This window comes from Pseudomonas sp. NPDC077649 (assembly GCF_044542855.1).
Lineage (GTDB): Bacteria > Pseudomonadota > Gammaproteobacteria > Pseudomonadales > Pseudomonadaceae > Aquipseudomonas.
The window spans coordinates 1-216,658 of the sequence record NZ_JBITVF010000005.1; the positions used below are offsets into that span (position 1 = coordinate 1).

Consider the following 216,658-nt stretch of genomic DNA (forward strand, 5'->3'; position numbering starts at 1 on the left):
GTTGAGCTAACCCATACTAATTGCCCGTGAGGCTTGACCATATAACACCCAAACAATCTGCTCTGAGAGCAGAGGGTGTCGATGGTGAAGTCGACTGAATGCCGAAGATTTGCACGAGAGCTACAGGCCCAAGGGCCAAGCCAAACGACTGTCACATACCCAATTCGCTGTAACGGTTAACCCCGGGACAGCAACAAATTGCTTGACGACCATAGAGCGTTGGAACCACCTGATCCCATCCCGAACTCAGCAGTGAAACGATGCATCGCCGATGGTAGTGTGGGGCTTCCCCATGTGAGAGTAGGTCATCGTCAAGCTCCTATACGAAACCCCAGATCGCCAACGCGGTCTGGGGTTTCTTCTTTGCGCCGGGAAAACCTGGAACAGCGCCGGCGCAGCTAACGGCCGGCGCGCGCGGGGCATCCTAAGGCTGTCCGGCTTTGCAGCGGGGTGCGCCGTTCGCGCGCTCCTGCAGTCTTCTGCTTTCTATGCAAGCCGTGGGCTCGTCGTTATCATGCCAGCCTTGTTCGTGGCGGGGCCTGGCATGCTGGCATTGTTGAAACTTCTACAGGATGGGCGCTTTCATTCTGGCGAGGCCTTGGGGGCAGCGCTGGGTGTCAGTCGCAGCGCCATCTGGAAACAGTTGCAGGGCCTGGAGTCCGAGCTTGGGATCGAGGTATTCAAGGTTCCCGGGCGTGGCTATCGCTTGGCTGCGCCGATGACCTTGTTGGATGCCGCTCTGATCGAGCGCCAGGTCGCGACCTTGGCGTGGCCGGTATCCGTGCTGGCCAGTCTCGACTCGACCAATGCGGAGGTAATGCGCCGACTCGAGGGGGGACAAAGCGCGCCTTTTGTCGTGCTCGCCGAGCGGCAAACGGCCGGGCGTGGGCGGCGCGGGCGTGCCTGGGCGAGTCCCTTTGCGGAAAACCTCTACTGCAGCCTGGCATTGCGGGTCGACGGCGGGATGCGCCAGGTCGAGGCGTTGAGTCTGACTGTGGGGCTGGCGGTGGCTCGTACCCTGCAGGTTTGTGGCCTGAATGCCGCTGGGCTCAAGTGGCCGAACGATGTCCTGGTGGATGGGCGCAAGATTGCCGGGATCTTGCTGGAGCTTTCCGGCGACCCGGCGGATGTCTGCCATGTGGTGATCGGTATTGGTATCAATGCGAACATGGCGCTCGACTCGTCGGCGGCCATCGATCAGCCCTGGACCTCCATGCGTCAGTGTCTCGGTGGCATGTTCGATCGCAATCTGCTGGCAGGCGAGCTGCTATGCCAACTGGCCGAGCATCTGTCTCGCCACTGGCGACTGGGTTTTGCCGGCTTGCGCGAGGAGTGGGAGGCGCTGCATCTGTGGCGCGGTCGTTCGGTTGCATTGCTTGCGGGCGATGATGCAACCCTTGGCGTGGTGCTCGGAGTGGACGAGCGCGGTGCCATCCGCTTGAGTGTGGAGGGCGTCGAGCGTTCTTTCAGTGGCGGAGAGTTGAGCCTGAGGTTGCAGCATGATTCTTGAGCTCGACTGCGGTAACAGCTTCATCAAGTGGCGTGTGATCAGGGTGCAGGGGGGGGAGCGGGTCTGCTCGGGAGTGGTCGACTCCGATGCCGGGTTGTTTGCCGAATTGGCGGAGTGTCCGGGTTTGAGCATTCGCTACTGTCGCCTGGTCAGCGTGCGCAGCGATGCGGAGACCACTCGGTTGGTCGAGGAGTTGCGTGTTGCCTTCGTCGTCGAGGTTTGCTGCGCTCAGCCGGCCCAAGAAGCCGGGGGGGTGCGCAACGGCTACGACGATTACCAGCGCCTTGGCCTGGATCGCTGGCTGGCGGTGCTGGGGGCCTACCACCTGGGCCAGCGCGCCTGCCTGGTGGTGGACCTCGGTACGGCGGTCACCGCCGATCTGGTGGCGGCCGATGGCGCGCATCTCGGTGGTTTTATCTGCCCTGGCCTGCCCTTGATGCGTGATCAGCTGAGCACGCATACCCGGCGCATTCGCTACGACCGGCAGTCGGCATTGGCGGCGTTGCAGGAGCTGGAGCCCGGGCGCTCCACGGCGGAGGCGGTAGAGCGCGGTTGCGTGTTGATGCTGAGGGGCTTTGTCGCGGTGCAGCTGGAGCAGGCGCGGTTGTGCTTTCCGGAAGGTTTCGAGGTTTTCCTGACTGGCGGGGATGCTGACCTGGTGCGCGATGTCGTGCCGGGCGCGCAAGTCGTGGCCGATCTGGTCTTTGTCGGGCTGGCCATCGCCTGTCCGCTGAATTGAGGCAAGGCATGCGTTGGATCTTACTGTTGCTCGTTCTGCTCAATGTCTTCTATTACGTCTGGCACCAGCAGCAGGCGCCACTGCGCGCCAAGGAAGTCGCGCCGACGAGCAGTTACCAGGGCGCGCGCAAGGATATCCGCCTGCTGAGCGAGACCACTGCGCCGCGCGCGCGTGTCAGTGAGCCGGCGGAAGAGGAGTCGCCGGCCTCGGCGGCGGTCTGTCTGTTTCTCGGTAGCTTCGAGGAGGAGGCGCGGGCGAAGGTGGTGGAGCAGCGCTTGCTCAGTCTGGATATTCAGGCCCAGGTGCGTAGCGTCGATGCGGCAGCCGGGGTTGAATACTGGGTTTATCTACCGCCGCTGGCTTCGCGACAGGCGTCGTTGCGGCAGCTGCGCGAGCTGCAGGCACGGCGTATCGATAGCTACATCATTACCCAAGGCGATCTGGCCAACGGCATCTCCCTGGGTATTTTCCCGCGCAGCGACTCGGCCGATAGCGTCATGCAGCGCCTGCGCGAAGTGGGTTACGAGCCGCAAATGCGCGAGTTGTCGCGCGCGCACCGCAGTTTCTGGGTGCGTGTCGCGCCGGAAAGCAGACGCCTGGCCGATGAGTTTTTGCTCGGGCGATTGGCCGGCGATTTCGCCGGTTTGCAGCATCAACTAATGCCCTGCGAAGGCGTTGCATTGCTCCAGTAGTTTGCATAGAATGGCGCCCGCTTCGCAGGGTGGTCAAAGTTGGTTCCCGACGAAGATGTTGTCAAAGTAGCTAACCTCACGATTTTAAATGAGAAAATGCTTGACAGCAGGGTGGCAGATCTAGAAAATGCCGCCTCACTTTGGAGGGGTTCCCGAGCGGCCAAAGGGATCAGACTGTAAATCTGACGTCATCGACTTCGAAGGTTCGAATCCTTCCCCCTCCACCAGATTCAGCGTGAGCTGCAAGCTTCGCGGGTATAGTTCAGTGGTAGAACCTCAGCCTTCCAAGCTGATGATGCGGGTTCGATTCCCGCTACCCGCTCCAGCTTGTGGTTGGCGCAATAGAGTTTGGCTCATGTAGCTCAGCTGGTAGAGCACACCCTTGGTAAGGGTGAGGTCAGCGGTTCAAATCCGCTCATGAGCTCCATCTAATGAAGGCAGATATGAAAGTATCTGCCTTTGTTTTAATGGCGGCATGGCTTGCTCAATTCTTCGCTAGGAGACGGTCAAGATGGCTAAAGAGAAATTTGAACGTAACAAACCGCACGTCAACGTCGGCACCATCGGTCACGTTGACCACGGTAAAACCACTCTGACCGCTGCTCTGACCCGTGTGTGCTCCGAGGTTTTCGGTTCCGCTCGCGTTGATTTCGACAAGATCGACAGCGCCCCGGAAGAAAAGGCTCGTGGTATCACCATCAACACCGCGCACGTCGAGTACGACTCCAACATTCGTCACTACGCGCACGTTGACTGCCCGGGTCACGCCGACTACGTGAAGAACATGATCACCGGTGCTGCCCAGATGGACGGCGCGATCCTGGTCTGCTCGGCTGCCGACGGCCCCATGCCGCAAACCCGCGAGCACATCCTGCTGTCTCGTCAGGTTGGCGTACCCTACATCGTCGTGTTCCTGAACAAGGCCGACATGGTCGACGACGCCGAGCTGCTGGAGCTGGTGGAAATGGAAGTGCGCGACCTGCTCAGCACTTACGATTTCCCGGGCGACGACACCCCGATCATCATCGGTTCCGCGCTGATGGCGCTGAACGGTCAGGACGACAACGAGCTGGGCACCACTGCCGTCAAGAAGCTGGTTGAGACTCTGGATACCTACATCCCCGAGCCGGTGCGTGCCATCGACCGTCCGTTCCTGATGCCGATCGAAGACGTGTTCTCGATCTCCGGCCGCGGTACCGTGGTAACCGGTCGTGTCGAGCGCGGTATCGTCAAGATCCAGGAAGAAATCGAAATCGTCGGTCTGCGTCCGACCACCAAGACCACCTGCACTGGCGTGGAGATGTTCCGCAAGCTGCTGGACGAAGGTCGTGCTGGTGAGAACTGCGGCGTGCTGCTGCGCGGCACCAAGCGTGATGAAGTCGAGCGTGGTCAGGTTCTGGCCAAGCCGGGCACCATCAAGCCGCACACCAAGTTCGAAGCTGAAGTGTACGTGCTGTCCAAGGAAGAAGGTGGTCGTCACACCCCGTTCTTCAAGGGCTACCGTCCGCAGTTTTACTTCCGTACCACCGACGTGACCGGTTCGTGCGAGCTGCCGGAAGGCGTTGAGATGGTAATGCCGGGCGACAACATCAAGATGGTTGTCACCCTGATCAAGCCGATCGCCATGGAAGACGGCCTGCGCTTCGCGATCCGCGAAGGCGGTCGTACCGTCGGCGCCGGTGTGGTTGCCAAGATCGTCGAGTAATCGGTTGATCTGTCCCTCTCAGGCCGGCATAATGGTCGGCCTGATTTTGCTTTAGGTCAGTAGCTCAATTGGCAGAGCGGCGGTCTCCAAAACCGCAGGTTGGGGGTTCGATTCCCTCCTGACCTGCCATTTTCTAACGAATCTGGCGTGTCTTTCACAGGATCCTCTCGAATGAATGTTAAGGCTGAAGCCAAAGACTCTCGCTTTGATCTGGTCAAGTGGCTGATTGTCGCTGCCCTGGTTGTGGTGGGTGTGGTCGGTAATCAGTACTTTTCTGCGGAGCCGATCCTGTATCGCGTTCTCGGTCTGCTGGTGCTGGCGGTCGTGGCGGGTGTGGTTGCCCTGCAGACTGCTCGTGGTCAGGCCTTCGCGGTGCTGTTGAAAGAGGCGCGCGTCGAGATTCGCAAGGTTGTTTGGCCGACCCGCCAGGAAACCACGCAGACCACCCTGATTGTCGTGGCTGTAGTGTTGGTAATGGCGCTGCTGTTGTGGGGGCTCGATTCCCTGCTCGGTTGGCTTGTTTCCCTGATTGTTGGTTAAGGGTGTCCCGTGGCTAAGCGTTGGTACGTTGTGCATGCTTACTCGGGTTACGAGAAGCATGTCATGCGCTCGCTGATCGAGCGCGTCAAGCTGGCTGGCATGGAAGACGACTTCGGCGAGATTCTCGTGCCCACTGAAGAAGTGGTCGAGATGCGCAACGGTCAGAAGCGCAAGAGCGAGCGCAAGTTCTTCCCCGGCTATGTCCTGGTGCAGATGGAGATGAACGAGGCGACTTGGCACTTGATCAAGGATACGCCGCGCGTCATGGGCTTCATTGGTGGTACTGCCGACAAGCCGGCGCCGATCACCGAGAAAGAAGCCGAAGCCATTCTGCGTCGTGTTGCCGATAGTGGCGACAAGCCCAAGCCGAAGACCCTGTTCGAGCCGGGCGAAATGGTGCGGGTGGTCGATGGCCCGTTCGCCGATTTCGGTGGCGTGGTCGAAGAAGTGAATTACGAAAAGAGCCGTATCCAGGTTGCTGTGACCATCTTCGGTCGCTCCACCCCGGTCGAGCTGGAGTTCAGTCAGGTCGAGAAGGCATAACTGACATAAGCATCCCTCACCCCGCAGCCTTAGGCTGCGGGGTTTTGTCGTCACTGGGATAAATGCGTAAGTAACCCGGGGAGCCGTCAGGCGTTCGAACCCGAAATTGGAGTAGCTAATGGCTAAGAAAATTCAGGCTTATATCAAGCTGCAGGTTAAAGCCGCTCAGGCAAACCCGTCGCCGCCCGTGGGTCCGGCTCTGGGTCAGCACGGCGTGAACATCATGGAATTCTGCAAGGCGTTCAACGCCAAGACTCAGGGCATGGAGCCTGGTCTGCCGACTCCTGTTATCATCACCGTTTACAGCGACCGCAGCTTCACCTTTGAAACCAAGAGCACCCCGGCATCGGTGCTGCTGAAGAAGGCCGCCGGCCTGACCAGCGGTTCCGCTCGTCCGAACACCGTCAAAGTAGGCACCGTTACCCGTGCTCAGCTGGAAGAGATCGCCAAGACCAAGCAGGCCGATCTTACTGCCGCTGACCTGGATGCGGCCGTGCGCACCATCGCCGGCTCCGCTCGTAGCATGGGCCTGAACGTGGAGGGTGTGTAATGGCTAAGTTGACCAAGCGCCAAAAGGCCATCGCGGCCAAGGTTGAAGCCGGCAAGGCCTACACCTTCGAAGAAGCGGCCGGCCTGCTGGCCGAGCTGTCTGCCGTCAAGTTCACCGAGTCCTTCGACGTCGCCGTGAACCTGGGCGTAGACCCGCGTAAATCCGACCAGGTTGTACGTGGCGCCACCGTGCTGCCGAACGGCACTGGCAAGACCGTACGCGTTGCCGTGTTCACCCAGGGTCCGGGCGCTGAAGCTGCCCTGGCTGCCGGTGCCGACAAGGTCGGTATGGACGATCTGGCTGCCGAAATGAAGGCCGGCGATCTGAGCTACGACGTGGTCATCGCTTCCCCGGACGCCATGCGCGTCGTTGGCCAGCTGGGCCAGGTACTGGGTCCGCGCGGCCTGATGCCGAACCCGAAAGTCGGCACCGTGACTCCGGACGTCGCCACCGCCGTGAAGAACGCCAAGGCTGGTCAGGTACGTTTCCGTACCGACAAGAACGGCATCATCCACACCTCCGTTGGCAAGGTCGGCTTCGAAGCCGCCGCGCTGAAGCAGAACGTGGAAGCCCTGCTGGCTGACCTGAAGCGTCTGAAGCCGTCCACTTCCAAAGGTATCTACGTCAAGCGCGTGACCCTGAGCACCACCATGGGTCCCGGTCTGATCATCGATCAGGCTTCGCTCGACGCGTAAGTGATTGGGTCGGCGGCGTGCGCGTCGCCGGCCTTGAAAAATTGGGGTCCCTGCCTGGCGGGGGCTATCCAAGACCGTAGGTGGCGCAAGCCTTAAACCCGTGGAGCGATCCGCGGTCGCCTACGCAGATGGTGCTCCCGATTCTTACCGAATCAGACACCAAAACGCCGTCCGGCTCGTGCTGGACGAAACGGTAACATCCAGGAGTAAACCCGTGGCAATTAAACTCGAAGACAAGAAGGCCATCGTCGCTGAAGTCAACGAGGCTGCCAAAGCCGGTCTGTCCGCTGTCGTGGCTGATGCCCGTGGCGTGACCGTCGGCGCAATGACCGGACTCCGTAAAGAGGCCCGTGCGGCTGGTGTGTACGTGAAAGTCGTACGTAACACCCTGCTGCGCCGCGCCGTTGAAGGCACTCAGTTCGACGTGCTCAACGACGTGTTCAAAGGCCCGACCCTGATCGCGTTCTCCAACGAACATCCGGGCGCTGCTGCCCGTATCTTCAAGGAATTCGCCAAGGGTCAGGACAAGTTCGAGATCAAGGCAGCTGCGTTCGAGGGCCAGTTCCTCGCAGCCAATCAGATCGACGTGCTGGCTACCCTGCCGACCTACAACGAAGCTATTGCCCAGCTGATGAGCGTGATGCAAGGCGCCACCAGCAAGTTCGTTCGTACTCTGGCAGCTGTTCGCGACCAGAAAGAAGGCGCTGCCGCCTGATCCAGGCGCATCACCCTTTCTACGTTATTTGTTTAATTCGATGGCCGCGAAGGCTGTCACCCCAATACAGGAATTAGAGTCATGGCTCTGACCAACGAAGACATCATCAACGCCGTTTCCGAAATGTCCGTGATGCAGGTTGTTGAACTGATCAAGGCAATGGAAGAGAAGTTCGGCGTTACCGCCGCTGCCGCTGTTGCTGCCGGCCCGGCCGCTGCTGCTGCTGCTGTTGAAGAACAAACCGAGTTCAACGTCGTTCTGGCCGAAGCCGGCGAGAAGAAAGTGAACGTGATCAAGGCTGTTCGCGAGCTGACCGGTCTGGGTCTGAAGGAAGCCAAGGAGAAGGTCGACACCGCTCCTCAGGTTATCGCTGAAGGCCTGAGCAAAGAAGCTGCCGAAGACGCCAAGAAGAAGCTGGAAGAAGCTGGCGCCAAGGTCGAACTCAAGTAAGTTCGCACCTTGCGTCTACAGCCCGAGCGACTCGCACAAGGCTGATGGCTGGTGGCTTTTGCCACCGGCCTTTTTCCGTTCTAGGTCGGCTGTTCGTCAGTCGGCCTGGAACCGGAAAGATCCCGCCCCTCGAGGCGGCCGCAAACCGAGGGTTTGCACGATTTTCTGGTCATCGCCGCCGGCGCTGGCCAAATAAGCAGGTGACCAAGCTGGGGAACGCTGATGGCTTACTCATACACTGAGAAAAAACGTATCCGCAAGGACTTTAGCAAGTTGCCGGATGTCATGGATGTGCCTTACCTCCTGGCCATCCAGCTGGATTCGTACCGCGAATTCCTGCAGCAAGGAGTGAGCAAGGAACAGTTCCGCGACATCGGCCTGCACGCGGCCTTCAAATCCGTATTCCCGATCATCAGCTATTCCGGCAACGCCGCTCTGGAATACGTCGGCTATCGCCTGGGCGAGCCGGCGTTCGACGTCAAGGAGTGCGTCCTGCGTGGCGTGACCTTCGCCGTGCCGCTGCGCGTGAAAGTGCGCCTGATCATTTTCGACAAAGAATCGTCGAACAAAGCGATCAAGGACATCAAAGAGCAGGAAGTGTACATGGGCGAGATTCCGCTCATGACCGAGAACGGTACCTTCGTCATCAACGGTACCGAGCGCGTGATCGTTTCCCAGCTGCACCGCTCCCCGGGCGTGTTCTTCGACCACGACCGTGGCAAGACCCACAGCTCCGGTAAGCTGCTGTACTCCGCTCGCATCATTCCTTACCGCGGTTCCTGGCTGGACTTCGAGTTCGACCCGAAGGACGCGGTGTTCGTGCGTATCGACCGTCGCCGCAAGCTACCGGCGTCCGTCCTGCTGCGCGCGCTCGGCTACAGCACCGAAGAGGTGCTGGATGCCTTCTACGACACCAACGTGTTCCACGTTAAGGGCGAGAACCTGAGCCTGGAGCTGGTGCCGCAGCGTCTGCGCGGTGAAGTCGCGGTCCTCGATATCAAGGACGGCAGCGGCAAGGTGATCGTGGAGCAGGGCCGTCGTATCACTGCCCGCCACATCAACCAGCTGGACAAGGCTGGCATCAAAGAGCTGGAAGTTCCGCTCGATTACGTCATTGGCCGCACCACCGCCAAGGCCATCGTGCACCCGGCTACCGGCGAGATCATCGCCGAGTGCAACACTGAGCTGACCGCCGACCTGCTGGTCAAGATGGCCAAGGCACAGGTGGTGCGTTTCGAAACCCTGTACACCAACGACATCGATTGCGGTCCGTTCATCAGCGACACGCTGAAGATCGACAGCACCACCAATCAGTTGGAAGCGCTGGTCGAGATCTATCGCATGATGCGTCCCGGCGAGCCGCCGACCAAGGACGCTGCCGAGACCCTGTTCAACAACCTGTTCTTTAGCGCCGAGCGTTACGACCTGTCCGCCGTCGGCCGCATGAAGTTCAACCGTCGTATCGGGCGTACCGAGATCGAAGGTTCGGGCGTGCTGAGCAAGGAAGACATCGTTGCCGTACTGAAGACCCTGGTCGACATCCGTAATGGCAAGGGTATCGTCGACGACATCGACCACCTGGGTAACCGTCGCGTGCGTTGCGTCGGTGAGATGGCCGAGAACCAGTTCCGCGTTGGCCTGGTGCGCGTCGAGCGCGCGGTCAAGGAACGCCTGTCGATGGCCGAAAGCGAAGGCCTGATGCCGCAGGACCTGATCAACGCCAAGCCGGTTGCGGCGGCGGTGAAGGAGTTCTTCGGTTCCAGCCAGCTCTCGCAGTTCATGGACCAGAACAACCCGCTCTCCGAGATCACCCACAAGCGCCGCGTTTCCGCACTCGGCCCGGGCGGTCTGACCCGCGAGCGCGCCGGCTTCGAAGTGCGCGACGTACACCCGACCCACTACGGTCGTGTGTGCCCGATCGAAACCCCTGAAGGTCCGAACATCGGTCTGATCAACTCGCTGGCCGCCTACGCCCGCACCAACCAGTACGGCTTCCTCGAGAGCCCGTACCGCGTGGTCAAGGCCGGTCTGGTCACCGACGAGATCGTGTTCCTGTCCGCCATCGAAGAGGCCGATCACGTGATCGCCCAGGCCTCGGCGACCATGAACGACAAGGGCATGCTGGTCGACGAGCTAGTGGCCGTGCGTCACCTCAACGAGTTCACCGTCAAGGCGCCGGAAGACGTCACCCTGATGGACGTGTCGCCGAAGCAGGTCGTTTCCGTCGCTGCCTCGCTGATTCCGTTCCTCGAGCACGACGACGCCAACCGCGCGCTGATGGGCTCGAACATGCAGCGTCAGGCCGTGCCGACCCTGCGTGCCGACAAGCCGCTGGTCGGTACCGGCATGGAGCGCAACGTCGCCCGTGACTCCGGCGTCTGCGTCGTGGCCCGTCGTGGCGGGGTGATCGACTCGGTCGATGCCAGCCGTATCGTGGTTCGGGTCAACGATGACGAAGTCGAAACCGGTGAAGCCGGTGTCGACATCTACAACCTGACCAAGTACACCCGCTCCAACCAGAACACCTGCATCAACCAGCGTCCGCTGGTGAGCAAGGGTGACAAGGTGGCGCGCAGCGATATCATGGCCGACGGCCCGTCCACCGACATGGGTGAACTGGCGCTGGGTCAGAACATGCGCGTGGCGTTCATGCCGTGGAACGGCTTCAACTTCGAAGACTCCATCTGCCTGTCCGAGCGTGTGGTGCAGGAAGACCGTTTCACCACCATCCACATCCAGGAACTGACCTGTGTGGCGCGCGACACCAAGCTCGGCCCAGAGGAAATCTCCTCGGACATCCCGAACGTCGGTGAAGCTGCACTGAACAAGCTGGACGAGGCCGGTATCGTCTACGTCGGTGCCGAAGTCGGCCCGGGCGACATCCTGGTCGGCAAGGTCACCCCGAAAGGCGAGACCCAGCTGACGCCGGAAGAGAAGCTGCTGCGCGCGATCTTCGGTGAGAAGGCGTCCGACGTGAAGGACACCTCCCTGCGTGTGCCGACCGGCACCAAGGGCACCGTCATCGACGTCCAGGTCTTCACCCGCGACGGCGTCGAGCGCGACTCGCGCGCCCTGTCGATCGAGAAGATGCAGCTCGACGAGATCCGCAAGGACCTCAACGAAGAGTTCCGCATCGTCGAAGGCGCCACCTTCGAGCGTCTGCGCTCCGCCCTGGTCGGCGCCATCGCCGAAGGCGGCGCCGGCCTGAAGAAGGGCACCGCGATCACCGACGAGTTCCTCGACGGCCTAGAGCGTGGCCAGTGGTTCAAGCTGCGCATGGCTGACGACGCCCTGAACGAGCAGTTGGAGAAGGCCCAGGCCTACATCTCCGACCGCCGTCAGCTGCTCGACGACAAGTTCGAAGACAAGAAGCGCAAGCTGCAGCAGGGCGACGACCTGGCGCCGGGCGTGCTGAAGATCGTCAAGGTCTACCTGGCCATCCGCCGCCGCATCCAGCCGGGCGACAAGATGGCCGGTCGTCACGGTAACAAGGGTGTGGTCTCGGTGATCATGCCGGTCGAAGACATGCCGCACGACGCCAATGGCACCCCGGTCGACATCGTCCTCAACCCGCTGGGCGTACCTTCGCGTATGAACGTCGGTCAGATCCTCGAAACCCACCTGGGCCTCGCGGCCAAGGGCCTGGGTGAGAAGATCAACCGCATGCTCGAAGAGCAGCGCAAGATCGCCGAACTGCGCAAGTTTCTGCAGGAGATCTACAACGAGATCGGCGGTCGTCAGGAAAACCTCGACGAGCTGTCCGATAGCGAAATCCTCGAGCTGGCGAAGAACCTCAAAGGCGGTGTGCCGATGGCCACCCCGGTGTTCGACGGCGCCAAGGAAAGCGAGATCAAGGCCATGCTGAAGCTGGCCGACCTGCCGGAAAGCGGCCAGATGCGCCTGTTCGACGGTCGCACCGGCAACCAGTTCGAGCGCCCGACCACGGTCGGCTACATGTACATGCTCAAACTGAACCACCTGGTGGACGACAAGATGCACGCGCGTTCCACTGGTTCCTACAGCCTGGTTACCCAGCAGCCGCTGGGTGGTAAGGCGCAGTTCGGTGGTCAGCGCTTCGGGGAGATGGAGGTCTGGGCGCTGGAAGCCTACGGCGCCGCCTACACCCTGCAGGAAATGCTGACCGTGAAGTCGGACGACGTGAACGGCCGTACCAAGATGTACAAGAACATCGTGGATGGCGATCACCGTATGGAGCCGGGCATGCCCGAGTCCTTCAACGTGCTGATCAAAGAGATCCGTTCGCTCGGCATCGACATCGATCTGGAAACCGAATAACACGTGACGCGACGGGAGTGGGGCGGTTAGCCCACTCCCTGCTCCGCCAGGAGGAAAGGCCTTGAAAGACCTACTGAATCTGCTGAAAAACCAGGGTCAGATCGAAGAGTTCGACGCCATCCGTATCGGATTGGCCTCGCCCGAGATGATCCGTTCGTGGTCGTTCGGTGAAGTAAAAAAACCGGAAACCATCAACTACCGTACGTTCAAGCCTGAGCGTGACGGCCTGTTCTGCGCCAAGATCTTTGGCCCGGTAAAGGATTACGAGTGCCTGTGCGGCAAGTACAAGCGCTTGAAGCATCGCGGCGTGATCTGCGAGAAGTGCGGCGTGGAAGTGGCCCTGGCCAAGGTTCGTCGTGAGCGCATGGCGCACATCGAACTGGCCTCGCCGGTCGCCCACATCTGGTTCCTCAAGTCGCTGCCGAGCCGTATCGGCCTGCTGATGGACATGACCCTGCGTGACATCGAGCGCGTGCTCTATTTCGAGAGCTACGTGGTGATCGATCCGGGCATGACCACCCTCGAGAAGGGCCAGCTGCTGAACGACGAGCAGTACTTCGAAGCCCTCGAAGAGTTCGGTGACGACTTCGACGCGCGTATGGGCGCCGAGGCCGTGCGCGAGCTGCTGCACGCCATCGACCTGGATCACGAGATCGGCCGCCTGCGCGAAGAGATTCCGCAGACCAACTCCGAGACCAAGATCAAGAAGCTGTCCAAGCGCCTGAAGCTGATGGAAGCCTTCAAGGACTCCGGCAACCTGCCGGAGTGGATGGTGCTGACCGTTCTGCCGGTGCTGCCGCCGGATCTGCGCCCGCTGGTACCGCTGGACGGTGGCCGCTTCGCGACCTCCGACCTGAACGACCTGTACCGTCGCGTGATCAACCGTAACAACCGTCTCAAGCGCCTGCTCGACCTGTCGGCGCCGGACATCATCGTGCGCAACGAAAAGCGCATGCTGCAGGAAGCGGTCGACGCCCTGCTCGACAACGGCCGTCGCGGTCGCGCCATCACTGGCTCGAACAAGCGTCCGCTGAAGTCGCTGGCCGACATGATCAAGGGTAAGCAAGGTCGCTTCCGTCAGAACCTGCTCGGTAAGCGCGTGGACTACTCCGGTCGTTCGGTTATTACCGTCGGCCCGACCCTGCGTCTGCACCAGTGCGGTCTGCCGAAGAAGATGGCCCTGGAGCTGTTCAAGCCGTTCATTTTCGGCAAGCTGGAAATGCGTGGTCTGGCGACCACCATCAAGGCCGCCAAGAAGATGGTCGAGCGCGAGCTGCCGGAAGTGTGGGACGTGCTCGCTGAAGTGATCCGCGAACACCCCGTCCTGCTCAACCGCGCCCCGACCCTGCACCGTCTGGGTATCCAGGCGTTCGAGCCGGTCCTGATCGAAGGTAAAGCGATCCAGCTGCACCCGCTGGTCTGCGCCGCGTACAACGCCGACTTCGACGGTGACCAGATGGCCGTTCACGTGCCGCTGACCCTGGAAGCCCAGCTCGAAGCACGCGCACTGATGATGTCGACCAACAACATCCTCTCGCCCGCCAACGGTGAGCCGATCATCGTGCCGTCGCAGGACGTGGTACTGGGTCTGTACTACATGACCCGTGAGGCGGTGAACGCCAAGGGCGAAGGTCGCGTGTTCGCCGACCTGCAGGAAGTCGACCGTGTGTTCCGCGCCGGCGAAGCGTCCCTGCACGCCCGGGTGAAAGTGCGCATCAACGAGACCATCAAGGAAAAGGACGGCTCGATCACCAAGAACACCCGCATCGTCGACACCACCGTCGGCCGCGCGCTGCTGTTCCAGATCGTACCGGCCGGCCTGTCTTACGACGTGGTCAACCAGTCGATGAAGAAGAAGGCGATCTCCAAGCTGATCAACCAGTGCTACCGCACCGTTGGTCTGAAGGACACCGTGATCTTCGCTGACCAGCTGATGTACACCGGTTTCGCTTACTCGACCATCTCCGGTGTGTCGATCGGCGTGAACGACTTCGTCATCCCGGACGAGAAGGCGCGCATCATCGACGCCGCCACCGAGGAAGTGAAGGAAATCGAATCGCAGTACGCCTCCGGCCTGGTTACCCAGGGTGAGAAGTACAACAAGGTGATCGACCTCTGGTCGAAGGCCAACGATGAAGTGTCCAAGGCGATGATGGCCAACCTCTCGAAAGAGCCGGTTGTCGATCGCGAAGGCAAGACCGTCGAGCAGGAGTCCTTCAACTCCATGTACATGATGGCGGACTCCGGTGCGCGTGGTAGCGCCGCCCAGATCCGTCAGCTGGCCGGTATGCGTGGTCTGATGGCCAAGCCGGACGGCTCCATCATCGAAACGCCGATCACCGCGAACTTCCGCGAAGGTCTGTCGGTTCTGCAGTACTTCATCTCCACCCACGGTGCGCGTAAGGGTCTGGCGGATACCGCACTGAAGACCGCGAACTCCGGTTACCTGACCCGTCGTCTGGTCGACGTGGCCCAGGACCTGGTGGTGACCGAGATCGATTGCGGCACCGAACATGGCCTGCTGATGACCCCGCACATCGAAGGCGGCGACGTGGTCGAGCCGCTGGGCGAGCGCGTACTGGGTCGAGTGATCGCCAAGGACGTGTTCAAGCCGGGCACCGAGGACGTCATCGTGCCGGCCGGCACCCTGATCGACGAGCAGTGGGTCGAGTTCATCGAGCTCAACAGCGTCGACGAAGTGGTGGTGCGTTCGCCGATCACCTGCGAAACCCGCTACGGCATCTGCGCCAAGTGCTACGGTCGCGACCTGGCTCGCGGTCACCAGGTCAACATCGGTGAAGCGGTCGGCGTGATCGCCGCCCAGTCCATCGGTGAGCCGGGTACCCAGCTGACCATGCGTACCTTCCACATCGGTGGTGCGGCCAGCCGGACTTCGGCGGCCGACAGCGTCCAGGTGAAGAACGGCGGTGCGATTCGTCTGCACAACCTCAAGCACGTCGAGCGTCTCGACGGTAACCTGGTCGCGGTGTCGCGTTCCGGCGAGCTGGCGATTGCCGACGAGTTCGGTCGCGAGCGCGAGCGCTACAAGCTGCCCTACGGTGCGGTGATTTCGGTGAAGGAAGGCGACAAGGTCGACGCTGGCGCCATCGTCGCCAAGTGGGACCCGCACACCCACCCGATCGTGACCGAAATGAAGGGTACCGTGACCTTCGTCGGCATGGAGGAGGGCATCACCATCAAGCGCCAGACCGACGAACTGACCGGTCTGACCAACATCGAAGTGCTCGATCCGAAGGATCGTCCGGCCGCCGGCAAGGACATTCGTCCGGCCATCAAGCTGGTCGACGCCAATGGCAAGGAGCTGCTGCTGCCGGGTACCGACGTTCCCGCCCAGTACTTCCTGCCGGCCAACGCCCTGGTCGGTGTGGCCGACGGTGCGCAGATCGCGGTCGGTGACGTTATCGCCCGTATCCCGCAGGAAACCTCGAAGACCCGTGACATCACCGGTGGTCTGCCGCGCGTTGCCGACCTGTTCGAGGCGCGTCGTCCGAAGGAAGCTTCGATCCTGGCGGAAATCAGCGGCACCATCAGCTTCGGCAAGGAGACCAAGGGCAAGCGCCGTCTGGTCATCACCCCGACCGATGGCAGCGATCCGTACGAGGAGCTGATTCCGAAGTGGCGTCACCTGAACGTGTTCGAAGGCGAACAGGTGAACAAGGGCGAAGTCATCTCCGACGGTCCGAGCGATCCGCACGACATCCTGCGTCTGCTGGGCGTCAGCGCGCTGGCCAAGTACATCGTCAACGAGATCCAGGACGTGTACCGCCTGCAGGGCGTGAAGATCAACGACAAGCACATCGAGACCATCCTGCGCCAGATGCTGCGCAAGGTCGAAGTGAGCGAGTCGGGCGATTCCAGCTTCATCAAGGGCGACCAGATGGAACTGACCGCGGTGCTGGGCGAGAACGAGCGTCTGGCCGAAGAGGACAAGTTCGTCGCCAAGTACACCCGCGTACTGCTGGGTATCACCAAGGCGTCGCTGTCCACCGAGTCGTTCATCTCGGCGGCATCGTTCCAGGAAACCACCCGCGTCCTCACCGAAGCGGCGGTTACCGGCAAGCGCGACTACCTGCGCGGCCTGAAGGAAAACGTGGTCGTGGGTCGTCTGATCCCGGCCGGTACCGGTCTGGCCTATCACAGCGAGCGCAAGCGCAAGCGTGAAGCCGACAAGCCGGTACGGGTCAGCGCCAGTGAGGTGGAAGCCGCACTGACCGAAGCGCTGAACTCCAGCGGAAATTGAGTCGAGGCCCCGCCGGTTCGCCGGCGGGGCTTTGCCTTGACTGGGGCGTTGAGTCTCTTTAGACTCATGCACCCCTAAATTTGGCAGGGCGCTTGGCTCTGCCATCTTTATTTGTGTGTAGCTAAATAGCGTCGAAAGACAACAGTGGAGCTAGTAGATGGCAACTATCAACCAGCTGGTACGTCAGCCGCGTAAGCGCATCGTCGAGAAATCCGACGTGCCTGCGCTGCAGAACTGCCCGCAACGTCGTGGCGTGTGCACCCGCGTGTACACCACCACGCCGAAAAAACCTAACTCGGCACTGCGTAAAGTATGCCGCGTGCGTCTGACCAACGGTTTCGAGGTTTCCTCGTACATCGGCGGTGAAGGCCACAACCTGCAAGAGCACAGCGTAGTGCTGATCCGTGGCGGTCGTGTAAAGGACCTTCCGGGTGTGCGTTACCACACCGTGCGCGGTTCGCTGGATACCTCCGGCGTCAAAGACCGTAAGCAGGGTCGTTCCAAGTACGGTACCAAGCGTCCGAAATAAGGCCGCCTGATCTTTTTATTTAGTTGAGTCGATAAGAGTAAGGTCGGGCGCGGTTTGTGCCGTCAGTCCCGGGCTAACCTGAAGACCGTTTGAGGGCTTATCAATGCCAAGACGTCGTGTAGCAGCAAAGCGTGAGATCCTGGACGATCCGAAATACGGAAGCCAGATCCTCGCTAAATTCATGAACCACGTGATGGAAAGCGGCAAGAAGGCCGTGGCCGAGCGCATCGTTTACGGTGCCCTGGACACTGTCAAAGCGCGCAAGAACACCGATCCCCTGGAGATCTTCGAGAAAGCTCTCGACGCCATCGCTCCGCTGGTCGAAGTCAAGTCCCGCCGTGTCGGCGGTGCTACCTACCAGGTTCCGGTCGAAGTTCGCCCGTCCCGTCGTAACGCCCTGGCTATGCGCTGGCTGGTGGACTACGCGCGCAAGCGCGGTGAGAAGTCCATGGCTCTGCGTCTGGCTGGCGAGCTGCTGGATGCTGCTGAAGGCAAAGGCGCTGCTGTCAAGAAGCGTGAAGACGTGCACCGTATGGCCGAGGCCAACAAGGCTTTCTCGCACTACCGCTTCTAATTCCGGCTCCACTAACTTTGCGAGGGCTTTATGGCTCGTAATACAGCAATTAACCGCTACCGTAACATCGGTATCTGTGCCCACGTTGACGCGGGCAAGACCACCACTACCGAGCGGATCCTGTTCTACACGGGTCTGAGCCACAAGATGGGCGAGGTGCATGACGGCGCTGCGACCACCGACTGGATGGTGCAGGAGCAGGAGCGCGGTATCACCATTACCTCCGCTGCCGTGACCACCTTCTGGCAGGGCTCCAAGGGCCAGTACGACAAGTACCGCGTCAACGTGATCGATACCCCCGGCCACGTCGACTTCACCATCGAAGTAGAGCGTTCGCTGCGCGTGCTCGACGGTGCGGTCGTGGTGTTCTGCGGTACCTCCGGCGTTGAGCCGCAGTCCGAAACCGTATGGCGTCAGGCCAACAAGTACGGCGTTCCGCGTGTGGTTTACGTGAACAAGATGGACCGTGCCGGCGCCAACTTCCTGCGCGTCATCGGTCAGATCAAGAACCGCCTGGGTCACACCCCGGTTCCGGTCCAGCTGGCCATCGGTGCGGAAGACAACTTCGAAGGTCAGGTCGACCTGATCAAGATGAAGGCGATCTACTGGAACGAGGACGACAAGGGTACTTCCTATCGCGAGGAAGAGATCCCGGCCGAGCTCCAGGATCTGGCTGAAGAGTGGCGTTCGAACATGATCGAAGCCGCCGCCGAAGCCAACGAAGAGCTGATGAACAAGTACCTGGAAGGCGGCGAGTTGAGCGCCGAGGAAATCAAGGCCGGTCTGCGTGCGCGCACCCTGGCTGGCGAGATCGTTCCGGCCGTTTGCGGTTCTTCCTTCAAGAACAAGGGCGTGCCCCTGGTTCTCGACGCCGTCATCGACTACCTGCCTGCTCCGACCGAGATCCCGGCGATCAAGGGCATCCACCCGGATGTCATCGACAAGCCGAAGGACGAGCTGACCGACGCCGACTACGACGAGCGTCATGCCGACGATGCCGAGCCGTTCTCGGCGCTGGCGTTCAAGATCGCCACTGACCCGTTCGTCGGTACCCTGACCTTCGTTCGCGTCTACTCGGGCGTGCTGACCTCCGGCGACTCCGTGATCAACTCGGTCAAGGGCAAGAAAGAGCGCGTTGGTCGTATGGTGCAGATGCACGCCAACCAGCGTGACGAGATCAAGGAAGTGCGCGCTGGCGACATCGCGGCCCTGATCGGCATGAAGGACGTCACCACCGGTGACACCCTGTGCGACCTCGACAAGCAGATCATCCTCGAGCGTATGGACTTCCCGGAGCCGGTAATCTCGGTTGCCGTAGAGCCGAAGACCAAGGCTGACCAGGAGAAGATGGGTATCGCACTGGGCAAGCTGGCCCAGGAAGACCCGTCGTTCCGCGTCAAGACCGACGAGGAAACCGGCCAGACCATCATCTCTGGTATGGGCGAGCTGCACCTGGACATCCTCGTCGACCGTATGCGTCGCGAGTTCAACGTCGAGGCGAACATCGGCAAGCCGCAGGTTTCCTACCGCGAAAAAATCACCAAGAGCTGCGAGATCGAAGGCAAGTTCGTTCGCCAGTCCGGTGGTCGTGGCCAGTTCGGCCACTGCTGGATCCGCTTTGCCCCGGCTGACGAGGGTCAAGAGGGTCTGGAGTTCCACAACGAAGTTGTGGGTGGTGTGGTTCCGAAGGAATACATCCCGGCGATCCAGAAGGGTATCGAAGAGCAGATGAAGAACGGCGTCGTCGCCGGCTATCCGCTGATCGGCCTGAAGGCGACCGTATTCGATGGTTCCTACCACGACGTCGACTCCAACGAGATGGCGTTCAAGGTGGCGGCTTCCATGGCGACCAAGCAGCTCGCTCAGAAGGGCGGCGGTGTTGTGCTTGAGCCGATCATGAAGGTTGAAGTTGTAACGCCTGAGGACTACATGGGTGACGTGATGGGTGACCTGAACCGTCGTCGTGGTCTGATCCAGGGTATGGAAGATTCGGTATCGGGCAAAGTGATCCGTGCTGAGGTTCCGCTGGGCGAGATGTTCGGTTATGCGACCGACGTTCGTTCCATGTCCCAGGGTCGCGCGAGCTACTCCATGGAATTCTCCAAGTACTCCGAAGCTCCGGCGAACATCGTCGAAGCACTGGTTAAAAAACAAGGCTAATCCAGCCCTTTAGGCAAGAGGTTCACTGTCGTGGCTAAAGAAAAATTTGAACGTAACAAACCGCACGTCAACGTCGGCACCATCGGTCACGTTGACCACGGTAAAACCACTCTGACCGCTGCTCTGACCCGTGTGTGCTCCGAGGTTTTCGGTTCCGCTCGCGTTGATTTCGACAAGATCGACAGCGCCCCGGAAGAAAAGGCTCGTGGTATCACCATCAACACCGCGCACGTCGAGTACGACTCCAACATTCGTCACTACGCGCACGTTGACTGCCCGGGTCACGCCGACTACGTGAAGAACATGATCACCGGTGCTGCCCAGATGGACGGCGCGATCCTGGTCTGCTCGGCTGCCGACGGCCCCATGCCGCAAACCCGCGAGCACATCCTGCTGTCCCGTCAGGTTGGCGTACCCTACATCGTCGTGTTCCTGAACAAGGCCGACATGGTCGACGACGCCGAGCTGCTGGAGCTGGTGGAAATGGAGGTGCGCGACCTGCTCAGCACTTACGATTTCCCGGGCGACGACACCCCGATCATCATCGGTTCCGCGCTGATGGCGCTGAACGGTCAGGACGACAACGAGCTGGGCACCACTGCCGTCAAGAAGCTGGTTGAGACTCTGGATACCTACATCCCTGAGCCGGTGCGTGCCATCGACCGTCCGTTCCTGATGCCGATCGAAGACGTGTTCTCGATCTCCGGTCGCGGTACCGTGGTAACCGGTCGTGTCGAGCGCGGTATCGTCAAGATCCAGGAAGAAATCGAAATCGTCGGTCTGCGTCCGACCACCAAGACCACCTGCACCGGCGTGGAAATGTTCCGCAAGCTGCTGGACGAAGGTCGTGCTGGCGAGAACTGCGGCGTGCTGCTGCGCGGCACCAAGCGTGACGAAGTCGAGCGTGGCCAGGTTCTGGCCAAGCCGGGCACGATCAAGCCGCACACCAAGTTCGAAGCTGAAGTGTACGTGCTGTCCAAGGAAGAAGGTGGTCGTCACACCCCGTTCTTCAAGGGCTACCGTCCGCAGTTCTACTTCCGTACCACCGACGTGACCGGTTCGTGCGAACTGCCGGAAGGCGTTGAGATGGTAATGCCGGGCGACAACATCAAGATGGTTGTCACCCTGATCAAGCCGATCGCCATGGAAGACGGCCTGCGCTTCGCGATCCGCGAAGGCGGTCGTACCGTCGGCGCCGGCGTGGTTGCCAAGATCGTCGAGTAATCGACTGATCCGTTAAAGAGAAAAGGGCCCTTCGGGGCCCTTTTCTTTTGAACTGGTTAAAAGTTGACACCCCCTAGGGCCATCCGTACAATTGCGCCTCCTTTCGGCGGGCGTAGTCCGTCCGCAGGGATTAGCAGCTTGGAATCTGAGGTCAAAATGCAAAACCAACAAATCCGTATTCGGTTGAAGGCTTTTGACCATCGCCTGATCGATCAATCTACCCAGGAAATCGTGGAAACCGCGAAACGTACTGGTGCTCAGGTGCGTGGTCCGATTCCTCTGCCTACTCGTAAGGAGCGGTACACCGTTCTGATTTCTCCGCACGTCAACAAAGACGCGCGCGATCAGTACGAAATCCGCACTCATAAGCGTGTGCTGGACATCGTTCAGCCGACGGACAAAACCGTCGACGCGCTGATGAAGCTCGACCTTGCGGCAGGCGTGGAAGTGCAGATCAGCCTCGGCTAAAACCTGGCGGTTTTAGTCGTGTAACGCTCTGAAATGGGCGGCCATAGCGGGTGAAAGCCCCGTACACTCATGAGGTTTACAACATGACTATTGGTGTAGTCGGTCGTAAGTGCGGCATGACCCGCATTTTCACCGAAGAAGGTGTCTCCATTCCGGTCACGGTCATCGAGATCGAGCCGAATCGCGTCACCCAGTTCAAAAACGAGGAGTCCGATGGCTACCGTGCAGTGCAGGTCACTGTCGGCGAGCGTCGCGCCTCGCGCGTCAGCAAGGCTCAGGCCGGTCACTTCGCCAAGGCGAACGTCGCGGCAGGTCGTACCGTTCTGGAATTCCGTCTTGAAGAAGGCGACTACCAGGCTGGCGATCTGATCAACGCTGAAATTTTCCAAGCTGGTCAACTGGTGGATGTCACCGGTCAGTCCAAAGGTAAAGGCTTCGCCGGTACCATCAAGCGTTGGAACTTCCGCGGCCAGGACAACACTCACGGTAACTCCGTTTCTCACCGTGTGCCGGGTTCCATCGGCCAGTGCCAGACCCCGGGTCGTGTATTCAAGGGCAAAAAGATGTCCGGTCATATGGGCGCTGAGCGCGTGACCGTGCAGTCCCTGGAAGTCATTCGCGTAGACGCCGAGCGTAACCTGCTGCTGGTCAAGGGTGCCGTTCCGGGCGCTACTGGCGGCGACGTTATCGTTCGTCCGGCTGTCAAGGCGTAAGGGGAGAATCTGAGATGCAATTGAATGTAAATGGCGCTCAGGCGATCGAAGTGTCCGATGCGACCTTCGGTGGCGAGTTCAACGAGACCCTGGTTCACCAAGCAGTCGTGGCCTACATGGCCGGCGGCCGTCAGGGCACCAAAGGCCAGAAGTCCCGTTCCGACGTTTCCGGTGGCGGCAAGCGCCCGTGGCGTCAGAAGGGCACCGGTCGTGCCCGTGCCGGTACCACCCGTGGTCCGATCTGGCGTGGCGGTGGTGTGACCTTCGCAGCGTCCACCCGCAACCATGAGCAAAAGCTGAACAAGAAGATGTACCGCGCAGCTCTGCGCTCCATCCTTGCTGAGCTGGTGCGTACCGACCGTCTGGTCGTGGTCGAAGACTTCGCCGTTGATGCGCCGAAGACCAAGACCCTGTTGGCCAAGCTGAACGGCATGGGTCTGAACGATGTTCTGATCGTGTCCGATGCTGTTGATCAGAATCTGTACCTGGCTGCCCGCAACCTGCCGCACGTCGACGTTCGCGACGTTCAGGGTTCCGATCCGGTCAGCCTGATCGCGTACGAAAAGGTGCTGGTCACCGTTTCGGCCGTGAAGAAATTCGAGGAGCTGCTGGGATGAACCAGGAACGCGTATTCAAAGTGCTGCTTGGCCCGCACATCTCCGAGAAGGCCACGGTTCTGGCTGACAAGCAAGGTCAGTTCGTTTTCAAGGTCGCTACCGATGCGACCAAGCTGGAAATCAAGAAGGCCGTCGAAAGCCTGTTCAGCGTGAAGGTTGAGCGCGTCACTACCCAGAACGTTTTGGGCAAGAGCAAGCGCACCGCTCGCGGTCTGGGCAAGCGTAACGACTGGAAGAAGGCAGTTATCTCCCTTCAGCCGGGCCAAGATCTCGATTTCACCAGCAGTGCTGAGTAAGGAAGGGGTGCATCATGGCAATCGTTAAGTGCAAACCGACTTCCGCTGGCCGCCGTTTTGTGGTCAAGGTGGTCAACCAGGAGCTGCACAAAGGCGCTCCGTACGCTCCGCTGCTCGAGAAGAAGTCGAAGTCCGGCGGTCGTAACAACAATGGCCGTATCACCACGCGTCACGTTGGTGGTGGTCACAAGCAGCATTACCGTCTGGTCGACTTCCGTCGCAACGACAAGGATGGCATTCCGGCCACCGTCGAGCGCGTGGAATACGATCCGAACCGTACTGCTCACATCGCTCTGCTGAAGTACGCCGACGGTGAGCGTCGCTACATCATCGCGCCGAAGGGCGTGAGCGCTGGCGACCAGCTGGTAGCCGGCAACATGGCGCCGATCAAGCCGGGCAACAGCCTGCAGCTGCGCAACATTCCGGTGGGTTCGACCGTTCACGGTATCGAGCTGAAGCCGGGCAAAGGCGCACAGATCGCGCGTTCCGCTGGCGCTTCCGCGCAGCTGATCGCCCGTGAGGGTGCCTATGTGACTCTGCGTCTGCGCTCCGGCGAAATGCGCAAAGTCCTGGCCGAGTGCCGTGCGACCCTGGGCGAAGTCTCGAACTCCGAGCACAGCCTGCGTTCGCTGGGTAAGGCCGGTGCCAAGCGCTGGCGCGGTGTTCGTCCGACCGTTCGTGGTGTTGCCATGAACCCGGTTGATCACCCGCACGGTGGTGGTGAGGGTCGTACCTCCGGTGGTCGTCATCCGGTGTCGCCATGGGGCTTCCCGACCAAGGGCGCGAAGACCCGTGCTAACAAGCGCACCGACAACATGATCGTCCGTCGTCGCAAGTAAATAGAGGGATACGACAGTGCCACGTTCTCTGAAAAAAGGTCCTTTTATCGATCTTCACCTACTGAAGAAGGTCGAAGCGGCGGTGGAAAAGAACGATCGCAAGCCGGTTAAAACCTGGTCGCGCCGTTCCATGATCCTGCCGCAGATGGTCGGTCTGACCATCGCTGTGCATAACGGTCGTCAACATGTCCCGGTCCTCGTGAACGAAGACATGGTCGGCCACAAACTGGGCGAATTTGCCGGCACCCGTACCTATCGTGGTCACGTGGCCGACAAGAAAGCCAAGCGTTAAGGGGTAAGGAAATGGAAGTAGCCGCTAAGTTGTCGGGCGCTCGCATCTCCGCCCAGAAAGCCCGCTTGGTCGCCGACCAGATCCGCGGGAAGAAGGTGGGCGAAGCGCTCAACCTCCTGGCTTTCAGCAGCAAGAAAGCCGCCGAGATCATGAAGAAAGTGCTGGAGTCGGCCGTTGCCAACGCCGAGCACAACGAAGGCGCAGACGTCGATGACCTGAAGGTCAGCACCGTTTTCGTCATCGAAGGGCGTTCGCTTAAGCGCATCATGCCGCGTGCCAAAGGCCGTGCTGATCGCATCGTCAAGCGGTCTTGCCATATCACTGTCAAGGTTGCGGACAAGTAACGGAGTCGATCAGATGGGTCAGAAAGTACATCCCGTTGGCATCCGCCTGGGAATCGTCAAGGATCACACCTCGGTCTGGTACGCAGATGGTCGCAATTACGCCGACTACCTGAACGCCGATCTGAAGGTTCGTGCATACCTGCAAGACAAACTAAAAAGCGCGTCCGTAAGCCGTATCGACATCGCTCGTCCGGCACAAACCGCACGCATCACCATCCACACCGCTCGTCCCGGCATCGTGATCGGCAAGAAAGGTGAAGATGTTGAGAAGCTGCGTCAGGACCTGACCAAGCAAATGGGTGTGCCGGTGCACATCAACATCGAAGAGATCCGCAAGCCGGAGCTCGACGGTCTGCTGGTTGCGCAGAGCGTAGCTCAGCAGCTGGAGCGTCGCGTTATGTTCCGTCGCGCCATGAAGCGCGCTGTACAGAACGCCATGCGCATTGGTGCCAAGGGCATCAAAATCCAGGTGAGTGGTCGTCTCGGCGGCGCTGAAATCGCCCGTACCGAGTGGTATCGCGAAGGTCGTGTGCCGCTGCACACCCTGCGTGCCGATATCGATTACGCCACCTACGAAGCGCACACCACCTACGGTGTGATTGGTGTCAAGGTTTGGATCTTCAAAGGCGAAGTGATTGGTGGTCGCCAGGAAGAGCTGAAGCCGCAAGCACCCGCTCCTCGTAAAAAAGCTGCTAAGTAAGGGGTACGCAAAATGTTGCAACCAAAGCGTACGAAGTTCCGCAAGCAGATGACCGGCCACAACCGTGGTCTGGCTCAGCGCGGTAGCAAGGTCAGCTTCGGCGAGTTCGCGCTGAAGTCTGTCGCCCGCGGTCGTCTCACCGCCCGTCAGATCGAGTCCGCTCGTCGTGCTCTGACTCGTCACGTCAAGCGTGGCGGCAAGATCTGGATTCGCGTGTTCCCGGACAAGCCGGTTACCAAGAAGCCTCTCGAAGTGCGGATGGGTAAAGGTAAGGGTGGCGTCGAATACTGGGTAGCCCAGATCCAGCCAGGCAAGGTCCTGTACGAGATCGAAGGCGTTTCCGAAGAGCTGGCGCGTGAGGCTTTCGCCCTGGCTGCTGCAAAGCTGCCGCTCGCCACCACCTTTGTTAAGCGGACGGTGATGTGATGAAAGCGACCGAACTTCGTGAAAAAACCGCACAGCAGCTGAACGAGCAACTGCTCGGCCTGCTGCGCGACCAGTTCAATCTGCGTATGCAGAAGGCAACTGGCCAGTTGGGGCAGTCTCACCTGCTCTCGCAAGTTAAGCGCGACATCGCTCGTGTGAAAACTGTGCTCAACCAGCAGGCAGGTAAGTGATCATGGCTGAAGCCGAAAAAACAGTCCGTACGCTGACCGGCCGTGTTGTCAGCGACAAGATGGACAAGACCATCACCGTTCTGATCGAGCGTCGCGTCAAGCACCCGATCTACGGTAAATACGTCAAGCGTTCGACCAAGCTGCACGCGCACGACGAGAACAACCAGTGCCACATCGGCGACAAGGTTTCCATCCGTGAAACCCGTCCGCTGGCCAAGACCAAGTCTTGGGCCCTGGTTGAAGTCCTCGAACGCGCAGTCGAAGTCTAAGGGCTAGGGGTCGGAGAAATTTTATGATTCAGACTCAATCCATGCTCGATGTGGCTGACAACAGCGGTGCACGTCGCGTCATGTGCATCAAGGTGCTGGGCGGCTCTCATCGTCGCTACGCCGGCATCGGCGACATCATCAAGGTCACCGTCAAGGAAGCAATTCCGCGCGGCAAAGTGAAGAAAGGTCAGGTCATGACCGCGGTGGTCGTTCGTACCCGTCACGGCGTTCGCCGTGCCGACGGTTCGATCATCCGCTTCGACGGCAACGCTGCTGTTCTGCTGAACAACAAGCAGGAGCCGATCGGTACCCGTATCTTCGGGCCAGTGACCCGTGAACTGCGTTCCGAGAAGTTCATGAAGATCGTCTCGCTCGCCCCTGAAGTGCTTTAAGGAGATCCGACATGCAAAAGATTCGTCGTGACGACGAGATCATCGTGATCGCCGGCAAAGACAAAGGTAAGCGTGGCAAGGTGCTCAAGGTTCTCGCTGACGACCGTCTGGTCGTTGGCGGCATCAACCTGGTGAAGCGCCATACCAAGCCGAACCCGATGTCGGGCGTTCAAGGCGGTATCGTCGAGAAAGAAGCGCCGCTGCACGCTTCCAACGTTGCCATCTTCAACTCTGAGACCAACAAGGCTGACCGCGTTGGCTTCAAGATCGAAGACGGCAAGAAAATTCGTGTCTTCAAGTCCACCCAGAAGCCGGTTGGCGCTTGAGAATCATAGGTAAAACACCATGGCACGACTGAAAGAGATTTACCGGAAGGAAATCGCGCCCAAGCTGAAGGAAGAACTGAAGCTGGCGAACGTGATGGAAGTTCCGCGCATCACCAAGATCACCCTGAACATGGGCCTGGGCGAAGCGATCGGTGACAAGAAAGTCATCGAGAACGCGGTTGCCGACCTCGAGAAGATCACCGGTCAGAAAGTCGTCGTGACTCATGCCCGCAAATCGATCGCCGGTTTCAAGGTTCGTGAAGGTTGGCCGATTGGCGTCAAGGTCACTCTGCGTCGCGAGCGTATGTACGAGTTCCTGGATCGTCTGCTGTCCATCTCCCTGCCGCGTGTGCGTGACTTCCGCGGCCTGAATGCCAAGTCCTTCGACGGTCGCGGCAACTACAGCATGGGCGTGAAAGAGCAGATCATCTTCCCGGAAATCGATTACGACAAAATCGATGCGCTGCGTGGTCTGGACATCACCCTGACTACCACTGCCCGTAACGATGATGAAGGCCGCGCCCTGCTGCGTGCTTTCAACTTCCCGTTCCGCAACTGATCGGAGTCTGGAACATGGCCAAGACAAGCATGAAGAACCGCGAGCTGAAGCGTCAGCAAACGGTTGCCAAGTACGCCAAGAAGCGTGCCGAGCTGAAAGCCACCATCGCCAATCCGAACACCAGTCCGGAAGCGCGTTGGGAAGCCCAGGTCGCTCTGCAGAAGCAGCCGCGTGACGCCAGCGCCTCGCGCCTGCGTAACCGCTGCCGCATCACCGGCCGTCCGCACGGCGTTTATCGCAAGTTCGGTCTGTCGCGTAACAAGCTGCGTGAAGCCGCCATGCGCGGCGACGTACCGGGTCTGGTGAAAGCCAGCTGGTAAGTCGAAACGGAGCCGGCCTCGCGCCGGCTTTGTTTTATCCGAATCAAGCCCCTTTTGGGGCTTGATTCATTTTTGATCGGTCTCTAGAATGTCCGGCTCTCCTGAGCCTGGCATTTTGCATGCCGAGCTTTTGGATGATCCCACAGCCTTCGGGCTGTTCTTTTTGTATCAGGAGCGTCTAGCCCATGAGTATGCAGGACCCGTTAGCGGACATGCTAACTCGTATCCGTAATGCCCAGATGGCTGAAAAGTCCGTCGTAAGCATGCCGTCTTCCACGCTGAAGGTGGCTGTAGCCAAAGTTCTGAAGGACGAAGGTTATATTGCGGGTTATCAGATCAGCGGCGAAGCCAAGCCGCAGCTGTCCATCGAGCTGAAGTACTTCGAAGGCCGTCCGGTCATCGAGGAAGTCAAGCGCGTGAGCCGTCCCGGCCTTCGCCAGTACAAATCCGTCGACGATCTGCCGAAAGTTCGCGGCGGTCTCGGTGTCTCCATCGTCTCCACCAACAAGGGTGTGATGACGGACCGCGCTGCGCGCGCTGCCGGTGTCGGCGGCGAAGTGCTCTGCACCGTGTTCTAAGGGGGGATAAGCATGTCTCGCGTTGCTAAGAACCCCGTAGTGCTGCCTGCCGGTGTCGAGGTCAAACTCGCCGGTCAGCAGCTCTCGGTGAAGGGCGCCAAGGGCGCTCTCGAACTGAACGTACACTCGTCCGTGGAAGTGATCCAGGAAGGCAGCGAGCTGCGTTTCGCCGCTCGTAATGGCGATCAGCAGAACCGCGCCATGGCCGGCACCACTCGTGCTCTGGTCAATAACATGGTCATCGGCGTCAGCCAAGGCTTCGAGCGCAAGCTGCAGCTGGTCGGCGTGGGCTACAAGGCTCAAGCCAAAGGCCAGGTGCTGAACCTCGCGCTGGGCTTCTCCCACCCGATCGACTACGAACTGCCGGCAGGCGTCGTGGCCGAAACCCCGAACCAGACCGAAATCCTGATCAAGGGTATCGACAAGCAACTGGTGGGTCAGGTGGCTGCGGAGATCCGTGACTTCCGTCGTCCTGAGCCTTACAAGGGCAAAGGCGTTCGTTACGCGGATGAAGTCGTCCGTCGTAAAGAAGCCAAGAAGAAGTAAGGGGCTGAGATATGACCGACAAAAAAGTTACTCGTCTGCGTCGCGCTCGCAAAGCACGCCTGAAAATGCACGAGCTCGAAGCCGTGCGTCTGTGCGTGTACCGCTCTTCGCAACACATCTACGCCCAGGTCATTTCGGCCGACGGCAGCAAGGTTCTGGCCAGTGCCTCGACCTTGGACAAAGCACTGCGTGATGGCGCCACTGGCAACGTCGACGCCGCCAAGAAAGTAGGTCAACTGGTTGCCGAGCGCGCGAAAGCCGCTGGTGTGACTCAGGTTGCATTCGACCGTTCTGGCTTCAAGTACCACGGTCGCGTCAAGGCGCTGGCCGATGCTGCTCGTGAAGGCGGGCTGGAGTTCTAAGTTATGGCAAATAACGACCAAAAGCGCGACGAAGGCTATATCGAGAAGCTGGTCCAGGTTAACCGCGTTGCCAAGACCGTAAAGGGTGGCCGTATCTTCACCTTCACCGCGCTGACCGTGGTGGGTGATGGCAAGGGTCGCGTCGGTTTCGGCCGTGGCAAGTCCCGCGAAGTACCGGCTGCCATCCAGAAGGCGATGGAAGCTGCGCGTCGCAACATGATCCAGGTGGATCTGAACGGCACCACTCTGCAGTACCCGATCAAGTCCGCTCATGGCGCCTCCAAGGTGTACATGCAGCCGGCTTCCGAAGGTACCGGTATCATCGCCGGCGGCGCCATGCGTGCCGTTCTGGAAGTGGCTGGTGTACAGAACGTTCTGGCCAAGTGCTACGGCTCGACCAACCCGGTGAACGTGGTTCATGCCACCTTCAAGGGTCTGAAGACCATGCAGTCTCCGGAATCCGTTGCAGCCAAGCGTGGCAAGAGCGTCGAGGAGATTCTCTAACCATGGCTAATACCGTCAAAGTGACTCTGATCAAGAGCACCAATGGCCGTCTGGCCAATCACAAAGCTTGCGTCAAGGGCCTGGGCCTGCGTCGCATCGGTCACACCGTAGAGGTTCTGGATACTCCGGAAAACCGCGGCATGATCAACAAGGCTTACTACCTGCTGAAGGTGGAGGGTTAATCATGCAACTGAACGATCTGCGTTCCGCGCCGGGTGCCCGTCGCGAGAAGCACCGTCCGGGCCGTGGTATCGGCAGCGGTCTGGGCAAGACCGGTGGCCGCGGCCACAAGGGTCAGACCTCCCGCTCCGGTGGCTCCATCGCTCCGGGCTTCGAGGGTGGTCAGCAGCCGCTGCACCGCCGTCTGCCGAAGTTCGGCTTCGTCTCCCTGAAGGCTATGGATCGCGCCGAAGTGCGTACCTCCGAGCTGAACAAGGTGGAAGGCGTCGTCACTCTGCAGGCGCTGAAGGATGCCAATCTGGTTGGCCAACACGTACAGCGCGTGAAAGTGATGCTGTCCGGTGAGGTTACCCGTGCGGTCACCCTGAAAGGCATCGCTGCCACCAAAGGTGCGCGTGCGGCTATCGAAGCAGCTGGCGGTAAGTTCGAGGACTAAATGGCTAAGCAAGGTGCTCTCTCAGCGCTGGCAGGTGGCGGGTTGTCCGAACTCTGGGCTCGTTTGCGCTTCCTGTTCATGGCGATCATCGTCTACCGGATAGGTGCGCACATCCCGGTTCCTGGCATCAACCCAGACCGACTGGCGGATCTGTTCCGGCAGAATGAGGGGACCATTCTTAGCTTGTTCAACATGTTTTCCGGCGGCGCGCTGGAGCGGATGAGCATCTTTGCACTGGGGATCATGCCGTACATCTCGGCATCGATCATCATGCAGCTGATGACCGCCGTCAGCCCGCAGCTGGAGCAGTTGAAGAAGGAAGGTGAAGCTGGCCGTCGCAAGATCAGCCAGTACACCCGCTACGGCACTCTCGTCCTGGCGTTCGTTCAGGCCATCGGTATGTCCGTTGGTCTGGCCAGTCAGGGCGTGGCGTTCTCGGTCGATTTCGGCTTCCATTTCGTGGCGATCACCACTTTCGTGGCGGGCGCGATGTTCATGATGTGGCTGGGCGAGCAGATCACCGAGCGCGGTGTCGGCAACGGTATCTCGATGCTGATCTTTGCAGGCATCGTGGCCGGTCTGCCGTCGGCGATCGGGCAGTCTTTCGAGTCTGCTCGTCAGGGCGATATCAACATCTTCGCTCTGATCGCCATCGGCCTGCTGGCAGTAGCGATCATCGGTTTCGTGGTGTTCATCGAGCGTGGTCAGCGTCGCATTGCGGTGCACTACGCCAAGCGTCAGCAGGGCCGCAAGGTCTTCGCTGCGCAGACCAGCCATCTGCCGTTGAAGGTGAACATGGCGGGCGTAATCCCGGCCATTTTCGCCAGCAGCCTTCTGCTGTTCCCGGCCTCGCTGGGTGCCTGGTTCGGTCAGTCCGAGGGTTTGGGCTGGCTGCAGGACATTTCGCAGGCTATCGCTCCTGGTCAGCCGTTGAACATTCTGCTGTTTAGTGCAGGGATCATTTTCTTCTGCTTCTTCTACACGGCACTGATGTTCAACCCGAAAGACGTAGCGGAAAACCTGAAGAAGTCCGGTGCCTTTATTCCGGGCATTCGTCCGGGCGAGCAGTCGGCGCGCTATATCGATGGCGTTCTGACCCGCTTGACCATGTTCGGTGCTCTGTACATGACGGCCGTGTGCCTGCTGCCCCAGTTCCTGGTGGTTGCGGCCAACGTTCCGTTCTACCTTGGCGGGACCTCGTTGCTGATCGTGGTCGTGGTTGTCATGGACTTCATGTCCCAAGTGCAATCGCACCTCGTGTCTCACCAGTACGATTCCCTGATGAAGAAAGCCAACCTGAAGGGCTATGGCAGCGGCATGCTCCGCTGATCCACCCGTAAGGTTCGAGGAGTTGGTAATGAAAGTTCGTGCATCGGTGAAAAAGCTGTGCCGTAACTGCAAAATTATCCGTCGCGAAGGTGTCGTGCGGGTGATCTGCAGCGCAGAGCCGCGTCACAAGCAGCGCCAAGGCTGAGTGTGAACCACGCGTGATAAGCCCGGCAGCTAGTGCGCTGCCGGGTTGATTAATCGTTTCTACAGCGTTAATATCTCGCGCCCTATTTCTTGGCTTCCGGGGCGTAGGTAGCTGTCAATTGGAGTTCCACTGAATGGCCCGTATTGCAGGCGTTAACATTCCGGATAACAAGCACACTGTTATCTCGCTGACCTACATCTATGGTGTCGGTCGCACCACCGCACAGCAAATCTGTGCCGCTACCGGTGTAAACCCGGCTGCGAAAATCAAGGATCTGACTGACGAGCAGATCGAACAGCTGCGTGGCGAAGTAGCCAAGGTGAATACCGAAGGCGACCTGCGTCGTGAAGTGAATATGAAGATCAAGCGCTTGATGGATCTGGGTTGCTACCGTGGCCTGCGCCACCGTAAAGGCCTGCCGGTTCGCGGTCAGCGTACCAAGACCAACGCTCGCACCCGCAAGGGCCCGCGTAAGCCGATCCGCAAGTAATCGCATTCGCGAATCGACAGGAATTTAGTCATGGCAAAACCTGCTGCTCGTACTCGTAAGAAAGTCAAAAAGACGGTGGTCGATGGCATCGCCCACATCCACGCGTCTTTCAACAACACCATCGTGACCATCACCGACCGTCAGGGCAACGCCCTGTCCTGGGCTACCTCGGGTGGTTCGGGTTTCCGCGGCTCGCGTAAGTCTACTCCGTTCGCTGCCCAGATCGCCGCCGAGCGCGCTGGTCAGGCTGCACTGGAGTACGGCCTGAAGAACCTCGACGTGAACGTCAAGGGCCCGGGTCCGGGTCGCGAATCCGCTGTGCGTGCTCTGAACGCCTGCGGCTACAAAATCGCCAGCATCACCGACGTGACGCCTATCCCGCACAACGGGTGCCGTCCGCCGAAGAAGCGTCGCGTGTAAACAGGAGACAGTGAGAAATGGCTCGTTACATTGGTCCCAAGTGCAAACTGTCTCGCCGTGAAGGCACCGATCTCTTCCTGAAGAGCGGTGTTCGCGCGCTTGAATCTAAGTGCAACATCGAAGCAGCTCCCGGTATTCACGGTCAGCGTCGCGGTCGCCAGTCCGACTACGGCACCCAGCTGCGTGAGAAGCAGAAAGTCCGTCGTATCTACGGCGTGCTGGAGCGTCAGTTCAGCGGTTACTACAAGCAAGCTGCCAGCCAGAAGGGCGCCACCGGCGAAAACCTGCTGCAGCTGCTGGAATGCCGTCTGGATAACGTGGTTTACCGTATGGGCTTTGGCGCTACCCGTGCCGAATCCCGTCAGCTGGTTTCGCACAAAGCAATCAGCGTCAACGGTCAGACCGTAAACGTACCGTCCTATCAGGTTAAAGCTGGCGACGTCGTTGCTGTTCGCGAGAAATCGAAGAACCAGCTGCGCATCGTTCAGGCTCTTGAGCTCTGCGCCCAGCGTGGCCGCGTTGAGTGGGTCGAAGTAGACGCCGAGAAGAAGTCTGGTGTGTTCAAGAACGTACCGGCTCGTGGCGATCTGTCCGCTGACATCAACGAGAGCCTGATTGTCGAGCTCTACTCCAAGTAAGGGCTAGAAAATAGGTGCATCCATGCAGATTTCGGTAAATGAGTTCCTGACCCCCCGCCACATCGATGTGCAGGAGGTCAGTTCGACCCGCGCCAAGATCACCCTCGAGCCTCTCGAGCGTGGTTTCGGCCATACCCTGGGCAATGCGCTGCGTCGCATCCTGTTGTCCTCCATGCCTGGCTGTGCAGTAGTCGAGGCCGAGATCGACGGTGTACTCCACGAGTACTCCGCGATCGAAGGTGTGCAGGAAGATGTCATCGAGATCCTGCTCAACCTGAAAGGTCTGGCTATCAAGCTGCACGGCCGTGACGAAGTGACCCTGACTCTGGCTAAGAAGGGCCCGGGCGTCGTTACCGCTGCCGATATTCAGCTGGATCACGATGTCGAAATCGTCAATGGCGACCACGTCATCGCTAACCTGGCCGCCAATGGCGCGCTGAACATGAAGCTCACCGTAGCTCGTGGTCGCGGCTATGAGCCGGCTGACGCGCGTCAGAGCGACGAGGACGAAAGCCGCAGCATCGGTCGCTTGCAGCTGGATGCTTCGTTCAGCCCTGTGCGTCGGGTTGCTTACGTGGTGGAAAACGCCCGTGTCGAGCAGCGCACCAACCTGGACAAACTGGTCATCGACCTGGAAACCAACGGTACCTTGGACCCCGAAGAGGCCATCCGTCGTGCCGCGACCATCCTGCAGCAGCAGCTGGCCGCGTTCGTCGACCTCAAGGGTGACAGCGAGCCGGTGGTGGTCGAGCAGGAAGACGAGATCGATCCGATCCTGCTGCGTCCCGTCGATGACCTGGAACTGACCGTACGTTCGGCCAACTGCCTGAAAGCAGAGAACATCTACTACATCGGCGACCTGATTCAGCGCACCGAAGTAGAGCTGCTCAAAACCCCGAACCTGGGCAAGAAATCCCTGACCGAAATCAAGGATGTTCTGGCCTCTCGCGGTCTGTCCCTCGGTATGCGCCTCGACAACTGGCCGCCGGCAAGTCTGAAGAAAGACGATAAGGCCACTGCCTGATCGTCATCATCACCGAACGAACAAGTTTGGTAAGGAATTGAACCATGCGTCATCGTAAAAGTGGCCGTCACCTCAGCCGCACCAGCGCTCACCGCAAGGCCATGTTCCAGAACATGGCGGTCTCGCTGTTCGAGCACGAGCTGATCAAAACTACCCTGCCGAAAGCCAAGGAACTGCGTCGCGTTGCCGAGCCGCTGATCACCCTGGCCAAGGAAGACAGCGTTGCCAACCGTCGTCTGGCCTTCGACCGTACCCGTTCGAAAGCCATCGTCGGCAAGCTGTTCAACGACCTGGGCAAGCGCTACGCCACCCGTAACGGCGGCTACCTGCGCATCCTCAAGTGCGGCTTCCGCGCTGGCGACAACGCTCCGATGGCCTACGTTGAACTGGTCGACCGTCCGGTCGGTGGTTCGGTAGAAGCTGCCGAGTAAGTTGCTGGTTGTACGAAAAACCGGGCCTTGCGCCCGGTTTTTTGTTGCCCGTGATTCGTCGAGTCGGAAATCAGCGCCCTGGGGGTGTGAATATTTTTCCGCACGTCGTGTTTGATATTGTGTACGAGATTGGGCTCGGGTAAGGTTCGGCGGTCTTTGATTCGCCGGCTCGCCGGCCCCAATAAGAACAACTGCCGATCATGTCCGAACCTACCGCTCTGAGTCTTATCCCTCCTGCCGTCGTCCTGACCCTGGCCATCTGGCTGCGTCGTCCCATCCTCGCCTTGCTGATCGGTGCTTGCAGCGGCCTGCTGTTGCTGTCGCCGCAAGACGCCATGGGCAGCTTCGCCGATATTTCGCTGAAGGTGATGCAGGACGAAACCATTGGCTGGCTGATCCTGGTGTGCGGCAGCTTCGGCGCGCTGATCGCCCTGCTGGTGCGTACCGGCGGCGCCCTGGCGTTCGGTCGTGCCGCGCTGAAGCTGGCCAAGGGCCGGCGTTCCTCGCTGCTGATGACCTTCGTCCTCGGCGTGGTGATCTTCGTCGACGATTACCTCAATGCCCTGACCGTGGGCGAGACCATGAAGCGCGTCACCGACCGCTTCATGGTTTCCCGCGAGAAGCTGGCCTACGTGGTGGACTCCACCGCCGCGCCGATCTGCGTGCTGGTGCCGCTGTCGACCTGGGCGGTGTTCTTCGGCGGCCTGTTGGAGAACAACGGCATCGCCGAGACCGGGCAGGGCATCGGCGTGTACGTCCAGGCCATTCCCTACATGCTCTACGCCTGGGCCGCGGTGCTCCTGGTGCTGCTGGTGGCCGCCGGCCTGTTCCCCGATATCGGCCCGATGCGCAGGGTCGAGATGCAGGCGCGCCACGGTTCGGCCGGGGCCATGCACGTGGGCGAGTTGAGCGCCGAGCACAACTACGCGATGAAGTCGCTGGAGGAGGAGTTCGAAGGCGCCGACAAGGAGGGCGGCAAGCTGCACAACTTCCTGGTGCCGCTGGCCATGCTGGTGGGCTTTACCGTCTACTTCGACATCGACGTGTGGATGGGCATGATCGCCACCATGCTGCTGACCCTGCCGTTCTACCTGCTGCAGCGCCTGATGCCGCTGACGGAGATGCTCGATCAGATGGTCGACGGCTTCAAGACCATGCTGCCGGCCATCGGCATCTGCGTCGCCGCCTTCATCTTCAAGGACGTCTGCGACCAGCTGATGCTGCCGCAGTACGTGGTCGAGAGCCTCAAGCCCTACATGACCCCGCAGATGCTGCCGGCCATGGTGTTCCTGTGCATGGCGGTACTGAGCTTCGCCACCGGCTCGTCCTGGGGCATCTTCGCCGTGACCATCCCCATCGTCATGCCGCTGGCCTATGCGCTGGGCGCGGACATCCCGCTGGTGATCGGCGCGCTGATGTCGGCCTCGGCCTTCGGCAGCCAGGCCTGCTTCTACAGCGATTCCACGGTGCTGGCGGCGCAGGGTTCCGGCTGCGATCTGATCAGCCATGCCGTCACCCAGCTGCCCTATACCCTGATCGCGGCCGGCGTGGCGTTCGTCGGCTTCATCCTCGTGGCCTGAGCCTGCTGCAGGTATGGAAGAACGGGCCCCAGCGGCCCGTTTTTTTATGCGGCTCTTGAAAGAAAATAACTATCGAGTCGTTACGCTCCATGCATTGGTTCGCCTGGCGAAGCGGGTCTAGGCTTGTTCCATCGTCGGCCGCAGTCGATGGGACCGACCCGATGAGAAAAAGGAGAGAAGCATGTCGAACCAAGGTAAATGCCCGTTCAACCACGTCGCTGGCGGCGGCACGACCAACCGGGATTGGTGGCCGAACCAGTTGCGTGTGGATCTGCTCAATCAACATTCGGAAAAGTCCAACCCGCTGGGCGCGAAGTTCAACTACGCCGAAGAATTCAAGAAGCTCGACTACAAGGCGCTGAAGGCCGACCTGGTCAAGCTGATGACCGACAGCCAGGACTGGTGGCCGGCTGACTTCGGTCACTACGGCCCGCAAATGATCCGCATGGCCTGGCACGCCACTGGCACCTATCGCATCACCGACGGCCGCGGCGGTGGCGGTCGTGGTCAGCAGCGCTTCGCCCCGCTGAACTCCTGGCCGGACAACGTCAACATCGACAAGACCCGCCGCCTGTTGTGGCCGATCAAGCAGAAGTACGGCCAGCAGATCTCCTGGGCCGACCTGCTGGTGCTCGCCGGTAACGTCGCGCTGGAGTCCATGGGCTTTCGCACCTTCGGTTTCGGCGCCGGCCGCGAGGACGTGTGGGAACCGGATCTGGATGTCAACTGGGGCGCCGAGATCGCCTGGCTGGGCGTCGACCCGGAGCGGGTCACGGATGATCGCGAGCTGGCGGCGCCGTTCGGCGCCACCCACATGGGCCTGATCTACGTCAACCCGGAAGGGCCGAACGCCAGCGGCGACTACATGCTGGCGGCCAAGGACATTCGCGCCACCTTCAACCGCATGGCCATGGACGACGAGGAAATCGTCGCCCTGATCGCCGGCGGCCACACCTTCGGCAAGGCCCACGGCGCCGCGCCGGAATCGCACAAGGGGCCGGAGCCGGAGGCGGCGCCGATCGAGGCGCAGGGCCTGGGCTGGATCAGCGATTTCGGCAGCGGTCACGGCAAGGACACCATCTCCAGCGGCATCGAGGTCACCTGGACCAAGACCCCGGCGCTGTGGAGCAACAACTTCTTCGAGAACCTGTTCAAGTACGAGTGGGAACTGACCAAGTCGCCGGCCGGCGCCAAGCAGTGGGTGGCCAAGGACGCCCCGGACATCATTCCGGACGCCCATGTGCCGGGCAAATTCCACAAGCCGACCATGCTCACCACCGACCTGACCCTGCGTTTCGACCCGGAGTTCGGCAAGATTTCCCAGCGTTTCCTCAATGACCCGCAAGCCTTCGCCGAGGCCTTCGCCCGCGCCTGGTACAAGCTGACTCACCGCGACATGGGGCCGAAGGCCCGCTACCTCGGCCCGGAAGTGCCGAAAGAGGACATGATCTGGCAGGACCCGCTGCCGGCCGCCACGCATAACCCCAGCGCCGCCGACATCGCCGATCTCAAGGCGAAGATCGCCGCCTCCGGGCTGTCGGTGGGCGACCTGGTGTCGGTGGCCTGGGCCTCGGCCTCGACCTTCCGCGGCGGCGACAAGCGCGGCGGTGCCAACGGTGCGCGTCTGGCCCTGGCGCCGCAGAAGGATTGGCCGGTCAACCAGCGTGCGATCAAGGCGCTGGCCAGGCTGGTGGAGATCCAGAAAGCCTCGGGCAAGGCCTCGCTGGCCGATGTCATAGTGCTGGCCGGTAACGTCGGCGTGGAGCAGGGCGCCAAGGCGGCCGGGGTGGCGGTCGACGTGCCCTTCGCCCCCGGACGGGTCGATGCGCGCCAGGATCAGACCGACGTCGAGTCCTTCGCGGTGCTCGAGCCCCTCGCCGACGGTTTCCGCAACTACAGCCAGGGCAAGCTGGGTGTGCCGACCGAGGCCATGCTGATCGACAAGGCGCAGCTGCTGACCCTGACGGCGCCGGAGCTGACCGCGCTGGTCGGCGGCCTGCGCGTGCTCGGCGCCAACCACGACGGCGGTGCCCATGGCGTGTTCACCGACCAGGTCGGGGTGCTGTCCAACGACTTCTTCGTCAACCTGCTGGACATGGGCATCGAGTGGAAGCCGGTGGATGGCGGCGCGGAAGTGTTCGAGGGCAAGTGCAGCAAGAGCGGTCAGGTGAAATACACCGGCACCCGCAACGACCTGATCTTCGGTTCCAACTCGGTGCTGCGCGCCTATGCCGAGGTCTATGCCAGCGCCGACGGCAAGGCGAAGCTGGTCAAGGACTTCGTCGCCGCCTGGACCAAGGTGATGAACCTGGATCGTTTCGATCTGGCCTGAACCGTTGCCGGTGGCGCGCCATCCGGCGCTTCACCGGCGACATCCGATCCACCCAGCGGCGCCTCCCTCGTGGAGGCGCCGTGCGTTTCGCTTGACCGCGACAGGCGGCCGGCGGAGCATTCGCCCATTTCACGGCTGCAACAAGGACCACCGGCATGAAGGGCCATATCGAAGTCATCGATTACCTCAAGCAACTGCTCAAGGGCGAGCTGGCCGCGCGCGACCAGTACTTCATCCACTCGCGCCTGTACGAGGACTGGGGCTTCACCAAGCTCTACGAGCGGATCAACCACGAGATGGAGGAGGAGACCCAGCACGCCGATGCGCTGCTCAAGCGCATCATCTTCCTCGAAGGCGTGCCGGACATGGCGCCGAATGCCTTCACCTACGGGCAGACCGTGCCCGAGGCGCTGAAGCTGGACCTGGCCCTGGAGTACGAGGTGCGCGCGGCCCTGAGCAAGGGCATCGCGCTGTGCGAGAAGCACCAGGACTACCAGAGCCGCGACATCCTCCTGACCCAGCTCAAGGACACCGAGGAAGACCACGCCTACTGGCTGGAGATCCAGCTGCAGCTGATCGACAGGCTGGGGCTGGAGAAGTACCTGCAGAGCCAGATGTAAGCTGTGCCCATTAACCCAAGAGCCCCGCATGTGCGGGGCTCTTGGGTTTCAGGCGCGCTCGCGTTCCAGCAGCGGCTTGAGGAAGTGCCCGGTGTGCGACGCCGGGTTGGCCGCCACCTCTTCCGGGGTGCCGGTGGCGATGATCATGCCGCCCTTGGAGCCGCCCTCGGGGCCGAGGTCCACCAGCCAGTCGGCGGTCTTGATCACGTCCAGGTTGTGCTCGATCACCACCACGGTGTTGCCGTGGTCGCGCAGGCGGTGCAGCACGTCGAGCAGCTGCTGGATATCGGCGAAGTGCAGGCCGGTGGTCGGCTCGTCGAGGATATACAGGGTCTTGCCGGTGTCGCGCTTGGACAGCTCGCGACTCAGCTTGACCCGCTGCGCCTCGCCGCCGGACAGGGTGGTCGCGCTCTGCCCCAGCTTGATGTAGGACAGGCCGACGTCCATCAGCGTCTGCAGCTTGCGGGCGATGGCCGGCACGGCGTCGAAGAAGGTGCGCGCCTCCTCGATGGTCATGTCGAGCACCTCGGTGATGCTCTTGCCCTTGTACTTCACTTCCAGGGTTTCGCGGTTGTAGCGCTTGCCCTTGCACACGTCGCAGGGCACGTAGATGTCCGGCAGAAAGTGCATCTCCACCTTGATCACGCCGTCGCCCTGGCAGGCCTCGCAGCGTCCGCCCTTGACGTTGAAGCTGAAGCGCCCCGGGCCGTAGCCGCGCGAGCGCGATTCCGGCACGCCGGCGAACAGTTCGCGGATCGGGGTGAACAGCCCGGTGTAGGTCGCCGGGTTGGAGCGCGGTGTGCGGCCGATCGGGCTCTGGTCGATGTCGACCACCTTGTCCAGGTGCTGCAGGCCGTCGAACGAGTCGTGGGCCGCGGCTTCCAGGGTGGTGGCGCCGTTCAGCGCGGTGGCGGTGAGCGGGAACAGGGTGTTGTTGATCAGGGTCGACTTGCCCGAGCCGGACACCCCGGTGACGCAGGTGAGCAGGCCGACCGGGATCTCCAGGTCGACATTGCGCAGGTTGTTGCCGCGCGCGCCCTTGAGCTTGAGCTGCTTCTTCTTGTCGCGCGGGGTGCGCGTGGCCGGATAGCGGATCCTCTCGCGGCCGGAGAGGTACTTGCCGGTCAGCGAATCGGCATGCGCCATGACCTCGTCCGGGGTGCCCTCGGCGACGATGCGCCCGCCGTGTACGCCGGCGCCGGGGCCGATGTCCACCACGTAGTCGGCCAGGCGGATGGCGTCCTCGTCGTGCTCGACCACTATCACCGTATTGCCCAGGTTGCGCAGGTGGGTGAGGGTGCCCAGCAGGCGCTCGTTGTCGCGCTGGTGCAGGCCGATGCTGGGCTCGTCGAGGATGTACATCACCCCCACCAGGCCGGCGCCGATCTGGCTGGCCAGGCGGATGCGCTGCGCCTCGCCGCCGGACAGGGTGTCGGCGCTGCGGTCCAGGGTCAGGTAATCGAGGCCGACGTTGACCAGGAACTGCAGGCGCTCGCGGATTTCCTTGAGGATCTTCTCGGCGATCTCGCCGCGCCGGCCGGTCAGGTGCAGGCTGCCGAAGTAGTCGCAGGCGTCGCCCACCGGCAGGCCGCTGACCGCCGGCAGGGTCTTCTCGCCGACCCAGACATGCCGCGCCTCGCGGCGCAGGCGGGTGCCGCGGCAGTCCGGGCAGGGCTGGGTGCTGAGGAACTTGGCCAGCTCCTCGCGCACGCTGGCCGACTCGGTCTCGCGGTAGCGTCGCTCGAGGTTGGGGATGATGCCCTCGAAGGGGTGCGAGCGTTTGACGATGTCGCCGCGGTCGTTGAGGTACTTGAAGTCGACGTTTTGCGTACCGCTGCCGAACAGGATGACCTTCTGATGCTCGGCGGCCAGGTCGTCGAACGGCTGCTCCAGGCTGAAGCCATAGTGCGCAGCCAGCGAGCCGAGCATCTGGAAGTAGTAGACGTTGCGCCGGTCCCAGCCGCGGATCGCGCCCTCGGCCAGGGTCAGCTCGCCATTGACCAGGCGCTTGGCGTCGAAGAACTGCTTCACCCCCAGGCCGTCGCAGGTCGGGCAGGCGCCGGCAGGGTTGTTGAAGGAGAACAGCTTGGGTTCCAGCTCGCTGATCGAGTGACCGCAGTGCGGGCAGGCGAAGCGTGCGGAGAAGATGATCTCGTCGCCTTCTTCCTCGTCCATCGGCGCGATCAGGGCGATGCCGTCGGCCAGGCCGAGGGCGGTCTCGAAGGATTCGGCCAGGCGCTGCTGCAGGTCCTCGCGCACCTTGAAGCGGTCCACCACCACGTCGATGGAATGCTTCTTCTGCTTGTCCAGCTTGGGCAGCTCGTCCAGCTCATGCAGCTTGCCGTTGACCCGAGCGCGGACGAAGCCCTGCGCGCGCAGCTCCTCGAACACCGACAGGTGCTCGCCCTTGCGCTCGCGCACCACCGGCGCCAGCAGCATCAGCTTGCGTCCTTCCGGCAGGGCGAGGACCTGGTCGACCATCTGGCTGACGGTCTGCGCCTCCAGCGGCACGTCGTGGTCCGGACAGCGCGGGATGCCGACGCGGGCGTAGAGCAGGCGCAGGTAGTCGTAGATCTCGGTGATGGTGCCGACGGTCGAGCGCGGGTTGTGCGAAGTGGACTTCTGCTCGATGGAGATGGCCGGGGAGAGGCCCTCGATGGTGTCGACGTCGGGCTTCTCCATCATCGACAGGAACTGCCGGGCGTAGGCCGACAACGACTCCACGTAGCGGCGCTGGCCCTCGGCGTAGAGGGTGTCGAAGGCCAGCGACGACTTGCCCGAGCCGGACAGGCCGGTGATCACGATCAGCTTGTCGCGCGGCAGGGTCAGGTCGATGTTCTTCAGGTTGTGGGTGCGCGCACCCCGGATCAGAATCTTGTCCACTTACAGCGGCCTCGCGTGGCGGGCAGAAACCGGCGAGTATAGGGCCTGTTGCGGTCTGGCCGCGACCTGCATCGCCGCTTGCCGAACGACCTGTGCGTGCACCCCGGCTGCGCCCTGCGGCAATTCGCGTGCCTGTGCCGCCTGCGCCTTCGCTGCTAGAATCGCCGGCTGATTTTCACGGGACTTTTTCCATGCACGATCCGCACAGCGAGCGCATGAGTGGCGGCGAAGCCCGCGCGGCCGGTGGCCTGGCGCTGGTGTTCGCGTTCCGCATGCTGGGCATGTTCATGGTCCTGCCGGTGCTGGCCACCTACGGCATGGACCTGGCCGGCAGTACCCCGGCGCTGATCGGCCTGGCCATCGGCGCCTACGGTCTGACCCAGGCGCTGCTGCAGATTCCCTTCGGCATGCTCAGCGACCGCATCGGCCGCCGCCCGGTGATCTATGCCGGGCTGCTGATCTTCGCCGCCGGCAGCATGCTGGCGGCCAATGCCGATTCCATCTGGGGCGTGATCGCCGGCCGCGTGCTGCAGGGCGCCGGGGCCATCTCGGCGGCGGTGATGGCGCTGCTCTCGGACCTGACCCGCGAGCAGCACCGGACCAAGGCCATGGCCATGATCGGCATGAGCATCGGCCTGTCGTTCGCCGTGGCCATGGTGCTCGGCCCGCTGCTGACCCGCGCCTTCGGCCTGGCCGGGCTGTTCTGGGCCACCGCGGCGATGGCGCTGCTGGGCATCCTGATCGTCGCCGGCCTGGTGCCGAGGAACGCCGGGCCGCTGCAGCACCGCGAATCCGGGGTGGCGACGCAGGCGCTGTGGCCGACCCTCAAGCACGCCGACCTGCTGCGCCTGGATTTCGCCATCCTGGCCCTGCACGCGGTGCTGATGGCCAGCTTCGTCGCCCTGCCGCTGGCGCTGGTGGAGCAGGGCGGGCTGGCCAAGGAAGAACACTGGTGGGTCTACCTCACCGCGCTGCTGATCGGCTTCTTCGGCATGGTGCCGTTCATCATCTACGCCGAGAAGAAGCGCCAGATGAAGCGCGTGCTGCTCGGCGCGGTGGCGGTGCTGCTGCTCTGCGAGCTGTATTTCGCCCTGTTCGGCAGCAGCCTGCGCGCGCTGGTGCTGGGCACCGTGCTGTTCTTCACCGCGTTCAACCTGCTGGAGGCCTCGCTGCCGTCGCTGGTGAGCAAGGTGGCGCCGGCCGGCGGCAAGGGCACGGCGATGGGCGTGTACTCCACCAGCCAGTTCCTCGGCGCCGCGCTGGGCGGCATTCTCGGCGGCTGGCTGTACCAGCAGCATGGCCTGGAGGGCGTGTTCATCGGCTGTGCGGCGCTCTGTGCAATTTGGCTGGCCATTGCTGTTACTATGCGCGAACCGCCGTATGTGACCAGCCTGCGCCTGCCGCTCGACGCCGCGGCACTGGCCGATGTCGGACTGGTCGAACGCCTGAAGGCTACGCCGGGAGTGGCGGATGCCGTGGTGGTGGTCGACGAAGCGGCCATCTATATCAAAGTGGACACCCAACAAGTGGATCGCACGTCCCTGGAACGCCTGATTGCAGCGGCGCCAGCGGCGTGCCGAGCCTAGGAGAACGTTATGGCCCGTGGGGTTAACAAAGTCATTCTGGTCGGCACCTGCGGCCAGGACCCGGAAACGCGCTACCTGCCCAGCGGCAACGCGGTCACCAACCTGAGCCTGGCCACCAGCGAGCAGTGGACCGACAAGCAGACCGGGCAGAAGGTCGAGAAGACCGAGTGGCACCGCGTCGCCCTGTTCGGCAAGGTCGCCGAGATCGCCGGCGAGTACCTGCGCAAGGGTTCGCAGGTGTACATCGAAGGCAAGCTGCAGACCCGCGAGTGGGAAAAGGACGGCATCAAGCGCTACACCACCGAGATCATCGTCGACATGCAGGGCACCATGCAGCTGCTCGGCGGCCGCCCGAGCGGTGACGAGGGCGGTGCGCCGCGCCAGTCGCGCCCGGCCCCGCAGCGTGAGCCGCAGCAGGCGCCGCGTCAGGAGCGCGCCGCGCCGCAACAGCAGGCCCAGCCAGCGCCGGACTACGACAGCTTCGACGACGACATCCCGTTCTAAGCGGAGCGGGCTCTAGCCTATGCGAATGCGCCTGATGCTGCTGGGCGGTGGTAGTGCCCTGGGGCAAGCGCTGATCCGTCTCGGCGCCGAGGAAGACATCGGCTTCCTCGCGCCCAGGCCGCCCGAGGCGGGCTGGGATGCCGCCAGCCTGACCCAGTTGCTCGATGACACCCGCCCGGATGCCCTGGTCAATCTGGCCTACTACTTCGACTGGTTTCAGGCCGAAGCGGTGGCCGAGGCGCGCCTGGCCACCCAGGAGCGCGCGGTCGAGCGGCTCGCCGAACTCTGCCAGCATCACGCCATCGTCCTGCTGCAACCTTCCAGCTACCGGGTGTTCGACGGCTCGCGGGCTACGGCCTACAGCGAGAAGGAGGAACCGATTCCGCTGGGGTTGCGCGGCCAGGCGCTGTGGCGGCTGGAGCAGAGCGTGCGGGCGATCTGTCCGCGGCATGTGCTGCTGCGCTTCGGCTGGCTGCTCGACGACAGCCGCGAAGGCCTGCTCGGGCGCTTTCTGCAGCGCGCCGAGCGCGACGACGCGCTGTATTTGGCCGACGACCGGCGTGGCAACCCGACGCCGGTGGACGATGCCGCGCGGGTGATCCTCGCCGTGCTCAAGCAGCTCGACTGCGAATCGCCCTTGTGGGGCACCTACCACTACGGCGGCCACGAGGCGAGCACCTCGCTGAGCCTGGGCCAGGCGGTGCTGAGCGAGGCGCGCCATTACCGCAGCAACCTGGTCGAGGACATCGCGCCGCAGGCCCACGCCGCCCGCCCGGACGCCGCCGACGAGCCGCAGCACGCAGTGCTGGCCTGCAAGAAAATCCTTCACACCTTCGGCATCAAGCCGCGCGCCTGGCGTGCCGGTCTGCCGAGCCTGCTGGACCGCTATTACCGTCATGGCTGAAATTCTCGTAACCGGCGGTGCCGGCTTTATCGGCTCGCACCTGGTCGATGCCCTGCTGGCCGCCGGTCACGGCGTGCGCGTGCTGGACAACCTGTCCATGGGCAAGCGCAGCAACCTGCCGCTGGACAATCCGCGCCTGCGCCTGATCGAGGGCGATGTCGCCGATGCCGAGGTCGTTGCCCAGGCGGTGGCCGGGTGCGCGGCAGTGGCGCACCTGGCCGCGGTGGCCTCGGTGCAGGCCTCGGTGGACGACCCGGTGGCCACCCACCAGAGCAACTTCGTCGGCACCCTCAACGTCTGCGAGGCCATGCGCCGGCACGGCGTGCGCCGCGTGCTCTATGCCTCCAGCGCGGCGGTCTACGGCAACAACGGCGAAGGCCAGGCCATCGACGAGGACACCGCCAAGGCGCCGCTGACCCCCTACGCGGTGGACAAGCTGGCCAGCGAGCAGTACCTGGATTTCTACCGCCGCCAGCATGGTCTGGAACCGGCGATCTTCCGCTTCTTCAATATCTACGGTCCGCGCCAGGATCCGTCCTCGCCCTATTCCGGGGTGATCAGCATCTTCACCCAGCGCGTGCAGCAGGGCCTGCCGATCAGCGTGTTCGGCGACGGCGAGCAGACCCGCGACTTCTTCTACGTCGGCGATCTGATCGGGCTGCTGGTCCAGGGCCTGACCGGCGCGCAGGTCGACGCGCAGCCGGCCAACGTCGGCTGGAACCAGGCGGTCAGCCTCAACCAGTTGCTGGCGGAGATCGGTGCGCTCTGTGGCGGCCTGCCGCCGGTGAGCCATCTGCCGGCGCGCGCCGGCGATATCCGTCATTCCCGTGCCGACAACCGCCGCCTGCAGGCGCAGTACCGCCTGCCGCCGCCGACGCCGCTGCGCGAGGGGCTCAGGCGTCTGCTCGCCTTGTAGCCCCTGGAATGAAAGAAGCCGGCTGATGCCGGCTTCTTTCGTTGCAGGACGGCTTAGAACTTGTAGCCCAGGCCGACCATGTACACGAAGGGGTCGACATCCACGTCGACCTTGACCTTGTCGCCGGCCAGGTGGGTGGTGCCGGTGGTGTCGATGTCGATGTAGCGCACCTGGGCGTTGAGCATCAGCTGGTCGCTCAGCATGTAGTCCATGCCCACCTGGCCGGACAGGCCCCAGGAGTCCTTCAGGTCCAGGCCGCTGAAGCCCTTGGCTTCGGCCTCGCTGCTCAGCTCGGTGTCGAAGAACCAGGTGTAGTTGATGCCCAGGCCGACGTAGGGCTGGAAGGTCGAGGCCTTGTCCAGCGGGTAGTAGACGGCGCTGAGGGTCGGCGGCAGGTGCTTGAGGCTGCCCAGCTTGCCGTTCAGCCCGGCGAAGGCACCCGGCATGCCCTTGACGCCGACGTCGTGGCTGAACGGGGTGGCCGCCAGCAGTTCGATGCCCAGGTGGTCGGTGAGCATATAGGCGAAGTTCAGGCCCAGCTGGGTGTCGCTGTCGAGGGTGGCGCCGCTGCCGGGGACCTTGCCCAGCACGGCGTGATCGATGTTGCCGCTGTCTTCGCGCGGATCGACGGTGGCGGCGCCGGCGCGCACGATTATGTCGCCGGCCTGGTGGGCCTGCGCCAGGGGTGCGGCGATGGCCAGGGCCAGCAGGGAGGCGGTGAACAGCGACTTGTGCATAGTGAACTCCAATCGAGTCGGCGGATGTCTGGGTTGGAATAAATGCTAAGCCATGCATCGATTGGCTCTTTGATCCAGCTCAATGGATGAGCGGGTTATGCGCGCGGCGATTTGTCCATTGCTTCGATTGTACTTTGCAGATGATAATGTTTCTCTTTTTGCAGCAAGCCCGTCTGTCGAGGACCTTCTCCGCATGAATCGCTTCCCCCTTCGCTCCCTGGCCGTCGCCCTGATGCTGGCCAGCGGTTCGCTGGCTGCCGCGCCGCTGGATGCCGCACTGGACGAGAGCCAGCGCCTGGCCGCCGAGGCCAAGGCCTCCCAAGGCCGCGTCGAGCAGCTGGACGATGCCAGCCGCGAAATGCTCACCGAGTACCGCAATGCCTTGCAGCAGGCTGAGGCATTGAAAGGTTATAACAGTCAGCTGCGTGACCTGGTCGAAGCGCAGCGCCAGGAACTGGCCAGCTACCAGCAGCAGCTGGACGGCATCGAACGCACCCAGGAGGCGGTCAGCCCGCAGATGGTCAAGATGGTCGAGGTGCTCGGCCAGTTCATCGCCGCCGACCTGCCGTTCCTTCCCGAAGAGCGCGAGGATCGTCTGGCCCAGCTGCAGGATCTGCTGCCGCGCGCCGACGTCAGCCTGGCCGACAAGTACCGGCGCATCCTCGAGGCCTACCAGATCGAGAGCGACTACGGCCGCACCCTGGAAGCCTGGCGCGGCGAGCTGAGCCAGGCCGACGGCGACTCGCGCAGCGTCGAATTCCTCCGCCTGGGCCGCAGCATGCTCTATTACCAGACCCTCGACGCCCACGAGAGCGGCTGGTGGAACCCGCAGGCCCAGGCCTGGCAGGTGCTCGACGGCGGCGCGCGGCGTCCGCTGACCCAGGCCATCGCCATCGCCCGCCAGCAGCAGGCTCCCGCCGTGCTGTCCCTGCCGATCAAGACCCTGGCCGAGGAGGCCGCCCAATGAGTCGTCGTGTTGTAGCCGTACTGGCGCTCAGCCTGTTGCCGGCGCTGGCCGCCGTAGCCGAAACCCTCAGCCCCGATCAACTGTTGCAGCGCATCCGCAGCGAGCGCGCCGCCGAAGTCAGCGCCATGCAGGAGCGCGAGCAGGTCTTCCTCGCCACGCGCGGCGAGCAGGCGCAACTGCTCGCCGCCGCCCGCTCTGCACTGAACCTGCAGAAGGCCGAGGCCGAGCGGCTGAAGGCCGAGTTCGACCGTCAGGAGGCCGAGCTGGCCGAACAGGAAAAACTCCTGGCGCAGCGCGTCGGCCACCTCGGCGAGCTGTTCGGTGTGGTCCGTCAGAGTGCCGGCGACGTTGCCGGGCAGTGGCAGGACAGCCTGCTCAACGCCCAGTACCCCGAGCGCCTGAAGCGTCTCAAGGCACTGGCCGAGAGTCGCTCGCTGCCGTCTGCCGAAGACCTCGACGGCTACTGGATGCTGCTGCTCGAAGACCTGGCCGCCAGCGGCCGCATCGAGCGCGTGCAGCTGCCGGTGGTCGCTGCCGATGGCTCGCGCAGCGAGCAGCAGGTGCTGCGCGTCGGCGCCTTCGCGGTCTACGGCGAGGACGCCTTCCTGCGTTACGACGCCGACGCCGGCGAGCTGGTGGCGCCGCCGCGGCAACCCTCCGGCCTGGGCCAGGTCGAAGACTACCTGGACAGCCGCGACGCCCTCGCCACGCTGCCCATCGACCCCAGCCGCGGCAGCCTGCTGGCGCAGCTGCAGCAGCAACCGACGCTGTGGGATCGCCTGCAGCAGGGCGGCCTGGTCGGTTGGGTGATCGTCGTGCTTGGCGTGTTCGGCCTGCTCCTGGCGGCCTGGCGCATGGTCTACCTGGGCCGCGTCGGCAGCGGCGTCAAGGCGCAGATGCACGACCTCAGCGCACCGCGGGGCGACAACCCGCTGGGCCGGGTGATCGGCGTGCTGGGGCCGAAGCCGCAGCTGGCCGATCTGGAAACCCTGGAGCTGAAGCTGGACGAGGCGATCCTGCAGGAGACCCCGCCGCTGGAGAAGGGCCAGGGCCTGCTCAAGCTGCTCGCCGCGGTGGCGCCGCTGCTCGGCCTGCTCGGCACCGTGACCGGCATGATCGTCACCTTCCAGGCCATCACCCAGAGCGGTGGCGGCGACTCGCGGCTGATGGCCGACGGCATCTCCCAGGCGCTGGTGACCACCGTGCTGGGTCTGGTGGTGGCCATCCCGCTGCTGTTCCTGCACAGCCTGCTGGCCAGCCGCAGCAAGGGCCTGATCCAGATTCTGGAGCAGCAGAGCGCCGGCCTGATCGCCCTGCACCTGTCGGGAGCGCCGCGCCGTGACTGAGCTGTTCGCCTTCTGGCTGCACCTGGTCGACAGCGCCCATGCGCTGCGCGACTTCATGGGCGCCGGCGGCGTGGTGATGTGGGCGCTGGCCGCGCTCTGCGTGGTGTTCTGGACCCTGGTGTTCGAGCGCTTCTGGTACATGCGCAGGATTTTCCCGCGCTGGGTGCAGGAGCGCCGCGAGGCCTGGCAGCAGGTGCTGGCCGACGACACCGGCAACTGGCAGCGCGCGGTGCGCGCCGCCTGGCTGGCCCAGGCCCGCCAGCAGCTGGCCGCGCCGCTGCGCCTGAGCAAGACCTTGGTGGCACTCTATCCGCTGCTCGGCCTGCTCGGCACCGTGGTCGGCATGATCGCGGTGTTCGACGTGCTCGCCCTCAACGGCACCGGTAACCCGCGCGGCATGGCCGCCGGCGTCTGGCAGGCGACCCTGCCGACCATGGCCGGCATGGTCCTGGCCATTCCCGGATTGTTCAGCCTGGCGCGCCTCGAGCGCGAAGCCAGCCAGGCCATCGAGCGGCTGGCCGACCAGCTGCGTCACGACTGAGATCGCCCAACATGAGAATGCGTCGTCACCACCAGCAGGACGAAGACACCGGCATCGACCTCACGCCGATGCTCGACGTGGTCTTCATCATGCTGATCTTTTTCATCGTCACCAGCTCCTTTATCCGCGAGTCCGGCGTCGAAGTGCAGCGCCCGCAGGCGGAAACCGCCAACCCGCAGGACAAGGGCAACATCCTCATCGCCGTCACCGCCGACGGCCAGGTGTGGATGGACAAGCAGCCGGTGGACATCCGCAGCGTGCGCGCCCACGTCGAGCGCATGCGCGTCGACCAGCCGGAAGGCGCGGTGGTGGTGCAGGCCGACCAGGACGCCCGCACCGGCCTGGTGGTGCAGGTCATGGACCAGGCGCGCCTGGCCGGCGTGCAGGACGTGGCGCTGGCCGCCGGTAGCGGAGTCAACTGATGCGCCTGCCGCTGTCCTTTCTCGGCGCCTGCCTGATGGCCCTGGGCCTGTTCGCCCTGATGCTCTATATGGTCGCCCCGCCCCGCGCCAAGCCGAGCGAAGAGCCGGTCAGCGTGGCCAACTTCGTGCGCATGGACGGCAACGCCAGCGAGACGGCCAGCCGCTCCCGCCAGCAGGCGCCGCAACCGCCGCAGCCGCAGACCCCGCAGCCGCCGACGCCGCCCACCCCGCAGACGGCCACGCCGAGCGCCAAGCTGCCGGCCCTGGATATCCAGCTGCCCAGCCTGGCCAGCGGCATTGCCGTCAACAGTGCGCCGGCGCCGAGCCTGTCCGGCCTGGCCCCGGGCGCCCCGGCGCCGACGCCGCCGAGCACCGCGGCCGAGTCCGGCGGGCAGATGGGCGGCATGGAAAGCGAAGTGATGCCGCTCAACGACGTGCGCCCGGACTACCCGCGCTACGCCCTGCAGCGCGGCATCGAAGGCTTCGTCAAGCTGGCCTTCACCATCAACCGCTCCGGCAACGTGGAGAACATCCGCGTGCTGGAAGCCAGCCCGCGCAACGTGTTCGAACGCGAGGCGCGCCGCGCCGCCGCGCGCTGGCGCTTCGCGCCGCGCACCGAAGGTGGCCTGGCGGTGGATCGCGAGGCGGTGAAAACCCTCTACTTCCGTCTGCAAAGGAGCTGACCATGTACCGTTGGTTGTTGCTCGTGATGCTCAGCGCTGCGGCCGTGCCCGGCATGGCCCAGCAAACCATCGACCCGGCCGTGTTCCGCGCCCTCAACGCCGCACAGGCGGCGCAGCAGAAGGGCGATCACGGCGCGGCGCGCCAGGCGCTGGAGGCCGCCGAGGCCAAGAGCGGCAGCCTCGAAGAGGCGCTGATCTGGCGCAGCCAGGCCTATGTGGCCTGGTCGGCCGGCCACAACGGCCAGGCCATCGACTGGCTGGACAAGGCCGTGCGCAGCGGCAAGCTGGACGAGCAGATGCTCGCCGGCGAACGCCTCAACCTGGCCAAGCTCAACCTCGGCGAGCGCCGTTTCGCCAAGGTCGTCGAGCTGCTGGCGCCGGAGCAGGGCAAGGCCTCCGAAGAAGTGCTGCAGATGCTGGTGCAGGCCTATCAGGGCCTGAACCAGCCGGCCAAGGCCTTGCCGCTGGCCGAGCGTTATGTACAGGCCAACCCCAAGGCCGGCGAGATCTGGCTGCAGTTTTTGGTCGGCGCCAACGCCGACCTCAAGCGCTATGCCCAGGCCGAGCGCTGGCAGCGCCAGCTGCTGGCACGCAAGCCGGACGACGCCAAGGGCTGGCGCCAGTTGGCCGGGCTGCAGCAGATGGCCGGCAGCCAGGACAAGGCGCTGGCCACCCTGCGTGCGGCGCACAGCAAGGGCCTGCGTTTCAGCGAGGCGGAGCTGGACAACCTGGTGCTGCTCGCCGGCGCAGCGGATCAACCCTGGCAGGGCGCCAAGCTGCTCGCCGGCATGCTCGACAGCGGCCTGCTGGCCAACACCGCGGCGCGCCAGGAGCGTCTGGGCCTGTTCTGGTGGCAGGCGCGCGATCGCGCCGCAGCGGTGCGCGTGCTGCGCCCACTGGCCGAGCGCAGCGGCAACGGCAAGCACTGGCTGTACGTCGCTCAGCTGGAGCTGGAGCAGGCGCGCTGGCAGGCCGGCCTGGAGGCGCTGGCGCGTGCCGAGCGCAGCGGCGCCGAACGCAGCAAGGTGCGCTCCTGGCGCCAGTGGGCGGAAAGCGAGCTGCGCTTCGAACAGGAAAACCGAGTCGCCAGTCGTAGCTAGGCCAGCGACCCTTGGGGGCGCCGTACGCAGCGCGGCGAGGGTTTCGCGGCTAAAGCCGCTCCTACACCGGCGCTAGCGCAGCCTGTGCCAACGAAAAAGCCAGACCCTGGGGTCTGGCTTTTTCGTTTTGTACCGCGGGCGGCGTTCAGCTATCGGGCAGCTCGTAAGCGTAGATCTTGTCCGCCGTCATCTGGTAGCCGACCTCGGCCAGCTCGCTGCTGACGTGCTCGACCTTCAGCGGCCCCTCGACCCAGAACGGCTGGTACAGCGCATCGAGCAGCACGCCCAGCTCGCTGGTGACGTGGACTATCTGGTTCGACGGCGGCGGCGGCACGTGGATGCAGGCGCCGAAGTAGGGCACCAGGAGGAACTCGATCACCCGGCCTTCGTCGGTCACGTCCAGCGGCACTATATAGCCGGGCAGCTTGATGGCCTGGCCGTCCAGTTCCTTCACCACCGGTGCGGCCGGCGATTGCTGCATGGCCGCCGGGCCGGACTCGGCCAGGGCGTCGGCCAGCTGCGAGAGGTCGTGGATAGGGGCGGCGTCCATCTGCTGCGGCGGCGCATCGGCCGGCACCAGTTCGGACCAGGTGAGTTCGCGCACCTCGGCGGCGGCCAGCGGCAGGGCCAGCGAGAGCAGCAGGGTGGCGAGCAGGGGGCGGGACATGGAAAACCTCGTTGTAGGAGCGCCCGCGCAGTGTACGCCAGGCGCGGCCCACTTTGCCTCAGAGCCTTGTTCACGATCTTGCGAGCTAGAGCGATACAAGGCAAAAACAAGGGAGGAAGCGGAGTGTACTTTTTGTACATGAGCATTACTCGCTCCGCTCGCCCCTTCGGGGCCGCACTGAAGTGCGTTAGCCGCAAGCGGCTTTCCGAGCTTGTTTTTAACGCAGTAGCGCCGACGCGCAGCAGATCATGAACAGGCTCTCAGAGCCTGATCGACAGGCCATCGGCCAGCGACTGGCGGTAGGCACGCCAGGCCGGCACGCTGCCCATCAGCAGGGCGGCGGCGAGGATGGCGCCAAGTAGCTTCCATTCGTAACTCGACGGCGCATTGAGCGCCAGGTACAGGCCGTAGTTGGCCTGCACATAGCCCTGGCTGGCGGCGATGCCCAGGTACAGCAGCAGCAGGCCGAGCAGCACGCCGGCCAGGGCCAGGGCGAAGGCCTCCAGCACCAGCAAACTGGCGATATGCCAGGGTCGCGCGCCCACCGAGCGCAGGATCGCCATCTCGCGGCGGCGTTCGTTAAGGCTGGTGAGGATCGCCGTGAGCATGCCGATCAGGCCGGTCAGCACGACGAACAGCGAGACCACGAACAGCGCCTGCTCGGCCGTGCCCATCAGGCTCCACAGCTCCTGCAGGGCCACCCCGGGGAGGATCGCCAGCAAGGGTTCGCCGCGGAACTCGTTGATCTCGCGCTGCAGGCTGAAGGTGGCGATCTTGCTGTTCAGGCCCAGCAGCATCGCGGTGATCTGCTGGGGTTGCAGGTCCATGGCGCGCGCCTGCTCGGCGCTGACCTGCGCCGCGCCGCGCGCCGGCATGCCGTTCTGCCAGTCGACGTGCAGCGCCTCCATGCCGGCCAGGGAGATATGCAGGGTGCGGTCCACCGGGGTGCCGGTGCGGGCGAGGATGCCGACCACGGTGAACGGCTTGTCGTCGTGCTTGACCAGGCTGATGCGGGCCACGCCATGGGCGAGGACGATCTGCTCGCCGAGGTCGTAGCCCAGGGCCTGGGCCACTTCGGCGCCGAGCACCACCTCGAAGGGATCCTCGGCGAAGGCGCGACCCTGGGCCAGCTGCAGCTCTTGGCTGCGGGCGTAGCGGTAGTGCTCGAAATAGGCGGCGCTGGTGCCCATCACCCGGTAGCCGCGGTGCGAGTCGCCGAGGGAGATGGGGATGGCCCATTTGACCTGGCGGTGCTCGGCGAAGCGCTCGAAGCTGTCCCAGCGGATATTGTTGGTGGCGTTGCCGATGCGGAACACCGAATACAGCAGCAGGTTGACGCTGCCCGAGCGCGCGCCGACGATCAGGTCGGTGCCGCTGATGGTGTTGGCGAAGCTGGCGCGCGCCTCGGTGCGCACCCGTTCCACCGCCAGCAGCAGGCACACCGACAGGGCGATGGCGAACACCGTGAGCAGGGCGGTGAAACGGCGGTTGGCCAGGCTGGCCAGGGCGATGCGGATCAAATGCATCTCAGGCCTCCTGGGGGCGCGTGGCGCGGTTGAGTTCGGCCAGCGACAGACTGCGGTCGAACAGCGGCGCCAGGCTCTGGTCGTGGCTGACGAACAGCAGGCTGGCGCCGGCCGCGCGGCATTCGGCGAACAGCAGCTGGAGGAAGGCCTCGCGGGCATCGAAGTCCAGCGCCGAGGTGGGTTCGTCGGCGATCACCAGTTCCGGCTGGCCGATCAGCGCGCGGGCGGCGGCGACACGCTGCTGCTGGCCGATCGACAGCTCGTCGGCGCGCCGCCCGAGCAGGTCGGCGCGGAGGCCGAGGTGGTCGAGCAGGGCGGCGGCGGCAGCATCGACGCTGCCATGGCGCTGGCGCGCACGCTCGGCGCGCAGGCGCGAGAAGCGGCAGGGCAGTTCGACGTTGTCGCGCACCGAGAGAAAGGGCAGCAGGTTGAACTGCTGGAAGATGTAGCCGGTGTGATCGACGCGAAAATGGTCGCGGGCGCCGGCCGAGAGCTGGCCGAGGTCCTGGCCGAGCAGGCGGATATGCCCGCGCTGGGCCTTCTGCACGCCGCCGAGCAGGCCGAGCAGGGTGGTCTTGCCGCTGCCGCTGGGGCCCTTGAGAAACAGGGTCTCGCCGCGCTCGAGGGTGAAGCGGGGGATGTCCAGCAAGGGCGCCTGGCCGGGCCAGGCGAAGCCGAGGTCGGCGAGGTCGATCAGGGATTGGGTCATGGTCCGGCTATCGGGTGGTTTATGGGCCTGCGTGTAGGGTGGATGACGCTTCACCCATCCACCATGGCGCTCCCACGGTGGATGAGAAGAGCGTCGGCTACGCGCCCCGATCCACCCTACGGCTTCAGAAATTCAGGCGCGGCTGGGCGGGAGTCAGTTCCACGCCCTGCTGGCCGCTCGGGCCGATCAGTTGTACCTGAATCTTCTCGGTGGCGGGGAAGCGTTTGAACAGCTCGGCCAGGTCCAACTGTTTCAAGTCGTTGGCGCGGGCGCAGTCGAAACGGTAGTGGGCGTGGATCTCGCTGTGCTCGCCCTGATGCTCATGATGCTCATGATGCTCATGATGGTCGTGGTCATGGTGACCTGCGTCGCCGAACAGCGGGCTTTGCAGTTCCACCTGGGTCGCCTTGCAGTCGCCGGCGGCCAGGGCGAACAGGCTCAGCGGCTGTTCCAGTTCGGCCTTGGCGGCGGCCACCTTGGCCTTGTCGGCGTCGCTCTTGGCGGCGTGCTCGAAACCCACCAGGTTCATCGCCGGGCTTTCCAGCTGCAGCTCCAGGGTCTGGCCGTCGAGCGCCACGTTGAGGCTGGCGACGCCGTGCTCATGAGCGCCGAGGCTGTCGTGTGCGTGATCATGATGATCGTGGTCGTGTTTGTGTTCATGCGCCTGGGCGACGGCCAGGGGCAACAGGGCGAAGGGCAGGGCGAGCAGCAGTCGGCGCATGGGGCGTCTCCGGTACGGGTTTTAATCGTTACGTTATAACAACTTTTGTGCCGGCCTGGCCAGCGCACAGGCGTCATGGGAGCATGGGCGCTGGGAATGGGAGAACGATCATGTTGCGCATACGCGGACGCATCGGCGACTGGCCGGTGGACCTGACTGTGGAACTGGAGGCCGAGGATTGGGCGCGCCTGACGGCAGGCCTGAGCGTCGTGCCAGCGACCGAGGTGCCAGCGCCGGCCGTCTCGGCCGGCAACAATGACGCGCTCTGGCAGACCGCCCTGCAACTGGTGCGCGACGCCGGGCAGGTGGAGGGGCCGCAGCTGCTCGGCCAACTGGCCGCGCTGGCCGGCGGCGAGGCGGCCGGCAAGCGCCTGCTGGTGCGCCTGCGCCACTGCGCGCAGATCCGTATGGAAACCGGCGCCGATGCGCCGATCTATCGCTGGGTGGGCGAGCCAGCCTAGGTCAGTGCTGAGCCTGCGAAGCCCAACAAAGCGTTCTGCCGCTGTCTCTGGTGCGCGGTGTTGGGCTTCGCGGCGCTCAGCCCAAGCTATCGTCCGGGTTCCGGCCTGAGTCAGTAGATCGCCTGGTACAGCTTGCGGCGGTAGGCGGTGACCAGCGGGTGGTCGCCGCCGAGCAGGTCGAACACCTGCAGCAGGGTCTTGTGCGGCAGGCCGTCCTGGTAGCTGCGGTTGCGCACGAACAGCCTGAGCAGGGCATCCAGCGCCGGCTCGTACTGCTGGCGGGCCAGTTGCTGCACGGCCAACTGATAGGCCGCCTCGTCGTCACCGGCGTCCTGCGCCAGGCGGCTCTTCAGGTCAGCCACTTCCGGCAGGTCGGCGGCCTGACGGAGAAAGGTCAGCTGCGCCTTGGCGCCGGCCAGGGCCTGCTTGTGTTCGTCGCCTTTCACCGCATTCAGCACCGCCTCGGCTTCGCCCAGCTCGCCGCGCTCGGCCAGGCAGCGGGCGTAGAGAATCAGCGCCGCGGCGTGCTCGTTGTTCTCCGTCAGCAGCTGCTTGAGCAGCGCTTCGGCGTCGGCGAAGCGGCCGTCGGCGAACAGCGCCTGGGCGGCCTCCAGCGGGTCGGCCGCGGCCGGCGCCGGCTCGGCGACATGGGGGGCGAGCATCTGGCGAATCGCCGCTTCCGGCTGGGCGCCGGCGAAGCCGTCCACCGGCTGGCCGTCCTTGAACAGCACCACGGTGGGCAGGCTGCGGATGCCGAAGCGCTGGACGATGTCCTGCTCGACGTCGCAGTCGACCTTGGCCAGCAGCAGTTCGCCGGCGTATTGCTCGGTGATCTTCGCCAGCAGCGGCATCAGCGCCTTGCACGGCGCGCACCATTCGGCCCAGAAGTCCACCAGTACCGGCTTGTGGAAGGAGTTCTCGATCACCAGCTGTTCGAAGCTGGCGGCGCCGGATACGTCGAAGATATAGGGGGAATCGCTCATGGTCGGTCTCGAAGGGCGGGGCAATGGTCTATTAATGCGGGCGGGCGACCCGCGAAACAAGGGGTGGCGCTGCTGCCTGTTCCCCGGACTGCATCCGGGCTACGTCGGTCGTAGCGCATGATACAGGCTGACCTCGCGGAATTCGGCCGGCTCGGCCAGATCCGGCCAGGTACAGCCCTCGAGCAGCGCCAGGCGGCGGTACAGCGGGTGCTGGAAGTCCTTGACCCGCGAGTCGGCCACCAGCGCCTGGCGACCGCGGCTGAGGAAATGATCGAGCAGAGGCAGGTTGGCGCGGTCGTAGAGCACGTCGGCCACCAGAATCAGGTCGTAGCGGTCGGCCTCGGCGAAGAAATCCGCCGAGTAGTCCAGCTCGACGCTATTGAGCGCGGCATTGGCGCGGCAGGCGGCCAGCGCCAGCGGGTCGAGGTCGCAGGCCACCACCTCGGCGGCGCCGGCCTTGGCTGCGGCGATGGCGGCCACGCCACTGCCTGCGCCGAAATCCAGCACGCGCTTGCCGCGCACCCACTCGGGGCGCTCGGCCAGCCAGCGCGCCAGCACCAGGCCGCTGGCCCAGCAGAAGCACCAGTAGGGCGGCTCCTCGAGGATGCGCCGGGTTTCCTCGGGACTGAAGGCGCGGTCCATATTGCCGGCGTCGATCAGCCACAGGGCGATGTCGCTGCCGGGCAGCGTCTCGGCCACCAGGCGGGCATCGCCGAGCAGTTCGCTCAGCGCGCCTTGCAGGGATGCCGGGGCGCTCATGGCGCCGGCACCAGGCGCAGCGGACCGAGATCGCGGCTCTGCGGGGCGGCGATGGTTTGCGCCGGCAGGCGCTGCACCAGGCGCCCGGACTGGGTGACGCGGCCGCGCAGTTCGACGCGCTGGTCGCCGGGAAAACTGGCCGGCTCGAAGTGCAGGGCGAAGGGCAGCGGGTTGCCGTCACCGCGCAGCAGCAGGTGGCCGAGCAGGGTGGCGGGACGCCCGCGCGCGTCGACCGCCAGCAGCGCCAGGTCCACCTCGGCGCCGGCGGCCACGCCGAGCAGCTGACCGCGCAGGCTGGGCAGCAGGTTGCGCGGCTCGACCGCGGGCGCCGCGCTCGGCGGGCTCGGCGGGCTCGGCGGCGGCGCGGGCGGCGTGGCGGGCTCGCTGGCGCAGGCGCCGAGCAGGCCGGTGAGGATCAGGGCAAGCAGCGGCAGGTATAGGTTCATGGCGTCTTCTGCTGTTCGGGCGGGCGTCTATATAGCCTAAAGCACCTGGCTTGTCTTGCCGCTTCGATGCGCTACCATGGCGCCTTTGCCGCCACCTGCCAGCGCCTGCCATGCATTGTCCATTCTGCGCCGCCAACGACACCAAGGTCATCGATTCGCGTCTGGTCGCCGAGGGCGATCAGGTGCGCCGTCGCCGCGAATGCGTGGCCTGCGGCGAACGCTTCACCACCTTCGAGACCGCCGAACTGGTGATGCCGCGCCTGATCAAGCAGGACGGCAGCCGCCAGCCGTTCGACGAGGACAAGCTGCGCGCCGGCATGCAGCGCGCGCTGGAGAAGCGCCCGGTGAGCGTCGAGCGTCTCGAGGAAGCCATCGCCCGGATCAAGCAGCAACTGCGCGCCACCGGCGAGCGCGAGGTGAAGTCCCTGGTGCTCGGCGAGCTGGTGATGGGCGAGCTGCGCAAGCTCGACGAGGTCGCCTACATCCGTTTCGCCTCGGTGTACCGGCGTTTCCAGGATCTCAACGAGTTCCGCGAGGAGATCGAACGCCTCTCTCGCGAGCCGTCGAAAGCCCGATGAGCGCGCACGACCACGCCTTCATGGCGCGCGCCCTGCAGCTGGCGCGCAAGGGCCTGTACTCCACCCATCCCAATCCGCGGGTCGGCTGCGTCATCGTGCGTGACGGGCGCATCGTCGGCGAAGGCTGGCATGCCCGTGCCGGCGAGCCGCACGCCGAGGTGTACGCGCTGCGCCAGGCCGGCGAGCTGGCGCGCGGCGCCACCGCCTACGTCACCCTGGAGCCCTGCAGCCATTTCGGCCGCACCCCGCCCTGCGCCGACGGCCTGATCGCCGCCGGAGTGGCGCGGGTGGTGGCGGCCATGCAGGACCCCAATCCGCAGGTCGCCGGCAAGGGCCTCAAGCGCCTGGTCGAGGCCGGGATCGAGGTGCGCAGCGGCGTGCTGGAAAGCGAGGCGCGAGCGCTCAATGCCGGCTTTGTCAAACGCATGGAGAGCGGCCTGCCGCTGGTGCGGGTCAAGCTGGCGATGAGCCTGGACGGGCGCACCGCCATGGCCAGCGGCGAGAGCCAGTGGATCACCGGCCCGGCGGCGCGTGCCGAGGTGCAGCGCCTGCGCGCCCAGGCCAGCGTGGTGCTGAGCGGCGCCGATACCGTGCTGAGCGACGACGCGCGGCTGACCGTGCGCCCCGACGAACTGGGCCTGGGCGCCGAGCTGACCGCCCTGGCGCAGCGCCGTCCGCCGTTGCGCGTGCTGGTCGACGGACGCCTGCGGGTGCCGTTGGACAAGGCCTTCTTCCTGGCCGGGCCGGCGCTGGTGGCGACCTGCGCCGCCGCGCTGGCGCGCGAGCGTTACCAGCAGGAGGGCCACGAGCTGCTCGCCGTGCCCGGCAGCAACGGTCACGTCAACCTGCGCAAGCTGCTCGAAGAACTGGCCGCGCGCGGCGCCAACGAGGTGCTGGTGGAGGCCGGGCCGCGCCTGGCCGGCGCCTTCGCCCGCGCCGGATTGGTGGACGAATACCGCATCTTCATGGCGGCCAAGCTGCTCGGCTCCAGTGCCCGGCCGCTGCTCGACCTGCCGCTCAACCGTATGGCCGAGGCGCCCGAGCTGCAGATCGTGGATATCCGCGCCATCGGCGACGACTGGCAGATTACCGCGCGGCCGTAGGTTGGCGCCGAGCGCAGCGAAGCCCAACAGGGAGCGCGCCGCGCTCCGCCCGGCGATCTCGGCATTCTCCACGATCCCGGTGATCCCCACGCCCATGTTGGGCTTGGTCGCAAGCTCCACAGCCCAACCTGCCGACGGCAGGTCGCCACGGCGTCCCCCTGGGGTCATGCGGTGCGGCGATAAATATGGTAAAACGCCACTCGGCCGGGCGACTGGCCGCAACGTTCTCAGGGCGGGGTGGAATTCCCCACCGGCGGTAATGGCGGATTCTGCCTAGCCCGCGAGCGCTCGTTTCGGCGAGGTCAGCAGACCCGGTGCGATTCCGGGGCCGACGGTATAGTCCGGATAAAGAGAGAGCGGGATTCCCTCCTCGGGCGCCGCGTGCGCGTCCGCGAAATCCCTATCGATCGGCATTGCCCTGTTTCTGACCCAAACAGGAGTTCGTCCATGCTGTTTCGCATCATCTTCAGTGAGAAACCGGAGGGCGCATGTTCACCGGCATAATCGAAGCCATCGGCAGCATCCGTGCCATGACCCCCAAGGGCGGTGATGTGCGCGTCTATGTCGCCACCGGCAAGCTCGACCTGGGCGACGTCAAGCTCGGCGACAGCATCGCCGTCAACGGCGTGTGCCTGACCGCGGTGGAACTGCCCGGCGACGGCTTCTGGGCCGACGTCAGCCGCGAGACCCTGGCGCGCACCGCCTTCGTCGATCTCAAGCCCGGCAGTGCGGTCAACCTGGAGAAGGCCCTGACCCCCACCAGCCGCCTCGGCGGGCATCTGGTCAGCGGCCACGTCGACGGCGTCGGCGAGATCGTCTCCCGTGCCGATAACGCCCGCGCCGTGCAGTTCAGGGTGCGCGCGCCGCGCGAGCTGGCCAAGTACATCGCGCACAAGGGCTCGATCACCGTCGACGGCACCAGCCTGACCGTCAACGCGGTCGATGGCGCCGAGTTCGAACTGACCATAGTGCCGCACACCCTGGCCGAGACCATCATGGTCGACTACCAGGCCGGGCGTAAGGTCAACCTCGAAGTGGACCTGCTGGCGCGCTACCTGGAGCGCCTGCTGCTCGGCGACAAGGCCGCCGAACCCAAGGCCTCGGGCCTGACCGAAAGCTTTCTCGCCGAACACGGCTACCTGAAGAATTGAGGAGACGCCCCGATGGCGCTCAATACCGCTGAAGAACTGATCGAAGACATCCGCGCCGGCAAGATGGTCATCCTCATGGATGACGAGGACCGCGAGAACGAGGGCGATATCATCATCGCTTCGGAATGCGTCACGGCCGAACATATCAACTTCATGGCCCGCTTCGCCCGCGGGTTGATCTGCATGCCGATGACCCGCGAGCGCTGCGAGCTGCTCAAGCTGCCGCTGATGGCGCCGCGCAACGGTTCCGGCTTCGGCACCAAGTTCACCGTCTCCATCGAGGCCGCCGAAGGCGTCACCACCGGCATCTCCGCCGCCGACCGGGCGCGCACCGTGCAGGCCGCGGTGGCGCGCAATGCGGTGGCCGACGATATCGTCAGCCCCGGTCATATCTTCCCGCTGATGGCCCAACCCGGCGGCGTACTGGCGCGCGCCGGCCACACCGAAGCGGCCTGCGACCTGGCGCGCATGGGCGGCTTCGAGCCGAGCGGGGTGATCTGCGAGATCATGAACGACGACGGCACCATGGCCCGTCGCCCGGAGCTGGAGGCCTTCGCCGAGCAGCACGGTCTGAAGATCGGCACCATCGCCGACCTGATCCACTACCGCCTGATCCACGAGCGCACCGTCGAACGCATCAGCGAGCAGCCGCTGGACACCGAGCTGGGCCAGTTCAACCTGGTCACCTACCGCGACGCGGTGGAAGACACCGCGCACATGGCGCTGACCCTGGGCAAGCTGTGCGCCGAGGAGCCGACCCTGGTGCGGGTGCACAACATGGACCCGCTGCGCGACCTGTTCCTGGTCAACCAGCCGGGGCGCTGGAGCCTGCGCGCGGCCATGGCCGAGGTGGCCAAGGCCGGCAGCGGCGTGGTGCTGCTGCTGGGCAACCCGCTGACCGGCCCGGAGCTGCTGGCCCACCTCGGCCGCCAGCAGCCGGCGACTCCGGCCACCTACAGCACGGTGGGCGCCGGCTCGCAGATCCTGCGCGACCTCGGCGTGCGCAAGATGCGCCTGCTGAGCTCGCCGATGAAGTTCAACGCGATATCCGGCTTCGATCTCGAGGTTGTAGAATACCTGCCGGCTGACTGACCGCGGCCCGAAGGGCCAAAGCTGATGACCCTCTCCCATTTATGGGAGAGGGGAGCAACGCCAGCTCCCCAGGGAGCACGAATTTTATTTTTCGGAGCGCACCGCCGCTCCGGCTCTTTAACCCTAGTGAGACCCGTCATGACCCTGAAGACCATCGAAGGTACCTTCATCGCCCCGAAGGGCAAATACGCCCTGGTGGTAGGCCGTTTCAACAGCTTCGTCGTCGAGAGCCTGGTCAGTGGCGCCATCGACGCCCTGGTTCGCCACGGCGTGAGCGAGAGCGACATCACCATCATCCGCGCGCCAGGTGCCTTCGAGATTCCGCTGGTCACCCAGAAGGTCGCTCAGCGCGGCGAGTACGCGGCGATCATCGCCCTGGGCGCGGTCATCCGTGGCGGCACTCCGCACTTCGAATACGTCGCCGGCGAGTGCACCAAGGGCCTGGCTCAGGTGTCCATGGAGTACGGCGTACCGGTCGCCTTCGGCGTGCTGACCGTCGACTCGATCGAACAAGCCATCGAACGTTCCGGCACCAAGGCGGGTAACAAGGGTGCCGAAGCTGCGCTGTCTGCCCTGGAAATGGTCAGCCTGCTGGCGCAGTTGGAGGCCAAGTGAGCAACTCCGGTAACGGCCAGCCGGCCAAGAAGGGCCCCAGCGGCAAGATTCTCGCCCGCCGCGAGGCCCGTACCCTGGCCATGCAGGCCCTGTACTCCTGGCACATCGCCGGCCAGCCGCTGAACGAGATCGAAGCGCAGTTTCGCGTCGACAACGATTTCAGCAAGGTCGACGGCGCCTACTTCCACGAGATCCTGCATGGCGTGCCGCGGCAGAAGACCGAGCTGGACGAGGCCTTCACGCCGCTGCTCGATCGCCCGCTGGCAGAGATCGATCCGGTCGAGCTGGCCATCCTGCGCCTGTCCACCTACGAGCTGAAGAACCGCGTCGACGTGCCCTACAAGGTGGTGATCAACGAGGGCATCGAGCTGGCCAAGGTGTTCGGCGCCACCGACGGGCACAAGTTCGTCAACGGCATCCTCGACAAGCTGGCGCCCAAGCTGCGTGCCGCCGAAGTGGGCGCCAACAAGCGTTGAGCATGGATCGCGTTGTCCGAGCACCCTCACCCCCAACCCCTCTCCCAGAGGGAGAGGGGAGGCTCCATGGGTGAGTTCGAGCTGATCCGTCATTACTTCGCCGCCGCCCCCTGCGCCCAGGGCGGCGACGGCGTGGTTCGCGGCATCGGCGACGATTGCGCGCTGCTGGCGCTGCCAGCCGGCGAGCAGCTGGCGGTGTCCACCGACACCCTGGTCGGCGGGGTGCATTTTCCCGAATCCTGCGATGCCTTCCTGCTCGGCCAGCGCGCGCTGGCTGTTTCCGCCAGCGACCTGGCCGCCATGGGCGCCACGCCCCTGGCCTTTACCCTGGCCCTGACCCTGCCCGCCGCCGAGGACATCTGGCTGGCCGAGTTCGCTCGCGGCCTGCAGCTGATGGCGCAGAACTGTTCGCTGGCGCTGGTCGGCGGCGACACCACGCGCGGTCCGCTGAGCCTGACCCTGACCGTGTTCGGCCGGGTGCCGGCTGGCCAGGCGCTGACTCGCTGCGGCGCGCAAGTGGGCGATCTGCTTTGCGTCGGCGGCAGTCTCGGCGACGGTGCCGGCGCGTTGCCGCTGGTGCTGGGGCAGCGGACGGCCGCGGCCGAACTCGCCGAGCCCCTGCTGGCGCGCTACTGGTCGCCGCAGCCGCAGCTGGCGCTGGGCCAGGCCCTGCGTGGGCGGGCCACGGCGGCGCTGGATATCTCCGACGGTCTGCTCGCCGACTGCGGGCATATCGCCAAGGCCTCGGGTGTCGCCCTGCAGGTCGAACAGGCGCGGCTGCCGCTGTCGCCGGCATTGCTGGCGTTCGCTGGCGAGCGTCAGGCGCTGGCCTGTGCGCTGAGCGGTGGCGACGACTACCGACTGGCCTTTACCCTACCGCCAGCCTTGCTCGCCGACCTGCAGGCCGATTGGCCCGAGGTGCGCGCCATCGGCCGGGTGCTGGCCGGCAGCGGTGTGCAGCTGCTGGATGGTGCGGGGCGGCTCGTCGCGCCGCCGCACAGCGGTTACCAACATTTCTGACAGGATGAATGCCGCGTGACCGATCACCCCAACCAGGTTCCCGCCGAGTACGTCCCGCCTTCGGTGTGGCGCAATCCCTGGCACTTCATCGCCTTCGGCTTCGGCTCCGGCACCCTGCCCAAGGCGCCGGGCACCTGGGGCTCGCTGGTGGCGCTGCCGTTCGTGCCGCTGTGGCAGATGCTGCCGGACTGGGGCTACTGGCTGATGCTGGGGGTGACCATGCTGTTCGGCTTCTGGCTGTGCGGCAAGGTCGCCGATGACTTGCGGGTGCACGACCACGAAGGCATCGTCTGGGACGAGATGGTCGGCATGTGGATCACCCTGTGGCTGGTGCCCGAGGGCTGGGTCTGGCTGCTGCTAGGCTTTCTCATGTTCCGCCTGTTCGACATCGTCAAACCCTGGCCGATCCGCTGGATCGACCGCCATGTGCACGGCGGCGTCGGCATCATGCTCGACGACGTGATCGCCGGGGTGTTCGCCTGGCTGGCCATGCAGGGCCTGGTCTGGGGCTGGGACAGCTACGCGGCATCGTTGGGCTTCTAGAGGGCAAGGGCATGGCGCTGACGGGCTGGCTGCTGGCCGGCGTGTTGCTGCTGATCGGGGCGAGCGGGGCGCAGGCGCAGGACGCCCCGCCCGGCGAGATCCGCCTGGCCAGCGAGGTGTGGAATGGGCACACCCATGCCGATGGCACCGGGCTGGCCTGGGACGTACTGCGCCGGGTGTTCGAGCCGGCCGGCGTCGCCTTGCGCATTCACAGCGTGCCCTATACCCGTTCCATCGGCCTGGTGCAGCGTGGCGAGGCCGATGCCTGGGTCGGCTCCTACCGCGACGAGGTCAGCGAGGGCGTGTTCTACCCGCGCTGGCACTACGACGCCGACCAGATCACCGCGCTCGGCCTGCGCGACAAGCCGCAACTGACCCTGGACAACCTCGCCGACTACCGCCTGGCCTGGATGCGCGGCTACGGCTACCAGGCCTATCTGCCGAATGTGCACGACTACCGGGAAATTCACCGGCGCAGCGGTATCCTCGGCATGCTCGAGCTGGGCCACGCGGATTTCTATATCGACGCCCGCACCGAGGTGGACGAGGTGCTGAGCGAGGCGCCGGACGCCGGGCGTTACCGCATCAGCGAACTGACCCGCCTGCCGCTGTACCTCGGTTTCGCCGACACCCCGCGCGGCCGCAGCCTGGCCGAGGTCTACGACCGACGCCTGGGCGAGCTGGTGGCCAGCGGCGAGTTGCGCCCGCTGTTCCAGCACTGGCAGCAACCCTATCCCTTCGACTGAGCCGGGAGGCCGTCCCCATGCATTTGCGCCACTGCCTCGTTGTCCTCGGCCTGCTGTTCGGCCCGCTGTGCTGGGCCGCCTCGCAGGTGCAGGTGGTCGGCCTGTTCCCCGGCGCGGCGGTGCTCAACGTCGACGGCCAGCGCAAGCTGGTGCGGGTCGGCCAGAGCGGGCCGGGCGGGGTGCAGGTGGTCAGCGTCGACAAGCAGGGCGCGGTGCTGCGCGTCGATGGCGTCGAGCGCAGCTATCCGCTGAGCCGCGAATACAGCACCGGCTTCGCCGAACCGGTGAAGAAGCGCCTGAGCATCGCCAAGGGCATCGGCGGCCACTACTGGGTGGCCGGCTCGGTCAACGGCCAGACCGTGCAGTTCCTGGTGGACACCGGTGCCACCTCGGTGGCGCTCAACGACGCCCATGCCAAGCGCCTGGGCATCGATTACCGGGTCAGCGGCCGGCCGCTGCAGGTCAACACCGCCAGCGGCGTCACCCGCGGCTGGCGGGTGATGCTCGACCGGGTGAAGATCGGCGACCTGGAGGTGCTCGGCGTCGAGGCCGTGGTGCTGGAGGGCGGCGCGCCGCACGAGGCGCTGCTGGGCATGAGCTTCCTCGGCCGGGTCGGCTGGCGCGAGGAGCAGGGGATGCTGGTGCTCGAATCCAAGCTATGAGAATCAGCTCAAAGTCTGCTGCGCGTCGGCACTGCCACGTTAAAAGCAGGCTCGGAATGCTCATTTACAATCCGTAGACTCCGCTTCCTCGCCTGCTTTTGCCTTGCATTGCTCTAGCTCGCGAGACTTTGAGCCGATTCTGATCGTGTGAATTGAGCGTTTCGATACTGATGATCGGCAATTCTGACTGACCCGGCGGTGGGGCCTGCTGATACAATGCCGCCCCTGTTTCGTACTCATTGCTAGGAGTATCCGGTGTCCGTCGTGTTCGTCGCCGCCTCCCAACTGCCCACGCCCTTCGGCGTGTTCACCATGCACGGTTTCCTCGATGAGGCCACCGGCAAGGAACACGTCGCCCTGACCTTCGGCGCTGTGGCCGACGGCGCGCCGGTGCTGGGCCGCCTGCACTCCGAGTGCCTGACCGGCGACGCCCTGTTCAGCCTGCGCTGCGACTGCGGCGCGCAGCTGCAGGCGGCGCTGCAGGCGATCGCCAACGAAGGCCGTGGCGTGTTGCTGTACCTGCGCCAGGAAGGCCGCGGCATCGGCCTGCTGAACAAGATCCGCGCCTACGAGCTGCAGGACGGCGGCGCCGACACCGTCGAGGCCAACGAGCGCCTGGGCTTCGGCGCCGACCAGCGCGACTACGCGATCTGCCAGCCGATGCTCGAGCACCTGGGCATCAAGAGCCTCAAGCTGATGACCAACAACCCGCGCAAGGTCAAGGCGCTGGGCGACATGGGCATCGCCGTGGATCACCGCGTGCCGCTGCAGATCGAGCACAACCCCTACAACAAGCGCTACCTCGCCACCAAGGCCGGCAAGCTCGGCCATATGCTGGGCAACCAGCACCAGGGCGAGGCCGAGGACAGCCTGTGACCCGCGGCCAGGTCAAGCGCCGTCTTACGCTCGCCTGGTGGCGCCAGCTGGGCGTGGCCCTGGCACCCTTGTTCGTTTTCAACCTGCTGTTCGGCGGCGGCGCCACCACGGTGCTGAGCCTGCCGCTGTTCGTCGCCGGGCTGGCCTCGATGTTCGTCAGCCTGCCGCTGTTCGCCGCCTACAAGCGTGCGCTGATCGCCACCGACAAAGCCCTGGACAGCGACGCCGAGCCGGCCGCCTGGCTGGAGCTGGATCGTGTGCGTTTGCGCGCACTGCTCGGCGCGGCGCTGCCGGCCTGGATCGCCGCCCTGGCGGTGCTGGCCGGGCTGGAGGCGATACCTCTGGTGCTGCTGGCGCTGTCGAGCATCGTCCTGCACTGCCTCTACCGCATTCCCCGCCAACTCGGCTGATGCGCGCACTGCTGCTGGCCCTGTGTCTGCTGGCCCTGCCGCTGGCGGCCGCACCACGGGTGGTCAGCCTGGCGCCGTCGCTCAGCGAGATCATGCTCGAGCTGGATGCCGCCGACCTGCTGGTCGGCGTGCTGGCAGGCGACGAGCATCCCGCCGCGCTGGCCCAGCTGCCCACCGTCGGCCGCTACGGCCAGCTGGAGTTCGAGCGCCTGCTGCAGCTGGCGCCCGACTTGATCCTGATCGCTCCGGGCAGCGTGCCGGCGGCGCAGCAGGCGCAGTTGCAGCGTTTCGGCATTCCCCTGCTGGTGGTCGAGCCGGCGCGCCTCGACCAGTTGGCCGAGGCCTTTATCCTCATCGCCGAGCGTATCGGTCGCGCCGAACGGGGCGAGCGGCTGGCGGCGGAGTTTCGCGCCGAGCTGGCCGGGTTGCGCCAGCGTTACCGGCGCGAGCGGCCGTTGGCGGTGTTCTATCAGGTCTGGCACCAGCCGCTCTATACCATCGGCGGCGAGCAGCTGATCGGCGATGCGCTGGCGGTGTGCGGCGCGCGCAACCTGTTCGCCGACCTGAGCCAGCCGGCGCCCCAGGTCGGCATCGAGGCGGTGTTGGCGCGCGACCCCGAGGTGATTCTCGGCGGCAGCAATGCCGAACTGTCGAGCTGGCAGGCCTGGCCGCAGCTGCGCGCGGTGCGCCGCGGCCAGGTCTGGGCGGTGCCGGACAGGGGCCTGGAGCGGCCCAGCCGGCAGATGCTCGGCGCCATCGAGCGGCTGTGCGAGCGGCTGGCCACGGCGCGTTAGCCTGGAGCGGCTTGGTGCACCGTGAGCACCGGGATCAGAGTTGCGGCGTCCAGGTCAGCGAGAGCAGGGCGCTGCGGCCTTCCTCGCGGTAGCCGTAGTAACTCACGCTACCGAAGAAGGGGTCGTTCGGTCGGCTGTACAGCGCCTGGGAATAGTCCTTGTCCAGCAGGTTGTCGACCTTGACCTGCCACTGCAGCCCCTCGTTCATCCGCCAGCTGGCCCGCGCGCCCAGCAGGCCGTAGCCGGCGATCTCGCGGGTGTTGGCGGCATCGTCGTAGCGGCCGGAGACGGCCTGCCAGGTGAGGCCGGCGGCGAAGGCGCCGAACTGACGATCCAGATCCAGGCTCAGGCTGCGTTTGGCGCGGCGCGGCAGGGTGTGGCCGCTGTCGCGATCACGTGGGTCGAGCAGGCTGGCGCCGAGAGCGGCCTGCCAGCCCAGCACCTCGCGTTCCAGGCTCAGTTCCAGGCCTTGCAGGCGTGCCTGGTTGACGTTCATCGGGGTGCTGAAGAAGGTCAGCGGATCGCTGACTACGGTGATCAGGTCTTCGACCTCGGTGCGGTAGGCCGACAGGCTCCAGCGGCTGTTCAGGTGCTCGCCGCGCAGTTGCACCTCGTAGGTCTTCGAGCGCTCGGGGGCCAGGTTCGGGTTGCCGCCATAGAACGAGCTGGTGGGGAAATACAGGTCGTTGAAGGTGGGCGCGTGGAAGCCCTCGCCGTAGCTCAGCAGCAGCTCGAGACGCTCGCTCAGGTCCAGGCTCAGTGCCGCGTTCCAGGTGTTCTCGCTGCCGAACTGCTGGTTGTCGTCGTGGCGCAGGCCCAGCTCGGTGGCGAAGCCCTCGCCACGGAAGCGGTGCTGGACGAAGGCGGCCCGGTTCCAGCGCTCGGTCTGGCTGAACTCGCTGTCGCTGCCCAGGCGGTCCTCGTACCAGTCGAGACCGAGCAGCAGCTGCTGGGCGTCGCTCAGTTGCAGGGTGTTGAGCCAGCCCGCGCTGTCGCGGTAGGTGTTGTACTGATAGTTGTTGCTGGCGTTCAGCGGGTCGCGGTTGTCGCTCTTGTCCTCGCCGTGGCCGAGCTCCAGGCGACTGCTCCAGCGCTCGGCGAGCTGCGCCTCGAGATGGGCGGCGGCAGTGGAAACGCTGAAGCGCTCGCTGGGGTTGCCCGGCACGAAGCTGAACAGGTCGTCGTACTCGCTCTCGCCATGCTGTTCGAGCAGGCTCAGACCGCCTTCGAGGCGTTCGTTGAAGCGGTGCTGCAGGCTCAGGTTGAAGGCCTTGCGGCGCAGGCCGTCGTGGTCGCCGTCATAGCCGCGAGCGTCTGCTGAGCGGTCGAAGCCGGCGCGCTCGACCAGGCTGGCGCCGAGGTCGAAACGCGTGCGCTGGTCGCCGCCGGACAGTCCCAGGCTGCGTTCGAAGGTCTGCTGGCTACCGGCGGCCAGGCGCAGGCGCGGTTGCAGGCCGGCCTCGCCCTGGCGGGTGAAAATCTGGATCACTCCGCCGATGGCGTCGGCGCCATACAGCGCCGAACGTGGGCCGCGCACCACCTCGATGCGCTCGATCTGCTCGGGGCTGAGGAATTCCAGGCGGGCCAGGCCGCTGGCGGCGGCATTCAGACGCACGCCGTCGACCAGCACCAGAGTCTGGTTGGCGTTGGCGCCACGCAGAAACAGGCTGGTCAGGCTGCCGCGGCCGCCGTTCTGCACGATGGATACGCCGGGAACGCGGCTGAGCAGATCGGGCACGCTGCTGACCTGCAAACGCTCGATATCCGCCCGCTCGAACACCGTGGTGGCGGCGGTGGCCTGGGCTTGCGGTTCGGCCAGGCGCCCGGAGGTGATCACCAGCGGCTCGGCGGCGTAGGGTTCGGCGGCCAGGGCGAGGCCGGGCAGAACGGCGATGGCCAGGGGGGACAGTTTCATCAGGGGTATTCCTCAAAGGTCGGCAGACGTTCGAGGAGGGCAGGGGGCAAGCGCGCGCAGGACGGCGCTTGACGGTGCGGCCCTCCGCAACACCAGTCGCACCGCCGGGGCCGGTCTCCGGGCTCACGACCCCGGTCCGCCTTCCCGGGAATACCCAGTGGCCGTGGACAAGGTGCAGGCTTGCGGCCTGCCGTCGATTACCGTTGCGGGGGCAGCGTCGGGATTGCCCGGATGGGCGCACCGACTTCCCGTTTCACGCCGTGTTAGCGGCGCACCCTGGCGGAACATGCAATGCCGCGCACCCTAGTGCGCGGCGGGATGAATGACAAGCAAGGTCCGCTCATTCAGCGATGAGCGGGTCTCATGTTCAGGCGGGCAACTGGGCCAGGCGCGCGCGCACCGCGGCTTCGATGCCGGCCTGGTCGAGGCCGCATTCTTTGAGCATCTGCGCCGGCTTGGCGTGTTCGACGTAGTAGTCGGGCAGGCCCAGCTGCATCAGCGGCTTGACGATGTTCTCGGCGGCGAGGAACTCGCCGACCGCGCTGCCGGCGCCGCCCATCACCGCGTTTTCCTCGATGCTCACCAGCAGCTCGTGGCTGGCCGCCAGTTCGCGCAGCAGGGCGGCGTCCAGCGGTTTGACGAAACGCATGTCGACCACCGTGGCGTCCAGCGTCTCGCCGACCTGCAGCGCCTCGGCCAGTTGCACGCCGAAGGCCAGCAGGGCGACGCGGCGGCCCTGGCGACGGATCAGGCCCTTGCCGATTTCCAGCGGCGCCAGGCCTGGGTCGATGGTGGCGTTGGGGCCGCTGCCGCGCGGGTAGCGCACCGCCGCCGGGCCGTCGAACAGGTAGCCGGTGGTGAGCATGCGGCGCAGCTCGTTCTCGTCGCTGGGGGTCATCACCAGCATGCCGGGGATGCAGCGCAGGTAGGAGATATCGAAGCTGCCGGCGTGGGTCGGGCCGTCCTCGCCGACCAGGCCGGCGCGGTCGATGGCGAACAGCACGTCGAGGTTCTGCACCGCCACGTCGTGGATCAGCTGGTCGTAGCCGCGCTGGAGGAAGGTCGAGTAGATCGCCACCACCGGCTTGACCCCGTCGCAGGCCATGCCGGCGGCCAGGGTGACGGCGTGCTGCTCGGCGATGGCGACATCGAAGTAGCGCGCCGGGAAGCGTTCGGCGAAGGCCACCAGGTCCGAGCCTTCCTTCATCGCCGGGGTGATGCCGACCAGGCGCGAGTCTGCTGCGGCCATGTCGCACAGCCACTGGCCGAACACGTTGGAGTATTTCGGGCCGGCCGGCCGTTTCTGGCTGGAGAGCGGCGCGGCATCGGGCTTGACCGGCTCCAGCTTGGTAATGGCGTGGTAGCCGATCGGGTCGGCCTCGGCCGGGGCGAAGCCCTTGCCCTTCTTGGTCACCACATGGAGGAACTGCGGGCCGTCCAGGTCGCGCATATTGCGCAGGGTGGCGAGCAGGGTGGGCAGGTCGTGGCCGTCGATGGGGCCGATATAGTTCCAGCCCAGTTCCTCGAACAGGGTGCCGGGTACCAGCATGCCCTTGGCGTGTTCCTCGGTCTTGCGCGCGATCTCCCAGGCGCCAGGCAGGCGCGAGAGGATCTTCTTGCTGCCCTCGCGCATGCTGGCGTAGGTGCGGCTGGAGAGGATCTTGGCCAGGTAGTTGGACAGCCCGCCGACATTCTTGGAGATCGACATGTCGTTGTCGTTGAGCACCACCAGCATGTTGGCGCCGACCTCGCTGGCGTGGTTGAGCGCCTCGAAGGCCATGCCGGCGGTCAGCGCGCCGTCGCCGATCACCGCCACGCTCTTGCGCCGCTCGCCCTGCAGGCGGGCGGCGATGGCCATGCCCAGTGCGGCGCTGATGCTGGTGCTGGAGTGGCCGACGCCGAAGGTGTCGTACTCGCTCTCGCTGCGGCGCGGGAAGGCGGCCAGGCCGTCCTTCTGGCGCAGCGTGGCCATGCGCTCGCGGCGGCCGGTGAGGATCTTGTGCGGGTAGGCCTGGTGGCCGACGTCCCACACCAGGCGGTCGTCGGGGGTGTCGAAGACGTAATGCAGGGCGATGGTCAGCTCGATCACGCCGAGGCCGGCGCCGAAATGGCCACCGCTCTGGCCGACGCTGTACAGCAGGTACTGGCGCAGTTCGTCGGCGAGGGTTTCCAGGTCCGCTTCGGCCAGCCGGCGCAGCTCGTCCGGCGTGTTGGCGCGGTCCAGCAGGGGCGTCAGCGGGCGCTCGCGGGGGATCTCGTGGAAAGTGGTCGGCATCAGGCGAATCGTTATAGGCGTAAAAAGATGCGCAGTTTACCCGAAAACCACCGCCGCAAGCTTCAAGCCCTGCGCGACAGGCCGGCGCCCCTGCGCCAGGCCTCTACCAGGTATCGACGAACGGCCGCTTGCGCCCCTCGCGCCGCGCCGGCCGGGGCGTGGCGGCCAGCCCGCGGAGCAGCCAGGCGCGGCTGTCGGCCGGGTCGATCACCGCGTCGATTTCCAGGTAGCTGGCCATGTTCAGCGCCTTGCCGTTTTCGTAGGCCTTGGCCACCAGCTTGTCGAATAGCGCCTGGCGCGCGGCGTCGTCCACCTGGGCCGCCAGCTCCTTGGCGAAACCCAGGCGCACCGCGCCCTCCAGGCCCATGGCGCCGAACTCGGCGCTGGGCCAGGCGGCGGTGAACAAGGGCGCGTGGAAACTGCCGGCGGCCATGGCCTGGGCACCGAGGCCGTAGCCCTTGCGCAGCACCAGGGTGAAGAAGGGCACCGTGAGGCTGGCGGCGGTGACGAACAGGCGCGAGACGTGGCGCACCGTGGCCTGTTTCTCCGCCTCCGGGCCGACCATGAAACCGGGGGTATCGCACAGCGAGACAATGGGCAGGTCATGCGCCTCGCACAGTTGCAGAAAGCGCGCGGCCTTGTCGCCGGCCGCCGCGTCGATGGCGCCGCCCAGGTGTGCGGGGTTGTTGGCGATCAGGCCGAAGGGCCTGCCTTCGATGCGGATCAGCGCGGTGATCAGACCGGGGGCGAACTGGCGGCGCAGCTCCAGCACGCTGCCGTCGTCGGCCAGCAGTTCGATGGCCCGGCGCATGTCGTAGACGCGCAGGCGGTTCTCCGGAATGACGTGGCGCAGCTCGCGGGGATCGCTGCACTGCCAGTCGGCCAGCTCGCCCTGGAAATAGCCCAGGTACTGCTTGGCCACCTTCACCGCCTCGGCCTCGTCGGCCACCAGCACGTCGATCACCCCGTTGGGACCCTGCACGCTGGTCGGGCCGACCTGCTCGGGAGTGAAACTGCCCAGGCCGCCGCCTTCGATCATCGCCGGGCCGGCCATGCCGATGCTCGCATTGCGGGTGGCGATGATCGCATCGCAGCAGCCGAGCAAGGCAGCGTTGCCGGCGAAGCAGCGGCCGGAGACCACGCCCACCGTCGGCACCAGGCCGGAGAGCCTGGCCATGGCGGCGAAGGTGTGGCAGTCCAGCCCGGCCACGCCAACGAAATCGGTATCGCCCGGCCGCCCACCACCGCCTTCGGCGAACAGCACCACCGGCAGACGCCACTGCGCCGCGAGGCCGAGCAGGCGGTCGGTCTTCTTGTGGTTCATCACCCCCTGGGTGCCGGCGAATACCGTGTAGTCGTAGGCGATGGCCAGGCAGCGCGCCGCCTCCGCGCCGAACTGCGCGGCGCCGACCGTGCCGGTGCCGCCGATCAGGCCGTCGGCAGGGCTCAGCTCCAGCAGTTCTTCGGCCGAACGCCGGCGGCGCTGGGCGGCCAGGGCCAGGGCGCCGTACTCGTTGAAGCTGCCCTCGTCCAGCAGGTCGGCGAGGTTCTCGCGCGCGGTGCGCTGGCCGCTCTTGCGCCGCTTGGCCACGGCCTCGGGGCGGCGCGCATCGGTCAGGCGCGCATGGCGTTCCAGCACTTCGGTCAGGTCGGCGCGGATATGCGCCAGGTCGACGGCCTGCTCGCCGTGGGCGTCGAGGCTGTCCACCTCGGCCGGCTGCAGAAACGCCAGCGCCTGGCCCTCACCGATGGCGTCACCGGGTGCAACCGTCAGCGCGCGGACGATACCGCTGTGCTCGGCCTTGACCTCGAACTCCATCTTCATCGCCTCCAGCACGGCGATGCGCTGACCGGCGGCCACGGCGTCGCCTTCGGCCACCGCCAGGCTGACCAGCACGCCGGCGCTGGGCGCGCTGAGGGCCAGGGTGCCGGGCGGGGCGTCGAGGCTGGATCTGGCGCTTTGCGCAGAGGCGTCGCCGGCAAAGTAGCGGTGCGGATGCGCCTGTTCGCGCGCCGCCAGTATCTCGCTCTGGTGACGTTCGACATAGGTGGTGTCGACCCGATGGGCGATCACCTCGTCGCGCTGCAGCAGGTTCTGCAGCAGGTGCAGGTTGCTTGCCACGCCTTCGAGGCGAAACTCGCACAGCCCCCGGTAGGCGCGGCGCAGGGCGCCGGGGTAGTCGCTGGCGCTGGCGATCAGCTTGGCGATCAGCGAGTCGTAGGCCGGGCTGACGACGTAGCCGGCATAACCGCAGCCATCCACACGCAGGCCCGGGCCGGAGGGCGGCTGGTAGGCGCCGAGCACGCCGCTAGCCGGGCGCGCGCTGCCATCGGCGTGCAGGGTTTCCAGATTCAGGCGCAGCTGTACGGCATAACCTTTCGCTGGCGGCGGAGTGAGCAGGCCCAGCTCGGCCAGGCTGCTGCCGGCGGCCAGGTGCAGTTGCGTATGCAGCAGATCGATGCCAGTGACCTGCTCGGTGACGGTGTGCTCCACCTGCACGCGCGGGTTGGCTTCCATGAAGTAGAAGCGCCCGGGCTGGTCGAGGTCGAGGAGGAATTCGAAGGTGCCGATGCCGCGATACTGCACCTCGGCGGCCAGGCACAGGGCGCTGGCGATGATTGCCTCGCGGGTGGCGGCGTCCAGATCAGGGCTGGGGGCGATTTCCACCAGCTTCTGGTGGCGGCGCTGCAGGCTGCAGTCGCGCTCCCACAGGTGGCTGACCGCGCCGCTGCCGTCGCCGAGCACCTGCACTTCGATATGCCGGGCGCGGCGCACGCGCTTCTCCACGTACAGCGCGCCGCTGCCGAAGGCGCCCTGGGCCTCGGAGGCGCAGCGGGCGAAGGCCTCGGCCAGCTGCGCCGGATCGTCCACTGCACGCATGCCGCGCCCGCCGCCGCCGGCCAGCGCCTTGAGCATCACGCTGCCGTGTTCGGCGAGAAAGTCCGCGGCCTGCTCCGGCGTCACCGCCTGGTTGATCCCCGGTACCAGCGGCACTGCGCAGCGTTCGGCCAGGGCGCGGGCGGCGGCCTTGTCGCCGAACAGTCGCAGGGTTTCCGGCGTCGGACCGACGAAGGTCAGCCCGCCATCCTGGCAGCGGCGGGCGAATTCGGCGTTCTCGGCGAGAAAACCGTAGCCGGGGTGGATGGCGCTGCAGCCGTGCTCGCGGGCGACGGCAATGAGCTGAGCCATGTCCAGATAGGCCGCCGGGCCGCGTCCAGCCAGTGGCACGGCCAGGTCGGCCTTGCGTATGTGCAGGCAGGCGCTGTCGTCCTCGGCGTACACCGCCACGCTGCGGATGCCGAGGTCGGCGCAGGCCTGGGCGATGCGGATGGCGATCTCGCCGCGGTTGGCGATCAGCAGGGCGGAAAAGGGCATGGCGGCTCCGGACGTCTTGTCGTTATGGAGCCATCTTAGGAGGCTGGTCGCGGTGGTAAAGCAAGCCTTATGCGGCGATCATGCTGGTATAGATGGTGATGATGACGTTGGCCGCAGCGCGCCGTACGCGCCACAGCCTATCGGCTAGCTGCGCCGTTCGACGATATAACGCGCCAGCTCGCGCAGCGGCTCGGCCTGGCTGCCGAAGGGGCGCAGCACGTGCAGGGCCTGGTCGCGCAGTTCCAGGGCATAGGCCTTGGCGGCGTCGAGGCCGAGCAGGGCAGGGTAGGTGGGTTTGTGGTTGGCCTCGTCCTTGCCCTGGGTCTTACCCAGGGTGGCGGTGTCGCTCTCCACGTCGAGGATGTCGTCCTGCACCTGGAAGGCCAGGCCGATGGCGCGGGCGTACTGCTGCAGCGCCTTGAGGCCGAGCTCGTCGGCGTTGCCGCTGGCCAGGGCGCCGAGCAGTACGCTGGCTTCGATCAGCGCGCCGGTCTTGTGCCGGTGCATGGTTTCCAGCGCCGCCTGGTCGAGCGGCAGGCCCACCGCGCCGAGGTCGATGGCCTGGCCGCCGACCATGCCGGCCGGCCCGGCTGCGGCGCTCAGGGCATCGATCATCTGCAGACGCACTTCGGCGTCCTGCGGGTTGCGCCGGCGGTCGGCGAGCACCTCGAAGGCCAGGCTCTGCAGGCCATCGCCGGCGAGGATGGCGCAGGCTTCGTCGAAGGCCTTGTGGGTGGTCGGCTGGCCGCGGCGCAGGTCGTCGTCGTCCATCGCCGGCAGGTCGTCGTGCACCAGGGAGTAGGCGTGGATCAGCTCCACCGCGCAGGCGGCGCCATCGGCGCGGTCCAGCTTGCCGCCCAATGCCTCGCAGGCGGCGTAGACCAGCAGCGGGCGCACGCGCTTGCCGCCGTTCATCACGCTGTAGCGCATGGCCTGGTAGAGGCGTTCGAGTTCTGCGCGCGGGGCCTGGAACAGCGGCTCGAGGGCGGCGTCGACGCGGGCCTGGCAGCTCGCCTGGTAAGCCTTGATCATGCCGCCGGGTCCGCGTCGAACGGCGCCGGCTCCAGCTCGCCGTCGCGCTCCAGGAGGATCTGCACCTTCTGCTCGGCCTGGGCCAGGGCGGCCTGGCACTCGCGGGTCAGGCCGATGCCCTGCTCGAAGGCGGTCAGCGAGTCTTCCAGTGACAGCTCGCCGCTCTCCAGGCGCTCGACCAGCGCCTGCAGCTCGGCGAGGGAATGTTCGAAGTCGGGGGCGGCTTTCTTGCGGGCCATGGCGGCGGGTCTCGGGCAGCGTAGAAACGGGCGCGACACTAGCAGAGCCGCGCCCCTCGGGCAAATCAGCGGGGCTGCTGGCCAGGTCGGGGCGTAGGTTGGCGCGTAGGTTGGTGCTGAGCGCAGCGAAGCCCAACGCCTAGCGCAAGTAGGTGACCCAGAAGTAGTACAGCGTCATCCCGCTGCCTACCAGAATGACCAAGGCGCGCAGCAGCGCCGGCGGCAGTTTTTCGCCCAGTGCGCCGCCGGCGTAGCCGCCAAGGGTGGCGCCGGTGAGCAGGATGGCCAGCTCGTACCAGCTGACCCGCCCGGCGATGACGAAGGTCAGGGTGGCGATGCTGTAGATCACTGCCGAGATCAGGTTCTTCAGCGCGTTGGCGCGGGCCAGGGCGTGGCCCTCGATGGAGAAGGCGGCCAGCTGCAGGATGCCCATGCCGGCGCCGAAGTAGCCGCCGTAGATCGACACACCGATATGCGCGCCCAGCGACAGCGGCGTATGCGGCGGGTGCTCGGCGGCCTTGCGCCGCGCCGCCAGCCAGCGCCCCAGCCAGGGGCTGGCGGCGAACAGCGCGGTGGCCGCCAGTAGCAGCCAGGGGATCAGCACGCGGAATACATCGTCGCCGCCGGCCAGCAGCAACAGGCCGCCGAGCAGGCCGCCGGCCAGGCCGGCCAGCAGCAGCGGGATCAGGTAACGACCCAGCGGCCGCAACGAGGCGCGCGCGGCCCAGGCGCCGGCCAGACTGGCCGGCCATAGCGCCACAGCATTGGTGGCATTGGCCGTCACCGGCGGCAAACCGGCGGCGAGCAGCGCCGGGAAGGAGAAGAAGGTGCCGCCGCCGGCCAGGGCATTCATGCCGCCGGCGGTGAAACCGGCGAGGACCAACAGCAGCAGATCGGGCAGGGACATGGCGCAGGCTCGCACAAAAAGAGGGCAGCATAGGGCTGGCGCATCGGTCAGCCAAGTGCGACCAAGGTGCAGTGGGCCGCTGGGCTGTCCCGGCGCTTTGCGGCATGATCGGCCCATTCTCATTCGGTGCCCGCGATGAACATCGACACCCGCATCAAATTCCGCCACCTGCTGTGCTTTCTCGAGATCGCCCGTCAGCGCAGCTTCGCCAAGGCCGCCGATGCCCTGGCGGTGAGCCAGCCGGCGATTTCCAAGACGCTCAAGGAGCTGGAGGAGATCCTCGCCGCCAGCCTGTTCGAGCGCGGCAAGCAGGGCGTGACCCTGACCCCGGCCGGGGTGGCCTTCATGCGCTACGCCGGGCCCTGCGTGCAGGCGCTGCGCGACGGGGTCAACAGCCTGCGCGGCGGCGAGCACGAGGCCGGCCAGGTACGCGTCGGCGTGCTGTCCACCGTCGAGAGCCTGCTGATTCCCGAGGTGGTGCGGCGCCTGCACGAGCGCCAGGCGGCGCTGGTGGTCAGCGTCGCCACCGGGCCTGGCGCCTACCTGCTCGGCCAGTTGCGCGTCGGCGAGCTGGATCTGGTGGTCGGCCGCATGACCGACAGCCCGGACATCCAGGGCCTGACCTTCGAGCACCTGTACAGCGAATCCATGACCCTGGTGGTGCGTCCCGGTCATCCGCTGCTGGCTGCCGGCGCCGCCGCGCTGGGGCGGCTCGGCGATTACCCGCTGGTGCTGCCGACGGCGGGCACCACCATCCGCAAGCACGCCGACAGCCTGTTCGTGCAGTGCGGGGTGACGCCGTCGCGGCAACGCCTGGAGACCCTGTCGCCGGCGCTCAGTCGGCGCTACGTGCTGTCCGGCGATGCGCTGTGGGTGGCGCCGCAGGACGCGGTGTGCCTGGACGTGCAGCGTGGCGAGCTGGTCGAGCTGCAGCTGGGCGTGCAGGAGCCGGGCGGTTCGGTGGGCATCTGCCGCAACGGTGCGCTGGCCTTGCCGCTGGCCGCCGAGCAGTTCTGCGCGGCGCTGCGTGAGGTGGCCGAGGCCTACCGCGAGGGGCTGTTTTCATAACCATTTGGTTATGCGTTGGCGGCGTCTTTTCAATATTCCCCGCGTGCGCTTTGCCGGACACTGTGGCCACTGACTCCACAATAGCCACAACAGGAGCGCACCATGCCTGCCGAGGACAATCGCCGTTTCGTCATCCGTGACCGCAATTGGCACCCCAAAGCCCTGACGCCCGATTACAAGACCTCCATCGCCCGTTCGCCGCGCCAGGCGCTGGTGAGCATCCCGCAGTCGATCTCCGAGACCACCGGCCCGGACTTCTCGCACCTGAAGTTCGGCGAGCACGACAACGACCTGCTGCTCAACTTCAACCACGGTGGCCTGCCCATCGGCGAGCGCATCATCGTTTCCGGTCGGGTGATGGATCAGTACGGCAAGCCGATCCCGCATACCCTGGTGGAAATGTGGCAGGCCAACGCCGGTGGCCGCTACCGGCACAAGAACGACCGCTATCTGGCGCCGCTCGACCCCAACTTTGGCGGTGTCGGCCGTGCCCTGACCGACAGTGAAGGTCGCTATATCTTCCGCACCATCAAGCCCGGCCCCTACCCCTGGCGCAATGGCCCCAACGACTGGCGCCCGGCGCATATCCACTTCTCGCTCAACGGCCCGTCGATTGCCACGCGGCTGATCACCCAGCTGTATTTCGAGGGCGATCCGCTGATCCCGCTGTGCCCGATCGTCAAGGCGATCGCCAACCCGGACGCGGTGCAGACGCTGATTGCCAAGCTCGACATGAGCACGGCCAATCCCATGGATTGCCTGGCGTACCGTTTCGACATTGTCTTGCGCGGCCAGCGCCAAACCCATTTCGAGAACAAGTGAGGAGGATGACCATGCCTGTTGAATTGCTGCCGGAAACCCCTTCACAAACCGCCGGCCCCTACGTGCACATCGGCCTGGCCCTGGCCGCGGCCGGCAACCCGACCCGCGAACAGGAAATCTGGAACCAGATGGCGGGGTCCGATGCGCCGGGCCAGCACATCGTGCTGCTCGGCCACGTCTACGACGGCAACGGCCACCTGGTGCGCGACGCCTTCCTCGAGCTGTGGCAGGCCGACCACCAGGGCCAGTACGACGAGGCTTACGACCAGTCCAAAGCGTTCAACGGCTTCGGTCGTACCGCCACCACCTTCGATGCCGGCAGCGAGTGGACCGCCTACACGGTCAAGCCCGGCGTGGTGCGCAACACCGCCGGCGTGGCGATGGCGCCGCACGTCAACGTCGCGCTGTTCGCCCGCGGCATCAATATCCACCTCAACACCCGGCTGTACTTCGAAGACGAGGCCGAGGCCAACGCCAAGGACCCGGTGCTCAATCTGATCGAGCAGCCGCAGCGCCGCGAGACGCTGATCGCCAAACGCTGCGAGGTGGACGGCAAGCCGGCCTACCGCTTCGATATCCGCATCCAGGGCGAAGGCGAGACCGTGTTCTTTGACTTCTGAGCTGACCGCGCAGGCCGTTCGCCTGATCGAGGCGCGCGGCCTGCAACTGGATGAGGCCCAGACGCGCATGCTGGCGCGCCTGGGCGACTGGCTGCAGGCGCGCCTGCGGCCGTCTGCCTGGCTGCGCCGGCCCGCCGGTGCCTACCTGTGGGGCGGCGTCGGGCGCGGCAAGAGCCTGCTGCTCGACGCCCTGTTCCAGGCCGCGCCGGTCGCAGCCAAGCGGCGCCTGCATGTGCACGCGTTGCTGCAGGAGGTGCAGCGACGTGCGCTGACCCACGGCGGGCAGGCCGATCCGCTGCGGCGGGTGGCCGCGGCGCTGGCGAGCGAGACGCAGCTGTTCTGCCTCGACGAGTTCCACGTGCACGACATCGGCGATGCGATCCTCCTCGGGCGCCTGCTGCAACACCTGCTGAGCCTGGACTGCATCCTGCTGTTGAGTTCCAACTACGCGCCCGACGGACTCTGCCCCAATCCGCTCTACCACAGCCGTTTCAAGCCCTTCGCCGAGCTGCTGCAGCGCCATTGCCTGGTGCTGCGCCTGGACGACGGCCCCGATTACCGCCCGCTGAGCACGCGGCATTGGGGGCGTTACCTGCAGGGCTCGGGCGCTCTGTTCGGCGCCTGCCTGGGCTGGCGCGCGGCGGCGCAGCAGGTGGCGCTGGGGCGGCGTAGCCTGACGGCCTGGGCGGCGGACGAGCGCGGCCTGTGGCTGGACTTCGCCGCGCTGTGCCGCCAGCCGCTGGCCAGCGCCGACTACCTGGAGCTGTGCCGGCGTTTCGCCCGTATCGCCGTCGGCGAATTGCCGCCGCTCGGGCGCTGCTCGGCGGACGAGCAGCAGCGCCTGGTCAACTTCGTCGATATCGCCTACGACGCCGGCATCGAGCTCTGGCTGCAGGGCGAGGCCAGCCTGGCGGCGCTGTGCGCCGGCGTCGGCCACCTCGACTTCGCCCGCACCCGCTCGCGCCTGGCGCAGCTGCGCGTGGAAAGCCCGGAGCGCCTGGCATGCTGACGGTGCTGGGGATCACTGCGCCGATCTTCATCCTTATCGGCCTGGGGTTTCTCTCGGTGCGCGGCGGCCTGCTCAGTCGCGAGCAGATGCGCGGCCTCGGCGTCTTGGTGATCAACTTCGCCCTGCCGGCGCTGCTGCTCAAGGCGCTGACCGAGCGGCGCCTCGACGAGGTGCTCAACTGGCCTTATCTGGCCGCCTACGCGCTGGCCTCGCTGAGCCTGTTCGCCGCCGGTTTCGCCGTGGCGCGCTGGTGGCGCGGGCAGGGCCAGTCGGCCAGCGCCATCCTGGCCATGGGCATGTCGGTGTCCAACAGCGGTTTTATCGGCTACCCGATTGCGGTGATGGTGCTTGGCCAGACCGCGGCGGTAGCCATGGCCCTCGGCATGCTGGTGGAGAACCTGCTGCTGATCCCGCTGGCCCTCGCCCTGGCCGAAGCCGGCGCGCAGCGCGGCAACGGCGGCTGGGCGCTGGTGCGCGAAACCGGCCTGCGCCTGGCGCGCAACCCGCTGATCCTGGCCATCGGCCTCGGCCTGCTGCTGTCGTTGCTGCAGATCCGCCTGCCGGCCGTGCCGCTCAAGGTGGTGGACATGCTCGCCAGCGCCTCGGCGCCGGTGGCGCTGTTCGTTATCGGCGGCAGCCTGTACGGCCTGAAGACCCGCGGCATGGCGGCGGACGTGACCCAGGCCGCGCTGGGCAAGCTGATCCTGCATCCGCTGGCGCTGCTGGCGGCCTTCCTCCTGCTGCCGGGGGTGGAGCCGCAGCTGATGGTGGCCGGGCTGCTGTTCGCCAGCGCGCCGATGATGAGCATCTACCCCATCCTTGGCCAGCGCTTCGGCCTCGAGGAGCGCTGCGCCGCGGCCCTGGTGGCGGCCACGGTGCTGGCCTTCTTCAGCATCAGCGGCCTGCTGGCGCTGCTGACGCTGGTAGGTTGGCGCTGAGCGCAGCGAAGCCCAACGGGGCGCGCAGGGTGCGCCGCCCGCTGCGCGGCTGTCGGCTAAGCGCCGGGCGGCGATCAAGCTTGGCGCGGCGTTGCCGATACGCCGGTCAGCGGTCATGGATTTACAAATTGTGAACAATTCTGTATCCAGTCGCTCGTCCTGATTCCAACAATAAGCGGGAGACTCCCCATGCGCCTCTGGCAACGCAGCATTCAGTGGCAGTTGATCCTCAGCATGGGCGCCGCCCTGCTGACCAGCATCCTCATCGTGGTCGGCATCTACTCGGCGGTGGTCGATCGCCTGACCGAACGCTACCTGGTGGAGGAGGCCTTGCCGGCGCGGGTGCTGGCGATCCGCAACGACCTCGAGCGGGTGCTCACCGCGCCGATCACCGCCAACGCCTCGATCGCCGAGAACAGTCTGGTGCAGGACTGGCTGGCGGCCGGCGAGGACGAGGCGCGGCGCGACGAGTTCGCCCGCTACCTGGAGGGCGTGCGCGCCCAGCAGAACGCCATGACCACCTCCATCGTCGGCCTGGCCAGCGGCAACTACACCACCGGCGAGGGGCTGATGCGCACCCTCGACCGCAGCCAGGCGGAGAACCAGTGGTTCTATCGCCTGGTCGACGGCGATCGCGACCGGGTGCTGGAAATCGACATCGACAAGGGCACGCGCCAGCCGACCCTGTTCATCAACCAGCGCATCAAGCAGGGCGGCAAGACCCTCGGCGTGTCCGGCCTGGGCTACGACCTGGCGGACATGTCGAAGATGATCAGCGAGTTCCGCTTCGGCGAGCGCGGCCAGGTGTTCCTGGTCGACGGCCAGGGCGGGGTCAAGGTGCATCCGCGCTCCGAGCTCAGCGGCAGCGGCCAGCTGGAGCAGCTGTTCGGTGCCGAGGCGGCGCGCCAGGTGCTGCTCGGCGACGGCCGCGCGGTGCGTTTCGAGCGCGACGGCGAGGCCTTCCTGGCGGTGGCGCAGAAGTTCGCCAGCCTCGACTGGTTGCTGGTCAGCGAGGTGCCGGAGGCGGAAATCTACGCCGAGGCGCGCCAGGCGCTGCTGCTGACCAGCCTGATCGGCGTCGCCGTGGCGCTGCTGTTCCTCGGTCTGGTGGTGCTGCTGGCGCGCGGCCTGGTGCGGCCGATCCGCCAGGTGACCCAGGCACTGGTCGAAATCGGTGGCGGCGGCGGCGACCTGACCCGCCGTCTCGACGAGTCGCGTGGCGACGAGCTGGGCGACCTGGCGCGTGGCTTCAACCGCTTCCTGGCCAGCCAGCGCGAGCTGATCGGCGAGGTGCTGGCCACCAGCGAGCGCCTGCGCGGCGCTGTCGGCCAGGTCGCCCAGGTGGTGGAGAACACCGCCGGGCGTGCCGGCCAGCAGCAGGAAATGACCGACATGGTGGCCACCGCGGTGCACGAGATGGGCCTGACCGTGCAGGAGATCGCGCGCAACGCCAGCAGCGCCGCGCAGTCCTCGCACAGCGCCCGCGACGAGGCGCAGCAGGCGCGCCAGGTGGTGCGCCAGTCCATCGGCCATATTGAGCAGATGTCCGCCGATATCGGCACCGCCGCCGGCGCGGTGGCCGAGCTGGCCGAGCAGGTGGCGTCCATCGACCAGGTGCTGGCGGTGATCCGCGGCATCTCCGAGCAGACCAACCTGCTGGCGCTGAACGCCGCCATCGAGGCGGCGCGCGCCGGCGAGATGGGCCGCGGCTTCGCCGTGGTGGCCGACGAGGTGCGCACCCTGGCCAGCCGCACCCAGGCCTCCACCGACGAGATCCAGCAGATGATCCAGCGCCTCAAGCACGGCGCCGAGGCCGCGGTCAGCTCGATGCACGCCGGCCAGGCAGCCACCGGCACCGGGGTCGAGGCCAGCCAGCGCACCGGTCAGTCGCTCGGCGCCATCACTGCGCAGGTGGAGGCGATCAGCGACATGAACACCCAGGTGGCGGCGGCCACCGAGGAGCAGAGTTCGGTGACCGAGGAGATCAACCGCAACGTGCAGGGCATCGCCGACCTGGCCCACGCCACCGCCGGCGAGGTGCGCGCCTGCCGCGAGGACTGCCAGACCCTCAGCCGCCTGGCCGACGACCTGGCCGGGCAGATGGGCAAGTTCCGCCTGTAGCGGCCTCTCTAGTAGCTGTAGCGCAGCACGGCGGCGGACAGGTGCCAGGTGGCCATGCCGCCGAGCAGCGCCAGGCAGGCCGGCAGCAGCAGCCACCAGAGCCGCGCCGGTAGCGCCGTCAGCGTCTGCCGGCGCTGGCTGGCGGCCAGGCTCAGGCCGCACACGGCGCAGGCCAGCAGGGCGCCGGCGATGATGTCGCTGGGCCAGTGCACGCCGAGGTAGACCCGCGACAGGGCGATGGCCAGCGCCGGCAGGCTGGCCAACAGCAGCCAGGCCAGGCGCAGCCGCGCGCCCTGGCCGCGGCCGGCCAGCACGCCGAGCACCAGGAAAAAGGCGAAGGCCGCCGAGCTGTGCCCGCTGGGGAAACTGAAGCTGGTCAGCGGTTCGCTGAGGATGTCCGGACGGGCGCGGGCGAAGCCGTTCTTCAGCGCGCCGTTGGCCAGCGCGGTGCACAGCAGGGTGGCGCCGGCGAACAGTGCCGGCCGCCACTGCCGGGCGAGCAGCAGCAGGCCGCACAGCAGGATGGCGGCGGCCAGCTGGGTGCGCAGGTCGCCGAGCCGGGTGAGCAGCACCATGGTCGCGTCCAGATGGGCCTGGCGCTGCTCCTGCACCAGGGTCATCAAGCCCTGGTCGAGGGCGTCCAGGTGCGGCCAGCCGAGCATCAGGGCCAGCAGCAGGAGCAGGCTCAGGCCGCCGCCGAGCAGGCAGGCGTAGCGCTTCTCGGCCAGGCTGGCCTGCACCGTCAGCAGCAGGATCAGGCCGATGCCGGCCAGCAGAATCGCCGCCTCGCTCCAGAAGCCCTCGGCCATCGGCAGGCGCAGTGCGGCGCCGGTGGCCCAGCCGGGCAGCAGGTAGGCCACCGCCCAGCCGGCGGCGGCCAGCAGGCTGATGGCGATAAAACGCGGCAGCGGCATGCCGAGCATGCCGGCGGCCAGCGGCAGCATCGGGCGCAACGGGCCGATAAAGCGCCCCACCAGCAGGCTGGCCATGCCGTAGCGCTGGAAATACAGCTCGGCGCGCAGCACCCACTCCGGGTGGCGGCGCAGCAGCGGCAGGCGTGGGATGTCCTCTTTGAAGCGGCGGCCGAGGCTGTACGACAGCAGGTCGCCGCACAGGCCGCCGGCATAGGCCAGCAGCAGGGTCTGCCACAGCGTCAGCACGCCGCTGCCGGCCAGCAGGGCGACGCTGAACAGCAGCAGCACGCCGGGCAGGAGGATGCCGACCAGGGCCAGGCACTCGAACAGGGCGATGAGGAAGATGGCCAGTCCCAGCCACTCGGGGTTGCCGCCCAGCCAGTCGGTGAGGTGTTCCAGCCAGGCGCTCATGGCGCGTCTCCTGCGTTCGGCAGCAGGCGGTAATCCTGGCCTTCGACCTGGCCGCGGCGCAGCGGGTTGCGCGTGCAGTGGCGGGCGAAGGCGGCATCGACGAAGCGGTAGGGCAGGTGTTCGTCGCGGCCCTGGGGGATGCCCAGGCGCGCGCACTGCACGATGCGCTGCGGCCGCTCGCCGACATCCTCGACGAACAGGCGCTGCGGGTCGAAGCGGCGCGCGTCCCAGTCCGCCACCTTGAGGCCCAGTGCCTTGCACAGCAGGGTTTGGCCGGCGCACAGACGCTGCGGCGGGCGCGGCGAGCCGTCGCTGGCCGGGTTGTTGCGCTGCATCGCCGCCAGCGCCGGCTCTCCGCTGACGGCATCCAGCCAGGGCAGCGCGGATTTGATCAGCACCGCGTTGCCCGGCCCATGGGCGCTGAAGTTCAACGAGTCGCCGCCGCGCGCGTAATACATGTAGATGTGCCCACCATCTGCGAACAGCGCCTTGCGTTTCTCGGTGTAGCCGAGCGAGGCGTGGCTGCCCTTGTCGACCAGGTAATAGGCCTCGGTCTCGATGATCCGTGCGCTGAGCCAGAGCGCGCCGACGCGGTGGCGGATCACCTTGCCGAGCAGCTCGCGCGCCACCAGCTGGGCATCGCGGTCGAAGAAGGCGTCGGCCAGCGGGCGGGCCTGCGGCCAGGGCAAACTAAGGGTGGGTTCGGTGGGCATGGGCTGTCGTAGGGGCTCGCGGCGGCTTAGGCTGGGCCGCGAGCATAACAATAAGAGCCTTAAAAATGCCTGAACGCAGCCGTGCCAGCAGCGCCCATATCAGCCCGTCCGCGCACTACACCGGTTACGTCTGGTACCGCCACCGCCTGGCCGAGCCGGCCTTCGTCACCGCCTTCGGCCGTTTCGTGCACAAGCTGTTGTGGCCCGTTACCTGGGGCGCACGGGTGGGCTTCGGCCTGGATATCGAGGCCTTCCTGCTGCAGCGCCACCTGCAGATCGATGCGCAGCTCACCGCCGCCATCGAGCAGGGCGGTGTGCGCCAGGTGGTGGAAATCGCCTGCGGCCTGTCGCCGCGCGGCCGGCGCTTCTGCGCGCGTTATCCGCAGCTGCGTTATGTCGAGGCGGACCTGCCGGCCATGGCCGCGCGCAAGCGCCTGCTGCTGCACGGCGAGGGCTGGCTGGGTGGCGAGCACCAGGTGCGCGCGGTGGATATCCTCGCCGAGCAGGGCCGTCACAGCCTGGCCGCGCTGTTCGCCGAGCTGGATCGCCGGCAGCCGGTGCTGGTGATCACCGAGGGGCTGGTCAACTACTTTCCGCTGGCGCTGATCGAAGGCTTCTGGAGCCGCCTGGCCATTGAGCTGCGCGGTTTCGCCGGCGCCACCTACCTGACCGAGCTGTACCCGGACCTGCGCGAGCATCCGCGCTATCGCCAGCTGCGCTGGGGCGTCGAGCTGATCGGCCGGCTGACCCGTGGCAGCTACCCGCTGCATTACCGCGATCATGGCGAGATAGTGGCGGGCTTCCAGCGTTGCGGTTTCGCCACGGTGCAGGTCTTCGACCCCAGCGCCGATGCGCTCAGCCTCGGCCTGCCGCCGGCGCGGGTGCCCGGGCTGGTGCGGGTGATTCAGGCGCAGGTGTAGGGCGGCCCGAGGGGCTTACCTAGCCCGGATTGCATCCGGGCTAGGCGCAGGCGGCTGCCGGCAGCGGAGCGGGGTGGATCAGCGCGGCCAGCGCCTGGCTGGCCGCGGCGTCGGTGTGCGGGAAGACGAAGGCCAGGCCCCGGGCGTCGCGGCGCAGCGGCAACAGCGGCTGCGCCGGCAGTTCGCCGGCCAGCAGCTGCCAGCCGCGGTCGGGCAGCTCGGGCGGCAGGTCGGCCTGCAGCAGGCCGCCGAAGAAGCCCAGCTCGCTCAGCTCCACCGGCCAACGCAGGCCGTCGGCATGGCGCAGCACGGCCTGGCGCTGGCGCGGCGCCAGGCGCGGTTCGCAGCGCTTGTCCAGGCTCAGCAGCCGCTCGCGCGGCAACCGCGTGCTGCCCGGGCTGCGGGCCGGCAGCGGGCGCTCGCCGAGGAAGGGGCGATAGAGCGCGGCGCAGGCCTCGCGCCGTTCGAACTGGGCGAGGTGGTCGGCCTGGTGCACCAGGGCGCATTCGCCCTGGGCGCAGGCCGCGGCGAAGTGGGCGTGCTCCCAGGGTTGGGTGAAATGGTCGTGTTCGCCGGCCAGCACCAGGGTCGGGCACTGCGGGTGGCGGGCAAAGCCCTGGAAGGCCAGCAGGCGCCGGCTGTTCTGCCGGTAGCGCTCGACTTCGGCCGGGCTCAGGCGCTGGATCTGCCGCAGCAGGGCCTTGCGAAATACCGGCGCGATGCCGGTGTCGTCCAGGTGCAGCGGGTTGAGCAGGCCGGTCAGCGCGCCCTGGGCGAATTCGCCGGCGCGGCCCTCGTCGAGCAGGGCCAGGCTCTCTTCCAGCAGCAGTCGCGCGCCGGGCCGGCCGAACGCGGTGATGCCGGCCAGCAGCAGGCGCGCGCAGCGCTGCGGATGGCGCGCGGCGAACAGTGCGGCCAGCGCCGAGCCGTAGGACAGGCCGATGGGCATCAGCGGCGGCAGCTGCAGTTGTTCGGCGAAGGCGGCGATCAGGTCGGCCAGCTGCTCCAGGCCCAGTTCCGGCGCCAGCTGCAGGTTGCCGCCCTGGCTGGGCAGGTCGAGCAGGATCACCGGGTGGGCGGCGAGCAGCTCGTCGACCTCGGCGGCGAAGGAGCGAAAGCTCTGGAAGGCGCCGCCGAGCAGCAGCACCGGCGCGCGGGCGTCCTGCTCGCGGCTCGAATAGGCCTGGTAGTGCAGGCGCCAGTCGCCGATGGCCAGGATCGCGGGCGGGCTGGCGAGCAGGGCGGCGCTGTAGTCGGTGCGGTAACGCATGGTATGCACTCCGGCGATTTTTCTTGTTCTCAAGCGGGCGGCACACTGCGCCGGCGCGATCTTGTCGGACAAAACCTGAGCTTGAAGGTAAACATTGCGCCGGTTTTTGTTTACCCAACCTTCGGGCGGCCTGTGCCGGCGGGTGTAACCGTCGCACCGCCAGGCCCGCTGCCAGGGGCCTGGCGGCGTTACCGAGGGGGCCGGGCGAACGGCTTGTCTACCGCTTACCGGACGCCGCTGGGCGCGGCCTCGCGAGCCCGCTATAATCAGCCCCTTTTTTCAACTGCCAGACCTCCGCCGCCATGACCGAGTCCGTGCACGCTTACATGACCCGCCTGGGCCAGGCCGCCCGCCAGGCTTCGCGGGTGCTCGCCCGGGCCAGCACCGCGCAGAAGAACCGCGCCCTGCAGGCCGCCGCCGCCGCCCTCGACGCCGCCCGCGCCGAGCTTTCCGCCGCCAACGAATTGGACCTGGCCGCCGGCCGCGCCAGTGGCCTGGAGCCGGCCATGCTCGACCGCCTGGCGCTGACGCCGGCGGTGATCGACGGCATGATCGAAGGCCTGCGCCAGGTGGCGACCCTGCCCGACCCGATCGGCGAGATCCGTGACATGCGCTACCTGCCGTCCGGCATCCAGGTCGGCAAGATGCGCGTACCGCTGGGGGTGATCGGCATCATCTACGAGTCGCGGCCCAATGTGACCATCGACGCCGCCAGCCTGTGCCTGAAGTCCGGCAATGCCACCATCCTGCGTGGCGGCTCGGAGGCGATCCACTCCAACCGCGCCATCGCCGCCTGCATCCAGCAGGGCCTGGCCGAGTCCGGTCTGCCGGCCGCCTGCGTGCAGGTGGTGGAAACCACCGACCGCGCCGCAGTGGGCGAGCTGATCGCCATGCCGGAATTCGTCGACGTGATCGTGCCGCGCGGCGGCAAGGGCCTGATCGAGCGCATCAGTCGTGATGCCAAGGTGCCGGTGATCAAGCATCTGGACGGCGTCTGCCACGTCTATGTCGATGTGGCTGCCGATCTCGACAAGGCCATTCGCGTCTGCGACAACGCCAAGACCCAGCGCTATTCGCCGTGCAACGCCATGGAAACCCTGCTGGTGCACAAGGATATCGCCGCCCGCGTGCTGCCGCCGCTGGCCGCCATCTACCGCGACAAGGGCGTCGAGCTGCGTGGCGACGCAGCCACCCGCGAGCTGCTCGGCAGCGACGTGCTGGTGGCCAGCGAGGACGACTGGTTCGCCGAGTACAACGCGCCGATCCTGGCGATTCGCGTCGTCGATTCGCTGGAGGGGGCCATCGAGCACATCAACCACTATGGCTCGCAGCATACCGACGCCATCATCACCGAGAACTTCAGCGATGCGCGGCGTTTTCTCACCGAGGTGGACTCCGCCTCGGTGATGGTCAACGCTTCGACCCGCTTTGCCGATGGTTTCGAGTACGGCCTGGGCGCGGAGATCGGCATCTCCACCGACAAGCTGCACGCCCGCGGTCCGGTCGGCCTGGAGGGCCTGACCAGCGAGAAGTACGTGGTCTTCGGCGACGGACATATTCGCACCTGATGGCCAAGCCTGACGACGCCCGGGGCAGCGCTGCCCGACGCATCGGCCTGCTCGGCGGCACCTTCAATCCGGTGCATATCGGCCACCTGCGCGCGGCGCTGGAGGTGACCGAGTTCATGGGCCTGGACGAGTTGCGCCTGGTGCCCAGCGCGCGCCCGCCGCATCGCCAGGCGCCGCAGGTGAGCGCCGAGCAGCGTCTGGCCATGGTCGAGCTGGCGGTGGCCGGCGAGCCGCGGCTCAAGGTCGACGACCGCGAGCTGAAGCGCGACAAGCCGTCGTACACGGTGGACACCCTGGAGTCGCTGCGTGGCGAGCTGGCCGCGCACGACCAGCTGTTTCTCCTGCTCGGCTGGGACGCCTTCTGCGGCCTGCCGAGCTGGCACCGTTGGCAGGAGTTGCTCGACCACTGCCACCTGCTGGTGCTGCAGCGGCCGGATGCCGACAGCGAGGCGCCGGAGGCGCTGCGCGACCTGCTGGCGGCGCGCAGCGTCAGCGACCCGCTGAGCCTGCAGGGGCCGGGCGGGCAGATCAGTTTCATCTGGCAGACCCCGCTGGCGGTGTCGGCCACGCAGATTCGCCAGTTGCTGGCGGCCGGCAAATCGGCGCGTTTTCTGCTGCCGGATGCAGTACTGGCCTATATCCAGGCGCAGGGTTTGTATTCTGCGCCGCATGCTTGAAGCGTCGCGCATGTGCGCAGGCGTCCCATTACACGAGGCAAACGAGTCATTTATGAAGAAGCACAGCATGCCCAGCGACGAGCTGGTCAAGATCGCCGTCGCGGCGCTGGAAGAGATCAAGGCGAGCGACATCACCGTGATCGACGTCAAGGACAAGACCAGCATCACCGATTTCATGGTGATCGCCAGCGGTAGCTCCAGCCGTCAGGTCAAGGCGCTGGTGGACAACGTCCTGGAAAAGGTCAAGGAGCGCGGCGTGCGCCCGATCGGCAGCGAAGGCCTGGACAGCGGCGAATGGGCCCTGCTCGACCTGGGCGACATCGTCGTCCACGTGATGCTGCCCACCGCGCGTCAGTTCTACGACCTCGAGCGCCTGTGGCAGGGCGCCGAGCAGAGCCGCGCCCAGCACTCGGCCGAGTAAGCGCGAACCGTGCGGATCAAGCTGATCGCCGTCGGCTCGCGCATGCCGCGCTGGGTCGAGGAGGGCTGGCAGGAGTACGTCAAGCGCCTGCCGGCCGAGTTGCCGCTGGAGCTGGTGGAAATCCCGCTGAACACGCGCGGCAAGAACGCCGACGTCGCCCGTCTGATCCGTCAGGAGGGCGAGGCGATGCTGAGCAAGGTGCAGCCGGGCGAACGCATTGTCACCCTCGAGGTCCATGGCAAGCCGTGGAGCACCGAGCAGTTGGCCGCCGAGCTGGACCGCTGGCGCCTGGATGCGCGCACCGTCAACCTCATGGTCGGCGGCCCGGAAGGGCTGGCGCCGGAGGTCTGCGCGCGCAGCGAGCAGCGCTGGTCGCTATCGCCGCTGACCCTGCCGCACCCGCTGGTGCGCATCCTGCTCGGCGAACAGATCTACCGGGCCTGGACCGTGCTGTCCGGCCATCCGTACCACAAGTGACCAAGTAAGCCACGATGCCGCAGCCGATTCGCCTCAAGGATCACGAAAAGGACGCCCGCCAGGTGCGCCGGCGCGTGCTGGTCGGCGGCGTCGCGATCCTGCTGCTGAGCGCCGTGCTGGTGGCGCGCATGTACTACCTGCAGGTGGTGCAGTACGAGCATCACACCACCCTGGCGGAGAACAACCGCATCCATGTGCAGCCGATTCCGCCGACCCGCGGGCTGATCTTCGACCGCAACGGCGTGATCATCGCCGACAACCGCCCCAGCTTCAGCCTCACCGTGACCCGCGAGCGCGCCGGCGACTGGCAGCAGGTGCTGGACGTGGTGGTCGAGGTGCTGGAGCTGTCGGCGGACGAGCGCGCCCTCTTCGAGAAGCGCGTGCGCCAGGGGCGGCGGCCGTTCGAGCCGGTGCCGATCCTGTTCGAGCTGTCCGAGGAGCAGATCGCCCGCATCGCGGTCAACCAGTTCCGCCTGCCCGGCGTCGAGGTGGCGGCGCAACTGGTACGCCACTACCCGCAGCGCGAGCATTTCGCCCATTCGGTGGGCTATGTCGGGCGGATCAACGAGCAGGAGCTCAAGCGCCTCGACCCCACCGACTATGCCGGCACCCACCATATCGGCAAGACCGGCATCGAACGGTTCTACGAGGACGAGCTGCACGGCGAGGTGGGGTACGAGGAAGTCGAGACCAACGCCCGCGGCCGGGTGCTGCGGGTGCTCAACCGCATCGACCCGAAGCCGGGCAAGGACATAGTGCTGAGCCTCGACGTGCGCCTGCAGGAGGCGGCCGAGCACGCCCTGGGTGGGCGCCGCGGCGCGGTGGTGGCGATCCAGCCGCAGACCGGCGAGGTGCTGGCGATGGTCAGCCAGCCCAGCTTCGACCCCAACCCCTTCGTCACCGGCATCAGCTTCAAGGCCTATGGCGAGCTGCGCGACTCCATCGACCAGCCGCTGTACAACCGCGTGCTGCGCGGCCTCTACCCGCCGGGTTCGACCATCAAGCCGATGGTGGCGGTGGCCGGCCTCGATGCCGGGGTGGTCACGCCCACCTCGCGGGTATTCGACCCGGGCTTCTACCAGTTGCCCAATCACAGCCACAAGTACCGCAACTGGAACCGCAGCGGCGACGGCTGGGTCGACCTGGAACTGGCCATCGCCCGCTCCAACGACACCTACTTCTACGACCTGGCGCACAAGATGGGCGTCGACCGCATGCATGCCTATATGAGCCGCTTCGGCCTGGGCCAGCGCGTGGCGCTGGACATGTTCGAGGAAACCGCCGGGCTGATGCCGTCGCGCGACTGGAAGCGCGCGCGCTACCGCCAGCCCTGGTACCCGGGCGAGACGCTGATCCTCGGCATCGGCCAGGGCTACATGCAGACCACGCCGCTGCAGCTGGCCCAGGCCACCGCGCTGATGGCCACCCGCGGCAAGTGGATTCGCCCGCACCTGGCCAAGAGCATCGATGGCGCGCTGCCGGTCGATTCCAACCCGCTGCCGGACATCGTCCTGCGCGACGCGAAGTTCTGGGACTATGGCATCCGCGGCATGGAGCAGGTGCTGCACGGCGCCCGCGGCACCGCGCGCAAGGTCGGCGACAGCTCGGTCTACCGCATCGCCGGCAAGAGCGGCACGGCCCAGGTGGTGGCGATCAAGCAGGGCGAAAAGTACGACCGCGAGAAGCTGCAGGAACGCCACCGCGACCACGCCCTGTTCGTCGCCTTCGCCCCGGCGCAGAACCCGCAGATCGCCGTGGCGGTGATGGTGGAGAACGGCGAGTCCGGTTCCGGCGTGGCGGCGCCGGTGGTCAAGCAGGTGATGGACGCCTGGCTGCTGGACGACGGCGGCCAGCTCAAGGCCGAATACGCACCGGCGCAGAGCGCCGAGGTCAGTCAACGATGATGAGCAATTTCGACCGTACCCTGTCCGACGAGGACGTGCTGCGCCGCCGGGCCGGCCTGTTGCAGCGTCTGCATATCGACGGCTGGCTGCTGCTGCTGTTGCTGATCCTCGGCGCCGGCAGCCTGTTCATCCTCTATTCGGCCAGCGGCAAGAACGTCGACCTGCTGCTCAAGCAGGCCACCTCGTTCGGCATCGGCCTGGCCGGCATGCTGGTGATCGCCCAGTTCGATCCGCGCTTCATGGCGCGCTGGGTGCCGCTGGCCTACCTGGGCGGCGTCGGCCTGCTGGTGGTGGTCGAGGTGATGGGCCACACCGCCATGGGCGCCACGCGCTGGATCAATATTCCCGGGGTGATCCGCTTCCAGCCCTCGGAAATCCTCAAGATCATCATGCCGATGACGGTCGCCTGGTACTTGGCCAAGCGCAGCCTGCCGCCGCGGCCCAAGCACGTGCTCGTCTGCCTGGCGATGATCGGCGTGCCCTTCGTGCTGATCCTCAAGCAGCCGGACCTGGGCACCTCGCTGCTGATCCTCGCCTCGGGCGCCTTCGTGGTGTTCATGGCCGGTCTGCAGTGGCGCTGGATCCTCGGCGCGGTGGCGGCGGTGGTGCCGATCGCGGTGGGCATGTGGTACTTCGTCATGCACGACTACCAGAAGCGCCGCGTGCTGACCTTCCTCAACCCGGAGAGCGATCCGCTGGGCTCGGGCTGGAACATCATCCAGTCCAAGGCGGCCATCGGCTCCGGCGGCGTGCTGGGCAAGGGTTGGCTGCTGGGCACCCAGTCGCACCTGGATTTTTTGCCGGAAAGCCATACGGACTTTATCATTGCCGTGCTCGCCGAAGAGTTCGGCCTGGTCGGCGTCTGCCTGCTGCTGCTGCTGTACCTGCTGCTGATCGCGCGCGGCCTGGTGATCACCGCCCAGGCGCAGACGCTGTTCGGCAAGCTGCTGGCGGGCGCGCTGACCATGACCTTCTTCGTCTATGTGTTCGTCAACATCGGCATGGTCAGCGGCCTGTTGCCGGTGGTGGGGGTGCCGCTGCCGTTCATTAGTTACGGCGGAACCCATCTGGTGACGCTACTGTCAGGTTTTGGGGTCTTGATGGCGATCCACACCCATAGAAAGTGGATCGCACAGGTTTGATTGGGGTAATGAATTCAATGCATCTACTGCGCGGCTGGGCAGCTCGAACGCTTTTGGGGATAGGCCTGGCGGGGGTATCCGGCGCCCAGGCACTGGCCGCCGATTACGACGGCTCGCCGCAGGTGGCCGAGTTCGTCGAGGAAATGACCCGCGACTACGGTTTCGCCAGCGAGCAACTGCTCGCTCTGTTCGCCGAGGTGGAGCGCAAGCAGGCGATTCTCGACGCCATCTCGCGCCCGGCGGAGAAGGTCAAGCCGTGGAAGGACTACCGGCCGATCTTTATCACCGACAAGCGCATCGCCCAGGGCGTCGACTTCTGGCGCCAGCACCAGGCCGCGCTGGACAAGGCCGAGGCCGAGTACGGCGTGCCGGCGCAGTTCATCGTCGCCATCATCGGCGTGGAAACCTTCTACGGCGGCAACACCGGCAGCTGGCGGGTGATGGACGCGCTGTCCACCCTGGCCTTCGACTACCCACCGCGCGCGCCCTTCTTCCGCAAGGAGCTGCGCGAATTCCTCATGCTGACCCGCGAGGAGCAGGTCGACCCGATCAGCCTCAAGGGCTCCTACGCCGGCGCCATGGGGCTGCCGCAGTTCATGCCGAGCAGCTTCCGCGCCTACGCGGTGGATTTCGATGGCGACGGCCATATCAATATCTGGAGCAACCCGACCGATGCCATCGGCAGCGTCGCCAGCTACTTCAAGCGCCACGGCTGGCAGGCCGGCGGCCAGGTGGCCAGTCGCGTCCAGGTCAGCGGCGCGCGCGTCGACGAGGGCCTGACCCAGGGCCTGGATCCGGTGAAGACGGTCGCCGAGCTGCGCGCACTGGGTTGGCAGGCGCAGGATCCGCTGGCCGACGACTTGCCGGTGACCGCGTTCCGCCTGGAGGGCGCCGAGGGCGACGAATACTGGTTCGGCCTGCCCAACTTCTTCACCATCACCCGTTACAACCGCAGCGTGATGTACGCCATGGCGGTCAACCAGCTTGCCGAACTCTTGGTCGACGCGCGGGGGCAGCGATGAACAGCTGCAAACTGCTGCCGCTGGCCGTCTGCGTGGCCGCCGCGCTGCTGCTGGCGAGCTGTTCGTCGAAGCGGGCGCCGCAAACCGTGGCGACGCCCAGCGCGCCGGCGGGGATTTCCGGGCCGGGCGACTTCAACCGCCCGCACAAGGACGGCGCGCCCTGGTGGGACGTCGACGTGTCGCGGATTCCCGACGCCATCCCCATGCCGCACTACGGGCCGGTCAAGGCCAGCCCCTACGTGGTGTTCGGCCAGCAGTACTACCCGATCCAGGACGCCCGTCGCTACCAGGCGGTGGGCCCGGCCTCCTGGTACGGCACCAAGTTCCACGGCCAGGCCACCGCCAACGGCGAGACCTACGACTTGTACGGCATGACCGCGGCGCACAAGACCCTGCCGCTGCCGAGCTACGTGCGGGTGACCAACCTGGAGAACGGCAAGACGGTGATCCTGCGGGTCAACGACCGCGGGCCGTTCTACTCCGACCGCATCATCGACCTGTCCTTCGCCGCGGCGAAGAAGCTCGGCTATGCCGAGAAGGGCACCGCGCGGGTCAAGGTCGAGGGCATCGACCCGCACGAGTGGTGGGCGCAGCAGGGCCGTCCGGTACCGCTGGTGCTGGCGGGCAGCCAGCCGGCCAAGGCCGCCGTGGCGCAGCCCGTGGCCCAGCCGCTGCCGCAGGTGCTCGAGCAGTATTCGCCGCCGCCGGCGCAGCACGCCGCGGCCGTGCTGCCGGTGCAGATCGACGCAAAAAAAAACGATTCACTCGCAGCCTCTGGCCTGTATCTCCAGGTGGCAGCCTTCGCCAATCCGGACGCTGCGGAGCTGCTCAAGGCCAAGCTGAGCCAGACGGTGAGTGCCCCGGTGTTCATCAGCTCAGTGGTGCGCGACCAGCAGATTCTCCATCGCGTACGCCTGGGTCCGATCGGCAGCCAGGGCGAGGCTGAGCAGCTGCAGAGCAGCGTGCGCCTGGCCAACCTGGGTCAGCCGACCCTGGTGCGTGCCGATTGATGGCACTTAACCGGCATTTGCCGGACTAACCCCAGGTCCGCCGCTTGCGGCGGATCGAGCGCAGGCCCTGCGGGGCCATTCAACACCCATGCAACGACTTTCGAGAGACGGATGAATATCACCAGCTTCGCGCAACGTGCTTCCCTGTTCCTGACCCTACTGGCCGCGCCGCTCGCCTGGGCCAGCCAGCAGCAGGTGATCCCGGCGCCGCCGCAACTGGCGGCGACCTCCTATGTGCTGATGGACGCCGCCAGCGGCAACGTGCTGGTGGAGAACAATGGCGACCAGCGCCTGCCGCCGGCCAGCCTGACCAAGCTGATGACCGCCTATATCGCCACCCTGGAGATCAATCGCGGCCAGATCAAGGAAAGCGACCTGGTGCGCATCAGCGAGAAGGCCTGGCGCATGGGCGGCTCGAAGATGTTCATCGAGGTGGGCAAGGAAGTCTCGGTCGACGACCTGCTGCACGGCATCATCATCCAGTCCGGCAACGACGCCAGCGTGGCCATCGCCGAGCATATCGCCGGCAGCGAAGAGGCCTTCGCCGACATGATGAACAGCCATGGCCAGCGCCTCGGCCTGACCAACAGCCACTTCATGAACTCCACCGGCTGGCCGGATCCGGAGCACTACTCCTCGGCCCACGACATGGCCAAGCTGGCCCGCGCCATCATCTTCGAGGACCAGGCCCACTACGCCATCTACGCGCAGAAGGAATTCCTCTGGAATGGCATCAAGCAGCCCAACCGCAACCTGCTGCTGTGGCGCGACAAGACCGTCGACGGCCTGAAGACCGGCCACACCGAAGAAGCCGGCTACTGCCTGGTCGCCTCCGCCGTGCGCGACGGCCAGCGCCTGATCGCCGCGGTGTTCGGCACCGTCAGCGAGCAGGCTCGCGCCGCCGAGGTGCAGAAACTGCTGACCTACGGCTTCCGCTTCTTCGAGACCCGCACCTTCTACCAGAAGGGCGCCGAACTGGCTCAGGCCGACGTGTGGAAGGGCGCCAGCCGCCAGGTCAAGGCCGGTCTGGCCGAGGACCTGACCCTGACCCTGCCCAAGGGCCAGCTGGAAAAACTGCAGGCCGGCATGACCCTCAACCCGCAGCTGATCGCCCCCATCCAGCAGGGCGACGTGATCGGCAAGGTCGAGGTCAAACTGGGCGAGCAGGTGGTGCACAGCGCCGATCTGGTGGCCCTGGAAGCCGTCGAGGAAGGTGGCCTGCTGCGCCGCCTGTGGGACAGCATCCGTCTGTTCTTCTTCGGCCTGTTCAACTGATAGCGCCCGGCCGCGCCAGCCCGGCGCGGCCCTTTTCCTGGACGGGCACAAGCCATGACCGATAGCGACGTTCAAGCCCCGAAAATCGAATTCCCCTGCGAGCGTTACCCGATCAAGGTGATCGGCACCGCCGGCGAGGGCTTCTCCGATCTGGTGATCGAAGTGATCCAGCGCCATGCGCCGGATCTGGATGCCTCCACCCTGGTGATGCGCGACAGCCGCAACGGCAACTTTCTCTCGGTGCAGGTGCTGATCACCGCCACCAGCGTCGAGCAGCTGCAGGCCATCCACCTCGACCTGCGCGCCACCGGCCGCGTGCATATGGTGCTCTAGTGCCCGAGCTCGTCGTTCGCCGTCTGGGGCTGGTGGACTATCAACCGACCCTGGAGGCCATGCGTCGACTGACCAGCGAGCGCGATGCGCAGACGCCGGATGAGATCTGGTTGCTGCAGCACCCCAAGGTGTTCACCCAGGGCCAGGCCGGCAAGGCCGAGCACCTGCTGGCGCCGGGCGACATCCCGGTGATCCAGGTCGAGCGCGGCGGCCAGGTCACCTACCACGGCCCCGGCCAGCTGGTGGCCTACCTGATGCTGGATCTGCGCCGCCTCGAGCTGGGCGTGCGCGAGCTGGTCACCGCCATGGAGCAGAGCCTGGTGGACGTGCTGGCCGGCTACGGCATCGCGGCGGCGCCTAAGGCCGACGCGCCGGGTGTGTACGTGGCCGGCGACAAGATCGCCTCGCTGGGCCTGCGGGTCAGCCGCGGTTGCTCCTTCCACGGCCTGGCGCTGAACGTCGACATGGACATGACGCCCTTCCTGCGCATCAACCCCTGCGGCTACGCCGGGCTGAAGATGGTGCAGATGCGCGACCTGCTCGCCGCGCCACCTGCGCTCGACGAGGTGGCGCAGCGCCTGGAGCAGGCGCTGCGCCATAGATTGGGATATTCCTAGGTCGCGCGTTCACCGAAAAATCCGCCCTCGAGCCAGTGGTGTGCACGGCGCACCCTGCTCTGAGCAACGAAAAAGGGACGCCGAGGCGTCCCTTTCGTTTGTCGTGAAGAGCTGGCTCAGTTCAGATTCAGCGCCGGAATCAGGCTGCTATCGACTTCCTGCCCAGGCACCGGAACCGGCGCGGCCAGACCCAGGTTGTTCTTCTCGAACACCCGGTCGGCGCGGTAGCTGGAGCGCACCAGCGGGCCGGCGGCGACTTCCATGAAGCCTTTCGCCAGGCCGATATCGCGGAACCGATTGAATTCCTCGGGGCTGACCCAGCGCTGCACCTTCAGGTGGTTGCGCGTCGGCTGCAGGTACTGGCCGAGGGTGAGGATGTCCACGCCGATGGCGCGCAGGTCGTCCATGGTCTGGATGACTTCTTCGTCGCTCTCGCCCAGGCCGAGCATCAGGCTGGTCTTGGTCAGCACGTCCGGACGGTGGCGCTTGGCGTGGGCCAGCACGCCCAGGGTCTTCTCGTAGCCGGCGCGCGGGTCGCGCACCACGTGGGTCAGGCGCTTGACCGTCTCGACGTTCTGCGCGAATACCTCCAGGCCCGAGTCCACCACCTTCTCGATGGCCGACAGGTCGCCGTCGAAATCGGGGGTCAGGGCTTCCACCACCACCTGCGGGGTATTGTCCTTTATCGCCCGCACGCAGGCGGCGTAGTGGCTGGCGCCGCCGTCGTCGAGGTCGTCGCGGTCTACCGAGGTCAGCACGATATAGCGCAGCGCCATCAGCTCCACCGACTTGGCGGTGTTCTGCGGCTCTTCCAGGTCCAGCCAGCCGTTCGGGTTGCCGGTGTCCACCGCGCAGAAGCGGCAGGCGCGGGTGCAGACCGAGCCCATCAGCATGATGGTGGCGGTACCGTTGGACCAGCACTCGCCCATGTTCGGGCAGTGCGATTCCTGGCACACGGTGCTCAGGCGATGTTCGCCGACGTTGCGCTTGACCGCCTCGAAGCGGCTGCCGCCGGGCGCCTTGACCCGCAGCCACTTGGGCTTGGGCTCGAACACCTGGGGCTCGGCCGAGGCGCGGCGCTTCTGGCCATCCTTGATCGCGGTGATGCCCTGAGCGGTGCGGAATTTGTCGCCGCTGGCAACGGGTTTGGGCGAGGATGTGTCTGACATCGGAAATCTGGACTCCGGTAGAGGCTCCGTAGGCGGGGGCTTGTGGCCGCCGCGCAGTCTACCACAGATGGCCTTGGTCAAACCCTGACCGGCGATCCGCGACCCCCAGGGTGCAACAGGCGCCCCCTGGGGAGCTCGGCTCAGCGGCCGCGCAACTGCTTGAGCAGTTCCTCGTTGGGGTAGCCGTCCGCCGGCCAGTTCAGCTGCAGCTGCAGGGCGCGGATCGCCTTGCGCGTATTGGCGCCGATGATGCCGTCGGCCGGACCCGGGTCGAAACCGTTCATCGCCAGCAGTTCCTGCAGCTCGATGCGCTCGCTGCGGCCCAGCTGGCGTTCGCCGCGCGGCCAGCTGCCCTGGACTTCGGTGGGGCGCAGCAGGTTGTCGGCGAGCAGGCCGATGGCCAGGGCGTAGGAGGTGGAATTGTTGTACTTGAGGATGCTGCGGAAGTTGTCCAGCAGCAGGAAGGCCGGGCCGCGATGGCCGGCGGGTAGCAGCAGGTTGGCGCGGGCGCTGGCAGCGGCGCCGGTCGGGGCGATCGGGCGGACGCCGAGTTCGGCCCATTCGGCCAGGCTGCGGCGCTGCTCCGGGTCGGCCAGGGCGTAGTCGAAGCCGGCCGGCAGGCGCACCTCGAAGCCCCAGGGCTGACCGCGCTGCCAGCCCGAGGCCTGCAGGTAGTGGGCGGCGGAGGCCAGGGCGTCGCTCGAGGAATTCCACAGATCGCGCTTGCCGTCGCCGTCGAAGTCCACCGCGTGCTGGTTGTAGGTGGTCGGCATGAACTGGGTCTGGCCCATGGCGCCGGCCCAGGAGCCGATCATGCGCTCGCCGGCGATGTCGCCGTGCTGCAGGATCTGCAGGGCGGCCAGCAGCTGGCTGCGCCAGAAGCCCTGGCGGCGTCCCTCGAAGGCCAGGGTGGCGAGGGAGCGGATCACGCTGTGGCTACCGATATTGCTGCCGAAGTTGCTCTCCAGGCCCCAGATCGCCACCAGCACCTGGGCTTCGACGCCATATTGCCGCTCGATGCGTTGCAGCACGGCGTTGTGCTGGGCCAGCAGCACGCGGCCGCGGCCGATGCGGCTGGCGGACACCGCGCCGTCGAGGTATTCCCACACCGGGCGGGTGAATTCCGGCTGGCTGCTGTCGGCCTTGAGCACGGCCGGGTCGGGGCTGATGGCGGCGAATACGCGGTCGAACAGGGCGGCGTCGATGCCGGCGGCCAGCGCTTCGTCGCGCAGGGCCTGGCGCCATTCGGCGAAGCTCGGCGCGGGCTGCGCGATCGGCTCGGCCGGGATCGGGGCGAGCATGGCGCTGGCGTTGCTCGTGGTGGGCAGGTTCTCGGCCGGTGCCTGGGCACAGGCGGTCAGCAGGAGCAGGGGCAGCAGGTGCATGGCCGTGGCCAGAGCACGGCGCGGGAAATGGTGCGACATGTCTATCTCGAAGCGTTTTGCAGGCGGCTACCTTAGCATGCCGACGCCGCGAACAGGGCCATCGACGCATTTTCCCGGCCCATAAAGCAAGAAGCCTCCCAGTTGTGCTGGGAGGCTTCGCGGCGGTAGCTGCCTTTGCCTTTCTGCGGTCGTTCCTGGCGGGAACGGAACAGGGGCTGGGCGACGATGGATTTGGCCTGGTTGGGCCGCTTTGCGGCTTTCTTGCTCATGCGGGTTCCTCTGCAGACCTGCGTGGATGCAGGCGTGGCGGACTATGCGCCGCTGTACAGAAAATGTCCAGGCAGGGTGCTAGTCGAGGCGCAGGCGCTGGCCGGCCAGTTGCAGGGTCAGCAGCGCCAGGTTGCTCCACGGGTCGCCGGCGGCCTGGCCCTTGATCTGTGCATCGATCTGCTGGGCCTGCTGCAGCAACTGGCCCCAGCGTTTGCTGCTGTGCCGCTGCAGGGCTTTGGAAACCAGCGGGCGGCGCTTGTCCCACACCGGCGGGCGGGCGCTGGCGAAGGCCTTGTCGAGCGGGATGCCCTGGCTCTGCTGGTGGGCGATGCCGGCCAGCAGGCGAATCTCGCGCGCCAGCGCCCAGAGGATCACCGGGGTTTCCACGCCTTCGCCGCGCAGCCCTTCGAGCATGCGCAGGGCGTGCGCCGCATCGCCGGCCAGGGCGCAGTCGATCAGGCCGAAGACGTCGAAACGGGCACTATCGGCCACCGCCGCCTGCACCGTCTCGGCGTCGACCTGATTGCCTTCGGCGAGCAGCTTGAGTTTCTCCACTTCCTGGGCGGCGGCCAGCAGGTTGCCTTCCACCCGGGCGGCGATCATCTCCACCGCATCGGCGCTGGCGCTGAGGCCCGCCTGGGCCAGGCGCTGGCGAATCCATTGCGGCAGCTGGTTGGCGTCCACCGGCCAGATCTGCACGAACTGGCTCACCTGGCCGTCGATCAGCGCCTTGGCCCACTTGGATTTCTGCGTGCTGCCGTCGAGCTTGGGCAGGTTCAGCAGCAGCACGGTGTCTTCCGGCGGCCGGGCGAGGTATTCGAGCAGGGCGGCCGTGCCCTTGTCGCCAGGCTTGCCGGACGGCAGGCGCAGTTCCAGCAGGCGCTTTTCGGCGAACAGCGACAGGCTGGCGCCGGCCTGCAGCAGGTTGCCCCAGTCGAAGTTGGCTTCGGCGTTGAACACCTGACGTTCGGCGAAGCCCTGCTGGCGGCAGGCGTTGCGGATGGCGTCGGCGGCCTCCTGGCACAGCAGCGGCTCGTCGCCGCTGACCGCGTAGACGGGCGCGAGCGAACCTTGCAGGTGTTTGCCGAGTTGCGCGGGGGCAAGCTTCATCGCGGTGATGTCATCGGAGGCGGGGAGGGCGTCGGGCCGCGGCGGCGGCCCGGGGGCCTTACTGGATCGGCAGTTCGATCGGCGACTGCTGCGGGGCGACCTCGGCCTCGCGTGCCCGGCGCGCGGCTTCCAGCGCTTCGGCCTCGGCCTTGGCGCGCGCCTCGGCGGTCTGCTGCAGCTGATCGAGCTGGGCCGGGGTGATCTGCTGCAGGTTCTGCGCCAGTTGCTGGATCAGCTCGCGACGCAGTTCGTTGCGCAGCTGGGCGGCCTCCTGGTCCGAACCGGTCAGGTTGTTGTCGTCCTGCTGGTAGTAGTTCTGCACCTCGACGCGGTTGCTGGTCAGCAGCAGGTTCTGCGCGCCGCGGATCTGGTACTCCAGGGCCATGACCAGTTCGTACTCGGCGGTACGGGCGCCGCTGGTGTAGCTGGCGCTGCGGCGGTTTTCGCTCTCGTTGCTCAGCACCAGGGTGTAGGGCGCGCCGGCGTAGACCTTGACGTCGTTGCTCTCGAGTACGTCGCGCAGTTGCTGCACGGTTTCGCCGTAGGCGTTGCGCGCGGTGACGTTGAGTTCCTTGAGGGCGAACTGTACGTCGCCGGTGCCACGCAGCTGGAAGCCGCACGCGCTGAGCAGGGCGGCCAGGCCGACGATCAGCAGATTCCGTTTCATCATTATCAAATCCCCTTGGCGGTTCCCGGCGCCGTGCGGCAATGGCGCCGAGCTTAATCAGTTGGCGACTATGTTGACCAGCTTGCCCGGCACGACTATGACCTTGCGAATCGCCAGGCCTTCGGTGAAACGCAGGACGTTGTCGTTGCTGCGGGCGGCGGCCTCGACTTCCTCGCGGCTGGCGTCGGCCGCAACGATGATCTCGCCGCGCAGCTTGCCGTTGACCTGCACCACCAGGGTCAGGCTGTCCTGCACCAGGGCGGACTCATCGACCTGCGGCCACTGCGCGTCGATCACCGCATCGGCATGACCCAGGCGCTGCCACAGCTCGTGGCTGATGTGCGGGGTGATCGGCGCCAGCAGCAGGACGACGGTCTCCAGGCCTTCGTGCAGCAGCGCGCGATCCTGTTCGCTCGCGGTGGCGGCTTTTTCCAGCACGTTCATCAGGGTCATCACCTGGGCGACGGCGGTGTTGAACTTGTGGTGCTGGCCGATATCGTTGCTGGCCTGCTTGATCGCCAGGTGGATGGCGCGGCGCACGGCCTTCTGCTCGTCGCTCAGCGCCGCGATATCCAGCTGGCCCGGCAGGCCGGCAGCGACATGGCTGTGGGCCAGGCGCCAGACGCGGCGCAGGAAGCGGTTGGCGCCCTCGATGCCGGAGTCGGACCATTCGCAGCTCATGTCGGGCGGCGAAGCGAACATCATGAACAGGCGGCAGGTGTCGGCGCCGTAGGCGTCGATCATCGCCTGCGGGTCGACGCCGTTGTTCTTCGACTTGGACATCTTCTCGGTGCCGCCGATTTCCACCGGCAAACCGTCGGACTTGAGGCGGGCACCTATGACCTTGGCCTTGGCATCGCGTTCGACTTCCACGTCGGCCGGGTTGAACCAGTCCTTGCCGCCGTTTTCCAGGGTGCGGTAGTAAGTCTCGGCGACCACCATGCCCTGGGTCAGCAGGTTCTTGAACGGCTCGTTGGACGACACCAGGCCCTCGTCGCGCATCAGCTTGTGGAAGAAGCGCGCATAGAGCAGGTGCAGGATGGCGTGCTCGATGCCGCCGATGTACTGATCCACCGGCAGCCAGTGGTTGGCGGCGGCCGGGTCGACCATGCCCTGGGTGTAGCTCGGCGAGGCGTAGCGCGCGTAGTACCAGGAGCTTTCCACGAAGGTGTCCATGGTGTCGGTTTCGCGCTTGGCCGGCGCGCCGCATTTCGGGCAGCTGCACTGATAGAACTCGGGCATTTTGGCCAGCGGGCTGCCGGCGCCGTCCGGCACCACGTCTTCGGGCAGCACCACCGGCAACTGGTCTTCCGGCACCGGCACGTCGCCGCAGCTGTTGCAGTGGATGATCGGGATCGGGCAGCCCCAGTAGCGCTGGCGGCTGATACCCCAGTCGCGCAGGCGGAACTGGGTCTTGCGCGCGCCGTGCTCGCTGGCTTCCAGGTCGCCGACGATGGCGTCGAAGGCGGCGCTGAAGTCCAGGCCATCGTACTTGCCGGAATTGATGGTGGTCAGGCCGGCCTTGTCGCCGTACCAGTCCTGCCAGGTGCTGGCGTCGTAGTCCTTGCCCTCGCCGGCATAGACCTGCGTGATCGGCAGGTCGTACTTGTTGGCGAATTCGAAGTCGCGCTCGTCATGCGCCGGCACGGCCATTACCGCGCCTTCGCCGTAGCCCCACAGCACGTAGTTGGCGACGAATACCGGCAGTTTGTCGCCGGTCAGCGGGTGGATGACGAACTGGCCGGTGGCCAGGCCCTTCTTTTCCATGGTGGCCATGTCGGCCTCGGCCACGGAACCGGCCTTGCATTCGGCGATAAAGGCGGCGATCTGCGGGTTGCCTGCGGCAGCACGCTGGGCCAGCGGGTGTTCGGCGGCCACGGCGACGTAGGTGGCGCCCATCAGGGTGTCGGGGCGGGTCGAGTAGACCTTCAGTTGGCCGTCGATGCCGATGCTGGCGACATCGTAGTCGAACACGATGTCGGCACCGAAGCTCTTGCCGATCCAGTTGCGCTGCATGGTCTTGACCTGCTCGGGCCAGCCATCCAGTTCGTCCAGGCTGCTCAGCAGCTCTTCGGCATAGGCGGTGATCTTGAAGTAGTACATCGGGATTTCGCGCTTCTCGATCAGCGCGCCCGAACGCCAGCCACGGCCGTCGATGACCTGCTCGTTGGCCAGTACGGTCTGGTCCACCGGGTCCCAGTTGACGGTACCGTTCTTGCGGTAGATCACGCCCTTTTCGAACAGGCGGGTGAACAGCCACTGTTCCCAGCGGTAATAGTCCGGCTTGCAGGTGGTGACTTCGCGCGTCCAGTCGATGGCCAGACCCAGCGATTTGAGCTGGGACTTCATGTAGGCGATGTTCTCGTACGTCCATTTGGCCGGCGCCACCTGGTTCTTCATCGCGGCGTTTTCCGCCGGCATGCCGAAGGCGTCCCAGCCCATCGGCTGCAGCACGTTCTTGCCCTGCATGCGCTGGTAGCGCGCGATCACGTCACCGATGGTGTAGTTGCGCACGTGCCCCATGTGTAGCTTGCCGCTGGGGTAGGGGAACATCGACAGGCAGTAGAAGGTGTCCTTGCCGGGCTGTTCGCTGACGACGAAGGATTTCTGCGCGTCCCAGTGGGACTGCGCGGCGGCTTCTATTTCACGGGGCGAGTACTGTTCGTGCATGGCTCTGGCGCTGGCAAAGGGGCTTTAGAGGCTGCCTGCGATCTCCTGGCTGTCGGCCATAGGGCGTTGGAAGCGCCCTCGAATGCTCATTTACCACTCGTAAACTGCGCTTTCTCGGCCACTTCCGCCTTGTCTGGCTCTAATCCAGAAGATCGTAAACAGGCTCTTACGGAAAGCGCCGTAGCATACATGAGCGCCGTCTGCCGAGGGAAACCCAGATTGCACGGCGCGCGCCGTTTGTCGCGGCGTCCGGCTGCTTGCGGGGCCTTCGCTAAGCTTTGCTTATGGGCCGCGGGTGTCGGGCCTCGCGAGGTGTTGGATGGGTGAACTGCGGCAAGTGGAGCGGGGCGGCGGCCTGTACGAGCGGCTATTGCAACGCCTTGCCCTGGCGCTTGAGGAAGCCGAGACCGCCAGTCGCCTGCACGCCGAGCCGATGCGCGAGCTGGAGCTGGACGGCCTGAGCCCTGCCGAGCTGGAACTGATCCGCGCCTACCTCAATCGCGACCTGCACTGGCTGCGCGGCTGGCATGCCGCCGCCGAGGAACTGGCGCTGATCCAGCGTCAGCCGCTGCGAGTCGGCAAGGCCGCCGGCGTTCGCCCGGTGGCCAAGGCCAAACCACTGCTCAAGCGGCGTCAGGCGCTGTGTTGCGCGCTGTGCGGCACGCCGGTGAGCTGGCAGCGCGGTCAGGATGCCCAGGCCTGTCAGTCCTGTGGCTCGAAGCTGTTTCGCAGCGGCAATCCTCGCTAGGCTTGGGCACCCTGGAGGTGCCCATGCCGATTCGTTACATCCTCAAACAACTGCTGATGCCGCCCGGCGTGCTGGTGCTGCTCATCGTGCTCGCCTGGTGGTTGCGCCGGCGCTTTCCGCGGCTGGCTGGCGCCTGCTTCGTCCTCGGCTGCGGCGGCCTGTGGCTGATGAGCCTGCCGCTCGTGGTGGAGTGGAGCGCGCGTCAGCTGGAGCGCGAGCCGGCGCTGAGCGCGGCGCAGTGGCCGGCGCTGGCGCAGCGCGCCGATGCCATCGTGATTCTCGGCGCCGGGCGCGAGCAGAACGATCCGGCCTGGGGCGGCGGCGACCAGCCCAGCACCCTGGCGCTCGAGCGGCTGCGCTACGCCGCGCGCCTGGCACGGGCCTCGGGCTTGCCGCTGGCGACCAGCGGCGGCCTGCACTACGGTCAGCCGCCCAGCGAGGCGGCGCTGATGGCCGAGACCCTGGCCAGCGACTACGGCCAGCCGGTGCGCTGGCTGGAGCCGCGCAGCCGCACCACCTGGGAGAACGCCCGCTTCAGTGCCGAGCTGCTGCAGCCGCAGGGTGTGCGCCGGGTGGTGCTGGTAACCCAGGCCTGGCATATGCCGCGGGCGCGCTGGTGCTTCGAGCAGGCCGGCTTCGAGGTGATCGTGGCGCCCATGGGCTTTCTCGGCGGCGGCAGCGCCAGGCCGCTGGGCGGCTGGCTGCCGGAGGCCAAGGCGGTGTGGCAGAGCGGCCAGTTGCTCAACGAGGCGCTGGGCTTACTGCTCTATCCGCTGGCCTATGGGCGTCGGTGAGCGCGGCGCCTATTTCACCGCCTTGAGCACCACGAATTTGGGCGTCGCCGCCACCTGTTCGACGCCGCGGAACAGCCGTCCCAGCTTGGCGTGGTAGCCCAGGTGGCGGTTGCCGACTATCCACAGCTCGCCGCCTTTGACCAGCGCGGCGCGGGCCTGCTGGAACATGCGCCAGGCGAGAAAGTCGCCGACCACCTGCTGCTGGTGGAAGGGCGGGTTGCACAGCACCAGGTCCAGCGACTCGGCCGGCTGCTCGGCCAGGCCGTCGCCGGCGCGGATCTCCACCGGCCGCTCGCCCAGGGCCGCCCGCCAGTTGTCCTTCGCCGACTGCACGGCCATATAGGACTCGTCCACCAGGCACAGCTCCGCTTGCGGGCTGTGCAGCGCGTAGGCGATGCCGAGCACGCCGTTGCCGCAGCCCAGATCCGCCACGCGCAGGCGACCGAGGTGGCGCGGCAGGTGCGGCAGGAAGGCGCGGGTGCCGATGTCCAGGCCCTCGCGGCAGAACAGATTGGCATGGTTGAGCAGCTCGATGGCCGGGTTGTCCAACCGGTAACGCGTCGGGTAGGGCGATGCGGGCGCCGCCTTCGGCTCGGGTGTGGCCAGCAGCAGACGGGCCTTCTTCAGCGCCAGCGAGGCCTGTACCGGGCCGATGTATCGTTCCAGCAGATCGCCGGCGGCGCGCGGCAGGTGCTTGACCATGGCGCCGGCCACCACCCGTGCGCCGGGGGCGAGTTGGCCGTGCAGGCGGATCAGCTGTTCCTCCAGCAGGGCCAGGGTCTTGGGCACGCGGATCAGCACCCAGTCGAACGGCCCCTGCGGCGTGTCGCTGGCCGGCACGAAGGTCACGGCGTCGCTGGCCAGGCCGTTGCGCGCCAGGTTGTTGTCCAGGGCGATACGGCCCAGGTGCGAGTCGCCGCTGCTGGTCAGCCGGCACTGCCCGGCCAGCGAGCAGGCCAGGGCGCCGAAGCCGTCGTTGAGCAGTAGCACCGCGTCGCTCGCGCCCAGGCCCTGCTCGTGCAGGTGCTTGAGCAGGTACTCGTCGGCGGCGTCGAAGGCCTGCAGCGGTTCGTTCGGCTGATGCGGCTGGCGCAGCAGATCGAGCTGGGCGAAGGGGGTGTCGAGAATAGGCATGGAAACCGTCGGTGTTTGTCGCGCCCGCTTTGCGCGAGACTGCAGGGGAGTTGAGCAAAGGGGGAAGTATGACCGTCAGCGAAGAGAAGTTCACCCGCCAGGTCCTGACCGAGGTGCGTGTCTGGTCGCCCAGTCTGTTCAGCCTGCGCTGCACCCGCGACGCGGGGTTCCGCTTCCGTGCCGGACAGTTCGTCCGCCTCGGCGTGCGCAAGGCCAGCGGCTGCATCGTCTGGCGTGCCTATTCGATGGTGTCGGCGCCGCACGACGACTATCTGGAATTCTTCTCCATCGTCGTGCCCGGCGGCGAGTTCACCAGCGAGCTGAGCGGCCTTGCGCCCGGCGACGAGCTGCTGGTGGAGAAGCAGGCCACCGGCTTTCTCACCCTCGACCGCTTCGCCGATGGCCGCGACCTCTGGTTGATCGGCACCGGCACCGGGCTGGCGCCCTTCCTGTCGATCCTGCAGGACCTGGAGGTCTGGCAGCGCTTCGAGCGTATCGTCCTGGTGTACAGCGCCCGCGATCGCGGCGAGCTGGCCTATCAGGAGCTGATCGCCGATCTGCCGCGGCGCGAGTGGCTGGAGGGGGCGGGGCACAAGCTGCAGTACCTGCCGGTGGTCACCCGCGAGCAGGTGCCCGGGGCACTTCATGCGCGGGTCACCAGCCTGATCGAGAGCGGCGAGCTGGAACGTGCCGCCGGCCTGAAGCTTGCGCCCGAGCACTCGCGCATCATGCTCTGCGGCAACCCGCAGATGATCGAGGACACCCGCGCCGTGCTCAGGGCGCGCAACCTGAACCTGGCGCTGACCCGCCGCCCCGGCCAGGTGGCGGTGGAGAACTACTGGTAGTTCACTCCTCGCGGATCGCCTTGATGCGGTGCTCCCAGCGGCGCTTGGCGAAGCGGCGCATATTGGGGATGTCGTCGGTCTCGTCGAGGATCGGCTTGCCGATGATGGTCTCCATGATGTCTTCCAGGGTCACCAGGCCGCGCCAGCTGCCGAACTCGTCGTACACCAGGCACATGTGCTGGCGTTCCTGCATCAGCTGGGTCATCAGGTTTTCCACGTTCATGCTTTCCGGCACCACCTTGAGCGGCTTCATGATGCTGGTCACCGGTGCGGTGTCGTCCTCGGCGGCCAGGGCGTCGTAGCGGAACACCACGCCCAGTGGCGCTTCGTCTGCGCCTATCACCGGGTAGCGGGAGAACTGGCTCTGCTTGACCCGCGCCTTGAAGGCGCCGATCGAGTCGTCCGGGTCCGCCGATTCGCAGACGATGCGCGGGGTCATGATGTCGCGCAGCTTGATCTCGTGCAGGTCGAGGATATTGCTGATCACCCGCTGCTCGTCTTCGTCGAGCTTGCCCAGTTCGCGGCCGAGCAGGGTCAGCGCCTTGATCTCCTGGCGAATGTCGTGCTCCGGCTCCTTGCCGCCGAACAGGCGCATGATCAGGTCGGACATAACGATGAACGGCTTGAGCAGCAGGATCATGGCGCCCAGCAGGCTCGGCAGGAAGGGCGCCAGGGCACGCCAGTAGCGGGCGCCGATGGTCTTCGGCAGGATTTCCGAGAGCACCAGGATCAGCAGGGTCATGATCGCCGAGGCGGCGCCGAGATAGCCGTCGCCGAAGACGATGGTCACCTGCGCGCCGACACCTGTGGCGCCCACGGTATGGGCCACGGTGTTCAGCGTGAGGATGGCGGCCAGCGGCTGGTCGATCTTGTCTTTGAGCTCTTTCAGCCGCTCGTACAGCTTGGGGCGATCGACCTTCTGCTGGGCGATATAGCTGGGCGTCAGGGAAAGCAGGGCGGCTTCGAGGATGGAACAGATGAACGAAACCAGGATGGAGAGGACAGCGAACGCTATCAGGAGTGTCATGTGGGGGAGTTGGCGGCAAATGGCCCTTCAATCTATAGGAAACCAGGCCGGAGCGGCGGGACGACGATTGGCAAGCTGCAACATTTCGTGTCTGTCAGCACTCGAATCGGCGCGGGACGGCGCCCATGGGCGTCCATGTAACGCCTGGTTACAAGTCGGGGCTTAGTCGCGTCGGTTCGCTGCAATAAGATCGTCGGCCCTGTTTTCTCTATCCGGTCTGTATGGACAGCGACAGTAGTCGACCGCCCTCGGCAACGTGCCCGAGGGCAGCCCATCCTGTAGGCGCCGCTGCCTGCAGCGTTCTACCCCAGCCCTTGCGCGCTGGTTCCCGTATCCCCCAGTCGAGTCTTCCCGTGCCGGCCGCGTGCCTGCATGGCGCTTTCGCCTGGGTTCGTTTCCCCTTCACAAGAGCATCTCTGTAAATGGAATGGATCGCCGATCCCACGGCCTGGTTGGGTCTGCTGACCCTGGTCGTCCTGGAAATCGTCCTCGGTATCGACAACCTGGTGTTTATCGCCATCCTCGCCGACAAGCTGCCGCCGCATCAGCGCGACCGCGCACGTCTGATCGGCCTGAGCCTGGCCCTGCTGATGCGCCTCGGCCTGCTGGCCAGCATCGCCTGGCTGGTGACCCTCACCGAGCCGCTGATCGAAGTGTTCGACAAGACCTTCTCCGGGCGCGACCTGATCATGCTCGGCGGCGGTATCTTCCTGCTGTTCAAGGCCACCATGGAGTTGCACGAGCGCCTCGAAGGGCGCAGCCACCAGGTCAGCGGCAGCCGCACCTACGCGCGCTTCTGGCCGGTGGTGGCGCAGATCATCGTGCTCGATGCGGTGTTCTCCCTGGACGCGGTGATCACCGCGGTGGGCATGGTCGAGCACCTGCAGGTGATGATGATCGCCGTGGTCATCTCCATGGCGCTGATGATGCTCGCCAGCAAGCCGCTGACCGCCTTCGTCAACGCCCGCCCGACGGTGATCATGCTGTGCCTGGGCTTCCTTATGATGATCGGCTTCAGCCTCACCGCCGAGGGCCTGGGGTTCCACATTCCCAAGGGCTACCTGTATGCGGCGATCGGTTTCTCGATCCTCATCGAGGTGTTCAACCAGCTCGCCCGCTCGCGCCGCAAGCGCCACCTGCAGGGCGAACGCGGCCTGCGCGAGCGCACTGCGCACGCGGTGCTGCGCCTGCTCGGCGGCAAGGTCGAGGCCGACGAGGTGGGCGAGGAGATCGCCGACATGCTCGAGGGTGGCCACGGCGAAACGGGGCTGTTCGACCGCCGCGAGCGGGTGATGATCCGCGGCGTGCTGGGCCTGGCCGAGCAGTCGATCAGCACGGCGATGACCGACCGCATGCAGGTCGACCGGATCGATCTGGACGCGCCCCTGGAGAGGATCCACCAGGCCCTGCTCGACTCGCCGCACTCGCGTTTGCTGGTCAGCCGTGCGGCGAGCGCCGACGAGCCGCTGGGCTATATCCACAAGAAGGAGCTGTTCAAGGAACTGCTCAAGGGCGAGCAGCCGGACATCGAGAGCCTGGTGCGCACGCCGATCAACCTGCCGGACGGCGTCTCGGTGCTCGGCGCGCTGGAGCAGATGCGTCAGGCCTCGACCCACGTGGCCTTCGTGGTCAACGAGTTCGGCGGTTTCGAGGGCCTGCTGACCCTGACCGACATCCTCGAGGCGATTGCCGGCGAACTGCCGGATGCCAGCGAAGTGGACGGCCCGGAGATCGAGGACGTGGAGGGCGGCTACCGGGTCAACGGTGCGCTCAACCTGGCGGTGCTGCGCGAGCGACTGGGCTTCATCGCCGCCCCCTGCGACGACTACCAGACCCTGGCCGGCCTGGCCATGAGCCTGCTCGACCGCCTGCCGGTGCTGGGCGACCAACTGGAGTACGCCGACTGGCGCCTGACCGTCACCGAGGTCAAGGAGCGGCGGGTGAGCAAGTTGTTGCTGACGCCACCGCTCAGCTGATCTACGACAAGGGCGCCAGACGGCGCCCTTGTCGTTTCTCTGCCGGGGTTATTCCTTGCCCTGCTGCGCCTTGAGCAGGTCGCGGATCTCGCCGAGCAGCTCCTGCTCCTTGGTCGGCGCCGGCGGCGCGGCGGGGGCGGCTTCTTCCTCGCGCTTGAGCTTGTTGAGCACCTTGATGCCCATGAAGATGGCGAAGGCGACGATGGTGAAGTCGATGACGGTCTGGATGAACTTGCCGTAGCCCAGGGTCACCGCCGGCACCTCGCCCTCGGCGGCCTTGAGCACGATGGCCAGGTCGGAGAAATCCACCCCGCCGATGAGGATGCCCAGCGGCGGCATCACCACGTCGCCGACGAAGGACGAGACGATCTTGCCGAACGCCGCGCCGATGATGATGCCGACGGCCATGTCGACCACATTGCCCTTGACCGCGAAAGCCTTGAATTCGCTGAGGATGCTCATGCCTTACTCCCTTTGCCGATGCTGTTGCCAACTGTGTTTATAGCCTGCGATTGGGCCGCAGTCAGGTTGCAAAGGCAATATCGAAATAAGCGCCGCGTGCCGATGGCGCCTTTCGCCAGTACGGGCGCGAGGCCCTGGGCAACACGGCCGCTCGTCTCGTCGAGGGCGAAATTCGCCGTCGGCCGAGCCGCCGAGCCGCAGCTCGACTAGGCTAATAAGGCCATCTCCTGGGAGGGACTTCCATGCCGCTCGAACATCATCCGCTGACTCGCGAATTTCCCCAACACAACGGCGCCCTGCGCCAGCTGATGCAGCACGATGCGCGCTTCGCCCGCATGGCCGAAGAATACGAAGAGCTGGACAAGCGCATCTACGAAATCGAGGACGGCCGCGTCGCCGTCGACGACCTGACCCTGCAGGGGCTCAAGCTGCAACGGGTCGGCCTGAAGGACGAGATCGCCAGCCTGCTGCGCGCCGCCGCGACCTAGGCGGCGCTTGACCCGGATCAACGAGCGGCGCCCGAGGTCGGTCTAGGCTGCGCGCAACCCCCAACCAAGGAGCTTGCGCATGCACGTCGACCATCACCCGCTGATCCACGACTTCCCCGAACACCGCGACGAACTGCAGCGCCTGCGCCGGCAGGACGCTCAGTTCGCCCGTCAGGCCGATGACTACGAGGCGCTGGACAAACGCATCTGCCGCATCGAGGACGGCATCGAACTGCTCGACGATAGCGCCCTCGGCGCCCTCAAGCACAGCCGCGTGACACTCAAGGACGAGCTGGCGCGCCAGCTCAAGCGCGCCGCCGGGCAGTGCTGCGGCTGCGGCAACGACTGCAAGAGCTGACGCCGTTCGAACAGGGGGCGCCGCGAAATCGGACACGGCCCAGGGGCGCGTGGCGCCCTCCCGGCCAGCCGCCGTGCCTGCCGGCGCCGCTCAGTGCATGGGCGGATTGATCAGGTAGCTGAGCAGGCCGTCCGCTTCATCCTCGTTCCAGATCTGTCGCGGCGGTCGCGGCAGCTCCTTGAACAGCTGTTCCCAGAAGGCGCACGCCAGTTCGTCCTGACGGTAGAAACGCAGCAGCCAGGGGCTGCCGTCGCCCAGCAGCTGGTGCACCAGGGCGCGGCCGATGCCCTGGCGGCGGTATTTCTTGAGGATGAACAGGTCGGCGAATTCCGCGGCGTCGATGCCCGGCAGTTCGCTGCGCTCGATCAGCAGGAAGCCGGCGATGAAGCCGTCGGCGAGAATCAGCTGTGCGCTCCAGCCCGGCTCCTGCCAGTAGCGCGCCAGGTGCGGTTCGTGGATATAGAAGCGGCCGTCGTTCTCGACCTCTTCCTGCTCCCAGTCCGAACTCTCGTAGGCGTAGAACTGGTAGAGATTGCGGATCAGGGGGAGCTGGTCGACAGCGGTGGGCAGCAGTTCGATCTGCATGGGGGCTCCAGGGAGCGGCTTGGCGGGTCTGTAAATTTATCCAGTTGTTCGGTATCGTTCCAGCCTTTGTTCAGCAGGTAGGACTGACCCCCATGGCCAAGGCCAAGCGCATGTACGGCTGCACCGAGTGCGGCGTCACCTTCCCCAAATGGGCCGGGCAGTGCGGCGAGTGCGGGGCCTGGAATACCCTGGTGGAAACCGTGCTGGAAGGCGTCTCGGCGCCGAGCGGGCGCACCGGCTGGGCTGGCCAGCAGGCACAGATCAAGACCCTGGCCGAGGTCAGCGTCGAGGAGGTGCCGCGCTTTTCCACCGCCTCCGGCGAGCTGGACCGGGTGCTCGGCGGCGGCCTGGTGGACGGCTCGGTGGTGCTGATCGGCGGCGACCCCGGCATCGGCAAGTCGACCATCCTGCTGCAGACCCTGTGCAACATCGCCACGCGCTTTCCCGCGCTGTACGTCACCGGCGAGGAATCGCAGCAGCAGGTGGCCATGCGCGCCCGCCGTCTCGGCCTGCCCGAGGACCAGCTGAAGGTGATGACCGAGACCTGCATCGAGACCATAATCGCCACCGCGCGGGTGGAAAAACCCAAGGTGATGGTCATCGACTCGATCCAGACCATCTTCACCGAGCAGCTGCAGTCGGCCCCTGGCGGCGTCGCCCAGGTGCGCGAGAGCGCCGCGCTCTTGGTGCGCTACGCCAAGCAGAGCGGCACGGCGATCTTCCTGGTCGGCCACGTGACCAAGGAGGGCGCCCTGGCCGGGCCGCGCGTGCTCGAGCATATGGTCGACACCGTGCTGTATTTCGAGGGCGAGTCCGATGGCCGCCTGCGCCTGCTGCGCGCGGTGAAGAACCGCTTCGGCGCGATCAACGAGCTGGGCGTGTTCGGCATGACCGACAAGGGCCTCAAGGAGGTCACCAACCCCTCGGCGATCTTCCTTACCCGCGCTCAGGAGGAAGTCCCCGGCAGCGTGGTGATGGCCACCTGGGAGGGCACCCGGCCGATGCTGGTGGAGGTGCAGGCGCTGGTCGACACCAGCCATATGGCCAATCCGCGCCGGGTCACCCTGGGCCTGGACCAGAACCGCCTGGCCATGCTGCTGGCAGTGCTGCACCGCCACGGCGGCATCCCCACCTACGACCAGGACGTGTTCCTCAACGTGGTCGGCGGGGTCAAGGTGCTGGAAACCGCCTCCGACCTGGCCTTGATGGCGGCGGTGATTTCCAGCTTGCGCAATCGCCCGCTGCCGCACGATCTGCTGGTGTTCGGCGAAGTGGGGCTGTCCGGCGAGATCCGTCCGGTGCCGAGCGGCCAGGAGCGGCTGAAGGAGGCGGCCAAGCACGGCTTCAAGCGCGCCATAGTGCCCAAGGGCAACGCGCCCAAGGAAGCGCCGGGCGGCCTTGCGATCATCGCCGTGACGCGCCTGGAGCAGGCGCTGGATGCCTTGTTCGAGTAGATCCGGGGCTAGGTCGGGTAAGCGGCGAGGGCATGTATCTCGAGTCGATAGCGATTCCTGGCGCCGCGTAACCCCGCGCGGCGCCGCCGCGATGGGGATCGTTGCGCTCAACCCAGCCGAGCCGCTATGGCGTCTCGTCCTCGCCCAGCGCCGCCAGCTCACGCTCCAGCAGGCTCTCGTCGCCCAGGTTCAGCTCCACCAGGCGGCGCAGGTGGCTGATGGAGTCCAGGTCGATATGCCGGCAGACGAAGCCCAGGTGATCCTGCTGGGTGCGGGTCAGCACCACTTCCATCTTCACCTGGGCCTCACCGCCCAGGTCGATCTGCGCCTCGAACGGTTGGTCCGGGTCGCCGTTCCAGTCGCGCGGTTTCTTGATCATCAGGCCCTTGAGCGAGAGGTCGTGCAGAGCCGCCGTCCAGCGCCGTTCGCCCTGGGCGATTGCGATGGGCGCGTCGAAGGCGATGCGCTGAAAGCGCCGACGCTCGTTGGCTGATTCACTCATGCCCGTACTCCTGGAGGATTTCCATCACTATAGCCAAGGCTGCTGGCGGCGCGCTGCCGTTTGCCGCACGGCCCACGATTTGCGGGGGCGAGTTTGACAGCCTGGCAAGTGTCGCCAAAGCTCTTTGTGCGGTTTCCATTACCAAGACATTGCGGAGCAACAGATATGGACAAGCGACTGCTGAGCAGGGGTTTGATTGTGGGCGTGCTGAGCCTGGCCAGCACCGGGGCGTTCGCCAACGCCGCCGGCGGCAATGGCTGCGGCTGGGGCAACATGGTATTCGAAGGGCAGCGCGGTCTGGCCCCGCACCTGCTGGCCACCACCACCAACGGCACCTCGGGCAACGCCACCTTCGGCATGACCTCCGGCACCAACGGCTGCGACACCAGCGTGGCGATGGGCTACGGCGGCCGTTCGTGGCTGGCGATGAATGGCATGCTCGACTCCATCGCCGAAGACATGGCGGTCGGCCAGGGCGAAGCTCTGGACGCCTATGCCACCCTGCTGGGCATCGAGGCGCAGGACCGCGCGCATTTCGCCAAGGTCACCCACCAGAACTTCGGCAGCATCTTCTCTCAGGCCGACGTCACCAGCGAGCAGGTGCTGGCCGCGACCCTCGACGTGATGAGCCGCGACGCCCAGCTGGCGCGTTATGTGAAACAGCCGGCCTGATTCTGTTGTCCACAAAAAAGCCCGCCGAGTTGGCGGGCTTCTTCATTCTCGGCTGAGGCTTAGTTGCCGTAGACCGGGAACTTGGCACACAGCGCCTTGACCTGCTCGCGCACGCGGCCTTCGACTTCGTCGTTGCCGATGTTGGCCAGCACTTCGCAGATCCAGCCGGCCAGCTGACTGCATTCCTCTTCCTTGAAGCCGCGGGTGGTCACCGCCGGGGTGCCGATGCGCAGACCGGAGGTGACGAAGGGCGAGCGCGGATCGTTCGGCACGCTGTTCTTGTTCACGGTGATAAAGGCGCGGCCCAGGGCGGCGTCGGCGTCCTTACCGGTGATGTCCTGCTTGATCAGCGAGAGCAGGAACAGGTGGTTCTCGGTGCCGCCGGAAACCACGTCGTAGCCGTTGTCGATGAACACGCCGGCCATGGTCTGGGCGTTCTTGATCACCTGCGCCTGGTAGGCCTTGAACTCAGGCTGCAGGGCTTCCTTGAAGCACACGGCCTTGGCCGCGATGACGTGCTCCAGCGGGCCACCCTGGCCGCCGGGGAACACCGCGGAGTTGAACTTCTTCTCCAGCTCCTCGTTCTTGCGTGCCAGGATCAGGCCGCCGCGCGGGCCGCGCAGGGTCTTGTGGGTGGTGGTGGTGACCACGTCGGCGAACGGCACCGGGTTCGGGTACAGACCGGCGGCGACCAGGCCGGCGACGTGCGCCATGTCGACGAACAGGTAGGCACCGACCTTGTCGGCGATGGCGCGGAAGCGCGCAAAATCCAGCACCTGCGAGTAGGCGCTGAAGCCGGCGATGATCATCTTCGGCTTGTGCTCGACGGCCAGGCGCTCGACTTCGTCGTAGTCGATCAGGCCGGCATCGGTGATGCCGTACTGCACGGCGTTGTAGATCTTGCCGGAGAAGCTGACGCTGGCGCCGTGGGTCAGGTGGCCGCCGTGGGCCAGGCTCATGCCCAGCACGGTGTCGCCGGCGTTGAGCAGGGCCATGTACACGGCCGAGTTGGCCTGCGAGCCGGAGTGCGGCTGGACGTTGGCGTAGTCGGCGCCGAACAGCTGCTTGGCGCGGTCGATGGCCAGCTGCTCGACCACGTCGACGTACTCGCAACCGCCGTAGTAGCGCTTGCCCGGGTAGCCTTCGGCGTACTTGTTGGTCAGCACGCTGCCCTGGGCTTCCATCACCGCCGGGCTGGTGTAGTTTTCCGAGGCGATCAGCTCGATATGTTCTTCCTGGCGCTGGGCTTCCTGCTCCATCGCGGCAAACAATTCGGCGTCATAACGAGCAAGGTTCAAATCACGGCTGAACATGGCATTCCCCTGAGAAAAATCAGCTGGGCGGTAGAAAGAGGGGGCGGATTCTACCGCAAAGGTCGCATTCAGGAATATGAAGGTCGGTCATGCGGCGGACAAATGGCCTTCATGGCGGGCTGTAGGTTGGGTTAGCGGCGGGTGCATTTATCCTGATACGACAGAGCTGCCAGGCGCCGCGATGGGGCGCCGCGCAGAACATGCGTTCCTGGCCCATGCCTGCCTGGCGACTAACCCATCCCAGGATTGCGTTTAGCTCAGGATAAACAGCGCCGTATTGCCGAACTGGGCGCTGAACTGCTGCGCCCGCATCGGTCGGCCGAGCAGGTAGCCCTGCACTTCGTCGCACTCGTGCATGCGTAGGAAGTCGAGCTGCGCCTGGGTTTCCACACCCTCGGCGATCACCGCCAGGTTCAGGCTGTGGGCCATGGCGATGATGGCGCGGGCGATCTGCGCGTCCTGCTCGCCCTCGGGCAGGCCGTCGACGAAGCTGCGGTCGATCTTCAGCACGTCGATGGGGAACTGCTTGAGGTAGTTGAGCGAGCTGTAGCCGGTGCCGAAGTCGTCCACCGCGATGCACAGGCCCAGGCGCTTGAGGTCGGCCAGGGTCTGCATGGCGCTGGCCACGTCGCGCATCAGGATGCTCTCGGTCAGCTCCAGCTCCAGGCAGGCCGGCGGGATGCCGCTGCCGGCGAGGATGGCGGCGATGCGGGTGTGCAGGTCGCCCTCGGCGAACTGGCGCGCCGACAGGTTGACCGAGATCTTCGGGATGCGGATCTTCTCCTCGTGCCAGGCCTTGAGCTGGCGGCAGGCCTCGTCCAGCACCCAGTCGCCGACCTGCACCACCAGGCCGAGTTCTTCCAGCACCGGAATGAACTCGTCCGGCGGCACCAGGCCGCGGCGCGGATGGTTCCAGCGCAGCAGCGCCTCGACCCCGGTCAGGCGCCGGCCGTCGCCGGAGAACTGCGGCTGGTAGTGCAGGACGAACTGGCCCTGTTCCTGGGCGTGGCGCAGGTCGCTCTCCAGTTCCAGACGCTCCAGGGCGCTGGCGTTCATGTCCGCCTGGTAGAACTGGAAGTTGTTCTTGCCGCGCTCCTTGGCGTGGTACATGGCGGTGTCGGCGTTCTTCATCAGCTGACTGAGTTCCTCGCCGTCCTGCGGCGCCAGGGCGATGCCGATGCTGGCGGTGACGAAGAACTCGCGGCCCTCGAGGACGAAGGGCCGCGCCAGGCTGGAGAGGATCTGCTCGGCGACGTGGATCGCCCGGTTCAGTGCGCCCTCGCGGGTGGCGCGCGGCTGCAGCAGCAGGGTGAACTCGTCGCCGCCCATGCGCGCCACGGTGTCGTCGCCGTCGACGCAGGCCGACAGGCGGATGGCCACGTCCTTGAGCATGCGGTCGCCGGCGGCGTGGCCGAGCGAGTCGTTGATCGGCTTGAAGCGGTCGAGGTCGAGGAACATCAGCACCACCCATTCGTCATGCCGATCCGCATGCTGCAGGGCGCTGTGCAGGCGGTCCTGGAACAGGGTGCGGTTGGGCAGGTGGGTGAGGGCGTCGTAGTAGGCCAGGCGATGGATGCGCTGCTCGCTGGCCTTGCGTTCGCTGATGTCGCTGAAGAAGCACACGTAGCTGACCAGGTCGCCTTCCTCGTCGTGCACCGCGGTGATGCCGACCCAGGCCGGGAAGTTCTCGCCGCCCTTGCGCTTGAGCCACACTTCGCCCTCCCAGCTGCCGCGCTGGTTGAGCTGGCCGAGGATGTACTGCAGGTGCGCCGCCTGCTGGCGGTCGGCGGTGAGCATGCCGGGCAGCTGGTCGAGCACCTGGCCGGCGGAGTAGCCGCTGACCCGGCTGAAGGCCTTGTTGACCTGGACGATGTAGCCGGCCGGGTCGGTGACCAGAATGGCCGCGGTGGAGTGCTCGAACACTGTGGCGGCCATGCGCAGGTCCTTCTCCGCGCGGCGCTGCTGGCTGATGTCGCGGCCCACGCCGAGGATGCCCTCGAAGCGGCCGTTCTCGTCCCACATCAGCACCAGGCGCAGTTCCACCGGGATCTTGTGGCCGTCGGCGCGCAGGCAGTCGAAGACGAACAGCTGGTCCGGCAGCTCCTCGCGCAGGCGGTCGAGGCGGGGGCGGTCGCCGAGGGCGTCGCGGATGCGTTCGAGCAGCAGGTTGAGGCCGTTCAATTGCTGGGGGTTGGCCGCCAGGCTGGAGAAGCTGTTGGCCATCACCCAGTCGACCGAGTAGCCCAGCACCGGCTCCACCGAAGGGCTGACGTAGTTCAGCGCCAGGCTGTCGTCGGTGGAGAAGATCACGTCGCTGATGCTTTCGGCGAGCAGGCGGTAGCGCTGCTCGCTGTCGCGCAGCGACTGGTTGCGCTCGATCTGTTCGGTGATGTCCTTGGCCACGCCGATCAGGCGGCTGACCCGGCCGCGCGGATCGCGCGCCAGGGCCTGTTCGCGGATGCTGAACCAGCGCCACTGGCCATCGCGGTGGCGCCAGCGCAGCACCGATTCGAGCAGCAGGCCGTCGCCGATGACCTTCTGCAGGTTGCGGATGCGCCAGTAGTAATCGCTGTCGTCCGGGTGCAGCACCTGCTCCCAGAATTCCCCGGCCATCGCCTTGAGTTCGCCGACGCTGTAGCCCAGCTGCAGGCCGAGGCTGTGGTTGCTGAACAGCACCTGCTTGTTCTGCATGTCGTGCACGTAGAGCAGGTCGGGCACCGAGCGCACCACCTCGGACCAGAAGCGCTCGCGCTCGATCAGCGACAGCTCGATGCGTTTGCGGCTGGTGATGTCGCCGATGCTCAGGGTCACCGCCTGGTAGTCCTGGATCATCTCCGGCAGACGCAGCACCAGCCAGACATGGCGTTGCAGGCCCTGGGCGGTGACCAGCTGGGTTTCCAGCTCGACCAGGTTGGGGCCCTCGAGTACGGCCACCGCCAGCTTGTAGCGCAGGTCGTCCGGCTGCAGCGGGCCGCAGTCGATCAGCTGCTGCCAGGCCTGCTCGGTGGACCTGACCCCGAGCAGGTTGAGCGCCACCTGATTGGCCTCGGTGATGCGCAGCTGTTGCAGCAGCTGCCGCTGGTGCCCGGCGTCGGCCTGCAGCCAGCGGCCCAGGCTCGCGCTGTCGCGCAGCTTGTGTTGCAGGAGGAAGCTGCGCAGGCCGGCCAGGTCGAGCACGCACAGGGCCACGCCGGTGCCTTCGAAGATGTCCTGGTAGCGTCGCCGGGTTTCCTGCAGCACGCGCATCGCCTGCTGCTCGTCGGTGACGTCACGCAGCACCCAGACGTAACCGGCCTGGCGGCCGCCCTCGCTGATGTCGCTGCGGGTCACGGCGAACAGGCGCGCGCGACCCTGCTGCACCACCCGCACCAGCTCCGGGCCCAGGTCGCTGGTCTGCTGCGGGCTGTTGAGCAGCAGCGGATCGAGGTCGGGCAGCAGCTCCAGCAGGTGGCGATCCCACACCGCCTGGCTGCTCTGGCCGAACAGCGCCTCGGCCTGCGGGTTGAGGTAGCGCAGCTTGCCGTCGGCCTGGGTCACCAGGATGCGTTCCTCCACCGCGCCGAGGGCGCTGGCGGCCTGGCGCAGCGAGCGCCGCGATTCGGCATTGAGCCGCTGCAGGCTGCGCTGTTCGCGCTGCAGGCCGTACAGGGCGAGCAGGGTGAGCAGGCTGCACAGGGTGAACAGCAGAAACTTGCCGGCCAGGGCCGGCATCAGCCGGCTGCCGGCGCGATCGGTGTCGAACAGCGCGCGCAGCTGCCAGTCGCTGCCGTCCAGGGGGATCAGCTGCAGGCTCTGCGCCTGCTCCTCGGCAGTGACCGGGGCGACCAGGCTGCCCTGTTGCAGGGCGTCGGCGCGGGCGATCACCCGCCGGCTCTGCAGGTCCTCGAGCAGCCAGGCGTGTTCGCTCTGGTGCTGCTCACGCAGCCAGCCGCGCAGCGCGCGCACGCTCATGCGCAGCACCCGCGCGCTGCCGTCGGGCTGGCGCAGCAGCAGGTACAGCGCGCCGCCGTCGTGGGCGCTGAAGGCGAAGTGGTAGGGCGCGCCGCCGCTGCGTTGCTGCAGGCTGCGGATGAAGCTCAGGTCGGCGGTCTCGCCGGCGCTGTCGGCCAGCAGTTGGCCATGGCCGTCGAGCCAGGCCAGGCTGGCCAGGGTCGGGAAGATGCCGCGCAGCGGCTTGAGCTGCGCGGCCAGCCCGTCCGTGCTGACGCTACGGGGTTCGCTGCTCTGTAGCATGGCCTGGCCGGCCTGGGCCTTGAGGCGCATGTTCAGGCCCAGGTGCTTGGCCAGTTGTTCGCTGTAGCTGCGGCTCAACTGCCGCTGGTTGTCCAGCAGCTGGCGGTATTCCTGCAGCAGCTGCCAGGCCAGCAGCCCGAGCATGGCCAGCACCAGCACCACCAGGGCGCGCTTGAGCGATTCGCGGCGGCGCGGTGCGTGCGACTCTCCCTGAGGCGACGAGGGTGGTGATGAGGGGGTCGGCACGTCTTGGAACCTGCAGCTGCTGCGGAGTGTCGGGCGCGCGAGCAGGCCTGCGCTCGCGCGAGCCGGCTAGCATGCCTGCAAATGTGGCCAAGTGCCAGCTGAGCCGACGAGCGTAGGTTTGCCCTGCCTCGCGCATTCCGGTAGCTTTGCGCCGCGCGCGCATGGCCAGCCATCCGTTCGGCACTTGGCGTGCGCCCCGGCAGGGGCTAAGGTCTCTGCACTGCGCGCCACGACGCGCCGTTTTCACCCCATTCTCACCAGTCAGGTTCTCCATGGCTCAGTACGTCTACAGCATGCATCGGGTCAGCAAGGTCGTCCCGCCGAAGCGTGAAATCCTCAAGGACATCTCCCTGTCGTTCTTCCCCGGCGCCAAGATCGGCGTGCTCGGCCTCAACGGCGCCGGTAAGTCGACCCTGCTGCGCATCATGGCCGGCGTCGACACCGAGATCGACGGCGAAGCCCGCCCGATGCCGGGGATCAAGGTCGGCTACCTGCCGCAGGAGCCGCAGCTCGACCCGAACAAGAGCGTGCGCGACATAGTCGAAGAGGCCGTGGGCGAGATCAAGCAGGCCCAGGCCCGCCTCGACGAGGTGTACGCCGCTTACGCCGAGCCGGACGCCGACTTCGACGCCCTGGCCGCCGAGCAGGCCAAGCTGGAGGCGATTCTGCAGGCCTCCGACGGCCACAACCTGGAGCGCCAGCTGGAAGTCGCTGCCGACGCCCTGCGCCTGCCGCCATGGGAGGCCAAGATCGAACACCTGTCCGGCGGCGAGAAGCGCCGCGTGGCGCTGTGCCGCCTGCTGCTGTCGGCGCCCGACATGCTGCTGCTGGACGAACCGACCAACCACCTGGACGCCGACTCGGTGGCCTGGCTGGAGCGCTTCCTGCACGACTTCCCCGGCACCGTGGTAGCGATTACCCACGACCGTTACTTCCTCGACAACGTCGCCGGCTGGATCCTCGAACTCGACCGCGGCCACGGCATCCCCTACGAGGGCAACTACTCCGGCTGGCTGGAATCCAAGGCCAACCGCCTGGCCCAGGAAGCCAAGGCCGAGGCGTCGCACGCCAAGGCGATGAAGGCCGAACTGGAATGGGTGCGCCAGGGCGCCAAGGCGCGTCAGGCCAAGTCCAAGGCGCGCCTGCAGCGTTTCGAGGAAATGCAGTCGCAGGAATTCCAGAAGCGCAGCGAGACCAACGAGATCTACATCCCGGCCGGCCCGCGCCTGGGCGACAAGGTCATCGATTTCCACAACGTGTCGAAATCCTTCGGCGACCGCGTGCTGATCGACGACCTGTCCTTCAGCATCCCCAAAGGCGCCATCGTCGGCGTGATCGGCGGCAACGGCGCGGGCAAGTCGACCCTGCTGCGCATGATCACCGGCAAGGAACAGCCCGATTCCGGCAGCATCGAGATCGGCGAAACCGTGCAGATCGCCAGCGTCGAGCAGAGCCGCGACCTGCTCGACGGCAGCAAGACCGTGTGGGAGCAGATTTCCGACGGCTTCGACATGATCAAGGTGGGCAACTACGAGGTGCCGTCGCGCGGCTACGTCGGTCGCTTCAACTTCAAGGGCGCCGACCAGCAGAAGTTCGTCAAGGACCTCTCCGGCGGTGAGCGCGGTCGTCTGCACATGGCCCTGACCCTGAAGCAGGGCGGCAACGTGCTGCTGCTCGACGAACCGTCCAACGACCTCGACGTGGAAACCCTGCGCGCCCTGGAAGAGGCGCTGCTGGACTTCCCCGGCGCCGCGGTGGTGATCTCCCACGATCGCTGGTTCCTCGACCGTATCGCCACCCACATCCTCTCTTACGAGGACGACGGCAAGGTCAACTTCTTCGAGGGCAACTACAGCGAGTTCGAAGCCGACCGCAAGAAACGCCTGGGTGACGCCGCCGCGCAGCCGCACCGGGTGCGCTACAAGAAGCTGGCGCAATAACTCTTCGCCAGATGAAAAAAACGGAGCCTGCGGGCTCCGTTTTTCTTTGGCGGCCTAGGCGCGCCGGGCGCACCGGTAGCCCTGGGAGATGGGGGGTCAGAGCCTGGCCAGCAGGATTTCCAGCGCCCTGGCCTGATCTTCGGCCAGGTCGATGATATGAAAGCCCGCCCAGCAGTGCTGACCGTCGGCGCCGGGGCGGCTCCATAGGCAGTCGGCGCCCAGGCGTACCTCCGGCAGAACCTGCGTGCCGGCGCTGCACACCAGGCGACATTGCAGCACCGCGTCCGCGGTGTGCGGGGTGTCGCTGAACAGCATGAAGCCGTCGGCGGATAGGTCGACGATGCGGCCCAGGCGCTGACCGCTGTTCAGGTCGAAGACCTCCAGCTGCAACTCGGTGCCATGGCGGCTGTGTTGGCGACGCTCTTCCATGGAAATTCCTCAGCGGGGTTCGGCCGTGCGCCCGGTAAAGCGCTGCAGCACACGGTAGATTGCAGTAAGGGCGCGATCCATCAGCGGTGCCGCGCGTTCGGGGGGGACGATGCGGGCCAGGCCCTGTTCCATCTCGCTGGCCAGCAGGGTCAGGGGTTTGATCGCCACGCGCTGGCCGCTGTTGTCGACGAACATGTAGTTGTGGGTGGTGGGGCTGAACCAGGACAGCTTGAGCCTGCGGCTCTGCTCGCCGTTGACGAACTCGAACCAGGTGCCGAACTCGACGCTGGCCAGTTCCTTGGCCAGCGTCTGGGCGCGCGCTGACAGCCTGGTGCGTGGCGGCGCCTGACGGGCGAGGTCGGCGTCCTCGCCGAGCATGGCGCCGAGCGGGCTCTCCGGCAGGCTCGGCTTGAGCCGGGCGGCCAGCTGCGGCTGCTTGGCCTGCACCGCGTGCTGGCAGGCCACCAGATCCTGCAGCAGACGACGGATGCCGTCCTCGTGATAGCCGCCGAGCAGTTCCAGGCCCTTGCGCAGGTCGCTGAGCAGCGGCACGCGCAGCTCCTGCAGGCGGCGCTTGTCGGCCTCGCCCAGCGGGGTGCCGCTCCAGGCCAGCTGCTCGGCGACCTCGCAGTGGCGCCGCCATTCCGCGCTGGCGTCGCCGTGGCGCAGCAGGACGAAGACCAGCACGTCGGCCCAGGTCAGTTCGAGAAAGTTGCGGATGATCGCCGGCAGGTCGCGATGGGCGACGCTGCGCTGTATCACCTCCAGCGCCTGTTCGCGGGCGCCGAGCAGACGGTCGCGGCCCTTGGCCGCCTCGACCGCGCGGCGCTCGCGCAGCGCCACCTTGTGGCGCAGGGTCTCGACGTACTCGTTGAACTCGTCGATCAGGCTGTCGAACAGCGCCAGGTCGCCGCTGAAGCCGTGGATCACCCGTTCGACCACCCACTGCATCTTCGCCAGCAGGCCGCGTTCGTCGCCCTCGTTGCCGTAGAGCACGCCGGCCTGGGCCATGGCGTTGAGCAGGCGGCGCGCCGGGTGGTGGTGCTGAGTGAACAGCGCCTTGTCCTGCAGGGCGATCTTCAGGTAGGGCGTGTGCAGGTGCGACAGCGCGGTCTTGCAGCTGTCCGGCAGGTTCTCGTCGTCGAGGATGAAGTCGAACAGCATGCCCACCAGGTCGATCACGCCGGCTTCGTGGTCGGACACCTTGCTGTCGCCGGGCAGGCTGCTGTGCGTCTCCAGTTGCTGCTGCAGGTCGGCCTTGAGCCCTTCCACCTGCTGCGGTCGCTGCAGGCGCTGGGCCAGGTCGTGGGCCGACTGCTGCTGCATGCGGTTGAGCGCGGCGAGCAGCTCGTTGGCGCTGTAGGTGCGTCTGGCGCCGCGCGGCGAGAAGCTGACGATACTGCGCGTGCCGCCCGGCAGCGGTTCGTCCGGATGGCTCTGGCGGTGCTCGCCGAGCAGGCTGGACAGGCCGCTGAACAGTGCCGTGGGGTCGCTCGGCGGCGGCGCGCTGAGGTCCAGGTCGAGCAGCGCCGGTTCGGCGTGCGGGGCGCCGGGCTGGCCCTGGGCGGGCGCCTGGTGTTCGGGGGCTGCTTCGGCCTTGTTCCGCACCGGGCGGCTAACGCTGGGGTTGAGCTGGGCGCTGTACTTGAGGTTGGGCAGCACGCCGGCGTCGATCAGACGCTGGTTGAGTGCCTCGTAGAGTGCGTCCAGGCTCTGCATCACATGGCGATCGAAGAGCATGTAGAGGATGGTCTTGATTCGCAGCGGGAAGGAGCAGGGCGCCAGGGCTTCGCGGAAGGCCTGGGCGATGGCCTGTGGGCCGAAGGGGTTGCTGTCCTCGCCGAGCTTCTGGCCGTTGTTGAGCAGCGCCAGGCGCTGCTCCAGGGCGAACAGCGGCTGGGTGCAGCGCGCCTTGACCCGGCTGACCATGTTGGTCACCTGCAGGCTTTCCTCGTAGTCCTCGTTCTGCACCAGGGCCAGTTGCTCGGGGTCGAGCTCGGCCGGCGCCTGGTTCTGCAGCTTGCCTTCGAGGAAATCGGAGAAGTTGTGCGCGATCTTCTGGTGGTAGCTGCGTTCGATCTGCGGCCGCTGGCGTCGAATCTCGCGCATGCTGTCGAAGAACAGGGTCTGCACCTTGTTGTTCTCGGCCTTCTCCGCGCACTCGAACAGGGTGTCGTCGACCTGGCCGAACACGCCGCTCAGGTGCTCCGCCAGGCGATTCATCACCAGCTTGCGGCAGCTCTGCACCAGCTCGCCGAAGCGCGGCTGGATGCCGCGGCTGGCGAGCTTCGCCACGCTGGGCTTGATCGGAGGCGTGTCCTGGTTGCTCATGGACTGTCCTGGCTGGAGTCGTCGGCTGGCGCGTCCTGCGTCGGGCCGCAGTTCGATGGAACATATAGTAGTCCATCGCCGCGCTGCAAAGCATTGTCGTAAAAGCAGTTTGCAGGGGTTGACAGGGAAGTTTTGCGACGTAAAATGGCGCGCCTCTGAAGCGGGAAAGCAAATAGCCGAAACGCCGAAGAGATGGAATACCGAAGTTCCGCGATAGCTCAGTCGGTAGAGCAAATGACTGTTAATCATTGGGTCCCTGGTTCGAGTCCAGGTCGCGGAGCCAAATTCCAGACGGGGTATAGCGCAGTCCGGTAGCGCGCTTGCTTTGGGAGCAAGATGTCGGGAGTTCGAATCCCCCTACCCCGACCATATTTGGGTCGTTAGCTCAGTTGGTAGAGCAGTTGGCTTTTAACCAATTGGTCGTAGGTTCGAATCCTACACGACCCACCATATAGAACGACGAAGCCCGCCTTGTGCGGGCTTCGTCGTTTCTGCGTGTCGGCTTTTGCAGCGGGGGCATTCTCGCCGCTGAATACCTGCCCCGGATTTCATCCGGGCTGCGTGCTTGTCGCCCCTCTCCCGGCGGGAGAGGGGCATCGGAAGGCCGCATGGCGGCCGCTTTCAGTGCAGCTTCAGGCGCGGCTCGGTGCTGCGGCCGATGCGGTCGCTGAGCATTAGCAGCAGGGTGCGCAGCGGGCCGTACAGGGCCATCTGGTGCATGCGGTAGAGCGACACGTAGAACACCCGCGCCAGCCAGCCTTCCAGCATCACGCTGCCGGTCAGGTTGCCCATCAGGTTGCCCACCGCGGAGAAGCTCGACAGCGAGATCAGCGAGCCGTAGTCGCGGTAGCGGTACTCCGGCAGCGGCTGGCCGCTGATCTTCAGGCGCAGCGACTTGGCCAGCAGCGAGGCCTGCTGGTGCGCGGCCTGGGCGCGCGGCGGCACGTTGCGGCCGTCGCTGCCCGGCTGCGGGCAGGCGGCGCAGTCGCCGAAGGCGAACACGTCGTCGTCCAGGGTGGTCTGCAGGGTCGGGCGCACCTGCAGCTGGTTGATGCGGTTGCTTTCCAGGCCGTCGAGTTCCTTGAGGAAGCCCGGGGCGCGGATGCCGGCGGCCCAGACCTTGAGGCTGGCCGGGATGAAATTGCCGTCGGCGGTCTGCAGCCCCTCGGCGCGCACCTCGCTGACGGCGGCGCCGGTGAGCACGGTGACGCCGAGCTTTTCCAGGGTCTGGTGCACCGGCCGGGCGATGCGCTCGGGCAGTGCCGGCAGCACCCGCGGGCCGGCCTCGATCAGGGTGATGCGCATGTTTTCCGGGCGGATGCGGTTGAGCCCATAGGCCGCCAGCTGCTGCGCCGCATGGTGCAGCTCGGCCGCCAGTTCGACGCCGGTGGCGCCGGCGCCGACTATGGCGATGTTGATCTGCGCACCGTCCTCGCCCTCGTTGGCGTGGGCGCGCAGGTAGTGGCTGAGCATGCGCCGGTGGAAGCGCTCGGCCTGCTCGCGGGTGTCGAGGAACAGGCAGTGCTCGGCCGCGCCGGGGGTGCCGAAGTCGTTGGTGGTGCTGCCGACGGCGAGCACCAGGCTGTCGTAGGCGATCTGCCGCTCGGGCATCAGCACCTGGCCGTCGTCGTCCAGGGTCGGTGCCAGGGTGATGGTCTTGGCAGCCCGATTCAGGCCGCTCATGCGGCCGAGCTGGAACTCGAAACTGTTCCACTTGGCCTGGGCCACGTAGTTCAGCTCGTCTTCCGAGGAATTCAGCGAGCCGGCGGCCACTTCGTGCAGCAGGGGCTTCCAGATATGGGTGAGATTGGCGTCGACCAGAACGATGCGGGCCGCGCCGCTCTTGCCGAGTTTTCTACCCAGACGGGTGGCCAGCTCCAAACCGCCGGCGCCGCCGCCGACAATCACGATGCGATGGGACATGGATGATGCTCACAAGGCTTTGAAAAAGACGGTGCGAGTCCGATCGGGCGAGCGCGAGGCAGCTCATAGCACCAACCGACTCAGGAAGCGGCTCAGCAGGCCGAGGCCGACGACCACGCAGAGGATGATGGCCAGCAGGCGCCAGACCCGGAAGGGCTGGCGCTCGACCTGGTGTTGCGGCGCACTCAGGTAGTGATCGACCTTTTGCTGGTCGTCGGGGCTTAGGCGGCTGGTCATCGGGAGGCCTCTGCTCGAATGCGGCTATTCTAGGCTTGCCCGCCAGGCTTGGCGAGCCTCGTTGTCCGGCTGGTCAAGCACCTGCACGCTATCGTCCAGGCGGATGATGCCGCCTTCCAGCACCCGCGCGGTAATGCCGCCGTGGCCGCGCATGGCCTGGAAGGTGCCGCGGCCGAGGCGCTGCTCCAGCCTGGCGCAGGGTTGGCACCAGCCGGTGGTTTCCAGCAGCGCCTGGCCGATGCGAAAGCGCCGGCCCTTGAGGCTGAACAGGTTGATGCCGGCGACGGCGATATTGCGCCGCAGCTCGCTGGGCGGCAGCGGCGCCTGGCGGCCGAGCAGGGCGGCGATCACCGCCAGGTGTTCCCACTGGATCAGCGTCACCTGGCGCGCATTGCGCGGCCCCGGGCGGCTGTGATCGCCGGTCAGCCCGGCTTCGCGGCGGGCCTGCACGGCCTCGACCTCGAGCATGGCGGCGCGTGCGGCCGGGCGCACGCCTATCCAGCGTACCCGACCGACCTGCGGCACCTCGGCGAGCAGCTCCTGCAGCGACCTCACAGGCCGATTCCGATGTCGAACAGCAGGCTGCGGCCGAGGTTCTGGCGCAGGAAATCCGGGGCGTCCGGGTGGGCGAACAGCACGCGGGCGAAACGCGGGCCGACCAGCGACAGCGAGCGCCAGCCCTGGCGCAGGTATTCGGTGGGCGGCGGGAAGTGGCTGTTGCAGTCCAGCGCGGCGCGCTTGAGGCTGACGAAGGCGATCAGGTCCAGTTCGCCCAGGTCGATGCCGCGCTCGCGGTAGTTGTGCGCCTTCTTGCGCAGGGTGGGCGCCAGGCGCGCCTGCAGCTCGCTGGCGGGGATGCGCTTGGGGCGGGCTTCGCGGCGCACCAGCTGGCTGAGGGAGAAGGCGCTGCGCCGGCGTTCCAGCTCGGCGCGCCATTCGTCGTTGAGGCGGCGGCCCTCGTCGAGGACGAAGAACACCTCGAAGTTGGCGTCGCGAAACAGCACGTCCGGCGGCTCCTGCCCGCTGGGGCTGAAATCCTCGTTGCGCTGGGCGACGTTCAGCGCCTGCAGCAGGCGCTGGCAGACCCAGCGCTCGCGCTCCCACTTCTTGGCGTTGGAGAGAAAGGCGTTGGCTTGTTCGGCTTGGTGCGTGAGTAGACGCAGGTAATCGGAGTCGTCCATGAACCTAGCTTAGCCCCGCGCCGGGGGGGCTTGCCAGCGCGAGTCGTCCGCCGCCAGCGGCCGGTGTAGACTGCCCGGCAGCGAGCGGAGGATGGCATGCGCAGAGACGACGAAAGCGGGGCGGCGGCATGATCGCGGCGGAGTTGCTGGCGGGCACCACCCTGGCGGCCGGCTGGCTGATCTACCTGCCGGCGCTGCTCTGGGCCGTCTGGCGGGCCCCCTGGCTGGAACTGTGCAGCGACCTGCGCCGCCAGCATCTGCTGTTCGGCACCATGCTCGGGCTGTTCCTGCTGTGGCTGGTGCGCCGCGATTTCGACTCGGGGCTGTCCTACCACTTCATCGGCATGACCGCGGTGACCCTGCTGCTGGACTGGCCGCTGGCGGTGCTGGCCGGCCTGGCGGCGCAACTCGGCCTGCTCGCCATCGGCCGCCAGGACCTGGCCGCGCTCGGCGTCAACGGCGTGCTGCTGGTGCTGATCCCGGTGCTGGTCACCGAACTGTGCGCGCTGCGGGTGGAGCGCGCGCAGCCGCGCAACCTGTTCGTCTACATCTTCTTCTGCGGTTTCTTCCCGGCGGCGCTGGCCACCCTGCTGACCCTGCTCGGCGGCCTCGGCCTGCTGTGGCTGGACGGCCTGTTCCCCATGCCGCCCTGGCTGGACGACTTCGCCGGCTACCTGTGGCTGGTGATGTTTCCCGAGGCCTTTATCAACGGCACCGTGGTCACCGCGCTGGTGGTGTTCTACCCGGACTGGCTGGAGACCTTCAATCGCAGTCGCTACCTGCAGGCGCCGTGGAAGGAGGACGAGCGCGACGAGTGAGTCCGTCTGCGCCGCTTGATCCGGATCAATGCCGCGCCGTGGTTTCGCGCCATGCTGGAGCAAACCATCGAGGAGTCGCGCATGAGCATTCACAGTTGGGCCCGAATCGCCCTGGAGGCGGAGCTGCAGGGCGCCGAGGCGCAGGGCTTCGACCGCCTGCTGGCGTTGCGCGCGCTGCTGGCGGAGGTCGTCGAGCAGAGCAGGGGGCTGCGCGATGCGCAGGAGCTGGCGCACGAGCTGCAGTTTCTCGCCGACAACCTCGACGACGAGCGCGATTACGCCTTTATGCGGCCCTGAAGAGCGCTGGGTGCAGGGCCTGCTGCTCAGTGCGGGCGGGTCGGCAGTTCGCCGCTGAACAGTTCGTCTTCCAGGTGGTCGCCGGGAATGGCGTGCTCCTCGGCGGCCCAGGCGCCGAGGTCGATCAGCTTGCAGCGTTCGCTGCAGAACGGGCGGTAGGTATTTTCGGTTTTCCACTCGACGGGCGCACCGCAGGTGGGGCATTGCACTGTGGTGGTCATGGCTGGCCTCCGCGCAGGGTCAGGTAGAAGGTGTGCAGGCGTTCGACCTCGGCATCCAGCCAGGCCAGGTCGCGGTCGTTGAGCAGCACGTCGTCAGCGTGGCGCAGGCGTTCCTCGCGGCTGGCCTGGGCCTGGAGAATCGCGCGCACCTGCTCCTCGCTGCTCTGGTCGCGGGCGATGGTGCGCTGCACCTGCAGCTCCACCGGGGTATCGACCACCAGCACGCGCTGGGTCAGGCGCTGCTGGCCGGATTCGACCAGCAGCGGCGACACCAGGATGGCGTAGGGCGACTCGGCGCGCGCCAGCACCTGGACGATCTCCTGGCCGATCAGCGGATGCAGCAGCGCTTCCAGCCAGCGGCGCTGTTCGGGGTCGGCGAACACCAGTCGGCGCAGGGCGGCGCGGTCCAGTTGGCCGTCAGCCTGCAGCACGCCGGCGCCGAAATGCTCGACTATCTTGCTCAGCGCCGGGCGACCGGGTTCGACCACCCAGCGTGCGGCATGGTCGGCGTCCACCAGGTGCACGCCGCGCTCGATAAAGCCTTGCGCCACCGCGCTCTTGCCGCTGCCGATGCCGCCGGTCAGGCCGAGAATCCAGGGTTTCATAGCGAGGTTGCGGTCCCGTTGCTGCTCAAGGCCGCGATTGTAGGGTGGATTCGGCAGCGAAGCGAACAATCCGCCAGTGCGCGGCCGCTATGGCGATCGAGGCGCGGCGTGGCCCGGATGCATCCGGGGGCACCCCCCCGGATTACGCCGGCGGCCAATCCGGGCCACGGGCTGCGCCGGCTCAGCGATTGACCGGGGTCAGGCGCAGCAGGTGGATGCGGCGACTGTCGGCGTTGAGCACGCGGAAGCGGAACTCGCCGATCTCGGTGACCTCGTTGCGCTTGGGCAGGTGGCCGAAGGCGTTCATCACCAGGCCGCCGACGGTGTCGTACTCGTCGTCGGAGAACTCGCTGTCGAAGGTCTCGTTGAAACTGTCGATCGGCGTCAGCGCCTTGATCAGGAAGTCGCCGGACGGCAGTGGCTTGATATAGCCGTCTTCCTCGACGTCATGCTCGTCCTCGATGTCGCCGACTATCTGCTCGAGCACGTCCTCGATGGTCACCAGGCCGGCGACGCCGCCGTACTCGTCGATCACCACGGCCATGTGGTTGTGGTTGGCGCGGAACTCGCGCAGCAGCACGTTGAGGCGCTTGGACTCGGGCACGAAGGTGGCCGGGCGCAGCAGGTCCTTGATGTTGAAGCTGGGCTGCTCGCCCGAGAGGATCAGCGGCAGCAGGTCCTTGGCCAGGAGGATGCCGATGACGTCGTCGAGGCTCTCGCCGATCACCGGGTAGCGCGAGTGGGCGGCGTCGATGATGGCGGGGAGGAATTCGCGCGGCGTCTGGCTGGCCTTGATGCTGATCATCTGCGAGCGCGGCACCATGATGTCGCGTACCTGCAGGTCGGCGACCTGGATGGCGCCCTCGACAATGGCCAGGGCCTCGCTGTCGAGCAGCTTGTTCTGGTGGGCTTCGCGCAGGACTTCCAGCAGTTCCTGGCGGTTTTTCGGCTCATGAGCAAAAGCCTGGGTCAGTTTGTTCAACCAGGACTTCTGCTCGTTGCTCGATCGGTCTTCGCTCATGGCGTTTACTCGGGGTTCCTTGTCAGGAGGGTTATTCGTCGCCGGCATAAGGGTCGGGATGACCCAGTTCGGCGAGCAATTGTCGTTCCAGTTGTTCCATTTCGAGGGCTTCGTCTTCCTCGATATGGTCGTAGCCCAGCAGGTGCAGGCAGCCGTGGATCACCAGGTGGGCCCAGTGCGCCTCCAGCGTCTTGCCTTGCTCGGCGGCCTCGCGCTCGAGCACCGGCACGCAGATCACCAGGTCGCCCAGCAGCGGGATATCGAGAATCCCGTCAGGAATCTCGGCGGGGAAGGACAGCACGTTGGTGGCGTAGTCCTTGTGCCGCCAGGTGCGGTTCAGCTCGCGGCCTTCGGCTTCGTCGACCAGACGGATGGTCAGTTCGGAGTCGGCGCTGCGCTGGCGCAGGGCCAGTTCACACCAGTGACGCAGCTGGGCTTCGTCGGGGTGCTGGCCGTCACTGGCCAGTTGCAGGTCCAGTTCAAGCATCGCCGTCCTCGATCTTGCCGTGCAGGCGGTTGTCGTGGCGCTCGTAGGCCTCGACTATGCGTTGCACCAGGGGGTGGCGCACCACGTCCTTGGGCTTGAAGTGGGTGAAGCTGATGCCCGGCACGTCGCGCAGCACGTCGATCACGTGGGTCAGGCCGCTCTTGGTGCCGCGCGGCAGGTCGACCTGGGTGATATCGCCGGTGATCACTGCGGTGGAACCGAAACCGATGCGGGTGAGGAACATCTTCATCTGCTCGACCGTGGTGTTCTGGCTCTCGTCGAGGATGATGAAGCTGTTGTTCAGGGTGCGGCCGCGCATATAGGCCAGCGGCGCGACCTCGATCACCTGCTTCTCGATCAGCTTGGCCACGTGTTCGAAGCCGAGCATCTCGTAGAGCGCGTCGTACAGCGGGCGCAGGTAGGGGTCGATCTTCTGCGCCAGGTCGCCGGGCAGGAAGCCGAGCTTCTCGCCGGCTTCCACCGCCGGGCGCACCAGCAGGATGCGTCGCACCTGCTCGCGTTCGAGGGCGTCCACCGCGCAGGCCACGGCCAAATAGGTCTTGCCGGTGCCGGCCGGGCCGATGCCGAAGTTGATGTCGTGGTCGAGGATGGCCTTGACGTAGCGCTGCTGGTTGGCGCCGCGCGGCTTGATCACCCCCTTGCGCGTGCGCAGGCTGACCTGCGGCGCGCTGCTGGGGTTGACCAGTTCCTCGACGCCGGACTCCTGCAGGTACAGGTGCACCAGGTCGGGCGACAGTTCGTTGGCCTTGGTCTCACGGTACAGGCGGCGCAGCAGTTGCTCGGCAGCCTGGGCCTTGTCGCTGCTGCCGAGCAGCTCGAACTGGTTGCCGCGGTTGCGGATCTCCAGGCCGAGGCGTTCTTCGATCAGGCGCAGGTGTTCGTCGAACTGGCCGCAGAGATTGGCGAAACGGCGTGCCTCGAAGGGTTCGAGGACGAAACGATGGGGTTCTAGGGGAGCGTTCAAGGTCGTGTGATGGCCGCCAGTCGGCTGGGGTAGTGAATCGAAGCATAACGCCGGCCGCCCAAGACGCAAAGCGCGGGCGGCTACGGCTTTAGTGGAGGCCCTGTCCGTCGAGCAGGGTGCCGCGCAGCGAGTGGGGCAGGGCGTCGTCGATATGCACGTCGACGAACTGGCCGATCAGCCGCGGATTGTCGCAACGGAAGTTGACGATGCGGTTCTGCTCGGTGCGGCCCTGGAGCATGCCCGGGTCCTTCTTCGAGTAGTCGCTGACCAGGATGCGCTGCACGCTGCCGACCATCCGTCGGCTATTCTCGAAGCCGTACTGGTTGATGCGGTGCTGGAGGATGGCCAGGCGCTGCTTCTTCACCTCGTCCGCGGTGTCGTCGATCAGATCGGCTGCCGGCGTGCCGGGACGCGCGCTGTAGATGAAGGAGAAGGAGAAGTCGAAGCCGACGTCGTCGATCAGCTTCATGGTCTGCTCGAAATCCTTTTCGGTCTCGCCGGGGAAGCCGACGATGAAATCCGAGCTGATCAGGATGTCCGGCACCGCGGCGCGCAGCTTGCGGATGCGCGACTTGTATTCCAGCGCGGTGTGGTTGCGCTTCATCGCCGCGAGGATGCGGTCCGAGCCGGACTGCACCGGCAGGTGCAGGTATTTGACCAGCTGGGGGATCTCGGCGTGGGCGGCGATGATCGCGTCGGAGAACTCCAGCGGGTGGCTGGTGGTGTAGCGGATGCGCTCGATGCCGTCGAGCGCCGCCACCGCGTGCAGCAGCTCGGCGAAATCGACGATGCGCCCGTCCGGCGCCGCGCCGCGGTAGCCGTTGACGTTCTGGCCGAGCAGGGTGACTTCCTTGACCCCCTTGTCGGCGAGCTGGGTGATCTCCAGCAGCACGTCGGCCAGCGGCCGGCTGACCTCCTCGCCGCGGGTGTAGGGCACCACGCAGAAGGTGCAGTACTTGCTGCAGCCTTCCATCACCGAGACGAAGGCGCTGGGGCCGTCGACGCGCGGCTCGGGCAGGCGGTCGAATTTCTCGATTTCGGGGAAGCTGATGTCCACCTGCGCGGTCTTGGTCTCGCGCGCAGCGTCGATCATTTCCGGCAGGCGGTGCAGGGTTTGCGGGCCGAACACCACGTCGACGTAGGGCGCGCGGTCGCGGATCGCCGCACCTTCCTGGCTGGCCACGCAGCCGCCGACGCCGATCACCAGATCCGGGTTGGCCAACTTCAGCTCGCGCCAGCGACCGAGCTGGGAGAACACCTTGTCCTGAGCTTTTTCGCGGATCGAGCAGGTATTGAGCAGGATGACGTCGGCTTCTTCGGGTTTTTCCGTGACCTCCAGGGCCTGATGCTCGCCCAGCAGGTCGACCATGCGCGAGCTGTCGTACTCGTTCATCTGGCAACCGTGGGTTTCGATATAGAGCTTCTTGGTCATGGCACTGTCTGGGCTGGTTAAAAAATGACCGCGTATTATAGGGGAGCGGCGGGCATCAGGCTACAAGAGCTGCCGCAAGCCTCAAGCATTGCATGGCCCAGATTTCATCCAGGCTAGCCTTGTGCGCTGTGCTATTCTGCTTGCCCCCGTTTTTCCTGACTTCGAGTCTTCATGAGCAAGCGCGACCCCATCTACAAGGTGATCTTCCTCAACCAGGGCCAGGTGTACGAGATGTACGCCAAGCAGATCTTCCAGAGCGATCTGTGGGGCTTCCTGGAGGTGGAGGAGTTCGTCTTCGGCGAGCGTACCCAGGTGGTGGTCGACCCCAGCGAGGAGAAGCTCAAGGCCCAGTTCGACGGCGTGGTGCGCAGCTTCGTGCCGATGCACGCGATCATCCGCATCGACGAGGTGGAGCGCCTGGGCACGCCGAAGATCAGCGAAGCCAAGGGCGGCGGCAACGTCATGCCGTTTCCCATGTCGATGCCGGACAAGTGAGCGGCTGCGCAGAATAGTCGGAAGTAGGGTGGGCTTCAGCCCACCTCCTGCAGAGGCCACTCGGTGGGCTGAAGCCCACCCTACGGGGTCAGGGCAGCGGCGCGAAGGGCGAGCGGCCTTCGGCGGCCTGCAGCTCCAGCAGGTAGTTGCGGAAGATCTGTCCCAGCACCTGGCTGGCGATCTCCAGCTCGTCGCGGCGCATCTGCGCCGACACCAGGTCGGCGGTGTCCATGGCCTCGTCCGAACCGTTGACCGAGGCCATCTTCAGCACGATATAGGCTTGCACGTTGTTCGCCGGCACCCCTTCGCCGCGAAAGAACATGGTGCCCAGGCGCAGCTGTGCCTCGGCATGCCCCTGCAGCGAGGCGCGTTCGAACCAGGTCAGCGCCTGCTTGAGGTCGCGCGGGGCGCGTTTGCCGTCGTAGTGGTATTCGCCGAGCTCGAAGGCCGCCTGGACGTTGCCGCCGCGGGCCATTTCCTGACAGCTCGCCAGTGCTTCGGGCAGGTCTTCGGGGGCGCCGTTGAGGGCGCAGCTGCCGGTTGCGGGGATCAACAGGGAGTTGCCGCCGGCGTGTGCGAACAGCGGGAGGAAAAGCAACAGGCAGCCCAGGGTCAGGGTGCGGCCGGTGCGGTTCATCTGGATAACGGGACCTCGGCGGTTCGGGGTGGGTGACATGCCCGGCCGGCGCAAAGCGTGCCGGCCGTCGCATTATGAAATAAACCGCGCGCTTCTTACAAAACCTTTACCCGGTCGATTGCCGTGCGCTGCCCGGCAGGCTCAGCAGCAGCCAGGCCAGCAGCGGATAGGCCGGGGTCAGCAGGCCGTGGAACAGGTCGACGCGGCGCAGCGGGCCGATAAAACCCTCGGTGCCCAGCGCCAGGCCGGCCAGCAGAAACAGTCCGACCACTGCCGCGGCAGCGGCCGGCGGCGCGCGCCGCGGCCACTGGAGGACGCCGGCGTAGAGAATCAGCGCCAGGGTGGCCAGGTTCAGCGCCAGGCGGTAGTCCTCCAGGTAGCCGAGCTGGCGGAACAGCTCGAAGAAGGCGCACAGCCCCAGCACGATGCGTCCCCAGTTCGGCCGGCTCCAGGCCCAGCCGCGGCCCAGCGCCAGGGCGGCGGCGCCGAGCAGGGGCAGGGCGAGAAAGCTGCTGGCCTGGGAGAGCCACAGGTGCGCGCCCTGCCAGCCGGGGTCGAAGCCGTAGCGCAGCATGCCGACGCCTGCCGCCGCGGCCGGCAGCAGGAAACCCAGCAGGGCGCAGAACAGCGCCGGCTGATCGGCCTCGCCATAGTGCTTGCGGGCCTTGCCGATGACCAGCGCGCAGGCCAGGCAGGCCAGCGCGAGCACGCCGTCGGAGAGCGCGGTGCTGTACTGCATCAGGCTTTTTTCAGTTCGGCAAAGGCGCGCTCGGCGGCGTCCAGGGTCAGTTGCAGTTCGGCCTCGCCGTGGGCGATGGAGGTGAAGCCGGCCTCATAGGCGCTGGGCGCCAGGTACACGCCGCCGTCCAGCATCAGGTGGAAGAAGCGCTTGAAGCGTTCGACGTCGCTGGCCATCACGTCGGCGAAGGTGACGATGTCGTCGGCGCCGCTGAAGTACAGGCCGAACATGGCGCCGGCCTGGGTGGTGACGAAGGGGATGCCGGCGGCATCGGCGCGCTGCTGCAGGCCGTCGAGCATACGTGTGGTGTAGTCGGAGAGTTCGCTGTGGAAGCCCGGGCGGCTGATCAGCTTGAGGGTGGTCAGGCCGGCGGCCATGGCCAGCGGGTTACCCGACAGGGTGCCGGCCTGGTAGACCGGGCCGAGCGGGGCGACGCACTCCATGATCGCGCGCTTGCCGCCGAAGCAGCCCACCGGCATGCCGCCGCCGATGATCTTGCCGAAGGTGGTCAGGTCCGGGGTGACGCCGTAGTGCGCCTGGGCTCCGCCGAGGGCGACGCGAAAACCCGTCATCACCTCGTCGAAGATCAGCACCACGCCGTGCTGGTCGCACAGCGCGCGCAGGCCTTCGAGGAAACCCGGCGCCGGCGGCACGCAGTTCATGTTGCCGGCCACCGGCTCGACGATGATGCACGCGACTTCCTGGCCGACCTGCGCCAGGCACTCGGCCACGGCGTCGATGTCGTTGAACGGCAGGGTCAGGGTGTGCTTGGCGAAGGCCGCCGGCACGCCGGCGGAGTTCGGTACGCCCTGGGTCAGGGCGCCGGAACCGGCCTTGACCAGCAGGCTGTCGGAGTGGCCGTGGTAGCAGCCTTCGAACTTGATGATGCTGTCGCGGCCGGTGTAGCCACGGGCCAGGCGGATGGCGCTCATGGTCGCCTCGGTGCCGGAGCTGACCATGCGCACCATCTCCATCGACGGCACCAGCGAGCAGACCAGCTCGGCCATCTCGGTTTCCAGCGCGGTCGGCGCGCCGTAGGACAGGCCGTGCTGCAGCTGGCGACGCACCGAGTCGAGCACCTCCGGGTGGCTGTGGCCGAGGATCATCGGGCCCCAGGAGCCGACGTAGTCGACGTAGCGCTTGTCGTCTTCGTCCACCACATAGGCGCCTTCGGCGTGCTTGAAGAACAGCGGGGTGCCGCCGACGCTCTTGAAGGCGCGCACCGGCGAGTTGACGCCGCCGGGGATGTGTTTCTGCGCGTTGGTGAACAAAATTTCGGAACGGGACATGGCAGGTCTCTCTACAAACGAATCAGTCGAACAGCGCGGCGAAGGCGCGGGCGCGGTCTTCCACCTCGGTGGCGCAGTCCGCGGCGAACAGGGCGTGGATCACCGCGACCAGGCTGGCGCCGCGGGCGATCAGGCCGGGGGCGTTGTCCAGGGTCACACCGCCGATGGCGACGATGGGCTGGGCAAAGCGCGCGCGCGCTTCGTCCAGCAGCTCCAGGGTGGCGGCCGGGGCGCCGGGCTTGGTGTTGGAGTTGAAGAAGCGGCCGAAGGCGATGTAGCTGGCGCCCTCGCGGGTGGCGCGCTCGGCCAGCTCCAGCTGGGCATGGCAGGTGCCGCCGATCACGGCATCGGCACCGAGGCGGACGCGGGCCGTGGCCAGCGAACCGTCGCTCTGGCCCAGGTGCAAGCCGACGTTCAGGCGTGCGGCCAGCTCCAGGTCGTCGTTGATGATCAGCGTGGCGCCGTGGCGGGCGCAGAGTTCGGCCAGGGCCTGGGCTTCGTCGAAACGGCGCGCGGCATCGGCGGACTTGTCGCGGTACTGCAGCAGACGCGCGCCGCCGCGCAGCGCGGACTCGGCGTAGGGCAGCAGCTTGCCGCCGGCCAGCAGCGGGGTGTCGGTGATGGCGTAGAGGCCGCGCAGCGCCGCCGTCATTGGGCGAAGTCCAGCGGCAGGCGGCGCGGGATGTACTGACCGCGACCGGGCTGTTCGGCGTCGCGCAGGGTGCGCCAGGTGTAGTCGAGGGCGCTCTTCACCGCGCTGACCAGCTCCTCGCCCAGCGCCAGGCGGCCGGCCAGGGTGCTGGCCAGGGTGCAGCCGGAGCCGTGGTAGCTGCCGGGCAGGCGCGGGCAGGTGAAGTCGTGGCGACTGCCGTCGCGGCAATACAGGCGGTTGTGCACCTCGCGCTCGTCGCCGTGGCCGCCGGTGATCAGCAGGTATTCGATATGGGGCAGCAGCTTCTCGGCGCATTCATCGGCCGTGCCGTCCGGCAGTTCGGCAAGGATGCGCGCTTCCGGCAGGTTCGGCGTGGCGATGGTCGATACGGCGAACAGCCGTTCGCGCATGGCGTAGCCGACTTCGTCCTTGCCCAGGGCGCCGCCGCCGCCGGCGCGCAGCACCGGATCACAGACCAGCGGCACGCCGGGCAGCTGGCTCATCAGCTCGAGCACGGTGTCGACCATCTCCGTCGAGCCGAGCATGCCCAGCTTGACGGCGGCCACCGGCAGGTCGGCGATCACTGTACGGGCCTGGGCCAGCACCCAGTCGCGGTCGAGCACGCGGAAGTCGGCGACGTCGACCGTGTCCTGCACGGTCAGCGCGGTTACCGTCGGGGCGGCGTGGCAGCCCTGGGCCAGCAGGGCTTCGATATCGGCTTGCAGGCCGGCACCACCACTGGGGTCGTGGCCGGACAGGCAGAGCACTACGGGGCGGGAATGGGTCATGTTCATGGCCGCCGAGCTTACCACCAAATCGCTCGGGCGAGACCGCCCGGTCGCCTGCGGCGCGGTGCCGCGCGATGGAAAAACTGTCGGCTGGATCAGGCTTCTGCGCCTTCCGAGCGGCGGTGCCTGTGCTAGAGTGCCGCGCTATCGACAACTCTGCCCAGGGCGGCGTGCGAGCGGTGAGCGGGCGGCTCCCGGTGCGCCGTAGCGGGTTCTGGCCGGGCCGCATGCGCTACCTTCTGTTCTGTCTCTTTATATGGATGCCTGGCCTGGCCAGCGCCCTGGTGTTCGACGAGCACAGCCGCAGCCTGCCGCTGGGTCAGGCCATGCACGTGTTCGAGGACGTGCGCGGCGATGCCAGCATCGACGACATCGCCTCGCCGGCGCTGCAGGACAGCTTCCGCCGGCACGACAAGCCGGTGCTCAACGCCGGCTATTCGCGCTCGGTGTTCTGGCTGCGCCTGGACCTGGAATACCGCCCGCAGCAGGCGACCGGCGCGCGCAACTGGCTGCTGGAACTGGCCTACCCGCCGCTGGATCACCTGGAACTCTACCTGCCCGACGCCGACGGCGGCTTCGTCCTGGCGCAGCGCACCGGCGACGCCTTGCCCTTCGTCAGCCGGCAGATCAAGCAGAACAACTACCTGTTCGAGCTCAACCTGGCGCCGGGCCAGCCGCAGCGCCTCTACCTACGCCTGGAGAGCCAGGGCTCGATCCAGGCGCCGCTGACCCTGTGGGCGCCCAACGCCTACCTGGAAGAGCAGCCCGGGCGCATCTACGTGCTCGGCATCATCTACGGCGTGCTGCTAGTGATGCTGGTGTACAACCTGTTCATCTTCCTCAGCGTGCGCGACACCAGCTACCTCTACTACATCCTCTATATCGCCTCGTTCGGCCTCTACCAGGTGTCGGTCAACGGCGCCGGCATCGAGTACTTCTGGCCCGACAACCCCTGGTGGGCCAACGCCGCCACGCCCTTTTTGATCGGCTCGGCGGCGCTGTTCGGCTGCCAGTTCGCCCGCAGCTTCCTGCACACCGGCGAACACAGCCCCTGGATCGACCGCCTGCTGCTGCTGCTGATGGCCTGCGGCGCCGCGGTGATGATCCTGGCGCTGAGCGTCAGCTACGCCACCGCGCTGCGCCTGGCCACCTACCTGGCGCTGCTGTTCACCGTGGCGATCTTCAGTGCCGGGGTGCTGGCCTGGCTGCGCGGCATGCGCGTGGCACGCTACTTCATCATCGCCTGGAGCGCTTTCCTGATCGGCGGGGCGATCAACACCCTGATGGTGCTCGGCTACCTGCCCAACGTGTTTCTCACCATGTACGCCAGCCAGATCGGCTCGGCGCTGGAAGTGGGTCTGCTGTCGCTGGCGCTGGCCGACCGCATCAACGCGATGAAGGAGGAGCGCGCGCGCATCCTCCAGGAGGCCGGGCGCAAGCTGGAGGCGCTGAACCAGGAGCTGGCCAACAGCAACCGCTTCAAGGACGAGTTCCTCGCCACCGTCACCCACGAGCTGCGTACGCCGATGAACGGGGTGATCGGCTCGCTGGAACTGATGCAGACGGTCAGCCTGGACGTCGAGCTGGCCCAGTACCAGCGCACCGCCGCCAGCTCGGCGCGCGACATGATGCGCATGGTCAACGACATCCTCGCCCTCACCGAGCTGCAGGCCGGCAAGCTCTACCCGCGGCGCGAGCCGTTCAGCCTGCGCGGCCTGTTCGACGGCCTGCGCGCGCAGTACGCGCCGCGGGCGCAGGACAAGGGGCTGCGCTTCGACCTGGAACTGGACGACAGCCTGCCCGATATCCTCGAAGGCGATGCTGCCAAGCTGGCCCAGGCCTTGGGCTATCTGCTGGACAATGCCATCAAGTTCACCAGCGGGGGGGGCGTGACCCTGCAGGTCGGCCGCGCCGGCAACGGCGGCGACTGCCTGCCGCTGAGCGTGCAGGTCAGCGACACCGGCATCGGTTTCGAGCCGGACGACGGCCTGCTCTACCGGCGCTTCCAGCAGCTCGACGGCTCGATGACCCGCAAGTACGGCGGCCTCGGCATCGGCCTGGCGATCTGCCGGCAACTGGTCGACTTGCTCGGCGGCAGCCTCGGCCACGAGTCGCAGCCGGGGCAGGGCAGCCGCTTTCGCCTCGACGTGCCGCTGACCCTACCGCTGCAGCCGCCGGTGGCGGCCGCGCGTCCCGGTCGAGCGCCGGGCGGCGCGCTGCAGCGCCTGGCGCAGCAGTGCAGCGTGCTGATCGTCGAGGACAACGCGATCAACCAGCTGGTCACCCGCGGCATGCTGCTCAAGCTCGGCTACCGCGTGCGCACCGCCGACAACGGCGCCGAAGCCCTGGAACTGCTGCGCAGCGAGACGGTGGACGCGGTACTGCTCGACTGCCAGATGCCGGTGATGGACGGCTTCGCCACCTGCCGTGCGCTGCGTGCCCTGCCTGGCTGTGCCGAGCTGCCGGTGCTGGCGATCACCGCGCACAGCCACAGCGGCGACCGCGAACGCTGCCTGGCCGCGGGCATGAGCGACTACCTGGCCAAGCCGGTGAAGTTCGACGAGCTGCGCGTGCTGCTGCACGACTGGGTGCTGTGCCGCCCGGCGAGCCCTTCGCTGACCGCCAGCTCGTCCTGAGCCTGCTGGCGCCGCGCGCCTGCTTTCCTGCGGGCGCCTTGCATTCTGACGCCCGTTCGGCCGCAGTTTTGGCCGGAACGTCGCTTTAGCCATGGTCTGAATCCTGATTCACTGATGCCATGTGAATCGGGATTCAGACCATGGCCTACCGTCCCAGCGAAGCGCGGCTCGACCGCGATCAGGCGTTGCGTCAACGCATCCTCGTCTGTGCCCTGCAGCGGGTGGTCGATGGCGGCTTCGCTGCGTTGACCATGCAGGCGCTGGCCGAGGACGTCGGCATCGCCACCGGCAGCCTGTACCGGCATTTTCGCAGCAAGGGCGAACTGGCCGCCGAGGTGTTCGCCGACGCCAGCCAGCGCGAGGTCGATGCCCTGGCCGCCACCCTGCGCGCGCCGGGCAGCGCGCCGCAGCGCCTGCGCGCCGGCCTCGAACAGTTCGCCGCGCGCGCCTGGCACAGCCGCCGCCTGGCCTTCGCCCTGATCGCCGAGCCGGTCGACCCCGAGGTGGACGAGCAGCGCCTGCTGTACCGCGAGGCCTACGCCGAACTCTTTACCGATCTGCTCGAGGAGGGCGTGCGCCGCGGCGAATTTCGCCTCGAGCAGGTCGGCCTGGTCGCCGCCTGCCTGGTCGGCGCCATCGCCGAGGCCCTGGTCGGTCCGCTCTCTCCCCCGGCCCGCGCTGCCCGTGCGGCGGGCCACCCCGCCCTGGAGCTGGCCGACGTCAGCGCCAGCCTGGTCACCTTCTGCCTGCGCGCCGTCGGCGCCGAGGAACTGCCGCGATGAAACCCAGCCTGCATGCCGAAACCCACGAGGTGTTCAACCAGGTGCCGAGCCTGGACGGCGCCAACCTCTATCGCCTCGACCTGCCGCTGCAGGAGTGGACCCGGCGCTTCGCTGGCGGCTGGGCCGAGGACAAGCTGCACGCCTACGGCGCGCTGGCTGGCGGGGCGCTGATGCAGGCCGGTTTCCTCGCCAACGAGAACAAGCCGGTGTTCAAGAGCCATGACCGCTACGGCAACCGCATCGACCTGGTGGAATTTCATCCGGCCTACCACGAGCTGATGCGCACCGCGGTCGAGCACGGCCTGCCGTCGCTGCCCTGGACGGACCCGCGCGCCGGCGCCCATGTCGCCCGCGCCGGGCTGACCTACCTGCACAGCCAGGCCGAGGCCGCCAGCGGCTGCCCGTTGACCATGACCTTCGCCGCCGTGCCGGCCATCCGCCTGCAGCCGAACGTGGCCGAGCAGTGGTTGCCGAAGATCCTCTCCAGCCAGTACGACCCGCGCAACCTGCCGATGGAGCAGAAGAGCGGTGTCACCATCGGCATGGCCATGACCGAGAAACAGGGCGGCACCGACGTGCGCGCCAACACCACCCGCGCCTATCCGGTCGGCATCGGCGGGCCGGGGCAGGCCTACGAGCTGGTCGGGCACAAGTGGTTCTGCTCGGCGCCGATGTGCGACGCCTTCCTCACCCTGGCGCAGACCGACAAGGGCCTGTCCTGCTTCCTGCTGCCGCGCCATCGTCCGGATGGCACGCGCAACCAGTTCTACATCCAGCGCCTGAAGAACAAGCTGGGCAACTGGGCCAACGCCTCCAGCGAGGTGGAATACCGCGGCGCCTTCGCCTGGATGCTCGGCGACGAGGGGCGTGGCGTGCCGACCATCATCGAGATGGTGGCGATGACCCGTTTCGACTGCATGGTCGGCTCCAGCAGCCTGATGCGCCAGGCGCTGACCCAGGCCGCGCACCACTGCGCGCACCGCCAGGTCGGCGGCAAGCTGCTGGCCGAGCAGCCGCTGATGCAGAACGTGCTGGCCGACCTGGCGCTGGAGAGCGAGGCGGCGCTGGCGTTGTCCATGCGCATGGGCCGCGCGCTCGATCACCTGCATGACGCGCAGGAAGACAAGTTCGCCCGCCTGGTCACCGCCGTGGGCAAGTACTGGATCTGCAAACGCGCGCCGGAAATGATCTACGAGGCCAGCGAGTGCATGGGCGGCGCCGGTTACGTCGAGGAAACCATCCTGCCGCGCCTGTACCGCGAAGCGCCGGTCAACTCGATCTGGGAGGGCTCGGGCAACGTGCAGTGCCTGGACGTGCTGCGTGCCCTGTCCAAGGAACCCGGCGTGCTCGACGCGCTGTTCGCCGAGCTGGGCGACGGTCACGGCGATACCCGTCTGAAGGCGCATATCCAGCGCTTGAAGGCCGACTTTGCGGATACTGCCGATATCCAGTACCGCGCCCGCCAACTGACCGAGGACGTGGCCGTGGCGCTGCAGGCCAAGCTGCTGCTGGAAGCCGGCAACGCCACGGTGTCCGACGCCTTTATCGCCAGCCGCCTGGAAGGCCGCGGCCGGGTCTACGGCACCCTGCCACGCGGCATCGATGTCGAAGCACTGCTGGCGCGCAGCATGCCGCAGCTGGGCTGAAGGAAGGGGGGAACGCGCCGGCCATCCAGCCGGCGCATCAGAGGCAGGGGGGGTTAGTCGTCGCTCTCCAACACTTCTCGGCCATTGAGTGGCTGGATCGGCCGCGCGTTCATCGAGTACAGGTGGCGGAACTGTGCCAGTTGCGCCTGGGACAGCTCGACCGGCTGCTTCAGTACGCGCCATTGCACGTTCTCGCTGCACGGCGGGGTGGTCAGCGAGCCGGCGAAGGCATAGTAGCCCTGCTGCTGCGGCAGTAGGGTTTGCGGGGCGAAGCTGTCGGCCAGCTCGACCTTCTCGCCCGCCCTGGTCGGCATGGCATCGAACACCTGACCCAGAGCCTGATTCTGCTCGCCTTCCCTGAACAGCACTGCCACCACCGCCAGGCGGCCATCGGCGGCTTGGTGGACGAAGTGCGCGACCATCGGGAATGCCCGCCCGGCGATGTGCTCCTCGCTTGGCGTGTGGAAATGGAACTGCACCAGGCGGTAGGGCTCGCCGTCGATCTCGACGCCGCCGGCATTGGCCAGGTTCACCTGGACGGTGTGGCCGTTGTTCACTACCTCCGCTGGGCTGGCCTGGTAGTCGAACATGATGCGCGGCAGGGAGGCTCGCGTGGCATCGCGGATGTCGATCGGCGATTGGGCATGGCCAATCGCGCAGGTTTCGTAGCCTGGGGCCAGCTGGGACCAGTGTGCGGGGCCCTCCTTGCCCTGGTAGTTCCAGTGCGGTTGCTGCTCGGCAGCCATGGCGCCGGTTGCGAACAGGGCTGTCAACGCGACGATCAGGGGTTTCTTCATATGCGCTCTCGTTACCGGATGATGGATCTGCGGGCTCGCGTGATCTGCAGTCGGCGCGGGTGCAGGAACACTACGATTGCCTTGTAATAAATGGTTACACATACCCGCGCGCAACGTGACGGTTGCCGCACTGGCGGGGAAGCGAGCGCCTCCAGCACCGCATCTGCTCAGCCAGTGAGGCGCTCCTGCCGCGGATGCCCCTCAGCCGTCGCGACGCGAGCGACAGATCAGTGACAGGCCCGGCTCCGGCGGGTTCCGAATTTCGCCGAGGAGCCTGGTGCGGGCGCGGTTGAGAGCGGGCGCTGTCTTTTGTGCGTGCGGCCGGGTAAGGTGGCCGCCGATGGTTCCGGCCCCAGGGTCGGATGAAAAGGGAACAGGGTGCGGCGCCGCGTCGCCAATGCCCTGGCTGCCCCCGCAACTGTAAGCGGCGAACGACGCCCATATGCCACTGGCCCACAGGCCGGGAAGGCGGGCGAAGTGTCGAGCCGCGAGCCAGGAGACCTGCCATCGCCGTCGGGCGCTTGCGCCCATCCCCTCCATCCGGATCGTCGCGCGGTGGGCGCGACCAAGGAACCCTTATGCATATCGAACCCGGCGTCGTCGAAGGCGCCAAGATCCTGCTCAGCTACGCCACTGCCGTCACCGGCCTCGGCCTGACCGCCAAACTGGCCCGCGATGCCATCCGCGACAACGGCGGGGTGGTCGCCCTGGCGCTACGCAGCCTGTTGACCACCGCCCTGGTGTTCTGCTTCTTCGAGGTCCTGCCGCGTCATCCGGTGGGCGTCTCGGAGGTCCACCTGATCCTCGGCTCGACCCTGCTGCTGCTGTTCGGCGCCGGCGCCGCGGCCATCGGTCTGGCCGCCGGCCTGCTGTTGCAAGGGCTGCTGTTCGCCCAGTTCGACCTGCCGCAGTACGGCATGAACGTCACCACCCTGCTGCTGCCGCTGTGGGGCATCCAGCTGCTGGCCAAGCGCATCGTCGCGCCGGGCACCGCCTACGTGGATCTCTCCTACAAGCAGGCGCTGGCGCTGTCGACCGCCTACCAGGGCGGCATCGTCGCCTGGGTGGCGTTCTGGGCCTTCTACGGTCAGGGCTTCGCCGGCGACAACCTGGCGGCGGTGGGCAGCTTCGGCCTGGCCTACATGAGCGTGATCCTGATCGAGCCGCTGATCGATCTGGGCGTGCTGGCCGCGGCCAAGGCGCTGGCGCGTTTCAGCCAGGGCCCGCTGTTCAACGTGCGCCTGCATCAGGCCGCCTGACCCGCAACGCTACTGGCGGCGCTGCCAGATCATCTTGCCGGTATTGCTCTCGGTGACCAGGTACGGGTCGCTGAAGCGATAGTAAGCGGCGGGCTGGTAGTCGGCGGCGCCGTCCAGGCGCACCAGCAGCACGCCGTTGTCGCTGCGCCAGCGGCCGCGGTACTGCAGTTCGCCCGGGCTGTTGAAACTCCAGTCGCTGCCGCCGCCGGCCGCCAGGCTCCATTGTGCGACGCTGCCGTCGGCGCCCAGCTGCAGGGTCAACAGGGTGGCGAAGGCGGCGAAGCTGGCGCCGCCGCTGTTGATCTGCTGCTCGTGGATCCAGGTGCCGATCAGCGCCGGGTCCAGGCGTTGCGCCGCGACTGGCGCGCCGGCCGGCGCGCCACGCTGGAACAGCGCCTGGCGCTCCAGCACCTGGCCGTTGCGCGGGTCGCGCGCGGCGATGCTGACGTTGAGCATGGCGTTGGCGTAGGTGGCGTTCATATTGGCGATTACCAGCCCGGACTGCGGGTCGCTGATTTCGGCGCGCAGCAGCTGGCCGTCGTAATGACCCTTGAGGTTCAGGCGCAGACGCTGGTTTTCCACATACTGCCCTTCCACCGTCTGACCCTGGCTGTTCAGGATCAGTTCGGCCGGCTGGCCGTCGAGGTTGGCGTGGTAGTGGCCATCCAGCTCGTCGGCGAGCAGGACGGGAGCGAGCAGGGGCAGCAGGAGCAGGCTGAGCAGGCGTGGCATGGGGCGACCCTCGGGCAGGCGCTATGCGGCTAAGCCTAGTCGCTTGACCGCGGGGCCGCCCCAGGCTTGCAGACTGTCCCGGTCGCCTACTCTGGAGCACCGCCATGAACCGTCGCCAAGCCTTCCACCACGAACTGCAACTGGCCCGCCGTCTGCGCCGCCTGGGCGATGCCGCGGGCGAGCTGCGCCATCTGGAGCGTGCCCATATCCTCGGCCAGCGGAGTTTTCTCCAGCACGGCCTGAGCCACTGGCTGATGCTGCTGTGGGCCTGGCGCCGGCGCGACTGGGCCGAGCTGGTCGCGCAGCTGCTGCGTCTGCCGGGCAGCCTGGGGTCGCTGCTGGGCCTCTACCCGCTGGGCAATCCCGGTACGCGCCGGGTCGGGCCGCTGACGCCGCAGCCCTTGCCGGAGGATCTTGCTCGCCTGCTGCGCTGAGCGCTATGCCTGGCGCCGCCGGAACAGGCAAGATAGGGGCATTCGATCAACCAGGAAGGTGCGCCGTGAAACCCTGTGCCGATGAATTCGTCGTTGCCTTTACCCCGGAAGAGGCGGTCGACCGCCTCGCCGCCCTCCACCAGCAGGCCACCGGTGCCCTCAGTCGGGCGCTGAAACGCTACCTCAAGGAGCGCATCAAGCCCGACGCCGGCGAGCATTGTCTGTTCCGCTATCCCGAGCTGCGCCTGACCTACCTGTGCCAGGGCGAGGTGCCGACCACCGTGCGCGCCTACGCCAAGGTGCAGGTGCCGGGTACCTACAGCGTCACCGTGACCCAGCCGGCGGCCTTTCGCAAATACCTGCTGGAGCAGCTGCGGCCGCTGATGCACGACTTCACCCTGCGCGTGGAAGTCGGCATGAGCCAGCAGAACATTCCCTATCCCTACGTGGTGGAGCAGGGCGACGAGCTGGCCGGCAGCGGGGTGACCGCCGCCGAGCTGGCGCGGGTGTTCCCCAGCACCGACCTGTCCGCCGCCACCGACGGCACCGCCGACGGCCTGTACGACTGGGAGAACACCGACCCGCTGCCGCTGGCGCTGTTCGACGCAGCCCGGGTGGATTTCTCCCTGCGCCGCCTGGTGCACTACACCGGCAGCGACTGGCGCCACGTGCAGCCGTGGATTCTGCTGACCAACTACCACCGCTATGTCGACCAGTTCATCCGCCATGGTCTGGACATGCTGGTAGGCGACTCGCGTTTCACCCGCCTAGTGCTGCCGGGCAACGTGGTGGTCGAGCGCGGCATGGCTGAAGGCGAGATGCAGGCGATCATCGAGAACGTCATCTGGCACCGCTACCAGATGCCGGCCTATCACCTGCAGGCCGATGACGGCCACGGCATCACCCTGGTCAATATCGGCGTCGGCCCGTCCAACGCCAAGAACATCACCGACCACCTGGCCGTGCTGCGTCCGCACTGCTGGCTGATGATCGGCCACTGCGGCGGCCTGCGTCAGTCGCAGACCATCGGCGACTACGTGCTGGCCCACGCCTATATGCGCCGCGACGGCATCCTCGACCGCGTGCTGCCGCCGCATATCCCGCTGCCGGCGCTGGCCGAGGTGCAGCAGGCGCTGCAGGAGGCGGCCAAGCTGGTCACCGGCGAGCAGGGCGACGAGCTGAAGAAACGCCTGCGCACCGGCACAGTGCTGACCTACGACGACCGCAACTGGGAGCTGCGCTGGGCCCAGGAGCGGCCACTGATCAACCTGTCCAGAGCCGTCGCCGTGGATATGGAAAGCGGCACCATCGCGGCGCAGGGTTACCGCCTGCGGGTGCCCTACGGCACGCTGCTGTGCGTGTCGGACAAGCCGCTGCACAGCGAGATCAAGCTGCCCGGCGCGGCCGGCGCCTTCTACGAGCGCGCCGTGACCCAGCACCTGCGCATCGGCATCGCCGCGCTTGAGCTGATGCGCAGCCAGCTCGACTCGCTGCACTCGCGCAAGCTGCGCAGCTTCGACGAGCCGCCGTTTCGCTGATCAGGCGGCTGCGACCTCGTCGCGCAGCAGTTCGGCCAGCGCCAGGCGGTCGATATTGGCACCGCTGAGTACCACCGCCACGCGCTGGCCGGCGTTGCATTCGCGCTCCTGCATCAAGGCGGCCAGGGCGGCGGCACCGGCGCCTTCGGCGAGGTTGTGGGTGTCCTCGTGGTAGACGCGGATCGCGGCGCGGATGGCCTCGTCGTCGACCCGCACGATGCGCGCGGCGCCGGCGCGGATCATGTCCAGCGCCAACTGCTGCGGCTGGCGGCAGGCCATGCCGTCGGCCAGGGTGTCGGCGCGCTCGGTCTGCACCAGGCGGCCCTGCTCGAAACTCTGCGCGTAGGCGTCGGCGCCGCTGGCGACCACGCCGATTATCTCGGTGTCGAGGCCGAGCAGGTCGCGGGTGCGGATCATGCCGCAGATGCCCGAGCCGAGGCCGATGGGCACATAGACCCGGCGCAGGTTCGGCAGCGCTTCCAGCAGCTCCAGCGCGTAGGTAGCCACGCCGCGCACCAGATCCTCGTGCAGTGACGGTACCCAGTGCAGGCCGTCGCGTGCGGCCAGGCGCGCGGCTTCGGCGCGCGCCTCGTCGAAGTCGCGGCCATGTTCGATCACCTCGGCGCCGAGGGCGCGCATCGCCGCGTTCTTCTCGCGCGCGTTGCCGTGCGGCACCAGAATGCGGATCGCCAGGCCGGCCTGGCGCGCAGCCAGCGCCAGGCTCTGGCCGTGGTTGCCGCGGGTGGCGGTGACCAGCCCACGCACCTGCGGCTCGCGGCGCAGCAGGGCGTCGATATAGACCAGCCCGCCGCGCACCTTGAAGGCCGCGGTGGGCGCGTGGTTCTCGTGCTTGACCCAGACCTCGCAGCCCAGGCGCTGGGCCAGCAGCGGCCAGGCCAGTTGCGGTGTCGGCGCCATATGACGGTGAACCAGTTGCGCGCTCTGGCGCAGTTGGGCGAGGTCGAACATGACGGGCACTCCGAGTGGCGTTGACCCGGATGCTAGTGCGGCGCATTGTATGGGTAAATCTTTATATTGCATGGCAAGCAATGTGGCTTCCTGACCTCAGCGACAGCGCCTTACCCACCTACCTGGCCCTGGTCGAGGCCATCGCCACGGCCATCGGCCGCGGCGAGCTCAAGCCTGGCGAGCGCCTGCCGCCGCAGCGCCGCCTGGCCTGGACGCTGGGCATCAACCCGAGCACGGTGATGCTCGCCTACCGCGAGGCGGCGCGCCGGCACCTGGTCTCCGGCGAGGTTGGCCGCGGTACTTACGTACTGGCCGGCAGTCGCGAGGCGAGTCTGTTCCGCCTCAAGCAGCCGGCCGCGCAGGGCGTGCTGATCGACCTGTCGACCAACGTGCCGGTGCACGATCCGGACAACCGCGACCTGTCCGTCAGCCTTGCCGCGCTGGCTGCACGTGGCGAGCTGGACGCGCTGCAGGCCTACCCCTCGGCGGCGTTGGTCGAGCGCGCGCACCTGGCCGGCGCCACCTGGTTGCGCCGCCGTGGCCTGGAACTGGCGCCGAACGGCCTGCTGCTCTGCGCGGGTGCCCAGCAGGGCGTCTCAGCCGCCTTGTTGGCGCTGTGCGAGGCGGGTGAAGCGATCCTGGTGGAGCGCCACACCGCGCCGGGGATCAAGGCCGCCGCGCGCCAGTTGCGCCTGCCGCTGCACGGGGTGGCGATGGACGAGCGCGGCATCCTGCCCGACGACTTCGACCGCCAGGCCCGCGCCACCGGCGCTCGCGTGGCGGTGCTCACCCCCTGCCTGCAGAACCCCACCGGCGCCAGCCTGGACGCCGAGCGCCGCGCCGCCATCGCCGAGGTGGCGCGGCGTCGCGGCCTGTGGATCATCGAGGACGACGTCTACGGCGTGCTCGGCAGCGAGGCGCCGCTGGCGGTGCAGCTTGCCGAGCGCTGCCTGCTGATCAGCAGCCTGTCCAAGAGCGTCGCGCCGGGTCTGCGCCTGGGCTTTATCGCGGGGGCGCCGGAGCAGCTCGAGCGCATCGACCGCGAGGCCCAGGCCACGCGCTGGGCGGTGGCGCCGCTGAGCCTGGCGCTGGCCTGCGAGTGGATCGAAAGCGGCGTCGCCGAACGGCGCCTGGCCTGGCAGGTCGAGGAGCTGCTGCAGCGCTGGCGCCTGGCCGCGCGCGTGCTCGGGCCGCGCATGCCGCAGGGCAGGGCGGTGGCGCCGCACCTGTGGCTGGATGGCGCGCCGCCTGCCGGCCTGGCCGAGGCCTGTCGGCAGCATGGCGTGGAGGTGGTGCCGGCCGAGGTGTTCGCGGTCGAGGCCAACCCGGGACACGCGGTGCGCGTCAGCCTCGCCGCCGCGGCCAGCCGCGCCGAGCTCAAGCGCGCCCTGGAGGGCATCGTGGCGGCCTGGCCGCTCGCCTGAGCCTCAGCGGCTGGCGTCCAGCACCACGCGGTAGCGTGCCTTGCCGCTGCGCAGGTGGTCGATGGCCGCGTTCACCTGGCTCATGGGGAAGTGCTCGACCTGCGGCAGGATCTGGTGGCGGGCGCAGAATTCGAGCATGGTCGCCATGCTCGCTGGCGAGCCTACCGGCGAGCCGGACAGGCTCTTCTGTTGCGGGATCAGGTTGAACACGTGCACCGGGATGGCGCTGGGCACTATGCCGACGAAGTGCAGGCGGCCCTTGCCGCGCAGGGTGCCGAGCAGGGCAACCCAGTCGAGGTCGGCGCTGGCGGTGACCAGGAGGAAATCCAGGCTGCCGGCAATCGCCTTCATCGCCGCGCTGTCGGTGGAGGCCACCACCCTGTGCGCGCCCAGGCGCTTGGCTTCGTCCTGCTTGCTCAGCGAGGAGGTGAAGGCGGTCACCTCGCAACCCCAGGCATTGAGAAAACGCAGCGCCAGGTGGCCGAGGCCGCCGATGCCGACCACGCCGACGCGGTCGGTGGGTTTGACGTCGAACTCCAGCAGCGGGCTGAACACCGTGGAGCCGGCGCAGAACAGCGGGCCGACCAGCGCCGGGTCGAGGCCTTCGGGCAGCGGCACGGCCCAGGCCCAGTGCGAGCGCAGGCGGTCGGCGAAACCGCCGTGGCTGCCGACTATGGTCGGTTTCACCGAGCGGCACAGCTGGTGCGAGCCTTCCATGCACGAGCCGCAGTGCATGCAGCTGCCCTTGTACCAGCCGATGCCGATCCGCTGGCCCAGCGCGAGGCCGCGCGCCTGTTCGCCGAGGCGGACGATGGTGCCGACCACTTCATGGCCGGGGATAAAGGGATAGCGCGCATTGCCCCATTCGTTGTCGATCATCGACTGGTCGGAGTGGCAGATGCCGCAGTATTCCACCGCCACTTCCACCTCCTCGGCGCCCAGCGGGCCGGGGTCGTAGCTGTGGCGCTCGAGCGGGGCGCCCGGGGCGGTGGCGGCCCAGCCGCTGAAGGTGGCGAGTTCGGCGCTGCTGCTCATGACTGACTCCTGTAGCGAGGGGACGGAATCAGCAGCTTAGTCGCCGCGCTACGGCGGGGAAGCACCATCAGCGCCGCTTATCGTGAGTTACACTGCGCGCCCCAGTTCCACCGAAGCCCGCCGCATGTCCCGCCCTCGTCCTCCCGCCAGTCGCCGTCCCGCCGCCCCGCGCCGGGTGGCCAAGGCGCCGCCCGCGCAGCCTCGGCTGATCCTGCTGAACAAGCCGTTCGATGTGCTGACCCAGTTCAACGACGAGCAGGGCCGCGCCACGCTCAAGGATTTCGTTGAGGTGCCCGGCGTCTACCCGGCCGGGCGCCTGGACCGCGACAGCGAGGGCCTGCTGCTGCTGACCAACGACGGCCGCCTGCAGGCGCGCATTGCCGATCCGAAACACAAGCTGGCGAAGACCTACTGGGTGCAGGTGGAGGGCGAGCCGAACGAGGCGCAGCTGCAGCAGTTGCGCGACGGCGTGACGCTTAACGACGGCCCGACCCTGCCGGCCCAGGCGCGCCTGTTGGACGAGCCGCAGCTGTGGGACAGAAATCCGCCGGTGCGCTTTCGCAAGAGCGTGCCGACCGCCTGGCTGGAACTGGTGATCCGCGAGGGCCGCAACCGCCAGGTACGGCGCATGACCGCCGCGGTCGGCCTGCCCACCCTGCGCCTGGTGCGCGTGGCCATCGGCCCCTGGTGCCTGGATGGCCTGCAGCCGGGGCAATGGCGCGAGGTGCCGGCGCGGCTTTCGTAGGCTGGATATGGCGAAGCCCTGTCCACCTCTGCCCATCCCATGGCGGACAAGCCTCCGGCATGTCCGCCATACACGCTGGCCCTCAGTAGCCCGCCTTGATCACCGCGATGCCCTTGTTCAGCACCTCGCGCCAGGCCTGGCGAATATCCGCATCGCACGCCTTGTCGTGCGCGCTGATGCTCAGCAGCAGCGCGTCGAGCCACAGGTCGTAGAGTTCGGGGCGGATGTCCAGGCGCTGGCGCGAGTGCGATTCGCCGAGGGCGCGCAGCTTGGTATCGGGCAGGCCGCGGGCGTGCATTACCAGGTTGAGGATGCCCTGGCGCAGCAGCTGCTTCTGCCCGCTCATGTCGGTGTTGGCGAATTTCTCGCGGATCAGCGGTGAGCTGGCGAGGAAATGGCGGTAGAAATCGTCGAAGAAAGCGGGGCTGGCGCAGCAGCGTCCATAGCTCTGCATCACCAGGTTGGCGGCGCTCATGTGAACTCCTTGTCAGTGGCGGCGCGCTTGCGCCTGGCTCGTCCGTGCCGTGGTCGGCCTCAGCCGTGAATGCCGCGGGCGGTCTCGATGATGTAGGTGATGATCGGCTTGGCGAGGAAGGCGAACAGGCACAGGCCCAGGCCGAGGAACAGGATGGCGGTACCCAGGCGGCCGGCCTTGGACTTCTTCGCCAGGTCCCAGATGATGAAGAACATGAACAGCATCAGCCCGCCGACCAGCACGTACATCATCAGGGCTTCGAATTGTTCGGTTTCCATGGGGCCTCGTGGTTCGGACGGCAAACGCGGGGCGCAGATTATACGCGCCCCGATTCGCCCTGCGGCATTTCCGCGCTGGGCCTGCGACCTTCAGTCGCGCAGGTGCTGCAGCGGCAGCTGGGTGCTGGAGAGGATCTGCTGCAGGACGAAGCTGGAGCGCACGCTGGAGACGCCGTCGATGCGGGTCAGGGTGCCGAGCAGCAGCTTCTGGTAGTGATCCATGTCCGGCACTACCACCTTGAGCTGGTAGTCGGCGTCCATCCCGGTGACCAGGCAGCATTCGAGCACCTCCGGGCACTTGCGGATCTGCTCCTGGAAATGCTCGAAACGCTCCGGGGTGTGGCGATCCATGCCGATCAGCACGTAGGCGGTCAGGCTCAGGCCGAGCTTCTTGCGATCGAGCAGGGCGACCTGGCCGAGGATGTAGCCGTCGTCCTCCAGCTGCTTGACCCGCCGCGAGCAGGGCGAGGGCGACAGGCCGATGCGTTCGGCCAGCTCCTGGTTGGACAGGCCGGCGTCGCGCTGCAATTCGGCGAGAATGTTGAGGTCGTAGCGGTCGAGTTTGTCCACTTTTGGCTCGCTATCTGATTAGATTGCTTTTAATCATGCACGCTTAGTTAAAAATTGCGCAAGTTACGGCTTTGTGAGCAATGTTCGCAATCTTTCTTCGGCGCTGCGGGCGTAAGCTTTCTCTCAGTTTCACGGCCCGGACGACAAGTCCCACCGGCCTCGCCCAACCAGGCGAGCCGGCGCCGGCGATCCCACCGGATCGCACCGGCACCCGGGTCCGCACTGCCCAACCAGGCGGGCGACGAAAGCGGCGACAACACCGCCAGCACCGGACAGATTCCCCGAGGGGGCCGCAAGGCCCCTTTTTTATTGGTCGCGTAGACGGCGAGTCGGGTTCGTAGGGTACGCCGCGCACCAGCCGCTCATCGGCTCTGGCCGCGAGCGGCAGCCTCAGCGCTCGACCACTTCCGGCGGATCGGCGTGCACCAGCACCTCGGCGCGCGGGAATTCGCTGCGGATCGCCGCCTCCACCGCCACGCAGTGGGCGTGGGCTTGGGACAGGCTGATCTCGCCGGGCAGTTCCAGGTGCAGCTGGACGAACCAGCGGGTGCCGGAGATGCGCGTGCGCAGGTCGTGCGCGCCGAGCACGCCGGGCACGGCGCAGGTCAGCTGGTGCATGCGTGCGCTGATCTCCGGCGGCAGTTCCTGGTCCATCAGCACCGCCACCGCCTCGCGGACGATGCTGACGGCGCTCCAGAAGATGTAGCAGGCGATGCCGACGGCGAACAGCGCATCGCCCTGCTGCCAGCCGAGACTGGCCAGCAGCAGGGCCAGCAGGATGCTGCCGTTGAGCAGGATGTCCGAGCGGTAGTGCAGCGAGTCGGCGTGGATCGCGGTGGAGCCGGTCTCGCGCACCACGTGGCGCTGGAACAGCAGCAGGGCGACGGTCAGCGCCAGCGACAGCAGCATCACCGCGATGCCCAGGCCCTCGGCCGCCAGCGGCTGCGGCGCGAGCAGGCGCTGTACGCCCTGAATCCCCACCAGCACGGCGCTGATGCCGATGAACAGCGACTGGCCGAGGCCGGCCAGGGCTTCGGCCTTGCCGTGGCCGTAGCGGTGATCCTCATCGGCCGGCTGCAGGGCGAAGTGCACCGCCACCAGGTTGATCAGCGAGGCGGCGCTATCGAGCAGCGAGTCGGTGAGGCCGGCCAGCAGGCTGACCGAACCGCTCAGCCACCAGGCGATCGCCTTGGCCAGCACCAGACTCAGCGCCACCGCCAGCGCCGCGGCGGTGGCCAGGCGCATCAGCCGGGCATGCTGGCGCTGGATCTGCATGAGTGGCTCAGGCCGCCGGGCGCAGGCCGAAGGCGGCCAGTTGCTGGGCGCTGCCGCTGTGGTGGATCAGGCGCGGGTCGTCCAGCGGCAGCTGGTGACCGGTGCTGCGCTCGATCAGCGCCTTGAGGCCGGCCTGGTCGAGCTTGCCCTCGGCATCCACCAGTTGCTTGAGCTGCTGCGGGTCGAGCTGGGCGGTCTGGCCGCCGGGCAGGTAGATGGCGCCGGTGGCGAAGTCGATGGCGAAGGCGATCAGCCCGGGAATGACGAAGAACAGGATGCCGATGGCATCCATGGCGGCGACCGCCGGGTCGATCTTGCCTTCGATCTGGCCGCGGCGGTCCGGGTAGAACAGGGTGCCGCAGGCGGTCAGCTGGGTGAACAGGGCGACGGCGAGAACGCCGGCGATAACGCGGGATTGCGTGCGCATCGAGCACCTCCAGGGAGAAAAGTGGCGCAACTATAGCAAGGCGGTGATTGCAAAACTGCTGTCCGATCTCTCTGACCCGCGAGCCTGTTGGCAGTTCGCCGCTATAATCGCCGGCCTGCCGTGGAGAGCCCATGAACGCCCTGCCCATCGATGCCCTGCTGCCGGCCCTGCGCGAGGCCCTGGCCGCCCGTGACGAAGCCGTACTGGAAGCGCCGCCCGGCGCCGGCAAGACCACCCGCGTGCCGCTGGCGCTGCTGGACCAGGCCTGGCTGGCGGGCCAGTCGATCCTCATGCTCGAACCGCGGCGCCTGGCCGCCCGCGCCGCCGCCGAGCGCCTGGCCAGCGAACTGGGCGAGCGGGTCGGCGAGACCGTCGGCTACCGCATCCGCCTGGACAGCAGGATCGGGCCGAACACCCGTATCGAGGTGGTCACCGAGGGCATCCTCGCCCGCCGCCTGCAGGACGATCCGGCGCTGGACGGCGTTGGCCTGGTGATCTTCGACGAGTTCCACGAGCGCAGCCTGGACGCCGACCTGGCCCTGGCGCTGTGCCTCAATGGCCGCGCCATGTTTCGCGGCGCGGACAGCGGCGCGCCGCCGCTCAAGCTGCTGCTGATGTCCGCCACCCTGGAAGGGCAGCGCCTGGCGGCGTTGCTCGGCGAGGCGCCGGTGCTGCGCAGCGAGGGCCGCATGTTCCCGGTGGACATCCGCTGGGGGGCGCCATCGCCGCCGGGCGAGTGGATCGAGCCGCGGGTGGTGCAAACCGTGCTGCAGGCGCTGGCCGACGAGCCGGGCAGCCTGCTGGTGTTCCTCCCCGGCCAGGCCGAGATCCGCCGCGTTGCCGAGCAGTTGGGCGAGGCCCTGGCCGGGCAGGGCGACATCCGGCTCTGCCCGCTGCACGGCGAGCTGGATCTGTCCGCCCAGCGCGCCGCCATCGAGCCGGCGCCGCCCGGCGCGCGCAAGGTGGTGCTGGCCACCAACATCGCCGAGACCAGCCTGACCATCGACGGCGTGCGCGTGGTGGTCGACGCCGGCCTGGCGCGGGTGCCGCGTTTCGATCCGGCCAGCGGCATGACCCGCCTCGATACCCAGCGCATCTCGCGCGCCTCGGCCACTCAGCGCGCCGGGCGGGCCGGGCGCCTGCAGCCGGGCGCCTGCTACCGGCTGTGGTCGGAGCACCAGCACGAACAGCTCAGCGCCTATTCCGCGGCGGAGATTCTTCAGGCGGATCTGGCCGGGCTGGCCCTGCAGCTGCTGCGTTGGGGCGTGACGCCGCAGGAGCTGAGCTGGCTCGACGCACCGCCGCCGGCCGCCTACGCCCAGGCGCTGGAGCTGCTCGGCCGCCTCGGCGCGCTGGATGCGCGCGGCGCGCTCAACGCCCACGGCCAGGCCATGGCCGAGCTGCCGGCGCATCCGCGTCTCGCCCACCTGTTGCTGCGCGGCCAGGCGCTGGGCCTCGGCGCGCTGGCCTGCGACCTGGCGGCGCTGTTGTCCGAGCGCGATATCCTCCGCGGCGGCGGCGCCGATCTGCACAGTCGTCTGGCCCTGCTCAGTGGCGACAGCCGTGCCGGGCGCTCGGCCCTGGGCGGCGTGCAGCGCGCCCGGCAACTGGCGCGGCAGTTCCAGGGCCTGCTCAAGGGCCGGCCAGTGACCCAGGCGGTCAGCGAGCCCGAACACCCGCGCTGGCTCGGCTGCCTGCTGGCCTTCGCCTACCCCGATCGCATCGCCCAGCAGCGCCGCGCTGGTGGCGCCGACTATCGCCTGGCCAACGGCCGCGCCGCGCAGTTCGCCGAGGCGGACGCGCTGATGAAGCACGAATGGCTGGTGGTAGCCGATCTAGGCAGTCGCCAGGGCCAGCGCGAGGAGCGCATCTATCTCGCCGCCGACCTCGACCCGGCGTTGTTCGAGTGCGAGCTGGCCGAGCAGGTCGAGACGCTGGATGTGCTCGACTGGGACGAGCGCGAAGGCGTGCTGCGCGCCGAGCGTCAGCGCAAGGTCGGCGAGCTGGTGCTGCAGCGCCAGGCGCTGGCCGCGCTGGACGAGGAGGCGCGCTGCCGGGCGCTGGTCGGCCTGGTGCGGCGCAAGGGCCTGGAGCTGCTGCCCTGGACGCCGGAGCTGCGCCAATGGCAGGCGCGGGTGGCGCTGCTGCGCGAACTGGATATGCGGCAGCAGGGGCAGAGCGAATGGCCGGACCTGTCCGACGCCGCGCTGCTGGCCAGCCTCGAGCAGTGGCTGACGCCTTACTTGAGCAAGGTCAATCGTCTCAGCCACTTCGCCAGCCTCGACCTGCCTTCGATCCTGCCGACCCTGCTGCCCTGGCCGCTGCCGCAGCGTCTCGACGAGCTGGCGCCGCGGGCGCTGACGGTGCCGTCCGGCTCGCGCATCGCCATCGACTACAGGGAACAGCCGCCGGTGCTGGCCGTGCGCCTGCAGGAACTGTTCGGCCTGGCCGCCACCCCGCGCATCGCCGGCGGCCGCCTGGGGCTCAAGCTGCACCTGCTGTCGCCGGCGCGGCGGCCGGTGCAGGTGACCCAGGACCTGGCCAGCTTCTGGGCCAATACCTACCTGGAGGTGAAGAAGGATCTGAAGGGCAGGTATCCCAAGCATTACTGGCCGGACGACCCGCTGATCGCCGAACCCACCGCGCGGGCCAAGCCGCGCAAGTGAACCCGCGGCGGCCGGGGACTGTCCCAGCCGCTGTCTTCTGTCTGCGGAGTTGCCATGCTGACCCTCGATATCGGCCCATTGGCCCTGGCCACCGACCATCTGCTGTTGCTCGGCAGCCTGCTGCTGGCGACCCTGGCGGGTTGGTGGAGTGGCCGGCGCCAGGGCTGCAACCCGGAGCGGCAGCTGTTTCGCCTGTTGCTGCTGGGGCTGCTGGTGGCCCGGCTGGCCTTCGTGCTGGTCTACGCCGAGTTCTACCGTGCGGCGCCGTGGCGGGTGCTGGATATCCGCGACGGCGGCTTTCTCGCCTGGCCGGGGCTGCTCGCCGCGCTGACCCTGGGCGCCTGGTACCTTTGGCGCGACGCGCGTCTGCGTCGGCCGCTGGCGACGGCCATGGCGCTGGGCCTGGCCTGCTGGCTGGGCGGCAGCGCGGTGCTGCAGGCCCTGCAGCAGGGCACCCGGCTACCCGATCTGGCCCTGCAGGATTTGCAGGGGCGTGCGGTCAATCTGCAGGATTTCGCCGGCAAGCCGCTGGTGGTCAACCTCTGGGCTAGCTGGTGCCCGCCCTGTCGGCGCGAGATGCCGGTGCTGGCCGCCGCGCAGCGCGACGAGCCGGGGATGACCTTTCTGTTCGTCAATCAGGGCGAGTCCGCCGCGCAGGTTGCGGCCTTCCTGGGCAAGGAGGCGCCAGGGCTGGGCAACGTGCTGCTCGACGCCGGCAATCGCCTGGGCGAGCAGGTCGGCTCGCGCGCCTTGCCCAGCACGCTGTTCTACGCCGCTGATGGGCGTCAGCTGGGCAGCCATCTCGGCGAACTGTCCGCGGCCAGCCTGGCCCATGCGCTGACGCTGCTCCGAGACGGCGAGAGCCCCGAGCCGCGCTGACACGGCTCAAGGCAACTGCAGGTCTTCGCCGGCGGCGCGCAGTTCCTCGTAGGCGCGGTCGAGGGCATCGCGCAACGCCTCGGCGCCGGGGACATGGCGCGAGACGATCAGCTTCAGCGGCAGGCGCTGCAGCTGGACGAAGGGCAGCTCGCCCATGCCCAGGCGCCGGCGCGCCTGCTCCACCGGGGTCTGGTAGTCCAGCAGGTAGTCGCCGCGGCGGCGCTGCAGCATCTCCAGGGCGGCGGTGTGGCTGGCGGTGCGGTGTTCAACTATGCCCAGCGCCGGGTCGGCGAGCCACTGGTTGACCTCCTGCCAGTAGCTGTAGCCGCTGATCAGGATCACCCCGCTGTCCTTGAGATCGTCGGGCAGGCGCGGCAGCGGCGTGTCGCGGCGGAAATACAGGTTGAGGGTGATCTCGCCGAGGCGGTGGCGGGCCTCCAGGGTGTGCCCGGCCAGCTCCGCCTTGCCCGGGGCGCCGGGCCACAACTGCACGCTGCCGTCGCGCAGGCCGCTGTAAAGGCGCGCACCGGGGTAGGAGCGGAAATGCGCCTGGTAGCCGGCGTGGCGCAGCAGGCGTGCGCTGAGTTCGAGGATGGCGCCGCTGGGGCGGCCCTGGGCGTCGGTGTAGGAGTAGGGCGGGAATTCGTAATAGCCGACGCTGACCTGGCGCAGCGCGTCGATCTCGGCCGTGGCGGCAAGGCTCGGCAGCCACAGCAGGGCGGCGAGCAGAAGGCAGCAGCATCTTGGCATCTGGGAGTACGCGGCTCGGCGCCGTCTTGTCGTTATAAAAGTGTCACGCGACCAGCATGGCCAACCGCGGTGGCGCTTGTCCAGCCCCTGTCCTTCGCAGATTAGTCGAGGCTGGGCAGAAAGAAGCGGCCGATCAGCGGCAGATGATCGGAGATGTGCAGCGTGTCGTGCTGGCGCACCGTGCTGCTCAGCGGAGTCAGCCGCGGGCTGTGCAGCAGGTAGTCGAGGGTGCGGTCAGGGCCGTTGGCGGCCGGGTCGTTGGGGTAGTGGGTGTACCAGCGCGCCTGCTCGCCGCCAGCCGCCTGATCCAGGCTGGGGATCAGCGGGTAGCGCGCGGCCAGCTCCTGCAGGCGGTTGTCGCTGGCGTAGCGGCCGCGCTCAGCGTCCGACAACTGGCCGGGCGGCAGCAGGTCGAAGTCGCCGCCGAGCACCCAGGGCGTGCCCGCGGCCTGCAGCTGGCGCAGCAGGCCGTCGGTCATGCTCAGCTGGCGCGCCTGGGTGTCGTCGCCCTGGGCGAAGGCATCGAAATGGCCGTTGAGCGTCACCAGCTCGCCGCCGCCGCGGATCGGCAGATGGCTGACCAGCAGCGCGGGCTTGGGCTGCAACGGGCGCGTCAGCGGGTTGCCGGGCCGCTGCGGCAGTTGCAGGCGCTCGGCGCGGGCGATCCGGAAGCGGCTGAGGGTGGCCAGCTTCATGCCGACGCTGCCGAGGATGCGCGGGTGCGGGACGAAGCCGGCCTGCCAGTAGAAGGCCTGGCTGGCGCAGGGGTAGAGGTCGGCCAGGCGCGCTTGCAGCAGGGCCAGTTGATCCTGATGGTCGCTGGCCCGGGCGCCGTCGTGCAGCTCCTGCAGCAGGACGACATCCGGCTGCTCGTCGCGCAGCACCCGCACCACCTCGTCGAGGGTGCTGGCCAGATCCGCGGCGCTGGGCCGGTCGTCGGGGCCGTCGCCGCCGGGCAGGTCGTACCAGAACACATGACCCTTGCCGGCCAGGTACTGCAGGTTCCAGGTCATCACCTTGAGCGCCTGTCCCGGCTGCAGCTGCGCTACCTGGCTGCTGCAGGCCAGCGGCGCCGGCTCGCGCGGCGCCGGGCGCCAGCTCAGCGCATGGACCAGGGCAAGGGACAGGCCGAGCAGCGCCACCAGGGCGAGCAGCAGGCGAAACGGGCGGGGCAGGGACATGGCGACGCGGGCGGCTATGCTGGAAGGAGGCGAGGATACCCGACTGCGGCCCATCGGCCCAGGCGTGGCGCCGTCCTGCCGGGAGGGTGCGATGAACGAGCCGCTGATTGCCCAGCGCGGCCCCTATGCGGTCGAGGTTCAGGCCGGGCAGGATTACTTCTGGTGCCGTTGCGGGCGCAGTGCCAGCCAGCCGTTCTGCGACGGCAGCCACAAGGGCAGTGGACTGACGCCGCTGAAGTACCATGCCGAGCAGACCGACATCCTGTTTTTCTGTGGCTGCAAGCACACGGCCACGCCGCCCTGTTGCGATGGCAGCCATAACAGGTTGTAGTGTCGGCCAGGTTTGGCTCGTGGGGGGCAGTGCATGTATCGCAAGGTATTCGCCAACAAGGTGTTCGACCGCAAGGTGGTGCTGATCACCGGCGGTTGCGCCGGCATCGGCCGCGCCCTGGCCGTGCGCATGGCCCAGGCCGGCGCGCGCCTGGTGATTTTCGATCTGCAGCAGGCGGCGCTCGACAGCCTGGTGCAGCACCTGGCCGATCACCACAACGCCGAGGCCCTCGGCCTGCTCTGCGACGTCGCCGACGCCGCCGCGGTGCAGCGCGCGGTGGCCCTGGCCATCGAGCGTTTCGGCGGCATCGACGTGCTGGTCAACAACGCCGGCATCACCCACCGCAGCACCTTCGCCGACACCAGCCTGGAGGTGTTCCAGCGGGTCATGGCGGTCAACTACTTCGGCGCGCTGCATTGCACCCAGGCGGCGCTGCCCAGCCTGATCGCCCGCGGTGGGCAGATCATCGTGCTCAGTTCGCTGTCGGGCATCGCCCCGCTGCTCTACCGCAGCGCCTACAACGCCAGCAAGCACGCCCTGCACGGCCTGTTCGAGACCCTGCGCTACGAGCTCAAGGGTTCGGGGGTCAACGTCATGCTGGTGTGTCCCGGCTTCACCGCCACCGACCTGCGCAAGAACGCCCTGGTCGGCGACGGTTCGGTGGCCGCCCAGCCGCCGCTGGCGATGGGCAAGGTGGCCTCGCCGCAGGACGTCGCCGAGGCCATCTACCACGGCGCCCTGAGGCGCCGGCGCCTGCTGGTGCTGTCCAACGTCGACTGGCGCGCGCGGGTGCTGGCGCGCTTCTTCCCGCGACTGTTCGAGCGGGTGCTGCTGCCGCGGCTGTCCGGGCTCAAACCGCAGGGTTCGGGGCGGGGCTGATGCGTTTCTGCTGGCGCCGCTGTGCCGGGCCGAGAACGCGCCGCTGCGAGTGATGACCGACCTGTGGCCGCCGTTTCGCATGCAGGGCGCAAGCGGCGAGCTGCAGGGCCTGGATATCGACCTGCTGGCGGAGCTGTCGCGCCGCACCGCGCTGCGCTACCAGCCGGTGGCGGCGCGCCAGTAACGGGCGGCGCCCCGGCTAGTGGTTATGCGGCTCGCCGTAGAGCTGCTGAACCAGGTCCATGTCCCAGTAGGCGGCCTCGATCTTGTGCCCGTCGAGATCGCGCACGAAGCAGCCGTAATAGGGTTCGCCATACTCCGGGCGCGGCCCCGGCTGACCCTCGTCGCGGGCGCCGGCGGCCAGTGCGGCCTGGTGGAAGGCGTGCACCGCGGCCTTGTCCGGGGCGACGAAACCGAAATGGCTGCCGTTGCCGAGGGTCGCCGGCTGGCCGTCGATCGGCGTCTGCACCCAGAACTCCGGGTACTCGCGGCCGAAGGCCACGGCGCCGGGGTGACGCATGATTTCCTTGCAGCCGAGGGTGGCCAGCACCTTGGCGTAGAAGTCGCAGGCCGCCTCGAAACGGTTGGTGCCGATGGATACGTGGGACAGGATGCTGGGGTTGGCGTCGCTCATGACGGGGCTCCTTGGTTGGCGAGACGGCCAAGCCTAGTCGCTGTTTTGCCGTTGCGCCTGCTGCCGGTCGAGCAGCATGAACAGGCGGAACAGCACCACCAGGGCGAACAGCTGGAGGAAGCCGCTGGCCGTCTGCTGCAGCACCCACAGCAGGCTGTCGTCGCGGCTCGGCAGGGTCCACCAGTCGAGCAGCCAGAGCGGCACCAGCACGCCGGCCAGGCAGCTGAACACCTCCCAGAAGCGCCCAGTGGTCAACTCGAAGCTGCCCCGCAGGGCGCTCATCGGCGGCTCTCCGCGCAGCACCAGAAGCAGCTCGGCGAAGGCCAGCTTGACCATGATCCAGATGCCCGGCAGCACCAGCAGCGACAGCCCGAGCAGGATCGCCAGGGTGCTCAGCCCGGCCAGCAGGGCGAACCCCGGCCACAGGCGCAGGGCGGCGGCGAACAGCTCGTTGCCGGTCGCTGCGCGGCCGTTGCTGCGGGCGTCGAGGAAGAGGATCAGCTGCGCGGCGTAGAGCGGATAGAAGAGTACGCCGAGGAGGATGCCGTAGGCCGGGTTGGCGCCTTCGCCGAGCTGAGCCGCCAGCAGCGCCTGGGCGATGGCCTCGGCCAGCAGCAGCGGCAGGCACAGGCGGGCTATGGCCGCCAGGTTGTGGCTGAAGAAGAACCAGGCATCGCGCAGGATCGGCAGTGGATTCATCGGCAGAACTCGGCAAAGACGAAGACCCGCACTGTAGCAGAGGCGCCGCGCGCTCCGCGCTGATGGCAATGCTCTGGCATACTGGCAGGGCTTTCCGCCCGCCGACCGAGGATGCCCGGTGAAGAAGATCGCCGTATTCGCCGACGTACAGAACCTCTACTACACGGTGCGCCAGGCCCATGGCTGCCATTTCGACTACGCCGCCTTCTGGGCCGACGTCAGCCGCCAGGGGCAGATCGTCGAGGCCTACGCCTACGCCATCGAGCGCGGCGACGCCAAGCAGCAGCAGTTCCAGCAGATCCTGCGCAAGCTCGGCTTCACCGTGAAGCTCAAACCCTATATCCAGCGCAGCGACGGCTCGGCCAAGGGCGACTGGGACGTCGGCATCTGCATCGATGTGCTCGACGCCGCCGAGCGGGTCGACGTGGTGGTGCTGGCCTCCGGCGACGGCGATTTCGACCTGCTGCTCGAGCGCGTGCGCCAGCGCGGCACCGAGGCGATCGCCTACGGCGTGCCGGGGCTGACCGCGCAATCGCTGATCCGCGCCGCCAGCCGTTACGTGCCCATCGAGGGCAGCCTGCTGCTCAAGAGTCATTGAGGACATTCGTGGAATCCATCGCCGTCATCGACTTCGAAACCACCGGCGTGTCGCCGGACCAGGCCCGTGCCACCGAGATCGGCGTGGCCATCATCGAGGGCGGGCAGATCGTCGCCCGCTACCAGAGCCTGATGAACAGCGGCGCCTGGGTGCCGCCCTTTATCGAGCAGCTCACCGGCATCAGCAACGCCATGCTGCGCGCGGCGCCGCCGTCCGACCAGGTGATGGCCGAGGTGGCCGACTTTATCGGCGAGCGGCCGCTGCTGGCGCACAACGCCGCCTTCGACCAGAAATTCTGGGACGCCGAACTGGCGCGCATCCGCCGTCGCCGGCGACAGCCGTTCGCCTGCTCGCTGCTGCTGTCGCGGCGCCTGCTGCCGGAGGCGCCGAGCCACAAGCTGGGCAACCTCAACCGCTGGGCCGGGCTGCCGGACACTGGCCGCGCCCACCGCGCCCTGGCCGATGCCGAGATGGCGGCCAACCTGACCCTGCACCTGTTCGACCTGTTGCGCCGCCGTCACGGCCGGCACCAGGCCGATCACGCATTGCTCTGCCAGTTGCAGAAGCTGTCGGCGGCCAAGGTGCGCGCGCTGCTGGCCGCCGGCTAGCGAGTCGTGGCCCGGATGGCTTTGCGGCCAACCTCCCCGGATTGCATCCGGGCCAGGTGAATAGCAGCTTCGCCCCTGCCATGGGCGCAGACCGGGTAAACTGCGCGCCTGTTTCTTTTCGACCGGTTGCCTCCAATGACCTTCGCCTCCCTCGGCCTGATCGAGCCGCTGCTGCGCAGCCTCGCCGGCCTCGACTACCAGACCCCGACCCCGGTGCAGAGCCAGGCGATTCCCGCCGTGCTCAAGGGCCGCGACCTGATGGCCGCGGCGCAGACCGGCACCGGCAAGACCGCCGGCTTCGCCCTGCCGCTGTTGCAGCGCCTGACCCTGGAAGGCCCGCAGGTGGCGAGCAACTCGGTGCGCGCGCTGGTGCTGGCGCCGACCCGCGAGCTGGCCGAGCAGGTGCTGCAGAGCTTCCTGGTCTACGGCCAGCACCTGCCGCTGAGCTGCTACGCGGTGTACGGCGGGGTCAGCATCAACCCGCAGATGATGAAGCTGCGCAAGGGCGTCGACGTGCTGGTGGCCACGCCGGGGCGGTTGCTCGACCTGTACCGGCAGAACGCGGTCAGGTTCAACCAGCTGCAGTGCCTGGTGCTCGACGAGGCCGACCGCATGCTCGACCTGGGTTTTGCCCGCGAGCTGGACGAGCTGTTCAGCGCGCTGCCGAAAAAGCGCCAGACCCTGCTGTTCTCCGCCACCTTCTCCGACGTTATCCGGCAGATGGCCGGCGAGCTGCTGCGCGACCCGCTGTCGGTCGAGGTCAGCCCGCGCAACGCCGCGGCCAAGAGCGTCAAGCAGTGGCTGATCCCGGTGGACAAGAAGCGCAAGGGCGAGCTGTTTCTGCACTTGTTGCAGAAAAAACGCTGGGGCCAGGTGCTGGTATTCGCCAAGACGCGCAAGGGCGTCGATCAGCTCGAACAGGAGCTGCTGGCCATCGGTGTGGCCGCCGACTCGATCCACGGCGACAAGCCGCAGCCGGCGCGCCTGCGTGCGCTGGAGCGCTTCAAGGCCGGCGAGGTGCAGGTGCTGGTGGCCACCGACGTGGCCGCGCGCGGGCTGGATATCGACGACCTGCCGCTGGTGGTCAACCTGGATCTGCCGATCAACGCCGAGGACTACGTGCACCGCATCGGCCGTACCGGCCGCGCCGGCGCCACGGGCGAGGCGATCTCGCTGGTGTGCGCCGACGAGGTGGAGCAGCTGGCGGCCATCGAGAACCTCACCCAGCAGCTGATCAAGCGCGTCGACGAGCCTGATTTCATCCCCGACCACCGCGTACCGCTGACGGCGGTTGGCGGCCAGGTGCTGAAGAAACCGAAGAAGCCCAAGCAGAAACTCATCCCCGGCGCGGCCAAGCCGGCCGGCAGGGGCAATATCCACCTCGGCCGCTGGTTCGAGGAAGAGGATGCCAAGCCCAAGGCCAAGGCGGTGCGCAAGGTGCCGAGCTTCGGCGGCAAGCCCAAGGGTGGCAAGAAGTAGGGGCGCTTATTGGAAACGCTCGCGGCCATGGCACAAGAAACCTAGAGCCGTAGCCCGGATGCAATCCGGGGCGTTGCGCCGATATGCCCCGGATTTCATCCGGGCTACAAACTGCCTCGATCGTTTTGTAGCAGCCCGCTTGCGGGCGATCGGTGCTCGCACTAAGCGGATCGTCCGCAAGCGGGCTTCTACAGCGGGATCTTCAGCCAGTCGAGCACACCCTGCGCCGCCACCCGGCCGCTGGCGAAGCAGGCGGTGAGCAGGTAGCCGCCGGTGGGCGCCTCCCAGTCGAGCATTTCGCCGGCGCAGAACACCCCGGGCAGCGCCCTGAGCATCAGGCCGTCATCGAGCGCCTCGAAGGGTACCCCGCCGGCGCTGCTGATCGCCTCGGCCAGCGGCCGTGGGCGCAGCAGGGTGAGCGGCAGCGCCTTGATCCAGGACGCCAGGGCGGGCGGATCGACGAAGGCGGCGGCCGGCGCCAGCTCGCGCAGCAGGGCGGCCTTGACGCCGTCCAGACCGGCCTGGCGCTGCAGGTGCTTGGCCATGGAGTGTTTGCCGCGCGGCTTGCCCAACGCCTGCTGCAGCTTGGCCAGCGGCGTCTGCGGCAGCAGGTCGAGGCTGATCACCGCCTGGCCCTCGGCCCCGATGGCGCGGCGAATGGCGGCAGAGAAGGCGTAGACCAGGCTGCCTTCGACGCCGCCCTCGGTGAGGACGAACTCGCCGATCCGTGCGTCCTCACCGGGCAGGCGCAGGGCGACGTTCTTCAGGGGCGCGCCGGCGAACTTGCCGCGCAGGTGCTCGCTCCAGCCGGCGACTTCGAAACCGCAGTTGCTCGGCTGCAGCGCCGCCACCTCGACGCCGCGCGCCTGCAGCAGCGTCGTCCAGGCGCCGTCGGAGCCCAGTCGCGGCCAGCTACCGCCTCCCAGAGCCAGCAGGCAGGCGTCGGCCGCGAGCCGGCGTTCGCCGTCGGCAGTGGCCAGGCGCAGGCTGCCGTCGTCGTTCCAGCCCAGCCAGCGGGTGCGGGTGTGCAGGGTCACACCGAGTTCGCGCAGGCGGCGCAGCCAGGCGCGCAGCAGCGGCGCGGCCTTCATGTCGGTGGGGAACACGCGCCCGGAGGTGCCGACGAAGGTGTCGATGCCCAGGTCGTGAATCCAGGCGCGCAGGGCGTCGGCGTCGAAGTCCTGCAGCAGCGCCGCGACTTCCCGCTGACGTTCGCCGTAGCGGCCGACAAAGGCGTCCTTCGGTTCCGAGTGGGTGATATTCATGCCGCCGACCCCGGCCAGGAGAAACTTGCGGCCCAGCGAGGGCATGGCGTCGTACAGCTCGACGCGCACCCCGGCGCGGGCCAGCACCTCGGCGGCCATCAAGCCGGCGGGGCCGCCGCCGACGATGGCGACCAGGGGAGCGGTGGGGGCAGGGATGGCGGACATGCGGCGACCGGCGGGGCGAGGAAAGGGCGCATTCTAGCGGAAGGGGCAGGGCTCGGGGGGAGCCCTGCGGCATCAGGCCAGGCGCGCGTCTAGGCTGTTCTGCGCCAGGCGTCTGGCCTGCTCCTCGCTCATGCCCAGATGCTGGTGCAGGGCGGCGAAGTTCTCGCCGACATAGCCGCCGAAGTAGGCCGGGTCGTCCGAGTTCACCGTCACCTTCACCCCGCGTTCGAGCATCTCGAGGATGTTGTGCTGGCCCATATGCTCGAACACGCACAGCTTGATGTTCGACAGCGGGCAGACGGTCAGCGGGATCTGCTCGTCGATAAGGCGCTGCATCAGCCGCTCGTCCTCGCTGGCGCGCACGCCGTGGTCGATGCGTTTGACCTTGAGCAGATCCAGCGCCTCCCAGATGTACTCGGGCGGGCCTTCCTCGCCGGCATGCGCCACCGCGTGCAGGCCTTCGCTGCGCGCCTTGGCGAACACCCGCTGGAACAGCCGGGGCGGGAAGCCTTTTTCCGAACTGTCGAGGCCGACGCCGATAAAGGCGTCGCGGAACGGCATGGCCTGTTCCAGGGTCCTGAACGCCTCTTCCTCGGGCAGGTGACGCAGGAAGCTGAGGATCAGGCCATGGCTGATGCCCAGTTGCTGCTCGCCGTCGCGCAGCGCCTGCTGGATACCGCGCAGCACCACCTCGAAGGGAATGCCGCGGTCGGTGTGGGTCTGCGGGTCGAAGAAGGGTTCGACGTGGATGACGTTCTGCGCCTTGCAGCGTTGCAGGTAGGCCCAGGTCAGGTCGTAGAAATCCTGCTCGCTGCGCAGCACGTTGGCGCCGGCGTAATACAGGTCGAGAAATTCCTGCAGGTTGTTGAAGGCATAGGCCGCGCGCAGGGCCTCGACATCGGCCCAGGGCAGGGCGATCTGGTTGCGTTCGGCCAGGGCGAACAGCAGCTCGGGCTCCAGCGAGCCCTCCAGGTGCAGGTGCAGTTCGGCCTTGGGCAGGGCGTTGAGCCATTCGGGCATGGTCGGTTCTCGTCGTCAGGCTTGCGGTGCGGCCAAGTTTAACCGCTGGGACAGGATCGCGCTGTGCCGCATGGCCCGCTGCGTAGGGTGGACTTCGCTTTTCATGTCCACCACAACGTTCGTTCCGGCTGCACGAGCGGTGGATGAAAAGAGCGTCATCCACCCTACGCTGCAATCAGCCCTGTGCCTCCTCACGCCGATAGGTATAGGTATCGGCGAAGCGTGACAGCAGGTACGCGGCGCTGGTCACCGGCGGGTACTTGGCCGGGTTGTCCGCGCTGGAGCAGTTCGGCAGGCAGTCGATCAGGGTGTCCGGGTGCGGCTCGGCGAAGAAGGGCATGGAGTAGCGATCCACCCCCAGCGGGCTGATCACCCGGTGCGGGGTGGAGGTGTAACGGTCGTTGCTCCAGCGCGCCAGCATGTCGCCGATATTGACCACGAAGCTGCCAGCGATTGGCGGCGCGTCGATCCACTGGCCGTCGCGGCTGCGCACCTGCAGGCCGCCGGCATCGTCCTGGTAGAGCAGGGTAATGCAGCCGTAATCGGTATGCGCGCCGGCGCCCTGCTGGTCACTGCTGCTGGCGGTGTGGCGCGGCGGGTAGTGAATCAGGCGCAGCACGCTGATCGGCTCATGGAAGCGCGCGTCGAAGAAGTCGTGCGCGATGTCCAGGGCCATGGCCATGGCGCGCAGCAGGGTCTTGGCCAGCACCTGCATGTCGGCGTAGTGCTGCTCCATCAGCGCGGCCCAGCCGGGTAGAGCCGGGTGGCGATTCGGCCCGCGCAGCGGTTTGCCGGCCACGACATCCGGATGATCCACCGGCATATGGAAACCCATGTCGAAGGTTTCCTTCAGGTCGCTCGGCTTGCTCGGGTCGAGCTGCTCGGTGGCGATGGCGCCATAGCCACGGTGATGAGCGGTCTGGGTGATATCGATGCTGAGTTTTTCCGCGGCCGGCAGGGCGAAGAAGCGCTTCGCCGCGCTCAGCAGGGCGTCGATGCGCTCATTGCTGATGGGGTGGCCGACGATATAGAAGAAGCCCCAGTCGCGGCAGGCGCGGTCGATCTGTTCGGCCACGGCAGGCCAGGCCGACGCGTCGTTGCTGTACAGAGGGGCGATATCGATAAGGGGTAGGCTGTGCATAAAAGCTCCGGGGGCGGTGCTGCGAGTCTTCTCGTACCCAGGGCAGCGGTACGTGGCGCCGAAGACCGGCGCCACGGGGATGCGGTTCTGCTGAGATAAACAGGGACGGCATCGGTAGTTGCAAGGCGGCGGGTGAAACCCGCCAGCCGCTTACTGCGGCAACTCGGCCTTCAGGTTTTCCACGTAGTAGTTCATCGCGGCCAGCTCGGCGTTGGTCGCGCTCACGCCTTCGGCGATGCGTACCGCGCCGCTCTGATCCTTGATCGGCCCGGTGAAGGGGTGGAAGGCGCCGCTCTTGATGTCGGCGATGATCTGCTCGGCCTCGGCCTTCACCTCACTCGGTACCAGGTCGCTGATCGGCAGCTCGATGGTGTCCTCGGCCAGGCCGCCCCAGAAGTCCTGGCTCTGCCAGTTGCCGTCGAGCACCGCCTGGGTGGATTTGACGTAGTGCGGGCCCCAGTCGTTGACTATGGAGGTGAGCACGGCCTTGGGCCCGAAGTGGGCCATGTCCGAGGCATAACCCACGGAATAGACGCCGCGCCGCTCGGCGGTCTGGATCGGCGCCGGGCTGTCGGTGTGCTGGAAGATCACGTCCACGCCCTGGTCGATCAGCGCGTTGGCGGCGTCGGATTCCTTGCCCGGATCGAACCAGGTATTGACCCACACTACCTTGATCTCGGTGCCCGGGTTGTACTTGTCCAGGGCTAGCTGGATGGCGTTGATGTCGCGGATCACCTCGGGGATGGGGAAGGAGGCGACGTAGCCGACCTTCTTGGTCTTGGTCATCTTCGCCGCGAGGAAGCCGCCGACGTAGCGCCCCTCGTAGGAGCGCGACAGGTAGGTGGCGAGGTTCTTGTCCTGCTTGTAGCCGGTGGCGTGTTCGAAGGTCACCTTGGGGAATTGCTTGGCCACCTTCAGCGTCGGGTTCATGTAGCCGAAGGAAGTGGTGAAGATCAGGTCGTAGCCGCCCTTGGCCATGTTGCGGATCACCCGCTCGGCGTCGGCGCCTTCCGGCACGTTCTCGACGAAGCTGGTGCTGACCTTGTCGCCCAGCTCCTTGATCAGCGCCTGGCGGCCCTGCTCGTGCTGGTAGGTCCAGCCGTGGTCGCCGATGGGGCCGATGTAGACGAAGCCGACCTTCAGCGGGTCGGCGGCGGAGGCGCTGAGCATGGCGCCAAAGCCCAGGGCGGCGACGAGGGTGCGCAGCAGCGGTTTCTTGCTCTTCTTGTGCATGGTGGGTGCAGCTCCAGTCTTGGTGTCGGGATGGCCGTTGGTTGGCTGATCCCCTGACTGCAAAAAGCTGACCAACAAGACAGATAGCCGTGGCGAAAGCCCTGGCGGGCAAGGGGTGGGAAGATGGCGGAGCGCTATTGGTGCGCAGGATGTGCAGGTGCTGCGTTGTGGTGCGAGATGTGGCGTCTTTGGCCGGTAGTGTGTGCCGTGCACACCGTCGTGATGCGGTGCGCACGGCTCACTGCTCGGGCGTCCTCAACCGTTGATCAGCTGCTTCGCCGCCTGACGGTGATCGGCGATCAGCTGCGCCAAGTCCAACCCCTCGATCTGCCCGTCGATGACGCGCCAGGTGCCGCCGATCATCATCCGGTCGGCGCGGTCGGCGCCGCACAGCAGCAGCGCGGAGAGCGGATCGTGGCTGCCGGAGAAGCGCAGCTCGTCGAGCTTGAACAGCGCCAGGTCGGCCTGCTTGCCCACCGCCAGTTCGCCGATATCGCTGCGCCCCAGCAATTTCGCCGAGCCCTTGCTGGCCCAGCCGAGCACGCGTTGCGGGGTGATCTGCTCGGCGCCGTAGCGCAGGCGCTGGATATACAGCGCCTGGCGCGCCTCGAGGATCATGTTCGACGCATCGTTGGAGGCCGAGCCGTCGACGCCCAGGCCCAGCGGCGCACCGGCGGCCTCCAGCTCGACACTGGGGCAGATGCCCGAGGCCAGGCGCATGTTGGAGCTGGGGCAATGGCAGATGCCGGTGCCGGCGGCGCCGAGGCGGGCGATTTCGTCAGGGTTGAAGTGGATGCCGTGAGCCAGCCAGGTGCGCGGGCCGAGCCAGCCGACGCTGTCCAGGTAATCCACAGTGCGCAGGCCGAAGCGTTGCAGGCAGAAGTCTTCCTCGTCGAGGGTTTCGGCCAGGTGGGTGTGCAGGCGCACGTCCAGTTCTTCGGCCAGTTCGGCGCTCTGGCGCATGATGGCCTGGGTCACCGAGAAGGGCGAGCAGGGCGCCAGGGCGATCTGGATCTGCGCGCCTTCGCCGCGCTGGTGATACTGGCCGATCAGGCGCTGGCTGTCCGCCAGGATCACCTCGCCCTGCTGCACCGTCTGCTGCGGCGGCAGGCCGCCGTCGGCTTCGCCCAGGCTCATCGAACCGCGGGTGAGCATGGCGCGCATACCCAGTTCGCGCACCGCCTCGACCTGTACGTCGATGGCATGCTCCAGGCCGCCGGGGAACAGGTAGTGGTGATCGGCAGCCGTGCTGCAGCCGGACAGCAGCAGCTCGGCCAGCGCCACCTTGCTGGCCAGGGCCAGTTTCTCGGGGGTGAGCCTGGCCCAGACCGGGTAGAGCGTCTTCAGCCAGGGGAACAGCGGCTGGTTGACCACTGGCGCCCAGGCGCGGGTGAGGGTCTGGTAGAAGTGATGGTGGGTATTGATCAGGCCCGGCAGCAGCACATGCTCGCGGGCATCGAAGGTTTGCTCGCAGGCTGTTGACGGCTGCTGGCCTTTGCTGAGCACTTCGGTGATGCGGCCACCCTCGATCACCAGACCGCCGGAAGCGTCCAGGTCGTTGGCGGTGAAGATGGCGAGAGGGTTCTTGATCCAGATACGGGTAGCTGCCATGAGCAGGCTCCTCTGAGGTTGATGTCAGGTAAGCCAGCTCAGTGTTGACCCTGTCTGCTGATCCAGGTGCGTCGGAATCGACGTGCGGCGCACGATAGCTGACTCTGGGGTCAGGGGCAATGTTCGGTGCGCGGCGCACCCTACCGGCCGCGCGCACCGTCATTCATCTCAATGCCCCGGCTGCCACGGCTGGCCCAGCGACACCGGTGCATACAGCCGGGTCTTGATCGCATCGCGCGAGAGCAGCACCAGCACCAGGATGGTGGCGACGTAAGGCAGCATGGCCAGCAGGTTCGACGGGATCGACAGGCCGATGCCCTGCGCCACCAGGTGGAGGATGCTGGCCAGGCCGAACAGGTAGGCGCCGAGCAGCACGCGCAGCACCCGCCAGCTGGCGAACACCACCAGCGCCAGGGCGATCCAGCCACGCCCGGCGGTCATGTTTTCCGCCCACATCGGCGTGTAGGCCAGCGACAGGTAGCCGCCCGCCAGGCCGGCCATGGCGCCGCCGAACAGCACCGCCAGGGTGCGCACGCGCAGTACCGGCAGGCCCATGGCGCTGGCGGCGTCCGGGTTCTCGCCGACGGCCTGGATGATCAGGCCGATGCGGCTTTTCAGCAGCACCCAGGCCACCAGGGCGAACAGGGCGAAGGACAGGTAGATCAGCACGTCCTGGGCGAACAGCATGCGCCCGATCAGCGGGATATCGGACAGCATTGGAATGACGATGGGCTCGAAGCCGCTCAGCGGCTTGCCGACCCAGGCGGCGCCGACGAAGGTGGACAGGCCGACGCCGAAGATGGTCAGGGCCAGGCCGGTGGCCACCTGGTTGGCGTTGAAGCCCAGTGCCACGGCAGCGAACAGCAGCGACAGCAGCATGCCGGCGGCAATCGCCAGCAGCACGCCCAGCCACAGGCTGCCGGTGCTGAAGGCGACGATAAAGCCGATCACTGCGCCGAACAGCATCATGCCTTCCTGGCCGAGGTTGAGCACGCCGCTTTTCTCGCACACCAGCTCGCCCAGGGCCACCAGCAGCAGCGGTGTGCCGGTGCGCACCATGGCGTAGAAGATATTGGTCAGCAGATCGAGATCCATGGGGATTTCCTTGGCGTTCAGGTGGTGGCTTCGGCAAGCGTTTCGCGGCGTGCCCATTTCCACTTCAGCCGTGGCCGGTAGAGGATCAGCACGTCGCAGGCCAGCAGGTAGAACAGCATCATTCCCTGGAACAGCTGGGTGATCGCCTGCGGCAGGTTGAGGTTCATCTGCGCGTTCTCGCCGCCCAGGTAGAGCAGCGCCATCAGCAGGCTGGCAGCGACGATGCCGAGCGGATTGAGGCGCCCCAGAAAGGCCACGGTGATCGCCGCGTAGCCGTAGCCGGGCGAGACCTGCGGCACCAGTTGACCGATGGGGCCGGCCACTTCGCCGACGCCGGCCAGACCGGCCAGGGCGCCGCTGACCAGCAGGGCGAACCACACCAGGCGCTTCTCGCGAAAGCCGACGAAGCCGGCGGCGCGGCTGTCCAGGCCGAGTACCTTGATCTGGAAGCCGAGAAAGCTCTTGTGCAGCAGCACCCACACCGCCACCAGGGCCAGCAGCGCCAGGTACAGGCCGCCGTGCAGGCGTCCGTCCTCGCTGACCAGCGGCAGGCGACTGGCATCGCCGAACATGGCCGACTCGGGGAAGTTGAAACCGGCCGGGTCCTTCAGCGGGCCATGCACGAAGAACAGCAGCAGGTTCAGCGCGATGTAGTTGAGCATGATGCTGGTGAGTATTTCGTTGGCGTTGAACTGCGTGCGCAACCAGGCGGTGAGCCCGGCCCAGGCCGCACCCGCGCAGGTGCCGGCCAGCACTACCCAGGCCAGCGCCCAGCGGCTGTCCCAGTCGATCAGTTGCAGGGCCATGGCGCTGCCGGCGAGGGCGCCGATCAGCAGTTGGCCTTCGGCGCCGATGTTCCAGATGCGCGCCTGGTAGGCCACCGCCAAGCCGAGGGCACAGAGCAGAATCGGCAGTGCCTTGACCAGCAGTTCGGACACGCCGTACCAGTCGCTGACCGGGGCGATCAGCAGGGTGTGCAGGGTTTCCAGCGGGTCATGGCCGAGCAGGGTGAACAGCAGCACACCGCTGACCAGGGTCAGCACGGCGGCCAGCAGCGGCGACAGCCAGAGCATGGGGCGCGACGCCTGGCCGCGCGGTTGCAGGGATAGCAGCATGACGGGCTCCGTCAGCAGGCCGCAGCGGCGGCGGGTTGATCGAATTCACCGGCCATCCAGCGGCCGACGTCTACGCTGGAGACCTGCGCGGTATCGGCCAGCGGCGACAGCCGTCCGCTGCACAGCGCGCCGATGCGGTCGCTGATCTGCAGCAGCTCGTCGAGGTCTTCGGAGATCACCAGGATCGCCGCGCCGGCATCGCGCAGGGCGATCAGCGCGCGGTGGATGGCGGCGGCCGCGCCGACGTCCACGCCCCAGGTCGGGTGCGCGGCCACCAGCAGTTTCGGGTTCTGCAGAATCTCGCGGCCGAGGATAAATTTCTGCAGATTGCCGCCGGACAGGCTGCGCGCCACGGTATCGGCATTCGGCGTCTTCACTGCGAAGCGGCGGATGATTTCCTCGGCCAGTGCGCGCACCTTGCCGCGCTGCACCAGGCCGCCCTTGACCAGGCCCTGGCCGAAGGCGGTGAGCAGGGCGTTGTCCACCAGGCTCATCTCCGGCACGGCGCCATGGCCGAGGCGTTCTGCCGGCACGAAGGCCAGGCCAAGCCCACGGCGCGCATCCGGGTGCAGATTGGCCACGGGCGCGGTATCGATGCTGACCCGCTCGCGTTCGCCACGCGGTAGGCGGGTTTCGCCGCTGAGCAGGGCGAGCAATTCGTCCTGGCCATTGCCGGCCACTCCAGCGATGCCGACGATCTCGCCGCTGCGCACCTCCAGGCGAAGGTGTTCGAGCGAGCAGCCGAACGGGTCGGGGTTGTGCCAGCTGAGGTCATCGACGCGTAGCCGTGGCAGGCCGCCGCTGACTTTCGGGTAGCTGCTTTCCAGGCCCTCGGCATCGCCGACCATCAACCGCGCCAGCTCTAGATCCGAGCACTCGGCCGGCCGGCAATGGCCGGATACGCGGCCGCCACGCAGCACAGTGGCGCTCTGGCACAGCGCGCGCACCTCGCCGAGCTTGTGGCTGATAAAGAGGATGCTGCAGCCCTCGGCGGCCAGGCGGCGCAGGGTGACGAACAGCTCGTCGGCCTCCTGCGGGGTCAGTACCGAGGTGGGCTCATCGAGGATCAAGAGTTTGATGTCCTGCATCAGGCAACGCACGATCTCCACCCGCTGGCGCTCACCGATGGACAGGCTGTGCACCAACCGGGTTGGCTCCAACGCCATGCCATAGCACTGCGACACCTCACGAATCTTCGCCTCCAGCTGCTTCGGCGTACCAGCCTGCGCGCCCTTGGCCAGGGCGATGTTCTCGGCCACGGTGAGGGTCTCGAACAGCGAGAAATGCTGGAACACCATGCCGATGCCCAGGCCGCGTGCCATGGCCGGGTCGCGCATCGCCAGTCGCTCGCCCTGCCAGCGGATTTCGCCGCTGCTGGGCTGGGTGACGCCGTAGATGATCTTCATCAGCGTGCTCTTGCCGGCGCCATTCTCGCCGAGCAGGGCGCGGATCTCACCGGGGGCGATGGTCAGGTCGATACGGTCGTTGGCCAGGCAGCCGGGGTAGCGCTTGCTGATGGCGGTCAGCTGCAGGCGTGGGGCATTGGGTGGGGCGGACATGGAAATCGCTCGTCGATAGGAGGCGAGCGGAGTCAAAGCAAAAACCTGGCCATGGAGTCAGAAAAGCCTGGCGGCGGGTTGCCTCCGTTGCCCTATCGGCGCGCGCCGCCCCGGGCTGGTGCGACGCCATGCCGCGACCAGGCGGCACGCACCAGAAGCAGGCGCGGCGGCGCCGCATGCGGCCGGTTGCCGCAGCGGCGGAAGGCCGCGTCGGGCTTGGTTATACTCCGCGCACCTAGGGAGTTGTCATGCTCGAACCCGTGCAGTTGCTGTCCGCCAGCCGCCAGAACCTCTGGCGGCTGACCCTGATCCGTATCCTCGTGCTGGCCGCCCAGGCCGGTTCGGTGGGGCTTGCCTACAAGTCGGGGATGCTGCCGCTGCCCTGGCTGGAGCTGTCGGCGACCCTCGGCGTGTCGCTGCTGCTGTGCTTGGGCACCGCCCTGCGGCTGCGTGGCCCGTGGCCGGTCACCGAGCTGGAATACGCGGTGCAGCTGGCCTGCGACCTGATCATCCACAGCGTGTTGCTGTATTACACCGGCGGCTCGACCAACCCCTTCGTCTCCTATTACCTGGTGCCGCTAACCATCGCCGCGGCGACCTTGCCGTGGCTGTTCACCATCGTCCTCGCCGGCCTGGCGCTGGCCGGCTACACCCTGCTGCTGGTGTGGACCCATCCGCTGGAGCTGCCGGCGGCGCGTGAGAGCCTGCTGGTCTACGGCATGTGGCTGAGCTTCGCCCTGTCCGCGGCGCTGATCACCTTCTTCGTCGCCAAGATGGCCGAGGAGCTGCGCCGCCAGGACGAGCTGCGCGCCGAGCGCCGCGAGGAGAGCCTGCGCGACCAGCAACTGCTGGCCGTGGCCACCCAGGCCGCCGGCGCCGCCCACGAGCTGGGCACGCCGCTGGCGACCATGAGCGTGCTGCTCAAGGAGCTGCGCCAGGAGTACCGCGACAGGCCGGCGCTGCAGGACGATCTGGCGCTGCTGCAGGAACAGGTCAAGCTGTGCAAGGACACCCTGCAGCAACTGGTGCGCGCCGCCGAGGCGGACCGGCGCCAGGCGGTGGTCGAGCAGTCCTGCGTCGAGTGGCTGGAAACCACCCTCAATCGCTGGCACCTGATGCGCCCTGAGGCCAGCTACCGCTACCAGTGCCTGGGCCGCGGCACGCCGCCGCGCTTGATGCCGCCGGCCGACCTGACCCAGGCGCTGCTCAACCTGCTCAACAACGCCGCCGACGCCTGCCCGGACAAACTCGACATCCGCCTCGACTGGGATCACCAGTGGCTGCGCCTGAGCATCCGCGACCACGGCGCCGGCGTGCCGCTGGCGATCGCCGAGCAGCTCGGCCGGCCATTCTTCACCACCAAGGGCAAGGGCTTCGGCCTCGGCCTGTTTCTCAGCCAGGCCAGCGTGACCCGTGCCGGCGGCACGGTTAAGTTGTATAACCATGAGGAAGGCGGCACCCTCACCGAACTGAAGTTGCCGCGAGCCTATGGCGTGGCCTGACAAGGAAAAACCATGAGCGACGAATCCCTGTTCGACGGCGAAGAGCAACCGCACCTGCTGCTGGTGGACGACGATCCCACCTTCACCCGCGTCATGGCCCGCGCCATGAGCCGCCGCGGCCTGCGCGTGTCCACCGCGGCCAATGCCGACGAGGGCCTGGCCCTGGCCAGGGAAGACCTGCCCGACTACGCCGTGGTCGACCTGAAGATGGAAGGCGACTCCGGCCTGGTGCTGCTGCCCAAGCTGCTCGAGCTCGATCCGGAGATGCGCGTGGTGATCCTCACCGGCTACTCCAGCATCGCCACCGCGGTGGAGGCGATCAAGCGCGGCGCGGCCAACTACCTGTGCAAGCCGGCCGACGCCGACGACGTGCTCACCGCGCTGCTCTCCGAACACGCCGACCTCGACAGCCTGGTGCCGGAAAACCCGATGTCGGTGGATCGCCTGCAGTGGGAGCATATCCAGCGCGTGCTGGCCGAGCACGAAGGCAATATCTCCGCCACCGCCCGCGCCCTCGGCATGCACCGCCGTACCCTGCAGCGCAAGTTGCAGAAGCGTCCCGTGCGGCGCTGACGCCGCTCGCCGCGCGCACCAGGCCAAGGCCCGTAGCCCGGATTGATTCCTAGCGCGTAGGGTGGGCTTTAGCCCACCAACGGTGGTCCGCGTGGGCTAAAGCCCACCCTACAAGGCTGAGTCCGCCCTGCGACTGAGGGCGTCGTAGTCCGGAGGGCGAGACGACCTGATGCTCAAGTGAAAGGCTTTACGCCTGTGGGAGGCCTTGCCTTGGCCATGGCCGAAAAATTGTTAGCCGGCTAACATAGGTCGTCATACAACCCCCGCCGGGATCGCCATGTTCGCCGTCGTCCAGCAAACCCTCGCCATCACCGCGCCGGTATTCGCCATGCTGTTTCTCGGCGTGGCGCTCAAGCGCTTGCACTGGATCGACCGCACCTTTATCGATACCGCCTCGAGCCTGGTGTTTCGCGGCACCATGCCGACCCTGTTGTTTCTCGGCATAGTCCGGGCCGATCTGGGCAGCGCCCTGCAGCCGGCGCTGCTGCTGTTCTTCGTCGCTGCCACCCTGGTGTGCTTCGTCCTGGCCTGGGGCTGGGCGATCTGGCGCATCCCCTTCGAGGATCGCGGCATCTACACCCAGGGCGCCTTTCGCGGTAACAACGGCATCGTCGGTCTGGCCCTGGCCACCAGCCTCTACGGCGACTACGGCCTGTCCCTGGGGGCGGTGCTCGGCGGGGTGGTGATCCTCTGCTACAACGTGCTCTCGGCCATCGTCCTGGCCATCTACAGCCCCGGCGCCAAGACCGGGCCGCTGGCCATCGCCAGGAGCATCCTGCGCAATCCGCTGATCATCGGCGTGTTGCTGGCGATTCCCTTCGCCTACTGGCGGATCGCGTTGCCGGACTGGCTGCTGACCTCGGCCGAGTACTTCGCGCAGATGACCCTGCCACTGGCGCTGATCTGCATCGGCGGCACCCTCAGCCTGGCCTCGCTGCGCCGCAGCAGCGGCACGGCACTGAGTTCCAGCCTGATGAAGATGGTCTGGCTGCCGCTGCTGGCAACCGCGGGCGCCTGGCTGTACGGCTTTCGCGAGGCGGATCTGGCGATCCTCTTCCTCTACTTCGCCAGCCCCACGGCGGCGGCCAGCTTCGTCATGGCCCGCGCCGTGGGCGCCAACCACGAACTGGCGGCGGCGATCATCGTGATCACCACGCTGGCGGCGGTGGTGACCACCAACATCGGGCTGTTGCTATTGCAATGGGGCGGCTGGATCTAGCGAGCGGCGGGCCGCCCGTGGGAGGGGCTGCAGCGGCGACCCTCGCTGGGTTCGCGGCTGAAGCCCCTCCCACGGCCGCATGTCCAGCTCAAGTGCTGCGCTGGTAGTCCTCGATCACTTCCTGCGCCGCGCGGAAGGCGTCGATGCTGGCCGGCACGCCGGCGTAGACCGCGCAGTGCAGCAGGGTCTCGCGGATTTCCTCCACCGTGCAGCCGTTGTTCAGCGCGCCGCGCACGTGGCCCTTGAGTTCCTGCGGGCACTTCAGCGCGGTCAGCGCGGCCAGGGTGATCAGGCTGCGGGTGGCGCGCGGCAGGCCGTCACGGGTCCACACGCCGCCCCAGGCGTGCTCGTTGACGAAGTCCTGCAGCGGCTGGGTGAACGCGGTGGCGTTGCCCTGGGCGCGCTCGACGAAGGCGTCGCCCATCACCTCGCGACGTACCTTGAGACCCTGCTCGTGGTTGTCGCTCATGTTCAGATCTCCTGGCCGCGCTGCTTGTGCCAGGCACGCACGGCGATGATCGCCAGGGTCACGGCGGTCAGCGGCAGCACGTAGCCGATCATCGCCTCGCCGAAGGTCTGGGCGAACGGCCGGCCGGTGGCGAACAGCACCAGGTAGCCGGTGTAGGCCGCGTAGTAGGCGAGGAACAGCGCGCCTTCCCAGCGGTTGATGCGGTAGCCGGCGAAGAAGATCGGCAGGCAGGCCACGGCCACCGCGATCATCACCGGGAAGTCGAAGGCCAGGGCGTTGGGCGACACGGAAATCGCCGCCGGCGCCACCAGCGAGGCCAGGCCCAGCACGCACAGCAGGTTGAAGATGTTGCTGCCGACTATGTTGCCCACGGCGATGTCGCGCTCGCCCTTGAAGGCGGCGATGATCGAGGTGGCCAGTTCCGGCAGCGAGGTTCCGACGGCGATCACGGTCAGGCCGATCACCAGCTCCGACAGACCGAGGGCGCGGGCCAGTTGCACGGCGCCTTCGACCAGCAGGTTGGAGCCGCCCACCAGCAGCACCAGGCCGGCGACGATCAGGCCCAGGTTGACCACCCAGGCATGGGGCTTGGCCGGTTCGTTCAGGCCGAATTCCTTGGCGAACTCGTCGTCTGCGCTGCCCTTGTCCTGGCGGGCGCTGTAGATCAGAAAGCCGGTGTAGGCCAGCACGCCGGCGAACAGCAGGGCGCCGTCGAGGCGGCTCAGTTCGCCGTCCCAGGCCAGGGCGAAGGTCACCAGGCTGGCGCCGATCATGATCGGCACGTCGAGGCGGATCAGCTGGCGCGAGACGATCAGCGGTGCGACCAGGGCGGTCAGGCCGAGAATCAGCAGGACGTTGGCGATGTTGCTGCCGACCACGTTGCCGATCGCCAGGTCGCCGCTGCCGTTGATCGCCGACTGCACGCTGACCGCGGTTTCTGGCGCGCTGGTGCCGAAGGCCACCACGGTCAGGCCGATGATCAGCGGCGGGATGCCGAACTGCGCGGCCAGCTTGGCGGCGCCGCGTACCAGCACTTCGGCGCCGGCGACCAGCAGCACCAGGCCGGCGATCAGGTAGACGTAGGTCATCATTGTCATTGCGGGGGCTCCGGGAAAAATGCGGCTAGTGTAGCGATGGCGTATCGCCGCGCCAGAGGGGCGGGGGCGCTATTTGTTACCAGTCCTGTTTCACTTCAGTTGCTCGACCCGCACCGGCACCACGCCGGCGCGCAGCATGCCCAGGCGTTCGGCGGCGGCGCGCGAGACGTCGATGATGCGCCCGCGCACGAAGGGGCCGCGGTCGTTGATGCGCACCACCACGCTGCGTTCGTTGCTCAGATTGGTGACCCGCACCCGGGTGCCGAACGGCAGGCTGCGGTGCGCGGCGGTCAGCGCGTGCTGGTCGAAGCGCTCGCCGCTGGCGGTCTTGCGACCATGGTGGCGGTCGCCATAGTAGGAGGCCTTGCCGGTCTCCGTGGCACCGCTACCGCTGCCGATGCCGCTGCCGAAGGTGGAGCAGCCGGCGAGCACGGCGAGCAGGCCGAGCACGACGACAGCCTGTAGCCCGGATGCAATCCGGGGGCGCAAGGATTCCCGGATTGCATCCGGGTTACAAATGAGCATCGTCTGGTTCTCCAGGTAAACGAACGCCGGGCAAGCCCGGCGTCGTTACAGCTGTGGCAAGCGAGCCGATCCGGCTCAGCCTTCGAGCTTCTTCTTCAGCAGTTCGTTCACTTGCCCCGGGTTGGCCTTGCCTTTCGAGGCCTTCATCGCCTGGCCGACGAAGAAGCCGAACATCTTGCCGCGCTTGGCTTCGTCGCTGGCGCGGTACTGCTCGACCTGCTCGGCGTTGGCCGCCAGCACTTCGTCGAGCATCTTCTCGATGGCGCCGGAGTCGGTGACCTGCTTGAGGCCCTTCTTCTCGATCACTTCATCGGCGCTGGTGCCTTCGCCGGCCGCCAGGGCCTCGAACACCATCTTGGCGATCTTGCCGCTGATGGTGTTGTCCTTGATGCGCAGGATCATCCCGCCCAGCTGCTCGGCGGACACCGGCGACTGCTCGATTTCCAGGTTGTCCTTGTTGAGCAGGCTGGACAGCTCGCCCATCACCCAGTTGGCGGCCAGCTTGGCGTCGCCGCACACGGCATTGACCGCCTCGAAGTAGTCGGCCAGCTCGCGACTGGCGGCCAGCACCGTGGCGTCGTAGGTGGACAGGCCGAACTGGCTCTCGAAACGCTCGCGCTTCTGCACCGGCAGCTCCGGCAGGCTGGCGCGCACCTCGTCGAGGAAGCTTGGCTCGATCACCACCGGCAGCAGGTCGGGGCAGGGGAAGTAGCGGTAGTCGTTGGCTTCCTCCTTGCTGCGCATGGAGCGAGTCTGGTCCTTGTTCGGGTCGTACAGGCGGGTTTCCTGCACCACCTGGCCGCCGTCCTCGATCAGCTCGATCTGGCGTTGGATCTCGTGGTTGATCGCCTTCTCGATAAAGCGGAAGGAGTTGACGTTCTTGATCTCGGCGCGGGTGCCGAACTCGACCTGGCCCTTGGGCCGTACGGAGACGTTGCAGTCGCAGCGCAGCGAGCCTTCGGCCATATTGCCGTCGCAAATCCCTAAGTAGCGCACCAGGGCGTGGATGGCCTTGACATAGGCCACCGCCTCCTTGGCCGAGCGGATATCCGGCTCGGAGACGATCTCCAGCAGCGGCGTGCCGGCACGGTTGAGGTCGATGCCGCTCATGCCGTGGAAGTCTTCGTGCAGGCTCTTGCCGGCGTCCTCTTCCAGGTGCGCGCGGGTGATGCCGATGCGCTTGACCGTGCCGTCTTCCAGGCTGATGTCCAGATGGCCCTTGCCGACGATGGGATGCTCCATCTGGCTGGTCTGGTAGCCCTTGGGCAGGTCCGGATAGAAGTAGTTCTTGCGGGCGAAGACGTTCTGCGGCGCGATGTGCGCGTCGATCGCCAGGCCGAACTTCACCGCCATGCGCACCGCCTCGGCGTTGAGCACCGGCAGGGTGCCGGGCATGCCGAGGTCGATCAGGCTGGCCTGGGTGTTGGGCTCGGCGCCGAAGCTGGTGGCGCTAGCCGAGAAGATCTTCGATTGGGTGCTGAGCTGAGCGTGGATCTCGAGCCCGATGACTGTTTCCCATTGCATCTTTGTCGTCCTCAGAAGCCGCTCGGTGCTTGTTTATGCCAGTCGCTGACCTGCTGGTACTGGTGCGCGACATTCAGCAGGCGGCCTTCCTGGAAGTAGTTGCCGAGCAGCTGCACGCCCACCGGCAGGCCATCGACGAAGCCGGCCGGCATCGACAGGCCGGGGATGCCGGCCAGGTTGGCGGTGATGGTGTAGATGTCTTCCAGGTAGGCGGACACCGGGTCGGCGTTCTTCTCGCCGAGCTTCCAGGCCAGGTTCGGCGTGGTCGGGCCGAGGATCAGGTCGACATCCTGGAAGGCCGCGACGAAGTCGTTCTTGATCAGCCGGCGGATCTGCTGCGCCTTGATGTAGTAGGCGTCGTAGTAACCGGCCGACAGCGCGTAGGTGCCGACCATGATGCGCCGCTTGACCTCGGCGCCGAAGCCTTCGCCGCGCGAGCGCTTGTACAGGTCTTCGAGGTTGACCGGGTTTTCGCAGCGGTAGCCGAAGCGCACGCCGTCGAAGCGCGACAGGTTGGAGCTGGCCTCGGCCGGCGCGATCACGTAGTAGGCGGGGATGGCGTGCTGCATGTTCGGCAGCGAGATGTCCTTCACCGTGGCGCCGAGCTTCTTCAGCTCCTCGACCACGGCCAGCACCTTCTCGCCGATACGCGCGTCGAGGCCGGCGCCGAAGTATTCCTTCGGCAGACCGATGCGCAGGCCGGCCAGCGGCTGGCTCAGGGCGGCCAGGTAGTCGTCCACCGGCTGCTCGACGCTGGTGCTGTCCTTGGCATCGAAGCCGGCCATGGCGCCGAGCAGCAGGGCGCAGTCCTCGGCGGTGCGGGCCAGCGGGCCGCCCTGATCGAGGCTGGAGGCGTAGGCGATCATGCCCCAGCGCGAAACTCGGCCGTAGGTGGGCTTGATCCCGGTGAGGTTGGTCAGCGCCGCCGGCTGGCGGATCGAGCCGCCGGTGTCGGTGCCGGTGGCGGCCGGCAGCAGGCGCGCGGCCACCGCGGCGGCGCTGCCGCCGCTGGAGCCGCCGGGTACGCGGGAGAGGTCCCAGGGGTTCTTCACCGGGCCGTAGTGGCTGGATTCGTTGGCCGAGCCCATGGCGAACTCGTCCATGTTCAGCTTGCCCAGGGTCACGGAGCCGGCGGCTGCGAGCTTTTCCACCACGGTGGCGTCGTAGGGCGCCTTGAAGCCGGTGAGGATCTTCGAGCCGCAGGAAGTCAGCACGTTCTTGGTGCAGAACAGGTCCTTGTGGGCGATCGGCGCGCCGAGCAGGGCGCCGCTCTCGCCGGCGGCGCGACGGGCGTCGGCGGCCTTGGCCTGCTCGATGGCGAGATCGTTGGTGACGGTGATAAAGCTGTTGAGCTGCGGATCGAGCTGCGCAATGCGCGCCAGCAGGCTGCGGCTCAGCTCTTCGGCGGAGAATTCTTTGGCGGCGAGTGCGCGGGCGATCTCGGCCAGGGTCAGTTGATGCATGTCAGGCCCTTTCCTTTATTCGATGACTTTCGGCACGAGGTACAGGCCGTTTTCCACGGCCGGGGCGATGGCCTGGTAGGCGTCGCGCTGGTTGCTCTCGCAGACCACGTCGGCGCGCAGGCGCTGGGTGGCTTCCAGCGGGTGGGCCAGGGGCTCGATGCCCTGGGTGTCAACCGCCTGCATCTGATCGATCAGGCCGAGGATGTTGTTCAGGGTCGCGGTGGTTTGCGGAAGATCGCCTTCGTTCAGGCCCAGGCGGGCCAGGTGGGCGATTTTTTCCACCTCGGAGCGTTCAAGCGCCATCGGGGGTTCTCCAGTGGAAGTGTGATCGGGGTCTTGCTATGCGTGCCTGACGCAGGGAACGGATGTCGCGAGCCGGCGGTCAAAGGCCGCGATGTGCGGCTGCAAGGCCCGGAAAAACAGGCAATCTACCATATTGCCGCCTTGCTCAAAATCCCTGCCGTTGTTAGAGTTTGCCGCACTTTTTACCTGCGCGTTTTCGCGCTTTGCCTTTACCCACGCGTTGCCTAGGGTCCCTTTCCCCATGTTCAAGAAACTGCGTGGCATGTTTTCCAGCGATCTGTCGATCGACCTGGGCACTGCCAATACCCTCATTTATGTGCGCGAACGCGGCATCGTGCTGAACGAGCCGTCCGTGGTCGCCATCCGTACCCACGGTAACCAGAAAAGTGTCGTCGCCGTCGGTTCCGAGGCCAAGCGCATGCTCGGCCGTACCCCGGGCAACATCGCCGCCATCCGCCCGATGAAGGACGGCGTGATCGCCGACTTCAGCGTCTGCGAGAAGATGCTGCAGTACTTCATCAACAAGGTGCACGAGAACAGCTTCCTGCAGCCCTCGCCGCGCGTGCTGATCTGCGTGCCGTGCAAGTCGACCCAGGTCGAGCGCCGCGCCATCCGCGAATCGGCGCTCGGCGCCGGCGCCCGCGAAGTGTTCCTGATCGAAGAACCCATGGCCGCGGCCATCGGCGCCGGCCTGCCGGTGGAAGAAGCGCGCGGCTCGATGGTCGTCGACATCGGCGGCGGCACCACCGAAATCGCCCTGATCTCGCTGAACGGCGTGGTCTACGCCGAATCCGTGCGGGTCGGCGGCGACCGCTTCGACGAAGCCATCATCACCTACGTGCGCCGTAACTACGGCTCGCTGATCGGCGAATCCACCGCCGAGCGGATCAAGCAGGAAATCGGTACCGCCTACCCGGGCGGCGAAATCCGCGAAGTCGACGTGCGCGGCCGCAACCTGGCCGAGGGCGTGCCGCGCAGCTTCACCCTCAATTCCAACGAAGTGCTCGAGGCGCTGCAGGAATCCCTGGCGACCATTGTCCAGGCGGTCAAGAGCGCGCTGGAGCAGTCGCCGCCCGAGCTGGCCTCGGACATCGCCGAGCGCGGCCTGGTGCTGACCGGCGGCGGTGCGCTGCTGCGCGACCTGGACAAGCTGCTGTCGCAGGAAACCGGCCTGCCGGTGATAGTCGCCGAAGACCCGCTGACCTGCGTCGCCCGTGGCGGCGGCAAGGCGCTGGAGATGATGGATCGCCACACCATGGACCTGCTGTCCTCGGAGTAATCCGACGCGCCAGCCGGGTCCGCCGTGCCGCCTTCGGGCGGCACGCGCATGTTCAAGCACTGCAGTACACTCGCCCCATTCCTTGCCGGATCGGTTTGTCTTTCGCATGAACTCGCGCGTCTTCCGCCCTCGCGGCGCACAAGGGGTCGGCCATTAAGCCGCTCTTCGCCAAAGGCCCCTCGCTGGGCATCCGCCTGCTGGTGCTGGCCGTGCTCTCGGCCGTGCTGATGGTGGTCGATGCCCGTTTCGAGGCGCTCAAGCCGCTGCGCAGCCAGCTGGGCCTGGTGCTGACGCCCTTCTACTGGCTGGCCGACCTGCCGGTGCGCGCCTGGGATGGCGCCACCCAGCAGATATCCAGCCGCAGCGAACTGATGGCCGAGAACGAGAAGCTCAAGGCCGAGGCCCTGCTGCTGCAGCGTCGCCTGCAGAAGCTGGCCGCGCTCACTGAACAGAACGTGCGCCTGCGCGAGCTGCTCAACTCGGCGGCGCTGTTGGACGAGGAAGTGCTGGTCGGCGAGCTGATCGGCGTCGACCCCAATCCCTATACCCACCGCATCCTCATCGATAAGGGCGAGAAGGACGGCGTATTCCTCGGCCAGCCGGTGCTCGACGCCCGCGGCCTGATGGGCCAGGTGGTGGAGATCATGCCCTACACCGCGCGGGTGCTGCTGCTCACCGACACCACCCACAGCATTCCGGTGCAGGTCAACCGCAGCGGCCTGCGCGCCATCGCCGTCGGCACCGGCAACCCGGAGCGCCTGGAACTGCGCCACGTGGCCGACACCGCCGACATCAAGGAAGGCGACCTGCTGGTCAGCTCCGGCATGGGCCAGCGCTTTCCCGCCGGTTACCCGGTGGCCACGGTCAAGGAAGTGATCCACGACTCCGGCCAGCCCTTCGCCATCGTCCGCGCCGTGCCCACTGCCGCGCTCAATCGCAGTCGCTACCTGCTGCTGGTGTTCTCCGATCAGCGCACCCCGGAACAGCGCGCCAACGATTCCGCCGAGGCCCAGGAAGCCGCCGACCGCGAGGCCGAGCAGGCGCGCAGCCAGGGCGCTGCGCCGGCCGCCGAGCCGCCGGCGGCTGCCGAGTCGGCCGCGGCCCCGGTGGCGTCGCCCGCCCCCGCAGAGGAGACCAACTGATGGTCGGCGTGCAACCGCGCAACGGCTGGGTGATCTGGCTCAGCCTGGCCTTCGGCCTGCTGCTCAGCGTCTCGCCGCTGCCGGAGTTCATGCAGATCGGCCGGCCGCTGTGGGTGGCGCTGCTGCTCACCTACTGGGTGCTGGCCCTGCCGCATCGGGTCGGCATGACCACCGCCTGGGTGCTCGGCCTGGCCCAGGACGTGCTGTTCGGCACCCTGCTCGGGCAGAACGCGCTGATCCTGACCCTGATCACCTTCCTGGTGCTGAGCCTGCACCAGCGCCTGCGCATGTTCCCCATGTGGCAGCAGAGCACTGTGCTGCTGGTGGTGTTCGGCCTGGCCCAGCTGGTGCAGCTGTGGCTCAATGCCCTGACCGGCAGCCGTCCGCCGACCCTGGCCTTCGTGCTGCCGGCGCTGGTCAGCGCGCTGCTCTGGCCCTGGGTCTGCGTCATCCTGCGCGGGTTGCACCAGCGCCTTAACGTCAACTGAGCGCGCCAGCTGCGGCCGGCCGCGCCTCGCCCGACAGGGAGAAGTTCGTATGGCCAAGCTGTTTCTGGCCTCTGCCTCGCCGCGCCGCCGCGAGCTGCTGGCGCAGATCGCCGTGCCCTGCGTCACGCAAATCGCCGCGATAGACGAAAATCCGTTGCCAGACGAGCCCGCCGTCGCCTATGTAGAGCGCCTGGCGCGGGAAAAGGCGCGCGCCGGCCTGGCCGCCCTGCGCGATGCGCACGATGCCGTGGTGCTCGGCGCCGATACCGCGGTGGTGCTCGATGGGCGCATCCTCGGCAAACCGGCCGATTTCGCCGAGTCGCGCGCCATGCTGCAGGCGCTGTCCGGGCGCAGCCATCAGGTGCTGACCGCGGTGGCGCTGGCCGGCGGCGGACGCGAGGCGGCGCGGGTGGTGGCCAGCAGCGTGACCTTCCGCGCCCTGAGTGAGCGCGAGATCGAAGCCTACTGGGCCAGCGGCGAGCCGTGCGACAAGGCCGGCAGCTATGGTATCCAGGGGCTGGCGGCGGTATTCGTCAGCCGCCTCGAAGGCAGCTATTCGGCGGTGGTCGGCCTGCCGCTGTGCGAGACGGCCGAGTTGCTCGGCGAATTCGGCATTGCCTGCTGGCAGTTGCCGGCCCAGCGCTAAACTTGCGGCAGCGCGCCGCCCAATCCAGCGGGATGGATGCATGAGCGAAGAGATTCTGATCAATATCACGCCGATGGAATCGCGCGTGGCGGTGGTGGAAAACGGCGTGCTGCAGGAAGTGCACGTCGAACGCACGCAGAAGCGCGGCATCGTCGGCAACATCTACAAGGGCAAGGTGGTGCGCGTGCTGCCGGGCATGCAGGCGGCGTTCGTCGACATCGGCCTGGAGCGCGCGGCCTTTATCCACGCCTCGGAAATTTCCACCCGCGAGGGCGCCGCGGTGGAGCCGATCAGCGCCCTGGTGCACGAGGGCCAGGCCCTGGTGGTACAGGTGACCAAGGACCCCATCGCCAGCAAGGGCGCGCGCCTGACCACCCAGCTGTCGATTCCCTCGCGCTACCTGGTGTACATGCCGCGCACCAGCCACGTCGGCATCTCGCTGAAGATCGAGGACGAGGCCGAGCGCGAGCGGCTCAAGCAGGTGGTCGCCGACTGCGTGGCGGCCGAGGGCATCGAGGAGGCCGGCGGCTTTATCCTGCGTACCGCCGCCGAAGGCGCCGGCGCCGACGAGATCCTCATCGACATCCGTTACCTGCGCCGGCTGTGGGACCAGATCGCCGCGCAGATCCAGAACGCCAAGGCGCCCTCGGTGATCTACGAGGACCTGTCGCTGGCCCTGCGCACCCTGCGCGACCTGGTCAGCCCGCGTACCGAGAAGATCCGCGTCGACTCGCGCGAGACCTTCCAGAAGATCACCCAGTTCGTCGCCGAGCTGATGCCGGAGATCGCCGACCGCCTCGAGCACTACCCCGGCGAGCGGCCGATCTTCGACCTCTACGGCGTCGAGGACGAGATCCAGCGCGCGCTGGAGCGTAAGGTGCCGCTCAAGTCCGGCGGCTACCTGATCGTCGACCCGGCCGAGGCGATGAGCACCATCGACGTCAACACCGGTGCCTTCGTCGGCCACCGCACCCTCGAAGAGACCATCTTCAAGACCAACCTCGAGGCGGCCACCGCCATCGCCCGTCAGCTGCGTCTGCGCAACCTGGGCGGGATCATCATCATCGATTTCATCGACATGGAAGACGAGGAGCACCAGCGCCAGGTGCTGCGCACCCTGGAGAAGCAGCTGGAGCGCGACCACGCCAAGACCAACATCATCGGCATCACCGAGCTGGGGCTGGTGCAGATGACCCGCAAGCGCACCCGCGAGAGCCTCGAACAGGTGCTCTGCGAGCCGTGCAGCGCATGCCAGGGCCGCGGCAAGCTGAAGACGGCGGAGACCATCTGCTACGAGATCTTCCGCGAGATCCTGCGCGAGGCGCGCGCCTACCAGGCCGAGGGCTACCGGGTGCTGGCCAACCAGAAGGTGGTCGACCGCCTGCTCGACGAGGAGTCGGGCAATGTCGCCGATCTGGAGGCCTTTATCGGCCGCACCATCAAGTTCCAGGTGGAAACCATGTACTCCCAGGAACAGTACGATGTGGTGCTGCTCTGAGGCGCCGCTGAGATGAACGCGCTGGCCCGTCTGTTCATGGCCCTGCTGCGCTGGGGCCTGGGGCTCTGTGCCGCGCTGCTGGTGCTGGCGGCGCTGTACGTCAGCCTGGGCCGCGAGCTGGTGCCGCTGGTCGCCGAGTACCGCCTGGAGGCGGAGAACCGCGCCGGCGCCGCGCTCGGCGTGCCGGTGCGCATCGGTGCGCTGGAAGGGCAGTGGCAGGGCTTCGCCCCCTTGCTGGTGGCGCGCGACGTGCAGGTCGGCGATGGCGAGCAGCGCCTGGTGCTGGACCGGGTGCGGGTGGTGCCGGACCTGCTGGCCAGCCTGCTGGCACGGCGCGCGCGCATCGGCCACCTGCAACTGACCGGTTTGCAGCTGCACGTGCAGCAGCAGGACGACGGCAGCTGGCGCCTGCAGGGCCTGCCCGACGGGCCGCAGGGCGGGCGCGCCGACGTCGCCGAGCTGCTGCAACGGCTGCGCGTGGTGCAGCGCCTGAGCCTGGTGGACAGCCAGCTGGTGCTGCAGGCCGCCGGACAGGAGCCGCTGAAACTCAGTTACCTCAACCTCAGCCTGCGTTACGGCGTCAACCGCCAGTGTCTCGACGCCCGCCTGCTGCTGCCCGACGGCCAGCCGCTGAGCCTGCAGCTGCGTACCCGCATGCAGCCGCAGCAGTGGCGGCAGACCCAGGCCGAGCTCTACCTGAGTTTGCCGCAGAGCGACTGGGCCGCCTGGCTGCCGCCGCGCCTGACCGCCGCCTGGCAGGTGCAGCGCCTGCAGGCCGGCGGCGAGCTGTGGCTGAGCAGTCGCGGCGGCGAGTTGCAGCGCGGCGCGCTGCGCCTGCATGCGCCGCAGGTGCGCGGCGGCTACGCCGAGCGCGAGGCGGTGAGCCTGGAGGATCTGGCCTTCAACGCCTATTTCCAGCGCGGCGAGGCGGGGATACAGGTGCAGCTCGATTCCCTGGCCTTCAACCAGGGCGAGCGGCGCATCGGCGAGCTGCACCTGGCCCTGACTCAGGACCACGCCGGCAGCGACGACGAGCGCTGGCAGCTGCGCGCCGACCGCTTCGATCTGGCCGCCTGGGCGCCGCTGGTCCAGGCCCTGGCGCCGCTGCCGGAGGTCGCCGAGCAGACGCTGGCCGGGCTGGCCCCGGTGGGCGGCGTGGCCAACCTGCAGCTGGACTACCAGCCGCGCCGCGAGGGCGCCGCGCGTCTGCAGTTCGCCGCCAACCTGGAGCGGGTCGGCATCGCCGCCTACCGCGGCGCGCCGGCGGCCGAGAACGTCAGCGGCAGCGTGTCGGGGAACCCGTTTCAGGGCGAGTTGCGCCTCAATAGCGAGAATTTCGCCCTGCACCTGGATCAGCTGTTCCCCGCCCCCTGGCGTTACCGCCACGCCCAGGCGCGGCTGAGCTGGGCCTGGAACGACGATGGCTTGACCCTGGCCAGCCCCTATATGCGCCTGGACGGCGAGGAAGGGCAGCTCGCCGGTGACATGCTGATCCGCCTGCGCCGCGACCCCGACGCCGAGGACTACATGGACCTGCGCGTCGGCCTGCGCGACGGCGATGCGGCCTACACCGAGAAATACCTGCCGACCCGCTCGCCGGGCATGAGCGCCGAACTGAGCCGCTGGCTGCAGAGCGCGATCCGTGCCGGCAAGGTGGAGGAGGGCTACTTCCAGTACCAGGGTTCGCTGAACAAGGGCGCGGCCATCACGGCGCGCAGCCTCAGCCTGTTCTTCCAGGTGGCGGAGGCCGAGCTGGCCTTCCAGCCCGGCTGGCCGGCGCTGCGCGAAGGCCGCGGCCAGGTGCTGATCGAGGACGACGGCGTACGCGTGCGCCTGCAGCAGGGGCGCCTGCTGGACAGCCAGGTAAGCGCGGTCAGCGCCGCTATCCCGCTGCTGCACAACGGTCAGCCGCCGCGCCTGCAGCTCGACGGCGAGGTGAGCAGCAGCCTGGGAGACGCCCTCAAGCTGCTGCAGGAGGCGCCGCTGGGCACCGCCGAGCTGTTCGCCGGCTGGCAGGGCGAGGGCCCGCTGGCCGGGCGCCTGCAGCTGGACATCCCGCTGGCCAAGGGCGCGCCGCCCGGCGTGGTGGTGGACTTCGCCACCGAAGGCGCGCGCCTCGAGCTGGTCAATCCCGCCCTGCAACTGAGCCAGATCCAGGGGGCATTCCGCTTCAACAGCGCCAGCGGCCTGAGTGCGCCGGACGTGCGGGCCCAGGTGTTCGGCCGCCAGGTGCGCGGCAGCATCAGCGCCGAAGGCGCGCGGGGACGGACGCGCACCCTGTTCGATCTGCGCGGCCAGGCCGAGGTGGAGACCCTGCGTCAGTGGCTCGGCATCGAGCAGAGCCTGCCGCTCAGTGGCCTGCTGCCTTACCGCCTGCGCCTGACCCTGGACGGCGACGACAGCCAGCTGCGCGTCGACTCCAATCTCAAGGGCGTGGCCATCGACCTACCGCCGCCCTTCGCCAAGGCGGCCGGCGAGGAGCGCTACGCCGACTGGCGCATGACCCTGGCCGGCCGCGAGCGGCGCTACTGGCTCGACTACCAGAACCTGGCCAGCCTGGCCCTGGCCGCGCCGCCGGGCGAGCTGAGCCAGGGGCGCGGCGAGCTGATGCTCGGCGGCACCCCGGCGCGGCTGCCCAGCAGCCAGGGCCTGCGCCTGCGCGGCCGGCTCGACGAGCTGGACTGGGACGCCTGGCAGCAGGTGCGCCAGCGCCATGCGGTGAGCGTGGACGCCGAGAGCCAGCGCCTGTTCAAAGACGCCCAACTGCGGATCGAGCGTTTCCGCGGCTTCGGCAGCGAGCTCAACGATCTGCAAGTGGGCCTGGCGCGCGAGGGCCAGGCCTGGGCCCTGCAATTGGACAGCGAACTGGCGGCCGGCCGCGTGCTGCTGGCCGATGCGGCGGAGACGCCGATTCGCGTGGAGCTCGATTACCTGCGCCTGCCGCCCGCCGATCCGGACAAGCCGGCGGATGCGCCGGACCCGCTGGCGGCCGTCGACCCGCGGCAGATTCCGGCGCTGGATATCCGCATCGGCGAGGTGCGGCGCGGCGCCAAGATTCTCGGTGCCTGGTCGCTGCAGGCGCGCCCGGAGGCGGACGGCGTGCGTTTCGACCAGCTCGATCTCGACCTGCAGGGCCTCAAGGTCGGCGGCAGCGCCGGCTGGCGCGGCGCGCCGGGGGGCACGCGCAGCTGGTACCAGGGCCGTCTGCAGGGCAAGGACCTGGCCAAGGTGCTGCTGGCCTGGGGCTATGCCCCCAGCGCCACCAGCGAGAGCTTCCGCCTGGATATCGACGGCAACTGGCCGGGCTCGCCGGCCTGGCTGTCGCTCAAGCGCTTCTCCGGCAGCCTGGAACCGGCGCTGCGCAACGGCCAGTTCGTCGAGGTGCAGGGTTCGGCGCAGGCGCTGCGGGTGTTCGGCCTGCTCAATTTCGACTCCATCGGCCGCCGCCTGCGCCTGGATTTTTCCGACCTGCTCGGCAAGGGCCTGAGCTACGACCGGGTCAAGGGGCGGCTGCAGGCCAACGACGGCCTGTTCGTCACCCGCGAGCCGATCGTGCTGAGCGGCCCGTCGAGCAACCTGGAGCTCAACGGCAACCTCGACATGCGTAACGAGCGGATCGACGCCAAGCTGCTGGTGACCCTGCCGGTGACCAACAACCTGCCGCTGGCCGCGCTGATCGTCGGCGCCCCGGCCATCGGCGGCGCGCTGTTCGTCGTCGACAAGCTGCTCGGCGACCGCGTGGCGCGCTTCGCCAGCGTGCAGTACGACGTCAAGGGCCCCATGCAGAGTCCGCAGATCAGTTTTGACAAGCCTTTCGAGAAACCCAGGTAAGCTGTCAGCCATCCGCTTCCATCCCATATCGGGTATGCCATGACCTTTGCCGTGATCCAGATGGTCAGTCAGGACGACGTGCTGGCCAATTTGACCCAGGCCCGCCAACTGCTGGAACAGGCGGCGGCCGGCGGCGCGCGCCTGGCGGTGCTGCCGGAGAACTTCGCCGCCATGGGCCGCCGCGACCTGGCCGCGCTCGGCCGTGCCGAGGCGCTGGGCCAGGGGCCGATCCTGCCCTGGTTGCAACGGGCCGCGCGCGACCTCAAGTTGTGGATAGTCGCCGGCACCCTGCCGCTGCCGCCGGACGAGGCGCCCGAGGCCAAGCCGCATGCCTGTTCGCTGCTGATCGACGACGCCGGCCAGCGGGTGGCGCGCTACGACAAGCTGCACCTGTTCGACGTCGAAGTGGCCGACAACCGCGGCAGCTACCGCGAGTCGGACGACTTCGCCCATGGCCAGCGCATCGTGGTCGCCGATACCCCGGTCGGCCGCCTGGGCCTGAGCGTCTGCTACGATCTGCGCTTTCCCGAGCTGTACGGCGCACTGCGCCAGGCCGGCGCCGAGCTGATCAGCGCGCCCTCGGCCTTCACCGCGGTGACCGGCGCCGCGCACTGGCAGGTGCTGGTGCGCGCCCGCGCCATCGAGACCCAGTGCTATGTGCTGGCGGCGGGGCAGGGTGGCGAGCACCCCGGGCCGCGGCAGACCTTCGGTCATTCGGCCATCGTCGACCCCTGGGGCCGCGTGCTGGCCGAGCAGGATCAGGGCCAGGCGGTGCTGCTGGCCAGCCGTGACGGTGCCGAGCAGGCGGCGATCCGGCAACGCATGCCGGTGCAGGCGCACCGCAGAATTCTTTCATCGGACGCCGTGCGTCCGATTGCAGTGGAGTGACCATGAACCCGATGCTGATGTCCGTCAGCGAGCACCTGCTCGCCCCCGGCAACCTGACCCTCGACAGCCTGCCCGGCGTGCTCGGCGAACTCGCCGGCCCGGGGATCGACGCCGCCGACCTGTATTTCCAGAGCCAGGTCTCGGAAACCTGGGTGCTGGAGGACGGCATCGTCAAGGAGGGCAGCTTCAACCTCGACCAGGGCGTCGGTGTGCGCGCCCAGTCCGGCGAGAAGACCGGCTTCGCCTACAGCAACGCCATCACCCTGGATGCCCTGCGCCAGGCGGCGCGCGCCGCCCGCTCGATCTCCCGCGCCGGGCAGCAGGGCCGCGTGCAGGCCTTCGCCAGCCCGCAGGTCAGCGCCCTCTACGCACCGGACAACCCCCTGGACGTGCTCGGCCGCGCCGAGAAGGTCGAGCTGCTGCAACGCATCGACCGCGCCACCCGTGCTCTCGATCCGCGCATCAAGCAGGTCACCGTGAGCCTGGCCGGGGTCTGGGACCGGGTGCTGGTGGCCGCCCACGACGGCAGCCTGAGCGCCGATGTACGCCCGCTGGTGCGTTTCAACGTCAGCGTCATAGTCGAGCACAACGGCCGTCGCGAGCGCGGCGGCCATGGCGGCGGCGGGCGCACCGACTACCGCTATTTCCTCGAAGAGGATCGCGCCATGGGCTATGCCCGCGAGGCGCTGCGCCAGGCCCTGGTCAACCTCGAGGCGATTCCCGCGCCGGCCGGCACCCTGCCGGTGGTGATGGGCGCCGGCTGGTCCGGCGTGCTGCTGCACGAGGCGGTCGGCCACGGCCTGGAGGGCGACTTCAACCGCAAGGGCAGCTCGGCCTACAGCGGCCGCATCGGCGAGCGGGTCGCCTCCAGCCTGTGCACCATAGTCGACGACGGCACCCTGGAAGGGCGCCGCGGCTCGCTCAGCGTCGACGACGAGGGCACGCCGACTCAGTGCACCACGCTGATCGAGAACGGCGTGCTCAAGGGCTACATGCAGGACAAGCTCAACGCCCGCCTGATGGGCGTGGCGCGCACCGGCAACGGCCGCCGCGAGTCCTACGCGCACCTGCCGATGCCGCGCATGACCAACACCTACATGCTGGCCGGGCAGAGCGACCCGGAGGAGATCATCCGTTCGGTGAAGAAGGGCATCTACTGCGCCAACCTCGGCGGCGGCCAGGTCGACATCACCAGCGGCAAGTTCGTCTTCTCCACCAGCGAGGCCTACCTGATCGAGGACGGCCGGATCACCGCGCCGGTCAAGGGTGCGACCCTGATCGGCAACGGCCCGGAGGCCATGAGTCGGGTGTCGATGGTGGGCAACGACCTGGCCCTGGACAGCGGCGTCGGCACCTGCGGCAAGGACGGCCAGTCGGTGCCGGTTGGCGTCGGCCAGCCGACCCTGAAGATCGATGCCATCACCGTCGGCGGGACGGGGGCGTAGGTTGGGTTGAGGAGCCTGCGACGAAGCCCAACAGGGAGCGCGCAGCGCTCCGCCCGGCGTTCAGCTGCCGGGCCTTTTTCGGCTCGGCGCGCATCTGGGCTTAGCTGCGCTCAGCCCAACCTACCGGCGCTACGGATGGAGGTTATCAACGCAGGCCGCGCTGCATTTCGTCCAGTTCGCGGATGTACTTGAACACCTTGCGCGCGGCGGCGGGCGGCTTGTTGTGCGCCGCCTCGTGCTGGGCATGGCGGATCAGCCCGCGCAGGTGCTGGCGGTCGGCGTCCGGGTACTGGCCGATAAAGCCTTCCAGGGCCTCGTCGCCGCCGGCGATCAGGCGGTCGCGCCAACGCTCGAGGGCATGGAAGCGCTCGTTGTATTCGCGGGTGGAGCTGTCCACCTGGTCGAGCATGGCGAGGATCGCCTCGACATCCTGTTCGCGCATCAGCTTGCCGATGAACTGGATATGGCGTTTGCGCGCGGCGTTGGCGGTGTGTTTCGGCGCTTCGGCCAGGGCGCGGCGCAGGGCGTCGGTCAGCGGCATCTTGGCCAGCAGGTCCGGCTTGAGCGTGGTCAGGCGCTCGCCGAGTTCCTGCAGGGCATGCAGCTCGCGTTTGACCTGGGATTTACTCTTCTCCAGGGAGAAGTCGTCGAAGGAATCAGACATGGGGCGGGTCCAGTGGGAAACGCCGCCATGATAGCAGTAGGGGCAGCTTCAAGCCGCACGCTTCAAGCGGCAAGATGGGAGCGGACTCGGCTGTTGCTTGTGGCTTGCAGCTTATTTTGAGAATCGGAGTGGTTATGAGTGAAGTAGAGGTGATCGGCCCGCAGGCCCTGCCCCAGTTGCAGGCGCAGGTCGAAGAGATTCTCGCCGAGGCCAAGCGCCAGGGCGCCAGCGCCTGCGAGGTGGCGGTGTCCGCCGGCCAGGGACTGTCCACCACGGTGCGCCAGGGCGAGGTGGAAACCGTCGAGTTCAATCGCGATCAGGGCTTCGGCATCACCCTCTACGTCGGCCAGCGCAAGGGCTCGGCGAGCACCTCGGCCACCGGCAGCGCGGCGATCCGCGAGACGGTGGCGGCAGCGCTGGCGATTGCCAAGCACGCCAGCGAGGACGAATGCGCCGGCCTGGCCGATGCCGCGCTGATGGCCCGCGAGCTGCCCGAGCTGGATCTCTACCATCCCTGGTCGATCAGCCCCGAGCAGGCCGTGGAGCAGGCGCTGGTCTGCGAGGCGGCGGCCTTTGCCGCCGATGCCCGGGTCAACAACGCCGACGGCACCAGCCTCAACACCCACCAGGGCTGCCGCGTCTACGGCAACAGCCATGGCTTCGTCGGCGGTTACGCCAGCACCCGCCACAGCCTGAGCTGCGTGATGATCGCAGGCGGCGAAGGGCAGATGCAGCGCGACTACTGGTACGACGTCAACCGCCAGGGCGAGCTGCTCGCCGATGCCGGCGAGATCGGTCGGCGCGCCGCGCTGCGCGCGGTAAGTCGGCTCGGCGCGCGCCCGGTGCCGACCTGCGAGGTGCCGGTGCTGTTCGCCGCCGAGCTGGCCGGCGGCCTGTTCGGCCACCTGCTGGCGGCGATCTCCGGCGGCAACCTGTACCGCCATTCCTCCTTCCTCGAAGGCGCACTGGGCCAGCGCCTCTTCCCCGAATGGCTGAGCCTCGACGAGCGCCCGCACCTGCCGCGGGCGCTGGGCAGCGCCGCCTTCGACGGCGACGGCCTGGCCACCTACGCCAAGTCCTTCGTCGACAAGGGCGAGCTGGTGTCCTATGTGCTCGGCACCTATTCCGGACGCAAGCTGGGCTTGCCGAGCACGGCCAACTCCGGTGGCGTGCACAACCTGTTCGTCAGTCATGGCGAGGAGGACCAGCAGGCGCTGATTCGCCGCATGGGGCGCGGCCTGCTGGTCACCGAGCTGATGGGCCAGGGCCTGAACCTGGTCACCGGCGACTATTCGCGCGGCGCCGCCGGTTTCTGGGTGGAGAACGGCGAGATCCAGTTCCCGGTGCAGGAGGTGACCATCGCCGGCAACCTGCGCGACATGTTCCGCCAGATCGTCGCGGTCGGCCGCGACCTGGAACGGCGCGGCAATATCTGCACCGGCTCGGTGCTGATCGAGAAGATGACCGTCGCCGGCAGTTGAGATGGGCCGAAACGACAAGGCCACCCGCGGGTGGCCTTGTGGTTGTTTGGGGGGGTTACTCGCCTTCCTCGAAGTAGTTCTCGATCAGGCCGACCAGCGCGTCCAGCGCCTCGTGATCCTGCTCGCCCTCGGTGTGCAGGTGCACCGGGGTGCCCTTGCCGGCCGCCAGCATCATCACCGCCATGATGCTCTTGCCGTCCACCAGGCTGTCGCTAGAGCGACCGATGCGCACCTGGCAGGGGTAGGTGCTGGCCACGCCGACGAACTTGGCGGCGGCGCGGGCGTGCAGGCCGAGCTTGTTGATGATGGTGATTTCACGGGCTGGCATCGCGGCGGAGTTCCTTAGCTGAGGTCGCGGTGACGCACCTGGACGTTCTTCAGCGGTTTTTTCAGCGCCTGGCTCAGGCGGTTGGCCAGGTATACCGAGCGATGATGACCGCCGGTGCAGCCGATGGCGATGGTGACATAGGCACGGTTGCTGGCGGCGAAGCGCGGCAGCCATTTCTCCAGGTAGGCGAGGATGTCCTGGTACATTTCCTCGACCTCCGGTTGCGCCGCCAGGTAGTCGACCACCGGCTGCTGCAGCCCGGAGAAGTCGCGCAGTTCCGGCTTCCAGTAGGGGTTGGGCAGGCAGCGCGCGTCGAACACCAGATCGGCGTCCACCGGCATGCCGCGCTTGAAACCGAAGGATTCGATCAGGAAGGCGGTGCCCGGCTCAGGCTGGCCCAGCAGGCGCAGCTTGAGGCTGTCGCGCAGCTGGTAGAGGTTGAGGTGGGTGGTGTCGATCTTCAGGTCGGCCAGGTCGACGATGGGCGCCAGCACCTGGCTCTCGTCGGCGATGGCCTCGGCCAGCGAGCGATTCTCGTCGGTCAGCGGATGGCGCCTGCGGGTTTCCGAGAAGCGCTTGAGCAGGGTCTCGTCTTCGGCGTCGAGGTAGAGGATGTCGCAGCGGATGTTGCGCTGGCGCACCTGTTCGAGCAGTTCCGGGAAGCGCTTGAGGTGGCTCTGCAGGTTGCGCGCGTCGATCGACACCGCCACCTGCGGCAGCAGCATCTCGGTGTTGAGCAGGGCGCGCTCGGCCAGGTCCGGCAGCAGGCCGGCGGGCAGGTTGTCGATGCAGTAGAAGCCGTTGTCCTCAAGTACATCGAGGGCGGTGCTCTTGCCCGAGCCGGAGCGACCGCTGACGATGATCAGGCGCATGCTTATTGACCGTTCTGGATGTCCACGACCACCTGGTACAGATCCGCGCTGGCCGGGGCCTGGCGCAGACGTTCGCGGACGTCCTGGCGATCGAGCATGCTGGCGATCTGGCGCAGCAGTTCGAGGTGGGCGTCGGTGGCCGCTTCCGGCACCAGCAGGACAAACAGCAGGTCGACCGGGGCGCCGTCGATGGCGTCGAAGTCCACCGCGGTGTCCAGGCGCAGCACCGCGCTAATCGGCGCGCTGCAGCCGGCCAGGCGACAGTGGGGAATGGCGATGCCGTTGCCGAAGCCGGTGGAGCCGAGCTTCTCGCGGGCGATCAGGCTTTCGAAGATGTCCTGGGCATCCAGGTCGGGCAGGTCGCGTGCCACCAGGTTGGCGATCTGTTCGAGCACGCGTTTCTTACTGCCGCCCGGCACGTTCACCAGGGAACGGCCGGGGGTCAGGATGTTTTCAAGTCGGATCATGGATGGGGAATGTCAGCGGGCCGTGGCGCCTTGCAGGCGTTCGAGCTGCTTTTCCTTGTGCTTGATGAGTTGACGGTCGAGTTTGTCGGCCAACAGGTCGATGGCGGCGTACATGTCCTGGTGTTCGGCGTTGGCGACGACCTCGCCGCCGGCGACGTGCAGGGTAGCTTCGATCTTCTGCTTGAGCTTCTCGACCTCCATGGTCACCTGAACGTTGGTGATCTTGTCGAAGTGGCGTTCCAATCGGCCGAGTTTCTCGCCGATATAGTCACGCAGGGCGTCGGTCACATCCAGCTGGTGTCCACTGATGTTGACTTGCATACCGCTTTCTCCTTGTTGCCTTGTGTAAGAGGCGGGTCCTATGCGACCCGCCGCCGGAACACTTTGGCTTGGAAGCGAGAGGCTTCCAATCGATCTGGCCTACATCAGTCGCTTGCGCTCGCTGGAGGGCGCTATGCCGAGGGATTCGCGGTACTTGGCGACTGTCCGACGGGCGACTTGGATGCCTTGTGCCTCCAGTAAACCAGCGATCTTGCTGTCGCTCAACGGCTTTTTCGCGTTTTCTGCGGCAACCAGTTTTTTGATGATGGCGCGGATCGCGGTGGACGAGCATTCGCCGCCCTCGGCGGTGCTGACGTGGCTGGAGAAGAAGTATTTCAGCTCGTAAATGCCGCGCGGGGTGTGCATGAATTTCTGCGTGGTGACCCGCGAGATGGTCGACTCGTGCATGCCCACCGCCTCGGCGATATCGTGCAGTACCAGGGGCTTCATCGCCTCGTCGCCGTAGTCGAGGAAGCCGCGCTGGTGCTCGACGATCTGGGTGGCGACCTTCATCAGCGTCTCGTTGCGGCTCTGCAGGCTCTTGATGAACCAGCGCGCCTCCTGCAGCTGGTTGCGCATGAAGGTGTTGTCGGCGCTGGAGTCGGCGCGTTTGACGAAGCCGGCGTACTGCGGGTTGACCCGCAGGCGCGGCATGGCCTCCTGGTTCAGCTCCACCAGCCAGCGGTCGTTGTGCTTGCGCACGATGACGTCGGGCACCACGTATTCCGGCTCGCTGGACTCGATCTGCGAACCCGGGCGCGGGTTGAGGCGCTGGATCAGGTCGATGACCTGCTTGAGCTCGTCTTCCTTGAGCTTGCTGCGGCGCATCAGCTGGGCGTAGTCGCGGCTGCCGAGCAGTTCCAGGTAGTCGCCGACCACGCGCTGGGTCTCGCTCAGCCAGGGCGTGCCGGCGGGCAACTGGCGCAGTTGCAGCAGCAGGCATTCGCGCAGGTCGCGGGCGCCGATGCCGGCCGGCTCGAACTGCTGGATGCGGTGCAGCACCACTTCCACCTCGTCCAGCTCGACGTCCAGCTCGGGGTCGAAGGATTCGGCGACTTCCTCGAGGCTTTCTTCCAGGTAGCCGTCGTTGTTGATGCAGTCGATCAGGGTGGCGGCGATCAGTCGATCCTTGTCCGACATCGGCGCCAGATTCAGTTGCCAGAGCAGGTGACTGTGCAGACTCTCGCCATTGGAGGTGCGGGTGGTGAAGTCCCACTCGTCGTCGTCGTTGCTCGGCAGGCTGCTGGCGCTGGTCTGGTAGACGTCTTCCCAGGCGGTATCGACCGGCAGCTCGTTGGGGATGCGTTCGCCCCATTCGCCCTCTTCCAGGTTGTCGACCGTGGGGGTCGTTTCCTGGTAGCTGTCTTCCTTGCTCGGGGTGGGCGCGGCGCTTTCCGCGCCGTCGGCCATGGGGTCGCTGTTGTCGAAGTCGTCGCCGTCTTCCTGGCGCTCGAGCATGGGGTTGGACTCCAGTGCCTCCTGGATTTCCTGTTGCAGGTCCAGGGTCGACAGTTGGAGGAGGCGGATAGCCTGTTGCAGCTGCGGGGTCATCGTCAGCTGCTGGCCCATCTTGAGGACTAGCGATGGTTTCATTGCAGACCTTAATTCACCGGCGGGTTACGCCTTCCACTACAGGGCGCCGCGGCGCCACCAGGAAGCAAATTATATGCCTGAACTTCTCGGCTTTGCCTAGGGCTTGCCATATTTCTGTAGTGAAATAGCGGGCGAGCTACAGGCGGAATTCGTGGCCCAGGTACACCTCTTTCACCGTCTGGTTGGCGAGGATGGTCTCGGCGTCGCCCTCGGCGATCAGCTGGCCGTCGTTGACGATGTAGGCGGTTTCGCAGATGTCCAGGGTCTCGCGCACGTTGTGATCGGTGATCAGGATGCCGATGCCCTTGGTCTTGAGGTGGTGGATGATCTGCTTGATGTCGCCCACCGAGATCGGGTCGACGCCGGCGAAGGGCTCGTCGAGCAGGATGAACTTGGGGTTGGTGGCCAGGGCGCGGGCGATTTCCACGCGGCGGCGCTCGCCGCCGGACAGGCTCATGCCGAGGCTGCCTGAGATGTGGTGGATGTGGAATTCCTGCAGCAGGTTTTCCAGCTCCGCCTGGCGGCCGGCGCGGTCCAGGTCCTTGCGCGTCTCGAGGATGGCCATGATGTTGTCGGCCACCGACAGCTTGCGGAAGATCGAGGCTTCCTGCGGCAGGTAGCCGATTCCGGCGCGGGCGCGGCCGTGCATGGGTTGGTGGCTGACGTCGAGGTCGTCGATGCGCACGCGGCCCTGATCGGCGCGCACCAGGCCGACGATCATGTAGAAGCAGGTAGTCTTGCCGGCGCCGTTGGGGCCGAGCAGGCCGACGATCTGCCCGCTCTCGATGCTCAGGCTGACGTCGCGGACGACCTGGCGGCCCTTGTAGCTCTTGGCCAGGTGTTGGGCTTTGAGAATGGCCATTACTGCTGTGCCTGCTGGTCCGCGGGTTTGTTCTTCGGCTGGATGATCATGTCGATACGCGGGCGCGGCACGCTGACGTTGGTGCCCGTGGCACGGCCGGCGTTGACGATCTGGCGCTGGGTGTCGTAGACGATCTTCTCGCCCTCGAAGGTGTTGCCTTCCTGGATCACCTTGGCCTGGTCGATCAGCACGATGCGTTCGTTGCTGGCGAAATACTGGATGGTCAGGCCGTAGGCCTTGACGATTTCCTTGTCCGCCGCCGGCTTTTGCTCGTAGTAGGCCGGTTTGCCTACCGAGGTGAACACGTCGATGTCGCCGCTGGCGGTCTGGGTGATGGTCACGGTGTCGCCGGTGATCTTCAGGGTGCCCTGGGTGATGATCACGGAGCCGCGGTAGACCGCCACGCCCTGCTTGTCGTCCAGCTCGGCGCTGTCGGCCTGGATGCGGATCGGCTGCTCGCGGTCGGACGGCAGGGCCCAGGCCGCCGCGCTTCCCAATGCGGCGCCGAGGCTGAGAATCAGGGGGAGGGTGTTAACGAACCTCATGCTGGCCTCTTACGTTGGACTGCAGGAGCATCCTGCCGTCGTTCAAGTACGCTTTCATTCCTTGTGCCGTGGTCACCCCGTTGGCCGCGACGATTCTAACGGCTTGCTCGGTCTGCGCATATTCCTTGTCGGGAATCACGGTCATGCGGCTGCTGGTGATGATGGTCGGGCGGCCCTTGGCGTCGGTGCGGGCGACGCGCACGTCGTCGATCAGTTCCACCTCGACGCCGCCGGGGGAGACCTCGGCGCGCTGGCTGGTGACCTTCCACGGCAGTTCGCTGCCGCGGTACAGATCGAGCTTGGGCATGCTGACCAGGGTGATGTCGCTGGCCTTGACGTGCTCGAGCTTGTCCGCGGTCATGCGGTAGTGCAGCTTGCCGTCGTCCTGGAACTGCACGGTGCGCGCGCCGACCACATAGAAGTCCACGGCGTTGTCGCTGTCTGCCGGCTGGGCCTGGCGGTCGCCGTCGGGGGCGATGTTCCAGTAGCCGAGCGCCGCGACCACGACGGCGATCAGGGCGAAGATCAGGTAGTTGAGGGCTTTACGCAGCATGCTGTGCTCTACAGGTAGGCGGCTTGGGCCGCATCCAGCGTGCCCTGGGCACGCATGATCAGTTCGCAGAATTCCCGCGCCGCGCCGTCGCCGCCGCGCGCCTGGGTCACGCCATGGGCATGCTCGCGGACGAAGGCGTCGGCGCTGGCCACGGCCATGCCCAATCCGACCCGGCGAATCACCGGAAGATCCGGCAGGTCGTCGCCCAGGTAGGCGACCTGCTCGTAGCTTAGGCCGAGTTCGGCGAGCAGGCCGTCGAGCACCACGAGTTTGTCCTCGCGGCCCTGGAACAGGTGCTGGATGCCGAGATTGTTGGCGCGGCGCTCGACCACCGGGGTCTTGCGTCCGCTGATGATCGCGGTGCGCACGCCGGAGGCGATCAGCAGTTTGATGCCGTGGCCGTCCAGGGTGTTGAAGGTCTTGAACTCGCTGCCGTCCTCGAGGAAGTACAGGCGGCCATCGGTGAGCACGCCGTCGACGTCGAAGATTGCCAGCTTGATCGCGCGGGCGCGGCGCAACAGGTCGTTCATCACATCACCCCCGCGCGCAGCAGGTCGTGCATGTTCAGCGCGCCGACCGGTTGGTCCTGCTCGTCGACCACCACCAGGGCGTTGATCTTGTGGTCTTCCATGATCTTCAGCGCCTCGGCGGCGAGCATTTCGGCGCGGGCGGTCTTGCCGTGCGGGGTCATCACCTCGTCGATCAGCGCCTGGCGCACGTCGATGCCCTTGTCCAGGGTGCGGCGCAGGTCGCCGTCAGTGAAGATGCCGGCCAGGCGGCCGTCGTCTTCCAGTACCACGGTCATGCCCAGTCCCTTCTGGGTCATTTCCAGCAGGGCGTCGCGCAGGCTGGTGCCGCGGTTCACCCGCGGCAGGGCTTCGCCCGCGTGCATGACGTTTTCCACCTTGAGCAGCAGGCGCCGGCCGAGGGCGCCGCCGGGATGGGAGAAGGCGAAGTCTTCGGCGGTGAAGCCGCGCGCTTCCAGCAGGGCGATGGCCAGGGCGTCGCCGAGCACCAGGCTGGCGGTGGTGGAGGAAGTCGGCGCCAGGTTCAGCGGGCAGGCCTCCTGGGTGACGCGGGCGTCGAGATTGACTTCGGCGGCCTTGGCCAGCGGCGAGTCCGGGTTGCCGGTCATGCTGATCAGGCGAATGCCGAGGCGCTTGATCAAGGGCAGCAGGGTGACGATCTCGGCGGTGGAGCCGGAGTTGGACAGGGCCAGGACGATGTCGTCGCGGGTGATCATGCCCATGTCGCCGTGGCTGGCCTCGGCCGGGTGGACGAAGAACGCCGTGGTGCCGGTGCTGGCCAGGGTGGCGGCGATCTTGTTGCCGATATGCCCGGACTTGCCCATGCCGACCACTACCACGCGGCCCTGGCAGGCCAGGATCAGCTCGCAGGCCTTGACGAAATTGGCGTCGATGCGGGGCAGCAGCTCCTGCACCGCCTCGATTTCGAGGCGAATGGTGCGTTGCGCGGAATCTATTAGGTCGCGGGTCTGGTTCATGCTCGGCGAGGCTGTCGGACGAAAAAGACGGGGATTATAGCGGGAAAGGGCGCCGCGCTCACCTGTCCTGATCGCCTGGCGAACGCCAATGCTGTCGCAAGTCTGAACGCCGGACGGCGCCGATCTTGGGCGGCATCGGCGGCAAATGCTATAGTCCGCGGCCATTTCGGCTCGTCTTGCAGGCGCGTGTCCCCGCTTCGGGAGGCGGCGTCTGCCAGGAAGGCTTGATTTTCAAGGAGTTCAGATGAGCGCCGAGCACGATTACGCGATCGAGTTGCAGGGCGTCAGTTTTCAGCGCGGTTCGCGGGATATCTTCGACAATGTCGATATCCGCATTCCGCGCGGCAAGGTCACCGGCATCATGGGGCCGTCCGGTTGTGGCAAGACCACCTTGCTGCGCCTGATCGCCGCCGAGCTGCGGCCGTCCGCCGGCGATGTCCGGGTGGGTGGCGTCAGCCTGCCGAAGCTGTCGCGCGACGAGCTGTTCGACATGCGCAAGCAGATGGGCGTGCTGTTCCAGAGCGGCGCCCTGTTCACCGACCTCGACGTGTTCGAGAACGTGGCCTTTCCGCTGCGCGTGCACACCCAGCTGCCGGACGAGATGATCCGCGACATCGTGCTGATGAAGCTGCAGGCGGTCGGCCTGCGCGGCGCCATCGAGCTGATGCCGGACGAGCTGTCCGGCGGCATGAAAAGGCGCGTGGCGTTGGCCCGGGCGATTGCCCTGGACCCGCAGATCCTGCTGTACGACGAGCCGTTCGTCGGCCAGGACCCCATCGCCATGGGCGTGCTGGTGCGCCTGATCCGTCTGCTCAACGACGCCCTGGGCATCACCAGCGTGGTGGTGTCGCACGACCTGGCGGAAACTGCGAGCATCGCCGACTACATCTATGTGGTCGGTGATGCCCAGGTGCTCGGCCAGGGCACGCCGGCCGAGCTGATGGAATCGGATAACCCGCGCATCCGCCAGTTCATGAAGGGCATTCCGGATGGCCCGGTGCCGTTCCATTTCCCGGCGCCGGATTATCGCGACGATCTGTTGGGGAAAAACTGATGCGTAGAATTGCTCCGCTCGAACGGCTGCGCCTGTTCGGTCGTGCGGGTATCGATGTGGTGGCGACCCTGGGGCGCTCGGTGCTGTTCCTGCTGCACGCGTTGCTCGGCCGCAACGTCGCCGGCAAGCCGTTTCAGCTGCTGGTCAAGCAACTGTTCGCCGTCGGCGTGATGTCGCTGGCGATCATCGTCGTCTCCGGCGTGTTCATCGGCATGGTGCTGGCCCTGCAGGGTTACAACATCCTGGTCGACTACGGTTCCGAGCAGGCGGTGGGGCAGATGGTCGCCCTGACCCTGTTGCGCGAGCTCGGCCCGGTGGTCACCGCGCTGCTGTTCGCCGGGCGCGCCGGCTCGGCGCTGACCGCCGAGATCGGCAACATGAAGTCCACCGAGCAGCTGTCGAGCCTGGAGATGATCGGCGTCGATCCGCTCAAGTACATCATCGCGCCGCGCCTGTGGGCCGGCTTCATCTCCATGCCGCTGCTGGCGATGATCTTCAGCGTGGTCGGCATCTGGGGCGGGGCGATGGTCGCCATCGACTGGCTGGGGGTGTACGAAGGCTCGTTCTGGGCCAACATGCAGAACAGCGTTTCCTTTCATGACGACGTGCTCAACGGCGTGATCAAGAGCATCGTCTTCGCCTTCGTGGTCACCTGGATCGCCGTGTTCCAGGGCTACGACTGCGAGCCCACGTCCGAAGGCATCAGCCGCGCCACCACGCGCACCGTGGTGTATGCCTCGCTGGCCGTGCTCGGCCTGGATTTCATTCTGACCGCTTTGATGTTTGGAGATTTCTGATGCAAAACCGCACGCTGGAGATTGGTGTCGGCCTGTTCCTCATGGCCGGTCTGCTGGCCCTGCTGCTGCTGGCCCTGCGCGTCAGCGGCCTGAGCGTCGGCAGCGCGGCCGATACCTACAGGGTCTACGCCTATTTCGACAACATCGCCGGGCTCACCGTGCGCGCCAAGGTGACCATGGCCGGGGTGACCATCGGCAAGGTCACCGCCATCGACCTGGATCGCGACAATTACTTGGGTCGCGTGACCATGGAGCTGGAAGGGCGGGTGGACAACCTGCCGGAGGACTCCACCGCGTCGATCCTCACCGCCGGCCTGCTCGGCGAGAAATACATCGGCATCAGCGTCGGCGGCGAGGAGGCGGTGCTGAAAGACGGCGGCACCATCCACGACACCCAGTCGGCGCTGGTGCTGGAAGACCTGATTGGCAAATTCCTGCTCAATTCGGTCAATAAAGACGAAGCCAATTGATGAGGGGCCGATCCATGCTCAAGACCTTGCGTAATTCCCTGCTCGCGCTGCTCGCCGCCATGCCGCTGCTGGCACTGGCCGCGCCCAGCGCCCACGAGGTGGTGCAGCAGACCACCGACACCCTGCTGGCCGATCTCAAGGCCAACAAGGAGCAGTACCGCAGCGATCCGGCGGCCTTCTACCAGGCGCTCAACGACATCCTCGGTCCGGTGGTGGACGTCGATGGCATCTCCCGTGGGGTGATGACCGTGCGCTACTCGCGCCAGGCCTCGCCCGAGCAGATGGCGCGCTTCCAGGAGAACTTCAAGCGCAGCCTGATGCAGTTCTATGGCAACGCCCTGCTCGAATACAACAACCAGGACATCCGCGTGCTGCCGGTGGCCGGCCAGCAGGACCCGCAGCGCGCCGCGGTGAACATGGAGATCAAGGACGGCAAGGGCGTGGTCTATCCGCTGTCCTACACCATGGTGGCGCAGGACGGCACCTGGAAGCTGCGAAACGTGATCATCAACGGCATCAACGTCGGCAAGCTGTTCCGCGACCAGTTCGCCCAGTCCATGCAGAACAACCGCAACGACCTGGACAAGGTCATCGACACCTGGGCCGATACCGTGGCCAAGGCGCGCGAAGCCAAGGGTGAGTCGTGAGTCAGGCGAGCATCGATGAGCGCGCACCGGGCCAGCTTCAGCTGGCCGGCGTGCTCGACTATTCCACCGGTCCCGCCCTGCGCGAGCGGGGCGCGCGGCTGATCGCCGCCAGCAGCGCGGCGCAGTTGCTGGTCGACTGCGCCACGGTGGAGAAATCCAGCAGTGTCGGCCTGGCCCTGCTGCTGGCCTTCCTGCGCGACGCCCGGGCAGCGGGCAAGACCCTGGCCATCGGCGGCCTGCCCGCGGACATGCGCGAGATCGCCCAGGTCTGCGGCCTGCTGGAGCTGTTGCCGCTGCAGGACGCGGGCAGCGGCGGCTGACGGCGCAGCGAGGGGCGCAAGCGCCGAATGGCGCACAAACCCTCCGTCAGCGCTGCCTCATGCGGGGTTCGCAGGCGGGGGGCTTTTTTGTATGATGGCCGACCCGCGGGCGCAGGTAGCCCGATATGCGTCAATCGAGGTCGAGCATGCAGGCTGCAGAAGTGAAAAGCCTCCTAGAGGAAAAACTCCCGAATACCCAGGTGGAAGTCGAAGGCGAAGGCTGCAACTTCCAGCTCAACCTGATCAGCGACGAACTGGCCGCTCTCAGCCCGGTCAAACGCCAGCAGCAGATCTATGCCCATCTCAATGCCTGGATCGCCGATGGCAGCATCCACGCCGTGACCATGAAATTCTTCAGCCAGGCCGATTGGGCCGCGCGTTCCTGAGCCTGCGGGCGACGAGACTCCTATGGACAAACTGATCATTACCGGCGGCGCTCGCCTCGATGGCGAAATCCGCATTTCCGGGGCGAAGAACTCCGCCCTGCCGATCCTCGCGGCGACCCTGCTGGGCGACGCCCCGGTGACCATCTGCAACCTGCCGCACCTGCACGACATCACCACCATGATCGAGCTGTTCGGCCGCATGGGCATCGAGCCGGTGATCGACGAGAAGCTGTCGGTGGAAGTCGACGCGCGGTCGATCAAGACCCTGGTCGCGCCCTACGAGCTGGTCAAGACCATGCGTGCCTCGATCCTGGTGCTCGGCCCCATGGTGGCCCGCTTCGGCGAGGCCGAGGTGGCCCTGCCCGGCGGCTGCGCCATCGGTTCGCGCCCGGTCGACCTGCACATCCGCGGCCTCGAGGCCATGGGCGCGCAGATCGACGTGGAAGGCGGCTACATCAAGGCCAAGGCGCCGGAAGGTGGCCTGCGCGGCGCGCACTTCTTCTTCGACGTGGTCAGCGTCACCGGCACCGAGAACATCATGATGGCCGCGACCCTGGCCAAGGGCCGCAGCGTGCTGGAAAACGCCGCGCGCGAGCCGGAAGTGGTCGACCTGGCCAACTGCCTGAACGCCATGGGCGCCAAGATCCAGGGCGCCGGCACCGACACCATCGTCATCGACGGAGTCGAGCGCCTGCACGGCGCGCGCTTCAGCGTGATGCCCGACCGCATCGAGACCGGCACCTACCTGGTGGCCGCGGCCATAACCGGCGGCCGGGTCAAGGTCAAGGACGCCGACCCCTCGACCCTGGAGGCCGTGCTGGCCAAGCTGCAGGAAGCCGGCGCCGAGATCAGCACCGGTCCGGACTGGATCGAGCTGGACATGAAGGGCAAGCGACCCAAGGCGGTCAACCTGCGCACCGCGCCCTATCCGGCCTTCCCCACCGACATGCAGGCGCAGTTCATCGCCCTCAATGCCGTGGCCGAAGGTACCGGTACGGTGATCGAAACCGTCTTTGAAAATCGCTTTATGCACGTCTACGAGATGCTGCGCATGGGCGCCAATATCCTGGTCGAAGGCAACACCGCCATCGTCACCGGGGTAGAGCAGCTCAAGGGGGCGCCGGTCATGGCCACCGACCTGCGCGCCTCGGCCAGCCTGGTGCTGGCGGCGCTGATGGCCGAGGGCGATACCCTGATCGACCGCATCTACCACATCGACCGTGGCTACGAGTGCATCGAAGAGAAGCTGCAGCTGCTCGGCGCCAAGATTCGCCGCGTACCGGGCTAAGCGCTCGCGTCCACTGCCGTATGGCCGCTCCTTGTCGGAGTGGCCGTTGCCGTTCAAGGAAACCGCTCCATGCTGACCATCGCCCTGTCCAAAGGCCGCATCCTCGACGACACCCTGCCGCTGCTGGCGGCCGCGGGCATCGAGCCGACCGAGAATCCGGACAAGAGCCGCAAGCTGATCATCCCCACCACCCAGGATGACGTGCGCCTGCTGATCGTACGCGCCACCGACGTGCCGACCTATGTCGAGCATGGCGCGGCCGACCTCGGCGTGGCCGGCAAGGATGTGCTGATGGAATACGGCGGCCAGGGCCTGTACGAACCGCTGGACCTGCAGATCGCCCAGTGCAAGCTGATGACCGCCGGCAAGGTCGGCGCGCCGGAGCCGAAAGGGCGCCTGCGCGTGGCCACCAAGTTCGTCAACGTCGCCAAGCGCTACTACGCCGAACAGGGCCGTCAGGTCGACATCATCAAACTGTACGGCTCGATGGAGCTGGCACCGCTGGTGGGCCTGGCCGACAAGATCATCGACGTGGTCGACACCGGCAACACCCTGCGCGCCAACGGTCTGGAGCCGCAGGAGCTGATCGCCACCATCAGCTCGCGGCTGATCGTCAACAAGGCCTCGATGAAGATGCAGCACGCCCGTATCCAGGCGCTGATCGAGACCCTGCGCGGCGCCGTCGAGGCGCGACATACCAGCTGACATCCCTCAGCCTATCCGTGTCATAGCCAAATTCTCAGGTGCCCGCACGGTGGGCTTGCTACTCTAGCGGCGCCTGAGATTTGCCATTACACGAGGCTTTGCCATGACCGCTCCCATTGCTGTTCGCCGACTCAACGCCGCTGACCAGGACTTCGCCCGACACCTGGATCATCTGCTGAGCTGGGAGAGTGTGTCCGACGATGGCGTCAACCAGCGCGTGCTGGAGATCATCCAGGCCGTGCGCGAGCGGGGCGATGCCGCGCTGGTCGAATACACCCAGCGTTTCGATGGCCTGGAGGTCGCCAGCATGGCCGACCTGATCCTGCCGCGCGAGCGCCTGGAACTGGCCCTCGAACGTATTTCCCCCGCGCAGCGCCAGGCGCTGGAAGTCGCGGCCGAGCGCGTGCGCAGCTACCACGAGCGGCAGAAACAGGATTCCTGGCGCTACAGCGAGGCCGACGGCACCGTGCTGGGGCAGAAGGTCACCCCGCTGGATCGCGCCGGCCTGTACGTGCCGGGTGGCAAGGCCTCCTATCCGTCCTCGGTGCTGATGAATGCGATTCCGGCCAAGGTCGCCGGCGTGCCCGAGGTGGTGATGGTGGTGCCGACCCCGCGCGGCGAGATCAACGAGATCGTCCTGGCCGCGGCCGCCATCGCCGGCGTCGACCGCGTGTTCACCATCGGCGGCGCCCAGGCCGTGGCCGCGCTGGCCTATGGCACCGAGAGCGTGCCGCCGGTGGACAAGATCGTCGGCCCCGGCAATATCTACGTGGCCACCGCCAAGCGCCACGTGTTCGGCAAGGTCGGCATCGACATGATCGCCGGGCCGTCGGAGATCCTCGTGGTCTGCGATGGCCAGACCGATCCGGACTGGATCGCCATGGACCTGTTCTCCCAGGCCGAGCACGACGAGGATGCACAGTCGATCCTGGTCAGCCCGGACGCTGCCTTCCTCGACCGCGTCGCCGAGAGCATCGAGAGGCTCTTGCCGAGCATGGAGCGTGCCGAGATCATCCGCACCTCGCTGGAAGGCCGTGGCGCGCTGATCCAGGTGACCGACATGGCCCAGGCCATCGAGGTGGCCAACCGCATCGCCCCCGAGCACCTGGAGCTGTCGGTGGCCGACCCGGAGGCCTGGCTGCCGCAGATTCGTCATGCCGGCGCGATCTTCATGGGCCGCTACACCGCCGAGGCGCTGGGCGATTACGTGGCCGGCCCCAACCACGTGCTGCCCACCTCCGGCACCGCGCGTTTTTCCTCGCCACTGGGGGTGTACGACTTCCAGAAGCGCTCGTCGATCATTTTCTGCTCGCCGGACGGCGCCTCGGAGCTGGGCAAGAGCGCCTCGGTGCTGGCCCGCGGCGAGTCGCTGACCGCCCATGCGCGCAGCGCGGAATACCGCATCAAGTGAGCTAGGGTGCGCCGTGCGCGCCTTCTGATTACCCAGGGTGCGCCGACGCACCCCACGCATTCGAGGAGAGAAGGGCAGATGAGCAAGTTCTGGAGCCCCTTCGTCAAAGACCTGGTGCCCTACGTGCCGGGCGAGCAGCCCAAGCTGAGCAAGCTGGTCAAGCTCAACACCAACGAAAACCCCTACGGCCCGTCGCCCAAGGCCATCGCCGCGATGCAGGCCGAGCTGAACGACAACCTGCGCCTGTACCCGGACCCCAACGGCGAACGCCTGAAGCAGGCGGTCGCCGACTACTACGGCGTGAGCACCGCCCAGGTGTTCGTCGGCAACGGCTCCGACGAGGTGCTGGCGCACGCCTTCCACGGTCTGTTCCAGCACGGCAAGCCGCTGCTGTTCCCGGACGTCACCTACAGCTTCTACCCTGTCTACTGTGGCCTGTACGGCATCGAGTTCGAGGCTTTGCCGCTCGACGATGACTTC

At 66.8% G+C, this 216,658-nt stretch carries 223 protein-coding genes, 7 tRNA genes, 1 rRNA gene, 3 pseudogenes and 3 riboswitches (1 of these 237 cut by a window edge); of the genes and pseudogenes, 148 read left to right on the forward strand and 86 right to left on the reverse strand.

The features are described from left to right. The first annotated feature begins 201 nt into the window (after positions 1 to 201). The 52 genes from rrf to bfr all read left to right on the forward strand — a co-directional run bounded on the left by rrf (position 202) and on the right by bfr (position 39,550). Positions 202 to 317: ribosomal RNA gene (gene rrf, locus ACIGFL_RS15735) — 5S ribosomal RNA — on the forward strand. 227 nt (positions 318 to 544) lie between these two features. After that, entirely contained in the window at positions 545 to 1,510 is a 966-nt protein-coding gene (birA, locus tag ACIGFL_RS15740) for a bifunctional biotin--[acetyl-CoA-carboxylase] ligase/biotin operon repressor BirA (RefSeq protein WP_397497816.1), read from the forward strand. Next, complete coding sequence (locus tag ACIGFL_RS15745) at positions 1,500 to 2,249, forward strand: pantothenate kinase (protein ID WP_397497817.1); 750 nt, start codon at positions 1,500 to 1,502, stop codon at positions 2,247 to 2,249. The genes birA and ACIGFL_RS15745 overlap by 11 nt, the downstream gene beginning before the upstream one ends. An 8-nt stretch (positions 2,250 to 2,257) precedes the next feature. Next, positions 2,258 to 2,941, forward strand: a complete 684-nt coding sequence (locus tag ACIGFL_RS15750) for an SPOR domain-containing protein (protein WP_122110279.1) — start codon at positions 2,258 to 2,260, stop codon at positions 2,939 to 2,941. A 142-nt stretch (positions 2,942 to 3,083) separates the two neighbouring features. Then, a tRNA-Tyr gene (locus ACIGFL_RS15755) sits at positions 3,084 to 3,168 on the forward strand. 24 nt (positions 3,169 to 3,192) lie between these two features. Beyond that, positions 3,193 to 3,266: transfer RNA gene (locus tag ACIGFL_RS15760), tRNA-Gly, on the forward strand. 26 nt (positions 3,267 to 3,292) lie between these two features. After that, positions 3,293 to 3,368, forward strand: a tRNA-Thr gene (locus ACIGFL_RS15765). An 84-nt stretch (positions 3,369 to 3,452) separates the two neighbouring features. Then, positions 3,453 to 4,646 carry an elongation factor Tu gene (gene tuf, locus ACIGFL_RS15770; RefSeq protein WP_397497818.1) on the forward strand — a complete coding sequence of 398 codons (1,194 nt, stop codon included), beginning with the start codon at positions 3,453 to 3,455 and terminating at the stop codon, positions 4,644 to 4,646. A gap of 53 nt (positions 4,647 to 4,699) precedes the next feature. Continuing rightward, positions 4,700 to 4,775 (forward strand) — tRNA-Trp (locus tag ACIGFL_RS15775). 42 nt (positions 4,776 to 4,817) lie between these two features. Further along, positions 4,818 to 5,186 carry a preprotein translocase subunit SecE gene (secE, locus tag ACIGFL_RS15780; protein WP_021445866.1) on the forward strand — a complete coding sequence of 123 codons (369 nt, stop codon included), beginning with the start codon at positions 4,818 to 4,820 and terminating at the stop codon, positions 5,184 to 5,186. Positions 5,187 to 5,195: 9 nt separating this feature from the next. Continuing rightward, a complete protein-coding gene (gene nusG / locus ACIGFL_RS15785) occupies positions 5,196 to 5,729 on the forward strand; it encodes a transcription termination/antitermination protein NusG (protein WP_004373446.1) in 534 nt (177 codons plus the stop codon). A gap of 118 nt (positions 5,730 to 5,847) precedes the next feature. After that, positions 5,848 to 6,279, forward strand: coding sequence for a 50S ribosomal protein L11 (gene rplK, locus ACIGFL_RS15790; RefSeq protein WP_021445867.1), 432 nt, complete (start codon positions 5,848 to 5,850; stop codon positions 6,277 to 6,279). Continuing rightward, positions 6,279 to 6,974, forward strand: coding sequence for a 50S ribosomal protein L1 (gene rplA / locus ACIGFL_RS15795; RefSeq protein ID WP_397497819.1), 696 nt, complete (start codon positions 6,279 to 6,281; stop codon positions 6,972 to 6,974). The genes rplK and rplA overlap by 1 nt, the downstream gene beginning before the upstream one ends. A 214-nt stretch (positions 6,975 to 7,188) precedes the next feature. After that, a complete protein-coding gene (rplJ, locus tag ACIGFL_RS15800) occupies positions 7,189 to 7,689 on the forward strand; it encodes a 50S ribosomal protein L10 (protein ID WP_021445869.1) in 501 nt (166 codons plus the stop codon). Positions 7,690 to 7,770: 81 nt separating this feature from the next. Then, complete coding sequence (gene rplL / locus ACIGFL_RS15805) at positions 7,771 to 8,139, forward strand: 50S ribosomal protein L7/L12 (protein WP_021445870.1); 369 nt, start codon at positions 7,771 to 7,773, stop codon at positions 8,137 to 8,139. 222 nt (positions 8,140 to 8,361) lie between these two features. Beyond that, a complete protein-coding gene (gene rpoB, locus ACIGFL_RS15810) occupies positions 8,362 to 12,435 on the forward strand; it encodes a DNA-directed RNA polymerase subunit beta (RefSeq protein WP_031303872.1) in 4,074 nt (1,357 codons plus the stop codon). A 61-nt stretch (positions 12,436 to 12,496) separates the two neighbouring features. Next, positions 12,497 to 16,696 (forward strand): DNA-directed RNA polymerase subunit beta', encoded by a 4,200-nt coding sequence (gene rpoC, locus ACIGFL_RS15815; RefSeq protein ID WP_021445872.1) that lies wholly within the window; start codon positions 12,497 to 12,499, stop codon positions 16,694 to 16,696. Between the two features lie 157 nt (positions 16,697 to 16,853). Then, positions 16,854 to 17,225 carry a 30S ribosomal protein S12 gene (gene rpsL / locus ACIGFL_RS15820; RefSeq protein ID WP_003463319.1) on the forward strand — a complete coding sequence of 124 codons (372 nt, stop codon included), beginning with the start codon at positions 16,854 to 16,856 and terminating at the stop codon, positions 17,223 to 17,225. 103 nt (positions 17,226 to 17,328) lie between these two features. Then, on the forward strand, positions 17,329 to 17,799 hold the full coding sequence (gene rpsG / locus ACIGFL_RS15825) for a 30S ribosomal protein S7 (RefSeq protein WP_021445873.1): 471 nt from the start codon (positions 17,329 to 17,331) through the stop codon (positions 17,797 to 17,799). A gap of 30 nt (positions 17,800 to 17,829) precedes the next feature. Continuing rightward, a complete protein-coding gene (gene fusA, locus ACIGFL_RS15830) occupies positions 17,830 to 19,959 on the forward strand; it encodes an elongation factor G (RefSeq protein ID WP_031303874.1) in 2,130 nt (709 codons plus the stop codon). Between the two features lie 30 nt (positions 19,960 to 19,989). Continuing rightward, positions 19,990 to 21,183, forward strand: coding sequence for an elongation factor Tu (tuf, locus tag ACIGFL_RS15835; protein WP_397497818.1), 1,194 nt, complete (start codon positions 19,990 to 19,992; stop codon positions 21,181 to 21,183). 156 nt (positions 21,184 to 21,339) lie between these two features. Beyond that, complete coding sequence (gene rpsJ, locus ACIGFL_RS15840) at positions 21,340 to 21,651, forward strand: 30S ribosomal protein S10 (protein WP_003243886.1); 312 nt, start codon at positions 21,340 to 21,342, stop codon at positions 21,649 to 21,651. An 83-nt stretch (positions 21,652 to 21,734) separates the two neighbouring features. Further along, positions 21,735 to 22,364: a 50S ribosomal protein L3 gene (gene rplC / locus ACIGFL_RS15845; protein ID WP_122108897.1), complete on the forward strand. Its 630-nt coding sequence runs from the start codon at positions 21,735 to 21,737 to the stop codon at positions 22,362 to 22,364. A 14-nt stretch (positions 22,365 to 22,378) separates the two neighbouring features. Further along, entirely contained in the window at positions 22,379 to 22,981 is a 603-nt protein-coding gene (gene rplD, locus ACIGFL_RS15850) for a 50S ribosomal protein L4 (protein WP_021444332.1), read from the forward strand. Further along, complete coding sequence (gene rplW, locus ACIGFL_RS15855) at positions 22,978 to 23,277, forward strand: 50S ribosomal protein L23 (RefSeq protein WP_021444331.1); 300 nt, start codon at positions 22,978 to 22,980, stop codon at positions 23,275 to 23,277. The genes rplD and rplW overlap by 4 nt, the downstream gene beginning before the upstream one ends. Positions 23,278 to 23,291: 14 nt before the next feature. Next, entirely contained in the window at positions 23,292 to 24,116 is an 825-nt protein-coding gene (gene rplB / locus ACIGFL_RS15860; RefSeq protein ID WP_021444330.1) for a 50S ribosomal protein L2, read from the forward strand. A gap of 16 nt (positions 24,117 to 24,132) precedes the next feature. Further along, on the forward strand, positions 24,133 to 24,408 hold the full coding sequence (rpsS, locus tag ACIGFL_RS15865) for a 30S ribosomal protein S19 (protein ID WP_031303186.1): 276 nt from the start codon (positions 24,133 to 24,135) through the stop codon (positions 24,406 to 24,408). A gap of 11 nt (positions 24,409 to 24,419) precedes the next feature. Beyond that, entirely contained in the window at positions 24,420 to 24,752 is a 333-nt protein-coding gene (rplV, locus tag ACIGFL_RS15870) for a 50S ribosomal protein L22 (protein WP_397497820.1), read from the forward strand. Between the two features lie 13 nt (positions 24,753 to 24,765). Next, positions 24,766 to 25,452: a 30S ribosomal protein S3 gene (rpsC, locus tag ACIGFL_RS15875; RefSeq protein ID WP_397497821.1), complete on the forward strand. Its 687-nt coding sequence runs from the start codon at positions 24,766 to 24,768 to the stop codon at positions 25,450 to 25,452. A gap of 12 nt (positions 25,453 to 25,464) precedes the next feature. Continuing rightward, on the forward strand, positions 25,465 to 25,878 hold the full coding sequence (rplP, locus tag ACIGFL_RS15880) for a 50S ribosomal protein L16 (protein WP_003243901.1): 414 nt from the start codon (positions 25,465 to 25,467) through the stop codon (positions 25,876 to 25,878). Continuing rightward, positions 25,878 to 26,069 (forward strand): 50S ribosomal protein L29, encoded by a 192-nt coding sequence (gene rpmC, locus ACIGFL_RS15885; protein ID WP_003463299.1) that lies wholly within the window; start codon positions 25,878 to 25,880, stop codon positions 26,067 to 26,069. Before rplP ends, rpmC begins: the two co-directional genes overlap by 1 nt. Before the next feature lie 2 nt (positions 26,070 to 26,071). Next, a complete protein-coding gene (gene rpsQ / locus ACIGFL_RS15890) occupies positions 26,072 to 26,338 on the forward strand; it encodes a 30S ribosomal protein S17 (protein WP_031303185.1) in 267 nt (88 codons plus the stop codon). A 23-nt stretch (positions 26,339 to 26,361) separates the two neighbouring features. Beyond that, positions 26,362 to 26,730, forward strand: a complete 369-nt coding sequence (rplN, locus tag ACIGFL_RS15895; protein WP_003243907.1) for a 50S ribosomal protein L14 — start codon at positions 26,362 to 26,364, stop codon at positions 26,728 to 26,730. An 11-nt stretch (positions 26,731 to 26,741) separates the two neighbouring features. Beyond that, on the forward strand, positions 26,742 to 27,056 hold the full coding sequence (gene rplX, locus ACIGFL_RS15900) for a 50S ribosomal protein L24 (protein WP_003243909.1): 315 nt from the start codon (positions 26,742 to 26,744) through the stop codon (positions 27,054 to 27,056). A gap of 19 nt (positions 27,057 to 27,075) precedes the next feature. Beyond that, positions 27,076 to 27,615 (forward strand): 50S ribosomal protein L5, encoded by a 540-nt coding sequence (gene rplE, locus ACIGFL_RS15905; RefSeq protein ID WP_003243911.1) that lies wholly within the window; start codon positions 27,076 to 27,078, stop codon positions 27,613 to 27,615. A gap of 14 nt (positions 27,616 to 27,629) precedes the next feature. Next, positions 27,630 to 27,935 (forward strand): 30S ribosomal protein S14, encoded by a 306-nt coding sequence (gene rpsN, locus ACIGFL_RS15910; RefSeq protein WP_003463288.1) that lies wholly within the window; start codon positions 27,630 to 27,632, stop codon positions 27,933 to 27,935. A 185-nt stretch (positions 27,936 to 28,120) separates the two neighbouring features. Continuing rightward, a complete protein-coding gene (gene rpsH / locus ACIGFL_RS15915; RefSeq protein ID WP_013789766.1) occupies positions 28,121 to 28,513 on the forward strand; it encodes a 30S ribosomal protein S8 in 393 nt (130 codons plus the stop codon). A 12-nt stretch (positions 28,514 to 28,525) separates the two neighbouring features. Next, positions 28,526 to 29,059 carry a 50S ribosomal protein L6 gene (gene rplF / locus ACIGFL_RS15920; protein ID WP_021444325.1) on the forward strand — a complete coding sequence of 178 codons (534 nt, stop codon included), beginning with the start codon at positions 28,526 to 28,528 and terminating at the stop codon, positions 29,057 to 29,059. A gap of 11 nt (positions 29,060 to 29,070) precedes the next feature. Then, a complete protein-coding gene (gene rplR / locus ACIGFL_RS15925) occupies positions 29,071 to 29,421 on the forward strand; it encodes a 50S ribosomal protein L18 (RefSeq protein WP_003243919.1) in 351 nt (116 codons plus the stop codon). A gap of 3 nt (positions 29,422 to 29,424) precedes the next feature. Continuing rightward, complete coding sequence (gene rpsE / locus ACIGFL_RS15930) at positions 29,425 to 29,925, forward strand: 30S ribosomal protein S5 (protein ID WP_003243920.1); 501 nt, start codon at positions 29,425 to 29,427, stop codon at positions 29,923 to 29,925. A 2-nt stretch (positions 29,926 to 29,927) separates the two neighbouring features. Further along, positions 29,928 to 30,107, forward strand: coding sequence for a 50S ribosomal protein L30 (gene rpmD, locus ACIGFL_RS15935; RefSeq protein WP_003243922.1), 180 nt, complete (start codon positions 29,928 to 29,930; stop codon positions 30,105 to 30,107). Positions 30,108 to 30,109: 2 nt separating this feature from the next. Further along, positions 30,110 to 30,541, forward strand: coding sequence for a 50S ribosomal protein L15 (rplO, locus tag ACIGFL_RS15940; protein WP_013717341.1), 432 nt, complete (start codon positions 30,110 to 30,112; stop codon positions 30,539 to 30,541). Then, positions 30,542 to 31,870 (forward strand): preprotein translocase subunit SecY, encoded by a 1,329-nt coding sequence (gene secY / locus ACIGFL_RS15945; RefSeq protein ID WP_003243925.1) that lies wholly within the window; start codon positions 30,542 to 30,544, stop codon positions 31,868 to 31,870. A 28-nt stretch (positions 31,871 to 31,898) separates the two neighbouring features. Beyond that, complete coding sequence (rpmJ, locus tag ACIGFL_RS15950) at positions 31,899 to 32,015, forward strand: 50S ribosomal protein L36 (protein WP_002555468.1); 117 nt, start codon at positions 31,899 to 31,901, stop codon at positions 32,013 to 32,015. 133 nt (positions 32,016 to 32,148) lie between these two features. Beyond that, complete coding sequence (rpsM, locus tag ACIGFL_RS15955) at positions 32,149 to 32,505, forward strand: 30S ribosomal protein S13 (RefSeq protein WP_021444323.1); 357 nt, start codon at positions 32,149 to 32,151, stop codon at positions 32,503 to 32,505. A gap of 30 nt (positions 32,506 to 32,535) precedes the next feature. After that, entirely contained in the window at positions 32,536 to 32,925 is a 390-nt protein-coding gene (gene rpsK, locus ACIGFL_RS15960) for a 30S ribosomal protein S11 (RefSeq protein WP_003243933.1), read from the forward strand. A gap of 17 nt (positions 32,926 to 32,942) precedes the next feature. Further along, entirely contained in the window at positions 32,943 to 33,563 is a 621-nt protein-coding gene (rpsD, locus tag ACIGFL_RS15965) for a 30S ribosomal protein S4 (protein WP_021444322.1), read from the forward strand. Positions 33,564 to 33,585: 22 nt separating this feature from the next. After that, on the forward strand, positions 33,586 to 34,587 hold the full coding sequence (locus ACIGFL_RS15970; protein ID WP_021444321.1) for a DNA-directed RNA polymerase subunit alpha: 1,002 nt from the start codon (positions 33,586 to 33,588) through the stop codon (positions 34,585 to 34,587). A gap of 44 nt (positions 34,588 to 34,631) precedes the next feature. Continuing rightward, a complete protein-coding gene (gene rplQ, locus ACIGFL_RS15975; protein ID WP_003243945.1) occupies positions 34,632 to 35,018 on the forward strand; it encodes a 50S ribosomal protein L17 in 387 nt (128 codons plus the stop codon). 200 nt (positions 35,019 to 35,218) lie between these two features. Then, complete coding sequence (locus ACIGFL_RS15980) at positions 35,219 to 36,598, forward strand: Na+/H+ antiporter NhaC family protein (protein ID WP_397497822.1); 1,380 nt, start codon at positions 35,219 to 35,221, stop codon at positions 36,596 to 36,598. A gap of 181 nt (positions 36,599 to 36,779) precedes the next feature. Continuing rightward, positions 36,780 to 38,930 carry a catalase/peroxidase HPI gene (gene katG / locus ACIGFL_RS15985; RefSeq protein ID WP_397497823.1) on the forward strand — a complete coding sequence of 717 codons (2,151 nt, stop codon included), beginning with the start codon at positions 36,780 to 36,782 and terminating at the stop codon, positions 38,928 to 38,930. Positions 38,931 to 39,085: 155 nt separating this feature from the next. Continuing rightward, positions 39,086 to 39,550: a bacterioferritin gene (gene bfr / locus ACIGFL_RS15990; protein ID WP_021444318.1), complete on the forward strand. Its 465-nt coding sequence runs from the start codon at positions 39,086 to 39,088 to the stop codon at positions 39,548 to 39,550. 48 nt (positions 39,551 to 39,598) lie between these two features. Here bfr and uvrA read toward each other — a convergent pair whose 3' ends face one another. Beyond that, the gene (gene uvrA, locus ACIGFL_RS15995; protein WP_397497824.1) at positions 39,599 to 42,433 is read right to left on the reverse strand and encodes an excinuclease ABC subunit UvrA; all 2,835 of its coding nucleotides are present in this window, start codon (positions 42,431 to 42,433) and stop codon (positions 39,599 to 39,601) included. 191 nt (positions 42,434 to 42,624) lie between these two features. Here uvrA and ACIGFL_RS16000 point away from each other — a divergent pair, with 191 nt between their 5' ends. The 4 genes from ACIGFL_RS16000 to ACIGFL_RS16015 are packed head-to-tail and all read left to right on the forward strand — an operon-like array spanning position 42,625 to position 46,343. Further along, positions 42,625 to 44,019, forward strand: coding sequence for an MFS transporter (locus ACIGFL_RS16000; protein ID WP_397497825.1), 1,395 nt, complete (start codon positions 42,625 to 42,627; stop codon positions 44,017 to 44,019). A gap of 9 nt (positions 44,020 to 44,028) precedes the next feature. Further along, positions 44,029 to 44,523, forward strand: coding sequence for a single-stranded DNA-binding protein (locus ACIGFL_RS16005; protein ID WP_122108904.1), 495 nt, complete (start codon positions 44,029 to 44,031; stop codon positions 44,521 to 44,523). Positions 44,524 to 44,542: 19 nt separating this feature from the next. Next, positions 44,543 to 45,427 carry a sugar nucleotide-binding protein gene (locus ACIGFL_RS16010; RefSeq protein ID WP_397497826.1) on the forward strand — a complete coding sequence of 295 codons (885 nt, stop codon included), beginning with the start codon at positions 44,543 to 44,545 and terminating at the stop codon, positions 45,425 to 45,427. After that, entirely contained in the window at positions 45,420 to 46,343 is a 924-nt protein-coding gene (locus tag ACIGFL_RS16015; protein ID WP_397497827.1) for an NAD-dependent epimerase/dehydratase family protein, read from the forward strand. Before ACIGFL_RS16010 ends, ACIGFL_RS16015 begins: the two co-directional genes overlap by 8 nt. A 53-nt stretch (positions 46,344 to 46,396) precedes the next feature. On the opposite strand, the gene ACIGFL_RS16020 is transcribed toward ACIGFL_RS16015, so the two are convergent. Then, positions 46,397 to 47,080 carry an OmpW family protein gene (locus ACIGFL_RS16020; protein ID WP_397497828.1) on the reverse strand — a complete coding sequence of 228 codons (684 nt, stop codon included), beginning with the start codon at positions 47,078 to 47,080 and terminating at the stop codon, positions 46,397 to 46,399. 193 nt (positions 47,081 to 47,273) lie between these two features. Here ACIGFL_RS16020 and ACIGFL_RS16025 point away from each other — a divergent pair, with 193 nt between their 5' ends. From ACIGFL_RS16025 to ACIGFL_RS16050, 6 genes are read left to right on the forward strand one after another with little or no spacing between them, the layout of a single operon-like run. Further along, positions 47,274 to 48,047 carry a DUF3450 domain-containing protein gene (locus ACIGFL_RS16025; protein ID WP_397497829.1) on the forward strand — a complete coding sequence of 258 codons (774 nt, stop codon included), beginning with the start codon at positions 47,274 to 47,276 and terminating at the stop codon, positions 48,045 to 48,047. Next, positions 48,044 to 49,393, forward strand: a complete 1,350-nt coding sequence (locus ACIGFL_RS16030; protein ID WP_397497830.1) for a MotA/TolQ/ExbB proton channel family protein — start codon at positions 48,044 to 48,046, stop codon at positions 49,391 to 49,393. The genes ACIGFL_RS16025 and ACIGFL_RS16030 overlap by 4 nt, the downstream gene beginning before the upstream one ends. Then, positions 49,386 to 49,934 (forward strand): MotA/TolQ/ExbB proton channel family protein, encoded by a 549-nt coding sequence (locus ACIGFL_RS16035; protein ID WP_397497831.1) that lies wholly within the window; start codon positions 49,386 to 49,388, stop codon positions 49,932 to 49,934. Before ACIGFL_RS16030 ends, ACIGFL_RS16035 begins: the two co-directional genes overlap by 8 nt. 11 nt (positions 49,935 to 49,945) lie before the next feature. Further along, positions 49,946 to 50,356, forward strand: coding sequence for a biopolymer transporter ExbD (locus ACIGFL_RS16040; RefSeq protein WP_031303020.1), 411 nt, complete (start codon positions 49,946 to 49,948; stop codon positions 50,354 to 50,356). After that, positions 50,356 to 51,039, forward strand: a complete 684-nt coding sequence (locus ACIGFL_RS16045) for an energy transducer TonB (RefSeq protein WP_397497832.1) — start codon at positions 50,356 to 50,358, stop codon at positions 51,037 to 51,039. Before ACIGFL_RS16040 ends, ACIGFL_RS16045 begins: the two co-directional genes overlap by 1 nt. A gap of 2 nt (positions 51,040 to 51,041) precedes the next feature. Next, positions 51,042 to 52,139, forward strand: coding sequence for a tetratricopeptide repeat protein (locus ACIGFL_RS16050; protein ID WP_397497833.1), 1,098 nt, complete (start codon positions 51,042 to 51,044; stop codon positions 52,137 to 52,139). Between the two features lie 145 nt (positions 52,140 to 52,284). Here the strand turns inward: ACIGFL_RS16050 and ACIGFL_RS16055 are convergent, their stop codons facing one another. The 4 genes from ACIGFL_RS16055 to ACIGFL_RS16070 form a co-directional block, all read right to left on the reverse strand. After that, positions 52,285 to 52,806 carry a DUF3299 domain-containing protein gene (locus ACIGFL_RS16055; protein ID WP_021444502.1) on the reverse strand — a complete coding sequence of 174 codons (522 nt, stop codon included), beginning with the start codon at positions 52,804 to 52,806 and terminating at the stop codon, positions 52,285 to 52,287. Between the two features lie 260 nt (positions 52,807 to 53,066). After that, positions 53,067 to 54,332 (reverse strand): ABC transporter permease, encoded by a 1,266-nt coding sequence (locus ACIGFL_RS16060; RefSeq protein WP_397497834.1) that lies wholly within the window; start codon positions 54,330 to 54,332, stop codon positions 53,067 to 53,069. 1 nt (position 54,333) lies between these two features. After that, a complete protein-coding gene (locus ACIGFL_RS16065; RefSeq protein WP_397497835.1) occupies positions 54,334 to 55,041 on the reverse strand; it encodes an ABC transporter ATP-binding protein in 708 nt (235 codons plus the stop codon). Between the two features lie 124 nt (positions 55,042 to 55,165). Further along, positions 55,166 to 55,762 (reverse strand): DUF2796 domain-containing protein, encoded by a 597-nt coding sequence (locus tag ACIGFL_RS16070; RefSeq protein WP_397497836.1) that lies wholly within the window; start codon positions 55,760 to 55,762, stop codon positions 55,166 to 55,168. Between the two features lie 110 nt (positions 55,763 to 55,872). On the opposite strand from ACIGFL_RS16070, the gene ACIGFL_RS16075 reads away from it, so the two are divergent. Next, positions 55,873 to 56,223, forward strand: coding sequence for a hypothetical protein (locus ACIGFL_RS16075; protein ID WP_397497837.1), 351 nt, complete (start codon positions 55,873 to 55,875; stop codon positions 56,221 to 56,223). A 110-nt stretch (positions 56,224 to 56,333) separates the two neighbouring features. Here ACIGFL_RS16075 and trxA read toward each other — a convergent pair whose 3' ends face one another. From trxA to ACIGFL_RS16090, 3 genes are all read right to left on the reverse strand, one after another. After that, positions 56,334 to 57,206, reverse strand: a complete 873-nt coding sequence (trxA, locus tag ACIGFL_RS16080; protein ID WP_397497838.1) for a thioredoxin — start codon at positions 57,204 to 57,206, stop codon at positions 56,334 to 56,336. A gap of 99 nt (positions 57,207 to 57,305) precedes the next feature. Further along, positions 57,306 to 57,965 (reverse strand): class I SAM-dependent methyltransferase, encoded by a 660-nt coding sequence (locus tag ACIGFL_RS16085; protein ID WP_397497839.1) that lies wholly within the window; start codon positions 57,963 to 57,965, stop codon positions 57,306 to 57,308. Next, entirely contained in the window at positions 57,962 to 58,411 is a 450-nt protein-coding gene (locus ACIGFL_RS16090) for a YbaY family lipoprotein (RefSeq protein ID WP_397497840.1), read from the reverse strand. Before ACIGFL_RS16090 ends, ACIGFL_RS16085 begins: the two co-directional genes overlap by 4 nt. A gap of 110 nt (positions 58,412 to 58,521) precedes the next feature. Here ACIGFL_RS16090 and nrdR point away from each other — a divergent pair, with 110 nt between their 5' ends. The 13 genes from nrdR (at position 58,522) to ACIGFL_RS16155 (ending at position 68,477) form a co-directional block, all read left to right on the forward strand. Continuing rightward, positions 58,522 to 58,989 carry a transcriptional regulator NrdR gene (gene nrdR / locus ACIGFL_RS16095; protein ID WP_021445840.1) on the forward strand — a complete coding sequence of 156 codons (468 nt, stop codon included), beginning with the start codon at positions 58,522 to 58,524 and terminating at the stop codon, positions 58,987 to 58,989. After that, on the forward strand, positions 58,986 to 60,092 hold the full coding sequence (gene ribD, locus ACIGFL_RS16100; RefSeq protein ID WP_397497841.1) for a bifunctional diaminohydroxyphosphoribosylaminopyrimidine deaminase/5-amino-6-(5-phosphoribosylamino)uracil reductase RibD: 1,107 nt from the start codon (positions 58,986 to 58,988) through the stop codon (positions 60,090 to 60,092). The genes nrdR and ribD overlap by 4 nt, the downstream gene beginning before the upstream one ends. Before the next feature lie 219 nt (positions 60,093 to 60,311). Further along, positions 60,312 to 60,454: riboswitch (FMN riboswitch) on the forward strand. A 126-nt stretch (positions 60,455 to 60,580) separates the two neighbouring features. After that, on the forward strand, positions 60,581 to 61,243 hold the full coding sequence (locus tag ACIGFL_RS16105; RefSeq protein ID WP_003243995.1) for a riboflavin synthase: 663 nt from the start codon (positions 60,581 to 60,583) through the stop codon (positions 61,241 to 61,243). 12 nt (positions 61,244 to 61,255) lie between these two features. After that, positions 61,256 to 62,335, forward strand: a complete 1,080-nt coding sequence (gene ribBA / locus ACIGFL_RS16110) for a bifunctional 3,4-dihydroxy-2-butanone-4-phosphate synthase/GTP cyclohydrolase II (RefSeq protein ID WP_021444361.1) — start codon at positions 61,256 to 61,258, stop codon at positions 62,333 to 62,335. Positions 62,336 to 62,473: 138 nt separating this feature from the next. Further along, positions 62,474 to 62,950 (forward strand): 6,7-dimethyl-8-ribityllumazine synthase, encoded by a 477-nt coding sequence (gene ribE / locus ACIGFL_RS16115; protein ID WP_012019761.1) that lies wholly within the window; start codon positions 62,474 to 62,476, stop codon positions 62,948 to 62,950. Continuing rightward, complete coding sequence (gene nusB / locus ACIGFL_RS16120; RefSeq protein WP_021444362.1) at positions 62,947 to 63,426, forward strand: transcription antitermination factor NusB; 480 nt, start codon at positions 62,947 to 62,949, stop codon at positions 63,424 to 63,426. The genes ribE and nusB overlap by 4 nt, the downstream gene beginning before the upstream one ends. 66 nt (positions 63,427 to 63,492) lie before the next feature. After that, positions 63,493 to 64,446, forward strand: a complete 954-nt coding sequence (gene thiL, locus ACIGFL_RS16125; RefSeq protein WP_397497842.1) for a thiamine-phosphate kinase — start codon at positions 63,493 to 63,495, stop codon at positions 64,444 to 64,446. A 15-nt stretch (positions 64,447 to 64,461) separates the two neighbouring features. Then, positions 64,462 to 64,989 carry a phosphatidylglycerophosphatase A gene (locus ACIGFL_RS16130; protein ID WP_021442491.1) on the forward strand — a complete coding sequence of 176 codons (528 nt, stop codon included), beginning with the start codon at positions 64,462 to 64,464 and terminating at the stop codon, positions 64,987 to 64,989. 11 nt (positions 64,990 to 65,000) lie between these two features. Next, the gene (locus ACIGFL_RS16135; protein WP_397497843.1) at positions 65,001 to 65,735 is read left to right on the forward strand and encodes a substrate-binding periplasmic protein; all 735 of its coding nucleotides are present in this window, start codon (positions 65,001 to 65,003) and stop codon (positions 65,733 to 65,735) included. Positions 65,736 to 65,752: 17 nt separating this feature from the next. Continuing rightward, positions 65,753 to 66,397: a TIGR02281 family clan AA aspartic protease gene (locus ACIGFL_RS16140; protein WP_397497844.1), complete on the forward strand. Its 645-nt coding sequence runs from the start codon at positions 65,753 to 65,755 to the stop codon at positions 66,395 to 66,397. 255 nt (positions 66,398 to 66,652) lie between these two features. After that, positions 66,653 to 67,273: a GTP cyclohydrolase II gene (gene ribA, locus ACIGFL_RS16145; RefSeq protein ID WP_397497845.1), complete on the forward strand. Its 621-nt coding sequence runs from the start codon at positions 66,653 to 66,655 to the stop codon at positions 67,271 to 67,273. After that, complete coding sequence (locus ACIGFL_RS16150; RefSeq protein ID WP_397497846.1) at positions 67,270 to 67,683, forward strand: MFS transporter; 414 nt, start codon at positions 67,270 to 67,272, stop codon at positions 67,681 to 67,683. Before ribA ends, ACIGFL_RS16150 begins: the two co-directional genes overlap by 4 nt. After that, positions 67,683 to 68,477, forward strand: a complete 795-nt coding sequence (locus ACIGFL_RS16155) for a cobalamin-binding protein (protein WP_397497847.1) — start codon at positions 67,683 to 67,685, stop codon at positions 68,475 to 68,477. Before ACIGFL_RS16150 ends, ACIGFL_RS16155 begins: the two co-directional genes overlap by 1 nt. Before the next feature lie 34 nt (positions 68,478 to 68,511). On the opposite strand, the gene ACIGFL_RS16160 is transcribed toward ACIGFL_RS16155, so the two are convergent. The 6 genes from ACIGFL_RS16160 to ACIGFL_RS16185 form a co-directional block, all read right to left on the reverse strand. Continuing rightward, entirely contained in the window at positions 68,512 to 70,392 is a 1,881-nt protein-coding gene (locus tag ACIGFL_RS16160; RefSeq protein WP_397497848.1) for a TonB-dependent receptor domain-containing protein, read from the reverse strand. Positions 70,393 to 70,482: 90 nt separating this feature from the next. Further along, positions 70,483 to 70,686, reverse strand: a riboswitch (cobalamin riboswitch). Positions 70,687 to 70,759: 73 nt separating this feature from the next. After that, positions 70,760 to 72,667, reverse strand: a complete 1,908-nt coding sequence (gene dxs / locus ACIGFL_RS16165; RefSeq protein WP_397497849.1) for a 1-deoxy-D-xylulose-5-phosphate synthase — start codon at positions 72,665 to 72,667, stop codon at positions 70,760 to 70,762. A gap of 103 nt (positions 72,668 to 72,770) precedes the next feature. Next, positions 72,771 to 76,043: a carboxyl transferase domain-containing protein gene (locus ACIGFL_RS16170; RefSeq protein WP_397497850.1), complete on the reverse strand. Its 3,273-nt coding sequence runs from the start codon at positions 76,041 to 76,043 to the stop codon at positions 72,771 to 72,773. A gap of 144 nt (positions 76,044 to 76,187) precedes the next feature. Further along, positions 76,188 to 77,075 (reverse strand): polyprenyl synthetase family protein, encoded by an 888-nt coding sequence (locus ACIGFL_RS16175; RefSeq protein ID WP_397497851.1) that lies wholly within the window; start codon positions 77,073 to 77,075, stop codon positions 76,188 to 76,190. Further along, entirely contained in the window at positions 77,072 to 77,314 is a 243-nt protein-coding gene (locus ACIGFL_RS16180; protein ID WP_196460623.1) for an exodeoxyribonuclease VII small subunit, read from the reverse strand. Before ACIGFL_RS16180 ends, ACIGFL_RS16175 begins: the two co-directional genes overlap by 4 nt. Before the next feature lie 139 nt (positions 77,315 to 77,453). Continuing rightward, the gene (locus ACIGFL_RS16185; RefSeq protein WP_397497852.1) at positions 77,454 to 78,221 is read right to left on the reverse strand and encodes a sulfite exporter TauE/SafE family protein; all 768 of its coding nucleotides are present in this window, start codon (positions 78,219 to 78,221) and stop codon (positions 77,454 to 77,456) included. A gap of 135 nt (positions 78,222 to 78,356) precedes the next feature. On the opposite strand from ACIGFL_RS16185, the gene pcaQ reads away from it, so the two are divergent. From pcaQ to ACIGFL_RS16220, 7 genes and pseudogenes are all read left to right on the forward strand, one after another. Further along, positions 78,357 to 79,289, forward strand: a complete 933-nt coding sequence (gene pcaQ / locus ACIGFL_RS16190) for a pca operon transcription factor PcaQ (RefSeq protein ID WP_397497853.1) — start codon at positions 78,357 to 78,359, stop codon at positions 79,287 to 79,289. 102 nt (positions 79,290 to 79,391) lie between these two features. After that, positions 79,392 to 80,111 (forward strand): protocatechuate 3,4-dioxygenase subunit beta, encoded by a 720-nt coding sequence (gene pcaH, locus ACIGFL_RS16195; RefSeq protein WP_397497854.1) that lies wholly within the window; start codon positions 79,392 to 79,394, stop codon positions 80,109 to 80,111. Positions 80,112 to 80,122: 11 nt separating this feature from the next. Then, positions 80,123 to 80,731 (forward strand): protocatechuate 3,4-dioxygenase subunit alpha, encoded by a 609-nt coding sequence (gene pcaG, locus ACIGFL_RS16200; RefSeq protein ID WP_397497855.1) that lies wholly within the window; start codon positions 80,123 to 80,125, stop codon positions 80,729 to 80,731. Next, a complete protein-coding gene (gene zapE, locus ACIGFL_RS16205; protein ID WP_397497856.1) occupies positions 80,721 to 81,740 on the forward strand; it encodes a cell division protein ZapE in 1,020 nt (339 codons plus the stop codon). Before pcaG ends, zapE begins: the two co-directional genes overlap by 11 nt. Continuing rightward, on the forward strand, positions 81,734 to 82,678 hold the full coding sequence (locus ACIGFL_RS16210) for an AEC family transporter (protein ID WP_397497857.1): 945 nt from the start codon (positions 81,734 to 81,736) through the stop codon (positions 82,676 to 82,678). The genes zapE and ACIGFL_RS16210 overlap by 7 nt, the downstream gene beginning before the upstream one ends. A gap of 234 nt (positions 82,679 to 82,912) precedes the next feature. After that, positions 82,913 to 83,935: pseudogene (locus ACIGFL_RS16215) on the forward strand (cache domain-containing protein); the annotation flags it as partial. 135 nt (positions 83,936 to 84,070) lie between these two features. Beyond that, entirely contained in the window at positions 84,071 to 84,799 is a 729-nt protein-coding gene (locus ACIGFL_RS16220; protein WP_371921471.1) for a methyl-accepting chemotaxis protein, read from the forward strand. An 8-nt stretch (positions 84,800 to 84,807) separates the two neighbouring features. On the opposite strand, the gene ACIGFL_RS16225 is transcribed toward ACIGFL_RS16220, so the two are convergent. Continuing rightward, positions 84,808 to 86,124: a bifunctional DedA family/phosphatase PAP2 family protein gene (locus ACIGFL_RS16225; protein WP_397497858.1), complete on the reverse strand. Its 1,317-nt coding sequence runs from the start codon at positions 86,122 to 86,124 to the stop codon at positions 84,808 to 84,810. After that, positions 86,121 to 86,837: a DNA-3-methyladenine glycosylase gene (locus ACIGFL_RS16230; protein ID WP_397497859.1), complete on the reverse strand. Its 717-nt coding sequence runs from the start codon at positions 86,835 to 86,837 to the stop codon at positions 86,121 to 86,123. The genes ACIGFL_RS16225 and ACIGFL_RS16230 overlap by 4 nt, the downstream gene beginning before the upstream one ends. A gap of 65 nt (positions 86,838 to 86,902) precedes the next feature. Here ACIGFL_RS16230 and ACIGFL_RS16235 point away from each other — a divergent pair, with 65 nt between their 5' ends. Beyond that, positions 86,903 to 87,757 carry a class I SAM-dependent methyltransferase gene (locus ACIGFL_RS16235; protein WP_397497860.1) on the forward strand — a complete coding sequence of 285 codons (855 nt, stop codon included), beginning with the start codon at positions 86,903 to 86,905 and terminating at the stop codon, positions 87,755 to 87,757. A 40-nt stretch (positions 87,758 to 87,797) separates the two neighbouring features. Here ACIGFL_RS16235 and ACIGFL_RS16240 read toward each other — a convergent pair whose 3' ends face one another. Then, entirely contained in the window at positions 87,798 to 89,027 is a 1,230-nt protein-coding gene (locus tag ACIGFL_RS16240) for an alpha/beta fold hydrolase (RefSeq protein WP_397497861.1), read from the reverse strand. A gap of 302 nt (positions 89,028 to 89,329) precedes the next feature. On the opposite strand from ACIGFL_RS16240, the gene ACIGFL_RS16245 reads away from it, so the two are divergent. The 11 genes from ACIGFL_RS16245 to lipB all read left to right on the forward strand — a co-directional run bounded on the left by ACIGFL_RS16245 (position 89,330) and on the right by lipB (position 99,473). Then, positions 89,330 to 90,595, forward strand: coding sequence for a glutamate-5-semialdehyde dehydrogenase (locus tag ACIGFL_RS16245; RefSeq protein WP_397497862.1), 1,266 nt, complete (start codon positions 89,330 to 89,332; stop codon positions 90,593 to 90,595). Beyond that, positions 90,595 to 91,272 (forward strand): nicotinate-nucleotide adenylyltransferase, encoded by a 678-nt coding sequence (nadD, locus tag ACIGFL_RS16250; RefSeq protein ID WP_122108943.1) that lies wholly within the window; start codon positions 90,595 to 90,597, stop codon positions 91,270 to 91,272. The genes ACIGFL_RS16245 and nadD overlap by 1 nt, the downstream gene beginning before the upstream one ends. Positions 91,273 to 91,339: 67 nt before the next feature. Then, positions 91,340 to 91,693 carry a ribosome silencing factor gene (gene rsfS / locus ACIGFL_RS16255; protein ID WP_031302530.1) on the forward strand — a complete coding sequence of 118 codons (354 nt, stop codon included), beginning with the start codon at positions 91,340 to 91,342 and terminating at the stop codon, positions 91,691 to 91,693. Positions 91,694 to 91,702: 9 nt separating this feature from the next. Beyond that, a complete protein-coding gene (rlmH, locus tag ACIGFL_RS16260; RefSeq protein ID WP_021441823.1) occupies positions 91,703 to 92,170 on the forward strand; it encodes a 23S rRNA (pseudouridine(1915)-N(3))-methyltransferase RlmH in 468 nt (155 codons plus the stop codon). Between the two features lie 14 nt (positions 92,171 to 92,184). Continuing rightward, positions 92,185 to 94,074 carry a penicillin-binding protein 2 gene (gene mrdA / locus ACIGFL_RS16265; RefSeq protein ID WP_021441824.1) on the forward strand — a complete coding sequence of 630 codons (1,890 nt, stop codon included), beginning with the start codon at positions 92,185 to 92,187 and terminating at the stop codon, positions 94,072 to 94,074. A gap of 38 nt (positions 94,075 to 94,112) precedes the next feature. Continuing rightward, positions 94,113 to 95,216, forward strand: coding sequence for a rod shape-determining protein RodA (gene rodA / locus ACIGFL_RS16270; protein ID WP_177342862.1), 1,104 nt, complete (start codon positions 94,113 to 94,115; stop codon positions 95,214 to 95,216). Between the two features lie 17 nt (positions 95,217 to 95,233). Beyond that, a complete protein-coding gene (gene mltB, locus ACIGFL_RS16275) occupies positions 95,234 to 96,238 on the forward strand; it encodes a lytic murein transglycosylase B (protein WP_397497999.1) in 1,005 nt (334 codons plus the stop codon). Further along, positions 96,235 to 97,248, forward strand: coding sequence for a septal ring lytic transglycosylase RlpA family protein (locus ACIGFL_RS16280; RefSeq protein WP_021441827.1), 1,014 nt, complete (start codon positions 96,235 to 96,237; stop codon positions 97,246 to 97,248). Before mltB ends, ACIGFL_RS16280 begins: the two co-directional genes overlap by 4 nt. A gap of 111 nt (positions 97,249 to 97,359) precedes the next feature. Then, complete coding sequence (locus tag ACIGFL_RS16285; RefSeq protein WP_021441828.1) at positions 97,360 to 98,523, forward strand: D-alanyl-D-alanine carboxypeptidase family protein; 1,164 nt, start codon at positions 97,360 to 97,362, stop codon at positions 98,521 to 98,523. 54 nt (positions 98,524 to 98,577) lie between these two features. After that, positions 98,578 to 98,856 (forward strand): DUF493 domain-containing protein, encoded by a 279-nt coding sequence (locus ACIGFL_RS16290; protein WP_397497863.1) that lies wholly within the window; start codon positions 98,578 to 98,580, stop codon positions 98,854 to 98,856. Further along, positions 98,856 to 99,473, forward strand: a complete 618-nt coding sequence (gene lipB, locus ACIGFL_RS16295; RefSeq protein WP_021441830.1) for a lipoyl(octanoyl) transferase LipB — start codon at positions 98,856 to 98,858, stop codon at positions 99,471 to 99,473. The genes ACIGFL_RS16290 and lipB overlap by 1 nt, the downstream gene beginning before the upstream one ends. Before the next feature lie 116 nt (positions 99,474 to 99,589). Here the strand turns inward: lipB and lipA are convergent, their stop codons facing one another. The 6 genes and pseudogenes from lipA to leuS all read right to left on the reverse strand — a co-directional run bounded on the left by lipA (position 99,590) and on the right by leuS (position 106,744). Beyond that, positions 99,590 to 100,642: a lipoyl synthase gene (lipA, locus tag ACIGFL_RS16300; protein WP_021441831.1), complete on the reverse strand. Its 1,053-nt coding sequence runs from the start codon at positions 100,640 to 100,642 to the stop codon at positions 99,590 to 99,592. Positions 100,643 to 100,782: 140 nt separating this feature from the next. Further along, entirely contained in the window at positions 100,783 to 102,066 is a 1,284-nt protein-coding gene (locus tag ACIGFL_RS16305; protein ID WP_397497864.1) for a lytic murein transglycosylase, read from the reverse strand. Between the two features lie 80 nt (positions 102,067 to 102,146). Next, positions 102,147 to 102,296 (reverse strand): annotated as a pseudogene (gene arfA, locus ACIGFL_RS16310) (alternative ribosome rescue factor ArfA); the annotation flags it as partial. 79 nt (positions 102,297 to 102,375) lie between these two features. Further along, the gene (gene holA, locus ACIGFL_RS16315; protein ID WP_397497865.1) at positions 102,376 to 103,407 is read right to left on the reverse strand and encodes a DNA polymerase III subunit delta; all 1,032 of its coding nucleotides are present in this window, start codon (positions 103,405 to 103,407) and stop codon (positions 102,376 to 102,378) included. Between the two features lie 58 nt (positions 103,408 to 103,465). Next, complete coding sequence (gene lptE, locus ACIGFL_RS16320) at positions 103,466 to 104,077, reverse strand: LPS assembly lipoprotein LptE (RefSeq protein ID WP_397497866.1); 612 nt, start codon at positions 104,075 to 104,077, stop codon at positions 103,466 to 103,468. Positions 104,078 to 104,131: 54 nt separating this feature from the next. Next, complete coding sequence (gene leuS, locus ACIGFL_RS16325) at positions 104,132 to 106,744, reverse strand: leucine--tRNA ligase (protein WP_397497867.1); 2,613 nt, start codon at positions 106,742 to 106,744, stop codon at positions 104,132 to 104,134. Between the two features lie 319 nt (positions 106,745 to 107,063). Between leuS and ACIGFL_RS16330 the strand changes: the two genes are divergently transcribed. Beyond that, complete coding sequence (locus ACIGFL_RS16330) at positions 107,064 to 107,492, forward strand: hypothetical protein (RefSeq protein WP_122108952.1); 429 nt, start codon at positions 107,064 to 107,066, stop codon at positions 107,490 to 107,492. 23 nt (positions 107,493 to 107,515) lie between these two features. Beyond that, positions 107,516 to 108,286 carry a YdcF family protein gene (locus tag ACIGFL_RS16335; protein WP_397497868.1) on the forward strand — a complete coding sequence of 257 codons (771 nt, stop codon included), beginning with the start codon at positions 107,516 to 107,518 and terminating at the stop codon, positions 108,284 to 108,286. A 9-nt stretch (positions 108,287 to 108,295) separates the two neighbouring features. On the opposite strand, the gene ACIGFL_RS16340 is transcribed toward ACIGFL_RS16335, so the two are convergent. Further along, positions 108,296 to 109,420, reverse strand: a complete 1,125-nt coding sequence (locus tag ACIGFL_RS16340) for a methyltransferase (protein WP_397497869.1) — start codon at positions 109,418 to 109,420, stop codon at positions 108,296 to 108,298. Positions 109,421 to 109,488: 68 nt separating this feature from the next. On the opposite strand from ACIGFL_RS16340, the gene ACIGFL_RS16345 reads away from it, so the two are divergent. Beyond that, on the forward strand, positions 109,489 to 110,265 hold the full coding sequence (locus tag ACIGFL_RS16345; RefSeq protein ID WP_397497870.1) for a ferredoxin--NADP reductase: 777 nt from the start codon (positions 109,489 to 109,491) through the stop codon (positions 110,263 to 110,265). Between the two features lies 1 nt (position 110,266). Here the strand turns inward: ACIGFL_RS16345 and ACIGFL_RS16350 are convergent, their stop codons facing one another. Beyond that, complete coding sequence (locus ACIGFL_RS16350; RefSeq protein ID WP_021445306.1) at positions 110,267 to 111,292, reverse strand: CNNM domain-containing protein; 1,026 nt, start codon at positions 111,290 to 111,292, stop codon at positions 110,267 to 110,269. A 422-nt stretch (positions 111,293 to 111,714) separates the two neighbouring features. Between ACIGFL_RS16350 and ACIGFL_RS16355 the strand changes: the two genes are divergently transcribed. Beyond that, positions 111,715 to 113,268 carry a TerC family protein gene (locus ACIGFL_RS16355; protein ID WP_397497871.1) on the forward strand — a complete coding sequence of 518 codons (1,554 nt, stop codon included), beginning with the start codon at positions 111,715 to 111,717 and terminating at the stop codon, positions 113,266 to 113,268. 48 nt (positions 113,269 to 113,316) lie between these two features. Here ACIGFL_RS16355 and mscL read toward each other — a convergent pair whose 3' ends face one another. Beyond that, a complete protein-coding gene (gene mscL / locus ACIGFL_RS16360; protein ID WP_021445304.1) occupies positions 113,317 to 113,730 on the reverse strand; it encodes a large-conductance mechanosensitive channel protein MscL in 414 nt (137 codons plus the stop codon). A 242-nt stretch (positions 113,731 to 113,972) separates the two neighbouring features. On the opposite strand from mscL, the gene ACIGFL_RS16365 reads away from it, so the two are divergent. Together ACIGFL_RS16365 and ACIGFL_RS16370 are read left to right on the forward strand one after the other, a co-directional pair. Continuing rightward, positions 113,973 to 114,218 (forward strand): YdcH family protein, encoded by a 246-nt coding sequence (locus ACIGFL_RS16365; RefSeq protein WP_021445303.1) that lies wholly within the window; start codon positions 113,973 to 113,975, stop codon positions 114,216 to 114,218. Between the two features lie 79 nt (positions 114,219 to 114,297). Continuing rightward, a complete protein-coding gene (locus ACIGFL_RS16370; RefSeq protein ID WP_021445302.1) occupies positions 114,298 to 114,576 on the forward strand; it encodes a YdcH family protein in 279 nt (92 codons plus the stop codon). A 90-nt stretch (positions 114,577 to 114,666) separates the two neighbouring features. On the opposite strand, the gene ACIGFL_RS16375 is transcribed toward ACIGFL_RS16370, so the two are convergent. Continuing rightward, positions 114,667 to 115,161, reverse strand: a complete 495-nt coding sequence (locus tag ACIGFL_RS16375) for a GNAT family N-acetyltransferase (protein WP_397497872.1) — start codon at positions 115,159 to 115,161, stop codon at positions 114,667 to 114,669. Positions 115,162 to 115,253: 92 nt separating this feature from the next. Here ACIGFL_RS16375 and radA point away from each other — a divergent pair, with 92 nt between their 5' ends. Beyond that, positions 115,254 to 116,615: a DNA repair protein RadA gene (radA, locus tag ACIGFL_RS16380; RefSeq protein ID WP_397497873.1), complete on the forward strand. Its 1,362-nt coding sequence runs from the start codon at positions 115,254 to 115,256 to the stop codon at positions 116,613 to 116,615. 124 nt (positions 116,616 to 116,739) lie between these two features. Here the strand turns inward: radA and ACIGFL_RS16385 are convergent, their stop codons facing one another. After that, positions 116,740 to 117,117 carry a PilZ domain-containing protein gene (locus tag ACIGFL_RS16385; RefSeq protein WP_397497874.1) on the reverse strand — a complete coding sequence of 126 codons (378 nt, stop codon included), beginning with the start codon at positions 117,115 to 117,117 and terminating at the stop codon, positions 116,740 to 116,742. A gap of 165 nt (positions 117,118 to 117,282) precedes the next feature. Between ACIGFL_RS16385 and ACIGFL_RS16390 the strand changes: the two genes are divergently transcribed. After that, the gene (locus ACIGFL_RS16390) at positions 117,283 to 117,789 is read left to right on the forward strand and encodes a DUF3015 domain-containing protein (protein ID WP_397497875.1); all 507 of its coding nucleotides are present in this window, start codon (positions 117,283 to 117,285) and stop codon (positions 117,787 to 117,789) included. A gap of 59 nt (positions 117,790 to 117,848) precedes the next feature. Here the strand turns inward: ACIGFL_RS16390 and glyA are convergent, their stop codons facing one another. Both glyA and ACIGFL_RS16400 read right to left on the reverse strand, forming a co-directional pair. Next, positions 117,849 to 119,102: a serine hydroxymethyltransferase gene (glyA, locus tag ACIGFL_RS16395; protein ID WP_397497876.1), complete on the reverse strand. Its 1,254-nt coding sequence runs from the start codon at positions 119,100 to 119,102 to the stop codon at positions 117,849 to 117,851. 252 nt (positions 119,103 to 119,354) lie between these two features. Beyond that, entirely contained in the window at positions 119,355 to 123,479 is a 4,125-nt protein-coding gene (locus ACIGFL_RS16400) for an EAL domain-containing protein (RefSeq protein ID WP_397498000.1), read from the reverse strand. Positions 123,480 to 123,853: 374 nt separating this feature from the next. Between ACIGFL_RS16400 and ettA the strand changes: the two genes are divergently transcribed. Continuing rightward, positions 123,854 to 125,521 (forward strand): energy-dependent translational throttle protein EttA, encoded by a 1,668-nt coding sequence (ettA, locus tag ACIGFL_RS16405; RefSeq protein ID WP_021445295.1) that lies wholly within the window; start codon positions 123,854 to 123,856, stop codon positions 125,519 to 125,521. A gap of 96 nt (positions 125,522 to 125,617) precedes the next feature. On the opposite strand, the gene ACIGFL_RS16410 is transcribed toward ettA, so the two are convergent. Both ACIGFL_RS16410 and ACIGFL_RS16415 read right to left on the reverse strand, forming a co-directional pair. After that, positions 125,618 to 125,950 (reverse strand): PilZ domain-containing protein, encoded by a 333-nt coding sequence (locus tag ACIGFL_RS16410; RefSeq protein ID WP_021445294.1) that lies wholly within the window; start codon positions 125,948 to 125,950, stop codon positions 125,618 to 125,620. Between the two features lie 9 nt (positions 125,951 to 125,959). Further along, the gene (locus ACIGFL_RS16415) at positions 125,960 to 128,281 is read right to left on the reverse strand and encodes a DUF1631 domain-containing protein (RefSeq protein WP_397497877.1); all 2,322 of its coding nucleotides are present in this window, start codon (positions 128,279 to 128,281) and stop codon (positions 125,960 to 125,962) included. Between the two features lie 207 nt (positions 128,282 to 128,488). Between ACIGFL_RS16415 and ACIGFL_RS16420 the strand changes: the two genes are divergently transcribed. From ACIGFL_RS16420 to ACIGFL_RS16430, 3 genes are all read left to right on the forward strand, one after another. After that, positions 128,489 to 128,564: transfer RNA gene (locus tag ACIGFL_RS16420), tRNA-Asn, on the forward strand. A 9-nt stretch (positions 128,565 to 128,573) separates the two neighbouring features. Continuing rightward, positions 128,574 to 128,650, forward strand: a tRNA-Pro gene (locus ACIGFL_RS16425). A gap of 5 nt (positions 128,651 to 128,655) precedes the next feature. Then, positions 128,656 to 128,731, forward strand: a tRNA-Lys gene (locus tag ACIGFL_RS16430). 171 nt (positions 128,732 to 128,902) lie between these two features. On the opposite strand, the gene ACIGFL_RS16435 is transcribed toward ACIGFL_RS16430, so the two are convergent. The 4 genes from ACIGFL_RS16435 to ACIGFL_RS16450 form a co-directional block, all read right to left on the reverse strand. Then, positions 128,903 to 130,204: an NAD(P)/FAD-dependent oxidoreductase gene (locus ACIGFL_RS16435; protein WP_122108961.1), complete on the reverse strand. Its 1,302-nt coding sequence runs from the start codon at positions 130,202 to 130,204 to the stop codon at positions 128,903 to 128,905. Positions 130,205 to 130,267: 63 nt separating this feature from the next. After that, positions 130,268 to 130,441, reverse strand: coding sequence for a DUF3094 domain-containing protein (locus tag ACIGFL_RS16440; protein ID WP_021445286.1), 174 nt, complete (start codon positions 130,439 to 130,441; stop codon positions 130,268 to 130,270). 24 nt (positions 130,442 to 130,465) lie between these two features. Next, positions 130,466 to 130,996: an MOSC domain-containing protein gene (locus tag ACIGFL_RS16445; protein ID WP_397497878.1), complete on the reverse strand. Its 531-nt coding sequence runs from the start codon at positions 130,994 to 130,996 to the stop codon at positions 130,466 to 130,468. Further along, complete coding sequence (locus ACIGFL_RS16450; RefSeq protein ID WP_397497879.1) at positions 130,993 to 131,622, reverse strand: DUF1780 domain-containing protein; 630 nt, start codon at positions 131,620 to 131,622, stop codon at positions 130,993 to 130,995. The genes ACIGFL_RS16445 and ACIGFL_RS16450 overlap by 4 nt, the downstream gene beginning before the upstream one ends. Before the next feature lie 128 nt (positions 131,623 to 131,750). Between ACIGFL_RS16450 and ACIGFL_RS16455 the strand changes: the two genes are divergently transcribed. Both ACIGFL_RS16455 and ACIGFL_RS16460 read left to right on the forward strand, forming a co-directional pair. Further along, complete coding sequence (locus ACIGFL_RS16455; protein WP_021443100.1) at positions 131,751 to 132,440, forward strand: energy-coupling factor ABC transporter permease; 690 nt, start codon at positions 131,751 to 131,753, stop codon at positions 132,438 to 132,440. A gap of 81 nt (positions 132,441 to 132,521) precedes the next feature. Continuing rightward, positions 132,522 to 132,737: a hypothetical protein gene (locus ACIGFL_RS16460; protein ID WP_397497880.1), complete on the forward strand. Its 216-nt coding sequence runs from the start codon at positions 132,522 to 132,524 to the stop codon at positions 132,735 to 132,737. A 26-nt stretch (positions 132,738 to 132,763) separates the two neighbouring features. On the opposite strand, the gene yacG is transcribed toward ACIGFL_RS16460, so the two are convergent. From yacG to miaB, 6 genes and pseudogenes are all read right to left on the reverse strand, one after another. Then, positions 132,764 to 132,958: a DNA gyrase inhibitor YacG gene (gene yacG / locus ACIGFL_RS16465; protein WP_021443098.1), complete on the reverse strand. Its 195-nt coding sequence runs from the start codon at positions 132,956 to 132,958 to the stop codon at positions 132,764 to 132,766. Next, a complete protein-coding gene (coaE, locus tag ACIGFL_RS16470; RefSeq protein WP_021443097.1) occupies positions 132,955 to 133,563 on the reverse strand; it encodes a dephospho-CoA kinase in 609 nt (202 codons plus the stop codon). The genes yacG and coaE overlap by 4 nt, the downstream gene beginning before the upstream one ends. A gap of 181 nt (positions 133,564 to 133,744) precedes the next feature. Next, positions 133,745 to 134,584 (reverse strand): HlyC/CorC family transporter, encoded by an 840-nt coding sequence (locus ACIGFL_RS16475; RefSeq protein WP_021443096.1) that lies wholly within the window; start codon positions 134,582 to 134,584, stop codon positions 133,745 to 133,747. Between the two features lie 15 nt (positions 134,585 to 134,599). Beyond that, positions 134,600 to 135,071: pseudogene (ybeY, locus tag ACIGFL_RS16480) on the reverse strand (rRNA maturation RNase YbeY); the annotation flags it as partial. Further along, complete coding sequence (locus tag ACIGFL_RS16485; protein WP_397497881.1) at positions 135,064 to 136,056, reverse strand: PhoH family protein; 993 nt, start codon at positions 136,054 to 136,056, stop codon at positions 135,064 to 135,066. The pseudogene ybeY and the gene ACIGFL_RS16485, both read right to left, overlap by 8 nt. A gap of 88 nt (positions 136,057 to 136,144) precedes the next feature. Next, positions 136,145 to 137,488, reverse strand: a complete 1,344-nt coding sequence (gene miaB, locus ACIGFL_RS16490) for a tRNA (N6-isopentenyl adenosine(37)-C2)-methylthiotransferase MiaB (RefSeq protein ID WP_397497882.1) — start codon at positions 137,486 to 137,488, stop codon at positions 136,145 to 136,147. Positions 137,489 to 137,659: 171 nt separating this feature from the next. Here miaB and ACIGFL_RS16495 point away from each other — a divergent pair, with 171 nt between their 5' ends. After that, positions 137,660 to 137,983, forward strand: coding sequence for a DUF1820 family protein (locus ACIGFL_RS16495; protein WP_397497883.1), 324 nt, complete (start codon positions 137,660 to 137,662; stop codon positions 137,981 to 137,983). Between the two features lie 88 nt (positions 137,984 to 138,071). On the opposite strand, the gene ACIGFL_RS16500 is transcribed toward ACIGFL_RS16495, so the two are convergent. The 5 genes from ACIGFL_RS16500 to ACIGFL_RS16520 form a co-directional block, all read right to left on the reverse strand. After that, positions 138,072 to 138,620 carry a tetratricopeptide repeat protein gene (locus ACIGFL_RS16500; protein ID WP_021443091.1) on the reverse strand — a complete coding sequence of 183 codons (549 nt, stop codon included), beginning with the start codon at positions 138,618 to 138,620 and terminating at the stop codon, positions 138,072 to 138,074. A gap of 106 nt (positions 138,621 to 138,726) precedes the next feature. Beyond that, a complete protein-coding gene (locus ACIGFL_RS16505) occupies positions 138,727 to 139,359 on the reverse strand; it encodes a hypothetical protein (protein WP_122108969.1) in 633 nt (210 codons plus the stop codon). Further along, positions 139,359 to 140,648, reverse strand: a complete 1,290-nt coding sequence (gene hemL, locus ACIGFL_RS16510; RefSeq protein ID WP_021444991.1) for a glutamate-1-semialdehyde 2,1-aminomutase — start codon at positions 140,646 to 140,648, stop codon at positions 139,359 to 139,361. The genes ACIGFL_RS16505 and hemL overlap by 1 nt, the downstream gene beginning before the upstream one ends. A 22-nt stretch (positions 140,649 to 140,670) precedes the next feature. Next, a complete protein-coding gene (gene thiE, locus ACIGFL_RS16515; RefSeq protein WP_397497884.1) occupies positions 140,671 to 141,300 on the reverse strand; it encodes a thiamine phosphate synthase in 630 nt (209 codons plus the stop codon). Further along, positions 141,297 to 142,094 carry a bifunctional hydroxymethylpyrimidine kinase/phosphomethylpyrimidine kinase gene (locus ACIGFL_RS16520; RefSeq protein WP_397497885.1) on the reverse strand — a complete coding sequence of 266 codons (798 nt, stop codon included), beginning with the start codon at positions 142,092 to 142,094 and terminating at the stop codon, positions 141,297 to 141,299. The genes thiE and ACIGFL_RS16520 overlap by 4 nt, the downstream gene beginning before the upstream one ends. Before the next feature lie 221 nt (positions 142,095 to 142,315). Here ACIGFL_RS16520 and ACIGFL_RS16525 point away from each other — a divergent pair, with 221 nt between their 5' ends. The 3 genes from ACIGFL_RS16525 (at position 142,316) to ACIGFL_RS16535 (ending at position 147,152) form a co-directional block, all read left to right on the forward strand. Next, a complete protein-coding gene (locus ACIGFL_RS16525) occupies positions 142,316 to 144,724 on the forward strand; it encodes a 7TM diverse intracellular signaling domain-containing protein (RefSeq protein WP_397497886.1) in 2,409 nt (802 codons plus the stop codon). A gap of 140 nt (positions 144,725 to 144,864) precedes the next feature. Continuing rightward, on the forward strand, positions 144,865 to 145,506 hold the full coding sequence (locus tag ACIGFL_RS16530) for a TetR/AcrR family transcriptional regulator (RefSeq protein ID WP_122108974.1): 642 nt from the start codon (positions 144,865 to 144,867) through the stop codon (positions 145,504 to 145,506). Next, positions 145,503 to 147,152 (forward strand): acyl-CoA dehydrogenase family protein, encoded by a 1,650-nt coding sequence (locus ACIGFL_RS16535; RefSeq protein ID WP_397497887.1) that lies wholly within the window; start codon positions 145,503 to 145,505, stop codon positions 147,150 to 147,152. The genes ACIGFL_RS16530 and ACIGFL_RS16535 overlap by 4 nt, the downstream gene beginning before the upstream one ends. Before the next feature lie 53 nt (positions 147,153 to 147,205). Here the strand turns inward: ACIGFL_RS16535 and ACIGFL_RS16540 are convergent, their stop codons facing one another. Next, on the reverse strand, positions 147,206 to 147,949 hold the full coding sequence (locus tag ACIGFL_RS16540) for a carbonic anhydrase (protein WP_397497888.1): 744 nt from the start codon (positions 147,947 to 147,949) through the stop codon (positions 147,206 to 147,208). 324 nt (positions 147,950 to 148,273) lie between these two features. Then, positions 148,274 to 148,473, forward strand: a riboswitch (cobalamin riboswitch). A 54-nt stretch (positions 148,474 to 148,527) separates the two neighbouring features. On the opposite strand from ACIGFL_RS16540, the gene ACIGFL_RS16545 reads away from it, so the two are divergent. Then, the gene (locus tag ACIGFL_RS16545) at positions 148,528 to 149,208 is read left to right on the forward strand and encodes an energy-coupling factor ABC transporter permease (protein WP_397497889.1); all 681 of its coding nucleotides are present in this window, start codon (positions 148,528 to 148,530) and stop codon (positions 149,206 to 149,208) included. Between the two features lie 9 nt (positions 149,209 to 149,217). Here the strand turns inward: ACIGFL_RS16545 and ACIGFL_RS16550 are convergent, their stop codons facing one another. Continuing rightward, on the reverse strand, positions 149,218 to 149,940 hold the full coding sequence (locus ACIGFL_RS16550; protein WP_397497890.1) for a hypothetical protein: 723 nt from the start codon (positions 149,938 to 149,940) through the stop codon (positions 149,218 to 149,220). Between the two features lie 104 nt (positions 149,941 to 150,044). On the opposite strand from ACIGFL_RS16550, the gene ACIGFL_RS16555 reads away from it, so the two are divergent. Both ACIGFL_RS16555 and amn read left to right on the forward strand, forming a co-directional pair. After that, on the forward strand, positions 150,045 to 150,374 hold the full coding sequence (locus tag ACIGFL_RS16555; protein WP_397497891.1) for a DUF3703 domain-containing protein: 330 nt from the start codon (positions 150,045 to 150,047) through the stop codon (positions 150,372 to 150,374). A gap of 65 nt (positions 150,375 to 150,439) precedes the next feature. Continuing rightward, on the forward strand, positions 150,440 to 151,912 hold the full coding sequence (gene amn / locus ACIGFL_RS16560; protein ID WP_021443513.1) for an AMP nucleosidase: 1,473 nt from the start codon (positions 150,440 to 150,442) through the stop codon (positions 151,910 to 151,912). Here amn and ACIGFL_RS16565 read toward each other — a convergent pair whose 3' ends face one another. Continuing rightward, positions 151,913 to 152,881, reverse strand: coding sequence for a threonine dehydratase (locus tag ACIGFL_RS16565; protein WP_397497892.1), 969 nt, complete (start codon positions 152,879 to 152,881; stop codon positions 151,913 to 151,915). Positions 152,882 to 152,961: 80 nt separating this feature from the next. On the opposite strand from ACIGFL_RS16565, the gene ACIGFL_RS16570 reads away from it, so the two are divergent. Beyond that, positions 152,962 to 154,305: a PLP-dependent aminotransferase family protein gene (locus tag ACIGFL_RS16570; RefSeq protein ID WP_397497893.1), complete on the forward strand. Its 1,344-nt coding sequence runs from the start codon at positions 152,962 to 152,964 to the stop codon at positions 154,303 to 154,305. A gap of 3 nt (positions 154,306 to 154,308) precedes the next feature. On the opposite strand, the gene ACIGFL_RS16575 is transcribed toward ACIGFL_RS16570, so the two are convergent. Further along, the gene (locus tag ACIGFL_RS16575) at positions 154,309 to 155,340 is read right to left on the reverse strand and encodes an NAD(P)-dependent alcohol dehydrogenase (protein ID WP_397497894.1); all 1,032 of its coding nucleotides are present in this window, start codon (positions 155,338 to 155,340) and stop codon (positions 154,309 to 154,311) included. 175 nt (positions 155,341 to 155,515) lie between these two features. Between ACIGFL_RS16575 and ACIGFL_RS16580 the strand changes: the two genes are divergently transcribed. Further along, positions 155,516 to 156,085: a pseudouridine synthase gene (locus ACIGFL_RS16580; RefSeq protein WP_397498001.1), complete on the forward strand. Its 570-nt coding sequence runs from the start codon at positions 155,516 to 155,518 to the stop codon at positions 156,083 to 156,085. An 82-nt stretch (positions 156,086 to 156,167) separates the two neighbouring features. Here ACIGFL_RS16580 and ACIGFL_RS16585 read toward each other — a convergent pair whose 3' ends face one another. The 5 genes from ACIGFL_RS16585 to ACIGFL_RS16605 form a co-directional block, all read right to left on the reverse strand. Continuing rightward, entirely contained in the window at positions 156,168 to 156,560 is a 393-nt protein-coding gene (locus tag ACIGFL_RS16585) for a globin (RefSeq protein ID WP_397497895.1), read from the reverse strand. A 59-nt stretch (positions 156,561 to 156,619) separates the two neighbouring features. Beyond that, positions 156,620 to 156,838 (reverse strand): DUF2788 domain-containing protein, encoded by a 219-nt coding sequence (locus tag ACIGFL_RS16590; RefSeq protein ID WP_003240295.1) that lies wholly within the window; start codon positions 156,836 to 156,838, stop codon positions 156,620 to 156,622. A 90-nt stretch (positions 156,839 to 156,928) separates the two neighbouring features. Beyond that, on the reverse strand, positions 156,929 to 157,408 hold the full coding sequence (locus ACIGFL_RS16595) for an Lrp/AsnC family transcriptional regulator (RefSeq protein WP_021443909.1): 480 nt from the start codon (positions 157,406 to 157,408) through the stop codon (positions 156,929 to 156,931). Between the two features lie 390 nt (positions 157,409 to 157,798). Then, on the reverse strand, positions 157,799 to 158,683 hold the full coding sequence (locus ACIGFL_RS16600; protein WP_397497896.1) for a cation diffusion facilitator family transporter: 885 nt from the start codon (positions 158,681 to 158,683) through the stop codon (positions 157,799 to 157,801). A 7-nt stretch (positions 158,684 to 158,690) separates the two neighbouring features. Continuing rightward, positions 158,691 to 159,110 (reverse strand): polyribonucleotide nucleotidyltransferase, encoded by a 420-nt coding sequence (locus ACIGFL_RS16605; RefSeq protein ID WP_397497897.1) that lies wholly within the window; start codon positions 159,108 to 159,110, stop codon positions 158,691 to 158,693. A 131-nt stretch (positions 159,111 to 159,241) separates the two neighbouring features. Here ACIGFL_RS16605 and hrpB point away from each other — a divergent pair, with 131 nt between their 5' ends. Both hrpB and ACIGFL_RS16615 read left to right on the forward strand, forming a co-directional pair. Then, positions 159,242 to 161,776, forward strand: a complete 2,535-nt coding sequence (hrpB, locus tag ACIGFL_RS16610) for an ATP-dependent helicase HrpB (protein WP_397497898.1) — start codon at positions 159,242 to 159,244, stop codon at positions 161,774 to 161,776. Between the two features lie 54 nt (positions 161,777 to 161,830). Next, on the forward strand, positions 161,831 to 162,655 hold the full coding sequence (locus tag ACIGFL_RS16615; protein WP_397497899.1) for a TlpA family protein disulfide reductase: 825 nt from the start codon (positions 161,831 to 161,833) through the stop codon (positions 162,653 to 162,655). Positions 162,656 to 162,661: 6 nt separating this feature from the next. Here ACIGFL_RS16615 and ACIGFL_RS16620 read toward each other — a convergent pair whose 3' ends face one another. Then, on the reverse strand, positions 162,662 to 163,405 hold the full coding sequence (locus tag ACIGFL_RS16620; RefSeq protein WP_397497900.1) for a substrate-binding periplasmic protein: 744 nt from the start codon (positions 163,403 to 163,405) through the stop codon (positions 162,662 to 162,664). A gap of 101 nt (positions 163,406 to 163,506) precedes the next feature. Further along, entirely contained in the window at positions 163,507 to 164,586 is a 1,080-nt protein-coding gene (locus ACIGFL_RS16625) for an endonuclease/exonuclease/phosphatase family protein (RefSeq protein ID WP_397497901.1), read from the reverse strand. 91 nt (positions 164,587 to 164,677) lie between these two features. Between ACIGFL_RS16625 and ACIGFL_RS16630 the strand changes: the two genes are divergently transcribed. Genes ACIGFL_RS16630 through ACIGFL_RS16640 form a run of 3 tightly spaced genes read left to right on the forward strand, consistent with a single transcriptional unit; the run spans position 164,678 to position 165,980 of the window. Next, the gene (locus ACIGFL_RS16630; RefSeq protein ID WP_397497902.1) at positions 164,678 to 164,917 is read left to right on the forward strand and encodes a CDGSH iron-sulfur domain-containing protein; all 240 of its coding nucleotides are present in this window, start codon (positions 164,678 to 164,680) and stop codon (positions 164,915 to 164,917) included. A 33-nt stretch (positions 164,918 to 164,950) separates the two neighbouring features. Next, on the forward strand, positions 164,951 to 165,796 hold the full coding sequence (locus ACIGFL_RS16635; protein WP_122108990.1) for an SDR family oxidoreductase: 846 nt from the start codon (positions 164,951 to 164,953) through the stop codon (positions 165,794 to 165,796). Between the two features lie 52 nt (positions 165,797 to 165,848). Next, positions 165,849 to 165,980: a hypothetical protein gene (locus tag ACIGFL_RS16640; protein WP_371921469.1), complete on the forward strand. Its 132-nt coding sequence runs from the start codon at positions 165,849 to 165,851 to the stop codon at positions 165,978 to 165,980. 15 nt (positions 165,981 to 165,995) lie between these two features. On the opposite strand, the gene ACIGFL_RS16645 is transcribed toward ACIGFL_RS16640, so the two are convergent. Both ACIGFL_RS16645 and ACIGFL_RS16650 read right to left on the reverse strand, forming a co-directional pair. Next, positions 165,996 to 166,430, reverse strand: coding sequence for a VOC family protein (locus tag ACIGFL_RS16645; protein ID WP_021443900.1), 435 nt, complete (start codon positions 166,428 to 166,430; stop codon positions 165,996 to 165,998). A 33-nt stretch (positions 166,431 to 166,463) separates the two neighbouring features. Then, entirely contained in the window at positions 166,464 to 167,129 is a 666-nt protein-coding gene (locus tag ACIGFL_RS16650) for a YciC family protein (protein WP_397497903.1), read from the reverse strand. A gap of 118 nt (positions 167,130 to 167,247) precedes the next feature. Between ACIGFL_RS16650 and ACIGFL_RS16655 the strand changes: the two genes are divergently transcribed. From ACIGFL_RS16655 to ACIGFL_RS16665, 3 genes are all read left to right on the forward strand, one after another. Further along, a complete protein-coding gene (locus ACIGFL_RS16655) occupies positions 167,248 to 167,727 on the forward strand; it encodes an NYN domain-containing protein (RefSeq protein ID WP_021443898.1) in 480 nt (159 codons plus the stop codon). An 8-nt stretch (positions 167,728 to 167,735) separates the two neighbouring features. After that, positions 167,736 to 168,335 (forward strand): PolC-type DNA polymerase III, encoded by a 600-nt coding sequence (locus tag ACIGFL_RS16660; protein ID WP_397497904.1) that lies wholly within the window; start codon positions 167,736 to 167,738, stop codon positions 168,333 to 168,335. Between the two features lie 135 nt (positions 168,336 to 168,470). After that, a complete protein-coding gene (locus ACIGFL_RS16665) occupies positions 168,471 to 169,814 on the forward strand; it encodes a DEAD/DEAH box helicase (protein ID WP_397497906.1) in 1,344 nt (447 codons plus the stop codon). 188 nt (positions 169,815 to 170,002) lie between these two features. Here the strand turns inward: ACIGFL_RS16665 and ACIGFL_RS16670 are convergent, their stop codons facing one another. The 8 genes from ACIGFL_RS16670 to ACIGFL_RS16705 all read right to left on the reverse strand — a co-directional run bounded on the left by ACIGFL_RS16670 (position 170,003) and on the right by ACIGFL_RS16705 (position 180,018). After that, positions 170,003 to 171,244, reverse strand: coding sequence for a TIGR03862 family flavoprotein (locus tag ACIGFL_RS16670; protein ID WP_397497907.1), 1,242 nt, complete (start codon positions 171,242 to 171,244; stop codon positions 170,003 to 170,005). A gap of 72 nt (positions 171,245 to 171,316) precedes the next feature. Next, positions 171,317 to 172,264: an adenosine deaminase gene (locus ACIGFL_RS16675; protein ID WP_397497908.1), complete on the reverse strand. Its 948-nt coding sequence runs from the start codon at positions 172,262 to 172,264 to the stop codon at positions 171,317 to 171,319. Between the two features lie 175 nt (positions 172,265 to 172,439). After that, positions 172,440 to 173,405, reverse strand: coding sequence for a 2-oxoglutarate and iron-dependent oxygenase domain-containing protein (locus tag ACIGFL_RS16680; RefSeq protein WP_397497909.1), 966 nt, complete (start codon positions 173,403 to 173,405; stop codon positions 172,440 to 172,442). 150 nt (positions 173,406 to 173,555) lie between these two features. Next, complete coding sequence (locus ACIGFL_RS16685; RefSeq protein ID WP_397497910.1) at positions 173,556 to 174,638, reverse strand: BMP family ABC transporter substrate-binding protein; 1,083 nt, start codon at positions 174,636 to 174,638, stop codon at positions 173,556 to 173,558. Between the two features lie 255 nt (positions 174,639 to 174,893). Next, entirely contained in the window at positions 174,894 to 176,249 is a 1,356-nt protein-coding gene (locus ACIGFL_RS16690) for an 8-oxoguanine deaminase (RefSeq protein WP_397497911.1), read from the reverse strand. A gap of 168 nt (positions 176,250 to 176,417) precedes the next feature. Continuing rightward, positions 176,418 to 177,344, reverse strand: a complete 927-nt coding sequence (locus ACIGFL_RS16695; protein ID WP_397497912.1) for an ABC transporter permease — start codon at positions 177,342 to 177,344, stop codon at positions 176,418 to 176,420. A gap of 17 nt (positions 177,345 to 177,361) precedes the next feature. Next, positions 177,362 to 178,459, reverse strand: a complete 1,098-nt coding sequence (locus tag ACIGFL_RS16700; protein ID WP_397497913.1) for an ABC transporter permease — start codon at positions 178,457 to 178,459, stop codon at positions 177,362 to 177,364. Positions 178,460 to 178,470: 11 nt separating this feature from the next. Then, a complete protein-coding gene (locus ACIGFL_RS16705; RefSeq protein WP_397497914.1) occupies positions 178,471 to 180,018 on the reverse strand; it encodes an ABC transporter ATP-binding protein in 1,548 nt (515 codons plus the stop codon). A 248-nt stretch (positions 180,019 to 180,266) separates the two neighbouring features. Between ACIGFL_RS16705 and ACIGFL_RS16710 the strand changes: the two genes are divergently transcribed. From ACIGFL_RS16710 to ACIGFL_RS16720, 3 genes are all read left to right on the forward strand, one after another. Beyond that, positions 180,267 to 181,520 carry an ATP-binding protein gene (locus ACIGFL_RS16710; protein ID WP_021443217.1) on the forward strand — a complete coding sequence of 418 codons (1,254 nt, stop codon included), beginning with the start codon at positions 180,267 to 180,269 and terminating at the stop codon, positions 181,518 to 181,520. A 12-nt stretch (positions 181,521 to 181,532) separates the two neighbouring features. Further along, positions 181,533 to 182,093, forward strand: coding sequence for a response regulator transcription factor (locus ACIGFL_RS16715; RefSeq protein ID WP_021443216.1), 561 nt, complete (start codon positions 181,533 to 181,535; stop codon positions 182,091 to 182,093). A gap of 277 nt (positions 182,094 to 182,370) precedes the next feature. Beyond that, positions 182,371 to 183,312, forward strand: a complete 942-nt coding sequence (locus ACIGFL_RS16720; protein WP_397497915.1) for an AEC family transporter — start codon at positions 182,371 to 182,373, stop codon at positions 183,310 to 183,312. A gap of 88 nt (positions 183,313 to 183,400) precedes the next feature. Here ACIGFL_RS16720 and ACIGFL_RS16725 read toward each other — a convergent pair whose 3' ends face one another. From ACIGFL_RS16725 to gatC, 6 genes are all read right to left on the reverse strand, one after another. Further along, positions 183,401 to 183,781 (reverse strand): carboxymuconolactone decarboxylase family protein, encoded by a 381-nt coding sequence (locus tag ACIGFL_RS16725; protein WP_397497916.1) that lies wholly within the window; start codon positions 183,779 to 183,781, stop codon positions 183,401 to 183,403. A gap of 2 nt (positions 183,782 to 183,783) precedes the next feature. Then, positions 183,784 to 184,878, reverse strand: a complete 1,095-nt coding sequence (locus tag ACIGFL_RS16730; protein WP_397497917.1) for a calcium/sodium antiporter — start codon at positions 184,876 to 184,878, stop codon at positions 183,784 to 183,786. A 90-nt stretch (positions 184,879 to 184,968) separates the two neighbouring features. Further along, positions 184,969 to 185,403 (reverse strand): septal ring lytic transglycosylase RlpA family protein, encoded by a 435-nt coding sequence (locus tag ACIGFL_RS16735; RefSeq protein WP_397497918.1) that lies wholly within the window; start codon positions 185,401 to 185,403, stop codon positions 184,969 to 184,971. Between the two features lie 75 nt (positions 185,404 to 185,478). After that, positions 185,479 to 186,927, reverse strand: coding sequence for an Asp-tRNA(Asn)/Glu-tRNA(Gln) amidotransferase subunit GatB (gene gatB / locus ACIGFL_RS16740; RefSeq protein WP_397497919.1), 1,449 nt, complete (start codon positions 186,925 to 186,927; stop codon positions 185,479 to 185,481). A gap of 11 nt (positions 186,928 to 186,938) precedes the next feature. Beyond that, a complete protein-coding gene (gene gatA, locus ACIGFL_RS16745; protein WP_397497920.1) occupies positions 186,939 to 188,390 on the reverse strand; it encodes an Asp-tRNA(Asn)/Glu-tRNA(Gln) amidotransferase subunit GatA in 1,452 nt (483 codons plus the stop codon). A 15-nt stretch (positions 188,391 to 188,405) separates the two neighbouring features. Further along, positions 188,406 to 188,693, reverse strand: coding sequence for an Asp-tRNA(Asn)/Glu-tRNA(Gln) amidotransferase subunit GatC (gene gatC, locus ACIGFL_RS16750; protein ID WP_021444716.1), 288 nt, complete (start codon positions 188,691 to 188,693; stop codon positions 188,406 to 188,408). 241 nt (positions 188,694 to 188,934) lie between these two features. Between gatC and mreB the strand changes: the two genes are divergently transcribed. From mreB to tldD, 8 genes are all read left to right on the forward strand, one after another. Beyond that, positions 188,935 to 189,972: a rod shape-determining protein MreB gene (mreB, locus tag ACIGFL_RS16755; protein ID WP_031303301.1), complete on the forward strand. Its 1,038-nt coding sequence runs from the start codon at positions 188,935 to 188,937 to the stop codon at positions 189,970 to 189,972. 200 nt (positions 189,973 to 190,172) lie between these two features. Beyond that, on the forward strand, positions 190,173 to 191,114 hold the full coding sequence (gene mreC / locus ACIGFL_RS16760) for a rod shape-determining protein MreC (protein WP_371921470.1): 942 nt from the start codon (positions 190,173 to 190,175) through the stop codon (positions 191,112 to 191,114). Next, positions 191,114 to 191,602, forward strand: a complete 489-nt coding sequence (gene mreD, locus ACIGFL_RS16765) for a rod shape-determining protein MreD (protein ID WP_122109007.1) — start codon at positions 191,114 to 191,116, stop codon at positions 191,600 to 191,602. Before mreC ends, mreD begins: the two co-directional genes overlap by 1 nt. 49 nt (positions 191,603 to 191,651) lie before the next feature. Continuing rightward, positions 191,652 to 192,248: a Maf family protein gene (locus ACIGFL_RS16770; protein ID WP_397497921.1), complete on the forward strand. Its 597-nt coding sequence runs from the start codon at positions 191,652 to 191,654 to the stop codon at positions 192,246 to 192,248. Positions 192,249 to 192,288: 40 nt separating this feature from the next. Next, on the forward strand, positions 192,289 to 193,746 hold the full coding sequence (gene rng, locus ACIGFL_RS16775; protein ID WP_021444583.1) for a ribonuclease G: 1,458 nt from the start codon (positions 192,289 to 192,291) through the stop codon (positions 193,744 to 193,746). A gap of 12 nt (positions 193,747 to 193,758) precedes the next feature. Then, entirely contained in the window at positions 193,759 to 197,577 is a 3,819-nt protein-coding gene (locus ACIGFL_RS16780; protein WP_397497922.1) for a YhdP family protein, read from the forward strand. Positions 197,578 to 197,616: 39 nt separating this feature from the next. Beyond that, positions 197,617 to 198,465 carry a carbon-nitrogen hydrolase family protein gene (locus tag ACIGFL_RS16785; RefSeq protein ID WP_122109010.1) on the forward strand — a complete coding sequence of 283 codons (849 nt, stop codon included), beginning with the start codon at positions 197,617 to 197,619 and terminating at the stop codon, positions 198,463 to 198,465. A gap of 2 nt (positions 198,466 to 198,467) precedes the next feature. Further along, the gene (gene tldD / locus ACIGFL_RS16790) at positions 198,468 to 199,910 is read left to right on the forward strand and encodes a metalloprotease TldD (RefSeq protein WP_397497923.1); all 1,443 of its coding nucleotides are present in this window, start codon (positions 198,468 to 198,470) and stop codon (positions 199,908 to 199,910) included. Between the two features lie 145 nt (positions 199,911 to 200,055). Here the strand turns inward: tldD and yjgA are convergent, their stop codons facing one another. Then, a complete protein-coding gene (yjgA, locus tag ACIGFL_RS16795) occupies positions 200,056 to 200,574 on the reverse strand; it encodes a ribosome biogenesis factor YjgA (RefSeq protein WP_021444455.1) in 519 nt (172 codons plus the stop codon). Between the two features lie 134 nt (positions 200,575 to 200,708). Between yjgA and pmbA the strand changes: the two genes are divergently transcribed. Further along, positions 200,709 to 202,055 (forward strand): metalloprotease PmbA, encoded by a 1,347-nt coding sequence (gene pmbA, locus ACIGFL_RS16800; RefSeq protein WP_397497924.1) that lies wholly within the window; start codon positions 200,709 to 200,711, stop codon positions 202,053 to 202,055. A 55-nt stretch (positions 202,056 to 202,110) separates the two neighbouring features. Here pmbA and ACIGFL_RS16805 read toward each other — a convergent pair whose 3' ends face one another. From ACIGFL_RS16805 to ACIGFL_RS16850, 10 genes are all read right to left on the reverse strand, one after another. After that, positions 202,111 to 202,383, reverse strand: a complete 273-nt coding sequence (locus tag ACIGFL_RS16805) for an HPr family phosphocarrier protein (protein WP_021445582.1) — start codon at positions 202,381 to 202,383, stop codon at positions 202,111 to 202,113. A gap of 14 nt (positions 202,384 to 202,397) precedes the next feature. Beyond that, the gene (rapZ, locus tag ACIGFL_RS16810; RefSeq protein ID WP_021445581.1) at positions 202,398 to 203,255 is read right to left on the reverse strand and encodes an RNase adapter RapZ; all 858 of its coding nucleotides are present in this window, start codon (positions 203,253 to 203,255) and stop codon (positions 202,398 to 202,400) included. Positions 203,256 to 203,257: 2 nt separating this feature from the next. Further along, a complete protein-coding gene (ptsN, locus tag ACIGFL_RS16815; RefSeq protein ID WP_021445580.1) occupies positions 203,258 to 203,722 on the reverse strand; it encodes a PTS IIA-like nitrogen regulatory protein PtsN in 465 nt (154 codons plus the stop codon). A gap of 12 nt (positions 203,723 to 203,734) precedes the next feature. Next, positions 203,735 to 204,043, reverse strand: a complete 309-nt coding sequence (hpf, locus tag ACIGFL_RS16820) for a ribosome hibernation-promoting factor, HPF/YfiA family (RefSeq protein WP_003242873.1) — start codon at positions 204,041 to 204,043, stop codon at positions 203,735 to 203,737. A gap of 99 nt (positions 204,044 to 204,142) precedes the next feature. Continuing rightward, positions 204,143 to 205,636, reverse strand: a complete 1,494-nt coding sequence (locus ACIGFL_RS16825; protein ID WP_397497925.1) for an RNA polymerase factor sigma-54 — start codon at positions 205,634 to 205,636, stop codon at positions 204,143 to 204,145. A gap of 136 nt (positions 205,637 to 205,772) precedes the next feature. Next, positions 205,773 to 206,498 carry an LPS export ABC transporter ATP-binding protein gene (lptB, locus tag ACIGFL_RS16830; protein ID WP_397486402.1) on the reverse strand — a complete coding sequence of 242 codons (726 nt, stop codon included), beginning with the start codon at positions 206,496 to 206,498 and terminating at the stop codon, positions 205,773 to 205,775. Continuing rightward, positions 206,498 to 207,043, reverse strand: a complete 546-nt coding sequence (lptA, locus tag ACIGFL_RS16835) for a lipopolysaccharide transport periplasmic protein LptA (protein WP_122109014.1) — start codon at positions 207,041 to 207,043, stop codon at positions 206,498 to 206,500. Before lptA ends, lptB begins: the two co-directional genes overlap by 1 nt. Then, on the reverse strand, positions 207,030 to 207,596 hold the full coding sequence (gene lptC / locus ACIGFL_RS16840) for an LPS export ABC transporter periplasmic protein LptC (protein ID WP_122109015.1): 567 nt from the start codon (positions 207,594 to 207,596) through the stop codon (positions 207,030 to 207,032). Before lptC ends, lptA begins: the two co-directional genes overlap by 14 nt. Before the next feature lie 8 nt (positions 207,597 to 207,604). Then, positions 207,605 to 208,126 carry an HAD family hydrolase gene (locus ACIGFL_RS16845; RefSeq protein ID WP_021445575.1) on the reverse strand — a complete coding sequence of 174 codons (522 nt, stop codon included), beginning with the start codon at positions 208,124 to 208,126 and terminating at the stop codon, positions 207,605 to 207,607. Continuing rightward, positions 208,126 to 209,100 carry a KpsF/GutQ family sugar-phosphate isomerase gene (locus tag ACIGFL_RS16850; protein ID WP_021445574.1) on the reverse strand — a complete coding sequence of 325 codons (975 nt, stop codon included), beginning with the start codon at positions 209,098 to 209,100 and terminating at the stop codon, positions 208,126 to 208,128. Before ACIGFL_RS16850 ends, ACIGFL_RS16845 begins: the two co-directional genes overlap by 1 nt. A 244-nt stretch (positions 209,101 to 209,344) precedes the next feature. On the opposite strand from ACIGFL_RS16850, the gene ACIGFL_RS16855 reads away from it, so the two are divergent. From ACIGFL_RS16855 to hisC, 10 genes are all read left to right on the forward strand, one after another. Beyond that, a complete protein-coding gene (locus ACIGFL_RS16855; protein ID WP_397497926.1) occupies positions 209,345 to 210,154 on the forward strand; it encodes an ATP-binding cassette domain-containing protein in 810 nt (269 codons plus the stop codon). Further along, positions 210,154 to 210,951, forward strand: a complete 798-nt coding sequence (gene mlaE, locus ACIGFL_RS16860; RefSeq protein WP_397497927.1) for a lipid asymmetry maintenance ABC transporter permease subunit MlaE — start codon at positions 210,154 to 210,156, stop codon at positions 210,949 to 210,951. The genes ACIGFL_RS16855 and mlaE overlap by 1 nt, the downstream gene beginning before the upstream one ends. Then, entirely contained in the window at positions 210,951 to 211,421 is a 471-nt protein-coding gene (gene mlaD / locus ACIGFL_RS16865; RefSeq protein ID WP_021445571.1) for an outer membrane lipid asymmetry maintenance protein MlaD, read from the forward strand. Before mlaE ends, mlaD begins: the two co-directional genes overlap by 1 nt. 14 nt (positions 211,422 to 211,435) lie before the next feature. After that, positions 211,436 to 212,068, forward strand: a complete 633-nt coding sequence (locus ACIGFL_RS16870) for a phospholipid-binding protein MlaC (RefSeq protein ID WP_397497928.1) — start codon at positions 211,436 to 211,438, stop codon at positions 212,066 to 212,068. Continuing rightward, positions 212,065 to 212,388: a lipid asymmetry maintenance protein MlaB gene (locus ACIGFL_RS16875; RefSeq protein ID WP_397497929.1), complete on the forward strand. Its 324-nt coding sequence runs from the start codon at positions 212,065 to 212,067 to the stop codon at positions 212,386 to 212,388. Before ACIGFL_RS16870 ends, ACIGFL_RS16875 begins: the two co-directional genes overlap by 4 nt. Before the next feature lie 146 nt (positions 212,389 to 212,534). Then, positions 212,535 to 212,774 (forward strand): BolA family protein, encoded by a 240-nt coding sequence (locus ACIGFL_RS16880; protein ID WP_003459267.1) that lies wholly within the window; start codon positions 212,535 to 212,537, stop codon positions 212,772 to 212,774. Between the two features lie 22 nt (positions 212,775 to 212,796). Further along, positions 212,797 to 214,062: a UDP-N-acetylglucosamine 1-carboxyvinyltransferase gene (gene murA / locus ACIGFL_RS16885; protein WP_397497930.1), complete on the forward strand. Its 1,266-nt coding sequence runs from the start codon at positions 212,797 to 212,799 to the stop codon at positions 214,060 to 214,062. Positions 214,063 to 214,131: 69 nt separating this feature from the next. Then, the gene (hisG, locus tag ACIGFL_RS16890; RefSeq protein ID WP_021445567.1) at positions 214,132 to 214,767 is read left to right on the forward strand and encodes an ATP phosphoribosyltransferase; all 636 of its coding nucleotides are present in this window, start codon (positions 214,132 to 214,134) and stop codon (positions 214,765 to 214,767) included. Positions 214,768 to 214,870: 103 nt separating this feature from the next. Continuing rightward, positions 214,871 to 216,178 (forward strand): histidinol dehydrogenase, encoded by a 1,308-nt coding sequence (gene hisD, locus ACIGFL_RS16895; RefSeq protein ID WP_397497931.1) that lies wholly within the window; start codon positions 214,871 to 214,873, stop codon positions 216,176 to 216,178. A gap of 78 nt (positions 216,179 to 216,256) precedes the next feature. Continuing rightward, on the forward strand, positions 216,257 to 216,658 hold the 5' end (the start) of the coding sequence (gene hisC / locus ACIGFL_RS16900) for a histidinol-phosphate transaminase (protein WP_397497932.1). 651 nt of this gene lie beyond the right edge of the window; 402 of the gene's 1,053 nt are visible here — the first part of the coding sequence; the start codon lies at positions 216,257 to 216,259; the stop codon falls past the right edge of the window.

Bases quoted from the DNA above. Each gene is read 5' to 3' on its own strand.
- birA (WP_397497816.1), top strand. From the start codon at position 545: ATGCTGGCATTGTTGAAACTTCTACAGGATGGGCGCTTTCATTCTGGC.
- ACIGFL_RS15745 (WP_397497817.1), top strand. From the start codon at position 1,500: ATGATTCTTGAGCTCGACTGCGGTAACAGCTTCATCAAGTGGCGTGTG.
- ACIGFL_RS15750 (WP_122110279.1), top strand. From the start codon at position 2,258: ATGCGTTGGATCTTACTGTTGCTCGTTCTGCTCAATGTCTTCTATTAC.
- tuf (WP_397497818.1), top strand. From the start codon at position 3,453: ATGGCTAAAGAGAAATTTGAACGTAACAAACCGCACGTCAACGTCGGC.
- secE (WP_021445866.1), top strand. From the start codon at position 4,818: ATGAATGTTAAGGCTGAAGCCAAAGACTCTCGCTTTGATCTGGTCAAG.
- rplK (WP_021445867.1), top strand. From the start codon at position 5,848: ATGGCTAAGAAAATTCAGGCTTATATCAAGCTGCAGGTTAAAGCCGCT.
- rplA (WP_397497819.1), top strand. From the start codon at position 6,279: ATGGCTAAGTTGACCAAGCGCCAAAAGGCCATCGCGGCCAAGGTTGAA.
- rplL (WP_021445870.1), top strand. From the start codon at position 7,771: ATGGCTCTGACCAACGAAGACATCATCAACGCCGTTTCCGAAATGTCC.
- rpoB (WP_031303872.1), top strand. From the start codon at position 8,362: ATGGCTTACTCATACACTGAGAAAAAACGTATCCGCAAGGACTTTAGC.
- rpsL (WP_003463319.1), top strand. From the start codon at position 16,854: ATGGCAACTATCAACCAGCTGGTACGTCAGCCGCGTAAGCGCATCGTC.
- rpsG (WP_021445873.1), top strand. From the start codon at position 17,329: ATGCCAAGACGTCGTGTAGCAGCAAAGCGTGAGATCCTGGACGATCCG.
- fusA (WP_031303874.1), top strand. From the start codon at position 17,830: ATGGCTCGTAATACAGCAATTAACCGCTACCGTAACATCGGTATCTGT.
- rpsJ (WP_003243886.1), top strand. From the start codon at position 21,340: ATGCAAAACCAACAAATCCGTATTCGGTTGAAGGCTTTTGACCATCGC.
- rplC (WP_122108897.1), top strand. From the start codon at position 21,735: ATGACTATTGGTGTAGTCGGTCGTAAGTGCGGCATGACCCGCATTTTC.
- rplD (WP_021444332.1), top strand. From the start codon at position 22,379: ATGCAATTGAATGTAAATGGCGCTCAGGCGATCGAAGTGTCCGATGCG.
- rplW (WP_021444331.1), top strand. From the start codon at position 22,978: ATGAACCAGGAACGCGTATTCAAAGTGCTGCTTGGCCCGCACATCTCC.
- rplB (WP_021444330.1), top strand. From the start codon at position 23,292: ATGGCAATCGTTAAGTGCAAACCGACTTCCGCTGGCCGCCGTTTTGTG.
- rplV (WP_397497820.1), top strand. From the start codon at position 24,420: ATGGAAGTAGCCGCTAAGTTGTCGGGCGCTCGCATCTCCGCCCAGAAA.
- rpsC (WP_397497821.1), top strand. From the start codon at position 24,766: ATGGGTCAGAAAGTACATCCCGTTGGCATCCGCCTGGGAATCGTCAAG.
- rplP (WP_003243901.1), top strand. From the start codon at position 25,465: ATGTTGCAACCAAAGCGTACGAAGTTCCGCAAGCAGATGACCGGCCAC.
- rpmC (WP_003463299.1), top strand. From the start codon at position 25,878: ATGAAAGCGACCGAACTTCGTGAAAAAACCGCACAGCAGCTGAACGAG.
- rpsQ (WP_031303185.1), top strand. From the start codon at position 26,072: ATGGCTGAAGCCGAAAAAACAGTCCGTACGCTGACCGGCCGTGTTGTC.
- rplN (WP_003243907.1), top strand. From the start codon at position 26,362: ATGATTCAGACTCAATCCATGCTCGATGTGGCTGACAACAGCGGTGCA.
- rplX (WP_003243909.1), top strand. From the start codon at position 26,742: ATGCAAAAGATTCGTCGTGACGACGAGATCATCGTGATCGCCGGCAAA.
- rplE (WP_003243911.1), top strand. From the start codon at position 27,076: ATGGCACGACTGAAAGAGATTTACCGGAAGGAAATCGCGCCCAAGCTG.
- rpsN (WP_003463288.1), top strand. From the start codon at position 27,630: ATGGCCAAGACAAGCATGAAGAACCGCGAGCTGAAGCGTCAGCAAACG.
- rpsH (WP_013789766.1), top strand. From the start codon at position 28,121: ATGAGTATGCAGGACCCGTTAGCGGACATGCTAACTCGTATCCGTAAT.
- rplF (WP_021444325.1), top strand. From the start codon at position 28,526: ATGTCTCGCGTTGCTAAGAACCCCGTAGTGCTGCCTGCCGGTGTCGAG.
- rplR (WP_003243919.1), top strand. From the start codon at position 29,071: ATGACCGACAAAAAAGTTACTCGTCTGCGTCGCGCTCGCAAAGCACGC.
- rpsE (WP_003243920.1), top strand. From the start codon at position 29,425: ATGGCAAATAACGACCAAAAGCGCGACGAAGGCTATATCGAGAAGCTG.
- rpmD (WP_003243922.1), top strand. From the start codon at position 29,928: ATGGCTAATACCGTCAAAGTGACTCTGATCAAGAGCACCAATGGCCGT.
- rplO (WP_013717341.1), top strand. From the start codon at position 30,110: ATGCAACTGAACGATCTGCGTTCCGCGCCGGGTGCCCGTCGCGAGAAG.
- secY (WP_003243925.1), top strand. From the start codon at position 30,542: ATGGCTAAGCAAGGTGCTCTCTCAGCGCTGGCAGGTGGCGGGTTGTCC.
- rpmJ (WP_002555468.1), top strand. From the start codon at position 31,899: ATGAAAGTTCGTGCATCGGTGAAAAAGCTGTGCCGTAACTGCAAAATT.
- rpsM (WP_021444323.1), top strand. From the start codon at position 32,149: ATGGCCCGTATTGCAGGCGTTAACATTCCGGATAACAAGCACACTGTT.
- rpsK (WP_003243933.1), top strand. From the start codon at position 32,536: ATGGCAAAACCTGCTGCTCGTACTCGTAAGAAAGTCAAAAAGACGGTG.
- rpsD (WP_021444322.1), top strand. From the start codon at position 32,943: ATGGCTCGTTACATTGGTCCCAAGTGCAAACTGTCTCGCCGTGAAGGC.
- ACIGFL_RS15970 (WP_021444321.1), top strand. From the start codon at position 33,586: ATGCAGATTTCGGTAAATGAGTTCCTGACCCCCCGCCACATCGATGTG.
- rplQ (WP_003243945.1), top strand. From the start codon at position 34,632: ATGCGTCATCGTAAAAGTGGCCGTCACCTCAGCCGCACCAGCGCTCAC.
- ACIGFL_RS15980 (WP_397497822.1), top strand. From the start codon at position 35,219: ATGTCCGAACCTACCGCTCTGAGTCTTATCCCTCCTGCCGTCGTCCTG.
- katG (WP_397497823.1), top strand. From the start codon at position 36,780: ATGTCGAACCAAGGTAAATGCCCGTTCAACCACGTCGCTGGCGGCGGC.
- bfr (WP_021444318.1), top strand. From the start codon at position 39,086: ATGAAGGGCCATATCGAAGTCATCGATTACCTCAAGCAACTGCTCAAG.
- ACIGFL_RS16000 (WP_397497825.1), top strand. From the start codon at position 42,625: ATGCACGATCCGCACAGCGAGCGCATGAGTGGCGGCGAAGCCCGCGCG.
- ACIGFL_RS16005 (WP_122108904.1), top strand. From the start codon at position 44,029: ATGGCCCGTGGGGTTAACAAAGTCATTCTGGTCGGCACCTGCGGCCAG.
- ACIGFL_RS16010 (WP_397497826.1), top strand. From the start codon at position 44,543: ATGCGAATGCGCCTGATGCTGCTGGGCGGTGGTAGTGCCCTGGGGCAA.
- ACIGFL_RS16015 (WP_397497827.1), top strand. From the start codon at position 45,420: ATGGCTGAAATTCTCGTAACCGGCGGTGCCGGCTTTATCGGCTCGCAC.
- ACIGFL_RS16020 (WP_397497828.1), bottom strand. From the start codon at position 47,080: ATGCACAAGTCGCTGTTCACCGCCTCCCTGCTGGCCCTGGCCATCGCC.
- ACIGFL_RS16025 (WP_397497829.1), top strand. From the start codon at position 47,274: ATGAATCGCTTCCCCCTTCGCTCCCTGGCCGTCGCCCTGATGCTGGCC.
- ACIGFL_RS16030 (WP_397497830.1), top strand. From the start codon at position 48,044: ATGAGTCGTCGTGTTGTAGCCGTACTGGCGCTCAGCCTGTTGCCGGCG.
- ACIGFL_RS16040 (WP_031303020.1), top strand. From the start codon at position 49,946: ATGAGAATGCGTCGTCACCACCAGCAGGACGAAGACACCGGCATCGAC.
- ACIGFL_RS16045 (WP_397497832.1), top strand. From the start codon at position 50,356: ATGCGCCTGCCGCTGTCCTTTCTCGGCGCCTGCCTGATGGCCCTGGGC.
- ACIGFL_RS16050 (WP_397497833.1), top strand. From the start codon at position 51,042: ATGTACCGTTGGTTGTTGCTCGTGATGCTCAGCGCTGCGGCCGTGCCC.
- ACIGFL_RS16055 (WP_021444502.1), bottom strand. From the start codon at position 52,806: ATGTCCCGCCCCCTGCTCGCCACCCTGCTGCTCTCGCTGGCCCTGCCG.
- ACIGFL_RS16060 (WP_397497834.1), bottom strand. From the start codon at position 54,332: ATGCATTTGATCCGCATCGCCCTGGCCAGCCTGGCCAACCGCCGTTTC.
- ACIGFL_RS16065 (WP_397497835.1), bottom strand. From the start codon at position 55,041: ATGACCCAATCCCTGATCGACCTCGCCGACCTCGGCTTCGCCTGGCCC.
- ACIGFL_RS16070 (WP_397497836.1), bottom strand. From the start codon at position 55,762: ATGCGCCGACTGCTGCTCGCCCTGCCCTTCGCCCTGTTGCCCCTGGCC.
- ACIGFL_RS16075 (WP_397497837.1), top strand. From the start codon at position 55,873: ATGTTGCGCATACGCGGACGCATCGGCGACTGGCCGGTGGACCTGACT.
- trxA (WP_397497838.1), bottom strand. From the start codon at position 57,206: ATGAGCGATTCCCCCTATATCTTCGACGTATCCGGCGCCGCCAGCTTC.
- ACIGFL_RS16085 (WP_397497839.1), bottom strand. From the start codon at position 57,965: ATGAGCGCCCCGGCATCCCTGCAAGGCGCGCTGAGCGAACTGCTCGGC.
- ACIGFL_RS16090 (WP_397497840.1), bottom strand. From the start codon at position 58,411: ATGAACCTATACCTGCCGCTGCTTGCCCTGATCCTCACCGGCCTGCTC.
- nrdR (WP_021445840.1), top strand. From the start codon at position 58,522: ATGCATTGTCCATTCTGCGCCGCCAACGACACCAAGGTCATCGATTCG.
- ribD (WP_397497841.1), top strand. From the start codon at position 58,986: ATGAGCGCGCACGACCACGCCTTCATGGCGCGCGCCCTGCAGCTGGCG.
- ACIGFL_RS16105 (WP_003243995.1), top strand. From the start codon at position 60,581: ATGTTCACCGGCATAATCGAAGCCATCGGCAGCATCCGTGCCATGACC.
- ribBA (WP_021444361.1), top strand. From the start codon at position 61,256: ATGGCGCTCAATACCGCTGAAGAACTGATCGAAGACATCCGCGCCGGC.
- ribE (WP_012019761.1), top strand. From the start codon at position 62,474: ATGACCCTGAAGACCATCGAAGGTACCTTCATCGCCCCGAAGGGCAAA.
- thiL (WP_397497842.1), top strand. From the start codon at position 63,493: ATGGGTGAGTTCGAGCTGATCCGTCATTACTTCGCCGCCGCCCCCTGC.
- ACIGFL_RS16135 (WP_397497843.1), top strand. From the start codon at position 65,001: ATGGCGCTGACGGGCTGGCTGCTGGCCGGCGTGTTGCTGCTGATCGGG.
- ACIGFL_RS16140 (WP_397497844.1), top strand. From the start codon at position 65,753: ATGCATTTGCGCCACTGCCTCGTTGTCCTCGGCCTGCTGTTCGGCCCG.
- ACIGFL_RS16155 (WP_397497847.1), top strand. From the start codon at position 67,683: ATGCGCGCACTGCTGCTGGCCCTGTGTCTGCTGGCCCTGCCGCTGGCG.
- ACIGFL_RS16160 (WP_397497848.1), bottom strand. From the start codon at position 70,392: ATGAAACTGTCCCCCCTGGCCATCGCCGTTCTGCCCGGCCTCGCCCTG.
- dxs (WP_397497849.1), bottom strand. From the start codon at position 72,667: ATGCCGACCACTTTCCACGAGATCCCCCGCGAGCGCCCGCTGACGCCC.
- ACIGFL_RS16170 (WP_397497850.1), bottom strand. From the start codon at position 76,043: ATGCCCTTTTCCGCCCTGCTGATCGCCAACCGCGGCGAGATCGCCATC.
- ACIGFL_RS16175 (WP_397497851.1), bottom strand. From the start codon at position 77,075: ATGATCAAGGCTTACCAGGCGAGCTGCCAGGCCCGCGTCGACGCCGCC.
- ACIGFL_RS16180 (WP_196460623.1), bottom strand. From the start codon at position 77,314: ATGGCCCGCAAGAAAGCCGCCCCCGACTTCGAACATTCCCTCGCCGAG.
- ACIGFL_RS16185 (WP_397497852.1), bottom strand. From the start codon at position 78,221: ATGTCCCTGCCCGATCTGCTGCTGTTGGTCCTCGCCGGTTTCACCGCC.
- pcaQ (WP_397497853.1), top strand. From the start codon at position 78,357: ATGAACATCGACACCCGCATCAAATTCCGCCACCTGCTGTGCTTTCTC.
- pcaH (WP_397497854.1), top strand. From the start codon at position 79,392: ATGCCTGCCGAGGACAATCGCCGTTTCGTCATCCGTGACCGCAATTGG.
- pcaG (WP_397497855.1), top strand. From the start codon at position 80,123: ATGCCTGTTGAATTGCTGCCGGAAACCCCTTCACAAACCGCCGGCCCC.
- ACIGFL_RS16210 (WP_397497857.1), top strand. From the start codon at position 81,734: ATGCTGACGGTGCTGGGGATCACTGCGCCGATCTTCATCCTTATCGGC.
- ACIGFL_RS16220 (WP_371921471.1), top strand. From the start codon at position 84,071: ATGGTGGCCACCGCGGTGCACGAGATGGGCCTGACCGTGCAGGAGATC.
- ACIGFL_RS16225 (WP_397497858.1), bottom strand. From the start codon at position 86,124: ATGAGCGCCTGGCTGGAACACCTCACCGACTGGCTGGGCGGCAACCCC.
- ACIGFL_RS16230 (WP_397497859.1), bottom strand. From the start codon at position 86,837: ATGCCCACCGAACCCACCCTTAGTTTGCCCTGGCCGCAGGCCCGCCCG.
- ACIGFL_RS16235 (WP_397497860.1), top strand. From the start codon at position 86,903: ATGCCTGAACGCAGCCGTGCCAGCAGCGCCCATATCAGCCCGTCCGCG.
- ACIGFL_RS16240 (WP_397497861.1), bottom strand. From the start codon at position 89,027: ATGCGTTACCGCACCGACTACAGCGCCGCCCTGCTCGCCAGCCCGCCC.
- ACIGFL_RS16245 (WP_397497862.1), top strand. From the start codon at position 89,330: ATGACCGAGTCCGTGCACGCTTACATGACCCGCCTGGGCCAGGCCGCC.
- nadD (WP_122108943.1), top strand. From the start codon at position 90,595: ATGGCCAAGCCTGACGACGCCCGGGGCAGCGCTGCCCGACGCATCGGC.
- rsfS (WP_031302530.1), top strand. From the start codon at position 91,340: ATGCCCAGCGACGAGCTGGTCAAGATCGCCGTCGCGGCGCTGGAAGAG.
- mrdA (WP_021441824.1), top strand. From the start codon at position 92,185: ATGCCGCAGCCGATTCGCCTCAAGGATCACGAAAAGGACGCCCGCCAG.
- mltB (WP_397497999.1), top strand. From the start codon at position 95,234: ATGCATCTACTGCGCGGCTGGGCAGCTCGAACGCTTTTGGGGATAGGC.
- ACIGFL_RS16280 (WP_021441827.1), top strand. From the start codon at position 96,235: ATGAACAGCTGCAAACTGCTGCCGCTGGCCGTCTGCGTGGCCGCCGCG.
- ACIGFL_RS16285 (WP_021441828.1), top strand. From the start codon at position 97,360: ATGAATATCACCAGCTTCGCGCAACGTGCTTCCCTGTTCCTGACCCTA.
- ACIGFL_RS16290 (WP_397497863.1), top strand. From the start codon at position 98,578: ATGACCGATAGCGACGTTCAAGCCCCGAAAATCGAATTCCCCTGCGAG.
- lipA (WP_021441831.1), bottom strand. From the start codon at position 100,642: ATGTCAGACACATCCTCGCCCAAACCCGTTGCCAGCGGCGACAAATTC.
- ACIGFL_RS16305 (WP_397497864.1), bottom strand. From the start codon at position 102,066: ATGTCGCACCATTTCCCGCGCCGTGCTCTGGCCACGGCCATGCACCTG.
- holA (WP_397497865.1), bottom strand. From the start codon at position 103,407: ATGAAGCTTGCCCCCGCGCAACTCGGCAAACACCTGCAAGGTTCGCTC.
- lptE (WP_397497866.1), bottom strand. From the start codon at position 104,077: ATGATGAAACGGAATCTGCTGATCGTCGGCCTGGCCGCCCTGCTCAGC.
- leuS (WP_397497867.1), bottom strand. From the start codon at position 106,744: ATGCACGAACAGTACTCGCCCCGTGAAATAGAAGCCGCCGCGCAGTCC.
- ACIGFL_RS16330 (WP_122108952.1), top strand. From the start codon at position 107,064: ATGGGTGAACTGCGGCAAGTGGAGCGGGGCGGCGGCCTGTACGAGCGG.
- ACIGFL_RS16335 (WP_397497868.1), top strand. From the start codon at position 107,516: ATGCCGATTCGTTACATCCTCAAACAACTGCTGATGCCGCCCGGCGTG.
- ACIGFL_RS16340 (WP_397497869.1), bottom strand. From the start codon at position 109,420: ATGCCTATTCTCGACACCCCCTTCGCCCAGCTCGATCTGCTGCGCCAG.
- ACIGFL_RS16345 (WP_397497870.1), top strand. From the start codon at position 109,489: ATGACCGTCAGCGAAGAGAAGTTCACCCGCCAGGTCCTGACCGAGGTG.
- ACIGFL_RS16350 (WP_021445306.1), bottom strand. From the start codon at position 111,292: ATGACACTCCTGATAGCGTTCGCTGTCCTCTCCATCCTGGTTTCGTTC.
- ACIGFL_RS16355 (WP_397497871.1), top strand. From the start codon at position 111,715: ATGGAATGGATCGCCGATCCCACGGCCTGGTTGGGTCTGCTGACCCTG.
- mscL (WP_021445304.1), bottom strand. From the start codon at position 113,730: ATGAGCATCCTCAGCGAATTCAAGGCTTTCGCGGTCAAGGGCAATGTG.
- ACIGFL_RS16365 (WP_021445303.1), top strand. From the start codon at position 113,973: ATGCCGCTCGAACATCATCCGCTGACTCGCGAATTTCCCCAACACAAC.
- ACIGFL_RS16370 (WP_021445302.1), top strand. From the start codon at position 114,298: ATGCACGTCGACCATCACCCGCTGATCCACGACTTCCCCGAACACCGC.
- ACIGFL_RS16375 (WP_397497872.1), bottom strand. From the start codon at position 115,161: ATGCAGATCGAACTGCTGCCCACCGCTGTCGACCAGCTCCCCCTGATC.
- radA (WP_397497873.1), top strand. From the start codon at position 115,254: ATGGCCAAGGCCAAGCGCATGTACGGCTGCACCGAGTGCGGCGTCACC.
- ACIGFL_RS16385 (WP_397497874.1), bottom strand. From the start codon at position 117,117: ATGAGTGAATCAGCCAACGAGCGTCGGCGCTTTCAGCGCATCGCCTTC.
- ACIGFL_RS16390 (WP_397497875.1), top strand. From the start codon at position 117,283: ATGGACAAGCGACTGCTGAGCAGGGGTTTGATTGTGGGCGTGCTGAGC.
- glyA (WP_397497876.1), bottom strand. From the start codon at position 119,102: ATGTTCAGCCGTGATTTGAACCTTGCTCGTTATGACGCCGAATTGTTT.
- ACIGFL_RS16400 (WP_397498000.1), bottom strand. From the start codon at position 123,479: ATGCTCGGGCTGCTGGCCTGGCAGCTGCTGCAGGAATACCGCCAGCTG.
- ettA (WP_021445295.1), top strand. From the start codon at position 123,854: ATGGCTCAGTACGTCTACAGCATGCATCGGGTCAGCAAGGTCGTCCCG.
- ACIGFL_RS16410 (WP_021445294.1), bottom strand. From the start codon at position 125,950: ATGGAAGAGCGTCGCCAACACAGCCGCCATGGCACCGAGTTGCAGCTG.
- ACIGFL_RS16415 (WP_397497877.1), bottom strand. From the start codon at position 128,281: ATGAGCAACCAGGACACGCCTCCGATCAAGCCCAGCGTGGCGAAGCTC.
- ACIGFL_RS16435 (WP_122108961.1), bottom strand. From the start codon at position 130,204: ATGTCCCATCGCATCGTGATTGTCGGCGGCGGCGCCGGCGGTTTGGAG.
- ACIGFL_RS16440 (WP_021445286.1), bottom strand. From the start codon at position 130,441: ATGACCAGCCGCCTAAGCCCCGACGACCAGCAAAAGGTCGATCACTAC.
- ACIGFL_RS16450 (WP_397497879.1), bottom strand. From the start codon at position 131,622: ATGGACGACTCCGATTACCTGCGTCTACTCACGCACCAAGCCGAACAA.
- ACIGFL_RS16455 (WP_021443100.1), top strand. From the start codon at position 131,751: ATGATCGCGGCGGAGTTGCTGGCGGGCACCACCCTGGCGGCCGGCTGG.
- ACIGFL_RS16460 (WP_397497880.1), top strand. From the start codon at position 132,522: ATGAGCATTCACAGTTGGGCCCGAATCGCCCTGGAGGCGGAGCTGCAG.
- yacG (WP_021443098.1), bottom strand. From the start codon at position 132,958: ATGACCACCACAGTGCAATGCCCCACCTGCGGTGCGCCCGTCGAGTGG.
- coaE (WP_021443097.1), bottom strand. From the start codon at position 133,563: ATGAAACCCTGGATTCTCGGCCTGACCGGCGGCATCGGCAGCGGCAAG.
- ACIGFL_RS16475 (WP_021443096.1), bottom strand. From the start codon at position 134,584: ATGAGCGAAGACCGATCGAGCAACGAGCAGAAGTCCTGGTTGAACAAA.
- miaB (WP_397497882.1), bottom strand. From the start codon at position 137,488: ATGACCAAGAAGCTCTATATCGAAACCCACGGTTGCCAGATGAACGAG.
- ACIGFL_RS16495 (WP_397497883.1), top strand. From the start codon at position 137,660: ATGAGCAAGCGCGACCCCATCTACAAGGTGATCTTCCTCAACCAGGGC.
- ACIGFL_RS16500 (WP_021443091.1), bottom strand. From the start codon at position 138,620: ATGAACCGCACCGGCCGCACCCTGACCCTGGGCTGCCTGTTGCTTTTC.
- ACIGFL_RS16505 (WP_122108969.1), bottom strand. From the start codon at position 139,359: ATGCAGTACAGCACCGCGCTCTCCGACGGCGTGCTCGCGCTGGCCTGC.
- hemL (WP_021444991.1), bottom strand. From the start codon at position 140,648: ATGTCCCGTTCCGAAATTTTGTTCACCAACGCGCAGAAACACATCCCC.
- thiE (WP_397497884.1), bottom strand. From the start codon at position 141,300: ATGACGGCGGCGCTGCGCGGCCTCTACGCCATCACCGACACCCCGCTG.
- ACIGFL_RS16520 (WP_397497885.1), bottom strand. From the start codon at position 142,094: ATGAACATGACCCATTCCCGCCCCGTAGTGCTCTGCCTGTCCGGCCAC.
- ACIGFL_RS16525 (WP_397497886.1), top strand. From the start codon at position 142,316: ATGCGCTACCTTCTGTTCTGTCTCTTTATATGGATGCCTGGCCTGGCC.
- ACIGFL_RS16530 (WP_122108974.1), top strand. From the start codon at position 144,865: ATGGCCTACCGTCCCAGCGAAGCGCGGCTCGACCGCGATCAGGCGTTG.
- ACIGFL_RS16535 (WP_397497887.1), top strand. From the start codon at position 145,503: ATGAAACCCAGCCTGCATGCCGAAACCCACGAGGTGTTCAACCAGGTG.
- ACIGFL_RS16540 (WP_397497888.1), bottom strand. From the start codon at position 147,949: ATGAAGAAACCCCTGATCGTCGCGTTGACAGCCCTGTTCGCAACCGGC.
- ACIGFL_RS16545 (WP_397497889.1), top strand. From the start codon at position 148,528: ATGCATATCGAACCCGGCGTCGTCGAAGGCGCCAAGATCCTGCTCAGC.
- ACIGFL_RS16550 (WP_397497890.1), bottom strand. From the start codon at position 149,940: ATGCCACGCCTGCTCAGCCTGCTCCTGCTGCCCCTGCTCGCTCCCGTC.
- ACIGFL_RS16555 (WP_397497891.1), top strand. From the start codon at position 150,045: ATGAACCGTCGCCAAGCCTTCCACCACGAACTGCAACTGGCCCGCCGT.
- ACIGFL_RS16565 (WP_397497892.1), bottom strand. From the start codon at position 152,881: ATGTTCGACCTCGCCCAACTGCGCCAGAGCGCGCAACTGGTTCACCGT.
- ACIGFL_RS16570 (WP_397497893.1), top strand. From the start codon at position 152,962: ATGTGGCTTCCTGACCTCAGCGACAGCGCCTTACCCACCTACCTGGCC.
- ACIGFL_RS16575 (WP_397497894.1), bottom strand. From the start codon at position 155,340: ATGAGCAGCAGCGCCGAACTCGCCACCTTCAGCGGCTGGGCCGCCACC.
- ACIGFL_RS16585 (WP_397497895.1), bottom strand. From the start codon at position 156,560: ATGAGCGCCGCCAACCTGGTGATGCAGAGCTATGGACGCTGCTGCGCC.
- ACIGFL_RS16590 (WP_003240295.1), bottom strand. From the start codon at position 156,838: ATGGAAACCGAACAATTCGAAGCCCTGATGATGTACGTGCTGGTCGGC.
- ACIGFL_RS16600 (WP_397497896.1), bottom strand. From the start codon at position 158,683: ATGCAGATCCAGCGCCAGCATGCCCGGCTGATGCGCCTGGCCACCGCC.
- ACIGFL_RS16605 (WP_397497897.1), bottom strand. From the start codon at position 159,110: ATGCGCACGCAATCCCGCGTTATCGCCGGCGTTCTCGCCGTCGCCCTG.
- hrpB (WP_397497898.1), top strand. From the start codon at position 159,242: ATGAACGCCCTGCCCATCGATGCCCTGCTGCCGGCCCTGCGCGAGGCC.
- ACIGFL_RS16615 (WP_397497899.1), top strand. From the start codon at position 161,831: ATGCTGACCCTCGATATCGGCCCATTGGCCCTGGCCACCGACCATCTG.
- ACIGFL_RS16620 (WP_397497900.1), bottom strand. From the start codon at position 163,405: ATGCCAAGATGCTGCTGCCTTCTGCTCGCCGCCCTGCTGTGGCTGCCG.
- ACIGFL_RS16625 (WP_397497901.1), bottom strand. From the start codon at position 164,586: ATGTCCCTGCCCCGCCCGTTTCGCCTGCTGCTCGCCCTGGTGGCGCTG.
- ACIGFL_RS16630 (WP_397497902.1), top strand. From the start codon at position 164,678: ATGAACGAGCCGCTGATTGCCCAGCGCGGCCCCTATGCGGTCGAGGTT.
- ACIGFL_RS16635 (WP_122108990.1), top strand. From the start codon at position 164,951: ATGTATCGCAAGGTATTCGCCAACAAGGTGTTCGACCGCAAGGTGGTG.
- ACIGFL_RS16640 (WP_371921469.1), top strand. From the start codon at position 165,849: ATGACCGACCTGTGGCCGCCGTTTCGCATGCAGGGCGCAAGCGGCGAG.
- ACIGFL_RS16645 (WP_021443900.1), bottom strand. From the start codon at position 166,430: ATGAGCGACGCCAACCCCAGCATCCTGTCCCACGTATCCATCGGCACC.
- ACIGFL_RS16650 (WP_397497903.1), bottom strand. From the start codon at position 167,129: ATGAATCCACTGCCGATCCTGCGCGATGCCTGGTTCTTCTTCAGCCAC.
- ACIGFL_RS16665 (WP_397497906.1), top strand. From the start codon at position 168,471: ATGACCTTCGCCTCCCTCGGCCTGATCGAGCCGCTGCTGCGCAGCCTC.
- ACIGFL_RS16670 (WP_397497907.1), bottom strand. From the start codon at position 171,244: ATGTCCGCCATCCCTGCCCCCACCGCTCCCCTGGTCGCCATCGTCGGC.
- ACIGFL_RS16675 (WP_397497908.1), bottom strand. From the start codon at position 172,264: ATGCCCGAATGGCTCAACGCCCTGCCCAAGGCCGAACTGCACCTGCAC.
- ACIGFL_RS16680 (WP_397497909.1), bottom strand. From the start codon at position 173,405: ATGCACAGCCTACCCCTTATCGATATCGCCCCTCTGTACAGCAACGAC.
- ACIGFL_RS16685 (WP_397497910.1), bottom strand. From the start codon at position 174,638: ATGCACAAGAAGAGCAAGAAACCGCTGCTGCGCACCCTCGTCGCCGCC.
- ACIGFL_RS16690 (WP_397497911.1), bottom strand. From the start codon at position 176,249: ATGGCAGCTACCCGTATCTGGATCAAGAACCCTCTCGCCATCTTCACC.
- ACIGFL_RS16695 (WP_397497912.1), bottom strand. From the start codon at position 177,344: ATGGATCTCGATCTGCTGACCAATATCTTCTACGCCATGGTGCGCACC.
- ACIGFL_RS16700 (WP_397497913.1), bottom strand. From the start codon at position 178,459: ATGCTGCTATCCCTGCAACCGCGCGGCCAGGCGTCGCGCCCCATGCTC.
- ACIGFL_RS16705 (WP_397497914.1), bottom strand. From the start codon at position 180,018: ATGTCCGCCCCACCCAATGCCCCACGCCTGCAGCTGACCGCCATCAGC.
- ACIGFL_RS16710 (WP_021443217.1), top strand. From the start codon at position 180,267: ATGCTCGAACCCGTGCAGTTGCTGTCCGCCAGCCGCCAGAACCTCTGG.
- ACIGFL_RS16715 (WP_021443216.1), top strand. From the start codon at position 181,533: ATGAGCGACGAATCCCTGTTCGACGGCGAAGAGCAACCGCACCTGCTG.
- ACIGFL_RS16720 (WP_397497915.1), top strand. From the start codon at position 182,371: ATGTTCGCCGTCGTCCAGCAAACCCTCGCCATCACCGCGCCGGTATTC.
- ACIGFL_RS16725 (WP_397497916.1), bottom strand. From the start codon at position 183,781: ATGAGCGACAACCACGAGCAGGGTCTCAAGGTACGTCGCGAGGTGATG.
- ACIGFL_RS16730 (WP_397497917.1), bottom strand. From the start codon at position 184,878: ATGACAATGATGACCTACGTCTACCTGATCGCCGGCCTGGTGCTGCTG.
- ACIGFL_RS16735 (WP_397497918.1), bottom strand. From the start codon at position 185,403: ATGCTCATTTGTAACCCGGATGCAATCCGGGAATCCTTGCGCCCCCGG.
- gatB (WP_397497919.1), bottom strand. From the start codon at position 186,927: ATGCAATGGGAAACAGTCATCGGGCTCGAGATCCACGCTCAGCTCAGC.
- gatA (WP_397497920.1), bottom strand. From the start codon at position 188,390: ATGCATCAACTGACCCTGGCCGAGATCGCCCGCGCACTCGCCGCCAAA.
- gatC (WP_021444716.1), bottom strand. From the start codon at position 188,693: ATGGCGCTTGAACGCTCCGAGGTGGAAAAAATCGCCCACCTGGCCCGC.
- mreB (WP_031303301.1), top strand. From the start codon at position 188,935: ATGTTCAAGAAACTGCGTGGCATGTTTTCCAGCGATCTGTCGATCGAC.
- mreD (WP_122109007.1), top strand. From the start codon at position 191,114: ATGGTCGGCGTGCAACCGCGCAACGGCTGGGTGATCTGGCTCAGCCTG.
- ACIGFL_RS16770 (WP_397497921.1), top strand. From the start codon at position 191,652: ATGGCCAAGCTGTTTCTGGCCTCTGCCTCGCCGCGCCGCCGCGAGCTG.
- rng (WP_021444583.1), top strand. From the start codon at position 192,289: ATGAGCGAAGAGATTCTGATCAATATCACGCCGATGGAATCGCGCGTG.
- ACIGFL_RS16780 (WP_397497922.1), top strand. From the start codon at position 193,759: ATGAACGCGCTGGCCCGTCTGTTCATGGCCCTGCTGCGCTGGGGCCTG.
- ACIGFL_RS16785 (WP_122109010.1), top strand. From the start codon at position 197,617: ATGACCTTTGCCGTGATCCAGATGGTCAGTCAGGACGACGTGCTGGCC.
- tldD (WP_397497923.1), top strand. From the start codon at position 198,468: ATGAACCCGATGCTGATGTCCGTCAGCGAGCACCTGCTCGCCCCCGGC.
- yjgA (WP_021444455.1), bottom strand. From the start codon at position 200,574: ATGTCTGATTCCTTCGACGACTTCTCCCTGGAGAAGAGTAAATCCCAG.
- pmbA (WP_397497924.1), top strand. From the start codon at position 200,709: ATGAGTGAAGTAGAGGTGATCGGCCCGCAGGCCCTGCCCCAGTTGCAG.
- ACIGFL_RS16805 (WP_021445582.1), bottom strand. From the start codon at position 202,383: ATGCCAGCCCGTGAAATCACCATCATCAACAAGCTCGGCCTGCACGCC.
- rapZ (WP_021445581.1), bottom strand. From the start codon at position 203,255: ATGCGCCTGATCATCGTCAGCGGTCGCTCCGGCTCGGGCAAGAGCACC.
- ptsN (WP_021445580.1), bottom strand. From the start codon at position 203,722: ATGATCCGACTTGAAAACATCCTGACCCCCGGCCGTTCCCTGGTGAAC.
- hpf (WP_003242873.1), bottom strand. From the start codon at position 204,043: ATGCAAGTCAACATCAGTGGACACCAGCTGGATGTGACCGACGCCCTG.
- ACIGFL_RS16825 (WP_397497925.1), bottom strand. From the start codon at position 205,636: ATGAAACCATCGCTAGTCCTCAAGATGGGCCAGCAGCTGACGATGACC.
- lptB (WP_397486402.1), bottom strand. From the start codon at position 206,498: ATGGCCATTCTCAAAGCCCAACACCTGGCCAAGAGCTACAAGGGCCGC.
- lptA (WP_122109014.1), bottom strand. From the start codon at position 207,043: ATGAGGTTCGTTAACACCCTCCCCCTGATTCTCAGCCTCGGCGCCGCA.
- lptC (WP_122109015.1), bottom strand. From the start codon at position 207,596: ATGCTGCGTAAAGCCCTCAACTACCTGATCTTCGCCCTGATCGCCGTC.
- ACIGFL_RS16845 (WP_021445575.1), bottom strand. From the start codon at position 208,126: ATGAACGACCTGTTGCGCCGCGCCCGCGCGATCAAGCTGGCAATCTTC.
- ACIGFL_RS16850 (WP_021445574.1), bottom strand. From the start codon at position 209,100: ATGAACCAGACCCGCGACCTAATAGATTCCGCGCAACGCACCATTCGC.
- ACIGFL_RS16855 (WP_397497926.1), top strand. From the start codon at position 209,345: ATGAGCGCCGAGCACGATTACGCGATCGAGTTGCAGGGCGTCAGTTTT.
- mlaE (WP_397497927.1), top strand. From the start codon at position 210,154: ATGCGTAGAATTGCTCCGCTCGAACGGCTGCGCCTGTTCGGTCGTGCG.
- mlaD (WP_021445571.1), top strand. From the start codon at position 210,951: ATGCAAAACCGCACGCTGGAGATTGGTGTCGGCCTGTTCCTCATGGCC.
- ACIGFL_RS16870 (WP_397497928.1), top strand. From the start codon at position 211,436: ATGCTCAAGACCTTGCGTAATTCCCTGCTCGCGCTGCTCGCCGCCATG.
- ACIGFL_RS16880 (WP_003459267.1), top strand. From the start codon at position 212,535: ATGCAGGCTGCAGAAGTGAAAAGCCTCCTAGAGGAAAAACTCCCGAAT.
- murA (WP_397497930.1), top strand. From the start codon at position 212,797: ATGGACAAACTGATCATTACCGGCGGCGCTCGCCTCGATGGCGAAATC.
- hisG (WP_021445567.1), top strand. From the start codon at position 214,132: ATGCTGACCATCGCCCTGTCCAAAGGCCGCATCCTCGACGACACCCTG.
- hisD (WP_397497931.1), top strand. From the start codon at position 214,871: ATGACCGCTCCCATTGCTGTTCGCCGACTCAACGCCGCTGACCAGGAC.